225 protein-coding genes and 1 pseudogene (1 of these 226 running past the window's edge) are annotated in these 223,314 nt (G+C 74.2%); 110 read left to right on the top strand and 116 right to left on the bottom strand.

The window, feature by feature from the left end; translation table 11 throughout:
* Positions 1-315 carry the beginning of a class A beta-lactamase gene (gene bla / locus AC4OR8_RS13885; RefSeq protein WP_492166153.1) on the bottom strand. The gene continues 654 nt to the left of window position 1, outside the view, so the window shows 315 of its 969 coding nt (coding positions 1-315); the start codon lies at positions 313-315; the stop codon falls past the left edge of the window.
* 37 nt (positions 316-352) lie between these two features.
* Here bla and AC4OR8_RS13880 point away from each other — a divergent pair, with 37 nt between their 5' ends.
* Genes AC4OR8_RS13880 through AC4OR8_RS13860 form a run of 5 tightly spaced genes read left to right on the top strand, consistent with a single transcriptional unit; the run spans position 353 to position 3,428 of the window.
* Entirely contained in the window at positions 353-1,132 is a 780-nt protein-coding gene (locus tag AC4OR8_RS13880) for a TSUP family transporter (RefSeq protein ID WP_492166152.1), read from the top strand.
* Complete coding sequence (locus AC4OR8_RS13875) at positions 1,129-1,776, top strand: IMPACT family protein (protein WP_492166151.1); 648 nt, start codon at positions 1,129-1,131, stop codon at positions 1,774-1,776. Before AC4OR8_RS13880 ends, AC4OR8_RS13875 begins: the two co-directional genes overlap by 4 nt.
* On the top strand, positions 1,773-2,180 hold the full coding sequence (locus AC4OR8_RS13870; RefSeq protein WP_492166150.1) for a pyridoxamine 5'-phosphate oxidase: 408 nt from the start codon (positions 1,773-1,775) through the stop codon (positions 2,178-2,180). The genes AC4OR8_RS13875 and AC4OR8_RS13870 overlap by 4 nt, the downstream gene beginning before the upstream one ends.
* A complete protein-coding gene (locus tag AC4OR8_RS13865) occupies positions 2,177-2,926 on the top strand; it encodes a VOC family protein (RefSeq protein ID WP_492166149.1) in 750 nt (249 codons plus the stop codon). The genes AC4OR8_RS13870 and AC4OR8_RS13865 overlap by 4 nt, the downstream gene beginning before the upstream one ends.
* Positions 2,919-3,428, top strand: a complete 510-nt coding sequence (locus tag AC4OR8_RS13860) for a GNAT family N-acetyltransferase (RefSeq protein WP_492166148.1) — start codon at positions 2,919-2,921, stop codon at positions 3,426-3,428. The genes AC4OR8_RS13865 and AC4OR8_RS13860 overlap by 8 nt, the downstream gene beginning before the upstream one ends.
* A gap of 485 nt (positions 3,429-3,913) precedes the next feature.
* On the opposite strand, the gene AC4OR8_RS13855 is transcribed toward AC4OR8_RS13860, so the two are convergent.
* From AC4OR8_RS13855 to AC4OR8_RS13840, 4 genes are all read right to left on the bottom strand, one after another.
* Entirely contained in the window at positions 3,914-4,963 is a 1,050-nt protein-coding gene (locus tag AC4OR8_RS13855) for an HNH endonuclease signature motif containing protein (protein WP_492166147.1), read from the bottom strand.
* Positions 4,872-5,234 carry a hypothetical protein gene (locus AC4OR8_RS13850; protein ID WP_492166146.1) on the bottom strand — a complete coding sequence of 121 codons (363 nt, stop codon included), beginning with the start codon at positions 5,232-5,234 and terminating at the stop codon, positions 4,872-4,874. Before AC4OR8_RS13850 ends, AC4OR8_RS13855 begins: the two co-directional genes overlap by 92 nt.
* Before the next feature lie 628 nt (positions 5,235-5,862).
* Entirely contained in the window at positions 5,863-6,384 is a 522-nt protein-coding gene (locus tag AC4OR8_RS13845) for a hypothetical protein (protein ID WP_492166145.1), read from the bottom strand.
* Positions 6,385-6,416: 32 nt separating this feature from the next.
* The gene (locus AC4OR8_RS13840; RefSeq protein ID WP_492166144.1) at positions 6,417-7,754 is read right to left on the bottom strand and encodes an ABC1 kinase family protein; all 1,338 of its coding nucleotides are present in this window, start codon (positions 7,752-7,754) and stop codon (positions 6,417-6,419) included.
* Between the two features lie 134 nt (positions 7,755-7,888).
* On the opposite strand from AC4OR8_RS13840, the gene AC4OR8_RS13835 reads away from it, so the two are divergent.
* Positions 7,889-8,329, top strand: coding sequence for a PGPGW domain-containing protein (locus tag AC4OR8_RS13835; protein WP_492166143.1), 441 nt, complete (start codon positions 7,889-7,891; stop codon positions 8,327-8,329).
* A gap of 175 nt (positions 8,330-8,504) precedes the next feature.
* A complete protein-coding gene (locus tag AC4OR8_RS13830; protein ID WP_492166142.1) occupies positions 8,505-8,750 on the top strand; it encodes a hypothetical protein in 246 nt (81 codons plus the stop codon).
* A 31-nt stretch (positions 8,751-8,781) separates the two neighbouring features.
* Here AC4OR8_RS13830 and AC4OR8_RS13825 read toward each other — a convergent pair whose 3' ends face one another.
* Positions 8,782-9,474 carry a helix-turn-helix transcriptional regulator gene (locus tag AC4OR8_RS13825; protein WP_492166141.1) on the bottom strand — a complete coding sequence of 231 codons (693 nt, stop codon included), beginning with the start codon at positions 9,472-9,474 and terminating at the stop codon, positions 8,782-8,784.
* Positions 9,475-9,657: 183 nt separating this feature from the next.
* The gene (locus tag AC4OR8_RS13820; protein WP_492166140.1) at positions 9,658-11,364 is read right to left on the bottom strand and encodes a sensor histidine kinase; all 1,707 of its coding nucleotides are present in this window, start codon (positions 11,362-11,364) and stop codon (positions 9,658-9,660) included.
* A gap of 140 nt (positions 11,365-11,504) precedes the next feature.
* Between AC4OR8_RS13820 and AC4OR8_RS13815 the strand changes: the two genes are divergently transcribed.
* The gene (locus AC4OR8_RS13815) at positions 11,505-12,182 is read left to right on the top strand and encodes a response regulator (RefSeq protein WP_492166139.1); all 678 of its coding nucleotides are present in this window, start codon (positions 11,505-11,507) and stop codon (positions 12,180-12,182) included.
* 18 nt (positions 12,183-12,200) lie between these two features.
* On the opposite strand, the gene AC4OR8_RS13810 is transcribed toward AC4OR8_RS13815, so the two are convergent.
* From AC4OR8_RS13810 to AC4OR8_RS13790, 5 genes are all read right to left on the bottom strand, one after another.
* Positions 12,201-13,043 (bottom strand): ABC transporter ATP-binding protein, encoded by an 843-nt coding sequence (locus AC4OR8_RS13810; protein ID WP_492166138.1) that lies wholly within the window; start codon positions 13,041-13,043, stop codon positions 12,201-12,203.
* Complete coding sequence (locus tag AC4OR8_RS13805; protein ID WP_492166137.1) at positions 13,040-14,116, bottom strand: FecCD family ABC transporter permease; 1,077 nt, start codon at positions 14,114-14,116, stop codon at positions 13,040-13,042. The genes AC4OR8_RS13810 and AC4OR8_RS13805 overlap by 4 nt, the downstream gene beginning before the upstream one ends.
* Positions 14,113-15,156: a FecCD family ABC transporter permease gene (locus tag AC4OR8_RS13800; protein ID WP_492166136.1), complete on the bottom strand. Its 1,044-nt coding sequence runs from the start codon at positions 15,154-15,156 to the stop codon at positions 14,113-14,115. Before AC4OR8_RS13800 ends, AC4OR8_RS13805 begins: the two co-directional genes overlap by 4 nt.
* Positions 15,157-16,191, bottom strand: coding sequence for an iron-siderophore ABC transporter substrate-binding protein (locus AC4OR8_RS13795; RefSeq protein ID WP_492166135.1), 1,035 nt, complete (start codon positions 16,189-16,191; stop codon positions 15,157-15,159).
* A gap of 190 nt (positions 16,192-16,381) precedes the next feature.
* Entirely contained in the window at positions 16,382-16,771 is a 390-nt protein-coding gene (locus AC4OR8_RS13790; protein WP_492166134.1) for a DUF1622 domain-containing protein, read from the bottom strand.
* Between the two features lie 144 nt (positions 16,772-16,915).
* Between AC4OR8_RS13790 and AC4OR8_RS13785 the strand changes: the two genes are divergently transcribed.
* From AC4OR8_RS13785 to AC4OR8_RS13745, 9 genes are all read left to right on the top strand, one after another.
* Positions 16,916-17,458, top strand: coding sequence for an anthrone oxygenase family protein (locus AC4OR8_RS13785; RefSeq protein WP_492166133.1), 543 nt, complete (start codon positions 16,916-16,918; stop codon positions 17,456-17,458).
* A gap of 72 nt (positions 17,459-17,530) precedes the next feature.
* The gene (locus AC4OR8_RS13780) at positions 17,531-18,151 is read left to right on the top strand and encodes an NAD(P)-dependent oxidoreductase (RefSeq protein WP_492166132.1); all 621 of its coding nucleotides are present in this window, start codon (positions 17,531-17,533) and stop codon (positions 18,149-18,151) included.
* A 38-nt stretch (positions 18,152-18,189) separates the two neighbouring features.
* Positions 18,190-19,128, top strand: a complete 939-nt coding sequence (locus AC4OR8_RS13775) for an AraC family transcriptional regulator (RefSeq protein WP_492166131.1) — start codon at positions 18,190-18,192, stop codon at positions 19,126-19,128.
* Between the two features lie 238 nt (positions 19,129-19,366).
* Positions 19,367-21,241: an ABC transporter ATP-binding protein gene (locus tag AC4OR8_RS13770; protein WP_492166130.1), complete on the top strand. Its 1,875-nt coding sequence runs from the start codon at positions 19,367-19,369 to the stop codon at positions 21,239-21,241.
* On the top strand, positions 21,238-22,095 hold the full coding sequence (locus tag AC4OR8_RS13765) for a serine/threonine-protein kinase (protein WP_492166129.1): 858 nt from the start codon (positions 21,238-21,240) through the stop codon (positions 22,093-22,095). The genes AC4OR8_RS13770 and AC4OR8_RS13765 overlap by 4 nt, the downstream gene beginning before the upstream one ends.
* Positions 22,092-22,775, top strand: a complete 684-nt coding sequence (locus AC4OR8_RS13760) for a DUF3105 domain-containing protein (RefSeq protein ID WP_492166128.1) — start codon at positions 22,092-22,094, stop codon at positions 22,773-22,775. The genes AC4OR8_RS13765 and AC4OR8_RS13760 overlap by 4 nt, the downstream gene beginning before the upstream one ends.
* 379 nt (positions 22,776-23,154) lie before the next feature.
* Entirely contained in the window at positions 23,155-23,358 is a 204-nt protein-coding gene (locus AC4OR8_RS13755) for a hypothetical protein (protein ID WP_492166127.1), read from the top strand.
* 45 nt (positions 23,359-23,403) lie between these two features.
* Positions 23,404-24,183: an IclR family transcriptional regulator gene (locus AC4OR8_RS13750; RefSeq protein ID WP_492166126.1), complete on the top strand. Its 780-nt coding sequence runs from the start codon at positions 23,404-23,406 to the stop codon at positions 24,181-24,183.
* Positions 24,180-25,292, top strand: coding sequence for a sugar kinase (locus AC4OR8_RS13745; RefSeq protein ID WP_492166125.1), 1,113 nt, complete (start codon positions 24,180-24,182; stop codon positions 25,290-25,292). Before AC4OR8_RS13750 ends, AC4OR8_RS13745 begins: the two co-directional genes overlap by 4 nt.
* Here the strand turns inward: AC4OR8_RS13745 and AC4OR8_RS13740 are convergent.
* On the bottom strand, positions 25,289-25,987 hold the full coding sequence (locus AC4OR8_RS13740) for a hypothetical protein (protein ID WP_492166124.1): 699 nt from the start codon (positions 25,985-25,987) through the stop codon (positions 25,289-25,291). The two genes, AC4OR8_RS13745 and AC4OR8_RS13740, sit on opposite strands and share 4 nt — an antisense overlap.
* Before the next feature lie 180 nt (positions 25,988-26,167).
* Between AC4OR8_RS13740 and AC4OR8_RS13735 the strand changes: the two genes are divergently transcribed.
* The gene (locus AC4OR8_RS13735) at positions 26,168-28,624 is read left to right on the top strand and encodes an excinuclease ABC subunit UvrA (RefSeq protein WP_492166123.1); all 2,457 of its coding nucleotides are present in this window, start codon (positions 26,168-26,170) and stop codon (positions 28,622-28,624) included.
* Between the two features lie 109 nt (positions 28,625-28,733).
* Here the strand turns inward: AC4OR8_RS13735 and AC4OR8_RS13730 are convergent, their stop codons facing one another.
* On the bottom strand, positions 28,734-29,564 hold the full coding sequence (locus tag AC4OR8_RS13730; RefSeq protein ID WP_492166122.1) for a formate/nitrite transporter family protein: 831 nt from the start codon (positions 29,562-29,564) through the stop codon (positions 28,734-28,736).
* A 203-nt stretch (positions 29,565-29,767) separates the two neighbouring features.
* On the opposite strand from AC4OR8_RS13730, the gene AC4OR8_RS13725 reads away from it, so the two are divergent.
* Positions 29,768-32,149 carry an FdhF/YdeP family oxidoreductase gene (locus tag AC4OR8_RS13725; RefSeq protein WP_492166121.1) on the top strand — a complete coding sequence of 794 codons (2,382 nt, stop codon included), beginning with the start codon at positions 29,768-29,770 and terminating at the stop codon, positions 32,147-32,149.
* A 91-nt stretch (positions 32,150-32,240) separates the two neighbouring features.
* Here the strand turns inward: AC4OR8_RS13725 and AC4OR8_RS13720 are convergent, their stop codons facing one another.
* Genes AC4OR8_RS13720 through AC4OR8_RS13710 form a run of 3 tightly spaced genes read right to left on the bottom strand, consistent with a single transcriptional unit; the run spans position 32,241 to position 35,702 of the window.
* Positions 32,241-33,767, bottom strand: coding sequence for an acyl-CoA synthetase (locus AC4OR8_RS13720; protein WP_492166120.1), 1,527 nt, complete (start codon positions 33,765-33,767; stop codon positions 32,241-32,243).
* 4 nt (positions 33,768-33,771) lie between these two features.
* Positions 33,772-34,905: a DUF5938 domain-containing protein gene (locus tag AC4OR8_RS13715; protein WP_492166119.1), complete on the bottom strand. Its 1,134-nt coding sequence runs from the start codon at positions 34,903-34,905 to the stop codon at positions 33,772-33,774.
* A 2-nt stretch (positions 34,906-34,907) separates the two neighbouring features.
* A complete protein-coding gene (locus AC4OR8_RS13710; RefSeq protein ID WP_492166118.1) occupies positions 34,908-35,702 on the bottom strand; it encodes an SDR family NAD(P)-dependent oxidoreductase in 795 nt (264 codons plus the stop codon).
* Between the two features lie 122 nt (positions 35,703-35,824).
* On the opposite strand from AC4OR8_RS13710, the gene AC4OR8_RS13705 reads away from it, so the two are divergent.
* On the top strand, positions 35,825-36,487 hold the full coding sequence (locus tag AC4OR8_RS13705; protein WP_492166117.1) for a TetR/AcrR family transcriptional regulator: 663 nt from the start codon (positions 35,825-35,827) through the stop codon (positions 36,485-36,487).
* On the opposite strand, the gene AC4OR8_RS13700 is transcribed toward AC4OR8_RS13705, so the two are convergent.
* Positions 36,453-36,848 carry a PPOX class F420-dependent oxidoreductase gene (locus AC4OR8_RS13700; protein ID WP_492166116.1) on the bottom strand — a complete coding sequence of 132 codons (396 nt, stop codon included), beginning with the start codon at positions 36,846-36,848 and terminating at the stop codon, positions 36,453-36,455. The two genes, AC4OR8_RS13705 and AC4OR8_RS13700, sit on opposite strands and share 35 nt — an antisense overlap.
* Entirely contained in the window at positions 36,845-37,483 is a 639-nt protein-coding gene (locus AC4OR8_RS13695) for a TetR/AcrR family transcriptional regulator (protein ID WP_492166115.1), read from the bottom strand. The genes AC4OR8_RS13700 and AC4OR8_RS13695 overlap by 4 nt, the downstream gene beginning before the upstream one ends.
* A gap of 72 nt (positions 37,484-37,555) precedes the next feature.
* Here AC4OR8_RS13695 and AC4OR8_RS13690 point away from each other — a divergent pair, with 72 nt between their 5' ends.
* Both AC4OR8_RS13690 and AC4OR8_RS13685 read left to right on the top strand, forming a co-directional pair.
* Positions 37,556-38,728: an epoxide hydrolase family protein gene (locus AC4OR8_RS13690; RefSeq protein WP_492166114.1), complete on the top strand. Its 1,173-nt coding sequence runs from the start codon at positions 37,556-37,558 to the stop codon at positions 38,726-38,728.
* Positions 38,729-38,854: 126 nt separating this feature from the next.
* On the top strand, positions 38,855-39,100 hold the full coding sequence (locus tag AC4OR8_RS13685; protein WP_492166113.1) for a hypothetical protein: 246 nt from the start codon (positions 38,855-38,857) through the stop codon (positions 39,098-39,100).
* Positions 39,101-39,355: 255 nt separating this feature from the next.
* Here AC4OR8_RS13685 and AC4OR8_RS13680 read toward each other — a convergent pair whose 3' ends face one another.
* Complete coding sequence (locus AC4OR8_RS13680; RefSeq protein ID WP_492166112.1) at positions 39,356-40,351, bottom strand: alpha/beta hydrolase; 996 nt, start codon at positions 40,349-40,351, stop codon at positions 39,356-39,358.
* On the opposite strand from AC4OR8_RS13680, the gene AC4OR8_RS13675 reads away from it, so the two are divergent.
* The gene (locus AC4OR8_RS13675) at positions 40,345-40,902 is read left to right on the top strand and encodes a TetR/AcrR family transcriptional regulator (protein ID WP_492166111.1); all 558 of its coding nucleotides are present in this window, start codon (positions 40,345-40,347) and stop codon (positions 40,900-40,902) included. The two genes, AC4OR8_RS13680 and AC4OR8_RS13675, sit on opposite strands and share 7 nt — an antisense overlap.
* A 107-nt stretch (positions 40,903-41,009) precedes the next feature.
* On the opposite strand, the gene AC4OR8_RS13670 is transcribed toward AC4OR8_RS13675, so the two are convergent.
* The gene (locus tag AC4OR8_RS13670; RefSeq protein ID WP_492166110.1) at positions 41,010-41,609 is read right to left on the bottom strand and encodes an MmyB family transcriptional regulator; all 600 of its coding nucleotides are present in this window, start codon (positions 41,607-41,609) and stop codon (positions 41,010-41,012) included.
* On the opposite strand from AC4OR8_RS13670, the gene AC4OR8_RS13665 reads away from it, so the two are divergent.
* Both AC4OR8_RS13665 and AC4OR8_RS13660 read left to right on the top strand, forming a co-directional pair.
* Positions 41,599-42,231 (top strand): HsdM family class I SAM-dependent methyltransferase, encoded by a 633-nt coding sequence (locus tag AC4OR8_RS13665; RefSeq protein WP_492166109.1) that lies wholly within the window; start codon positions 41,599-41,601, stop codon positions 42,229-42,231. The genes AC4OR8_RS13670 and AC4OR8_RS13665 overlap by 11 nt on opposite strands.
* A gap of 70 nt (positions 42,232-42,301) precedes the next feature.
* A complete protein-coding gene (locus AC4OR8_RS13660; RefSeq protein WP_492166108.1) occupies positions 42,302-44,512 on the top strand; it encodes a protein kinase domain-containing protein in 2,211 nt (736 codons plus the stop codon).
* Between the two features lie 117 nt (positions 44,513-44,629).
* Here AC4OR8_RS13660 and AC4OR8_RS13655 read toward each other — a convergent pair whose 3' ends face one another.
* From AC4OR8_RS13655 to msrA, 3 genes are all read right to left on the bottom strand, one after another.
* A complete protein-coding gene (locus tag AC4OR8_RS13655; RefSeq protein WP_492166107.1) occupies positions 44,630-44,818 on the bottom strand; it encodes a hypothetical protein in 189 nt (62 codons plus the stop codon).
* A 155-nt stretch (positions 44,819-44,973) separates the two neighbouring features.
* Positions 44,974-45,723 carry a hypothetical protein gene (locus tag AC4OR8_RS13650; RefSeq protein WP_492166106.1) on the bottom strand — a complete coding sequence of 250 codons (750 nt, stop codon included), beginning with the start codon at positions 45,721-45,723 and terminating at the stop codon, positions 44,974-44,976.
* Positions 45,724-45,731: 8 nt separating this feature from the next.
* Positions 45,732-46,376 (bottom strand): peptide-methionine (S)-S-oxide reductase MsrA, encoded by a 645-nt coding sequence (gene msrA / locus AC4OR8_RS13645; RefSeq protein WP_492166105.1) that lies wholly within the window; start codon positions 46,374-46,376, stop codon positions 45,732-45,734.
* A 115-nt stretch (positions 46,377-46,491) separates the two neighbouring features.
* Between msrA and AC4OR8_RS13640 the strand changes: the two genes are divergently transcribed.
* The 3 genes from AC4OR8_RS13640 (at position 46,492) to ilvA (ending at position 50,391) form a co-directional block, all read left to right on the top strand.
* Positions 46,492-47,655: a cystathionine gamma-synthase gene (locus AC4OR8_RS13640; RefSeq protein ID WP_492166104.1), complete on the top strand. Its 1,164-nt coding sequence runs from the start codon at positions 46,492-46,494 to the stop codon at positions 47,653-47,655.
* A gap of 70 nt (positions 47,656-47,725) precedes the next feature.
* The gene (locus AC4OR8_RS13635; protein WP_492166103.1) at positions 47,726-49,162 is read left to right on the top strand and encodes an AI-2E family transporter; all 1,437 of its coding nucleotides are present in this window, start codon (positions 47,726-47,728) and stop codon (positions 49,160-49,162) included.
* Entirely contained in the window at positions 49,159-50,391 is a 1,233-nt protein-coding gene (gene ilvA / locus AC4OR8_RS13630) for a threonine ammonia-lyase (protein WP_492166102.1), read from the top strand. Before AC4OR8_RS13635 ends, ilvA begins: the two co-directional genes overlap by 4 nt.
* A gap of 44 nt (positions 50,392-50,435) precedes the next feature.
* On the opposite strand, the gene greA is transcribed toward ilvA, so the two are convergent.
* Both greA and AC4OR8_RS13620 read right to left on the bottom strand, forming a co-directional pair.
* On the bottom strand, positions 50,436-50,945 hold the full coding sequence (greA, locus tag AC4OR8_RS13625; protein ID WP_492166101.1) for a transcription elongation factor GreA: 510 nt from the start codon (positions 50,943-50,945) through the stop codon (positions 50,436-50,438).
* A gap of 236 nt (positions 50,946-51,181) precedes the next feature.
* On the bottom strand, positions 51,182-51,583 hold the full coding sequence (locus tag AC4OR8_RS13620) for a DUF4307 domain-containing protein (protein WP_492166100.1): 402 nt from the start codon (positions 51,581-51,583) through the stop codon (positions 51,182-51,184).
* Positions 51,584-51,622: 39 nt separating this feature from the next.
* Between AC4OR8_RS13620 and mca the strand changes: the two genes are divergently transcribed.
* Positions 51,623-52,528 carry a mycothiol conjugate amidase Mca gene (gene mca / locus AC4OR8_RS13615; RefSeq protein ID WP_492166099.1) on the top strand — a complete coding sequence of 302 codons (906 nt, stop codon included), beginning with the start codon at positions 51,623-51,625 and terminating at the stop codon, positions 52,526-52,528.
* Between the two features lie 13 nt (positions 52,529-52,541).
* Entirely contained in the window at positions 52,542-52,859 is a 318-nt protein-coding gene (locus tag AC4OR8_RS13610; RefSeq protein WP_492166098.1) for a hypothetical protein, read from the top strand.
* Between the two features lie 34 nt (positions 52,860-52,893).
* Here AC4OR8_RS13610 and trxA read toward each other — a convergent pair whose 3' ends face one another.
* Entirely contained in the window at positions 52,894-53,253 is a 360-nt protein-coding gene (trxA, locus tag AC4OR8_RS13605) for a thioredoxin (RefSeq protein ID WP_492166097.1), read from the bottom strand.
* Positions 53,254-53,325: 72 nt separating this feature from the next.
* Between trxA and AC4OR8_RS13600 the strand changes: the two genes are divergently transcribed.
* Complete coding sequence (locus tag AC4OR8_RS13600) at positions 53,326-54,096, top strand: hypothetical protein (RefSeq protein WP_492166096.1); 771 nt, start codon at positions 53,326-53,328, stop codon at positions 54,094-54,096.
* Positions 54,097-54,149: 53 nt separating this feature from the next.
* Here AC4OR8_RS13600 and AC4OR8_RS13595 read toward each other — a convergent pair whose 3' ends face one another.
* The 6 genes from AC4OR8_RS13595 to trhA form a co-directional block, all read right to left on the bottom strand.
* Positions 54,150-55,121 (bottom strand): YihY/virulence factor BrkB family protein, encoded by a 972-nt coding sequence (locus AC4OR8_RS13595; protein ID WP_492166095.1) that lies wholly within the window; start codon positions 55,119-55,121, stop codon positions 54,150-54,152.
* The gene (locus AC4OR8_RS13590; protein WP_492166094.1) at positions 55,118-55,693 is read right to left on the bottom strand and encodes a hypothetical protein; all 576 of its coding nucleotides are present in this window, start codon (positions 55,691-55,693) and stop codon (positions 55,118-55,120) included. The genes AC4OR8_RS13595 and AC4OR8_RS13590 overlap by 4 nt, the downstream gene beginning before the upstream one ends.
* Complete coding sequence (locus AC4OR8_RS13585) at positions 55,690-56,829, bottom strand: serine/threonine-protein kinase (RefSeq protein WP_492166093.1); 1,140 nt, start codon at positions 56,827-56,829, stop codon at positions 55,690-55,692. The genes AC4OR8_RS13590 and AC4OR8_RS13585 overlap by 4 nt, the downstream gene beginning before the upstream one ends.
* Positions 56,830-56,957: 128 nt before the next feature.
* The gene (locus tag AC4OR8_RS13580; protein WP_492166092.1) at positions 56,958-59,222 is read right to left on the bottom strand and encodes a right-handed parallel beta-helix repeat-containing protein; all 2,265 of its coding nucleotides are present in this window, start codon (positions 59,220-59,222) and stop codon (positions 56,958-56,960) included.
* A 172-nt stretch (positions 59,223-59,394) separates the two neighbouring features.
* Positions 59,395-59,985 carry a sugar O-acetyltransferase gene (locus AC4OR8_RS13575; protein ID WP_492166091.1) on the bottom strand — a complete coding sequence of 197 codons (591 nt, stop codon included), beginning with the start codon at positions 59,983-59,985 and terminating at the stop codon, positions 59,395-59,397.
* Positions 59,986-60,020: 35 nt separating this feature from the next.
* Positions 60,021-60,755, bottom strand: coding sequence for a PAQR family membrane homeostasis protein TrhA (gene trhA / locus AC4OR8_RS13570; protein WP_492166090.1), 735 nt, complete (start codon positions 60,753-60,755; stop codon positions 60,021-60,023).
* Positions 60,756-60,863: 108 nt separating this feature from the next.
* Between trhA and AC4OR8_RS13565 the strand changes: the two genes are divergently transcribed.
* Positions 60,864-61,640: an isoprenyl transferase gene (locus AC4OR8_RS13565; protein WP_492166089.1), complete on the top strand. Its 777-nt coding sequence runs from the start codon at positions 60,864-60,866 to the stop codon at positions 61,638-61,640.
* A 410-nt stretch (positions 61,641-62,050) separates the two neighbouring features.
* Positions 62,051-63,292 (top strand): RNA 5'-3' helicase PhoH2, encoded by a 1,242-nt coding sequence (gene phoH2 / locus AC4OR8_RS13560; protein ID WP_492166425.1) that lies wholly within the window; start codon positions 62,051-62,053, stop codon positions 63,290-63,292.
* Between the two features lie 246 nt (positions 63,293-63,538).
* Here the strand turns inward: phoH2 and AC4OR8_RS13555 are convergent, their stop codons facing one another.
* Positions 63,539-64,015, bottom strand: a complete 477-nt coding sequence (locus AC4OR8_RS13555) for a MarR family winged helix-turn-helix transcriptional regulator (RefSeq protein ID WP_492166088.1) — start codon at positions 64,013-64,015, stop codon at positions 63,539-63,541.
* 239 nt (positions 64,016-64,254) lie between these two features.
* Here AC4OR8_RS13555 and AC4OR8_RS13550 point away from each other — a divergent pair, with 239 nt between their 5' ends.
* The 3 genes from AC4OR8_RS13550 to AC4OR8_RS13540 all read left to right on the top strand — a co-directional run bounded on the left by AC4OR8_RS13550 (position 64,255) and on the right by AC4OR8_RS13540 (position 66,422).
* Entirely contained in the window at positions 64,255-64,830 is a 576-nt protein-coding gene (locus tag AC4OR8_RS13550; RefSeq protein ID WP_492166087.1) for an NAD(P)H-dependent oxidoreductase, read from the top strand.
* Positions 64,827-65,378 (top strand): YceI family protein, encoded by a 552-nt coding sequence (locus AC4OR8_RS13545; RefSeq protein ID WP_492166086.1) that lies wholly within the window; start codon positions 64,827-64,829, stop codon positions 65,376-65,378. The genes AC4OR8_RS13550 and AC4OR8_RS13545 overlap by 4 nt, the downstream gene beginning before the upstream one ends.
* Before the next feature lie 315 nt (positions 65,379-65,693).
* Positions 65,694-66,422: an aggregation-promoting factor C-terminal-like domain-containing protein gene (locus AC4OR8_RS13540; RefSeq protein ID WP_492166085.1), complete on the top strand. Its 729-nt coding sequence runs from the start codon at positions 65,694-65,696 to the stop codon at positions 66,420-66,422.
* Positions 66,423-66,464: 42 nt separating this feature from the next.
* Here AC4OR8_RS13540 and AC4OR8_RS13535 read toward each other — a convergent pair whose 3' ends face one another.
* Positions 66,465-67,100: a pentapeptide repeat-containing protein gene (locus AC4OR8_RS13535; RefSeq protein ID WP_492166084.1), complete on the bottom strand. Its 636-nt coding sequence runs from the start codon at positions 67,098-67,100 to the stop codon at positions 66,465-66,467.
* 238 nt (positions 67,101-67,338) lie between these two features.
* Here AC4OR8_RS13535 and AC4OR8_RS13530 point away from each other — a divergent pair, with 238 nt between their 5' ends.
* The 3 genes from AC4OR8_RS13530 to AC4OR8_RS13520 all read left to right on the top strand — a co-directional run bounded on the left by AC4OR8_RS13530 (position 67,339) and on the right by AC4OR8_RS13520 (position 70,472).
* The gene (locus AC4OR8_RS13530; protein ID WP_492166083.1) at positions 67,339-68,355 is read left to right on the top strand and encodes a magnesium and cobalt transport protein CorA; all 1,017 of its coding nucleotides are present in this window, start codon (positions 67,339-67,341) and stop codon (positions 68,353-68,355) included.
* A gap of 112 nt (positions 68,356-68,467) precedes the next feature.
* The gene (locus AC4OR8_RS13525) at positions 68,468-69,808 is read left to right on the top strand and encodes a TrkH family potassium uptake protein (RefSeq protein WP_492166082.1); all 1,341 of its coding nucleotides are present in this window, start codon (positions 68,468-68,470) and stop codon (positions 69,806-69,808) included.
* Complete coding sequence (locus AC4OR8_RS13520; RefSeq protein WP_492166081.1) at positions 69,798-70,472, top strand: potassium channel family protein; 675 nt, start codon at positions 69,798-69,800, stop codon at positions 70,470-70,472. Before AC4OR8_RS13525 ends, AC4OR8_RS13520 begins: the two co-directional genes overlap by 11 nt.
* Positions 70,473-70,647: 175 nt before the next feature.
* Here the strand turns inward: AC4OR8_RS13520 and AC4OR8_RS13515 are convergent, their stop codons facing one another.
* The 3 genes from AC4OR8_RS13515 to AC4OR8_RS13505 form a co-directional block, all read right to left on the bottom strand.
* The gene (locus AC4OR8_RS13515) at positions 70,648-71,712 is read right to left on the bottom strand and encodes a glycosyltransferase family 2 protein (protein ID WP_492166080.1); all 1,065 of its coding nucleotides are present in this window, start codon (positions 71,710-71,712) and stop codon (positions 70,648-70,650) included.
* Between the two features lie 120 nt (positions 71,713-71,832).
* Positions 71,833-73,236 carry a class II fumarate hydratase gene (locus AC4OR8_RS13510; protein WP_492166079.1) on the bottom strand — a complete coding sequence of 468 codons (1,404 nt, stop codon included), beginning with the start codon at positions 73,234-73,236 and terminating at the stop codon, positions 71,833-71,835.
* Positions 73,233-73,928: a spermine/spermidine synthase domain-containing protein gene (locus tag AC4OR8_RS13505; protein WP_492166078.1), complete on the bottom strand. Its 696-nt coding sequence runs from the start codon at positions 73,926-73,928 to the stop codon at positions 73,233-73,235. Before AC4OR8_RS13505 ends, AC4OR8_RS13510 begins: the two co-directional genes overlap by 4 nt.
* A gap of 200 nt (positions 73,929-74,128) precedes the next feature.
* Here AC4OR8_RS13505 and AC4OR8_RS13500 point away from each other — a divergent pair, with 200 nt between their 5' ends.
* From AC4OR8_RS13500 to AC4OR8_RS13490, 3 genes are all read left to right on the top strand, one after another.
* Positions 74,129-74,404, top strand: coding sequence for a hypothetical protein (locus AC4OR8_RS13500; protein WP_492166077.1), 276 nt, complete (start codon positions 74,129-74,131; stop codon positions 74,402-74,404).
* 159 nt (positions 74,405-74,563) lie between these two features.
* On the top strand, positions 74,564-75,304 hold the full coding sequence (locus AC4OR8_RS13495; RefSeq protein WP_492166076.1) for a DUF1707 SHOCT-like domain-containing protein: 741 nt from the start codon (positions 74,564-74,566) through the stop codon (positions 75,302-75,304).
* Between the two features lie 98 nt (positions 75,305-75,402).
* Positions 75,403-76,485, top strand: coding sequence for an ABC transporter ATP-binding protein (locus AC4OR8_RS13490; RefSeq protein ID WP_492166075.1), 1,083 nt, complete (start codon positions 75,403-75,405; stop codon positions 76,483-76,485).
* Between the two features lie 75 nt (positions 76,486-76,560).
* Here AC4OR8_RS13490 and AC4OR8_RS13485 read toward each other — a convergent pair whose 3' ends face one another.
* From AC4OR8_RS13485 to AC4OR8_RS13465, 5 genes are all read right to left on the bottom strand, one after another.
* Positions 76,561-77,766, bottom strand: a complete 1,206-nt coding sequence (locus tag AC4OR8_RS13485) for an ABC transporter ATP-binding protein (protein ID WP_492166074.1) — start codon at positions 77,764-77,766, stop codon at positions 76,561-76,563.
* Positions 77,767-77,773: 7 nt separating this feature from the next.
* The gene (locus AC4OR8_RS13480) at positions 77,774-78,616 is read right to left on the bottom strand and encodes a carbohydrate ABC transporter permease (RefSeq protein WP_492166073.1); all 843 of its coding nucleotides are present in this window, start codon (positions 78,614-78,616) and stop codon (positions 77,774-77,776) included.
* Between the two features lie 2 nt (positions 78,617-78,618).
* On the bottom strand, positions 78,619-79,569 hold the full coding sequence (locus AC4OR8_RS13475; RefSeq protein ID WP_492166072.1) for a carbohydrate ABC transporter permease: 951 nt from the start codon (positions 79,567-79,569) through the stop codon (positions 78,619-78,621).
* A complete protein-coding gene (locus AC4OR8_RS13470; protein ID WP_492166071.1) occupies positions 79,566-80,951 on the bottom strand; it encodes an extracellular solute-binding protein in 1,386 nt (461 codons plus the stop codon). The genes AC4OR8_RS13475 and AC4OR8_RS13470 overlap by 4 nt, the downstream gene beginning before the upstream one ends.
* Positions 80,952-81,053: 102 nt before the next feature.
* The gene (locus tag AC4OR8_RS13465) at positions 81,054-82,031 is read right to left on the bottom strand and encodes an alpha/beta fold hydrolase (protein WP_492166070.1); all 978 of its coding nucleotides are present in this window, start codon (positions 82,029-82,031) and stop codon (positions 81,054-81,056) included.
* Positions 82,032-82,128: 97 nt separating this feature from the next.
* On the opposite strand from AC4OR8_RS13465, the gene AC4OR8_RS13460 reads away from it, so the two are divergent.
* Positions 82,129-82,980 carry an alpha/beta hydrolase gene (locus AC4OR8_RS13460; RefSeq protein ID WP_492166069.1) on the top strand — a complete coding sequence of 284 codons (852 nt, stop codon included), beginning with the start codon at positions 82,129-82,131 and terminating at the stop codon, positions 82,978-82,980.
* A gap of 391 nt (positions 82,981-83,371) precedes the next feature.
* Here the strand turns inward: AC4OR8_RS13460 and glpX are convergent, their stop codons facing one another.
* The 5 genes from glpX to AC4OR8_RS13435 are packed head-to-tail and all read right to left on the bottom strand — an operon-like array spanning position 83,372 to position 87,480.
* Positions 83,372-84,409, bottom strand: coding sequence for a class II fructose-bisphosphatase (gene glpX / locus AC4OR8_RS13455; RefSeq protein WP_492166068.1), 1,038 nt, complete (start codon positions 84,407-84,409; stop codon positions 83,372-83,374).
* Positions 84,406-85,410 carry an ABC transporter ATP-binding protein gene (locus AC4OR8_RS13450; RefSeq protein WP_492166067.1) on the bottom strand — a complete coding sequence of 335 codons (1,005 nt, stop codon included), beginning with the start codon at positions 85,408-85,410 and terminating at the stop codon, positions 84,406-84,408. The genes glpX and AC4OR8_RS13450 overlap by 4 nt, the downstream gene beginning before the upstream one ends.
* A gap of 32 nt (positions 85,411-85,442) precedes the next feature.
* Complete coding sequence (locus tag AC4OR8_RS13445) at positions 85,443-86,309, bottom strand: ABC transporter permease (protein WP_492166066.1); 867 nt, start codon at positions 86,307-86,309, stop codon at positions 85,443-85,445.
* Positions 86,306-87,085 (bottom strand): molybdate ABC transporter substrate-binding protein, encoded by a 780-nt coding sequence (gene modA, locus AC4OR8_RS13440; RefSeq protein ID WP_492166065.1) that lies wholly within the window; start codon positions 87,083-87,085, stop codon positions 86,306-86,308. The genes AC4OR8_RS13445 and modA overlap by 4 nt, the downstream gene beginning before the upstream one ends.
* On the bottom strand, positions 87,082-87,480 hold the full coding sequence (locus tag AC4OR8_RS13435; protein ID WP_492166064.1) for a TOBE domain-containing protein: 399 nt from the start codon (positions 87,478-87,480) through the stop codon (positions 87,082-87,084). Before AC4OR8_RS13435 ends, modA begins: the two co-directional genes overlap by 4 nt.
* Positions 87,481-87,691: 211 nt before the next feature.
* Between AC4OR8_RS13435 and AC4OR8_RS13430 the strand changes: the two genes are divergently transcribed.
* A complete protein-coding gene (locus AC4OR8_RS13430; protein ID WP_492166063.1) occupies positions 87,692-88,303 on the top strand; it encodes a DUF4245 family protein in 612 nt (203 codons plus the stop codon).
* Positions 88,304-88,394: 91 nt separating this feature from the next.
* Here the strand turns inward: AC4OR8_RS13430 and AC4OR8_RS13425 are convergent, their stop codons facing one another.
* Positions 88,395-88,658 (bottom strand): exodeoxyribonuclease VII small subunit, encoded by a 264-nt coding sequence (locus AC4OR8_RS13425; RefSeq protein ID WP_492166062.1) that lies wholly within the window; start codon positions 88,656-88,658, stop codon positions 88,395-88,397.
* Positions 88,651-89,889: an exodeoxyribonuclease VII large subunit gene (gene xseA / locus AC4OR8_RS13420; RefSeq protein ID WP_492166061.1), complete on the bottom strand. Its 1,239-nt coding sequence runs from the start codon at positions 89,887-89,889 to the stop codon at positions 88,651-88,653. The genes AC4OR8_RS13425 and xseA overlap by 8 nt, the downstream gene beginning before the upstream one ends.
* Before the next feature lie 57 nt (positions 89,890-89,946).
* Between xseA and AC4OR8_RS13415 the strand changes: the two genes are divergently transcribed.
* Positions 89,947-90,948: a 4-hydroxy-3-methylbut-2-enyl diphosphate reductase gene (locus AC4OR8_RS13415; RefSeq protein ID WP_492166060.1), complete on the top strand. Its 1,002-nt coding sequence runs from the start codon at positions 89,947-89,949 to the stop codon at positions 90,946-90,948.
* Here the strand turns inward: AC4OR8_RS13415 and AC4OR8_RS13410 are convergent.
* Together AC4OR8_RS13410 and AC4OR8_RS13405 are read right to left on the bottom strand one after the other, a co-directional pair.
* Positions 90,926-91,354 carry a GtrA family protein gene (locus AC4OR8_RS13410; protein WP_492166059.1) on the bottom strand — a complete coding sequence of 143 codons (429 nt, stop codon included), beginning with the start codon at positions 91,352-91,354 and terminating at the stop codon, positions 90,926-90,928. The two genes, AC4OR8_RS13415 and AC4OR8_RS13410, sit on opposite strands and share 23 nt — an antisense overlap.
* Before the next feature lie 8 nt (positions 91,355-91,362).
* Positions 91,363-92,475 (bottom strand): glycosyltransferase family 2 protein, encoded by a 1,113-nt coding sequence (locus AC4OR8_RS13405; RefSeq protein WP_492166058.1) that lies wholly within the window; start codon positions 92,473-92,475, stop codon positions 91,363-91,365.
* A gap of 118 nt (positions 92,476-92,593) precedes the next feature.
* On the opposite strand from AC4OR8_RS13405, the gene AC4OR8_RS13400 reads away from it, so the two are divergent.
* Positions 92,594-93,214 (top strand): L-threonylcarbamoyladenylate synthase, encoded by a 621-nt coding sequence (locus AC4OR8_RS13400; protein ID WP_492166057.1) that lies wholly within the window; start codon positions 92,594-92,596, stop codon positions 93,212-93,214.
* Here the strand turns inward: AC4OR8_RS13400 and AC4OR8_RS13395 are convergent.
* The 7 genes from AC4OR8_RS13395 to AC4OR8_RS13365 all read right to left on the bottom strand — a co-directional run bounded on the left by AC4OR8_RS13395 (position 93,174) and on the right by AC4OR8_RS13365 (position 100,875).
* Positions 93,174-93,653 carry a DUF6542 domain-containing protein gene (locus tag AC4OR8_RS13395; protein ID WP_492166056.1) on the bottom strand — a complete coding sequence of 160 codons (480 nt, stop codon included), beginning with the start codon at positions 93,651-93,653 and terminating at the stop codon, positions 93,174-93,176. The genes AC4OR8_RS13400 and AC4OR8_RS13395 overlap by 41 nt on opposite strands.
* Positions 93,654-93,696: 43 nt before the next feature.
* Positions 93,697-94,761: a DNA recombination protein RmuC gene (locus AC4OR8_RS13390; protein ID WP_492166055.1), complete on the bottom strand. Its 1,065-nt coding sequence runs from the start codon at positions 94,759-94,761 to the stop codon at positions 93,697-93,699.
* 190 nt (positions 94,762-94,951) lie between these two features.
* Complete coding sequence (locus tag AC4OR8_RS13385) at positions 94,952-95,722, bottom strand: exodeoxyribonuclease III (protein WP_492166054.1); 771 nt, start codon at positions 95,720-95,722, stop codon at positions 94,952-94,954.
* Between the two features lie 26 nt (positions 95,723-95,748).
* A complete protein-coding gene (locus tag AC4OR8_RS13380; protein WP_492166053.1) occupies positions 95,749-96,957 on the bottom strand; it encodes a cysteine desulfurase-like protein in 1,209 nt (402 codons plus the stop codon).
* Positions 96,958-96,999: 42 nt separating this feature from the next.
* On the bottom strand, positions 97,000-98,226 hold the full coding sequence (locus AC4OR8_RS13375; protein ID WP_492166052.1) for an acyl-CoA dehydrogenase family protein: 1,227 nt from the start codon (positions 98,224-98,226) through the stop codon (positions 97,000-97,002).
* A 1-nt stretch (position 98,227) separates the two neighbouring features.
* Positions 98,228-99,121, bottom strand: a complete 894-nt coding sequence (phaZ, locus tag AC4OR8_RS13370; RefSeq protein ID WP_492166051.1) for a poly(3-hydroxyalkanoate) depolymerase — start codon at positions 99,119-99,121, stop codon at positions 98,228-98,230.
* A gap of 8 nt (positions 99,122-99,129) precedes the next feature.
* Entirely contained in the window at positions 99,130-100,875 is a 1,746-nt protein-coding gene (locus AC4OR8_RS13365; RefSeq protein WP_492166050.1) for a PHA/PHB synthase family protein, read from the bottom strand.
* A 228-nt stretch (positions 100,876-101,103) separates the two neighbouring features.
* Here AC4OR8_RS13365 and AC4OR8_RS13360 point away from each other — a divergent pair, with 228 nt between their 5' ends.
* Together AC4OR8_RS13360 and ychF are read left to right on the top strand one after the other, a co-directional pair.
* Positions 101,104-101,592 (top strand): pyridoxamine 5'-phosphate oxidase family protein, encoded by a 489-nt coding sequence (locus AC4OR8_RS13360; protein WP_492166049.1) that lies wholly within the window; start codon positions 101,104-101,106, stop codon positions 101,590-101,592.
* Positions 101,593-101,682: 90 nt separating this feature from the next.
* On the top strand, positions 101,683-102,759 hold the full coding sequence (gene ychF / locus AC4OR8_RS13355; RefSeq protein WP_492166048.1) for a redox-regulated ATPase YchF: 1,077 nt from the start codon (positions 101,683-101,685) through the stop codon (positions 102,757-102,759).
* Between the two features lie 42 nt (positions 102,760-102,801).
* On the opposite strand, the gene AC4OR8_RS13350 is transcribed toward ychF, so the two are convergent.
* Together AC4OR8_RS13350 and AC4OR8_RS13345 are read right to left on the bottom strand one after the other, a co-directional pair.
* Complete coding sequence (locus tag AC4OR8_RS13350) at positions 102,802-103,920, bottom strand: tyrosine-type recombinase/integrase (RefSeq protein WP_492166047.1); 1,119 nt, start codon at positions 103,918-103,920, stop codon at positions 102,802-102,804.
* Positions 103,917-104,393: a hypothetical protein gene (locus AC4OR8_RS13345; protein WP_492166046.1), complete on the bottom strand. Its 477-nt coding sequence runs from the start codon at positions 104,391-104,393 to the stop codon at positions 103,917-103,919. The genes AC4OR8_RS13350 and AC4OR8_RS13345 overlap by 4 nt, the downstream gene beginning before the upstream one ends.
* A 121-nt stretch (positions 104,394-104,514) precedes the next feature.
* Here AC4OR8_RS13345 and AC4OR8_RS13340 point away from each other — a divergent pair, with 121 nt between their 5' ends.
* From AC4OR8_RS13340 to AC4OR8_RS13315, 6 genes are all read left to right on the top strand, one after another.
* Positions 104,515-104,709, top strand: a complete 195-nt coding sequence (locus tag AC4OR8_RS13340; protein WP_492166045.1) for a helix-turn-helix transcriptional regulator — start codon at positions 104,515-104,517, stop codon at positions 104,707-104,709.
* A 56-nt stretch (positions 104,710-104,765) separates the two neighbouring features.
* Positions 104,766-105,125 (top strand): hypothetical protein, encoded by a 360-nt coding sequence (locus AC4OR8_RS13335; RefSeq protein ID WP_492166044.1) that lies wholly within the window; start codon positions 104,766-104,768, stop codon positions 105,123-105,125.
* A 1,071-nt stretch (positions 105,126-106,196) separates the two neighbouring features.
* The gene (locus AC4OR8_RS13330) at positions 106,197-106,541 is read left to right on the top strand and encodes a hypothetical protein (RefSeq protein ID WP_492166043.1); all 345 of its coding nucleotides are present in this window, start codon (positions 106,197-106,199) and stop codon (positions 106,539-106,541) included.
* 223 nt (positions 106,542-106,764) lie between these two features.
* Entirely contained in the window at positions 106,765-107,181 is a 417-nt protein-coding gene (locus tag AC4OR8_RS13325; RefSeq protein ID WP_492166042.1) for a hypothetical protein, read from the top strand.
* 301 nt (positions 107,182-107,482) lie between these two features.
* The gene (locus AC4OR8_RS13320) at positions 107,483-108,724 is read left to right on the top strand and encodes a phage major capsid protein (RefSeq protein ID WP_492166041.1); all 1,242 of its coding nucleotides are present in this window, start codon (positions 107,483-107,485) and stop codon (positions 108,722-108,724) included.
* The gene (locus AC4OR8_RS13315) at positions 108,721-109,293 is read left to right on the top strand and encodes an HK97 family phage prohead protease (RefSeq protein ID WP_492166040.1); all 573 of its coding nucleotides are present in this window, start codon (positions 108,721-108,723) and stop codon (positions 109,291-109,293) included. Before AC4OR8_RS13320 ends, AC4OR8_RS13315 begins: the two co-directional genes overlap by 4 nt.
* Positions 109,294-109,377: 84 nt before the next feature.
* On the opposite strand, the gene AC4OR8_RS13310 is transcribed toward AC4OR8_RS13315, so the two are convergent.
* Both AC4OR8_RS13310 and AC4OR8_RS13305 read right to left on the bottom strand, forming a co-directional pair.
* Complete coding sequence (locus tag AC4OR8_RS13310; protein ID WP_492166039.1) at positions 109,378-110,403, bottom strand: hypothetical protein; 1,026 nt, start codon at positions 110,401-110,403, stop codon at positions 109,378-109,380.
* A gap of 417 nt (positions 110,404-110,820) precedes the next feature.
* The gene (locus AC4OR8_RS13305) at positions 110,821-111,813 is read right to left on the bottom strand and encodes a GlxA family transcriptional regulator (RefSeq protein WP_492166038.1); all 993 of its coding nucleotides are present in this window, start codon (positions 111,811-111,813) and stop codon (positions 110,821-110,823) included.
* Positions 111,814-111,879: 66 nt separating this feature from the next.
* Here AC4OR8_RS13305 and AC4OR8_RS13300 point away from each other — a divergent pair, with 66 nt between their 5' ends.
* Positions 111,880-112,515 (top strand): isochorismatase family protein, encoded by a 636-nt coding sequence (locus AC4OR8_RS13300; RefSeq protein ID WP_492166037.1) that lies wholly within the window; start codon positions 111,880-111,882, stop codon positions 112,513-112,515.
* A gap of 152 nt (positions 112,516-112,667) precedes the next feature.
* On the opposite strand, the gene AC4OR8_RS13295 is transcribed toward AC4OR8_RS13300, so the two are convergent.
* On the bottom strand, positions 112,668-113,534 hold the full coding sequence (locus AC4OR8_RS13295) for a LysR family transcriptional regulator (protein ID WP_492166036.1): 867 nt from the start codon (positions 113,532-113,534) through the stop codon (positions 112,668-112,670).
* A gap of 84 nt (positions 113,535-113,618) precedes the next feature.
* Between AC4OR8_RS13295 and AC4OR8_RS13290 the strand changes: the two genes are divergently transcribed.
* From AC4OR8_RS13290 to AC4OR8_RS13275, 4 genes are all read left to right on the top strand, one after another.
* Entirely contained in the window at positions 113,619-114,506 is an 888-nt protein-coding gene (locus tag AC4OR8_RS13290) for an EamA family transporter (protein ID WP_492166035.1), read from the top strand.
* Between the two features lie 169 nt (positions 114,507-114,675).
* Positions 114,676-115,326, top strand: coding sequence for an NAD(P)H-dependent oxidoreductase (locus AC4OR8_RS13285; RefSeq protein ID WP_492166034.1), 651 nt, complete (start codon positions 114,676-114,678; stop codon positions 115,324-115,326).
* Between the two features lie 20 nt (positions 115,327-115,346).
* Positions 115,347-115,925: a TetR/AcrR family transcriptional regulator gene (locus AC4OR8_RS13280; RefSeq protein WP_492166033.1), complete on the top strand. Its 579-nt coding sequence runs from the start codon at positions 115,347-115,349 to the stop codon at positions 115,923-115,925.
* Positions 115,926-116,048: 123 nt separating this feature from the next.
* The gene (locus AC4OR8_RS13275) at positions 116,049-117,038 is read left to right on the top strand and encodes an aldo/keto reductase (protein ID WP_492166032.1); all 990 of its coding nucleotides are present in this window, start codon (positions 116,049-116,051) and stop codon (positions 117,036-117,038) included.
* Positions 117,039-117,216: 178 nt separating this feature from the next.
* Here the strand turns inward: AC4OR8_RS13275 and AC4OR8_RS13270 are convergent, their stop codons facing one another.
* The gene (locus AC4OR8_RS13270) at positions 117,217-117,633 is read right to left on the bottom strand and encodes a DUF2000 family protein (protein ID WP_492166031.1); all 417 of its coding nucleotides are present in this window, start codon (positions 117,631-117,633) and stop codon (positions 117,217-117,219) included.
* A 49-nt stretch (positions 117,634-117,682) separates the two neighbouring features.
* Between AC4OR8_RS13270 and AC4OR8_RS13265 the strand changes: the two genes are divergently transcribed.
* Both AC4OR8_RS13265 and AC4OR8_RS13260 read left to right on the top strand, forming a co-directional pair.
* Positions 117,683-118,756 (top strand): AraC family transcriptional regulator, encoded by a 1,074-nt coding sequence (locus tag AC4OR8_RS13265; RefSeq protein ID WP_492166030.1) that lies wholly within the window; start codon positions 117,683-117,685, stop codon positions 118,754-118,756.
* Positions 118,757-118,945: 189 nt separating this feature from the next.
* Positions 118,946-119,467: a hypothetical protein gene (locus AC4OR8_RS13260; protein WP_492166029.1), complete on the top strand. Its 522-nt coding sequence runs from the start codon at positions 118,946-118,948 to the stop codon at positions 119,465-119,467.
* Between the two features lie 87 nt (positions 119,468-119,554).
* Here the strand turns inward: AC4OR8_RS13260 and AC4OR8_RS13255 are convergent, their stop codons facing one another.
* Entirely contained in the window at positions 119,555-122,431 is a 2,877-nt protein-coding gene (locus AC4OR8_RS13255; protein ID WP_492166028.1) for an Ig-like domain repeat protein, read from the bottom strand.
* Between the two features lie 519 nt (positions 122,432-122,950).
* Entirely contained in the window at positions 122,951-123,685 is a 735-nt protein-coding gene (gene aztA / locus AC4OR8_RS13250; RefSeq protein ID WP_492166027.1) for a zinc ABC transporter ATP-binding protein AztA, read from the bottom strand.
* Between the two features lie 62 nt (positions 123,686-123,747).
* Here aztA and aztB point away from each other — a divergent pair, with 62 nt between their 5' ends.
* From aztB to AC4OR8_RS13225, 5 genes are all read left to right on the top strand, one after another.
* The gene (gene aztB / locus AC4OR8_RS13245) at positions 123,748-124,602 is read left to right on the top strand and encodes a zinc ABC transporter permease AztB (RefSeq protein WP_492166026.1); all 855 of its coding nucleotides are present in this window, start codon (positions 123,748-123,750) and stop codon (positions 124,600-124,602) included.
* Between the two features lie 12 nt (positions 124,603-124,614).
* Complete coding sequence (locus AC4OR8_RS13240) at positions 124,615-125,868, top strand: ABC transporter (protein WP_492166025.1); 1,254 nt, start codon at positions 124,615-124,617, stop codon at positions 125,866-125,868.
* On the top strand, positions 125,865-126,779 hold the full coding sequence (aztC, locus tag AC4OR8_RS13235) for a zinc ABC transporter substrate-binding protein AztC (RefSeq protein WP_492166024.1): 915 nt from the start codon (positions 125,865-125,867) through the stop codon (positions 126,777-126,779). The genes AC4OR8_RS13240 and aztC overlap by 4 nt, the downstream gene beginning before the upstream one ends.
* A gap of 52 nt (positions 126,780-126,831) precedes the next feature.
* Positions 126,832-128,082 (top strand): zinc metallochaperone AztD, encoded by a 1,251-nt coding sequence (gene aztD / locus AC4OR8_RS13230; RefSeq protein ID WP_492166023.1) that lies wholly within the window; start codon positions 126,832-126,834, stop codon positions 128,080-128,082.
* A gap of 358 nt (positions 128,083-128,440) precedes the next feature.
* Positions 128,441-129,040 carry a LuxR C-terminal-related transcriptional regulator gene (locus tag AC4OR8_RS13225; RefSeq protein WP_492166022.1) on the top strand — a complete coding sequence of 200 codons (600 nt, stop codon included), beginning with the start codon at positions 128,441-128,443 and terminating at the stop codon, positions 129,038-129,040.
* A 47-nt stretch (positions 129,041-129,087) separates the two neighbouring features.
* On the opposite strand, the gene AC4OR8_RS13220 is transcribed toward AC4OR8_RS13225, so the two are convergent.
* Positions 129,088-129,279, bottom strand: a complete 192-nt coding sequence (locus AC4OR8_RS13220; RefSeq protein ID WP_492166021.1) for a hypothetical protein — start codon at positions 129,277-129,279, stop codon at positions 129,088-129,090.
* A 9-nt stretch (positions 129,280-129,288) separates the two neighbouring features.
* Positions 129,289-129,540, bottom strand: coding sequence for a hypothetical protein (locus tag AC4OR8_RS13215; RefSeq protein ID WP_492166020.1), 252 nt, complete (start codon positions 129,538-129,540; stop codon positions 129,289-129,291).
* A gap of 87 nt (positions 129,541-129,627) precedes the next feature.
* On the opposite strand from AC4OR8_RS13215, the gene AC4OR8_RS13210 reads away from it, so the two are divergent.
* Positions 129,628-130,098, top strand: coding sequence for a P-loop nucleotide/nucleoside kinase family protein (locus AC4OR8_RS13210; RefSeq protein WP_492166019.1), 471 nt, complete (start codon positions 129,628-129,630; stop codon positions 130,096-130,098).
* Positions 130,099-130,126: 28 nt separating this feature from the next.
* Here AC4OR8_RS13210 and AC4OR8_RS13205 read toward each other — a convergent pair whose 3' ends face one another.
* Entirely contained in the window at positions 130,127-130,555 is a 429-nt protein-coding gene (locus AC4OR8_RS13205) for a hypothetical protein (protein WP_492166018.1), read from the bottom strand.
* A gap of 192 nt (positions 130,556-130,747) precedes the next feature.
* Here AC4OR8_RS13205 and AC4OR8_RS13200 point away from each other — a divergent pair, with 192 nt between their 5' ends.
* From AC4OR8_RS13200 to AC4OR8_RS13190, 3 genes are all read left to right on the top strand, one after another.
* The gene (locus AC4OR8_RS13200; protein WP_492166017.1) at positions 130,748-131,335 is read left to right on the top strand and encodes a mycothiol transferase; all 588 of its coding nucleotides are present in this window, start codon (positions 130,748-130,750) and stop codon (positions 131,333-131,335) included.
* A 97-nt stretch (positions 131,336-131,432) separates the two neighbouring features.
* Positions 131,433-132,383: an NAD(P)/FAD-dependent oxidoreductase gene (locus AC4OR8_RS13195; protein WP_492166016.1), complete on the top strand. Its 951-nt coding sequence runs from the start codon at positions 131,433-131,435 to the stop codon at positions 132,381-132,383.
* Positions 132,384-132,534: 151 nt separating this feature from the next.
* Complete coding sequence (locus tag AC4OR8_RS13190) at positions 132,535-134,121, top strand: serine/threonine-protein kinase (protein ID WP_492166015.1); 1,587 nt, start codon at positions 132,535-132,537, stop codon at positions 134,119-134,121.
* 172 nt (positions 134,122-134,293) lie between these two features.
* Here AC4OR8_RS13190 and AC4OR8_RS13185 read toward each other — a convergent pair whose 3' ends face one another.
* Positions 134,294-134,833, bottom strand: a complete 540-nt coding sequence (locus tag AC4OR8_RS13185; RefSeq protein WP_492166014.1) for a GNAT family N-acetyltransferase — start codon at positions 134,831-134,833, stop codon at positions 134,294-134,296.
* A gap of 23 nt (positions 134,834-134,856) precedes the next feature.
* Positions 134,857-136,005, bottom strand: coding sequence for an acyl-CoA dehydrogenase family protein (locus tag AC4OR8_RS13180; RefSeq protein WP_492166013.1), 1,149 nt, complete (start codon positions 136,003-136,005; stop codon positions 134,857-134,859).
* A gap of 145 nt (positions 136,006-136,150) precedes the next feature.
* On the opposite strand from AC4OR8_RS13180, the gene AC4OR8_RS13175 reads away from it, so the two are divergent.
* Positions 136,151-137,191: a GNAT family N-acetyltransferase gene (locus AC4OR8_RS13175; protein ID WP_492166012.1), complete on the top strand. Its 1,041-nt coding sequence runs from the start codon at positions 136,151-136,153 to the stop codon at positions 137,189-137,191.
* On the opposite strand, the gene AC4OR8_RS13170 is transcribed toward AC4OR8_RS13175, so the two are convergent.
* Genes AC4OR8_RS13170 through AC4OR8_RS13145 form a run of 6 tightly spaced genes read right to left on the bottom strand, consistent with a single transcriptional unit; the run spans position 137,188 to position 145,725 of the window.
* Positions 137,188-138,378 carry a hypothetical protein gene (locus tag AC4OR8_RS13170; protein WP_492166011.1) on the bottom strand — a complete coding sequence of 397 codons (1,191 nt, stop codon included), beginning with the start codon at positions 138,376-138,378 and terminating at the stop codon, positions 137,188-137,190. The genes AC4OR8_RS13175 and AC4OR8_RS13170 overlap by 4 nt on opposite strands.
* On the bottom strand, positions 138,375-139,835 hold the full coding sequence (locus AC4OR8_RS13165; protein ID WP_492166010.1) for a flippase: 1,461 nt from the start codon (positions 139,833-139,835) through the stop codon (positions 138,375-138,377). Before AC4OR8_RS13165 ends, AC4OR8_RS13170 begins: the two co-directional genes overlap by 4 nt.
* A complete protein-coding gene (locus tag AC4OR8_RS13160; RefSeq protein ID WP_492166009.1) occupies positions 139,832-142,069 on the bottom strand; it encodes a glycosyltransferase in 2,238 nt (745 codons plus the stop codon). Before AC4OR8_RS13160 ends, AC4OR8_RS13165 begins: the two co-directional genes overlap by 4 nt.
* Positions 142,066-143,622, bottom strand: coding sequence for an O-antigen ligase family protein (locus AC4OR8_RS13155; RefSeq protein WP_492166008.1), 1,557 nt, complete (start codon positions 143,620-143,622; stop codon positions 142,066-142,068). Before AC4OR8_RS13155 ends, AC4OR8_RS13160 begins: the two co-directional genes overlap by 4 nt.
* Positions 143,619-144,446: a polysaccharide deacetylase family protein gene (locus AC4OR8_RS13150; protein WP_492166007.1), complete on the bottom strand. Its 828-nt coding sequence runs from the start codon at positions 144,444-144,446 to the stop codon at positions 143,619-143,621. Before AC4OR8_RS13150 ends, AC4OR8_RS13155 begins: the two co-directional genes overlap by 4 nt.
* Complete coding sequence (locus AC4OR8_RS13145; protein ID WP_492166006.1) at positions 144,439-145,725, bottom strand: hypothetical protein; 1,287 nt, start codon at positions 145,723-145,725, stop codon at positions 144,439-144,441. The genes AC4OR8_RS13150 and AC4OR8_RS13145 overlap by 8 nt, the downstream gene beginning before the upstream one ends.
* Positions 145,726-145,980: 255 nt before the next feature.
* On the opposite strand from AC4OR8_RS13145, the gene AC4OR8_RS13140 reads away from it, so the two are divergent.
* The 4 genes from AC4OR8_RS13140 to AC4OR8_RS13125 all read left to right on the top strand — a co-directional run bounded on the left by AC4OR8_RS13140 (position 145,981) and on the right by AC4OR8_RS13125 (position 149,631).
* A complete protein-coding gene (locus tag AC4OR8_RS13140) occupies positions 145,981-147,183 on the top strand; it encodes a DUF8462 domain-containing protein (protein ID WP_492166005.1) in 1,203 nt (400 codons plus the stop codon).
* A gap of 62 nt (positions 147,184-147,245) precedes the next feature.
* The gene (locus AC4OR8_RS13135; protein ID WP_492166004.1) at positions 147,246-148,256 is read left to right on the top strand and encodes an alpha/beta hydrolase; all 1,011 of its coding nucleotides are present in this window, start codon (positions 147,246-147,248) and stop codon (positions 148,254-148,256) included.
* Positions 148,257-148,330: 74 nt separating this feature from the next.
* Positions 148,331-149,065: a DUF4396 domain-containing protein gene (locus tag AC4OR8_RS13130; RefSeq protein WP_492166003.1), complete on the top strand. Its 735-nt coding sequence runs from the start codon at positions 148,331-148,333 to the stop codon at positions 149,063-149,065.
* Positions 149,062-149,631 carry a TetR/AcrR family transcriptional regulator gene (locus tag AC4OR8_RS13125; protein ID WP_492166002.1) on the top strand — a complete coding sequence of 190 codons (570 nt, stop codon included), beginning with the start codon at positions 149,062-149,064 and terminating at the stop codon, positions 149,629-149,631. The genes AC4OR8_RS13130 and AC4OR8_RS13125 overlap by 4 nt, the downstream gene beginning before the upstream one ends.
* A gap of 30 nt (positions 149,632-149,661) precedes the next feature.
* Here AC4OR8_RS13125 and AC4OR8_RS13120 read toward each other — a convergent pair whose 3' ends face one another.
* From AC4OR8_RS13120 to AC4OR8_RS13035, 18 genes are all read right to left on the bottom strand, one after another.
* A complete protein-coding gene (locus AC4OR8_RS13120) occupies positions 149,662-150,459 on the bottom strand; it encodes an ABC transporter permease (RefSeq protein WP_492166001.1) in 798 nt (265 codons plus the stop codon).
* A 10-nt stretch (positions 150,460-150,469) separates the two neighbouring features.
* Complete coding sequence (locus tag AC4OR8_RS13115; RefSeq protein ID WP_492166000.1) at positions 150,470-151,267, bottom strand: ABC transporter permease; 798 nt, start codon at positions 151,265-151,267, stop codon at positions 150,470-150,472.
* 1 nt (position 151,268) lies between these two features.
* Positions 151,269-152,135 carry an ABC transporter ATP-binding protein gene (locus AC4OR8_RS13110; protein WP_492165999.1) on the bottom strand — a complete coding sequence of 289 codons (867 nt, stop codon included), beginning with the start codon at positions 152,133-152,135 and terminating at the stop codon, positions 151,269-151,271.
* Positions 152,132-153,250: an ABC transporter substrate-binding protein gene (locus tag AC4OR8_RS13105; RefSeq protein ID WP_492165998.1), complete on the bottom strand. Its 1,119-nt coding sequence runs from the start codon at positions 153,248-153,250 to the stop codon at positions 152,132-152,134. The genes AC4OR8_RS13110 and AC4OR8_RS13105 overlap by 4 nt, the downstream gene beginning before the upstream one ends.
* A gap of 146 nt (positions 153,251-153,396) precedes the next feature.
* Entirely contained in the window at positions 153,397-153,933 is a 537-nt protein-coding gene (locus AC4OR8_RS13100; RefSeq protein WP_492165997.1) for a nucleoside deaminase, read from the bottom strand.
* Positions 153,930-156,710, bottom strand: coding sequence for a molybdopterin-dependent oxidoreductase (locus AC4OR8_RS13095; protein WP_492165996.1), 2,781 nt, complete (start codon positions 156,708-156,710; stop codon positions 153,930-153,932). The genes AC4OR8_RS13100 and AC4OR8_RS13095 overlap by 4 nt, the downstream gene beginning before the upstream one ends.
* Positions 156,707-157,531: an FAD binding domain-containing protein gene (locus AC4OR8_RS13090; protein ID WP_492165995.1), complete on the bottom strand. Its 825-nt coding sequence runs from the start codon at positions 157,529-157,531 to the stop codon at positions 156,707-156,709. The genes AC4OR8_RS13095 and AC4OR8_RS13090 overlap by 4 nt, the downstream gene beginning before the upstream one ends.
* Position 157,532: 1 nt before the next feature.
* The gene (locus AC4OR8_RS13085; RefSeq protein ID WP_492165994.1) at positions 157,533-158,351 is read right to left on the bottom strand and encodes a MurR/RpiR family transcriptional regulator; all 819 of its coding nucleotides are present in this window, start codon (positions 158,349-158,351) and stop codon (positions 157,533-157,535) included.
* Positions 158,348-159,706 (bottom strand): allantoate amidohydrolase, encoded by a 1,359-nt coding sequence (locus AC4OR8_RS13080; RefSeq protein ID WP_492165993.1) that lies wholly within the window; start codon positions 159,704-159,706, stop codon positions 158,348-158,350. Before AC4OR8_RS13080 ends, AC4OR8_RS13085 begins: the two co-directional genes overlap by 4 nt.
* Entirely contained in the window at positions 159,703-160,938 is a 1,236-nt protein-coding gene (locus AC4OR8_RS13075; RefSeq protein WP_492165992.1) for a pyridoxal-phosphate-dependent aminotransferase family protein, read from the bottom strand. The genes AC4OR8_RS13080 and AC4OR8_RS13075 overlap by 4 nt, the downstream gene beginning before the upstream one ends.
* A gap of 82 nt (positions 160,939-161,020) precedes the next feature.
* Positions 161,021-162,394: an allantoinase AllB gene (gene allB, locus AC4OR8_RS13070; protein WP_492165991.1), complete on the bottom strand. Its 1,374-nt coding sequence runs from the start codon at positions 162,392-162,394 to the stop codon at positions 161,021-161,023.
* A 10-nt stretch (positions 162,395-162,404) separates the two neighbouring features.
* Positions 162,405-163,319: a factor-independent urate hydroxylase gene (gene pucL, locus AC4OR8_RS13065; protein ID WP_492165990.1), complete on the bottom strand. Its 915-nt coding sequence runs from the start codon at positions 163,317-163,319 to the stop codon at positions 162,405-162,407.
* A 2-nt stretch (positions 163,320-163,321) separates the two neighbouring features.
* Positions 163,322-163,642: a hydroxyisourate hydrolase gene (uraH, locus tag AC4OR8_RS13060; protein WP_492165989.1), complete on the bottom strand. Its 321-nt coding sequence runs from the start codon at positions 163,640-163,642 to the stop codon at positions 163,322-163,324.
* On the bottom strand, positions 163,639-164,130 hold the full coding sequence (gene uraD, locus AC4OR8_RS13055; RefSeq protein ID WP_492165988.1) for a 2-oxo-4-hydroxy-4-carboxy-5-ureidoimidazoline decarboxylase: 492 nt from the start codon (positions 164,128-164,130) through the stop codon (positions 163,639-163,641). The genes uraH and uraD overlap by 4 nt, the downstream gene beginning before the upstream one ends.
* Positions 164,131-164,213: 83 nt before the next feature.
* Positions 164,214-165,740, bottom strand: a complete 1,527-nt coding sequence (locus tag AC4OR8_RS13050) for an AtzH-like domain-containing protein (protein WP_492165987.1) — start codon at positions 165,738-165,740, stop codon at positions 164,214-164,216.
* A 7-nt stretch (positions 165,741-165,747) separates the two neighbouring features.
* Positions 165,748-166,866 (bottom strand): acetamidase/formamidase family protein, encoded by a 1,119-nt coding sequence (locus AC4OR8_RS13045; protein ID WP_492165986.1) that lies wholly within the window; start codon positions 166,864-166,866, stop codon positions 165,748-165,750.
* Positions 166,867-166,961: 95 nt separating this feature from the next.
* Positions 166,962-168,344, bottom strand: coding sequence for a hypothetical protein (locus AC4OR8_RS13040; protein ID WP_492165985.1), 1,383 nt, complete (start codon positions 168,342-168,344; stop codon positions 166,962-166,964).
* Complete coding sequence (locus AC4OR8_RS13035; protein WP_492165984.1) at positions 168,341-168,724, bottom strand: hypothetical protein; 384 nt, start codon at positions 168,722-168,724, stop codon at positions 168,341-168,343. Before AC4OR8_RS13035 ends, AC4OR8_RS13040 begins: the two co-directional genes overlap by 4 nt.
* Before the next feature lie 306 nt (positions 168,725-169,030).
* Between AC4OR8_RS13035 and AC4OR8_RS13030 the strand changes: the two genes are divergently transcribed.
* On the top strand, positions 169,031-169,690 hold the full coding sequence (locus tag AC4OR8_RS13030; RefSeq protein ID WP_492165983.1) for a hypothetical protein: 660 nt from the start codon (positions 169,031-169,033) through the stop codon (positions 169,688-169,690).
* 18 nt (positions 169,691-169,708) lie between these two features.
* Here AC4OR8_RS13030 and AC4OR8_RS13025 read toward each other — a convergent pair whose 3' ends face one another.
* Entirely contained in the window at positions 169,709-170,134 is a 426-nt protein-coding gene (locus tag AC4OR8_RS13025; RefSeq protein WP_492165982.1) for a YidH family protein, read from the bottom strand.
* A gap of 39 nt (positions 170,135-170,173) precedes the next feature.
* On the opposite strand from AC4OR8_RS13025, the gene AC4OR8_RS13020 reads away from it, so the two are divergent.
* Positions 170,174-170,998 (top strand): thioesterase family protein, encoded by an 825-nt coding sequence (locus AC4OR8_RS13020; protein ID WP_492165981.1) that lies wholly within the window; start codon positions 170,174-170,176, stop codon positions 170,996-170,998.
* Positions 170,999-171,451: 453 nt separating this feature from the next.
* Here the strand turns inward: AC4OR8_RS13020 and AC4OR8_RS13015 are convergent, their stop codons facing one another.
* A complete protein-coding gene (locus AC4OR8_RS13015) occupies positions 171,452-172,501 on the bottom strand; it encodes a hypothetical protein (protein ID WP_492165980.1) in 1,050 nt (349 codons plus the stop codon).
* The gene (locus AC4OR8_RS13010; protein ID WP_492165979.1) at positions 172,498-173,442 is read right to left on the bottom strand and encodes a DMT family transporter; all 945 of its coding nucleotides are present in this window, start codon (positions 173,440-173,442) and stop codon (positions 172,498-172,500) included. Before AC4OR8_RS13010 ends, AC4OR8_RS13015 begins: the two co-directional genes overlap by 4 nt.
* 154 nt (positions 173,443-173,596) lie before the next feature.
* Here AC4OR8_RS13010 and AC4OR8_RS13005 point away from each other — a divergent pair, with 154 nt between their 5' ends.
* Genes AC4OR8_RS13005 through AC4OR8_RS12990 form a run of 4 tightly spaced genes read left to right on the top strand, consistent with a single transcriptional unit; the run spans position 173,597 to position 177,508 of the window.
* The gene (locus tag AC4OR8_RS13005) at positions 173,597-174,322 is read left to right on the top strand and encodes a (deoxy)nucleoside triphosphate pyrophosphohydrolase (RefSeq protein WP_492165978.1); all 726 of its coding nucleotides are present in this window, start codon (positions 173,597-173,599) and stop codon (positions 174,320-174,322) included.
* A 52-nt stretch (positions 174,323-174,374) separates the two neighbouring features.
* Positions 174,375-175,304, top strand: coding sequence for an N-acetyl-1-D-myo-inositol-2-amino-2-deoxy-alpha-D-glucopyranoside deacetylase (gene mshB, locus AC4OR8_RS13000; RefSeq protein WP_492165977.1), 930 nt, complete (start codon positions 174,375-174,377; stop codon positions 175,302-175,304).
* Between the two features lie 41 nt (positions 175,305-175,345).
* Complete coding sequence (locus AC4OR8_RS12995; RefSeq protein ID WP_492165976.1) at positions 175,346-175,750, top strand: hypothetical protein; 405 nt, start codon at positions 175,346-175,348, stop codon at positions 175,748-175,750.
* 9 nt (positions 175,751-175,759) lie between these two features.
* Positions 175,760-177,508 (top strand): VanW family protein, encoded by a 1,749-nt coding sequence (locus tag AC4OR8_RS12990; RefSeq protein WP_492165975.1) that lies wholly within the window; start codon positions 175,760-175,762, stop codon positions 177,506-177,508.
* On the opposite strand, the gene AC4OR8_RS12985 is transcribed toward AC4OR8_RS12990, so the two are convergent.
* Positions 177,486-178,460 carry a GNAT family N-acetyltransferase gene (locus AC4OR8_RS12985; RefSeq protein ID WP_492165974.1) on the bottom strand — a complete coding sequence of 325 codons (975 nt, stop codon included), beginning with the start codon at positions 178,458-178,460 and terminating at the stop codon, positions 177,486-177,488. The two genes, AC4OR8_RS12990 and AC4OR8_RS12985, sit on opposite strands and share 23 nt — an antisense overlap.
* Before the next feature lie 74 nt (positions 178,461-178,534).
* On the opposite strand from AC4OR8_RS12985, the gene fdxA reads away from it, so the two are divergent.
* Both fdxA and dapC read left to right on the top strand, forming a co-directional pair.
* Positions 178,535-178,861, top strand: a complete 327-nt coding sequence (gene fdxA, locus AC4OR8_RS12980) for a ferredoxin (RefSeq protein WP_492165973.1) — start codon at positions 178,535-178,537, stop codon at positions 178,859-178,861.
* Complete coding sequence (gene dapC / locus AC4OR8_RS12975; RefSeq protein WP_492166424.1) at positions 178,858-179,985, top strand: succinyldiaminopimelate transaminase; 1,128 nt, start codon at positions 178,858-178,860, stop codon at positions 179,983-179,985. Before fdxA ends, dapC begins: the two co-directional genes overlap by 4 nt.
* Positions 179,986-180,050: 65 nt before the next feature.
* On the opposite strand, the gene AC4OR8_RS12970 is transcribed toward dapC, so the two are convergent.
* Positions 180,051-180,434 (bottom strand): cupin domain-containing protein, encoded by a 384-nt coding sequence (locus AC4OR8_RS12970; RefSeq protein ID WP_492165972.1) that lies wholly within the window; start codon positions 180,432-180,434, stop codon positions 180,051-180,053.
* Between the two features lie 65 nt (positions 180,435-180,499).
* Between AC4OR8_RS12970 and AC4OR8_RS12965 the strand changes: the two genes are divergently transcribed.
* Entirely contained in the window at positions 180,500-182,623 is a 2,124-nt protein-coding gene (locus AC4OR8_RS12965; RefSeq protein WP_492165971.1) for a hypothetical protein, read from the top strand.
* Between the two features lie 60 nt (positions 182,624-182,683).
* Here the strand turns inward: AC4OR8_RS12965 and AC4OR8_RS12960 are convergent, their stop codons facing one another.
* Entirely contained in the window at positions 182,684-183,652 is a 969-nt protein-coding gene (locus tag AC4OR8_RS12960) for a VldE C-terminal domain-containing protein (protein WP_492165970.1), read from the bottom strand.
* 193 nt (positions 183,653-183,845) lie between these two features.
* On the bottom strand, positions 183,846-184,802 hold the full coding sequence (gene dapD, locus AC4OR8_RS12955; protein WP_492165969.1) for a 2,3,4,5-tetrahydropyridine-2,6-dicarboxylate N-succinyltransferase: 957 nt from the start codon (positions 184,800-184,802) through the stop codon (positions 183,846-183,848).
* 124 nt (positions 184,803-184,926) lie between these two features.
* Between dapD and AC4OR8_RS12950 the strand changes: the two genes are divergently transcribed.
* The 4 genes from AC4OR8_RS12950 to AC4OR8_RS12935 all read left to right on the top strand — a co-directional run bounded on the left by AC4OR8_RS12950 (position 184,927) and on the right by AC4OR8_RS12935 (position 191,683).
* Positions 184,927-185,214 (top strand): DUF1905 domain-containing protein, encoded by a 288-nt coding sequence (locus tag AC4OR8_RS12950; protein WP_492165968.1) that lies wholly within the window; start codon positions 184,927-184,929, stop codon positions 185,212-185,214.
* A 158-nt stretch (positions 185,215-185,372) separates the two neighbouring features.
* The gene (locus AC4OR8_RS12945) at positions 185,373-187,334 is read left to right on the top strand and encodes a M1 family metallopeptidase (protein ID WP_492165967.1); all 1,962 of its coding nucleotides are present in this window, start codon (positions 185,373-185,375) and stop codon (positions 187,332-187,334) included.
* Positions 187,335-187,657: 323 nt separating this feature from the next.
* Positions 187,658-190,957 (top strand): isoleucine--tRNA ligase, encoded by a 3,300-nt coding sequence (gene ileS, locus AC4OR8_RS12940; protein WP_492165966.1) that lies wholly within the window; start codon positions 187,658-187,660, stop codon positions 190,955-190,957.
* A gap of 54 nt (positions 190,958-191,011) precedes the next feature.
* Positions 191,012-191,683 carry a VOC family protein gene (locus AC4OR8_RS12935; protein WP_492165965.1) on the top strand — a complete coding sequence of 224 codons (672 nt, stop codon included), beginning with the start codon at positions 191,012-191,014 and terminating at the stop codon, positions 191,681-191,683.
* A gap of 8 nt (positions 191,684-191,691) precedes the next feature.
* Here AC4OR8_RS12935 and AC4OR8_RS12930 read toward each other — a convergent pair whose 3' ends face one another.
* Both AC4OR8_RS12930 and AC4OR8_RS12925 read right to left on the bottom strand, forming a co-directional pair.
* Positions 191,692-192,438 (bottom strand): TetR/AcrR family transcriptional regulator C-terminal domain-containing protein, encoded by a 747-nt coding sequence (locus AC4OR8_RS12930; protein WP_492165964.1) that lies wholly within the window; start codon positions 192,436-192,438, stop codon positions 191,692-191,694.
* 127 nt (positions 192,439-192,565) lie between these two features.
* The gene (locus AC4OR8_RS12925) at positions 192,566-193,255 is read right to left on the bottom strand and encodes a hypothetical protein (RefSeq protein ID WP_492165963.1); all 690 of its coding nucleotides are present in this window, start codon (positions 193,253-193,255) and stop codon (positions 192,566-192,568) included.
* Positions 193,256-193,408: 153 nt separating this feature from the next.
* Between AC4OR8_RS12925 and dapE the strand changes: the two genes are divergently transcribed.
* The 7 genes from dapE to AC4OR8_RS12890 all read left to right on the top strand — a co-directional run bounded on the left by dapE (position 193,409) and on the right by AC4OR8_RS12890 (position 198,266).
* A complete protein-coding gene (gene dapE, locus AC4OR8_RS12920; protein ID WP_492165962.1) occupies positions 193,409-194,494 on the top strand; it encodes a succinyl-diaminopimelate desuccinylase in 1,086 nt (361 codons plus the stop codon).
* A complete protein-coding gene (locus AC4OR8_RS12915) occupies positions 194,491-195,222 on the top strand; it encodes an LOG family protein (RefSeq protein WP_492165961.1) in 732 nt (243 codons plus the stop codon). Before dapE ends, AC4OR8_RS12915 begins: the two co-directional genes overlap by 4 nt.
* Positions 195,222-195,551: a DivIVA domain-containing protein gene (locus AC4OR8_RS12910; protein WP_492166423.1), complete on the top strand. Its 330-nt coding sequence runs from the start codon at positions 195,222-195,224 to the stop codon at positions 195,549-195,551. Before AC4OR8_RS12915 ends, AC4OR8_RS12910 begins: the two co-directional genes overlap by 1 nt.
* Before the next feature lie 15 nt (positions 195,552-195,566).
* On the top strand, positions 195,567-195,989 hold the full coding sequence (locus AC4OR8_RS12905; RefSeq protein ID WP_492165960.1) for a hypothetical protein: 423 nt from the start codon (positions 195,567-195,569) through the stop codon (positions 195,987-195,989).
* A gap of 139 nt (positions 195,990-196,128) precedes the next feature.
* Complete coding sequence (locus AC4OR8_RS12900; protein ID WP_082499897.1) at positions 196,129-196,296, top strand: DUF3117 domain-containing protein; 168 nt, start codon at positions 196,129-196,131, stop codon at positions 196,294-196,296.
* A 7-nt stretch (positions 196,297-196,303) separates the two neighbouring features.
* A complete protein-coding gene (locus AC4OR8_RS12895) occupies positions 196,304-197,908 on the top strand; it encodes a leucyl aminopeptidase family protein (protein WP_492165959.1) in 1,605 nt (534 codons plus the stop codon).
* A gap of 7 nt (positions 197,909-197,915) precedes the next feature.
* Positions 197,916-198,266 (top strand): hypothetical protein, encoded by a 351-nt coding sequence (locus AC4OR8_RS12890; protein WP_492165958.1) that lies wholly within the window; start codon positions 197,916-197,918, stop codon positions 198,264-198,266.
* A 318-nt stretch (positions 198,267-198,584) separates the two neighbouring features.
* Here AC4OR8_RS12890 and AC4OR8_RS12885 read toward each other — a convergent pair whose 3' ends face one another.
* On the bottom strand, positions 198,585-199,226 hold the full coding sequence (locus tag AC4OR8_RS12885) for an O-methyltransferase (RefSeq protein ID WP_492166422.1): 642 nt from the start codon (positions 199,224-199,226) through the stop codon (positions 198,585-198,587).
* Between the two features lie 217 nt (positions 199,227-199,443).
* Here AC4OR8_RS12885 and sigE point away from each other — a divergent pair, with 217 nt between their 5' ends.
* From sigE to AC4OR8_RS12870, 3 genes are all read left to right on the top strand, one after another.
* Entirely contained in the window at positions 199,444-200,091 is a 648-nt protein-coding gene (gene sigE, locus AC4OR8_RS12880) for an RNA polymerase sigma factor SigE (protein ID WP_492165957.1), read from the top strand.
* Positions 200,085-200,630, top strand: coding sequence for a zf-HC2 domain-containing protein (locus tag AC4OR8_RS12875; protein ID WP_492165956.1), 546 nt, complete (start codon positions 200,085-200,087; stop codon positions 200,628-200,630). Before sigE ends, AC4OR8_RS12875 begins: the two co-directional genes overlap by 7 nt.
* A 116-nt stretch (positions 200,631-200,746) precedes the next feature.
* Positions 200,747-202,120, top strand: coding sequence for a S1C family serine protease (locus AC4OR8_RS12870; RefSeq protein ID WP_492165955.1), 1,374 nt, complete (start codon positions 200,747-200,749; stop codon positions 202,118-202,120).
* A gap of 22 nt (positions 202,121-202,142) precedes the next feature.
* Here AC4OR8_RS12870 and AC4OR8_RS12865 read toward each other — a convergent pair whose 3' ends face one another.
* Positions 202,143-202,391, bottom strand: a complete 249-nt coding sequence (locus AC4OR8_RS12865) for a helix-turn-helix domain-containing protein (RefSeq protein ID WP_492165954.1) — start codon at positions 202,389-202,391, stop codon at positions 202,143-202,145.
* A gap of 101 nt (positions 202,392-202,492) precedes the next feature.
* Between AC4OR8_RS12865 and AC4OR8_RS12860 the strand changes: the two genes are divergently transcribed.
* Genes AC4OR8_RS12860 through AC4OR8_RS12850 form a run of 3 tightly spaced genes read left to right on the top strand, consistent with a single transcriptional unit; the run spans position 202,493 to position 204,918 of the window.
* Positions 202,493-203,164: a hypothetical protein gene (locus AC4OR8_RS12860; protein WP_492165953.1), complete on the top strand. Its 672-nt coding sequence runs from the start codon at positions 202,493-202,495 to the stop codon at positions 203,162-203,164.
* Positions 203,165-203,168: 4 nt separating this feature from the next.
* A complete protein-coding gene (locus AC4OR8_RS12855) occupies positions 203,169-204,536 on the top strand; it encodes a CpaE/TadZ family protein (protein WP_492165952.1) in 1,368 nt (455 codons plus the stop codon).
* Positions 204,537-204,582: 46 nt separating this feature from the next.
* The gene (locus tag AC4OR8_RS12850) at positions 204,583-204,918 is read left to right on the top strand and encodes a YnfA family protein (RefSeq protein WP_492165951.1); all 336 of its coding nucleotides are present in this window, start codon (positions 204,583-204,585) and stop codon (positions 204,916-204,918) included.
* A gap of 39 nt (positions 204,919-204,957) precedes the next feature.
* Here the strand turns inward: AC4OR8_RS12850 and AC4OR8_RS12845 are convergent, their stop codons facing one another.
* Together AC4OR8_RS12845 and AC4OR8_RS12840 are read right to left on the bottom strand one after the other, a co-directional pair.
* Positions 204,958-206,403: a hypothetical protein gene (locus AC4OR8_RS12845; protein ID WP_492165950.1), complete on the bottom strand. Its 1,446-nt coding sequence runs from the start codon at positions 206,401-206,403 to the stop codon at positions 204,958-204,960.
* 2 nt (positions 206,404-206,405) lie between these two features.
* Positions 206,406-206,858: a hypothetical protein gene (locus tag AC4OR8_RS12840; RefSeq protein ID WP_492165949.1), complete on the bottom strand. Its 453-nt coding sequence runs from the start codon at positions 206,856-206,858 to the stop codon at positions 206,406-206,408.
* A 170-nt stretch (positions 206,859-207,028) separates the two neighbouring features.
* Between AC4OR8_RS12840 and AC4OR8_RS12835 the strand changes: the two genes are divergently transcribed.
* Genes AC4OR8_RS12835 through pruA form a run of 3 tightly spaced genes read left to right on the top strand, consistent with a single transcriptional unit; the run spans position 207,029 to position 210,617 of the window.
* Positions 207,029-208,468, top strand: coding sequence for a WS/DGAT/MGAT family O-acyltransferase (locus tag AC4OR8_RS12835; RefSeq protein ID WP_492165948.1), 1,440 nt, complete (start codon positions 207,029-207,031; stop codon positions 208,466-208,468).
* On the top strand, positions 208,465-208,929 hold the full coding sequence (locus AC4OR8_RS12830) for a DUF6912 family protein (protein ID WP_492165947.1): 465 nt from the start codon (positions 208,465-208,467) through the stop codon (positions 208,927-208,929). Before AC4OR8_RS12835 ends, AC4OR8_RS12830 begins: the two co-directional genes overlap by 4 nt.
* 59 nt (positions 208,930-208,988) lie before the next feature.
* The gene (gene pruA, locus AC4OR8_RS12825) at positions 208,989-210,617 is read left to right on the top strand and encodes an L-glutamate gamma-semialdehyde dehydrogenase (RefSeq protein WP_492165946.1); all 1,629 of its coding nucleotides are present in this window, start codon (positions 208,989-208,991) and stop codon (positions 210,615-210,617) included.
* A gap of 253 nt (positions 210,618-210,870) precedes the next feature.
* On the opposite strand, the gene AC4OR8_RS12820 is transcribed toward pruA, so the two are convergent.
* Entirely contained in the window at positions 210,871-211,941 is a 1,071-nt protein-coding gene (locus AC4OR8_RS12820) for an alkene reductase (RefSeq protein WP_492165945.1), read from the bottom strand.
* Between the two features lie 98 nt (positions 211,942-212,039).
* Between AC4OR8_RS12820 and AC4OR8_RS12815 the strand changes: the two genes are divergently transcribed.
* The gene (locus tag AC4OR8_RS12815) at positions 212,040-212,276 is read left to right on the top strand and encodes a hypothetical protein (protein ID WP_492165944.1); all 237 of its coding nucleotides are present in this window, start codon (positions 212,040-212,042) and stop codon (positions 212,274-212,276) included.
* 6 nt (positions 212,277-212,282) lie between these two features.
* Here AC4OR8_RS12815 and AC4OR8_RS12810 read toward each other — a convergent pair whose 3' ends face one another.
* The 3 genes from AC4OR8_RS12810 to AC4OR8_RS12800 form a co-directional block, all read right to left on the bottom strand.
* The gene (locus AC4OR8_RS12810) at positions 212,283-212,786 is read right to left on the bottom strand and encodes a DUF2505 domain-containing protein (RefSeq protein ID WP_492165943.1); all 504 of its coding nucleotides are present in this window, start codon (positions 212,784-212,786) and stop codon (positions 212,283-212,285) included.
* Between the two features lie 127 nt (positions 212,787-212,913).
* Positions 212,914-215,517, bottom strand: coding sequence for a glycoside hydrolase family 65 protein (locus tag AC4OR8_RS12805; protein ID WP_492166421.1), 2,604 nt, complete (start codon positions 215,515-215,517; stop codon positions 212,914-212,916).
* 29 nt (positions 215,518-215,546) lie between these two features.
* A complete protein-coding gene (locus AC4OR8_RS12800; RefSeq protein WP_492165942.1) occupies positions 215,547-216,290 on the bottom strand; it encodes an HAD family hydrolase in 744 nt (247 codons plus the stop codon).
* 121 nt (positions 216,291-216,411) lie between these two features.
* On the opposite strand from AC4OR8_RS12800, the gene ilvD reads away from it, so the two are divergent.
* Both ilvD and AC4OR8_RS12790 read left to right on the top strand, forming a co-directional pair.
* Entirely contained in the window at positions 216,412-218,097 is a 1,686-nt protein-coding gene (ilvD, locus tag AC4OR8_RS12795; protein ID WP_492165941.1) for a dihydroxy-acid dehydratase, read from the top strand.
* Positions 218,098-218,213: 116 nt separating this feature from the next.
* Positions 218,214-219,269: an FUSC family protein gene (locus AC4OR8_RS12790; protein WP_492165940.1), complete on the top strand. Its 1,056-nt coding sequence runs from the start codon at positions 218,214-218,216 to the stop codon at positions 219,267-219,269.
* Positions 219,270-219,282: 13 nt separating this feature from the next.
* On the opposite strand, the gene AC4OR8_RS12785 is transcribed toward AC4OR8_RS12790, so the two are convergent.
* On the bottom strand, positions 219,283-219,750 hold the full coding sequence (locus AC4OR8_RS12785) for a sterol carrier protein domain-containing protein (RefSeq protein WP_492165939.1): 468 nt from the start codon (positions 219,748-219,750) through the stop codon (positions 219,283-219,285).
* Positions 219,751-219,845: 95 nt separating this feature from the next.
* Between AC4OR8_RS12785 and AC4OR8_RS12780 the strand changes: the two genes are divergently transcribed.
* The gene (locus tag AC4OR8_RS12780) at positions 219,846-219,983 is read left to right on the top strand and encodes a hypothetical protein (RefSeq protein WP_492165938.1); all 138 of its coding nucleotides are present in this window, start codon (positions 219,846-219,848) and stop codon (positions 219,981-219,983) included.
* A 128-nt stretch (positions 219,984-220,111) separates the two neighbouring features.
* On the opposite strand, the pseudogene AC4OR8_RS12775 reads toward AC4OR8_RS12780, so the two are convergent.
* Positions 220,112-220,480, bottom strand: a pseudogene (locus AC4OR8_RS12775) (GNAT family N-acetyltransferase); the annotation flags it as partial.
* Positions 220,481-220,520: 40 nt separating this feature from the next.
* On the opposite strand from AC4OR8_RS12775, the gene AC4OR8_RS12770 reads away from it, so the two are divergent.
* Positions 220,521-221,738: a kynureninase gene (locus tag AC4OR8_RS12770; RefSeq protein WP_492165937.1), complete on the top strand. Its 1,218-nt coding sequence runs from the start codon at positions 220,521-220,523 to the stop codon at positions 221,736-221,738.
* Between the two features lie 4 nt (positions 221,739-221,742).
* A complete protein-coding gene (locus AC4OR8_RS12765) occupies positions 221,743-222,750 on the top strand; it encodes a S66 family peptidase (protein WP_492165936.1) in 1,008 nt (335 codons plus the stop codon).
* 126 nt (positions 222,751-222,876) lie between these two features.
* Here the strand turns inward: AC4OR8_RS12765 and AC4OR8_RS12760 are convergent, their stop codons facing one another.
* The gene (locus AC4OR8_RS12760; RefSeq protein ID WP_492165935.1) at positions 222,877-223,218 is read right to left on the bottom strand and encodes a UBP-type zinc finger domain-containing protein; all 342 of its coding nucleotides are present in this window, start codon (positions 223,216-223,218) and stop codon (positions 222,877-222,879) included.
* Between the last annotated feature and the right edge of the window lie 96 nt (positions 223,219-223,314).

The raw sequence follows: 223,314 nt of genomic DNA, 5'->3' as shown, positions 1-223,314 counted from the left end.
CGTGGAGGCGAAGGCGAACCGCTCGTCGGCGCGGTGGGCCAGGGTCTCGCCGGTGGCGGTGTCGACGGCCAGCACGCCGACCCGGGAGTCCCAGCGGCGCTCCAACGCCTCGATCGCGGCCAGCGCCTCCTGGTCGGCGGCAGGCGCGGCCGTCGGGCTCCCGGCGTCCGGCGACGGGGTCGACGGGCTGGACGCCGACGGGGTCGACGAGGGGGCCGGGTCCTGGCCGCACGCGGCCAGCGCGGCGGTCAGGACGCCGGACAGCAGGGCGGCCGGGACGACGCGGAGCAGGGGGGCGGGGCGGGGGGTCCTCACGCCCACTGCCTATCAGGCGGGCCCTACGATCGCGGGGATGGAGGACCCGACCGCGCTGGTGTACCTGCTGCTCGGGCTGGCGGCCCTCGCGGCGGGTTTCGTCGACGCGGTGGTGGGCGGGGGCGGGCTGATCCAGCTGCCGGCGCTGCTGCTGGGGCTGCCGGGCGCCTCGCCGGTGCAGGTCCTGGCCACCAACAAGCTCGGCTCGGTCTGCGGCACCACCGTCAGCTCGATCACGTACTTCCGTCGGGTGCGCCCCGACCCCCGCACCTTCCTGCCGCTGATGCTGCTGGCGTTCGTGGGCTCGGCGGGCGGCGCCGCGCTGGCCTCGCAGGTGCCGCGGGAGGCGTTCGAGCCGATCGTGCTGGTGGCGCTCGTGCTGGTGGGCGGCTACGTCGTGCTGCGTCCGCGCCTGGGCGAGGTCACCGCGCTGCGGTTCGCGGGCCACCACCACACGCTGGCGGCGATGGGCATCGGGCTGGTCGTCGGGTTCTACGACGGCGTGCTCGGGCCCGGCACCGGCAGCTTCTTCGTCTTCGGCCTCGTCGGGGTGCTCGGCTACGCGTTCCTCGACGCCTCGGCCAAGGCGCGGATGGCGAACTGGGCCACCAACGTCGCTGCGCTGTGCGTGTTCGTGCCGCAGGGCGCGGTGCTGTGGGAGGTGGGGCTGCTGATGGGTGCCTGCAACCTCGTGGGCGGCTACGTCGGAGCCCGCACGGCGGTGTCGCGCGGCACCGGGTTCGTGCGGGTGTTCTTCATCGTGGTGGTCTCGGCGTTCGTCGTGCGCCTCGGTGGCGGGCTCGTGGGCCTGTGGTGAGCACGGGCTACCTGACGCTCACCGGCGCGGTGGTGGCCGAGACCGAGGTGCGGCGCTCCCGGTTCCGCTGCGTGGTGGCCCGCGTCGGCGATGAGGCCGAGGCACGGGCGCTGGTCGATGCCGCCCGCCGCGACCACCCCGACGCCGGGCACCACTGCTCGGCGTGGGTCGTGGGTGGGCCGCCGCAGCCGCTGGAGCGCTCCTCCGACGACGGTGAGCCGGGCGGCACGGCCGGGGCGCCGATGCTGGAGGTGCTGCGGGGTGCCGGGCTGGGCGACGTCGCCGCGGTGGTGACCCGCTGGTTCGGCGGCACCCTGCTGGGCGCCGGCGGGCTGGTGCGGGCGTACGGCGACGCGGTGCGCGCCGCCCTCGCCGAGGCCGACGTCGTACGACGGGCGCTCCTGCACGAGCTGGAGGTCGAGGTGCCGCACGCCGACGCCGGGCGGGTGGAGGGCGAGCTGCGGGCCCGTGGGGCGGTCGTGCTCGACACGCGGTGGGCCGAGGCGGTGGTGCTGCGCCTGGGGGTGGCGCCGGCCGACGAGGCCCGCCTGCACGCGACGCTGGCCGAGCTGAGCGGGGGCGCGCTGACGGCCGTGGTGACCGGCGAGCGGTGGGTCGACGTCGGGCCTAGGCTCGCCCCATGAGCATCCCCGTGGACACCACCGACCTGGCGGCCGCGCTCGGCGACTTCGGCGCCGGCTACCTGCTCACCGTCTCGACGCGTGCCGGGGTGAAGGCGGTGACCGTCGAGCCCGAGCTGGTCGACGGTGTGCTGCTGGTGCGCGCCCCGGGCGGCGGCACGCTGACCAACGTCACGGCGTCCGCCTCGGTCACCGTGCTCTACCCACCGCTCCAGGCGCGGGGCTACACGCTGCTCGTGGACGGTGCGGCCGAGGTCACCGGCGACGACGTGCGCGTGGTGCCGACCGGGGCGGTGCTGCACCGTCCCGCCGAGCACGCCGACGGGCCGCCCGCGCCGGCGGTGGCCGCGGCAGCGGTGCCGGCCGACGGCTCGGCGTGCGGCCACGACTGCGCCCCGGTCGCATGAGCACCGCCACCCACCCCGGCTGGCTGAGCGTCTTCCTCGACCTCGCGGGCGGCGACTTCGAGCGCGGCGTGCAGTTCTGGGCGGCGGTCTCGGGCTCCCGGGTGTCCTCGCCGCGGGGGGAGGACGAGGAGTTCGCGACGCTGGTGCCGCGCGACGGTGCCGACCACCTGCGGGTGCAGCGGCGCCGCGAGGGCGGCAGCACCCTCCACCTCGACCTGCACGTGCCCGACATCGCCGCGGCCGCGACGGCCGCCGCCGACCTCGGCGCGCAGGTCGCCCACCGCAGCCACCACGGCTACGTCGTGCTCGCCTCGCCCGGCGGCTTCACGTTCTGCTTCGTGGGCCATCCCGGGGGCGTACCGACGCGACCGGTCGCCTGGCCCGGCGGCCACCGCTCGCTGGTCGACCAGATCTGCCTCGACGTGCCGCCGCGGCTGTGGGACGCCGAGACGGCGTTCTGGTCGGCGCTCACCGGCTGGGAGCTGGCGGACCGCTCCGACACCTCGGGCTTCGCGAACCTGGTGCGCCCCGCCGACCAGACCGTGCGCGTGCTGCTGCAGCGCCTCGCCGACGACGCCCCCGAGGTGGGGGCACACCTCGACGTCGCCACCGACGACCGGCCCGCCGAGGTGCGCCGCCACGTCGCCCTCGGGGCCACGGTCGTGCACGAGGGCGAGGAGTGGACGGTGCTGCGCGACCCCGCCGGGTCGGCGTACTGCGTCACGGTGCGGGCGCCGCGTGACTGAGCCGCGACCCGTCGACCCGGCGGTCCGGCCGGCCACCGACGACGACTGGCCGCGCATCTGGCCGTTCTTCGACGAGACCGTGCGGGCGGGGGAGACCTACGCCTTCCCCGACGACCTGACGCTCGAGACGGGCCGCGGCTGGTGGATGACCGGGCCGCCAGGGGCCACCGTCGTGCTCGAGGAGGACGGCGAGGTGCTGGGCAGCGCCAAGATGGGCCCGAACCGGCCCGGCCGGGGCGCGCACGTCGGCACGGCGTCGTTCATGGTGTCGCCCGCCGCGCGCGGCCGCGGCGTCGGACGCCGCCTCGGCGAGCACGTCGTCGCGTGGCACCGCGAGCAGGGCTACCGCGCCATCCAGTTCAACGCCGTCGTCGAGACCAACACCGTGGCCGTCGCGCTCTGGCGCTCGCTGGGCTTCGTCATCGTCGGCACGGTCCCCGACGCCTTCGACTCCCGCACCCACGGCCTGGTCGGGCTGCACGTCATGCACCTGGCCCTCTGAGGGGCTTTCGCCTTCAAGCGGCCTCGGTGGTCGAGTGCCGAGGACCGCCAGGGCCAGCTCCGGGGATTTCGACACGGGCGCTAGCGCGCCCTGCTCGATCAACGAACCGTCGCCCGCCTCGGTGGTCGAGTGCCGAGGAGCGCCAGCGACGAGGTGTATCGAGACCACACAACTGTCCGCTGGGACTCCACAGCGGCAGATTCCAGCGCCGGGCTGCGGGGGTTTCGACACGGGCGCCAGCGCGCCCTGCTCAACCGACGGGAGAGCCGGCGCTGCGCGCCCTCCCCAACCAACGGAGGGGACCGGGCCGGACGGGCGCGCTCTCGGTGGTCGAGTGCCGAGGAGCGCCAGCGACGAGGTGTATCGAGACCGCCGCAAGCAACCGTCCGCCGGGACTGGCGCAGGGCACGTTCCAGCGCATGCTGCGGGGGTTTCGACACGGGCGCTAGCGCGCCCTGCCGACCACCGAACGACAGAGGTGTCGGTCAGGTGAGGTGGGTGGTGCCGGTCGGGTCGACGGCGTACCGGTGCCCGTGAGGACTCGTCCATTCATACGTCGACGCGGCGGTGCGGGTGTAGGTCCAGCCGTCGTGGGTCTTGGCCCGGTGGTGGCGTCTGCACAGGCACGCCGAGTTGGCAGTGGACGTCTGGCCGGGTGGGCCGCCGTCGGACAGTGCCCGGTAGGGGGTGATGTGGTCGACGTCGGATGACCGGGCTGGGCGGGTGCAGTGGGGGAAGCGGCAGGTGCCGTCGCGCTGCACGACCTGCTCGCGGAGTCGGTCGGGGACCTCGTAGGCGTCGGTGTGCAGCTGCTCGGCGAGGTCGAGGACCGGGCGGACGGTCACTACGGTGGCGCTGGTGGCGCACCAGGTCTTGACCTGGTCGGCGGTCACGAAGCTGCGGGTCCTCTCGACCCGGGCCAGGTGCAGGTCGGAGTCGTCGTCAAGGGCGGCCGCACTGAGGTGGACGTGCAGCACGACCTGCCGGGCGGGGCGTCGGCGTGGCGTGGGCTCGGCCTCGGTGTCGTCGCGGGTCAGGTCGAGGGCGGTCTGGGCGCGGGCGATCTCCCCGACCGCCATCGCGCGGCGGGCGTCGAGGGACTCCTGACATCCCAGGTCGGCCAGCTGCGCGGCGCAGTTCGTCACGGCGGCGTCCAGGTCGAGGGCGTCGGCGAGGTCGAGCTCGCCCTGCACGTGCATGGTGCCGAACACCGACACCTGCGAGGTGTCGATGTCGAAGCAACGGTCGTCGGCCGCCTTCGCGGCCCGCACCCGAGCCTGGTCGGGGTCGTGACGGACGATCGCCTCGTCGACCAACCGGTCCAGCGCCCGGAACCCGATCTTCGAGGCCACCGGTGCGACGTGACGGTCCACGAACGCCGCCGCGTCCGGGCTCAGCGCGAGCGTCTGATCGGCCACCTTTCGGGCCCGCCACACCTGCACGTCACCCGCGGTCACCCGCGACCACAGGCGGGGCAGACGGTGGGCGATCTCCAGGGCGTGGCCGATGTACCGCATCCCGGCATCGCTGCTCATCCCCCAAGACGGCGGCGAGCTCCACCACCGCGAACTCCGAGACCAGCGGCGCTCCGTCTCCGGCGACCGCCAGCTGGCGGTCGGTGCCCGGCACGGTCGCTGCGTCCTCGAGCACGTCGTCGTACGGCTGCAGCTCGTTGGCTGCCGCCCACTTCACCGTTGCCACCAGCTGCGCCGCCTCGGCGGCATCTGCCGCTTCCCGGTGCGCGCACACCTCGGTCAGGAGCACGTCGGTCGACGCGTCCTGACGGCGAAAGAGGGGGCTGGGCATGCCCTCATTCTACTCGAACAAGTGTTCGAGTGCAGTGGTTCTCCACCGGTCGATCGCCCTGGTTGCGGGGTCTCGATACACCTCGTCGCTGGCGTGGTTCCTGAGGAGCGAGCGCAGCGAGCGTCTCGAAGGGCTCCTCGGCACTCGACCAGCGAGGGGCCTAGGGGTCTCGATACACCTCGTCGCTGGCGTGGTTCCTGAGGAGCGAGCGCAGCGAGCGTCTCGAAGGGCTCCTCGGCACTCGACCAGCGAGGGCCGCGGGGGTCTCGATACACCTCGTCGCTGGCGCTCCTCGGCACTCGACCAGCGAGGGCCGCGGGGGTCTCGATACACCTCGTCGCTGGCGCTCCTCGGCACTCGACCAGCGAGGGGCCTGGGGGTCTCGATACCCCTCGTCGCTGGCGTGGTTCCTGAGGAGCGAGCGCAGCGAGCGTCTCGAAGGGCTCCTCGGCACTCGACTAGCGAGGGGCGCGGTGGTCTCGGTACGCCTCGTCGCTGGCGCTCCTCGGCACTCGACCAGCGAAGGGTCGGGCGGATCCTCGCGAGGCTGCGGGGTTTCGACACGGGCGCTGCGCGCCCTGCCGACCGACGAACCGTGCCCTGATCGACCGGCGAGGACCGCGCGGCTCTAGCCGGTCGGGGAGGGAGAGGGGCGGGGGGCGGCGAGCTCGCCGGTGAGGGAGGACGCCAGGAGGACGAAGCCGGCGGTGACGCCGGTCCAGGCGGGCGCGTGGGGGAGGCCGGCGAGCACGGCGACGGCGCCGGCCAGCCCGACGACCACCAGCGCGGCGGCCAACCGGGCGAAGAGCGGGGCGGCGAAGGCGCGGGCGAAGGGCCAGAAGTGCAGACCCACGACGACCACCACCCACGGCAGCACGAGGCGGGGCCGGTCGAGGACGGCGAGCAGTCGGGCCCCGACGACGATCGCGACCACCATGAGGGTCACGCACCAGCCGTAGGTGCGCACGGCCGCGCGCGACGGCGGTGGCACGTCGGCGGAGGGCCGCAGGCCGGCGACGAGGGTCGCCACGACGAGCGCGACGGCCGCCACCCGCAGGACGAGCGAGCCGGGCAGGTCGCCGGCGTTCACGACGACGAACGTCGCCCCTCCGACGGCTCCGACCAGGCTCCCGAGCGTGCGTCGCTGCATGCCTGCAGCCAACCAGACGCGGACGTGCGGGGTCAGGTCCCCTCGGCGAAGCCGGGCAGCGACTCGGTGAGGATCTCGCGGAACGGCACCTCGGCCTCGAGCTGGCTGAGGATGCCGATGGCGCCCAGCCAGGTGCGGTGGATCAGCAGGTAGGAGGGGGGCAGGTTGATCTTGATCGCCACCGTGAACGACGGGTCGCGGGGGTTGTTGATGCGCTGGAACTGCTGCTGCATCCACGCCCGGGTGAACCGGAACCGCTCGACCTCGGTGGGCTCCACGAACGGCGAGAGGTAGTCGAGCAGCTGCTGCGGGTCGAGGGTGACCTTGTCGCGCACGAAGCCCTCGGTGCGCAGCCCGGCCATCAGGGCGTCGGCGTCGCCGGTGGCCGCCACCCGCATCAGCCGGCCGGTGGCCGCGGGCAGCCGACCCTCGGGCAGGCGGGCCACGGCGCCGAAGTCGAGCACGCCCATGCCGCCGGGCTCGCCGTCGGCGTGGGGCAGGACGCGGAAGTTGCCGGGGTGCGGGTCGGCGTGGAGCATGCCGGTGCGGGCGGGGCCGGCGACCAGGAAGCGCACGAACAGCTCGCCGTAGTGGTCGCGCTCGGCCTGCGTGCCCTCCGCGATGACCTTGGCCAGCGACGAGGTCGACTCCATCCACTCGGTGACCAGGCTGGTCTCGCCCGCGGCGACGACGTCGGGCACGACGATGTCGGGGTCGTCGCGGAAGGCGGCGGCGAAGCGGCGCTGCGCCTCGGCCTCGAGGTGGTAGTCGAGCTCCTCCTCGGTGCGGGCCTGCATCTCCTCGATCAGCGGCTTCACGTCGAGCCCGGGCACCATCGGCCCGATCGTGCGGGCCAGGCGGGACAGCTGGCGCAGGTCGGAGCGCAGCGCGTCGCCGGCACCGGGGTACTGCACCTTCACCGCGACGTCGCGCCCGTCGTGCCAGCGGCCCTTGTGCACCTGGCCGATGGACGCCGCCGCGGTCGGGCCGCCGTCGAGCCACACCAGCTGCTCGCGCCAGGTCGGGCCGAGGTCGCGGGCCAGGGTGTCGCGCACGGTCTGGGTCGGCATCGGGGGAGCGGAGTCCTGCAGCTTGGTGAGCTCGGCACGGTAGGGCCCGGCCATCTCCTCGGGCAGCGCGGCCTCCAGCACCGACAGCGCCTGGCCGAACTTCATCGCCCCGCCCTTGAGCTCCCCCAACGTGCGGAACACCTGCTCGGCGGTCTTCTGCTGGATGTCGTTCATCACCGACTCGGCCGGCCGGCCGCCCATCCGCTTGCCGAAGCCCAGCGCGCTGCGCCCGGCGTACCCCAGCGGGAGCGCGGCGAGGCGGGCGGTGCGGGCTGCTGCCTTGCGCGGGAGGTCGGCCATGGGCCCATCCTCCCCGACGCACCCAACGCGAGGCCCGGTACGGCACCGCCCGCCCGCCCGCCCGCCCGCCCGCCGCCCGCCCGGCCGGGTGGGGGGAGGGCGTGCCGGGTCCGGCGCGGGGTACCGATCCGGAGATGACCACCGACGCCGCCCAGCACGACCTCGCCTGCCCCGACTGCGCCGACGGGCTGGGCGCCTCGACCGCGGTCGAGCACGGCAGCTGGCGCCACCGCATCCGCGCCAACCCGGCGCTGCACCAGGCGTGGCGGGTGGGGGTCTTCGTCGTCGGGCTGCTCTGCGTGGCCCTGGGCGTCGCGCTGTCGGTGCTGCCCGGGCCGCTCACCATCCCGCCGGTCCTGCTGGGGCTGTGGGTGTGGTCCTCGGAGTTCAGCTGGGCGCAGCGGTTCTTCGACACCTTCAAGGAGAAGGCCCGGGCGACCTGGGCCCACGCCCGGCGCCACCCGGTGAGCTCGACGGTCATCACCGTCGGCGGGCTGGTCCTCGCCGGCGTCGCGATCTGGGCGGCGCAGCACTACCAGGTCGCCGAGCGGGTCAAGGACCAGGTCGGGCTCTGAGCCCGGGACCTTCGACCCTGGACGGGACGGCCCCGCACCCGCTGTGATCGGGGGGTCGACGGGGGCCAGGTGTGTGGTCGCCGCCCCCCACGGCCCGGCCACCTGATCTCCCCGGTCTGCCAGGGTCCCCGTCGGCCTGACGTAGCACGACGGGCCCGACGAGGGGAGCGCGGTCATGATCCGCCCAGGTGCGGCCCGCCGCGACCCGGCGCTCGCCCGGTTGCTGGTGCTGGCGATCCACCCGGCCACGTCCCCCGACGGGGTCGCCGGGCTGCTCGCGCGCACGCCGACCGCCCACCTCGAGCGGCTGCTCGGGCTCGCGCTGCCGCCGGCCGCCACCAGCGGCTACGCGAGCAGCGTGCACGAGGTACGGCGGATGGCCGTCGACGAGCTGGCCCGGCGGGCCGGCTCGGCCCGCTGAGCGGCCCGCCCGGCGGGGTCAGCCGGCGGGGTCAGCCGACGGGGGTGAACCAGCCCAGGCGGTGGGCGATGCCGACCGCGGAGAGCTGCGACGACACCCCGAGCTTGGCCAGGATCGACTTCACCTGGGTGCGCACGGTGGCCTCCGAGACCACCGACTCCCGGGCGATGTCGCGCACCAGGGCGCCGCGCATGAGTCCCTGGAGGACCTCCTGCTCGCGGTTGGTCAGCGTCTCGAGGCGCCGACGCAGGTCGTCGTGGTCCTCGTGGCGCTCGTGCCAGAGCCGCAGCAGCTCCTCGCGCTCGTCGACCTGCAGCACGGGGAGCCCCTGGTGCAACCGGCGCACCACCGACAGCAGCTCGTTGAGGGGGCGGGTCCGCGAGACGACCTGGCGGGCGCCGAGGCGCAGGCACTCCCCCCACCGGGCCCGATCGGTCGACGACGTCACCACGACCACGCTGGTGCCGCCGGCCGCGACGGAGCGCACCACGCGCGCGGCGCTGCCGAGCGGGCCGGCGTCGAGACCGACCAGGACCAGCCGCGGCTGCTGGCGGGCCAGGACCGCCGTCATCTGTCCCGGCGCCCGCGCCACGTCGTCGAGGCGGGTGCGGCGGGCGTCGTACCCCTCGACGCCGAGGGCGAGCTCGAGGGACTCGGCGAAGAGGACGTGGTTCTCGACGATGAGCACGCGGTAACCGCTGCGCGCCAGTACCTGCACGGACATGAGACCCCCCGGGGTTCGACCCCGGTGACCGGGCCGTTCCCCAGGTACCGCGAGCTGATCGGAGCCTAGGAAGCAGAACAGCGGGCTCACAGGGTCATAGGTCCCGACCGCCCCGACCGCCCCGACCGCCCCGACCGCCCCGAACGCCCCGAACGCACCAGCCGTCCCTCCCGCCGCGCCGCCTCACAGGGGCACGTGCCAGTGCACGACGACGCCGGAGCCCTCGTCGGGGCGGGAGACGTCCATGCCGCCACCGCGGCGGCGGCCCCGCTCGGCCAGGTTCGCCAGGCCGCTGGTGGTGGTGCGGGCGACGGGCCGGTCGTTCCCCGGCGCGGGCCGGCCGTCGTCGGCCACCTCGACGTGCAGGTGGCCGTCGCGCACGACCAGCGCGACGTGCGCGGTCCGGGCCCGGCCGTGCCGCGCCGCGTTCGACAGGGCCTCGCGGACCACCGCCACGGCGTCGTCGCACAGGCTGGCCTCCCGCACCTGCTCGATCGGCCCGCTGGTGGTCGTGGTCGGCGGCGTGGCGAACCCGGTGGCCGAGGCCACCACCTCGGTGATCCGGTCCCGCAGCGAGGTGGTGCTCCCGGCGTGACCCAGCGACAGCACGCTGCGTCTGATCTGGGCGCTCGCCTCGTCCACCTCCGTCGCGATCTCGCTCACCCGCTCCGCGACCGGGCCCGGTCCCAGGCGCAGCGCCACCTCCTCCAGGCCCATCCCCACCGCGAAGAGGCGTTGGACGACGTGGTCGTGGAGGTCGCGCGCGATGCGGCGGCGGTCCTCCACGACACCCAGGTGCTCCCGGGCCTCCCGGGCCGCCGACTGCGCCCGCAGCACCCCGAGCTGGGCGGCGTACGCCTCGGCCATCACCCGGTCCCGCCGACGGAAGCCGCCCTCGCCGCGACCCCGCACCATCATCAGCACCCCGCCCGTGTCGCGCCGCTCGACGACGAAGGGGATGGCGACGGCGTGGCCGAGGTCCGCGATGCCCAGGTAGCCGAACGGCTCGCCCTCGTGCATCGCCTCGGAGATCACGGTGTCACCGGTGGTGACCGCGCGCCCGGCCAGCGTGCCCGCGACGGGCACCACCAGCCCCACCGTCTCCCGGGCGGCCAGCCCGGTGGCGTGGGTGAAGCGCAGCGCGCCGCCGCCGGGCTCGAGCACGGCGGTGCCGACGACGACCGCGTCGGCCAGGTCCAGGGCGGTGGCGAGCAGCGGCGTGACCTCGTCGGTGTCGTGCAGGGCGACGTCCCGCGCGGTGTGGGTCAGCACCGACGACCAGCGCTCCCGGTAGGCGAGGTCGTCGTAGAGCACGGCGTTGGTCATCGCGATGCCGGCGGTCACCGCGAGCGCGGACATCAGCTCCTCGTCGTCGGCGTCGAACGCCGCACCGCGCCGGGCGGTGACGCAGAGCGTGGCGCGGTGCTGCCCCCTGACGTGCACCGGCACCAGCACCTGCTCACCCACGGGACGGTGCAGCGCGTCGTCGCCGCACGAGCAGTGGTCGGCCACCAGGGCGACCACGTCCTGCGGGGGCTGCCACGAGCGGGTGGCGGCGACGAGGCGGCGCAGGTCGGCGGTGCGCGTGGTCGCGCCGGTGGAGCCGGTGACGCAGGCGTCGACGGCGTGGTGCACCACGCTGAGCAGCTCGTCGTCCTCGTCCCACAGCACCAGGGCGACGTGGGAGGCGTCGACGAGACCGGCGGTGAACGTGCAGACACTGGCCTGCACGGTGGGCAGGTCGAGGGTGCGGACCAGGCCGTGGTGGGCCCTCAGGAGGGACTGGAGACGGTCGCGCGCGCCCCGCAGCTCGCCGGCCCGCTCCACCAGCTGGGCCAGCAGCGAGTCGAAACCAAGGTGCGGCACCTCTGCCGCCTCGAAGCTCTCCATGACCTCCCCTGGCGGAGTAGTCTCGCCGAAAGTCAAGGAGTTGTCTCGGGACCTTGGTCCCTGGCCCCGCGAAGACAGGCCGTGGACCATGCGGGCGGGGCAGCGTGCCCCGTCTCGGATGATGCCTGGGGGAGAGCACCGTGACGACGACGATTTTCCTGCTCGACGACCACGAGCTGGTGCGGCGGGGGCTGCACGAGCTGCTGGAGCACGTGGAGGACTACCACGTGGTCGGCGAGGCCGACACCGCCGTGGCCGCGATGGCGCAGATCCCGGCGCTGCGTCCCGACATCGCCGTGCTCGACTCGCGGCTGCCCGACGGCACGGGGGTCGAGGTGTGCCGCCGCGTGCACGCCCTCGACCCGAGCATCGCCTGCCTGATGCTGACGTCGTACGACGACGAGGAGGCGCTGTTCTCCGCGGTGCTCGCCGGGGCGGCCGGCTACGTGCTGAAGCAGGCCAACGGTCGCGAGCTGCTCGAGGCGGTGCGGGTCCTGGCCGAGGGCGGCTCGCTGATCGACCCCGAGCTCGTCGAGCGGGTGCGCACCCGGGCGCCGGTCCCGCGGGACGTCCCTCCCGAGCTGGCCTCGTTGACCGCGCAGGAGCGCCGCATCCTCGACCTGATCGCCGAGGGCCTCACCAACCGCCAGATCGGCGACCGCATGTTCCTGGCGGAGAAGACCGTGAAGAACTACGTGTCGAACGTGCTGGCCAAGCTGGGCCTGGAACGTCGCTCGCAGGCCGCCGTGCTGGCCAGCCGGCTGGCCTCCGACCGGCACGCCGAGCACGGCCAGTGGGCAGGGTCGCCGTACCTGTGAGCGTCGCGCGTGCGGGCGCTACGGCAGCGCGGGCTCCGCGACGGGAGCGGCACCGGACGCCTCCGTGACGTGGTGGCGCCCGATCGGCAGCATCAGCGGCCGCCCGGACACGGGGTCGACGACCACCCGCGAGCGCAGGCCGAAGAGCGCCTCGACGGTCTCCTCGGTGAGCACCTCGTGGGGGGTGCCGGCGACGTGGAGGCGCCCGGCGGCCAGCGCGACCAGGTGGTCGGCGTAGCGCGCGGCGAGGTTGAGGTCGTGCAGCACCATCACGATGGTCGTGCCGCGGGTGCGGTTGAGGTCGGTGAGCAGGTCGAGCACCTCCACCTGGTGGCTGACGTCGAGGAACGTCGTCGGCTCGTCGAGCAGCAGGACGTCGGTCTGCTGGGCCAGTGCCATCGCGATCCACACCCGCTGGCGCTGCCCGCCCGACAGCTCGTCGACGGGGCGCTCGGCGAGCTCGAGGGTGTCGGTGGCCTCGAGCGCGTCGGCCACGGCGGCGTCGTCGGCCGCGCTCCAGCGCGCGAGCAGGCGCTGGTGGGGGTTGCGCCCGCGCCCGACGAGGTCGCCGACGGTGATGCCCTCGGGCGCGGTGGGCGACTGGGGGAGCAGGCCGAGCGTGCGGGCCAGCTCCTTGGCGGGCAGCCGGTGCACCTGGCGGCCGTCGAGCAGCACCTGGCCGCCGCGCGGGCGCAGCAGCCGCGACATCGAGCGCAGCAGGGTCGACTTGCCGCACGCGTTGGCCCCGACGATGGCGGTGACCCGGCCCGGGGGCACGACCAGGTCGAGCGAGGCGATGACGGTGCGCTCGCCGTAGCCGAGCTCGAGGTCCTCGACGGTGAGGGAGTGGCGGGTGGTCACAGGGAGCCTCCGGCGCGGTGGGTGCGGACGATGAGGTAGACGAGGTAGGGCGCCCCGAGGACGCCGGTCACGACGCCGACGGGGTAGCGGTGCGCGAAGGCGTACTGGCCGGCGAGGTCGGCGACCAGCACCAGCAGGGCGCCGACCAGCGCGGAGGGCACCAGCAGCGAGGCGCCCGGTCCGACGACCCGGGCCGCGATCGGGCCGGCCAGGAACGCCACGAACGCGATCGGTCCGGCGGCCGCCGTGGCGAAGGCGACCAGCCCCACGGCGGCCACGATCGCCACCAGGCGGGTGCGCTCCACCCGCACCCCGAGCGCCGAGGCGGCGTCGTCGCCGAGCTGCAGCATCTCCAGGTCGCCCGCCCGCGCCAGCAGGACCGGGGCGAGGGCGGCGAGCGCGAGCACCGTCGGCACGACGTCGCCCCACCCGGCGCTGTTGAGGCTGCCGGTCAGCCAGCGGGTGGCCTCCTGGAGGTCCCACTCCGCGGCGCCGCTGAGGACGTAGGCGGTGACGCTCTCCAGCATCGCCGCGACCCCGATGCCGATCAGCACCAGGCGCGTGCCGGCCACGCCGTCGCGGAACGACAGCACGTAGATCAGCACCGCGACCCCGAGGCCGACGGTGATGGCCAGCGCCGAGACCGCCGCCCCCGACAGCCCGAGGGTGACGATCGCGAACGCCGCCGCTGCGCTCGACCCGGCGCTGATGCCGATGATGTCGGGGCTGGCCAGCGGGTTGCGCAGCATGGTCTGGAAGGTGACCCCGCCCATCCCGAAGCACAGCCCCACGAGGAGCGCGAGCACGGCGCGTGGCAGGCGCAGCCGGCCGACGGTGAACGACGCCCCGGGCACGTCCTGGCCCGCCACGACCGCGAGCACGTCGCCCGGCGGGTACCAGGTGCGTCCCACCATCAGGCTCAGCAGGAACGTCGCGACGACCAGCACCGCCAGCACCGCCACGACCGCGCGCCGCCGCGCGGCTCGGCGCACCCGCCCGCGGGCGGTGCGCTCGACGGCCGAGGCGACAGGGGCGGCGGCAGCCGGGGTGGCTGGGGTGGTCGGGGCGCTCACAGGGCACGCACCTTCTGGCGGCGCACGACGTGGATGAAGAACGGGGCGCCCACCAGGGCGGTGACGATGCCGACGTCGATCTCGCCGGGCCGGGCGACCACGCGGCCGACCACGTCGGCGGCGGTCAGCAGCGCGGCGCCGCCGAAGGCGGAGAACGGCAGCAGCCAGCGGTGGTCGACGCCCACCAGCAGGCGGCACAGGTGGGGAACGACGAGGCCTACGAAGCCGATCGGACCGGCCACCGCGGTGGCCGCGCCGCACAGCAGCACCGCGCCGGCGGCGGCGGCGCCCCGGGTCAGGGCGACGTGCTGGCCGAGCCCGGCGGCGACGTCGTCACCGAGGGCCAGCGAGTTCAGCCCGCGGGCGGAGGCGAGGCACACCAGCAGCCCGACGAGGAGGAACGGCGCGACCAGGCCGGTGGTGGCGTACGTCGCCCCGCCCACCCCGCCGACCAGCCACGACCGCACCCCGCCGGCGATGTCGTTGCGCGGGAGCACCACGGCGGTGATGAACGACGTGAGCGCCGCCGAGGTGGCGGTGCCGGCGAGCGCGAGCTTGAGCGGGGTGGCCCCGCCGCGGCCCAGCGAGCCCACGGTGTAGACGAACACCGCGGCCACGGCGGCACCGAGCACGGCCGACCAGACGTACGCGGCGGGGTCGGTCATGCCCAGGAAGGCGATGCCGGCGACGACGGCCAGCGACGCGCCGGTGTTGACGCCGAGGATGCCGGGGTCGGCCAGCGGGTTGCGCGTCACGCCCTGCATGACCGCGCCGGCGAGGCCGAGGGCGGCGCCGACGGCCACCGCGAGCAGGGTGCGCGGCACGCGCTTGGTGACCGCCGCCTCCTCGAGGGTCTCGCTCGACCCGCCCAGGGCCGCGACGACGTCCGCCCAGGCGACGTCGCGCGAGCCGACGGCCACCGACAGCGCGGTGAGCGCCACGAGCGCGACGACGGCCGCGAGCAGCCAGAGGGCGCGCAGCCGCCTCGGTCGCCGCGTGGAGGCGGCGACCGAGGCGGGGAACGGGGGAGCGGTGACCACCTAGGCGCCGGCGGCCTCGGCCAGCATGTCCACGTAGTCCTCGAGCACGAAGGAGATCGAGAGCGGCGTGGGGTTGGCGGCGGTGCCGAGCGGGGTGTCGGGCAGCAGCACGATCGCCTCGTTCTCCACCGCCGGCATCTTGGAGAGCAGCGGGTCGGACTCGAGGGCGTCGACGAGCTCCTGGTCGCCGTAGGTCACGATCACGTCGACGTCGTCGAGCTGGTCGATCTGCTCGGCGCTGAGGGTGCCCGAGAACTGGTCGGTCTCGGCCGAGGCCTCGGCGATGCTGTCGGGCGTGGTCAGGCCGAGGTCCTCGAAGAACCGGGCCCGGGTGTCGTGGCTGGTGTAGTAGCTGACCTCGCTGAGGTCGGTGGTGTCGACGTGGGTCAGGAACATCGCCGACGTGCCCTCGAGCGCGGGCTGCTGCTCCACGGTCTCGGCGATCTGCGTCTCGAGGTCGGCCACGAGCGCGTCGCCCTCCTCGGCCATGCCCATCGCCTCGCTGCTGAGGCGGATCATGTCGCGCCACTGCGTCGACCAGGGCGCCTCGGGGTAGGCCACGACGGGGGCGATCTCGCTGAGGGTGTCGTAGTCCTCCTGCGTCAGCCCGGAGTAGGAGGCCAGGATGACGTCGGGGGCGGTGTCGGCCACGGCCTCGAAGTCGATGCCGTCGGTCTCGTCGAAGAGCACCGGCGTCTCGGCGCCGAGCTCCTCCAGCTTCTCGCTGACCCACGGCAGCAGGCCGTCGCCGTCGTCGTCGCCGAAGTTGGCCGCGGCCATCCCGACCGGCACGACGCCGAGGGCCAGCGGCACCTCGTGGTTGGCCCAGTTGACGGTGGCGACGCGCTCGGGGTCCTCCTCGATCGTGGTGGTGCCGAGCGCGTGCTCGATGGTGACGGGGAACTGGGTCGAGGTCGAGGTGCTCGACGACGGGTCGGCGGCCTCGGCGGAGTCGGTGCCGTCCGACGAGCCGCAGCCGGCGAGGACGAGGGTGGCGGCTCCTAGGGAGCCGACCAGGAGGCGCAGGGAACGCACGGTGGTCCTTTCGAACAGGGCGGGCGCCGCGGTGCGGCACCCCGTGGGGAGGCGGCTCGCGACACTGCGACCCGCCCGGCGAAGGTGAGGCTAACCTAACTTCGTCCGGTCCGTGCGCACGGGTCGACCGGCGGTCGCCTGGTCGGCACCTGGCCGGCACCTGGCCGGTCACCCGACCGGCCGCCGCGGGTCAGCGGTCGCCGGCTCCCGACGGGTCGAGCCGGGCGGTCTCGCGGGCGCGACGCCAGGGCAGCGAACCCTCGAGCTCGACCTCGAGGGAGAAGCTGAGGAAGGTCCGCACCAGCACGATCAGCCCGAGGGTGGCCGCGCTGGTCAGCGTCGGGTCCACGGTGATGGTCATGACGATGTCGGCGATGATCAGGAACTCCAGGCCCAGCAGGATGGCGCGACCGACGTTGCGGCGCGCTTCCTCGTAGGCACGCGCCCAGCCCACCGCACGGAACGACGCCGCGGCGCGCAGGAACGCCGCCAGCGACCCGACGGCGAGGATCACCACCCCGCCGACCTCGAAGCCGCGCACCACCAGTTCCATCAGCTCGTCGAAGCCCAGGTCGTCCATCCGCCCAGCCTCCCTCTCGTCGCCGGTCCCGCGGCTGAGGCGCTCCGGGGACGTCGGCCGACCGCCCGCGGGGTGAGCGCCCGGCGCATGCCTGCGAGCGCCGAGGCCATGGCCGCGTTGGTCGCGTCGGACTGGGATGGACCCGTGACCACCACCGCGCTGACCACCACGCCGACCACCACGCTGGCCACCACGGCGGGCGCCGCGGTCCTGGTCGCCGCCGTGCTCGCGACCGCGATGGTCGCCGGGCTGCTGCTCGCCTTCGCCCACACGGTGGTGCCGGGGCTCGCGACCCTCGGCGACGCCGAGCTGCTCACCGCGTTCGCCCGCGTGGACGCCGCCGTCGCCAACCCGTGGTTCAGGCTGACCTTCCTGGGCAGCCCCGCGCTGAGCGCGGTCGCGCTGCTCCTGCACGCGTCGGCGCGCAGCCCGGCGGTGCCGTGGCTGGTGGTCGCGCTGGTGCTGGTGGCGGCGACGGTGGTCGTCACCGTCGCGGTCCACCTGCCGCTGAACGCCGCGGTGCAGGACGCCGTGGCGGCCGACGCCACGCTCCCCGACGCCGCCGACCTGCGGGCGCGGTTCGAGGAGCGCTGGGTGCGCTGGAACGTCGTGCGCACCGTCACCTCGTCGGGGTCGCTCGTCGCCCTGTCGTGGGCCCTCGTCGTCACCGGCCGCCCGGCCGGCTGACCCACCACCCCACCGCCCGACCCGACCACCGATCCGCCCACCGAGAACCACGAGAGAGATCAGGGAGACACCATGGACCTCACCGTCTTCGGCGCCACCGGCACCATCGGCCGGCTCGTCGTCGAGCAGGCGCTGGCCGCCGGCCACGACGTCACGGCCTTCACCCGCGACGCCGCCCGCGTCGCCGCCACGCACGACCGGTTGCACGTCGTCGAGGGCGACGTCACCGACCCGGCCGCCTGCCTGCCCGTCGTGAGGGACGCCGACGCGGTCGTGGTCGCGCTCGGCGCCGGACGGCGGGGCGAGGTGCGCGAGGCCGGCACCCGCGCCGTCGTCACCGCGATGGAGCAGGCCGGGGGCGGGCGGCTGGTCTGCCAGTCCACGCTCGGTGTGGGCTCGAGCCGGCCGAACCTCGACCTGTGGTGGCGCTACGTGATGTTCGGGGCGCTGCTGCGTCCGGCGTACGCCGACCACGTGCGGCAGGAGCAGGTCGTGAAGGACAGCGCCCTGGAGTGGACCGTCGTGCGGCCCTCGGCGTTCGTCGACCGCAGCCCGGGGCCCGTGCGCCACGGCTTCGGCGGCTCGGAGAGCGGCCTGCGGCTGAAGATCGGCCGGCCCGACGTCGCCGCCTTCCTCCTCGCCCAGGCCACCGACCGCACCTACCTGCGTCGCGCGGTGTCGGTGTCGGCGTGAGCGGCTCCCCGGCCGTCGGTGCGGCTAGCGTGACCCGCGTGGACGTGCTGGAGGCCCTGCTCGACGGCCCGCGGGCGCGCGGCGCGTTCCTCCTCCGGGCCCTGCTCGACCCCCCGTGGTCCCTGCGGGTGGAGGACGAGGCGCCGCTGACCGTCCTCGCGGTGCTGCGCGGCGAGGCCTGGGTCTGCTCCGACGGTCGGACGCCGGTGCGGATGGGACCGGGGCAGGTGGCTGTCGTGCGCGGGCCCGGCCACTACACCGTCGCCGACGACCCGGGCACGCCGCCGACCGTGACGATCTCCCCGGGCGGGCGCTGCACCCGCGCGGAGGACGGTCGGGCGCTCTGGGACGAGTGGTCGCTCGGGATCCGCACGTGGGGGCACACCGACGGCGGCTGCGTGCTGCTGGTCGGGACGTACGAGGGGGAGGGCGAGGCAGGCCGGCCCCTGCTCGCGGCGCTCCCGGACGTGGTCCTGCTGGGCCGCGAGGAGGCGGCGACCCCGCTGCTCGACCTGCTGGCCGAGCAGGTGCAGGTCGAGGCTCCCGGGCAGCGGGCGCTGCTCGACCGGCTGCTCGACGTGCTGCTCATCTCGACGCTGCGCACGTGGTTCGCCGGGCGGCAGGACGCCGCCCCCGGGTGGTTCCGCGCGCAGCACGACCCCGCCGTCGGACCGGCCCTGTCGCTGCTCCACCAGGAGGTCGCCCACCCCTGGACCGTCGAGGAGCTCGCCGCCCGGGTGGGCGTGTCCCGAGCGGCGCTCGGGCGCCGCTTCACCGCGCTCCTCGGGGAGCCGCCCATGGGCTACCTCGCCGGCTGGCGGCTGGCCCTCGCCGCCGACCTGCTGGTCTCCACCGACGCCACGGTCGCCGCCGTCGCCCGCCAGGTCGGCTACGGCACGCCGTTCTCCTTCAGCGCGGCGTTCAAGCGCGTGCACGGCGCCAGCCCGCAGCAGTACCGCCTCGGCCGGGCCACCTAAGAGGTTGCTCACGCGGGCCTCACGGTGGCCTCACGTGCGGCCGACAGCATCTGGTCATGAGCCCGGAACGGCCGGGCTCGGACAGAAGGGAAAGTCAGATGCAGTCAGGGATCTTCGCCTCGCTCCAGCCGGCAACGATGGCCCGCGAGGACGACACCCGGTCCGGGTGCCGCCGCTTCAAGTCCCGTCGCCGTCGCCGCCTGTGCCGTCGCCGCAACCGCACGCGCACCAACTGATCGTGCCCTCCTCGCCCGACCGGACGGACGGCCCCCTCGTCGGGGCCGTCCGTCCCGGCGCGTCGACCCCCGCCCCGCCCTCCTCGGCGTGGCGGCGGGTCGTCGCCTCCCTCAGGCCCGGCGCCGACGACGCCCGGCTGGTCGACGACGCGCCGGGGATGACCCTGCGCGAGGTGTTCACCTACTTCTGGCCCGTCCTGCGGCCCCAGCGTTGGTGGCTCGCGCTGGGCCTCCTCCTGCTCGCGGTGACGTCGCTGATCGGCATCGCCGAGGTGCTGCTGTTCCAGCGCCTGGTCGACGACGTGCTCGTCCCCGCCACGTTCGAGCCGCTGCTGTGGATCGCCCTGGCCTACGTCGGTCTCAACCTGGCGAGCGCGGTCATCTCCGGCGGCGACGACATCCTGTCGACCTGGGTCTCCCAGCGCTTCCTGCTCACCGTCCGCACCGACACCTTCCGCCACCTCCTGCGGCTGCCCCTGCACACCCACGAGCGGCGTCGCCTCGGCGACGTGCTGTCCCGCCTCACCGCCGACATCGGCTCGGTGGAACGGTTCATGATCGGCCAGCTCACCTCGGGCATCGCCGCCCTGGTCCAGCTGGTCTTCCTCGTCGGCGCGCTCTTCTGGCTGCAGTGGGAGCTGGCGCTGGCCTCCCTGGTCGTCGTGCCCGTGTTCTGGTGGGTGGCGCAGGCCTTCGCCCGCTTCGTGAAGGACGTCTCGCGCGAGCGGGCCCGCCGGGGCGGCTCGCTGGCCTCGGTCGCCGAGGAGGCGATCGCCACCGGAGCGCTGGTGCAGGCCTACAACCGCGAGGACGAGGCCATCGCCGCGTTCCACCGGCAGAACCGCGGGATCGCCGACGCCCAGATGGCCGCCAGCCGGGTCAGGTCGGTGTTCATGCCCGTCGTCGACCTCGCCGAGCTGGTCGGGATCCTGCTGGTCATCACGCTCGGCACGTGGGCCCTGGCCACCGACCGGCTGACCCTGGGCGGGCTGCTGGCCTTCCTCACCCTGATGAGCCAGTGCTACCGACCGGTCCGCGAGCTCAGCGACCTGCTCCCCAGCATGTTCGCGGCGACCGCCGGCATCGAGCGCGTCGTCGAGCTGCTGGAGGAGCCGCCGGTGGCGGAGCGACCGGGAGCCGTCGACCTCACCGACGCCCGGGGCGTCCTGCGCCTCGACGAGGTCACCGTGCGCTACCCCGGCGCCCCGCGCGACGCCCTCCACCAGGTCTCGCTGACCGCGCACCCCGGGGAGGTCGTGGCGGTGCTCGGCGCGAGCGGCGCCGGCAAGTCCACCCTCGCCCGCCTGCTCACCCGCCAGGTGGAGCCGACCGGCGGATCGGTGTGGATCGACGGGCACGAGGTGCGCGACGTCACGATCCGCTCGGTGCGTGACGCGGTCTGCGTGGTCCTGCAGGAGACGATGCTGCTGGACGCCTCGGTGCACGACAACATCGCCTACGCCCGCCCCGACGCCTCCCGGGAGGACGTCGAGCGCGCGGCCCGTGCCGCGGACGCCGACACCTTCGTCGAGGCGCTGCCCGACGGGTACGACACCCGCATCGGCCAGCGCGGTCGCTCGCTGTCGGGCGGTCAGCGCCAGCGCCTCTCCCTGGCGCGCGCGCTGCTCCGCGGCAGCCCGGTCCTGGTCCTCGACGAGCCGACCACCGGGCTCGACCCGACGACCGCCCGCCGCATCCTGGCGCCCCTGCGCGAGGCCGCGCGCGAGCGCACCGTCGTGCTGATCACCCACGACCCCGTGGCCGTGGAGTTCGCCGACCGCGTCGTGCACCTCGTCGACGGCGAGGTCCAGACCCCGGCCGAGCACCCGGGCCCAGCAGTCACCGCACCACCCGCACTCGTCGGAGGGACGTCATGACCTTCTTCACCACCGCCACGAGGCGGGAGGACGCCGTCGCCCGGGTGGCCCCCGGCGAGGAGCTCCTGCCGGGCTACGACGTCGTCGCCCTGATGCGCCGGGGCAACCGCCTCGACACCTACGACGTCGTCAGCACCGAGCGGGACTGCCGCTGCGTCGTCAAGGTGCTGCGCCCGGACCGCGAGGACGAGGAGGAGTGCCGGTCGGCGCTGCTCCGGGAGGGGGCGCTGCTGCGCGACCTCAGCCACCCGCACCTGGTGCGGGCCTACGACGTGGTGACCGCACCTCGGACCGCGGTGGTGCTGGAGACGCTGACCGGGGACACCCTGGGCGCCGTCATCGAGCGTGGGCCGCTGGACCCCCGGGACACCGCGGTGCTCGGCCTGCAGCTCGTCTCGGTGCTCGGCTACCTGCACCGCCGCGGGTGGCTGCACCTCGACGTGAAGCCGTCCAACGTCGTCGTGCAGTCGGGTCGGGCGGTCCTGATCGACCTCAGCCTGGTGTCGCCGCCGGGCGACGGCCGTCCGCACGCGGGCACCGACGGGTACCTCGCCCCCGAGCAGGCCGCCGGCACCGGGCTCAGCGCCCTCAGCGACGTCTACGGGCTCGGCGTCACGCTCGGTGAGGCGCTCACCGGTGAGCTCGCCCACGGCCAGGAGGGCAGGTGGCGTGCCGGTCACGCCCCGCGGGCGACCGCGCGGCCGTTCCGGCGCCGGCTCGCGCACGTGCCCACACCGGTCGCGGACCTCGTGGAGGCCTGCGTCCACCCCGACCCGGCCCACCGGCCGTCGCTCGACGACGTCCGGTCGACCCTCACCCAGGCACTCTCGACCACCCCAGGAGGAACGTCGTGAGCGCCACGACCTCCGGCGCCGCCCCACGTCGGCGCCTCGCCCTCGTCGTCGCCACGGTGCTCGCCGTCGCGGTCGCCGCCACCGCGTGGTGGCGCCTCGGCGCCGACGACGACGCAGGCAGCGCCGCCGAGCCGGCGCCCGCCACTGCGGCCGCCTGCGGCCCGGTCGTGCGGGAGCCGACCCGGGGCGCCGGGGCCCACGTGGGCGACGCGGAGTACGACGCGGCCCCGCCGTCGTTCGGCGACCACGCCGGGCGGTGGGAGGTGCGTGCCGCCACCTTCTACGACGTCACCACCCGCCCCGACGTCGACGTGCTGGTCCACAACCTCGAGCACGGCTACAACATCCTCTGGTACGACCAGAGCGTCGTCGACGACGCCGACGCCCTCGACCGGCTGCGTCTCCTCGCCGACCGCTACGCGACCCTGGGCAGGGCGCCCGACCCGAGCAAGGCCTTCATCGCCGCGCCGTGGACCGCCGAGGACGGCGACCCGTTCCCCGACGGCATGCACTACGCGCTCACGCACTGGTACGCCGATCCCACCGACCGCACGGCCTCGCGCGCCGACGAGGAGGGCGTGACGCAGTACTGCTCCGACGTGTCGTCGGAGACGGTGGAGGCCTGGATGACCCGGTACCCCCTGCGCGACGCACCCGAGGGGTATCCCGACCTGATGTGAGGGATGACGGGCCCCGCGGGGGAGACGCAGCGTGTGCACGTCCCCCGCGGGTGGTGCGCCTGCGGCCGCTCGTCCCTCGTGGTGACGCATCACCCCATGTGATGTAACGGCCGACGCACGGGAGGTGTGTGAACCCAGGGTCTGCCCCGTTGCGCGTCCGTTGCCGAGTGTGGCAGCACGCGGGCCTGGTGGGAAGGCGGGGTGCGTCGGCGAGACGGCGGCCTCGTCGGGTGCCCACGGCACGCGTGCGACCCGGCACCCCGGCCGCGGGTCCGGACCTGTGCCTCGAACGCCTGCTCGCCCGGGTCGGGTGCGGGGCCGCTGCGGCCCACCGCGCCGCAGCCATCGTCCAGGCAGCCGCCCTGGAGGGGCGGCCGAGGTGGCCGCGCTGCACCTGCGGTCCCTGGCGGCAGCCGAGGTGGCCGCCGGCGAGGTAGAGATCCGTCTCGTCCGCGCCGCGAACGCCGACGGCCTGCGCCAGCCCAGGAGGACGTCCACGCGGCTGCGCCCCGTGTCGGAGGACGTGCGCCCGGTGGCTGCCCACTCGCCCGGGTGGGTACTCATGCACCCCGACATGGACTAGACTGTGAACGCAGTTCGTGTCCGTGAATCAGTGAGGGGTAGTGGCATGTGGGACGAGCCCGTGTCCGACCCGTTCGCCGTCGGACCCGTGAAGTCGGCGGCGCGGGCGCTCGAGCTGCTCGACGAGATCGCGGCCCGTGGCGGCGGGACCCTGACCCAGCTCGCCGAACGCCTGTCGGTGCCGCGCAGCAGCCTGCACGCCCTGCTGCGGACGATGGTCTCGCGCGACTGGCTCAGCGCCCCCGGGGGCAGGTACGACCTCGGGGTGCGCGCGTTCGTGGTGGGCCAGTCCTTCCAGGACCAGGACTGGGCGCTGCTGCGCTCGCTGCCCCACCTGGAGGAGGCCCTCGCGGCGACCCGGGAGCTGGTGCAGCTGTCCAGGCTGGACGGAGACCGGGTGGTCGTCGTGGCCGAGCGGCGACCGACCCCGGCGGCGAGCTGGTCGTCGGCGGTGGGGCGACAGCTCCCCGCCGCGGGGACCTCGCCCGGCCTGGCGATGCTGGCCGAGGACCCGCCGGCGCGCTGGGAGGCCCTGGCGGCCAGGCTGGCCGCCGACCCGGCCGCCTCTGTCGACCGCGAGGCGCTGCTGCGCGAGCTCGCCGAGACCGCGGCGCGCGGCTTCGCCGTCCGCGACGAGCTCACGGTCCCGCTGTCGCGCCGCCTGAGCGTCGCGCTGTCGTGGCCCGGGTCGCCGCGCAGCGCCCTCAGCGTGGTGGTCCCGCTCGGCGCCCTGACCGCCGCGCGCGAGGAGCTCGTGGTCGAGACCCTGCTCGGCATCAGGGCCGACGTCGCGGCCTCGGTGCCGCCGCGACGGCGCCGGCCGTGACGACGGGGACGACGGGGACCTGGCTGCCGACGCCTCCCCCCGACGCCTGCACCTTCGACGCGGTGGCGCTCGGCGAGGTGATGCTGCGCCTCGACCCGGAGCACGGCCGCATCCGCTCCGCCCGCCGGTTCGACGTCGGTGAGGGCGGCGGGGAGTACAACGTCGCACGGGGCCTCAGCCGGGTGTTCGGTCACCGCACCGCCGTGGTGACCGCCCTCGTGGACGACGAGGTCGGTCGCCTGGTCGAGTCGCTGGTGCAGGCCGGCGGGGTGGCCACGTCGCAGGTCCACTGGGTGGCGGCCGGCCGGGTCGCGCCCACGGTGCGCAACGGCCTGAACTTCACCGAGCGCGGTGCGGGCGTCCGGGCGCCCGTCGGCGTCTCCGACCGGGGTCGCTCCGCGGCCTCGCAGCTGCGCCCCGACGACCTCGACCTCGACCACCTGTTCGGCGGTCTCGGCGTGCGCTGGCTGCACACCGGAGGCGTGTTCGCAGGACTGTCGGAGGACGCCCGTCGCACGGTGGTGGCGTGCCTGGCCGCCGCGCGGCGACACGGGACCGTCGTGTCGTACGACCCCAACTACCGCCCGAGCCTGTGGCGCTCGCGGGGCGGGCTGGCGGCGGCCAACGCACTGACGGCGCAGGTGCTGCCCCACGTCGACGTGCTGTTCGGGGCCGAGGAGCACCTCGCCTCCTCGGCGGGCCTGGCGCACCGGCCCGGCGAGCCCTTCGAGGAGCAGGCGCTCCGCGTGGCCGAGGCCTTCCCCGGCCTGGCCGTCGTCGCGGCGACGCACCGGGAGGTGCGCTCGGCGTCGGTCCACGACTTCGGCGCCGTGGCCTGGTCGCGGCGCGAGGGCGTGCAACGGGTGGCGCCGGTGCGCGACCTGGAGGTCCTCGACCGCGTCGGGAGCGGCGACTCCTTCGCGTCGGGGTTCGTGCACGGGCTGCTGACCGACACCGGGCTGCGCCGTGCCGTCGAGCTCGGCGTCGCGCACGCCGCCCTGTCGATGACGACCCCGGGAGACACCTCGATGGCCACCCTCGCCGAGGTGACGGCACTCGCCGGCCGGGTGGCCGGGCCGGGACCCGGCCGGGTCCGGGCTGGCGCCTAGGGGATCGCGAGCCAGTCGACGGAGGCCAGGACCTCGTCCATGAGCGCCTGCTGGAAGGCCCTGTCGTCCTCGACCCCGTTGTCGTAGCCGAACGAGATCGCGACCCTGTGGGTGCCCAGGCGGGTCTTCACCACCGCGACGTAGGTGTCGGTGAGGATGCCACCGAACGGACCGCGCACGTGGGCCATCTCGACCCCGTCGACCGTCACCGGGTCGAGCACCTTGAGCGGCCGCCCCCCGGGCACCTCGGCGGCCGACCTCTCGATCTCTGCGAACGTGCCGCCCGAGGTCGCGGCGGGCGAGGTGATCAGCACCGAGTTGCCCTGGATGCCGCTGCCGCCGTTCGCGGCGACGTCGAAGATGGTGAAGCTGCGCACTTTCCGCCACCCCTCGGGCACCCGCAGCCGGAGCTGGTCGCTGACCAGCAGCGGCCCCGTGGCGGCCTGGACCGTCGGCGTGTCGGCCGGCTCGGCCGGCTCGGACGGCGCGTCCGTCGCCTCGGTCGGCGCCTGGGTCGGCGCGTCGTCGGCCGGTGCCGTGGCGGGTGGGTCGGGCGAGGGCGAGGCCGCCGTCGGTGCCGATGAGGCCCGGTCGGAGAAGGCGCGGCCGTCGCCCGCGCAGCCGACCGCGACGACGCCGAGCAGGACGAGGCCGCTGACCCCGGGGAGGGCACGCGAGGTGGGTCGAGAGGGCATGGGCGGCGTCCGTTCGGTGCGGGCGAGGTCGTCGCGGCCAGTCAAGCACCCGGACGCCCCGCAGGGCTCCCCGCGCGGAGGCCGACGGGCGGGGCTGCGAGGATTCCCGTCGCCGGTCCTGGGCGGTGGCCGCAGGCCGTTCCAGCACCTCCAGTGCAGGTCGAGAGGACGGACCCAGCCATGACGAGCGTCGAGGACGACCACTTCGTGCGCGTGCGCGGGGCCTCCGAGCACAACCTGCGCAGCGTGGACGTCGACCTGCCGCGCGACGCCGTCGTCGTCTTCACCGGGGTGTCGGGGTCGGGGAAGTCGTCGCTGGCGTTCGGCACGATCTACGCCGAGGCGCAGCGGCGCTACTTCGAGTCGGTGGCTCCCTACGCGCGACGCCTGCTGCAACAGGTGGAGACGCCGCACGTGCGGGAGATCAGCGGGCTCCCGCCCGCGGTGGCGCTGCGGCAGCGGCGCGGCGCGGCGAGCACCCGGTCGACGGTGGGCACCCTCACGACGCTGTCCAACCTGCTGCGCATGCTGTTCTCCCGCGCGGGGGTGTTCCCCGACGGGGCCGAGCGGCTCCCGGCGGAGGCCTTCTCGCCCAACACGGTGGCCGGCGCGTGCCCGGTGTGCCACGGGCTGGGCGTGTCGCACGACGTGGCCGAGGACCTCCTGGTGCCCGACCCCTCGCTGAGCATCCGGGAGGGCGCGATCGCGGCGTGGCCCGGCGCGTGGCAGGGCCACAACCTGCGCCGCATCGTCGCCAAGCTGGGGATCGACGTCGACGCGCCCTGGCGGGAGCTCGCCCCCCGCGACCGCGAGTGGCTGCTGTTCACCGAGGAGCAGCCCGCGGTGCTGATCGAGCCCCGCGACAAGGACGGCGGCGGGGGCCGCGACTACATGGGCGTCTTCCGCAGCGCCCGCAGCCACGTGCAGCGCGCCCTCTCGGGGACGGGCAGCCAGGCCAACCGCGACAAGCTGGCGCGCTTCGTGCGCGCCACCGCGTGCGTGACGTGCGGCGGCAGCGGACTGCGGGCGGAGGCGCTCCTGGTCACCGTCGCCGGGAGGTCCATCGCCGAGCTGAACGCCATGCCCCTCCGGGACCTGGTGGAGCTGCTGCGCCCGGGCGTCACCGACGACCAGGACGACGCGGCGTCGCGGCTGAGCTCCGACCTGGTGGAGCGCATCGAGGTGCTGGTCGACCTGGGCCTCGGCTACCCCGCCCTCGGCCGCAGCTCCACCACGCTGTCGGCGGGTGAGGCCCAGCGCCTGCGCATCGCCACCCAGCTCCGTGCCGGTCTCTTCGGTGTCGCCTACGTGCTCGACGAGCCCTCCGCGGGCCTGCACCCCGCCGACGCCGAGCCCCTGCTCGCGGTGCTGGAGCAGCTCCGCTCGGGCGGCAACTCGGTGCTGGTCGTGGAGCACGACCTCGACGTCATCCGCCGGGCCGACTGGGTGGTCGACATCGGGCCCGGAGCGGGGGAGGCCGGTGGCCGGGTGCTCTACAGCGGACCGACCGCCGGCCTCGCGGACGTCGCGGAGTCACCGACCAGTGCCCACGTGTTCGGGCGGGCGCCCCGCGAGCAGCGGCCGCTGCGGTCGCCGACCGGGTGGCTGCAGCTGACCGGCGTGACCCGGCACAACCTCGTCGACGTCGACGTCGACGTCCCCACCGGGGTGCTGACCGCGGTCACCGGGGTGTCGGGGTCGGGCAAGTCGACGCTGGTCACGCAGGTCCTCGCCGGGGTGGTGCAGCGCCGCCTCGGCCACCCGCCCGCACCGGCCGGTGCGGCCGACCCGGACGAGGAGGGGACGCCGCTGGGTGACCACCAGGTCGCGGGCGCGACCGGTCTCGAGGTGGTCGACCGCCTCGTCGTCGTCGACCAGCGACCCATCGGCCGCACGCCCCGCTCCTCGGTGGCGACGTACGTCGGTCTGCTCGACCACGTGCGACGGGTCTTCGCCTCGACCCCGGAGGCCGTGGCCCGCGGGTACGACGCCGGGCGGTTCTCCCCGAACGTCGCCGGGGGCCGCTGCGAGGCGTGCCTGGGCGAGGGCGTGCAGACCGTGGAGCTGATGTTCCTGCCCGGCACCACCGCGCCGTGCCCGGTCTGCCGCGGCGCGCGGTACAACGCGGAGACCCTCGAGGTGCGGTTCCGGGGCCGCACGATCGCCGAGGTCCTGGCGATGTCGGTGGACGAGGCCGCGGTGCTGCTGGCGGACCTGCCGCCGGCCGAGCGCCGGCTGCGCGCGCTCCAGGAGGTCGGCCTCGGCTACCTGCACCTCGGGCAGTCGGCGATGGAGCTGAGCGGGGGAGAGGCGCAGCGGGTCAAGCTCGCCACCGAGCTGCAGCGGGCGCCCCGCGGCCACGGGCTCTACCTCCTCGACGAGCCCACAACGGGGCTGCACGCCGCCGACACCGCGGTGCTGATGCGCCAGCTGCACCGGCTGGTGGACACCGGCAACACCGTCGTCCTGGTCGAGCACGACCTCGACGTGGTCGGCTCCGCCGACTGGCTGGTCGACCTGGGTCCCGGCGGGGGCGACGCCGGCGGTCGGGTGGTCGCCACCGGCACGCCGCACGACGTCACCGCGGCGGGCACCGGCGTCACCGCCCGCCACCTCGCCCGCCGCGCACGCACCTGAGCCGTGCCGGGCCCGGGCGCCCGGGGCGCTCGGAGACGACCCGCGCGCAGCGGGCGGCCGCCATCCCGTCAACCGGCCAGGAGCGGACCCGTGTCCGGAGCCGCGGTGATCACCGGCCCGGGGCGTCAGCGTCCGACGGCGACGGGGAGTCCTCGGGTTGGTCCTTGAGGAACAGGTACCAGTAGGAGGTCGCCACGAAGACCACGGCGCCCACGAGGTTGCCAGCACCAGCGAGGAGCCAGTTCCGGACCACGTCGTCCCAGCCGATGCCCGGGACGCCGTGGAACATCGCCGCGGGGAGGAAGAACATGTTGGCGACCACGTGGTCGAAACCCATCGCCACGAACGCCATGACCGGGAAGAAGATGGCGAGGATCTTGCCCGAGACCGAGGTCGCGGCCAGCGACATCCACACGGCGAGGCAGACGAGCCAGTTGCAGCCGACCCCGCGGAGGAACGTCTCCCACGCGGTGTGACCTGTGGCCTTGTCCCGGGCGATCGACGCGAGCCGGTCGTAGGTCATGGCCGCAGTGGTTCCCTCGTCTGCGTCGGGACCGCCGATCACCCCGGTCTGGACAGCGAGGAAGAAGGCGACGAACACGGCGCCCACCAGGTTGCCCAGGAGCACCAGCAGCAGGCTGCGGGCGGCGGCGCCCACCTCGATCTTGCCGTGCATGGCGCTGAGCGGAACCAGCATCATGTTGCCGGTGGCCAGGTCCGATCCTGCGATCAGGACGAGGACCAGGCCCAGGGTGAACGCCGCTCCGGTGACCAGGGTCGGCAGCGTTCCCCAGATTTCGGGGTCGAGACCGGAGGAGGTCGTGATGGCGACCAGACCGCCGAAGGCGATGTAGGCGCCGGCCAGGAACGAGCTGAGGAGGACACGGTCCCAGGTGCGACCCGCCTTCTTCGTTCCGGCCGAGACTGCTGCCTCTGCCATCTGTCTCGGCTCTCGAGCGCTCATGGTGACCTCCTGGGTCGTCGGCCTGCGGGGTACCCGACAACAGCGTCCGTGAACACCGTCCACGAACACCGGGTTGTCCGCTGTCTCGCCGCAGGTCGCACCGGGTGAGGGGGTTCCGGTGGTCGCGGGCGCGTGGGGGGTGGCCCGGTGGGTACCGAGCGGCGACGAGAGGTGTGTTCATGAGCCGTACGGGACCGCAGCACGACATCGACGAGTCCGAGCTGTCGGTGAGCCCACCCAAGGACCACGCAGCGGGCCCGACCGCGGTGGCGGTCAGCATGAAGCGCGCTGTCGAGGGCATGGGGGTGCGCCGCACGGCGCAGACGCTCCTCAAGCTCAACCAGGCGGACGGGTTCGACTGCCAGGGTTGCGCGTGGCCGGATCCCGCGCCCGAGCACCGACACACCGCGGAGTTCTGCGAGAACGGTGTCAAGGCGGTCACCGACGAGGTGGTCCAGCGCCAGGCGGGCCGCGAGTTCTTCGCCGCGCACCCGATCGAGGAGCTCCACGGCCGCACCGACTACTGGCTGGGGCAGCAGGGTCGCATCACCGAGCCGATGGTGCTGCGCGCCGGCGGCACGCACTACGAGCCCATCTCCTGGGACGACGCGTTCGCGCTCATCGCGAAGCACCTCAACGGCCTCGACTCGCCGGACGAGGCCGTGTTCTACACCTCGGGCAAGGTCTCCAACGAGGCGGCGTTCGTGTTCCAGCTCTTCGTGCGTGCCTTCGGCACCAACAACCTGCCCGACTGCTCCAACATGTGCCACGAGTCGACCTCCGTCGGGCTCGCGGAGGTGATCGGCATCGGGAAGGCCTCGGTCACCCTCGACGACGTGCACGGGGCCGAGCTGATCGTCATCGCTGGACAGAACCCGGGCACCAACCACCCCCGGATGCTCAGCGCGCTCGAGATCGCCAAGAGCAACGGCGCCAAGATCATCGACATCAACCCGCTCAAGGAGGCGGGCCTGGTCCGGTTCAAGAACCCCCAGCACGCCAAGGGCATGATCGGTCACGGGACCGCGATGGCCGACCTCCACCTGCCGGTGCGCATCAACGGCGACCTGGCCCTGTTCCAGGCCATCGCGTCGCTGCTGCTCGAGTGGGGTGCCCTGGACCACGACTTCATCGAGCAGCACACCTACGGGTTCGAGGACTACGCCCAGCATCTGCGCGCCCTCGACTGGGACGTCGTGCTCGCCTCGACAGGGTTGTCACGCGCCCAGATCGAGGACGCAGCCCGGATGGTCGCGGCCTCGCGCAAGACGGTCTACTGCTGGGCGATGGGGGTCGTCCAGCACCAGAACGGGGTCGCGAACGTCAAGGAGATCTCCAACCTCGCGTTCCTCCAGGGCAACATCGGCAAGCCCGGCGCCGGGCTGTTCCCCGTGCGCGGCCACTCCAACGTGCAGGGCGACCGCACCATGGGGATCTGGGAGCGACCACCCGTCTACTTCCTCGACGCGCTGCGCGACGAGTTCGGCTTCGAGCCGCCCCGCGAGCACGGCTACGACTCCGTGGCCGCGGTGAAGGCGTTCCGCGACGGGCGGGCGAAGGTGTTCTTCGGGCTGGGCGGCAACTTCGTGGCGGCCATGTCGGACACGACGGTGACGGAGGACGCCTTGCGGAAGGCAGACCTCACCGTGCAGGTCTCGACCAAACCGAACCGGTCCCACGTCGTGCACGGCGGCGAGGCCCTGATCCTGCCGCCGCTGGGCCGCAGCGAGAAGGACCTGACCGGTGGACGCCCGCAGCGCGTCACCGTCGAGGACTCGGTCTGCGCGGTCCACGCCTCGCAGGGCCCGCTGGAGCCGGCGTCGGACCAGCTCCGCTCCGAGGTCGACATCGTCTGCACGATGGCGCTGGCCACCCTGGGCGACCGCCACGACATCTCGTGGGAGGACTTCCGTCGCGACTACGGCCAGATCCGCCGGCGGATCGGCCGCGTGGTGCCCGGCTGCGCCGGCTACGAGGAGAAGATCGACCAACCGGGCGGGTTCGTCCTCCCGCACCCACCGCGTGACACCCGCACCTTCCAGACCGACCACGACCGCGCCGTCTTCACGGTCAGCCCGACCGAGGTCCTGCACGTGCCCGAGGGCCGGCTGCTGCTGCAGACGATGCGCTCCCACGACCAGTTCAACACCGTGATCTACGGCCTCGACGACCGCTACCGCGGGATCAAGGACGGTCGGCAGGTGGTGCTCGTGAACCCGCGCGACATCGAGGCCCAGGGGCTTCGCGACGGCCAGCACGTCGACATCGTCAGCGAGTGGGAAGACGGCTCGACCCGCCGGGTGAGCCGGTTCCGCATCGTCTCCTACGACACACCCCGGGGCTGCGCCGCGGCGTACTACCCCGAGACCAATGCGCTGGTCTCGCTGGACGCCAAGGCGATCGGCAGCAACCAGCCGGCGTACAAGTCGATCCTGGTGCGACTGGAGCCCTCGGTCCCCGACGAGCCCGCGAGGGGGCGGCCCGAGGGCGTCACCACGGACGAGTCGCCGGACGCCGGCGAGGAACCCAAGCGCTACGTGGAGCCGACCCAGCTGAGCTGACGGGGCCGTCGGTCCTGCACGGACGCCCTCGTCGGTCCGGGGGAGCAGTGGTGGTGGGTCCCAGCCGTCGCTGCCGCGAGGGAGCGGCCCCTCAGGCTCGCAGTCGAGCCTTGATGTCGGTCTTGAGGACCTTGCCGACCTTGGACCGCGGCAGGTCCTCCCAGACCTCGACCTGCTTGGGGGACTTGACGCTGCCGATGCGCGCCTTGACGAAGGCCGTCAGCTCCTCCGGGTCGATGACGGCCCCGCCCCGTGCCTGCACGACCGCGACGACCCGCTCGCCCCACGTGTCGTCGGGCAGCCCCACGACGGCGCAGTCCTGCACGTCGGGGTGGGCCATCACGGCCTGCTCGACCTCGGTCGAGTAGACGTTGAACCCGCCGGTGATGACCATGTCCTTCGCCCGGTCGACGATGAACAGGTAGCCGTCGGTGTCGAGGTAGCCGATGTCGCCGGTGTGGTGCCAGCCGTGCGCCGAGGCCTCCGCGGTCGCGGCGGGGTCGTCCAGGTAGCCCGCCATCACCAGCGACGAGCGGACGACGATCTCGCCCCGCTCGCCGGTCGGCAGCAGGCTCCCGTCCTCGGCCATGACGGAGACCGTCACCAGCGGAGCCGGTCGCCCCGCTGACGACAGCCGTTCGAGGGCGATGCTCCCGTCGGCGCGGAAGTGCTCGCGGGGGGAGAGCGTCGAGATCATCATCGGCGCCTCGGTCTGGCCGAAGAGCTGCGCCATCACCGGCCCGATGCGGGTGAGCGCCTCCGCCAACCGGACCGCGGACATCGGTGCGGCGCCGTACCAGAGGCACTGCAACGAGGTGAGGTCGGTGCTCGCGAGCCGGTCGTGGGCGAGCACCATGTAGATCAGCGTCGGCGGCAGGAACGTGTGGGTGACGCGGTGGCGCTCGACGTGGTCGAGGAAGCCGCCCACGTCGGGGGTGCGCATCACCACGATCTCGCCACCTCGAGCCAGCACGGGGAAGCAGAGCACGCCGGCGGCGTGCGTCAGCGGCGCGAGCGCGAGGTAGACGGGCCGCCCCTCCCACGGGTAGCTCATCAACGTGATGGCGCTCATCGTCTCGAGGTTGCGCCGGGTGAGGACGACCCCCTTCGGCCGCCCCGTGGTGCCGCCGGTGCCGACCACCATCGCCACGTCGTCGACAGGGACCGGGTCCGGCCCGGGCGCGCCGCCGGCGAGGAACTCCACCCACCCCAGGGCGAAGTCGACGGCACCGTCGAGGCACACCAGGGTCGTCAGCGCGGGGAGGTCGCGGCGGATCGCGTCGACCAGGGGGGCGAACGCCGCCTGGAAGACCAGGGTGGTGCAGCCGAGGAGCGCGAGCAGGTCACGGTTCTCGGCCGCCTCGTTGCGAGGGTTGACCGGGCACCACACCGCACCGGCGCGGCTGATGCCGAGGACGGTGGTGAACGCCACCGGGTCGTTGGCGGAGAGCACGGCGACCCGGTCGCCCGGCGCGACCCCCCGGGCGACGAGGGCCGCCGAGATGCGGGAGCTCAGCTCCCGCACCTCGGCGTAGGAGCTCGAGACGCCGTCGGTGGTGAGGCAGGGTGCGTCCGGCCCGGTCGACCAGCCCTTGTCGAGGTAGTCGACGAGCCGCACCGGGTCAGCCCTCGACCGTGAGGACGGGCTCGGAGACCAGGCCGAACGCGCGCATGACGCCGAGCAGCTCGCGGTGGCCGAACGCCTGGCACCCCGAGGCGAAGCCGACCCGCCGCGGCGGTTGCTGCAGCAGGGAGTAGGCGGCGTACGCCTGGAGCAGGCCCGTCTGCTTGTAGTTCTGGTTGCCGTGGATCACGCAGTGAGCGCGGCCGAGCGGTCCCGAGGCGTGCACCGAGTCAAGCGACTTGTTCAGGCGGGGGTTCTCGCGTGGCGGCATGGTGTTCATGACCTGGGCGGCGGTGGCCGCGAGCGCGGCGTACTTCTCGTCGGGGCCCATGTCCTTCGTGGCCTCGACAGCGGCCGCCACGATCTGCGGCACGCCGAGCATCAGCGCGCGGTTGAAGACGCCGCCCAGCGCCTTCACGTTGGCGACCCGGGGGTCGCGGCGGTACCAGACCGGGTGGGACGTGCCACCCCACGGCAGCGCCAGGCCGAGCTCGTGCTGGCCCGGGATCACCAGCTGGGTGTGACCGCCCTCGGGGTCGAACGGGACGTAGGCGTTCTGCTCGAGGTAGTGCGCCCCGGACAGGGCTGCGTTGAAGAGGATCGTCTGCGTCGAGGCGATCGTCGGGCTGCCGCCCCAGAACACCGCGATGTCGAGGGTGTCGAGGCCGGGCTTCTCGAGGGCGACCTCGGCGGCGATCTCACCGGTGGTGTACATCTGCGCGACCCCGGGCGCGAGGAGGAGCCCGGCGGCGGCGAAGCGCGCGCCGTACTGCTCGTCGCAGGTGATCAACCAGTCCTGCTCGCCGGTGGTGTCGGTGTAGTGGGCGCCGACGGCCAGGCACGCCTCGACCACCTCCGGCCCCCACTTGCTGAACGGCCCGACCGTGTTGAGCACGACCTGCGCACCGGTGAACAGCTCGGTGAGCGCGTCGACGTCGTGGCCGACCTCGACGACCTCGTAGTCGGCGGTCTCGATGCCGGCGACGCTCGTCTCCATGGACGCCGTGAGCCTGCCGGCGTCGCGGCCGGCGGCGGTGAAGGGGACGCCGTACTCGCGCAGGTACTCGCAGATGAGGCGGCCTGTGTACCCGGAGGCGCCGTAGACGACGACGGGCTTGGTGGAGGTCGGCATGCTCACATCCCCATTCCGCCGTCGACCGACAGGCCGGTGCCGGTGACGAAGCGGGCGGCGTCGGAGGCCAGGAAGACCACGGCGTCGGCCATGTCGTCCACCGCTCCGAGCCGGCCGAGCGGGGTCTGCTCGATCACCGCGCCGACGGCGGCGTCGGGCGACTCGAACAGGCCGAGCGCGGCCATGTCGACCGCGAGGCCGGTGCCCATGGCCGTGGGGACGAGCCCGGGGTAGACGCAGTTGACGCGGACGCCGTAGCCGAGCTTGCCGGCCTCCATGGCCGCCACCCGGGTCAGCCGGTCGACGGCCGACTTGGTGGCGGAGTAGATCGGGATGCCCGGGAAGGCGATGGTCGCGGCGACCGAGGAGATGTTGACGATGCTGCCACCGTTGCCGGCCGCGCCGCCGGGGCGCATGGTGCGCAGGCCGTGCTTGATGCCGAGCGCGGTGCCGAGGACGTTGACGTCGAGCATGGCGCGGATGTCGGCGGGCTCGACGTCGGCCATCAGGCTGCTGATCTCGACGCCGGCGTTGTTGACCAGCACGTCGAGGCGGCCGGTGCGCTCGACAGCGGCACCGACCGCGGCCTCCCACGAGGCCTCGTCGGTGACGTCGAGGTGGACGGCGGAGTGGGCCTCGCCGAGCGCCCCGGCGACCGTGCCGGCCAGCTCGTCCTGCAGGTCGGCGATCACGACGGTGGCTCCGGCGGCGGCCAGCGCCTGCGCCATCCCCTCGCCGAGGCCTTGGGCTCCGCCCGTCACCAGGGCGGTGCGTCCGGTCAGGTCGTGCACGGTCATGGAGGGCTCCTGGGGGTGGTCGATGTGGACTGGGTCACAACGTAGCCCCCGTGTCTGGACGACTGTCAAGACTTTCCTTGTCGCCTGTCCAGAGATCTCCCGGCCTGTGTCACCATGACGGCATGCCCGACACCAGGGAGGAGCGGCGCGCTCCCGCCGACAAGCACGACGCCCGCCGCAACCAGCTCGCGGAGTCGGCCCTGCAGACCCTCGGCGAGCTCGGCTACGCCAGGGCGAGCCTTCGCGAGATCGCCAACAACTCCGAGTTCAGCCATGGCGTCGTCCACTACTACTTCCGCGACAAGCTCGAGCTGATCGTCTACTGCGTGCGCTACTACAAGGCCCGGTGCGTGACCCGCTACGACGCCGTCGTCGACGACTCCACCACCCCCGACGGCCTGCTCCACGCGTTCGCCGCCACGCTCGTCGAGACCCTGTGCGACGAGGCCCCCATGCACCGCCTCTGGTACGACCTGCGCACCCAGAGCATGTTCGAGGACGGGCTGCGCGACGCGGTCACCCTCATCGACGCGACGCTCCAGGACATGATCTGGCGGGTCGTCACCCGGTACTCCGAGCTCGCCGGCAGGCCCGTCGTCCTCACTCCGGCGGCGGCGTACGGCGTGCTCGACGGGGTGTTCCAGCAGGCCCTGCTGGCCCACCAGGCCGCCGACCCGACCGCAGCCGCCCGGGTGCTGGCGGACCTGGACGCCGAGGTCCACACCCTGGTGCCGTTGATGCTCGCGCAGCTCAGCCCCGGGGGGAGTGGATCGACTCGGGGCTGATGGTGACGACGAGGCGCTGTCCGGAACCGCCGAAGCCGGGGTAGGGCCGGCCGAGGTAGCGGCGGGACAGCGTGTCGATGTGGGTGTCGGCGCCGTCGGTGGTGGTGGCGGTGACCCGGCCCCGCACGGACCAGTAGCGGGCCGGCGCGTCGGGGTCGGCGACGGCGACGGCGACGCGCGGGTCGCGGGCGATGTTGCGCGCCTTCTGGTGGGTGGTGACGGTGTTGACGACGAGGTGGTGGCCGTCGGTGTCGACCCAGGTCTCGGTCAGCTGGGGCGAGCCGTCGGGCATCAGCGTGGTCACGAAGCAGAGGGCCCGGCCGCGCGCCAGCTCGACCAGGTCAGGGGGGAGAGCGATCACAAGTGCTCCTCGGTCGGGGGTGTGACGTACAGGTGGTCGATGGTGTGCTCGTCGGGGAGCGGCTCGCGGTGCTCGGCGGTGCGCACGCCGGCGAGGGCGGTGGTGAGGGCGCGGCGCCACAGGTCGTCGTCGCTGCCGCGCGTGGCGTCCATGACCGCGCCGACCATGAGGTGGATCAGGGCGAAGTCCTTGGCGGTGGTGGTCGCGGGCAGCCGGCCCTCGCGCTGGGACCGCTCGACGAGCGCGGAGACCAGGGGCGTGATCCGGGTCCGGGCGCGTTCGACGAGGTGCGCCGCCTGGCCGCCACCGCGCAGCAGCTCGCCGAGGCCGCGGTTCTCGGCCTCGAGCTCGAACTGGCGGGTCATGAACCAGGTGAGCGCCGCCGAGGCGTCGGACTGGGCGCACGCGTCCTCGGCCAGCGCGACGACGGTGTCGACGTGTGCGGCGAAGAGGGCGTCGAGCAGGTCGTCGCGGTCGGGGAAGCGCCGGTAGACGGTGCCCATGCCCATGCCGGCCGCCCGGGCGATCTGCTCGTAGGTCACCCCGAGCCCGTCGCGCGCCATCAGCTCGTGGGCGCTCTCGAGGAGGTGGCGGCGGTTGCGCTCGGCGTCGCGGCGCAGGGGGCGTTCGGTCACCGGGGCAACCTAGCAACCGGAAGACGCGCTCTCAAGTTGAACGATGCTTCCATTTCTGCCTAGGGTCGAGGCATGCTCCCCTCACCCACGTCGCCCGACGTCGTGCGCTACCCGATCCACGTCCCCGCGGACGAGCTGGACGACCTCGCCCGGCGCCTGCAGGACACCCGGTGGCCCAGCCCCGAGACCGCGCAGGACCAGGGCCCGGCACTGGAGCACCTGCGCGACCTGTGCGCCTACTGGGCCGACGGCTACGACTGGCGGCGCTGCGAGCGGTTCATCAACGACACCGGGTCGTTCCAGACCTCCCTCGACGGCATCGACGTGCACTTCCTGCACGTCCGCTCGGCCGAGGCCGGGGCGATGCCCCTGCTGCTGTGCCACGGGTGGCCGGGGTCGGTCCTGGAGTTCGCCCACCTCGTCGGGCCCCTCACCGATCCGGTGGCGCACGGCGGGCGCGCCGAGGACGCCTTCGACGTGGTGATCCCGTCGATGCCCGGCTTCGGCTTCTCCGGCCAGCCGACCTCGGTCGGCTGGGGCCCGCAGCGCATCGCAGCAGCCTGGATCGAGCTGATGGGGCGGCTGGGCTACGAGCGGTGGGTCGCCCAGGGCGGTGACTGGGGGTCCGCCGTCGTCGAGGCCATCAGCCGGCAGGCGCCCGCCGGGTTCGCCGGGATGCACGTCAACCTGCCCATGGTCTTCCCGACGCCGGAGGAGGCGGCTGACGCGACGCCCGAGGAGCAGCAGATGATGGCCCGGGCACAGCACTACCAGACCGCCCTGGCCGGCTACGCCGGCGAGATGGCGACGCGACCCCAGACCATCGGCTACTCCCTGGCCGACTCGCCGGTCGGGCTCGCCGCATGGATCTCGACGCTCTTCCAGGACGTCTCGGGCACCGAGGTCGACCGTGACGACGTCCTCGACGACGTGATGCTCTACTGGCTCCCCAACGCCGGCGCCTCCTCGGCGCGGCTGTACTGGGAAGCCGCCCGCGAGACGCAGCAGCCCCCGGTCCCGAACCCCACGCCGGCCGGCTTCAGCATCTTCCCCGGCGAGGCGGTCCAGGCCTCACGGCGGTGGATCGAGCGGCGCTACCCGAACGTCCTGCACTACCGACAGCTCGACCGCGGCGGTCACTTCGCCGCACTCGAGCAGCCCGAGCTCCTCACGGCGGAGATCCGGACCACGTTCCGCACGCTGCGGCTCGCCGACCCCGCCGAGGGCGAGAGCCCCGAGGGGTGAGTGGTCCGAGCGGCCTCGGGCAGTGACGGGGGGCCACGGCGTCGAGCGCATCGCGTCGAGGTCCGCAGCCCTGGCGGCTCGACGCGCCGCATGGTCTGATGAGGCACCCGAGCCCCAGGAGCACCCGTGAACGCCTTCACCGCTGTCGTCGTCGTTCTCGCCGTTGCTGTCGCGGTCTACGTCGTCGTCGACCTGGTCCGCTCGCGGCGCCTGAAGCGGTCGCTCGCCGCCGGCGGCAACGACACCGGGCTCGGGGTCTCTGCCAGCGAGCGGGCGGGCGCCCGGGCGTCCCGTGCCGCGCACGCCGGGCACCTCAGCAGGGCCAAGCACCACCCCGCCACGATGGAGAGCGGTTCCGCCTCGCCCTTCTAGGCTCGAGGGTGGCCGGCGGCAGCCGTCGTCGCGGCCGGCCCGAGAGGCCCTGGCCACGTGCTCGGGGCATCGCCCACAGCAGCTCCCCGCCCTCGACGACGAGAGCCGGGGCGCCGTCCGTGCAGGTCAGACGGCGGCGGGGAACGCCGCGCCGCTGCTGGCGGGGCAGCGGTCGCCGTAGGTTCTCCGCCAGGTGCTGCTGGTGGTCCTCGGCCGAGCAGACCTGCGACGGCCAACGGGGACTGGTGGAACCGGTCATGCTGCGCGGCGCAACGGGACGTGCGTCCGCAGGAACGTGATCTGGTCAGCGATGACGCGCTCGAAGTCGCCGCCGGTGTAGATGTCGAAGTGTCCGGCGTCGTAGCGGCGGACCTCTCCCTTGGGTGCCTTGGCGGCGTGCCGCAGGGTGGCCGGTGCGGGTGCGACGGCGTCGCGGTCGCAGACGCAGAACAGCGCGGGCTTGGTGAGGTCCCTGGCTCGGCGCCCAGGTCTGGCGAGGGGCACTGCCAGGCCGATGCGGGCCGGGACCCGAGACCTGTACTCGGCCTCGGTGAGGCCAGACGCCTCGAGCAGCTCGAGAACCCCTGCGGACACGTCGTCGGCGCTCATCAAGCCGACGTCGCCCGGGCGGGCGGCGACCGGCACCCGGACGGGTCCGCGTCCGGCCGCGGCAGCGAGAAGGTCGTGGATCGCTGCGCCGGTCAGGCGAGCAGCCGCTCTCAGCGGAATCCGTCTCAGCGAGGCGAAGCCGTCGGTGAAGGGGCACTGCGCGATCGACGCCGCGATGGAGGGGTCGTCGGCGGCCGTGACGATGGCGTGGCCGCCACCGAACGACGTGCCCCAGGCCACGACGGATTGCGGGTCCACCTCGGGCAGGGTGCGCACGAACGCCACCGCTGACCGCCAGTCCTCGCGCTGACGGCGAATGCTCAGGAGCTCCCTCGGCTCGCCGCTGCTCTCACCGAAGTGGCGGTAGTCGAAGACCAGGCAGGCGTACCCCTCGGCTCGGAACTGCTCGGCGAACGCGGCCAGACGCATCTCCTTGATGGCCCCCAGGCCGTGACCCATCACGAGCACAGGGGCCGGCGTGGCTTCCGTCGCGTTCTCGGGCAGGTACAGCCAGGCGTGGCACAGGTCCTCACCGGAGGGGAAGAACAGTGCTCGACGGTCACTCACGGCGGCCTCCTCTTGATTGACGTGCAAGAGATGTTGGCACCGCTCTTGAATGGGTGTCAAGATGAGGTGTGCCACGCAACCGCCACGACCAGACCAAGCAGGCCAAGCGCGACGAGATCCTCGCCGCCGCCAGCTCGTTGTTCCTCTCCGCGGGCTACGACGGGGCCTCGATGGGCAAAATCGCCGCTGCTGCGGGCCTGACGCCGAACACCCTGTACTGGTACTTCGGTGACAAGGACGAGCTGTTCGTCGCCGTCGCCGACCTGTACCTGGACCTGCTCCTGCAGCAGCATGGCAAGGTCGTCGGGCAACCCCTGACGACGCAGCTCGTGTGGCTCGTCGACCACTTGAGGCCCGTGCGACACCTGGTCGCCACGGTGCACGCCCGCGTGGCACGGTCGCCGCGGATCGCGGAGTGGCACTCCGACTTCCACCAGAAGGTCGAGGACCTCTTCGAGGCGCAGCTGACCCTCGGGCTCTCGGGGCCTCGACGCGACGCCGAGGCCGCGGTCGTGACCTTCGCCATCGAGGGAGCCGTCACCCACGACCTCGACGCGGTGGCGACCGCGGACCTGTGCCACTCCCTGGTGCAGCGCCTCGAGGGGCTCCAGCAGGCCCCCGGGTGATCGTCAGGCGGTGGCCGGGAACGCTGCGCCGGTGCTGGGGTGGCAGTGGTAGCCGCAGGGGCTCCTCGCCAGGTAGTGCTGGCACCTCTCGACGTGGTGGCTGAGCGTCAGCTGTCCGTCGCAGCTCGCGCTGGTGCTGCCCAGGACGCGAGCAGGTGAAGTCGTTCGGCGGACGGGGAGCCGGGTTCAGCGGTGTAGATGAAGAGCACCAGCCCGGGTCCGGCGGTGACGGCCAGCTCCTCGTAGGCAAGCGTGAGCTCGCCGACCACGGGGTGGCGGAAACGCTTGGTGCCCGTGCCGTGGCTGCGGACGTTGTGGTCGGCCCAGAGCCGGCGGAAGGTCTCGCTGTGGGTGGACAGCTCACCGACCAGGTCCTGGAGCCCGCGATCGTGGGGGTCACGGCCGGCATCGGTGCGCATGATGCCCACGCACATCTCGGCGAACAGGTCCCAGTCGGGGTAGAAGTCTCGGGATGCGGGGTCGAGGAACTGGAACCTCGCCAGGTTCGGCAGCCGCCCGCCGTCGCCGATCACCGGCGAGTAGAAGGCACGGCCGAGGCTGTTGGTGGCGAGGATGTCCTGGTGGGGGTCCCGGACGAGGGCGACGCCGTCCTTGATGGCCTCGAGCGTCCAGTGCAGGCTGGGTCGTGAGGCGGCCCTGCTCGGCGCACGGCGGCGTGAGCGGCCCGATGTGGGGATGCCGCTCAACTTCGTGCAGCACATCGCGACGATCCCCGACACACACGGGCGGGCAGCCGTGGTGCTGCCCGACAACGTGCTCTTCGAGGGCGGCGCCGGCGAGGTGCTGCGCAAGCGGCTGCTGAAAGAGTTCGACCTGCACACGATGCTGCGGCTCCCGACTGGCACCTTCTACGCCCAGGGCGTCAAGGCCAACGTGCTCTTCTTCGACCGCAAGCCCGCATCAGCCGACGGCCGGCCGTGGACCGAGAAGCTCTGGGTTTACGACCTGCGCACCAACAAGCACTTCACGCTCAAGCAGAACCCCCTGCGACGGGCCCACCTCGACGACTTCGTGACGTCGTACGCTGTTGGGAGGCTGCGGTCGGAGCGCGAGGAGTCGGAGCGGTTCAAGGCGTTCGCCTACGACGAGCTCGTCGCCCGCGACAAGACCAACCTCGACATCATCTGGCTGCGCGACGAGTCCCTTGAGGACACGGACAACCTCCCGGCCCCCGAGGTGATCGCCCGCGAGATCGTCGAGGACCTCACCGCCGCCGTCGCGGAGTTCGAGGTGGTCGCCGCGGCGCTCGAGCTCGCGGCGGATAAGCGGGAGACAAGTAACGCCAACCACGCGCCGAGGAGCACCTAGATTCCGAACGCCCCGGGCGGGTCGGTCTCTAGACTGCAACCATCACTAACTGCCGACCATTAGGAGCAAAATGAAGAAGTTCGCTGTGGTTGTCGGTATCGATGCCTATTCCGAGAGGCCCCTCCAGTATTGCGCAGCGGATGCTGAGGCGATCTCTAATGTACTGCAGATGCCCGAGTACGCTTTTGACGTTGTTACCATTCTGGACGCCGACGCGACGCGGAGTCAGGTGATTGCCGCGCTTCGCGAGGCGGCGGAGTATGGTCCCGATCAATTTCTCTTCTATTTTTCTGGCCATGGTGCCGTGACGAACTTCGGTGGATACTTGGTCTGCTCAGATTCCACTCAAGATAACGAAGGCATTGAACTGTCTGTCCTCGCTCAATACTTAGAAACAATATCTCGTGCGTCGAAGCAGGTCATCTCGATCTTGGATTGTTGTCACGCCGGTGCGGCATTTCCGTGGAGTACGGGATTTATGAACGGTGCGGATGTGGAATTCGGCCTATCTGCAGTCACTGACTCGAGAGTCATTCTTGCCGCCTGCCGCGCCAACGAGTTGGCGCGCGAGCGGGAATTTATGGGCCACGGGATATTTACTCGCTTCCTACTTGAGGGCCTCACCTCGGGGGCCGTTGATTTTAGCGGGAATGTCACCATTGGTTCGTTATACGAGTACGTAGCGCCGAGAGTGGAAGCAGAAGTCCTCGAACAGCGAACCATCCTGCGCGGCGACGTTGGCGGGAGGGTCGTGATCGGGACGGGCTTCCCGCCGCGGTTCGGCGCACCCCTTACCGACGCAGTCCAAACTCAAGTAGTAGGCGAAGGGAATCAACTACTGGCCGAGTATGGCCGCCTAGTTGCATCTGCCCAGCACCGCTGGCGCGAGTCCGGCCATCGCGAGGCGGCACAGCAGATGACGACCATCGCCCGTTGGTTCGAAACGCAGTTGCGTTCCAAGCCGGAGTTGAAGAACTCGGTTGAATTCAAGAATGCCGTGGCGCAGGTCCAGAGCAGAATCTCACAACTCGGAAGCGTCGATCAGCAAACGATCGTCGCTAGAGGTGTCCTCAAGCAGAAGTTGGGATCTGGGGGATTCGGCACAGTATGGAGGGTAGATGACGAAGGCGGGAACAAGGTCGCCTTAAAGCTGTTCCATCCAGCTGACTTTAGTGAATCGGACAAGCTGGACCTCTTCTCTCGAGGGTATCGAGCGATGGCGAAACTGGATCATCCGCGAGTTGTGAGCGTTTACGAATACACCACCGCGCCCATTGGGTTCTACATGGACTTCATCGATGGGCCGAACTTTCGTCAGGTCGCGGAACTGGTATCAGACCCTGGCGATCTTTTGCGACTGCTTATGCTCGCAGGTGAAACCATTCAGCACGCGCACGGCCGAGGGGTTGTGCACCGCGACATTAAACCTGAAAACATCTTGCTCTCTTACGACGCAGAAAATGATCGGTGGTTACCTCATCTAACTGACTTTGACCTAGCCTGGTTCTCAACGGCTACATCGGTAACACAAAAGTCGTTCGGGAATCTCTATTACGCGGCGCCTGAACAGTTGGCCAAACCCCATTCCAATGCAGCGCGAGCGAAGGCCGTCGATATCTATGCCTTTGGGCAGTTGGCATTCTTTGCCTTCACGGGCTCAAATCCGACCCCGTTCTCACTCGACTCGAACGTTGGAGTCCTCCGTGAAAGGATCAGTTCGTGGATCTCGGCCGACGCGGCACAAGAAGTGGTCTCCTGGTACTGCGCATGTGTGAGTGATGACCCAGATGGGCGTCCGGCGGAGTTCGCCGACCTTATTCCAGGCCTTGCTCGCGCGGAGGTGGCGATCCGATCTGTCGATACGGACGCCGTCCTGGATGCGGACACCTTCGTCAGAGAAATCGCGTTTGGCCTCAGCGGCTTTGGGGCCGTTGACGTGGCCCAAGGGCAAAGCATTTGCAGCCTTAGTGGTCGGACTCAAATGGAGTTCCACCTGGCAGCTGGCGGGAGCCTGGGAGGTGTCGCGCTCAGCAACCTAGAGGTTGTGCTCTGGCTGGACTCTCTCGAGATTGAGGGTCAGTCGACGGATCGGGCGCAGGCCCTCCTGCTGCGGCGAGTCAACTTGGTGATCGATTCACAGCCAAACGTCGTAAGGAGGAGCAAACGCGGACTGGGCTCCTTTGCCGTCGAACTTACATTCACCGGACTCGGTCGCACCCACGATGATGTGCTGGCTGTTCGAGACACGTTGAGCCGTGTCATCGACGCGATCGAGCGATAGCTGGCGACCGCGCTGCGCTGATGAACACGAGGCCACCGCTAAATCACAGGGTGGGCACAGAAGCAGGGCGCGGCGTTCCGCGAAGAGCGCCCCGAAGATCAAAGCCGGGCCCGCGGATCACGTCGGCAAGGCGCCCGTTCTGCTCACGGGTGAGCTCGGCGATCCGGGCGACGCGTCGGGATCGTCGGCTGGCTCGACCTGGGTGCGGAACTCGTGGGGACGTTCGAGGGCGAAGCTCGCGCGCGCGGCGACGGCGAGGAACAAGCGCTCTTCGGGGTCGCCCTCGGCGGGGTGGGCCGTATCCATGTTGGCGCTGCTCTCCTCCAGCGGTTACATGCGTGTGGTCTGCCGAGCGTAAACGGTCTTCGCGGATTTCAGCGCGCCGGAAGGTGCAGACCACGTCTCTCAAGAAGACCGACTGGTCGCTCCGAGTTTCCCTACACGATGGGCTGCCGCTGGACTCACGGGACCCCGAGTCCCGCGATCTCGTCCAGCAGGTCGTCAAGAGCGCCGTGACGCACCACGATCACGACCACGGAGTCGGCATCGTTGGGCAAACCGAGGCGAGGGACCGAGACGGCGACGCGCTCTACCTCCTCCACCACGAGCTCGCCGGCGTCGTCAAGCATGGCGAGCACTAGGGGTGAGGTCGTCACAACGACGGGGATAGTGGCGCCGGAGGCTCGCCTGACGCCCTCGGGTGCGGTGGTCTCGGTGTAGTCGTCGGGCCGGTTCGCCACCGTGGCGAGAGCGGCGCTCACGGCCTGCTGCACGCCCTCGTAGGCAAGGTCCTTGTTCTCGCCCTTTCCTGACCGCTTCTGTGTCACCGAGTAGGCCGAGGTCATGGTCTGCTCGAGCGCCTCGAGCCCGCTCTCGATGGACAGACAGCCCAGACACTCGTCGTCGAAGCAGTCCCAAGGCGTGTAGGGCCCGTTTCCGGCTGTCGTCCGCGCGAAGCAGACCCAGGGGGCGGTTGTGTCCTTGCACTCCAGTACGACGTGGGCGATGTGCAGGTGTTCCTCGTCCACGGCTAGCGGGAAGAACGCCGCCACGTCACCCTCCCGCTCCTTCCCGGTCATGGGGTCGGAGTACGGGTAGCCCTGGAACACGAGCGGTGTGAAAGCGCGGACCTGGCGGGCCACCTGCATCTCGAGGACGTACCCACCACCCTCGAGCCACGCCCGAACGTCTTTGAGTAGGTCGTCGCCCATGCCTTCGCCTAGGTCGTGGGGAACTTGACGCCGGTGTTGGCGTGGCAGCGATATCCATTTTCGTTTTTTGCTAGGTACTGCTGGTGCTGGTCCTCGGCGTAGTAGTACGTCGGCACCTCGCGGATCTCGGTGGTGATCGTGCCGAGGCCGCGGCGGGCCAGCTCGTCGCCGTAGACCTTGGTCAGGTCGCGGGCGACCTGCTCCTGCTCGGGGGTGGTCCAGTAGATCGCCGAGCGGTACTGGGTGCCGACGTCGTTGCCCTGACGCATGCCCTGCGTCGGGTCGTGCACCTCGAAGAAGCGCTTCACCAGGTCGGCGTAGGAGACGACCGCGGGGTCGAAGACCACGCGGACGGCCTCGGTGTGGTTGGTGCGGCCCGAGCAGACCTCCTCGTAGGAGGGGTTCGGGGTGTCGCCGCCGGCGTACCCGACGGAGGTCGACCACACGCCGGGGGTCTTCCAGTAGAGCTCCTCGGCGCCCCAGAAGCAGCCGAGGCCGAAGACGGCGACCTCGTGGCCCTCGGGGGCCTGGTCGGTGCGCACGGGCGTGTCGAGGACGACGTGGCGCTCGGCGAGTCGGAAGGGGCTCTCGCTGCGACCGGGCAGGGTCTGCTCGGGAGCGATCAGGTCGGTCTGCTTGCGGGTGAAGAACACGGGTGACCTCCTCGGTCTTGCGGCTGGCACCAGTCTCCAACACCGGTGGTGGGGCAGACGTTCCCGACCACCCGGGTCGCCTCGGTCGAGGCCCCGGAGGCGTTAGCCTCACGGGGTGAGCGAGCAGCAGGGCACGAGCAAGGCGGGCTTCGAAACCCGCGCCATCCACGCCGGCTACGAGCCCGACGCGGCCACCGGGGCGGTGATCCCGCCGATCTACGCCACCTCCACCTACAAGCAGGACGGCGTCGGCGGGCTGCGCGGCGGCTACGAGTACTCCCGCTCGGCCAACCCCACCCGCACCGCCCTCGAGGGCAACCTCGCGTCGCTCGAGGAGGGCGAGCGGGGCTTCGCCTTCGCCTCCGGGCTGGCTGCGGAGGACACGCTGGTGCGCGCGCTGTGCCGTCCCGGCGACCACGTGGTCATCCCCGACGACGCCTACGGCGGCACCTACCGCCTCTTCGACAAGGTCGAGCAGGTCTGGGGCCTGGCCCACAGCCCGGCGCCGGTCTCCGACGTGGACGCCGTGCGCGCGGCGGTGCGCCCGGGGAAGACCAGGCTGGTGTGGGTCGAGACCCCCACCAACCCGCTGCTCAACGTCGGCGACATCGAGGCGCTCGCCGCAGTGGCTCACGACGCCGGCGCGCTGCTGGTGGTCGACAACACCTTCGCCTCGCCCTACCTGCAGCAGCCGCTGACCCTCGGCGCCGACGTCGTGGTGCACTCCACGACCAAGTACTGCGGGGGGCACTCCGACGTCGTCGGCGGCGCGCTGGTGGTGCGCGACCTCGAGGTCGCCGAGCAGGTGGTGTTCCACCAGAACGCGATGGGCGCGGTGGCCGGGCCGTTCGACGCGTGGCTGACCCTGCGCGGCCTGCGCACCCTCGCGCTGCGCATGGAGCGCCACTGCGACAACGCCGAGCGCGTGGTCGACTTCCTCCTCGACCACCCCCGCGTCGAGCAGGTGATCTATCCCGGCCTGCCGTCCCACCCCGGCCACGAGGTGGCCTCGCGCCAGATGAAGCGGTACGGCGGCATGGTGTCGTTCCGCGTCTCGGGCGGGGAGGCCGCGGCGCTGGCCGTCTGCGAGCGCACCGACGTGTTCACCCTCGGGGAGTCCCTCGGCGGCGTGGAGTCGCTGATCGAGCACCCCGGCCGGATGACCCACGCCAGCGTGGCCGGCACCGACCTCGAGGTGCCCGGCGACCTGGTGCGCCTCAGCGTCGGGATCGAGACCGCCGACGACCTGGTGGCCGACCTCGAGCGGGCCCTCGGCTGACCCGACCCGCCCGGCCCGCTCCACCCCTGGCGGCGGAGCCGGTCGGGTCGCCGACGGCTAGCCTGAGCCGGTGACCGAGGGCGACGACACGGCGGGGTCCTCGGGCCGACCATCGACCGGGGCGACCGGGGCCACCCCGGCGACCCCCGGGTGGGCCGCCCAGGGCGGCGCTCCTCGCACCGACACCGCGCAGGCGGGGGAGACGGCCGAGGTCGCCGAGTCGCGCCGCCGCCTGGCCCGGCGGGCCCGGGCCGACGCCGAGCGGGTGGAGGGCATCGCCCAGCGCCTGGCCCAGCAGTGGACCGCCATCCGTGACGAGCGGGAGCGGCGGCTGTCGCCGCCGCCGGTCGCCACCGGCGGCAGCAACTTCTCCCGCGCGCAGGTGCCGTGGGGTGTCGACCTCGCTGCCGCGTGGGGGTGGCGCTTCCTGGTGATCGTCGCGGCCGGTGCCGTGATCGTCTGGACCGTCGGCTTCTTCTCCGTGGTGGTGCTGCCGCTGGCGGTGGCGCTGCTGATCAGCGCCCTGGTGATGCCGCTGGTCTCGCTGCTGCAGCGGGTCGGCCTGGCCCGAGGACCGGCCTCGCTGGTCGTGGTGGTCGGCACGATCGCGGCGGTGACGGCGCTGCTCACCTTCGCCACCCAGCAGGTCGCCAACGGCGCCAACGACCTGGCCGAGCAGACCGTGAAGGGTCTCGAGGAGATCCGCACGTGGCTCAAGGACGGGCCGCTGAACGCCAGCGACACCCAGATCAACGACTACCTCGACCAGACGCAGCAGTCGATCACCGACCAGACCGACAGCGGTGCGCTGACCCGCCGCCTCACCGAGGTCGGCACCGCGGTGACCCACGTGTTCGCGGGGTTCTTCATCGTCCTGTTCTCCACCTACTTCTTCCTCGCCGACGGCGAGCGGATCTGGTCGTGGGTCGTGCGGCTGACCCCGCGGGCCGCCCGCGGCCACGTCGACGGCTCGGGCCGCGTCGCCTGGATCTCGCTCACGCAGTTCGTGCGGGCCACGGTGGTGGTGGCGGCGGTCGACGCGCTCGGCATCGCGCTGGGCGCCGCGGTGCTGGGGGTGCCGTTCGTCTTCGCGATCGGTGTCCTGGTCTTCCTCGGCTCGTTCGTGCCCCTGATCGGGGCCACCCTCGCCGGCAGCGTCGCGGTGCTGGTCGCGCTGGTCGACCAGGGGCCGGTCACCGCGCTGCTGATGCTCGCGGTGATCGTGGTGGTGCAGCAGGTGGAGGGCCAGGTGCTGCAGCCGTTCCTCATGGGCCGCTGGGTGTCGATCCACCCCCTCGGCATCATCGTCGCGATCGCCGCCGGCGTGCTCGTGGCCGGCATCGCGGGCGCCCTGGTGGCGGTGCCGCTGGCCGCCGCGGTCAACGCGGTGGTGCAGCACCTCGCGGCCGGCACCCGGGTGGGGGAGGATCCGGTGGACGCCCTGTCCGAGGACTACGACGAGCTGGGCGACCCCGTCTACCCCCCCGAGGAACCCGAGGACCGATGATCGACCCCACCCCCGACGTGCCCGCGGTCGCGACGGTGACCCTCGACGACGTGGTCGCCGCCCGGGAGGTGATCGACGGACTGGCCATCCGCACCCCCATGGAGGAGTCGCGCTGGCTGTCCGCGATCGTCGGCGGCCGGGTGGGCCTGAAGTGCGAGAACCTGCAGCGCACCGGTTCGTTCAAGGCGCGCGGCGCGTTCGTGCGGATCAGCCGTCTCGACCCCGAGGAGCGCGCCCGCGGGGTGGTGGCGGCTTCGGCCGGCAACCACGCCCAGGGCGTGGCGCTGGCCGCGCAGCAGCTCGGCATCGCCGCCACCGTGTTCATGCCCGAGGGAGCCCCGATCCCCAAGGAGCGGGCCACCCGGGCCTACGGCGCCGACGTGGTCTTCGCCGGCCGCTACCTCGAGGACGCGCTGGTCGCCGCCCAGGACTTCAGCCGGCGCACCGGTGCGGTGATGATCCACCCCTTCGACCACGTCGACGTCGTCGCCGGCCAGGGCACGGTCGGCCTCGAGGTGCTCGAGCAGATGCCCGAGGTGCGCACCGTGGTGGTGCCGACGGGGGGCGGCGGGCTGCTCGCGGGCATCGCGCTCGCGGTCAAGGCCGCGCGGCCCGACGTCCGGGTGGTGGGGGTGCAGGCCAAGGACGCCGCCGCCTACCCCTGCTCGCTGCGCAGCGGGCGCCCGGTGCCGTTGACGTCGATGAAGACGATGGCCGACGGCATCGCGGTGGGACGTCCGGGCGACATCACGTTCGCGGCGGTGCGCGAGCACGTCGACGAGGTCGTCACCGTCACCGAGGACCTGATGGCGCGGGCGCTGCTCGCCCTCGTCGAGCGGGCCAAGATGATCGTCGAGCCGGCCGGGGCCGCCGCGGTCGCCGCGATGATGGCCGAGCCGGACCTGTTCGAGACCCCGGCGGTGGCCGTGCTGTCGGGCGGCAACGTCGACCCGCTGCTGCTCGGCAAGATCATCCGCCACGGCATGGCGGCAGCCGGGCGCTACCTCAACCTGCAGGTCACCATCCCCGACGTCCCCGGTGGCCTCGCGCAGCTGCTCACCGAGGTGGGCGCCACGGGCGCCAACGTGCTCGAGGTGGTGCACGAGCGGATGCTGCCGTCGCTGGGCATGGACGAGGTCACCGTGCAGCTGCAGCTCGAGACCCGCGGGCCCGAGCAGTCCACGGCCGTCGTGGCCCGCCTGCGCGAGCGCGGGTACGTCGTCCGCTGACGACTGACGGCTGACGGAAGGAGCGGGGTCGACCCGGGGCCGGGTCAGCCGGTGAAGGGCACCGCGTCGACGATGACGACCTTGAGCTCCTTGCCGTTGGGCGCGACGTAGGAGACCGTGTCGCCCTTCGCGTGGCCGGTGATGGCCGAGCCCAGCGGCGACTGCGGGGAGTAGACGGTGAGGCCGCTGTCGGCGTCCTCCATCTCGCGCGCGCCGAGGAGGAAGGTCTCGGCCTCGTCGTCGTCGTCGCCGACGAACTTGTAGGTGACCTTCATGCCGGGCTCGACGATGCCGGTGTCGGCCGGCGTCTCGCCGACCTCGGCACGGCGCAGCATGTCCTCGAGCTGGCGGATGCGGCCCTCGATGCGGCCCTGCTCCTCGCGGGCGGCGTGGTAGCCGCCGTTCTCCTTGAGGTCGCCCTCGTCGCGGGCGGCGGCGATGCGCTCGATCACGTCGTGGCGCACGGGGCCCTTCAGGTCGTCGAGCTCGGCCTGCAGCTTGTCGAAGGCCTGCTGGGTGAGCCAGATCGTGCCCTGCTCGGTCGACTGCGTCATGGGTACTCCTGCGGGTGAGCCGCCGCGGTGTCGCGGGCGGCTCGTCGGGTGCTGGGTGGGCGGGCCGTCCTCCGGGCGGTCGACGGAGGACCCCGGACGTCGTTCGTGGGCCTCCTGCTGGACGGCCCCGCGGACGGTCAGAAGGGACAGTTTACCCACAGCAGCGCTGTGACGCAGGTCAGCGCGCACACCCGAGGGGTGGCGGCGCGTCAGCGGGGTGGGTCAGCGGGGGTGGGTCAGCGGGGGCGGGGCTGGCCCTCGGCGGTGCAGCCGACCTTCTCCACGGTGGTGGCCAGGCGCTCGGTGCGGATGCTCAGGTCGAAGGTGCCGGAGCCGGCGGGGCTGAAGGCCAGTTCGCCGACGGTGGTGTGGTCCTCGGCGAACGCGCGCAGCAGGCAGTCGGCGTCGGTGACGTCGTCGCGCAGCTGCACGACCACGGTGGCGTCGGTGGTGTGCTGGTCGACGGTGTCGAAGGTGACCAGCTCGGAGGTCACCGGCGGGTCGGCGTGGGCGACCGTCGTCCAGGTCAGCCAACCGCCGAACACGAGGGCCACGGCGGCGACCAGGGCGACCAGCGCCCGACGACGCCAAGGCGCCGGGGCGCCGTACCGGTCGGCGAGGAGGTCGGTGGAGGTCACCCCTCCAGGGTGACACGCGGCCCCACCTAGACTCGAACCATGTCGCCGATCCACGCCGACGGGCCCCGCTCCGGGTTCCGGCTGATGCACGTCCACGCCCACCCCGACGACGAGTCGAGCAAGGGCGCCGCCTCCACCGCCCGCTACGTCGCGGAGGGCGCCGACGTGCACGTCGTCACCTGCACCGGGGGCGAGCGCGGGTCGATCCTCAACGCGAAGATGGACCGGCCCGAGATCCTCGACAACATCACCGAGGTGCGCCGCCAGGAGATGGAGCGCGCCCGCGACATCCTCGGCGTCACCCAGCACTGGCTGGGCTACGTCGACTCCGGCTGGCCCGAGGGCGACCCCAAGCCGCCGCTGCCCGAGGGCTGCTTCGCGCTGGTGCCGCTCGAGGAGTCCACCGAGCGGCTGGTGCGGCTGATCCGCGAGGTGCGCCCGCACGTGCTGACGACGTACGACGAGCGCGGCGGCTACCCCCACCCCGACCACGTGCGCTGCCACGAGGTGTCGGTGGCGGCCTTCGAGGCGGCCGGCGACCCCGAGCGCTACCCCGACGCGGGACCGGCCTGGCAGGTCGACAAGCTCTACTACCACCACTCGTTCAACCGCGAGCGCATGCAGCGCCTGCACGACGCGACCGTCGAGCTCGGCCTGGAGTCACCGTGGGGCGAGCGGCTCAAGGAGTGGGAGCCGGAGCCGGAGTGGGACGCCCGGGTCACCACCAAGGTGCCGTGCGGGGACTTCTTCGGGGTGCGCGACCAGGCCCTGCTCGCGCACGCCACGCAGATCGACCCCGACGGGCACTGGTTCAGCATCCCGCGCGAGGTGCAGCAGCGGGTGTGGCCCACCGAGGACTTCGAGCTGGTGACCAGCCACGTGGCCTCGAGCACGCCGGAGGACGACCTGTTCGCGGGCGTCGAGCCCGACGTCAGGGGCGCCTGAGAGGATGGGGACCATGACCACGCTGTCGGCCCACCCCCTCGTCGCCCTGCTCGTGCGCGCCGTCGACGAGGTGCCCGAGCCCGAGGACGTGAAGGCCGGCTGGTTGGCCTTCGGCCTCTTCGGCGCCCTGATGGCGTTCGTGATCTTCTTGTTCTTCAGCCTGGTCAAGCGGCTGCGCAACGTGGAGAACGCGCGCCGCACCGGGGTGTACGGCGACGTGCCCGAGGACCAGCAGCCCGCCGACGAGCAGGCCGCTGACGAGTCGGCCACCACCGGGCAGCCGGGCACCGGCGCGGTCGACGACGGCCGCGGCGAGGCCCCGCGCCCCTGAGGCGTCGGTCCGTCCCGCTGTCGCGCGGGGCGGGTCAGCCCTGCTCGGCGACCTTGGCGCGCACGTCGTCCATGTCGAGGCCGCGCACGGCGTCGATGACCTGGTCGAGCGCCGGCGCGGGCAGCGCGCCGGGCTGCGCGAAGACCAGGATGCCCTCGCGGAACGCCATCAGCGTCGGGATCGACTGGATGCCGGCGGAGGCCGCGAGCTCCTGCTGCTCCTCGGTGTTGATCGACCCGAAGGTGATGTCGGGGTTGGCCTCCGAGGCGGCCTCGTAGGTAGGGGCGAACTGCTTGCACGGCCCGCACCAGCTGGCCCAGAAGTCGACGAGCACGATGTCGTCGTCCTGGACGTGGGTGGCGAAGTTGTCTCCGGTCAGCTCGATGGTGGCCATGGCTCCACCGTACGACGCCCCCACACACGACGGCCCGACGCCCGCTGCCCGGCCGCTGCCTAGCATGGGGTGATGGATGCCGCCCGGGTGCAGCTCGACACCCTGGACCTGCCGGCTGCCGTGCTCACCGGCCCCGGCGGCCCGCTGGTCGCCCCCGACGGCTCGCCCGTCCACCACGAGCGCGACCTGCTGCCGCGCGCCCCCGACGGAGGGCCGGTGCAGCTGCCCGTCACGGGCTGGCGCGCCGTCACCGGCCCCGCGGGCTCCGGGCTGCCGGACGAGACGCGGCACGGGGTGGTGCGGGCCGCGCCGGTCGAGGCGGGCGCCCTCGCCACGACGTACGGCGGGGCGGCCGGCGACGGCACGGTGTGGCTGGTCGCGCTGCTGCGGCCCGCCCGGGGGCGCTGGCGGCGGGGCTGGCGCGCCGACGTCGACGGGCCCCACGCCGTGCGCCCGGCGCAGCCGCAGCGTCGTGCCGGGCTGCGCCTGGCGTGGGTGGGGGCCCCGCTGCTGGTGGCCACCCCCGGCCAGCTCGCGCGGCTGGAGGTGCGGGTGTGGCGCCCGGGCTCCGACCGGCTCGACTGGGACCCGGAGGACAGCCGGCACGTCGTCGCCTGGGTGCTGGACGCGTCCACCGGCGAGCGGCTGCCCTACCAGCCGCACCAGGCCTTCGGCGGCTACGGGCGCGACGTGCCGCCCGACGCCCCCGCCGCCCACCTGCCCGTGCAGTGGGCCACCCACGACCTGCGCCGCCTCCCGCCGGGTCGCTACGGCGTCGCCGCCACCCTCGTCGGGCTGAACCTCGTCGCCGCCGACGCCCGCCTGGAGCTCGTGCCCGGCTGAGCCGCGGGCACCTCCCGCTGGTCGAGCAGCGAGCGCGTCGAGACCGTCGGCCCTCAGACGGTGCGGCCGCGGGGGCGGCCGGGGTCGGCGACCGCCGGGTCGGGATCGCCGGCGCGCACCGCCTCGAGCTGCGCGCACACCGCGGTGCCGTAGAAGAACGCGATGGCGCTCAGCAGCGACCACAGCAGCAGCGCCACGATGCCGGCGAGCGGGCCGTAGGTGCTGCCGAACGACGCGCTGAGGTTGACGTACGTCGCCAGCCCGGCGGTGGCCACCATGCTGAGCGCCACGGCCACCACGCCGCCCAGGGCGAGCCAGCTCAGGCTGGGCTGCCGACGGCGCGGGGCGTGGTCGAGCAGCACCGCGATGGCCAGCACCGAGAGCCCCACGCCCAGGGGCCAGCGCGCGACCGCGAAGACCTGGCGGGCCCCCGACGACCAGCCGTAGTGCTCGGTCATCGCCGCCGAGAATGCTCCGCCCGCGACCAGCAGCAGGAAGCCGAGTCCCACCGGCACGGCCAGCAGGGCGGTGAGCACGGCGGCGCGGCCGTACTTCGCGGGCGCCGGGCGGTCGCGGCGGATGCCGTAGATGCGGTTGGCGCCGCGCTCGACCTGCGCCATCGCGGTGGTCATCGAGGCCAGCGACAGCAGCAGGCCCAGGCCCAGCGCCACCTCGCCGGCCTCCTCGCTGGACTCGGAGCCCGACACGGCGCCCGAGAGCGCGTCGCCGGAGCCGCTGCCGGGCGAGATGCCGTCGACGGTGGCCGCCACGACCGCACCGACCCGTGCCTCGTCGACGTCGGCGGCCAGGCCGGTCAGCGCGAGCAGGAACGGGACGACGGCGAGGCAGGCCTGCAGCGCCAGGGCGCGGCTGTTGGTGAACCCGTCGCCGTAGCGGAACCGGACGAACGCCTCCAGCACGACGCGACGCAGGCCGTGTCGACGGGCGAGGTGCCAGGCGTCCTCGGCGTCGAGCTCGTCGCCGTCGAGCTCGACGGTCACCGGCACGAGGCGGGCGGTGGTCACGGCTTGCCGCCCTTGCCCTTCCCGCCCTGCGGGTTCCCGCCGCGCTCGTCCGCCTTGCCCTTGGCCTTGCCCTTGCCGTTGCCCGACTCGTCCTCGTCGGGCTCGTCCTCGTCCGGTTCCGCTTCGTCGGGCTCGTCCTCGCCTTCGGGGTCGGTGGGGGCGGGGGAGGAGGGCGCCGGGGACGACGGGGCTGGGGACGTCTCCGACGAGGGGTCGGCGGGTTCCGCGGGGTCGGACGGCTCCGACGACTCGGACGGCTCCGACGGCTCCGACGGCTCCGCAAAGCCCTCCAGGGCCTGCTCCACCGCGTCGGCGGCGTCGAGCACCTCCTGCTCGTCGGCGCTGCTGATGTCACCGTCGTCGGCGGCCCGTGCGGCCGCGGAGCGCAGGTCGTCGAGCGCGCTCCGCGCGGCCTCCGCGTCACCGCTGACCACGGCGTCGTCGACGGCTCCCAGCGCCGTGCCGAGGTCGTCCTGCTCGCTGCCGCACCCGGTGGTCACCGCGCCCACGACCAGCGCCGTGGCGCTCGCCGCCACCGCGCGGCGCCAGCGCCCGGCCCGCCGGGCGGTCACCGGCCGGCCCCGTCGACGGCGTCGTGCAGGTCCTGCAGCGGGCGCTGCAGCCCGGCCGGCACGCCGTCGGGCGGCGGGTCGCTCTCGGGTCGTCCACCGCCCGAGGAGCTGCCGGCCACCACCGCCGCGAGGACCAGCAGCAGCACGAGCGCCGCCAGCGCGCCGGCGAGGCCGCGCTGGTGCGGCTCGAGGCCGCGCAGCCGGGCCACCGGGCCCGGCGACCGGGGGGCGGCGGGCGGGGACGCCGGCGGCGGCCCGAGCGGCGCCACCGGGGCGGTGAGCACGGCGGTCGCCCCGGCGGCGTCGGCCGGAGCGGCGGTGGGCGGGCCGGTGGTGGGCCCTCGGCGCAGGCCCCGCAGCCGGGCGGCCGCCCGCGCCGCGGGAGGCCGGCGTGCGGGGTCGAGGTCGGTCATCGCGGTCAGCAGGTCCGCCCATCCCGGCGGCAGCGTGGTGGGCACCTCGGGCGGGCGGTGCAGCCGCGCCATCGCCGACTCGGTGGGGCTGCCCCCGTAGGCCCGCTGCGAGGTGAGGGCCTCCAGCAGGACCAGGCCCAGCGACCACACGTCGACGGCGGTGGTGAGCTCGTCGGCGCGCACCTGCTCGGGGGCGATGTACGCGGCGGTGCCGATGGCCATCCCGGTCTGGGTGTGGTGCACGGTGTCGCCGATGAGCCGGGCGATGCCGAAGTCGGCCAGCTTCACGCGCCCGTCGGTGGCGAGCAGCACGTTGCCGGGCTTGACGTCGCGGTGCACCACGCCGCGGTCGTGGGCGTAGGCGAGGGCCTCGGCCACCTCGGCACCGATGCGGGCGACCTCGGGTGCGGGCGCCGGGCCCTCGGCGAGCAGCGCGCCGAGGGTGCGTCCGTCCACCAGCTCCATCACGAGGAACGGGTGCTCGTCGTCGACGCCGGCGTCGAGCACGGTCACCAGGCCGCGGTGCGACAACCCGGCCAGGGTGCGTGCCTCGGAGGTGAACCGGGCCCGGTCGGCGGCCTCCTCGGCGGTGCTGCGCAGCAGCTTCACCGCCACCTCGCGCGACAGCACCGTGTCGAGGGCACGGTGCACGTCGGCCATCCCGCCGCGTCCGATGACGGTCCCGAGCTCGTAGCGTCCGGCGACCGTGGTGCCGCTGCTCACGCGTTCTCCTAGGGGTGACGGGGGCGGGGAGCCCGGGCGCCGACGCTACCGGGTCGTCGGGCCGTGACGCGGGTGTGCCCCCGACGACCGGGGTCGTCGGGGGCACACCCGGTGGGTGACGCGTCGGCTCAGCCGGGGGGCACCGGGGCGCCGTTGAGCAGGAACAGCCCGCCGGGGGGCTGGTTGAACGCGTCGGGACCGGTGGGAGCGGTGTTGCCCGAGACCTCGACCCCGGTCACCGTCATGGTGCCGGTGGCGCTGTTCCACAGCCCACCGCCCTCGTTGGCGGCGCTGTTGCCGGTGACCGAGCCGCCGAGCCAGGTCACGGTGCCGGCGCCGGTGACGTGCAGGCCGCCGCCGTTGCCGGGGGCCGCGCCCGTGCTGTTGCCGGTCATGTCGACCTGGAGGAGCGTGAGGCGGCCTGCGCTGGTCTCGAGACCGCCGCCGGCCCGGGGGGCGTCGTTGCCGTCGAGGGTGGTGTCGGTGAGGCTGACCGTGCCGGCCACGTCGAGGACGCCGCCGCCGGAGCCGGCCGCCCCGGTGGCGCGGTTGCGCTCGAGCGTCGAGCCGGAGACGGTCAGGCGTCCTCCGTCGTTGTAGATGCCGCCGCCGCCCTGGTCGGCGCCGGCCCCGGCCGCGCTGTTGGCGCGCAGCAGGGTGTCGGTGACGGTCAGCTCGCCCTCGGCGCTGTTCCACAGCCCGCCGCCCTCCGAGGCGGCGGCGTTCTCGGTCACCTCGCTGCCGGTGACCTCCACCGTGCCGGCGCCGGTCAGGTGGAGCCCGCCGCCATTGCCGGGCACCGAGCCGGTGCTGTTGAGGCGCAGCACGGCGTCCTGCACGGTCGTCGTGCCCGCGTTGGCCTCGATGCCACCGCCGGCGCGCCGGGCGATGTTGCCGACCAGGCGGCTGGTCTCGACGGTGAGCGTCCCGAGGTCGTTGAGCATGCCGCCGCCCGACCCCGCGGCGCCGGTGGCGGTGTTGTCCCGCACGAGCGAACCGGTGACGGTGACCTCGCCGCCGTCGTTGTAGACGCCGCCGCCGCCCTGGTCGGCGGCCGCCCCGGCCGCGGTGTTGCCACTGACCTCCGAGTCGGCCACCAGCAGGGTGCCCTCGGCCGAGGCCCACAGGCCACCGCCCTCGGCGGCCGCGCTGTTGTCGACCACCTGGCTCTCGCGCACCTCCACGGTGCCGGCGCCGGTGAGGTGGAGCCCACCGCCGTTGCCGGGGGCCGCTCCGGTGCTGTTGTCGCCGAGCAGCGACTCGGTCACCATGGTGGTGCCTGCGTTGGCCTCGATGCCGCCGCCGGCGCGGGGAGCGGTGTTGCCCACGACGAGGGTGTCGGTGACCGTGGCCGTGCCGAGGTCGTTGAGGATGCCGCCGCCGGAGCCGGCGGCGCCGGTGGCGCGGTTCTGCCGCAGCTCCGACCCGGTCACGGTGAGGTCGCCGCCGTCGTTGTGCACGGCGCCGCCGCCCTGGTCGGCGGCAGCGCCGGCCGCGGCGTTCGCCACCAGCAGGGTGCGCTCGACCACGAGGGTCCCCTCGGCGGAGCCCCAGAGCCCGCCGCCCTCGGCCGCGGCGCGGTTGCGGGCCACCCGGCTGCCCACGACGGTGACGGTGCCGGCGCCGGTGAGGTGCACCGCGCCGCCGTTGCCGGGCACGGCGCCGGCGTCGTTGCGGCTCAGGGTGGAGTCGCGCACCGTGGTGCTGCCGGCGAGGGCCTCGACGGCACCGCCGGCCCGCTCCGCGGAGTTGTCGACCAGCGTGGAGCGCACGACCCGCAGCGTGCCGCCGTCGTTGAAGACGGCCCCGCCGGAGGCGCCGTCGCCGGTCACCGTGCTGTCGCGCACGGTGGTGCCCTGCAGCACCAGCCTGCCGGCCGAGGAGATCGCCCCGCCGCTGGCGCCGGCGCGCGGGGCGCCGCCGGCCAGCGTCGTGCGCTGCACGGTGAGCCGTGCGCCGTCGCGGACGTCGAGCACCCGGTCGACGCCGCGGGCGTCGACGGTGTGGCCGCGTCCGACGAGCACCAGGTCGTCGGTCACGTCGAGGTCGCCGCGCAGCGGGCCGCCGGTGACCGGGCGCGAGGACGAGAAGCGCACGTCGTCGGCCAGGGCCACCCGCTGGGCGCCGTCCACCCGGTTGGCGCGCTTCACGGCGCGGCGCAGCGCGCTCTCGGTGCGCACCACCACCACGTCGGCGGCCCGCGCCGACGGCGCAGCGGCGGTGGCCACGGTGGCGGTGGTGGTTGCGGGGCCGGTGGGCGCAGCGGCGGCACTGGAGCCGAGCGGCGCCACGGCCAGGGTGGCCAGCGCCAGCGCGCCCACGGCGCCGCCGCTGAGGAGCCGGACCCGTCGGGTCCTCGGGGTGGTCCTGGCTGTGGTCCTGGCTGTGGTCATGGGCGTCCTCCGGTGGGTGGCCGGCGGGCCGGCCGTGGGTCGCCGGTCGCCCGGCGTGCTGGCGGCGAGCGCGCCGCCGTCCGTGGACGGCGCGCCCGCCGCACACTCAACGACGCGCTGTGGCGGGGGTCACGGCGGTCGTGCCCGGGTCGGTGCAGGAGGGGGGACGTCCTCAGAGGTGGCGGATCACCTTGGCGGGGTTGCCCACGGCCAGCACGCCGGCGGGCAGGTCACGGGTGACGACCGAGCCCGCCCCGACGACGGTGTCGGCGCCGATGGTGACCCCGGGGCACACGATGGTGCCGCCGCCGAGCCACACGTTGTCGCCGATGGTGATCGGGCGGGCGCCCTCCCACTTCGCACGTCGCGGCTCGGCCTCGACGGGGTGGGTGGGGGTGAGCAGCTGCACGTTCGGCCCGATCTGCACGTCGTCGCCGATCACCACCTCGGCGACGTCGAGGCACACCAGCCCGAAGTTGACGAACGTGCGGGCCCCGATGCGGGTGCGGTAGCCGTAGTCGACCTGCAGGGGCGGGCGGACGTCGGTGCCGGGGCCGACCGCGCCGAGGAGCTCGCGCAGCAGCTCGAGGCGCTCGACCTCCTGCGACGGGGTCAGCTGGTTGATCCGGTGGGCCAGGTCGCGCGCGGCCAGGCTCTCGCGGGCGAGGTCGGGGTCGTCGGCGATGTACGGGTCACCGGCGAGCATGCGCTCGCGCATCGAGCGGTTGTCGGGGAACGCCGGGTCGGGGAGGTCGTCGGGCATGCCCCGATGCTTCCACGGCGGGGCGGCCGGCGGGCTCAGCGCAGGGCGTACGTCGCCATCGAGACCGCGACGTAGTGGCTGGCGAACGCCAGCACGGTGAAGGCGTGGAACACCTCGTGGAAGCCGAACCAGCGCGGCGACGGGTTCGGGTACTTGAAGCCGTAGACGGCACCGCCGAGGGTGTAGAGCACACCGCCGACCGCGACGAGCACCAGCACCGCGACCGCGGTGGTCGTGCCGAGCAGCGTGGTGGCGCCGTCGATGAAGCCGGGGATGAAGAACACCGCGGCCCAGCCCATCGCGATGTAGATCGGGGTGTAGAGCCAGCGGGGGGCGTCGGTCCAGAAGACGCGGAAGGCCACCCCGAGCAGCGCGGTCGTCCAGATCGTCGTCAGCAGCACCACCCGCTGCGTGCCCTCGAGGAGCATCAGCGACAGCGGCGTGTAGGACCCGGCGATGAGGATGAAGATGTTGGAGTGGTCGAAGCGCCGCAGGAACGCCCACACCGACGGTGACCACGTGCCGGTGTGGTAGATCGCCGAGACCGTGAAGAGCAGCAGCGCGGAGCCGGTGAAGACGGCCGAGCCGATGCGGGTGGCGTCGGTGGGCGAGAGCGCCACCAGCACGATGCCGGCGGCCAGCGTGAGCGGGGCGGTGGCCAGGTGGAGCCAGCCGCGCAGCTTCGGCTTGATCTCCGCGAGCGTGTCGCTGAGGGACTCCTGGACGGAGTCGAGGCCTGAGCGCACCGCACGAGGGATGTGCTGGGTCATGGCGTGACCTTATCCGGCTCCACCGCCCCGGTCCGACCCGTGCGGTGGACGTCACCCGACCGTGGCGCGCTGGTCACACGACGCGCCCCGGATCGCTACCCTGGGGCAGTGGCGGCGGACTGGAAGCGCGGACTGCGGCGCGTGCTGTACCCCGCCTACGAGGCGCGGGTGCTGCGGCGCCTCCCCGACAGCGTGCCCCACCACGTCGGCGTCCTGCTCGACGGCAACCGGCGCTGGGCCCGCGCCGTGGGGCGCGACACCGCCCACGGCCACCGCGCCGGCGCCGCCAACATCGAGCCGCTCCTCGGCTGGTGCGACGAGGTCGGCATCGGCGTGGTCACCCTGTGGCTGCTGTCCACCGACAACCTCGAGCGGCCCGCCGCCGAGCTCGACCCGCTGCTGGAGATCATCGAGGAGGCCGTGGCCTCCCTGGCCGACCAGGGCAAGTGGCGCCTGCACCCGGTGGGGGCGCTCGACCTGCTGCCCGCGGCCACCGCGGCCCGGCTGAAGGCCGCCCAGGACGCGACCCGCGACGTCGACGGCATGCTGGTCAACATCGCGGTGGGGTACGGCGGTCGACGCGAGATCGCCGACGCGGTGCGCTCGCTGCTGCTCGAGCACGCCGAGAAGGGCACCTCGCTCACCGAGCTGGCCCAGGTGCTCGACGTGGACCACATCTCCGAGCACCTCTACACCAAGGGCCAGCCCGACCCCGACCTGGTGATCCGCACCAGCGGGGAGCAGCGGCTCGGCGGGTTCCTGCTGTGGCAGAGCGCGAAGTCGGAGTTCTACTTCTGCGAGGCCTACTGGCCCGACTTCCGCCGCGTCGACTTCCTGCGCGCGATCCGCGCCTACGCCCTGCGCGAGCGGCGCCACGGCGCCTGAGCCGCGCACGTGACGTTCACGTGAACGCCACGGCGTGTTGCCTGGATCAGCGGGTGGCGAGGTCTACTTTCGCAGCATCGGCGAGTGGGGAAGCCCGCCGTACCTGGAGGCCCGATCGTGAGCACTCACGACTGCACCGCACGCGGCTCCGCGCCGTGCGTGGACGGAGGCGGGCACTCCCGTCTTCGGGCTCCCTCCCGGTCCATCCACGTGTGACGAGGACCGGCGCGGGAGTGCGCGCACCGGGCCATGAGGGGTGTCCCGTGCCGACCCAGGCCCAGAAGACGCAGTCCCAGCAGTCGCAGCAGTCGTCCCGCCCCGCCCGCGCCGCGAACCGGCGTACCGAGCCCGCGCCGGGGGTGCGCACCTACGTGCTCGACACCAGCGTGCTGCTCGCCGACCCCGGCGCGATGCGTCGCTTCGCCGAGCACGAGGTGGTGCTGCCGGTGGTGGTGATCACCGAGCTCGAGGGGAAGCGGCACCACCCCGAGCTGGGGTACTTCGCCCGCACGGCCCTGCGCGAGCTCGACGAGCTGCGCATCGTCAACGGCCGCCTCGACGAGCCCGTGGGGGTGGGCGACGAGGGCGGCACGGTGCGGGTGGAGCTCAACCACACCGACCCCGGCGCGCTGCCGTCGGGCTTCCGCCTCGGCGACAACGACACCCGCATCCTCGCCGTCGCCTACAACCTGTCGCAGGAGGGCGCCGACGTCACCCTGGTCTCCAAGGACCTGCCGCTGCGGATCAAGGCCTCCGCCGTCGGTCTCGACGCCCAGGAGTATCGCGCCGAGGCCATCAGCGACTCCGACACCGGCTACTCCGGGATGACCGAGCTCGAGGTGGCCGCGGCCGACCTCGACGAGCTGTACGACGACGGCGTGCTCGACCTCGACGCCGCCCGCGACCTGCCCTGCCACCAGGGGCTGGTGCTGCTCTCCGAGCGCGGCACCGCGCTGGGCCGGGTGGGACCCGACAAGCAGGTGCACCTCGTGCGCGGCGACCGGGAGGCGTTCGGCGTGCACGGGCGCTCCGCCGAGCAGCGCGTGGCGCTCGAGATGCTGCTCGACCCCGAGGTCGGCATCGTCTCCCTCGGCGGGCGCGCCGGCACCGGCAAGTCGGCGATGGCGCTGTGCGCGGGGCTCGAGGCCGTGCTCGAGCGCGGGCAGCACAAGAAGGTCGTGGTGTTCCGTCCGCTGTTCGCGGTGGGCGGCCAGGAGCTCGGCTACCTGCCGGGCTCGGAGTCGGAGAAGATGTCGCCCTGGGGCCAGGCGGTCTTCGACACCCTGGGCGCGATGACCTCCCGCGAGGTCATCGACGAGATCCTCGAGCGGGGCATGCTCGAGGTGCTCCCGCTCACCCACATCCGCGGCCGCTCGCTGCACGACGCCTTCGTCATCGTCGACGAGGCGCAGTCGCTCGAGCGCAACGTGCTGCTCACCGTGCTCTCCCGCATCGGAGCCAACTCCAAGGTCGTGCTCACCCACGACGTCGCCCAGCGCGACAACCTGCGGGTCGGGCGGCACGACGGTGTCGTGGCGGTCATCGAGAAGCTCAAGGGCCACCCGCTCTTCGCCCACGTGACCCTCACCCGCTCCGAGCGCTCGCCGATCGCCGCGCTGGTCACCGAGATGCTGGAGAACGTCTCGCTCTGAGGGGTCGGCGCAGCCGGCGGTCCCGCAGCTGCGCCGGTCAGGGCCCCGGTGGCGGGTGCGGGTCGCCTCCGGGGCCTGGTGGGCTGTCCAACTGGCGCAATCGCGTTGGTCTCAGCGCCCGTCTCGAGGCCCTGTCGCCAGGTCAGCTGGAGCGGAGAGTTGCGTGCGGCCGATTGACGGCAGTGGCGCGTCTGGTGGAGGAGACCGCTCTCGCCCGTCCGTCGCGAGACTCGTCGTCGACCTGCCTCAGCCGTCGGAACCGCAGGCCCCGGCCTCGCGGTCGTCGGCGTGGATGGGATCGAGCCAGCCGCCAGTGGCTTGTTCCAGCAAGTCGTGCAGCAGGGTCCGCTGCTGAGGGCTCAGGGCTCCCAGCAGGTGGTTCTCTGCGCTCCACAGTCGGTCCTGCGCGTCGAGCAGGGTCGTCCGCCCACTCTCGGACAGCTCCACGATGTGGCGACGTCTGTCGGCAGGGTCCCTCCTGCGGACGATGAGCTCGCGCTCCTCCAGCTCGTTCAGCAGCCCCACGACGTTGCTCGGATCCAAGTTCAGCGTCGTCGCCAGGGCCTGTTGACCGGTGGGTCCCTGCTCTCGCAGCACCCGCAGCGCTCCGACGTGGCGCGCCTTGAGCCCGGTCGGCACCAGGAGCGCCTCGGCAGCCCTCGTGCCCACGCGCGCCAAGTGGTTGATCAACGGGAGGCAGTGGGCGTCGGGAACGGTGTGCACCCACTCATGATAGTTGCCGCACAGTCATTGGTAAGTACCAATGATTTGTGCATACACTACGTTGGACCACACCAACCGTTGGTTCACACCACGTGTTCGTCGTCCCGCGCTCGTGGCGGTGACGCGAACACCTTCACCACCTGAGATCAGGAGCAGAACGTGTCGTTGTACCGACTGGACGCCAGCGTGCGAGTCGAGGGCTCGCACAGCCGCGAGATCGCCGACGTAGCCGAACGGGAGTGGCGCAGGAGCAACCGGGAGGGCAGGTCACCCACCGCCACGTGGGCGTGGATCCGGTTCCGGCGACCTCGTGGGCGCTGGGCGTCGAAGCCAGCATGCTGCCGCCGGATCGCCACAGCGCCGCCCACGACGAAGCGCAGGCCCTCGCAGCAACGCTCACCGACGAGCTCGCCGCGGCCGAGGCCTACCTCTTCGCCGTCCCGCTCTACAACTTCGGCATCTCCCAGCACTTCAAGACCTGGGTGGACATGGTCATCATCGATCCGCGGATGCGGCCGGGGGTGCGACCGGTCACCGCCGGCAAGCCCGCCGTCCTGGTCACGGTCCGTGGAGGCGCCTACGGCGCTGGAACGCCCCGCGAGGGCTGGGACCACGCCACCGGGTGGATGCGGCGCATCCTCGCCGATGTCTGGCAGATGCGGCTCGAGGTCGTCGAGGCGGAACTGACCCTCGCTGACGTCAAGGCCGAACTCGAACAGTTCCGCCCTCTCGCAGCCCAGCTGCGTGCGGACGCCGAAGACCAGGCCCACCGCCACGCCCGGATGCTCACTGCTCCCGTCGAGGCGACGGCGTGAGCGCCGCGCCGTCGCCGGGTGCGTGGGTCTTGGACCCGGCGGGAACCCGCATCGGGTTCGAGGCCAAGCTCGTACCGGGCCTCAAGGCCAGGGGGCAGTTCCAGCGCTTCGACTCGAGGATCACGGTCGAGCCCACGCTGCGGCAGTCCTCCATCAGCGTGGAGATCGACACGGCCAGCCTGACCTCCGGTATCAAGAAGCGCGACGAGCACCTCAAGGCCGACAACGTGCTGGCCGCCGCGAGACACCCGCACATCCGGTTCGTCAGCACCTCGATGGAGGCGAACGCCGACGGCGTCCTCGTCACCGGCGATCTCACCGTCCGCGACGTCACCGAGAGCGTCACCTTCCAGGCGGTCCACGAAGCGCATCCGACCCGGCCCGTCTACCACGCGGAGCTGCGGGTCGATCCCCAGCGCTTCGGCACCAGCCGGCCCGGCACCACGAAGCCGGTCACCGTCGTGTTGCACGCCGTTCTGCGACCGGTCCAGGCGGCGGTCACGCCAGTCGAGCGAGAGAGGCGAGCGGCGAGCCACCAAGAGGGGTGACTGAGCCGGGTCGCCCCCGAGTGCGGCAATGAGCCGCAGGCGCGGCGCCGCTCGTGCTGTGTCAGGCCGTGGGCGAGGCAGCGGCGGGACACGGGACGCTGGTGGTGCGCGCGTGACGCGTGTGACGGGAGGTGACCGGTCTCTCCACCGACGGCGGGCGGGGCGGTTTGCGCGGGTCCCGGGCGTCATGCATGGTGGACGGCGTCCGCCTCGCTCCGGGGCCCCTCGGCCCGTCCGGGCCACCGCCCCGCAGCAGCGCGTACCACCAGCACCACCCGCAGCACCACCGTGTCGTCTACCCGTGAGCCCACCGCCTTGTCGAAGCACGTGAAGCACGTCCCGAAGCACCGCGCTCCCGCCGCGCCGTCCCGCGTGGGCCAGGTGCCCCGTCAGGCCCTGCGCAGCACCGTCGTGCTCTCGTCCCTCGCCGTCACCGCCACCGGCGTCACCGTCGCCGGCGGCGTCGTGGGCAGCAGCGCCACGACGTCGGCGAGCGACAGCGTCGCCGCCCGGGCGCTGACCCCGGCCGCCGGTGACCAGGTGGCCCCCGGGACCGACGCCGCAGCCGGCACCGGCACCGACGACGGCAGCGCCACCACGGCCGACGAGCTCGCCGCCGGGCTCGCCGACCGGGAGACGGTGTCGCGCTCCGCCGACCGCCGCACGGCCGCGGTGCCGGCGAAGGAGGCGGCGCTGTCGGCCGAGGAGGGCCCCGCGCTCACCCGCTCCGAGGACATCGCCGACCTCGACCCGCGCACCATCGCCCAGTCGCTGATGGGCGACTTCGGGTTCTCCGCCGACCAGTTCGGCTGCCTCGACTCGCTGTGGACCCGCGAGTCGGGCTGGACCGTCGACGCCGACAACCCGACGTCGTCGGCGTACGGCATCCCGCAGGCGCTGCCCGGCGAGAAGATGGCCTCGGCCGGTGCCGACTGGGCCACCAACCCGGCGACCCAGATCCGCTGGGGCCTGGGCTACATCGACGAGGTGTACGGCAGCCCGTGCGGCGCCTGGGCCCACAGTGAGAGCGTCGGCTGGTACTGAGCCTGCGTCCGAGGCCGGCCCCCGGGCCCGGCGTGGACGGGGTCAGCGGCGGGGTGCGTGCTCCTCGACGCGGATGCCGCGGTCCTGCGCGAGCAGCGGTGCCAGCAGCGTCAGCTGGTCGGGGCTGATCGTGGCGCCCCGCAACCCGTCGAGGCCGTGCAGCTCGTCGAGGTCGGCGCCGCGCAGGTCGACGTCGGTGAGGGTGGCGTGCTGCAGGTCGAGCCGGCCGACCCGGGTGCCGCGCAGCGCGACCCGCGTGGCGGTGGCCTGCCCCAGGTCGAGCTCGCCGACGACGCAGTCGGTGAGCACCACGTCGACGAGCTCGGCGCCGCGCAGGTTGACGTAGTCGAGCTTGCAGCCGCTCACGTGCACGCGGTGCCACGACGTCTCGTAGGCCTCCACCGAGCCCAGGCGCGCACCCGTCACCTCGACGTCGCGCCACACCCCGCGGGTGGCTCGCACCACCGGCACGTGCAGGCGCTCGAGCACCGTGTCGCGCAGCCGTGTGGAGCGCAGGTCGGCCTCGTCGGCCGTCACGCCGGCGAGCACGCACTCCTGCAGCGACGCCCCGTCCAGCGCGAGCGCGGCCACGGCGACGTCGTCGAACGACAGCCCGTCGAGGTCGGCGCCGCCCGCGAGCAGGCCGGGCTCGCCGGGGGTGAGATCGCCGGGGTGCACAGCGTCGAGGCGCGGCGGGCGGGTGGCTGAGGCTGGGGACCGGGGCACGGGGCTCCTCGACGGGCGGTGGCGTGGCGTGGTGGCGGCGGCGGGCGGTGGTGCGGCCCAGTGTGGTCCACCGCGCCGACACCGCGGCCGCGGGCGGCGAACGGGTCACCGGGGGGTCGCCCGTGGGTCGTACACTGCGCTGCGGTCCGGCGCCCCTGCGCCGTCCAGGTGGCCTGAGGAGGTGTCGAGCATGGCGGTCGTCGACAACGCCGTCTACGTCGAGGGATGCCGGCACGCGGAGCCGCCGTCGCTCGAGGTGACCTACGAGATGCTGCGCGAGCAGCGCGGCATGGGGTGGATCGGGCTCTACCGCCCGAGCCCCGAGGAGATGCGGTCGGTCGCCGCGGAGTTCGGGATCCACGACCTCGCCGTGGAGGACACCGTCGCCGCCCACCAGCGGCCCAAGCTCGAGCGCTACGACGACGTCCTGTTCGCTGTGCTGCGTCCCGCGCGCTACGTCGAGGCCGAGGAGCGCGTCGAGTTCGGTGAGCTGCACGTGTTCACCGGGCCCGACTTCATCGTCACGGTGCGCCACGCGGAGTCGCCGAACCTGGGCCGGGTGCGCCAGCGCATGGAGGCCGACCCCGACCTGCTGCGGCTCGGGCCGGAGGCGGTGCTCTACGCGATCGTCGACGAGGTGGTCGACGAGTACCAGCCGGTCGTGGCCGGCCTGGAGAACGACATCGACGAGATCGAGGACCAGGTCTTCGCGGGCGACCCCGAGGTGTCGCGGCGCATCTACGAGCTGTCGCGCGAGGTCATCGAGTTCCAGCGGGCGACCAAGCCGCTGCTCAAGATGGTGGCCGACCTCAGCAACGGCTTCGCGAAGTACCACGTCGACGAGGAGCTGCAGCGCTACCTGCGCGACGTGCAGGACCACACCATCCAGATCGTGGAGCGCGTCGACGGCTTCCGTGCGCTGCTGCAGAGCATCCTCACCGTCAACGCCACCCTCGTGGGGCAGCGGCAGAACGAGGAGACCCAGCGGCTCACCGAGACCAGCCTGCAGCAGAACGAGGAGGTCAAGAAGATCTCGTCGTGGGCGGCCATCCTGTTCGCCCCGACGCTCGTCGGCACGGTCTACGGCATGAACTTCGAGACCATGCCCGAGCTGGGGTGGCGGTACGGCTACCCCCTGGCGATCGGCCTGATGGGGCTGATGGGCGTCCTGCTCTTCCTGGTCTTCCGGCGCCGCGGCTGGCTCTGACGACCGCCGGCCGACACCCCCACCGACACCGGCGCCGGTGCGCGGGGCGGCACCGCTAGCGTGACCCGGGCCGCAGGCGCGGTCGACAGGCTCGGACCAGGGGAGGGCGCGCGTGGAACGCATCTGGCGCGGCGCGCTGCACCCGGCACGCGTCGTGCCGCTGGCGTTCGCCGCTGCGGTCGTGGTCGGGACCGTGCTGCTCTCGCTGCCGATCGCGACGCCGGGGCCCGAGCGACCGCCGGTGCTGACCGCGGCCTTCACCTCCGTCTCGGCGGTGTGCGTGACCGGCCTGACGACCGTGGACACCGCCACCTACTGGTCGCCGTTCGGCCAGGCGGTGATCATGGCGCTCATCCAGGTCGGCGGCTTCGGCATCATGACGCTGGCGACCCTGCTGGGCATGCTGGTGGGCGGTCGGCTCCGGCTGCGCTCGTCCCTGGTGGCCCAGGCCGAGACCCACACCCTCAACATCGGCGACGTGCGCCACGTGGTGCAGCGGGTCGCGGTGACCGTGCTGCTGTTCGAGGCGGCCTTCGCCGCGGTGCTGACCGTGCGGTTCCGTGCGGCGTACGACGACAGCTGGGGCCAGGCGCTGTGGCACGGCGCGTTCCACTCCGTCTCGGCCTTCAACAACGCCGGGTTCGCGCTCTACAGCGACAACCTCATCGGCTTCGTCGACGACGCGTGGATCATCGTGCCGATCTGTGTGGCCGTCGTGGTGGGCGGCATCGGCTTCCCGGTGCTGTTCGAGCTGAGGCGGCAGTGGCGCCGTCCTGGCCGCTGGTCGGTGCACACCCGCCTCACCGTGCACGGCTCGGCCCTGCTCCTCGTGGTCGGCACGGTCGCCTTCCTGGCGCTGGAGTGGCGCAACTCCGGCACCATCGGGCCGCTGGACACCGGCGGGAAGCTCGTCGGCGGACTGGCCGGCGGGGTGGTGCCTCGCACGGCCGGCTTCAACAGCATCGACTACGGGCAGATCACCCCCGAGACGCTCGCGGTGACCAACGTGCTGATGTTCATCGGCGGCGGTTCGGCCGGCACCGCCGGTGGCATCAAGGTGACGACGTTCTTCCTGCTCGCGTTCGTGATCTGGTCGGAGGTCCGCGGCGAGCGCGACACCAACATCGCCCACCGACGCATCAGCGGCCAGACGCTGCGCCAGGCGCTCACGGTGGCGCTGCTGGCCGTCGCGGCCATCAGCACCGGCACGATGGTCATCCTGCTCGCCACCGACCACTCCCTCGACGTCGTGCTCTTCGAGTCCATCTCCGCCTTCGCCACGGTCGGGCTCTCGACCGGCATCACGCCCGGCCTCCCGCCGGTCGCGGAGGTCACCCTCATGCTGCTCATGTACGTCGGGCGCGTCGGCACCATCGCCGTCGCCACGGCCCTGGCCTACAAGGCCCGCCACCGGCACTACCACCTCCCGGAGGAGCGTCCCATTGTCGGCTAGGAGCAGGAAGAACGGCACCGTCTCGGTCGTCGTCATCGGGCTGGGGCGCTTCGGCACCGCGGTGGCCGAGTCGCTGGTGGCCATGGGCCAGGAGGTGCTGGCCATCGACGAGGACCTCGCGCTCGTGGAGCGCTGGGCCGACGACCTGACGCACGTCGTCCAGGCCGACACCACCGACGACGAGGCGCTGCGCCAGATCGGCGTCGGCGACTTCGACCGCGCCGTGGTGGCGATCGGCTCCGACATCGAGGCCAGCGTGCTGACGGTGCTCGCCCTGGCCGAGGCGGGAGTGCCTGACATCTGGGCCAAGGCGATCACCCACAAGCACGGCAAGATCCTCGAGCGGGTGGGCGCCCACCACGTCGTCTACCCGGAGCACTCCATGGGAGAGCGGGTGGCCCACCTGCTGACCGGCCGGATGATCGACTACATCGAGCTGGACGACCGGTTCTCCGTGGCCCGCGCCCTCGCCCCGCAGGAGACCTGGGGCCGCACGCTGGCCGAGTCGGCGCCGCGCAGCCGTCACGGCGTGACGGTGGTCGGCACGAAGCGCCGCGGCCAGGACGTCGTCCACGCCACGCCGGAGACCCTCGTGGAGCGCCACGACGAGCTCATCGTGTCGGGACCGACCGACCGGGTCGAGCGCTTCTGCAACCTCGCCTGAGGCGGCCGGTCGAGCCCGGTCGACCGGGGCGTGCTGGTGGTTTCGAGACGCTCGCTGGCGCTCGCTCCTCAACCACCGAGGGTCCGCTCGCTGGCGCTCGCTCCCGACCACCGGGGGTGCGTTCGCTGGCGCTCGCTCCCCGACCACCGGGGGTCCGCTCGCCGGCGCTCGCTCCTCAGCCGGCTGAGCGGCCCGGGGTGCCGGGCACCGGGAGGCGCGCCAGCAGGTCGCCGACGGGGCCGGAGGGGCGGCGGGGCTTGACGTAGCCGCGGTCGGCGGCGACGAGCTGGGCCAGCCACTCGTCGAGGCGCCGGGTGCGCTCGGGGCCCAGCGGGGTCGGCACGTGCGAGACCTGGGGGCGCTCCACCAGCAGCTGCAGGCCCGACAGGGTCTCCACGTCGTCGGCGACCCAGGAGTCGTAGAGGGTGCGCAGGTGCGCGGCCCGCACCTCCTCGGAGATCCCCGGGGCGGCGGCGAGGGTGGCGACCGCGACCCCCACGGTGGTGCGCATGACGCGGTGGATGCTCGAGACGCCGTTCTCGGCGTGGGCGAGCCACTTGCGCACGAACTCCTCGCCCGACCACGACTCGTAGTGCAGCAGCCACGAGCCCGGCAGCGGCGTCGCGGGCAGCTCGGCGCCGTCGGCTCCGCGCACCACGTGGATGGCAGGGGAGACGGTGACGTCGGGGCGCCACCCGACCTTGCCCTTCACGTGCCCGCGGAAGTACGACGCGTTGCGCGGCTTGCGCACGACACCCAGGGCCTTGAGCAGCAGCAGGGTGTCGTCGTCGAGCAGCCGCTTGAAGAGGGTGACCTCGCCGTCCCAGTGGTAGCGGCTCACCGCCTCCAGCGGCGGGACGGCGACCACCGGCTCGTGCCCCGGCACCGCCGCGAGCGCGGCGCGGTCGACGACCAGCGCCTCGTCGCCGTCGATGTGGAAGAGCCAGGACGCCCAGTCGAACGGCGCCAGCGCGACGTTGGCCAGCATCGCGTTGGTGAGCTGGCGGCCGTTGAGGTTCTGCGGCCGGCGCCCCTGCCAGTAGCCGCTGTCGGTGGGCACCACCGTCACGTGGGGGTGGGTGCCCAGCCAGTCGAGGACCTCGGGCGCGGCGCCCTCGGTGAACACGACGAGGTGGTCGATGCCCCCGGCGAGGTTGCGCTCCACGAACGCCTGGACGTTGTCCAGACGGTCCTTGATCGTGCTGACGGCCACGACGAGCCCGTCGTCTGCGTGCGGCACCTGGCTGCTCCCTGTCGGTCCTGTGGTCGGCCGTCGATCGGCCCGTGGTCGGCCTGTGGCGGCCGTCCGTGCACTAGACGCGTCGAGCGCCGGTTTGGTTGCGCCGGCAGGGAGACCGTCTCAGGGGTGGGTCATCGACTCCACGTCGAGGGCCTCGTCGAGCTGGGCCTCGGTGAGGTCGCCGCGCTCGAGGTAGCCCAGCGCGACCACGGTCTCGCGGATGGTCGCCCCGTCGGCGAGCGCCTGCTTGGCGATCTTCGCGGCGGCCTCGTAGCCGACGTACTTGTTGAGCGGGGTGACCACCGACGGCGAGGACTCGGCGTAGGCGCGCATCCGGTCGGCGTTGGCGGTGATGCCGTCCACGCAGCGCTGGGCCAGCAGCGTCGACGACGTCGCGAGCAGGCGCACCGACTCCAGCAGGTTGCGCGCGATGACGGGCATCGCGACGTTGAGCTCGAAGCTGCCGCTGGCACCGGCCACGGTGACCGTGGTGTCGTTGCCCACGACCTGGGCGCACACCATGAGCGTGGCCTCGGGCAGCACCGGGTTGACCTTGCCGGGCATGATGCTCGATCCCGGCTGCAGGTCGGGCAGGTGGATCTCGGCGAGACCGGTGGTCGGGCCCGAGGACATCCAGCGCAGGTCGTTGCAGATCTTGGTCAGGCCGACGGCGTAGGTGCGCAGCACGCCCGACAGCTCGACCAGCGAGTCGCGGGTGCCCTGGGCCTCGAAGTGGTTGCGCGCCTCGGTGAAGGGCTGGCCGGTCTGCTCGCCGAGCAGCGCGATCGCGCGCTGCGGGAAGCCCGCCGGGGTGTTGATGCCGGTGCCGACGGCGGTGCCGCCCAGCGGGAGCTCGCGCACCCGCGGCAGCACCGACTCGAGGCGCTCGGCGGCGTAGCGCACGGTGGCGGCGTAGCCACCCATCTCTTGGCCGAGCATCACCGGGGTGGCGTCCATCAGGTGGGTGCGCCCCGACTTCACCAGGCCGGCGAACTCCTCGGCCTTCGCCTCGAACGACGTGGCGAGCACGTCGAGGGCCGGCAGCAGGTCCTGGGTGACGGCGAGCGCCGCGGCCACGTGGATGGCGGTGGGGAAGGTGTCGTTGCTCGACTGGCTGGCGTTGACGTGGTCGTTGGGGTGCACCTCGACGCCGGCGCGGGCGCTCAGCGAGGCGATCACCTCGTTGGCGTTCATGTTCGAGCTGGTGCCCGACCCGGTCTGGAACACGTCGATCGGGAACGCGTCGAGGTGGTCGCCGGCGGCCACCTCGTCGGCGGCGGCGGCGATCGCACGGCCCCGCTCCTCGGGGAGGATGCCGAGCTCGGCGTTGGCCCGGGCCGCGGCGGCCTTGACCTGGCCGATGGCGGCGACGAGCCGGGGCTCGATCGGGGTGCCGCTGATCGGGAAGTTCTCCACCGCACGCTGGGTCTGGGCGCGCCACAGCGCGTCGCGCGGCACCTCCACCTCACCCATGCTGTCGTGCTCGATACGGACGGCGGCCTGCTCGCTGCTGGGGTCGGTCACGGCAGCGAGGGTACCCGTGCGACGTACAGCCAGTACTGCACGTCCCGCTCCTGGAGCCGGACGTCGTGCGCGCGGGCCTCCACGGGTCCGACGACCTCGCTGAGCACCGCCTCCAGCTCGGGCGCGGCGTCGGCCGACCACACCACGAGCGCACCACCGGGACGCAGCACCGCGCGGGCCCGCCGCAGCGCCGGCTCGCGGTAGAGCCCCGCGTTGGCCTCGTGGACGAGGTGACCGGGGCCGTTGTCCACGTCGAGCAGCACCAGGTCGTACGACGCCGGGCGGGCCTCGGCCAGCGCGACCGCGACGTCGGCGACCACCACCTGCACCCGGGCGTCGGCCATCAGCGACGGACCGTGCGGCACGGTGCCGTCGCGCATCCAGTCGACCAGCGCCTGCTCGATCTCCACGACCGCGCACCGCTCCACCCGGGGGTCGGCGAGCACCTCGTGCATCGTGTAGCCCAGGCCCAGGCCGCCGACGACGACCGCACGGGGGTCGTCGACCAGGGCCAGCGCCGCGCGGGCCAGCTCGCGCTCGGTCTGCACCTCGAGGGTGTCCATCACGAACACCCCGTTGGCGCGCAGCTCCAGCACGGTGGGCGCTCCGGCGGTGCGCCGCTCGCGAAGCACCAGCTCGCCGCGCTCGGTCTCGGCTCGGGCCACCTCGACGGTGGTGGTCTCGGGGTCCACCCGCCCATCATCACCCCGCCGTCGCCCGGGCCGCCGCCGGGGCGCGTCACGGCCCGAGCGGTGGGTACCGGTGGGTGACCGGGCCGCACCGGCAGGCCCGGTGACGGGCGCGTCCAGGCCCACCAGCGGGGTGACCTGCGCGGGCGGCGCGGTCGGTACGTTCGCAACGGACGGACCCACCGGCCACCCGAGGAGGATCGATGAGCGACCACCAGAAGATCGACAAGGCCGACTCGCAGCTGCACGCCACCCACGACCCCGAGCGCGTGGGCGAGAAGGACAACGCGCACGAGAAGCCCGGCCCGGGCGACCAGGAGGGCGGCCAGGTCACGGAGGTCGGCCGGCTCGAGGGCTCCGACACCCCGATCATGCCCGACCAGGCGGTCTCCGGCGGCCCGGACGTCGAGAGCGGCCAGGCCGACGTCGGCCCCGCGGGGCCGAACGCCAACCCCAACGCCGGCGCCCGCAACACCTGAGCCGCGCGCACCACGACGCCCCCCGAGCCACCGGCCCGGGGGGCGTCGCCGCGAGCGGACCGCGGAGGCCGATCGCGCAGGCCGATCGCGCAGGCCGATCGCGCAGGCCGACCGCGTCGGCGACCCCGCCGCCGACCGTGCGTGCGTAGGCTGGCCGACGTGGACCCAGCGAGCCGCGACCCGGGCGCCCCCCTCGACCCCGCGCGCCTGCGGATCTCCGACGCCGACCGTCACCAGGTCGCCGAGATCCTGCGCCAGGCGGCCGGCGAGGGCCGGCTCGACCTGCAGGAGCTCGACGAGCGGCTCGACGCCACCTGGGCGGCCAAGGTGTACGCCGACCTGGTGCCGATCGTGGTCGACCTGCCCGGCCAGGCCCCGGGAGCGGCCGTCCCGCCGCTGCCACGACCCGGCGGGCCCGCCCCGAGCCCGGCCGTGGCCCCCGGACCGCAGGGACGTCTCGGCCACCCCGGCCACCTGTCCGGCTCGCACCTCGCGCCGTACGGCGCCCTGCCGCAGCCGATGAGCAGCACCGCCGTGCTCAGCGGCTGCGACCGCCGCGGCGAGTGGGTGGTCGGCGCCACCCACACCGCCTTCAGCCTGATGGGCGGGGTGGTGCTCGACCTGCGCGAGGCCCGCTTCACCCACCGCGAGGTCGTGATCAACGCCAACGCCGTCATGGGCTCGGTCGACGTGGTCGTCAACGCGTGGACCCACGTCGTCGTCGAGGGCCACGGAGTGATGGGCGCCTTCGAGGAGGCCCGCGCCAAGGTGGCACCCGAGCTCGGCCCGGACTCCCCGGTGGTGCGGCTGCGCGGGGTGGCCCTGATGGGCGCTGTCAGCGTCGTGCGCCGGGCGATGCCGGGGGAGCAGCGACGGCGCCTGCCCGGGTGGGGTCGCTGAGGTCCGCCGACCCGTTGTGGGTCGTCCACTAGGGTGCGCCAGGTCACTTCACGACGGATCGTCCGGCACGTACCTGCCGGTGGAGGGAGCAGGTCGACATGGCCTCGGTGACGTTCGAGAAGGCACAACGCTGGTACCCCGGCACGGAGGTGCCGGCCGTGCCCGGCATCGACCTGGAGGTCCGCGACGGCGAGCTGATGGTCCTGGTCGGGCCGTCGGGGTGCGGGAAGTCCACGACGCTGCGCATGCTCGCGGGCCTGGAGGAGGTGAACTCCGGGCGCATCCTCATCGGTGACCGCGACATCACCGCCGTGGCACCGAAGGACCGCGACATCGCGATGGTGTTCCAGAACTACGCGCTCTACCCCCACATGACCGTGGCCGAGAACATGGGCTTCGCCCTCAAGATGGCCAAGGTGCCGGCCGCCGAGCGCGAGCAGCGGGTCAAGGAGGCCGCCGCCGTCCTGGGCCTCGAGGACTACCTCGAGCGCAAGCCCAAGGCCCTCTCGGGCGGGCAGCGCCAGCGGGTGGCGATGGGGCGCGCGATCGTGCGCCAGCCGCAGGTGTTCTGCATGGACGAGCCGCTGTCCAACCTCGACGCCAAGATGCGGGTGCAGACCCGCACCGACATCGCCCGGCTGCAGGCCGACCTCGGGGTCACCACCGTGTACGTCACCCACGACCAGGTCGAGGCGATGACCATGGGCGACCGGGTCGCGGTGATGAAGGACGGCGACATCCAGCAGGTCGACACCCCGTTGGCGCTCTACGACCGGCCGGTCAACCTGTTCGTGGCGGGCTTCATCGGCTCCCCGCAGATGAACCTGCTCGAGGCCACCGCGGTTCGCGGCGCCGCCCAGGTCGGGGAGCACGTCGTGCCGGTCGACCCGACCGCCGCGCAGGTGATGAGCGGCGAGGTCACGGTGGGGGTGCGGCCCGAGTCGTGGCGCCTGGTGGGCCCGGGCGAGGGCGGCCTGCCCGTGCGCGTCACCGTGGTGGAGGAGCTGGGCGCCGACGCGTTCGTCTACGGCACCAGCGGGGTCGAGGGCGCGCCCAACAACATCATCGTGCGGGTCGCCGGTCGCGACCACGCGCGCAAGGGCGACACGATCCACGTGACCACCGACCCGCGGCACGTCCACGTCTTCGACACCGCCACCGGGGAGCGGCTCTCCGCCTGAGCCCACGACGTACGACGAGACCGGCGCGTCCCCGCGGGGGACGCGCCGGTCTCGTGTCGTGCAGGGAGCGCCGGGTCAGCCGGGGGTCGGCTCCAGGGCCCGGGCCGGCACCTCGCCGGCGCGGTCGTGGTCGATGGTGAGGTTCTCGCCGGTCTGCGGGTCGAAGAGGTGCATCTTGGAGGTGTCGACCCAGATCTCGGCCTCGTCGCCCTCCTTGATCCGGCTGGTGCCGTCGAGGCTGACCACCAGCTGGGTGCGCAGCGACTCGCCGTCGAGGTCGCGCTCGAGCTGCTGCAGCTGGGACTGCACCTCCGGCGGGGCCTCGAACGGGATGTAGGCGTAGGCCTCGTTGCCGAGCCACTCCACGACGTCGACGGTGGCGTGGAAGGTGGAGCCGCGCCGCGAGGAGTCCACGACCGAGGCGTCCTCGAACGCCTCGGGGCGGATGCCGGCGATGAGCAGGCCCTTGCCGGCCACCCGCTCGGCGCGCTCCGGGGAGATCTGCACCGTGCCGAACGGCAGGCTCACCGACGTCCCGTCGACCTCGGCGGGCAGGAAGTTCATCGGCGGGGAGCCGATGAACCCGGCCACGAACAGGTTGCCGGGGTTGCCGTAGAGCTCGCGCGGCGTGGCCAGCTGCTGCAGGATGCCGCGCTTGAGCACCGCGACGCGGTCGCCCAGCGTCATCGCCTCGGTCTGGTCGTGGGTGACGTAGACCGTGGTGATGCCGAGCTTCTTCTGCAGCCGGGCGATCTCGCTGCGCATCTGCCCGCGCAGCTTGGCGTCGAGGTTGGACAGCGGCTCGTCGAAGAGGAACGCGTCGGCCTCGCGCACGATCGCACGACCCATCGCGACCCGCTGGCGCTGGCCGCCCGAGAGGTTGGCCGGCTTGCGGTCGAGGTGCTCGTCGAGCTCCAGGGTGGCGGAGGCCTCGCGGACCTTGCGGTCGACCTCGGCGTCCTTCTCTCCGGCCAGGCGCAGCGGGAACGCGATGTTCTCGTACACCGACAGGTGGGGGTAGAGCGCGTAGTTCTGGAACACCATCGCCAGGTTGCGCTCGCGCGGGGCGAGGTCGTTGACCCGCTTCTCGCCGATCACCATGTCGCCGGAGGTGATGTCCTCCAGGCCCACGATCATCCGCAGCAGCGTCGACTTCCCGCAGCCGGAAGGGCCCACGAGGATCACGAACTCGCCGTCGGCGACGTCGATGGAGATGTCGTTCACCGCCGGGAAGCCGTCGCCGTACTTCTTGACGATGTTCTTCATCTGGATGGAAGCCACGACGAGGTCACCCCTTCACTGCGCCGGACGTCAGCCCGGACACGATCTTGCGCTGGAAAATCAGGACGATGAGCACGATCGGGATCGTCGCCACGACGGCTCCCGCGGCCAGCAGCGAGGCCGGCCGGTTGAACGGGTCGGCGCCGACGAAGAACGACAGCGCCGCCGGGATGGGTCGCGCGGCCTCCGTGGAGGTCAGCGAGATGCCGAACACGAAGTCGTTCCAGGCGAAGAAGAACGTGAGGATCGCGGCGGTGAAGACCCCGGGCGCTGCCAGCGGCACGATCACCTTGCGGAAGGCCTGCCACGAGGTGGCGCCGTCGACCTGCGCGGCCTGCTCCATCTCCCACGGGATCTCGCGGAAGAACGCCGAGAGCGTCCAGATCGCCAGCGGCAGCGTGAACGACATGTAGGGGATGATCAGCCCCGGCCAGGTGTCGTAGAGGCCGAAGGTGCGCCACATGTCGAACAGCGGGCCGACCAGCGAGACCACCGGGAACATCGCGATGGCCAGGGCGACGGTGAGCACGAACTTCTTGCCCTTGAACTCCAGGCGCGCGATGGCGTACGCCGCCAGCGTCGCGATGATCACCGAGAGCGCCGTGGCGATCAGGCTGATGCCGAGGGAGTTCAGGATGGCCCGCCGGAACTGGTCGTTCTCCAGGACGTCGACGTAGTTCTGCCAGCCCGCGCGGTCGCCGGCGTCCGGGATGAACCCGGGGTTGCGGCCGTTGGTGATCGCGTCCTGCGACTTGAACGACAGCGAGATGATCCACGCCACCGGGAGCAGGCACCACACCAGGATCAGGACGCACCCGACCGCCGTGCCGATCTTCTGCTTGAGGTCCATCATCACTCCTGTCGTGCCTGGGCGAGGTCGACCTTGAAGATCTTGACGATCACGTAGGCGACCAGGATGACCGAGAGGAACAGCAGCACCGAGAGCGCTGATCCGATGCCGAGCGCGAACTGCTCGACCACCTGCCGGTAGGTCAGGAACGACACCGACTCGGTGCCGACGGCGCCTGCGGTCATCACGAAGATGTTGTCGAAGATGCGGTAGGCGTCGAGGGCGCGGAACAGCACCGCCACCATGATCGCCGCGCGCATGTTGGGCAGGATCACCTTCCACAGCCGCTGCCACCAGGTGGCACCGTCGACCTTCGCGGCCTCCACCATGTCGTCGCTGACCTGGGCCAGGCCCGCGAGCAGCAGCAGCGACATGAACGGCGTGGTCTTCCAGATCTCCGAGACCATGATGGCGACCAGCGCCGGCGTGGTGCTCTCGAACCAGTTGAAGGTGTCGTCGATGAACGGCAGCCACCCGTTGACGAAGCCGGTCTGCAGGTTGAAGGCGAACTGCCAGGCGAAGCCCGAGACCACGGTGATGATGCCGTAGGGGATGAGGATCGAGGTGCGGATGACGCCGCGCGCGAAGATCACGCGGTGCATGACCATCGCGAACACGAAGCCGATCACCAGCTCGACGGCCACGGTGACCACCATGATCAGCACCGTGATGGCGGTGTCGCGCCAGAACAGGCTGTCGCTCAGCGCCGTGACGTAGTTCTGCAGGCCCACGAACTCGCGGTCCTCGGGAGCGGCGAGCGAGTAGTTGAACAGCGACAGGTACAGCGCGCGCAGCATCGGGAACGCCGTGACCAGCAGCATGATCGCGATCGCCGGGGCGACCAGCTTCATGCCGAGCCGGTTCTCCGCCTTGAGCCGGTCGCTGTCGGGGGCGGCACCCTTCTTCGTGCCGCCCTTCTTGCCCGTGGTCGGGGGGGCCACCGCGGTGCTCACAGCAGCGCCCTTCCCTGCAGGACGTCCTCGATGAACGTCGCGGACTCCTCGGGCGTGGACTCCGGGTCGACCGAGGCGGGGGAGTGCCACACGCTCTGGATCGCCGCGGAGATCTTGGAGTAGTAGGCGCTCTTGGGCCGGGGGCCGCCGCTGTCCACGCTGTCCTGCCACAGGGCGAGCAGGTCGGCGGGGTAGGCCTCCTTGAGCTCGGCGGCGTCGTACGCCGACGCGCGCGAGGGCATCAGGCCCTCGGTGACGGCCAGCTCGACCTGCGCCTCCGGGGTGGTCACGCAGCCGGCGGCCTCGAGCGCCCACTCGGGGTGCTCGCTGTAGGCGCCGACGCCGATGTCGATGCCGCCGATCGGGGGCTTGGACTCCTCGCCCTCCACCGTGGCCGGGTAGCGCGCCCAGCCGAGGTCCTCGAACTGCTCCTTGGTGATGCCGCCCTCGGCGTCGACCAGGCCCTCGTAGTTCTTGTAGGTGAACGTCCAGTTGGTCATGAACTCACCGGCTCCCTCCTCGGGGTACATCAGGCCGAGGGCCGTGCCCTCGTTGGAGGTCGTGAAGTCGAGCTGGCGGGCCTCGGAGTCGGCCAGCTTCTCGATGACGGCCGCGGCCTCGGCCCCGGCCTCGGAGCCGATCTCGACCTTCGCGTCGATGCCGGCCTCGGTGTCGGTGACGATGGCACCCCCCGCGCCCTGGATGAGGGCGTTGAGCCACACCACGTAGCCCTCGTACTTGTTGGCCTGCACGCCCACGGTCCCGCCGTTCTCGGACGCGGCGTCGATGACCTGGTCCCACGTCACCGGCTGCTCCATGTCGAGCCCGGCGGCCTCGGCCAGCGACTTGCGGTACCAGAGCACCTGGGTGTTGGCCCACTGCGGGAAGGCGAACACGCCGTCCTCCCAGGTGACGGTGTCGGCGGCACCGGCCAGCACGTCGTCGTCGATCGCCTGCGCCGCGACGTCCTCCGGCAGCTCCTCGAGCCAGCCGGCGTTGGCGAACTCGGCCACGTAGACGGGGTCGAGGCTCATCAGGTCGGTGGAGGTGTCGCCGGAGGCCAGCCGGCGGGCCAGCTGGGTGCGCTGGTCGGTGGCGCTGGCGGGCAGCAGCTGGATGTCGATGTCGTACTCGTCGGTGCTGCACTGCTCGGCCAGCGCGGTGAGCGTGGTCTGGCCGTCAGGGTTGATGTACCAGTTCAGCGTGGGCTTGCCCGACTCGCCGCAGGCGGCGAGCAGGCCCCCGGACAGCGCCAGCACCGCAGCGACGGCGGTGCCGCGGCGCACCCTGCGGCGCAGGTGCGCGCTCCCTCGCGAGGGGCGGCCCGCCCGGTCGGGCGGGGCCTCCTCGCGGTCGGTCGGTGGTGCAGCGGACTGTGACATGCGGCCCTCCCGGTCCCGTGAGTGGAGTAAACGTCTAGTCCTCCGGGAGGCGTTTGTCCATCCGACCCACCGTCAGGGGTGAGACGGACGTCACGCATGGGCTCAGTCGCGGGCCGCGCCCGGGACGGCGCCGGACGCGGCGCGGTCGGCGGTGCGGCGGATCGCGCCGACGAAGGTGTCGTGGAGCTCGACGGGCATGTCGTGGCCCATCCCGTCGACGAGCAGCAGCTCGGCGCGGGGGATCGCCCGGGCGGTGGTGCGTCCGCCCGACACGTGGACCATCTTGTCGGCCAGGCCGTGCACCACCGTGGCCGGCACCGTGAGCGAGTGCAGCGCGGTGGCCCGGTCGGGCTGGGTGAGGATCGCCATCATCTGGCGCAGCACGCCGGTGGCGCTGACCCCGCGGTCGTAGGTCTCCTCGGCCCGGGCGCGCCGGTCCTCCTCGGCGGCGGGGTAGGCCGGGGAGCCGATCAGCGCCCACATGCGCTCGCTGGAGGCCACGTAGGCCTCCCGGCCCGCGCCGCTGCGGGCGAGCAGGGCCGGCAGCAGGGAGGGGTGCTGCCAGCCCACGGTGCGCTTGCCGGTGGTCGACATGATGCTGACCAGCGAGCGCACCCGGCGGGGTTGGGCGATGGCGGCGGTCTGCACGACCATCCCGCCCATCGACACCCCGGCCAGGTGGGCCGAGGCCAGGCCGAGGTGGTCCATCAGGGCGAAGGCGTCGTCGGCGAGGTCGGTCATCGTGTACGGCCCGCGCCCGCCGCCCCCGGCGAACGCCCGCAGCAGCGCGGTGCGCCCGACCCGCCCCGGCATCCTGCTGGAGCGGCCGGTGTCGCGGTTGTCGTAGCGCACGACGTAGAAGCCGGCGCGGGCCAGGTCGCGGCACAGGTCGGCGTCCCACCAGGTCATCGGGCCACCGAGGCCCATCACGAGCACCAGCGGCTCGTCGTCGGGGTCGCCGAAGGTCTGGTAGCACAGCTCGAGGTCGGGCCTGACCGGGGCGAAGAGCTCCTCCGACATCACCACGGCGTCCCCCGACCCGGGGGCGGAGGGGCCGGTGGACGGCGTACGAGAGGCCATGCCTCCAGTGAACTACACGGGCCATGGTGTCGCGCCAACTGGACCCCTAGGGGTGAGTGGGCTCACATCCGGGCCCGCCGACCCGTACCGTCAGCCCATGCACACGTCGGACGGCCCCCTCGACCCGCTCGGGTCGTTCCTGCTGCCCGACGGCTTCCAGCGCCCGCCGATCGTGGCAGCGCTGCGCGAGACCCGGCTGGTCGGGGAGACCGGGCGGTACGCCGTGCGCTCGGTGGCGGCTCGCCGCGAGCGGCTCGGTCGGCCCTACGCCACCCGCGCCGGCGGCCGCGACGCCGACCCCGTGCTGCTGGTGCCCGGGTTCCTCGCCGGCGACTACACGCTGCGGTGGCTGCGCGACACCCTGCGCCACGAGGGGTTCCGCACCTACCGCTCGCTGATCAGCGTCAACCGCGGCTGCACCCGCGCCGCGGCCGACCGCCTCGAGGCCCGCCTGGAGTCCATCGCGATCCGCCGCGAGAGCCGGGTGCAGATCGTGGGCCACAGCCTGGGCGGCATGCTCGCGCGTGGCCTCGCCGTACGGCGCCCCGACCTGGTCTCCGGCATCGTCACCCTCGGCAGCCCGGTGCTCGCCCCCGGCGCCCACCACCGCGCCCTCAGCGCCGGGGTGGAGACGCTGGTGCGGCTCAACCGGGCCGGCGTGCCCGGCGTGATGGCCGAGGAGTGCGTCGCCGGGGCCTGCGCCCGCGCCAGCTTCGAGGAGAGCCGCAGCCCGGTGCCGCACGGTGTCGGGTTCACCGCCGTCTGGTCGCGCCACGACGGCGTCGTCGACTGGCGCGCCTGCATCGACCCCGAGGCCGTCAGCGTCGAGGTCGGCGCCTCCCACCTCGGCATGGCCGTCGACCCCCGCGTCGCCCGCGAGGTCGTCACCGCCCTGCGCCGCCACCGTCGCCGCGGCGCCGGTGCGCTCGAGGCCGTCGACATCGCCTGAGCGGGGCTGTCGGCTGGCAGTGGTCTCGAGACGCTCGCTGGCGCTCGCTCCTCGACCGACGAAACGGCGCCTCGGTGCCCGTCCGGCGGGACCGGGCCTCGTTGGTCGAGTGCCGAGGAGCGCCAGCGACGAGGCGTGTCGAGACCCGTCGAGAGGGGTCTCGATACGCTCGCTGGCGCTCGCTACTCGACCAACGAAACGGCGCCTCGGTGCGCGACCAACGAAACGGCGCCTCGGTGCTCGAGTGGCGGGACCGGGCCTCGTTGGTCGAGTGCCGAGGAGCGCCAGCGACGAGGTGTATCGAGACCCCGTGCGGCGGGACCGGGCCTCGTTGGTCGAGTGCCGAGGAGCGCCAGCGACGAGGTGTATCGAGACCCTCGTGCGGCGGGACTCAGCCGGTGAAGTCGATGGAGCTGAAGGCGCTGAGCTTCTGCAGGCGGTGCTCGGCGGTGATCTTGCGGACGGTTCCGCTGCGCGAGCGCATCACCAGCGACTCGGTGGTGCAGCCACCGGCGCGGTAGCGCACGCCGCGCATCAGGTCGCCGTCGGTGATGCCGGTGGCGACGAAGAAGCAGTCGTCGCCGGTGACCAGGTCGTCGGTGGACAGCACGCGGTCGAGGTCGTGGCCGGCGTCGACGGCGCGCTGTCGCTCGTCGTCGTCGGTGGGCCACAGCCGGCCCTGGATGACGCCGCCCATGCACTTCAGGGCGGTGGCGGCGATGATGCCCTCGGGCGTGCCGCCGATGCCGAGCAGCAGGTCGATGCCGCTGTCGGGCCGGGCCGCGGAGATGGCGCCGGCGACGTCGCCGTCGACGATGAACTTGATCCGGGCACCGGTGGCGCGGATCTCCTCGGCGAGGCCGGCGTGGCGGGGGCGGTCGAGCAGCACGACGGTGACGTCGGAGGGGTTCACGCCCTTGGCCTTCGCGACCTGGTGGATGTTCTCCGCGACGGGGTTGCGGATGTCCACGACGTCGGCGGCCTCGGGGCCGGTGATCAGCTTCTCCATGTAGAACACCGCGGACGGGTCGTACATCGAGCCGCGCGGCGACACCGCGAGCACCGCGACGGCGTCGCTCATGCCCTTGGCGGTCAGGGTGGTGCCGTCGATGGGGTCGACGGCGACGTCGCACTCGGGACCGGTGCCGTCACCGACGAGCTCGCCGTTGTAGAGCATCGGGGCGTTGTCCTTCTCGCCCTCGCCGATGACGACGGTGCCGTTCATACCGATCGTCGAGATCATCACCCGCATCGCGTTGACCGCCACGCCGTCGGCGCCGTTCTTGTCGCCGCGGCCCACCCAGCGGCCGGCGGCCATCGCGGCGGCCTCCGTGACGCGCACCAGCTCGAGGGCGAGGTTGCGGTCGGGCGACATGGGGGCGACCCGGAGGGCGTCGGGCTCGGCGGCGTTCAGCGGGGGGTGGGTCATGGCCGCATGCTAGCGGCCCGCGGGTACCGGCTGACCGACGTCTCCTTCACCGTCAGCCACACGGCGGTGCCGGGTGCGAGCCCGAGCTCGACCGCGGACTCCGGGGTGACGTCGGCGATCAGCTCCTGGCCACCGGCGCTGCGGGCGAGCACCCGTACGGCGTCGCCGTGCGGCACCACGCTCGCGACGTCGGCGCGCCACCGGTTGCGCGCCGAGCCCTCGGGCGGGCGCAGTGACACCGTGACGGCGCTCGGCGCGAACGACCGGTTGACCTCGCCGTCGGCCACGACGTTGAGGCCCACCAGCCGCGCGACGTGGTCGGTGAGCGGGCGGGCGGCGACGTCGCGCGGGGTGCCGGTCTGGGCGACCCGGCCCTCGTCGAGCACCACGACCTCGTCGGCGAGGGTGAGCGCGTCGAGGGCGTGGTGGGTCACCAGCAGCGCGACACCGGGGAAGTCCGCGAGGTGGCGGGCCAGCTCGATGCGCAGGGCCGTGGCGACGCCGACGTCGAGCCCGGCGAACGGCTCGTCGAGCAGGAGCAGGTCGGGTGCGGGCGCGAGGGCCCGCGCGATCGCCACCCGCTGGGCCTGCCCGCCGGAGAGCCGACCCGGACGCCGGTCGCCGAGCGCTCCGACGCCGAGCCGGTCGAGCCACTGCTGTGCCTGCGCGCGGGCGTCGCGGCGGGTGGCGCCCCGCGTGCGCAGCCCGAAGGCCACGTTGTCGCGGGCGCTGAGGTGGGGGAACAGCGACTGGTCCTGGAAGACCAGGCCGACCCGGCGGTGGCGCACGGCCAGGGGCGGGTCGGTCCAGCTGCGACCGCCCACCTCGACGTCGCCGTGCATCCCCACGGTGCCGGCCAGGGCCCCCAGCAGCGTGGACTTGCCGGCCCCGTTGGGCCCGATGACCGCCACGACCCGGCCGGGGGCGGCGTGCAACGAGGCCTGGAGACGCCCGGGCACCCGGACGTCGGCCACGAGGCCCGGGGGAGGGGACCCGGTCATGCTGGTCCCGCTGGTCCCGTCGTTCGCCGTGGTCACGGGGTCGTCAACCACCTGTCGCGGAGGCCGGCCAGCACCGCCACCGACGCCACCAGCAGGATCATGCTGAGCGTGCGGGCCACGGCGGGGTCGGCCTGCAGCTGGGTGTAGATCAGCGACGGCATGGTCTGGGTGGTGCCGGGGAAGTTGCCGGCGAAGGTGATGGTGGCGCCGAACTCGCCCAGCGAACGCGCCCAGGCCAGCACCGACCCCGCCACCACGCCGGGCAGCGCCAGGGGCAGGGTGACCCGGCTGAAGGTCGCCCAGCGGGTGGCGCCGAGGCTCGCGGCGACCACGTCGTAGCGCTCTCCGGCGGTGCGCAGGGCACCCTCCACGCTCAGCACGTAGAACGGCAGCGCCACGAAGGTGTGGGCCAGCACCACGGCGGCGGTCGTGTACGGCACGGTGACCCCGGTGAGCTCGCGCAGGGGCGAGCCCACGACGCCGTTGCGGCCCAGCGCGGTCACCAGCGCGACGCCGGCCACCACCGGCGGCAGCACGAGGGGCACCGCCACGGCGGCCCGCAGGACGGAGCGCCCGGGGAGGTCGACGCGTGCGAGCAGCCACGCCAGCGGGGTGCCGAGCAGCAGGCAGAGCAGCACCGCGGCGCCGGAGGTCAGCGCGGTGATGCGCAGCGCGTCGCGCACGGCCTGCGAGCGCACCTCGTCGAGGAACCCTCCCCACGGGGTGTCCAGCACCAGCGTGACCAGCGGGACGACGAGGAAGGCCGCGGCCACCACCGCCGGCACCACCAGCACCAGCGGGGGCCGGCCCAGGTGGGGCCGGGGGGTGGGCGGCCGGCGTCGCCGGGTCGCTCGGCTGCTGGTCCCGGTGCTCCCTGTGCTGCTCCCTGTGCTGCTCACGGTGTCCCGAAACCGGCGTCCCGGAGCACCTGTCGGCCCTGGGCGGAGAGCACCAGGTCGACGAACTCCTGCGCCAGCGCGGGGTCGGCGGCCTGGTCGAGCGGCGCGACGGGGTAGGCGGTGACCTGCTCCGCGGCCCCCGGCACGTCGAACGTCTCGACCCGGTCGCCGGCCGAGACCGCGTCGCTGGCGTAGACGAACCCGGCGTCGGCCTCGTCGGCGGTGACCTTCGCCAGCACCGACTTCACGTCCACCTCGAGGCTGGCGGGCTGGCTGGTGACCTCCTCGGCCTCGGCGACGGCGGCCCAGATGCTCCCGCAGGGGGCGGTCTCCACGCACACGACGTAGGTGGCGTCGCCGTCGGCGACGTCGGCGAAGCCGGTGAGGCCGGCCGGGTTGCCGGCCGGGACCGCCATCACCAGGGTGTTGGTGGCGAACACCTCCGGCTCGGCGGCGAGGACGTCGGCGGCGGTGTCGATCGTGGTGGTGTCGGCGGTGGCCAGCACGTCGGCCGGCGCGCCCTCCACCGCCTGCGCGGCCAGCGTCGCGGAGGAGTCGAAGGCCAGCGACACCTCGACGCCGGGGTGGGCCGACTCGAACTCCGCGGCCAGCTCGGTGAAGGTCTCGGTGAGCGAGGCCGCGGCGAGCACGGTGAGGGTGGCGCCGCCGCCCCCGCCGCCGTCGCTCTCGGCGTTCCCACCGCAGGCCGCGAGCGGCGTCAGCAGGGCCAGCACGGCCAGTGCGCTGGTGGCGCGTCGGGAGGGCCGGCGGCTCACGACGGACGCTCCACCACGACGTTGGTCGACTTGACCGAGGCGATGGCGCGGGCCCCGCGGGCCAGGCCGAGCTCGTCGGCGGCCTCGGCGCTCATCAGCGACACCACGCGGTAGGGGCCGCAGACCAGGTCGACCTGGGCCATCACGGTGTCCTTGACGACGCGGGTGACGATGCCCTCGAGCCGGTTGCGGGCGCTCACCGACGACGCCCGGGTCTGCTGCCGGTCGGGCTCGTCGAGGAGGGTCTCGGCGAGCGCGGCCAGGTCGGCGCCCGCGATGACGGTGCGACCCTCGGGGCGGCTCGCGGCCACCCGGCCGGAGTCGACCCAGCGACGCAGGGTGTCGTCGCTGACACCGAGCAGCCCGGCGGCCTCGGAGATGCGGTAGTCGGTCACGATGCCATCATGCCGCACCTGCGGTCGTCCCACGCGTTCGAAGCCGCACCTGCGGCGCGAACGGTCGTCCCGGGGCTCACCTCAGGAACCGGAGTGGCTCCTCGAGGGCCGGGTGGGCGCCCGCTCGTCCGCGCGCTGTGCTGGTCGTGGTGCGGGCTGGTCGTGGTGCTGGGCTGATCGGGGTGCTCGGGCCGTCTGGGAGCATGGGTGCGTGAGCGACGACGCCGGCAGCAGCCCCGCAGGACCCCCGGCTCCGTCCGGCACCCCCGGCCGCTACCAGCGCACCACCGGCGGGCTCGTCGGCTCGATGGTGGTGCTGGTGGCCGCAGTGGTCGCGGTGGTGCTGTTCCGCGGGACGTTCCGCGAGACCCCGGAGTTCGAGCCCAACGACATCGACTACCTCGCCGAGGTCGTCCGCCCTGCGCAGGACGCCGACCTCGACCTCGTCTACCCCGCCGAGGTGCCGGCCGGCTGGCGCGTCAACGACGTGAGCTTCGAGGCGGGGGAGAACCCGACGTTCGGCGTCGACCTGCTCACCGGCGACGGCGACTTCGCCGGGTTCCTCGAGGAGGAGGAGGACGTCGACGACCTGGTCGAGGTGCTCGTCGACGAGAACGCCGTGGAGGGCGAGCCGTACCGCGCCGAGGGGTCGCCGATCGCCGAGGAGTGGCAGAGCTTCACCGACGAGGGCGGCGACACCGCGTACGCCGCGGTCGTCGGCCGCGGTGACGCGGAGCGCACCGTCGTCGTCTACGGCTCGGCCACGCCCGAGGAGCTGCAGACCCTGCTCGGCTCCCTCACCGACGCGCCCCTGCCGGGCTGACCCCCGGCCCCGCTCACCTCCGGCCCGCTGGTCCCGATCCGCTGAGCCCCGGCCCGTCGGACCCGTCGGGCCCAGGGCGCCGATCGCGGGGTCAGGGACTGTCGGCGCCGCGCTCGGCGTCGACGACGGCGTCGAGGCGGGTGCGGGCGCCGTCTAGCCAGCGCTGGCAGACCCCGGCGAGGTGCTCGCCGCGCTCCCAGAGCGCCAACGACTCCTCCAGCGTGGTGCCGCCGGCCTCGAGGCGTCGCACCACCTCCACCAGCTCCTCGCGCGCCTCCTCGTAGCTCGGGCCGTCCGCGGCGGTGTCGGCAGTGTCAGCGGAGGCGGCGGCGGAGGGGTCGGCGGCGTCAGGCATCGGTGGGCTCCTCGAGGCGGGTGGTGCGGGTGGTGGTGGCGTGCACGCGGCCGTCGGCGACCCGCACCGACACCTCGGCCCCGGCGGCGACGGCGTCGACGGAGGTGACGACGTGCCCGTCGGCGTCCTGCAGGACGGCGTAGCCCCGGCGCAGGGTCTCGAGCGGGGAGAGCGCCCGGGCGCGGGCGCGCTGGTGGGCGACGTCGTCGGCGGCGCGGTCGAGGCGGTGGCCCACGCTGCGCCGGCCGCGCTCGCGCAGCGCGGCGAGCTCACGCGAGCGGTCGTCGATGAGGTTGCGCGGGTCGGCGAGGGCGGGGCGTGAGCGCAGCGTGGCGAGGCCGGCCGCCTCGCGGCGCAGCCAGGCGTCGAGGGTGGAGCGCACCCGGTCGCGCGCCCAGGTGACCCCGCGGGTCTCCTCGGCCACGTCGGGCACGACGAGCCCGGCGGCGTCGGTGGGGGTGGAGGCGCGCACGTCGGCGACCAGGTCGAGCAGCGGGGAGTCGGGCTCGTGGCCGATCGCGGAGACCACGGGGGTGCGCATGCGGTGCACCGCCCGCAGCAGCGACTCGTCGGAGAACGGCAGCAGGTCCTCGACGGCGCCCCCGCCGCGGGCGACCACGACGACGTCGACCTCGGGGTGGCGCTCGAGGCGCTCCAGGGCCTCCAGGACCTCCGGCACGCAGCGCGGGCCCTGCATGGCGGCGTACGCGGTCTCGACGACCACCGCCGGCCAGCGGCGCCGCGCGTTGTCGACGACGTCGCGCTCGGCGGCGGAGCCGGGGGCGGTGACCAGCCCGACGCGCGCCGGCAGGAAGGCCAGCGAGCGCTTCAGCTCGGGGGCGAACAGGCCCTCGGCGGCCAGCAGCTGGCGGCGGCGCTCGAGGCGGGCGAGCAGCTCGCCGAGGCCGACCATGCGGATCTCGCGGGCGTAGAGCGACATGGTGCCGCGGTTGGCGTAGTAGGACGGCTTCGCGTGCACGACGACGCTGGCGCCCTCGACCAGCGGCGGGTTCAGGCTGTCGAAGAGGGTGCGCGAGCAGGTCACGGTGACGGAGAGGTCGGCCACGGCGTCGCGCAGCGTCAGGAAGACCGTCTGCACCCCCGGGCGGCGGTTGACCTGGGCGATCTGCCCCTCCACCCACACCGCGCCCAGCCGGTCGATCCACCCCGCGATCGCGTTGGCGACCTGGCGCACCGGTGCCGGTGACTGCGCGGAGGTCTCCAGGGCCATGGCGCAGACCCTAGGCGACCGCGGGGACAGCCTCCGGCGCCCACCTAGGATGGAGCCATGAGCACCGACATGGGCATGCCCCCGATCTTGTCGCCCGATGAGGCCGAGAAGGCCGTGCTCCTCGCCGCGCCCCGCGGCTACTGCGCCGGGGTCGACCGCGCGGTGGTCACCGTGGAGCAGTCGCTGGACCTGTACGGGTCGCCGGTCTACGTGCGCAAGCAGATCGTGCACAACAAGCACGTGGTGGCCGACCTGGAGGCCCGGGGCGCGATCTTCGTCGAGGAGCTCGCTGAGGTGCCCGAGGGCGCCACGGTGGTGTTCTCCGCGCACGGCGTGTCGCCCGAGGTGCACCGCCAGGCCGCCGAGCGCGGCCTGAAGAGCATCGACGCCACCTGCCCGCTGGTCACCAAGGTGCACCACGAGGCGCGGCGCTTCGCCGACGACGACTACGACATCCTGCTGATCGGCCACGAGGGCCACGAGGAGGTCGAGGGCACCGCCGGAGAGGCCCCCGAGCACATCCAGCTGGTGCAGAGCCCGGCCGACGTCCCCGGCATCGTCGTGCGCGACCCCTCGCGGGTGGCGTGGCTGTCGCAGACCACGCTCTCGGTCGACGAGACCCTGGAGACCGTGGCCGCCATCCGGCAGCGCTTCCCGGAGCTGCTCGACCCGCCGAGCGACGACATCTGCTACGCCACGCAGAACCGCCAGCTGGCGGTGAAGGAGATCTCCGCCGGCACCGACCTGGTGATCGTCGTGGGCTCCGGCAACTCCTCGAACTCCGTGCGGCTGGTGGAGGTGGCGCTCGAGGCGGGCGCGCGCGACGCCCACCGCGTCGACGACGCCTCCGAGATCGACGAGGCCTGGCTCGACGGCGTGCGGACCGTCAGCGTCACCTCGGGCGCCAGCGTCCCGGAGTCGCTGGTGGAGGGCGTGCTGGCCTACCTCGGCCAGCGCGGCTACCCCGACGCCCGCGCGGTGCACACCGCGGAGGAGTCGCTGATCTTCTCGCTGCCCGTCGAGCTGCGCCGCGACCTCAAGGCCGCTCGGGCCCGCTGAGCGCCACGGCGTCGGTGGCGGTCGTGCGCCGGGGCCACACCACGACGCGGTAGGCCCAGACGTCGAGCCCGCTCACCACGGCGAGCGCGAGCAGCTTGGCCAGCACGGCCAGGTCGCCGTCGCTGCCGGGCACCCCCAGGGCGGCGAGCCCCGCGAGCACGGCGAGGACCACCACCGGCTGCACCAGCAGCAGCACGACGCCGGTGGTGGCGGCGAACCGCACGGCGTCGCGCAGCGTGAGCCGCTCGGCGGCGAAGGTGACCAGCCCGTTCAGCACGAAGCTGCAGGTCATCCCGGCCGCCGTCGACACCAGCGAGGCCACGACCACCCCGAGCCGCTCGTGGAGGAGCCAGAAGAGCCCGACGTCCACGGCGGTGTTGACCACGCCGACGCCGGCGAACCGCACCAGCCGGCTCAGGACCCGCTCCCGTGCCGTCGCAGGTCGCCCCGGTCGCCCCGGTCGCCCAGGTCGCCAGTCCCGCCGGGGCCGCCGGGGCCGGGGGTCCCGGCTCCCGGAAGGCTGCGGACGCCGGCGTGGGCGCCGCGGGCGGTGAGCGCCACCGCGTAGAGCGGGCGCCCCTGCACCTCGGTGTAGGTGCGACCGACGTAGCCGCCGATCACGCCCATCATCACCAGCTGTAGCCCGGCCAGCAGGAACATGCCGACACCGAGGAACGCCCACCCCGGCACCGACTCCTCGGGGCGCAGCAGCCGGACGCCGGCGACGTACCCGGCGAGCACGACGCTGAGCGCCGACAGCGCGAAGCCGAGCCGGGTGATCATCCGCAGCGGCGCGGTGGAGAACCCGAGGATGCCGCTGGCGGCGAACGACAGCATGCGGCGCAGCGGGTAGCCGCTGGTGCCGGCGTACCGCTCGTCGCGGTCGAAGAGCACCGCCTCCTGGCGGAAGCCGACGTGGGCCACGATGCCGCGCAGGAAACGGTCGTGCTCGCGGTAGCGACCCACCTCGGCCACCACGCGGCGGTCCATCAGCCGGAAGTCGCCGACGTCGCGGGGGATCTCGATGGAGGCCAGCCGGTCGAGCACCCGGTAGAACGCCCAGGCGGTGGCGCGCTTGAACGTCGTGTCGCGGCGGGTCCGGCGCTGGGCGTAGACGACGTCGGCGCCGTCCTCCCACAGCTTCAGCATCTCCAGGCTCACCCGTGGCGGGTCCTGCAGGTCGGTGTCCATCACCACCACCGCGTCGGCGTCGCCGGCGGCGTCGAGGCCGGCGGTGACCGCCGCCTGGTGGCCCACGTTGCGCGACAGGTCGACCACGCCGACCCGGGGGTCGCGGCGGCGCAGGGCGAGCAGCCGGGCCAGCGAGTCGTCGCGGCTGCCGTCGTTGACGTACAGCATCTCGACGTCGAGGTCGGGGCGGGCGGCGACCGCCTCGGTCAGCGCCGCGTGGAAGGCGTCGACCACCTCGGCCTCGTCGTGCACGGGCAGCACGTAGGTGACGCGGCGCCGGGCGGGCGGCGCCGAGACCGGTGCCGGCAGGGTGCGGGTCGTGGCGGGGGCGTCCATGGCCGGGTCCTCTCCTCGGGGTGGGCCACCAGTGCAGCGACGCCGCCGAGGAGGGACCTGTGAGGACGCCCGGAGCCGGCCGTGAGGGCGGGGCCGTCGGGAGGGCTAGGGTCGGGGGGTGGCGAGGTACGTGGACGTGCACCCGGACAACCCGCAGCCGCGGCTGGTGGCACAGGTGGTGGAGGCGTTGCGGGACGACGCCCTGATCGCCTATCCCACCGACTCCGGCTACGCGCTCGGCTCCCGGCTGGGCAACCGTGACGGCCGCGACCGCATCCTGCGCATCCGCGGGCTCGACGAGCGCCACCACTTCACGCTGGTGTGCCGCGACTTCTCCCAGCTGGGCCAGATGGTGCACGTCGACAACGCGGCGTTCCGGGCCATCCGGGCAGCGACGCCGGGTCCCTACACGTTCATCCTGCCGGGCACGCCCGAGGTGCCGCGGCGGCTGCTGCACCCGCGCAAGAAGACCGTGGGCGTCCGCATCCCCGACCACGTGGTGGTGCAGGCGCTGCTCGAGGAGCTGGGCGAGCCGCTGCTGAGCAGCTCGCTGATCCTGCCCGGCGAGACCGAGCCGCGCACGATGGGCTGGGACGTGAAGGAGGAGCTCGACCACCAGGTCGACCTCGTGATCGAGGCGGGGGAGACCCCGGCGGAGCCGACCACGGTGGTGGACTGGTCGGAGGGCACCCCCGAGGTCATCCGACGTGGTGCCGGCGACCCCGACCGCTTCGGCTGAGCGCGGCCTCGAGCGCGGTGCCCACCGCGGGCGGCAGCGGCTGACCGGTGCGGCGCACCCGGTCACGCGCGGCCAGGCACAGCAGGCACAGGGCGTAGCCGAGCACCAGCGCCAGGGCGTGGTGGGAGAGCCCGGTGACCACGGCCTGCACGACGCCGTCGTCGGGGTGGGCGATGGCGGCCGGACGGCTGGCGCCCAGCAGCACGAACACCCCCACCATGAGCAGCGGGGGCAGGACGCCGACGGTGAAGAAGTCGCTGGGACGCACCAGCAGCGCCGCCGCGAGGCTCGCGCCGACGAAGGCGAGGTCGAAGAGCCAGCCGGCGTCCCCGCGCAGCAGCAGCTCGAGGCTGAGCGCGCTCAGCGTGACCGCCAGGCCCAGCGCCACGACCTCGTGGCCGGGGGCACGGCCTTCCTCCCACAGGGTGCGCGACGTCATCGCCAGATCACCTCACCGGTCGGTGGCCGGCCGAGCCGGCCGGTCACCAGGCCACGCTAGGGCGCTCGTCGGGCTCCTCGGGCGCGGCGCGCCGGTCGACGGCCCGCAGCTCGACGGGGCGCGGCGCGGGCAGGGGGTCGTCGGTGACCGCGAGGTCGGAGAACCGGCGGGCCGCGACGAGCACCCGCGACTCCAGCGAGCCCACCGCGGAGTTGTAGTGGCCCACCGCGGCGTTGAGGGAGCGCCCGACGTGGTCGAGGTGGCCCCCGAGGGTGGCGATGCGGGCGTGCAGCTCGCGCCCGAGGCGGTGGACCTCGGCGGCCTGCTCGGCCAGCACCTCGTGGGTCCAGCCGTGGGCGACGGTGCGCAGCAGGGCGATCAGGGTGGTGGGCGTCGCCAGCACGACCTGCCGCTCCGCGGCGTGCTCGATCAGGGTGGGGTCGGTCTCCAGCGCGGCGGCCAGGAACGACTCGGCCGGGACGAACAGCACCACGAACTCCGGGCTCTCGGGCAGCGCGCGCCAGTAGGCCTTCGACGACAGCGCGGCGACGTGGCTGCGCAGCTGGGCGACGTGACGGCGCAGGTGGACCTGCTGCTCGGCGACGTCGTCGGTGGAGGTCGCGTCGAGGTAGGCGTCGAGCGGCACCTTGGCGTCGACGACGACGTGGCGTCCACCGGCCAGGTTGACCACCAGGTCGGGGCGTCGGGCGCCGTCGTCGAGACGCACCTGCTCGGCGAAGTCGCAGCGGTCGACCAGGCCGGCCAGCTCGACGGCGCGGCGCAGGTGGAGCTCGCCCCAGCGCCCGCGCACCTGGGGCTTGCGCAGCGCGGTGGACAGCGACTGGGTCTCGCGGCGCAGCACGTCGGTGGAGTGGCGCACGTCGTCGACCTGCTGGCGCAGCTGGCCCTGCCAGGTCGCGCGCTGGTGCTCGAGGTCGGCGAGCTGGTCGCCGAGGCGGTCGAGGCCCTGCATCACCTCGGCCTGCTCCACCAGCCGCTGGCCCAGCGCCGCGACGTGGTCGGGCCGCGACCGGGCCCACAGCACGCCCAGCGCCACGCCGAGGGCCAGGCCCACCAGCAGCACCCCGCAGGTCAGCAGCATCTCCATGCCCCGCAGTGTGGCCGGGGCCACCGACAGCGGTGCGGGGCGCCGCGGGTTTCACCAGCCGGCTGGTGAAACCCGCACCTGTCGGCCGTCGCGCGGGCCGACAGGTGCGGGTGCGGGCCGACAGGTGTGACGGGTGGGGCCGCCGGTACGACGGTCCATCGGCCGGCCGCCGGTGCGCCGGGGGGAGGGGTCAGTCGGCGAGGTCGACGACCACGGGGGCGTGGTCGGAGGCCCCGGTGCCGGCGCGCTCGTCGCGGTCGACGAACGCGCCGGTGGTGCGCGCGGCCAGCGAGGGGGAGCCGAGCACGAAGTCGATCTTCAGGCCGCGGTCGCGCTCGAAGCGCTGGCGGTAGTAGTCCCAGTAGGTGTAGCCGGGGGCGTGCTCGCGGGTGACCTCGGCGTACCCGTCGTCGAGCAGGGCCTGGAAGGCGGCCCGCTCGCGGGGGGTCACGTGGGTGGAGCGGCGGAACTGCTCGATGTCGAAGACGTCGGTGTCGAGCGGGGCGATGTTCCAGTCGCCGACCAGGGCGGTGTCGCCGTCGAGCCAGGAGCCGGCGGCCTCGCGCAACCGGTCCATCCACGCCAGCTTGTAGACGTAGTGGGGGTCGTCGGGCTTGCGGCCGTTCGGCACGTACAGCGACCAGATCCGCACGCCGCCGCAGACCGCGCCGATCGCGCGGGCCTCCTCGACCTCCGGGTCGCCGAAGCCGGGCATGCCCGGGAAGCCGACCTTCACGTCGTCGAGGCCCACCCGGCTCACCAGTGCGACGCCGTTCCACTGGCTGTAGCCGGCCGCGGCCACCTCGTAGCCCAGCGACTGCAGGCCCATCAGGGGCAGCTGCTCCTGCTTGGCCTTGGTCTCCTGCAGCGCCAGCACGTCGACGTCGTGGCGCTGCAGGAACGCCTCGACGCGGTCGATGCGGGAGCGGAGGGAGTTGACGTTCCAGGTGGCGATGCGCACGGTCCCGACCCTAGGCGGTGGCCGGGTCAGGAGGCGATCGGGGCGAGGCCGGCCAGCAGCCGGTCGACGTCGTCGTCGCTGCTGTAGGCCGCCAGCCCCACCCGCACACCGCCGGCGTCGCCGAGGCCGAGGCGCCGCGACGGCTCCACGGCGTAGAAGCTGCCGGCGGGGGCGTTCACGCCGAGCGCGGCGAGGTGGGCGTGCACCTGCGGGCCGGGGGTGCCGGCCACGGTGAACAGCACCGTGGGCGTACGACGCGCCGGCGCGCCGTGCACCGTCACGCCGGGCAGCGCGGCCAGCCCGGCGAGCAGCCGCGCCAGCAGCCGCTCCTCGTGGGCCTCCACCGCCGCCATCGACGCCAGCACCCGCTCGCGCCGCGACGCGCCCGCGGGCTGCGGGTCGGCCAGCCCGGCCACGTAGTCGACCGCGGCGGTGACGCCGGCGAGCAGCTCGTAGGGCAGCGTGCCGAGCTCGAAGCGCTCGGGCACCGCGTCGGTCGACGGCAGCAGCTTGTCGGGGTGCAGGTCCTCGAGCAGCGACGGCGCCGCGGCGAGCACGCCGAGGTGGGGCCCGAAGAACTTGTACGGCGAGCACGCCACCAGGTCGGCGCCCAGCGCCGCGACGTCGAGGGGTGCGTGGGGCGCGAGGTGCACGGCGTCGACGTACGACAGGGCGCCGGCGACGCGCGCGGTGCGGGTGGCGGCCGCGACGTCGGGGCGGGTGCCGATCAGGTTGGCCGCGGCGGTGAGCGCGAGCAGGCGGGTGCGCGGGCCGACCACGGTGGCGGCGTCGTCGAGCTCGCCGGTGACGGGGTCGATGTCGAGCCAGCGCACCGTCGCGCCGGCCCGCTCGGCGGCGATCACCCAGGGGCGCACGTTGGCGTCGTGGTCGAGCCGGGTCACCACGATCTCGTCGCCGGGACCCCAGCCGCGGGCGAGGGTGCGCGCGACGTCGAGGGTGAGCTGGGTCATCGAGCGGCCGAACACCACCCCGCGGGGGTCGGCGCCGAGCAGGTCGCCCATCGCCGCGCGGGCGTCGACCACCACGGCGTCGGTGCGCCGCTCGGTGTCGGTGGTGGACCCGCGCTGCCCGAGGCCGGCGGTCATCGCCGCGGCCACGGCCTGCGCGACGACGGCCGGCACCTGCGAGCCGCCGGGGCCGTCGAAGTGCGCCAGCCCGCGCTCCAGCGCCGGGAAGTCGTCGCGGATCGGGCGCAGGACGGGTGCGTCAGCCATGCCCCGAACCTACGCAGCCCGTCCCGCCGCCGTGCGCCGGGCTCAGACGAACGCGCTCTCGCCGGTGATGGCGCGGCCCACGATGAGCGTGTTGATCTCGCGGGTGCCCTCGTAGGAGTAGATGGCCTCGGCGTCGGCGACGAAGCGGCCGACGTGGTGCTCGAGCAGGATGCCGTTGCCGCCGAGCACCTCGCGGGCCCAGCCGACCGTCTCGCGCATCCGCACCGTGCTGTGCACCTTGCACAGCGAGGCGTGCTCGTCGCGCAGCAGTCCCGCGACCTGCAGCTGGGAGGCGCGGGCGTTCATCGCGGTGGAGGCGGTGACGTTGGACAGCATCCGCACCAGCAGGTCCTGCACGAGCTGGAACGACGCGATCGGCCGGCCGAACTGCTCGCGCGACTTGGTGTACTGCAGCGCGTGCTCGTAGGCGCCGCGGGCGCAGCCGGTGGCCTGCCAGGCCACCCCCATGCGGGTCACCCGCAGCACCTGGGAGGTGTCGTGGAACGAGCGCGCCCCCTGCAGCCGGTTCTCCTCCGGAACCCGCACGTCGTGCAGGTGCACCTCGGCGTTCTGCACCACGCGCAGGGCGATCTTGTCGCGCTGCAGGTCGAAGGTCATCCCGTCGGTGTCCTTCTCGACCACGAAGCCCTTGACCTGCCCGTCGTCCTCGTCGCGGGCCCAGACGATGACGAGGTCGGCGAAGGAGGCGTTGCCGATCCACTTCTTCTCGCCGTTGAGCACCCACGCGTCGCCGTCGCGGCGCGCGGTGGTGGCCAGGCCCTGGGAGATCGCGGAGCCCACCTCGGGCTCGGTGAGCCCGAAGGCGCCGACCAGCTCGAGGCGCGCCATCGCCGGCAGCCACCGCTCCTGCTGCTCCGGGGAGCCGCACAGCGCGATGGAGCCCATCGCCAGGCCGCCGTGCACGCCCATGAAGGTGCCGATCGAGGGGTCGACGCGGCTCAGCTCCATCGCCACCATGCCGTCCACCAGGGCTCCGCGCCCGGGGCAGCCCGGGCCGTCGTAGGCCAGCCCGGCGATGCCGAGCTCGGCGATGCCGTCGCGCAGGTGGTGGGGGAACTCCCCGCGCGTCCAGTGCTCGTTGATCACCGGCTCGACCTCGCGGTTCATGAACGCCCGCACCCGTCCGAGCAGCTCGCGGTCGGCGTCCTCGAGCAGCAGCTCGAAGCCGAGGAAGTCGGAGAACGGCGAGTCGGTGAGCTCGGCGCCGGCCAGTCCGGTGGTGGCGGGGTCGCCGCTGAGGTCGCTCATGTCAGGACCCTCCCAGGTCGTCGGTGGTGGGGGCCGGCGCGGGCCGGTCGGGCCCGTCGAGCCCGTCGAGGAACCGGTCGACCAGCGGGGCCAGCACGTCGGCCTCGGTGAGGATGCCGAGGTGGCCGCCGGCGTAGACGTGCAGCCGGGCGTGGGGTGCCAGCCGAACGATCACCCGGGCGTTGACCAGCGGGATGATCGGGTCGTCGTCGCCGGCCAGCACCAGCACCGGCTGGCGCAGGAACGGCAGCCCCGGCAGGCTCGACCACCCCGCGCCGGCGAGCAGCTGCAGGTAGTAGCCGCGCTTGGGCCCGCTGCGGGTCGCGGCGTGCAGCAGCGCCGCGGCGCGGGCGGGGTCGGTGCGCATCGTGCCGCCGTAGAGGTCGCCGGCGACCCGCGCGGCGTACGCCGGGTCGCGGTGGCGCCGGGGGGTGAGCATGCGGCCCAGCACCCGCGGGTGGGCCGGCACCATCAGCGAGCCGGTGCCGGTGGCGGCCAGCACCACCCGGCGCACCCGCCGCGGCGACTGGAACGCCAGCTGCTGGGCCACGCCGCCGCCCCACGACAGCCCGAGCACGTCGTACGTCGGGTGGCCGAGCCGCGTCATCAGCGCGCCGAGCCACGAGGCGAGGCCCGGCATCGTGTACGGCACCGGCGGGGCGGGGGAGCCGCCCACGCCCGGCACGTCGAAGCGCACCACGCCGCGGCGGGGGTCGAGGTGGTCGACCAGCGGTTGCAGGGCCTCCAGGCTGGCGCCGATGCCGTTGCACAGCAGCAACGGCGGGGCGCCGGTCAGCGCACCGGTGCCGGGGCGCTCGGAGATCCGCACCGGCAGCCGGCGCACGACGACCTGGCGCACGCGGTCGGGCGCGGGGCGGGCCTGGGCGGGGGCCATCGCGGCACTCACCGGTCGTGCACGTAGTCGCCGGGGGCCGCGCCGAGCGGCTCGTAGCGCGCCGAGCCCATCCGTCGGGGCCGGCCGCGCTCGGGGCCGGTGCGCTCGGCCAGCCAGGCGGTGTAGTCGTCCCACCACGAGCCGCGCACCTCGGTGGCGGCGCCGAGCCAGGCGGCGGGATCGGCGGGGGTGGAGCCGGCGGTGCGGAAGCGTGCCTTCTCGTTGCCGGGCGGGTTGACCATCGCCGCGATGTGGCCGCTGGTCGACAGCACGAAGCGGGTGTCGCCCCCGAGCAGCTGGGTCGTGCGGTAGCAGGACTCCCACGGGCACAGGTGGTCGGCGATGCCGGCCACGGCGTAGGAGTCGACGTCGACCGCCGACAGGTCGACGGGGGTGCCGAGCATCGTGGCGGCGCCGGGCTCGGTGAGGGCGTTGCGGATCGCGAGGTCCATGAAGTCGCGGTGCATGCCGGCGCTCATCCGCACGGGGTCGGCGTTCCAGTAGAGGATGTCGAAGGCCTTGGGTGCCCGGCCCATCAGGTAGTTGTTGACCCAGTAGTTCCAGATCAGGTCGTTGGGGCGCAGCCACGCGAAGATCTCGGCGAGCGCGGCGCCGTCGAGGTAGCCCTTCTCCCGCGAGGCGCGGGTCGAGGCGGCGGCGCCCTTGTGCGAGAGCAGGGCGCTGGGCAGCCCGGCGTCGTGCTGGTCGAGCACCGTCACGGCGAGGCTGAACGCCGCGACCCGGTCGAGCTGGTCCTGGGCGGCGAGGTGGGCGACCACCATGGCGGCGAGCATGCCGCCCGAGCAGATGCCGAGCAGCGCGACGCTGTCCTGGCGGGAGATCGCCTGCGCGGCGGTCATCGCCTCGATGATGGCCTGGCCGTAGGTGTCGAGGCCCCAGTCGGCGTGGCGGGCGTCGGGGTTGCGCCAGGAGATGCAGTAGACCTGCTGGCCGGCGCGCACGAGGTGCTCGACGAGGCTGCGGTCGGGGGCGAGGTCGATGACGTAGTACTTGTTGATCGTCGGCGGCACGATCAGCAGCGGCACCGCGCGCACCTTCGGCGTCTGCGGGGTGTACTGAACCAGCTCGAACAGCTCGGTGCGCAGCACGACCTCGCCGGGGGTGACCGCGAGGTCGGTTCCGACCTCGAAGGCGTCGGCCTCCACCATCGACGGCACCCGCGGAGCGGTGGCGAAGTCGCGGGCGAAGCGGCGGGCGCCGGCCACCAGGTTGCCGCCGCCGGTGTCGACGACGCGCTTGAGCACCATCGGGTTCAGCAGCGGGTTGTTCGTGGGGGCCGCGGCCTCCACCAGGTTGTCGACGAGGAAGCCCACGCGCTGGGCGTCGCCGTGGCCCAGGCCGGCGTCGGCCACCAGGGCGCGCACCGCCTCGCCGGTGGCGAGGTAGCCCTGCAGGGTGCGCTTGAAGAAGGGGTTGCGGCTCCACGCCTCCTCCGCGAAGCGCCGGTCCTTCGGCGACGGGGCGACCTCCGAGCGGCCCACCTGCACCCGTCCGAGCTCGACGGCGAGCCCGGCCGCCCGACGCCCGACCCGGGCGGGGTGGCGGGCCAGCCCGGCGGCGAACCGGACGCCTGACACGCCCGGCAGCAGCCGCCGCAGCGGGCCGCGGGCGGCGTCGGCCAGCAGCAGGTCGAGCGGGGCCGACAGCTCCGCGTCGCCCGGTTCGTCGGCGGCCCCGGCGGCGCGGATGCGCTGGTCGGCCTCGAGGGCGGGACGGGCGGCGGTGTCGGTCATGGTGCCTCCGGACGGCGTCGGCACGGGCCGGCGTCCGCCGTGCCCCTGTCTTCCCTGTGCTGGTGCTGCTCGGCCAGTGTGACCCGCACCACCTCGACCGGGCCACCACCCTCCCGGATGTGCGTTGGAGGACAGCACGCGGACCGGGGCCGCTGGACCCGTCGGGGTGTGCGTGCGGCACAGGCGCCGACGTACGTTCGAGAGGACATCCGATCTCGAGGAGGACCCGTGAGCGACACCGACACCGACCAGGAGCAGCGCGTCATCGAGCTGCTGAAGGACTCCAAGGTCGCGATGCTGACCTACGTGGACCCGAGCGGGAAGCTGCTGAGCAAGCCCATGTCGACCCAGGACGTCGACACCGACGGCACGCTGGTCTTCATCGCCGAGCGCGACTCCGACAAGGTGCAGGCGCTGGTGGCCGACCCGCGCGTCAACATCTCCTACAGCGGCCACGGCACCTGGGTCTCGGTGGCCGGCCGCGCCGTCGTCGTGAACGACGAGACCCGCCTCGCCGAGCTGTGGGACAGCTTCACCGACTCCTGGCTCGACGGCGGGCCCGAGGACCCGAACAACATCCTCATCGAGGTGGAGCCGGACTCGGCGGAGTACTGGGACGCACCCGGCGGCAGCAAGATCATCTCGCTGACCAACCTGGTGAAGGCCAAGGTCACCGGCAGCCGCATCGACGGCGACAACGAGCAGGTCGAGCTCTGAGCGCTGGGTGAGCAGCGGGCCGCCGCCACGTCGGCGGCGGCCCCGGCGCGATTCGGGCGCGGCCCTGCGGCGCCCGTAGAGTCACCGCCCGTGGCTCTCACCATCGGCATCGTCGGTCTCCCCAACGCGGGCAAGTCCACCCTCTTCAACGCCCTCACCAAGAACGACGTGCTCGCGGCGAACTACCCGTTCGCCACGATCGAGCCGAACGTCGGCGTGGTGGGCGTGCCAGACGAGCGGCTGCCGCGGCTGGCCGAGGTCTTCGAGTCGGCCAAGGTGCTCCCCGCCACCGTGGAGTTCGTCGACATCGCCGGCATCGTGCGCGGCGCCTCCGAGGGCGAGGGCCTGGGCAACAAGTTCCTCGCCCACATCCGCGAGTCGGCCGCGATCTGCCAGGTCACCCGGGTCTTCCGCGACGAGGACGTCACCCACGTCGACGGCGAGGTGAACCCCGGCAACGACATCTCCACCATCCAGACCGAGCTGGTGCTCGCCGACATGCAGACGGTGGAGAAGGCGATCCCGCGCCTGGAGAAGGAGGCGCGCGGCAACAAGGCCGTCGTCGCGACCCTCGAGGCCGCCCGGGAGGCGCTCACCCACCTCGAGGCCGGCACCCCGATCATCGCGACCTCCGTGGACCGCTCGCTGGTGCGCGAGCTGTCGCTGCTCACGGCCAAGCCGTTCATCTACGTCTTCAACTGCGACGCCGACGAGCTCGCCGACGACGAGCTCAAGGACCGCATGCGCGCCCTGGTGGCCCCCAGCGAGGCGATCTTCCTCGACGCGAAGTTCGAGTCGGAGCTCGTCGAGCTCGGCGACGACGACGAGGCCCGCGCGATGCTCGCCGAGACGGGCGTCGACGAGCCCGGCCTCGACGTGCTCGCCCGCGTCGGCTTCGAGACCCTCGGCCTGCAGACCTACCTCACCGCGGGTCCCAAGGAGTCGCGCGCCTGGACCATCCCCCGGGGCGCCACCGCCCCCGAGGCCGCGGGCGTCATCCACACCGACTTCCAGCGCGGCTTCATCAAGGCCGAGATCGTCTCCTTCGACGACCTGATGGCGGCCGGCTCCATGCAGAAGGCCAAGGAGGCCGGCAAAGTGCGCATGGAGGGCAAGGACTACGTCATGGCCGACGGCGACGTGGTGGAGTTCCGCTTCAACGTGTGAGCCGAGGCCCTACGGAGCATGTTTCCGCAGGTCAGGGCGGGTCTACCCGCCCAGCGCGTTCGAGCGGTTCGTCAGCCGTTCGTCAGCAGCCGCCGACGCCGCCTCGGTGAACAGAGCGGCGGCAGCGGTGCGCGTCCGGTCCTCTGCTGTCGGCCACAGGTGCGAGTACGTGTCCAGGGTCGTCGTCGCCTTGGCGTGACCCAGCGCCCGCTGAACGGTCACCACGTCGCACCCGGCGGCGATCAGACCCGAGGCGTAGAAGTGCCGGAGGTCGTGGAGCGTGAAGCCGTCGACCCCGGCCCGCTTGCAGGTTTGCCGCCAGCGGTGCCCCACGGTGTTCTGGTGAGGGGGCACGTCTGGCACGGCACCCCGGAACAGCCACGGCGACGGCGGGCGGGCAGCGACGTGCGCGGCCAGCAACTCGACCACCTGCTCAGGTAGGTGCACCACGCGCTCGGAGCCGTACTTCGGGGGTCGCACGTCGAGCACGCCGCCGGTCTGCCGCTGGATCTGCCGCGACACTGTGAGCGAGCGGCGCAGCCAGTCGACGTCCTCGGCCCGGACCGCGGCGGCCTCACCCAGCCGGAGCCCGGCGAACGCGCACAGGGCGAGGAAGGGCCGGAACTCGTCGTCGGCGGCGTCGAGCAGTGCCCCCACGTCGGCGGGGGAGGGGATGCTCATGGCGGCCTCCCGCTTGCGCGCTCGTGGCAGTCGCACGCCTGCGCTCGGGTCCGCGGCGAGCACCCCGTCTGCCACGGCGCCCTTCAGCACCGAGCGGACGTTGTTGTACCTCGTGCGAACCGTGCCGGGAGCCAGACCCCGGTCGTCCTCGTGCTTGACCCAGTGCTCGACGTGCGAGCGGCGCAGCGTGCGCAGCGGGACATGCCCGAACGGCACCGACCGGACCGCCAGGTCCATCGCCGCGCGGGTGCCCGGTGCCCACACCTGCCGGGTCGACCAGTCGGCGTAGAACGCCGCAAAGGTGACCCGCCCGAGTGCGGGTGCGACGAAGGTTCCACCTGCGAGCGCGGCTGTCTGCTCGTCCAGCCAAGCCTGTGCGTCGACCTTCCGGCGGGCCGTCCTGGTGATCTGCTTGCCGTTGGGGACCGCTCGGAACTGGGCCTGCCACCGACCGTCGGGGAGTTTCCTGACGCTGCTCACCGTGCCGCCTCCTTGGCCCAGCGCCATGCTGTCTGCTTCGGGACGCCCAGCCGCTCGGCGGCGTACGTCGCGCCCTGTCCGTCGATGGCGTGGCCGATGCGCTCGAGATGTGCGGCCCATGCGCGGGTCCGCTCGTTCGCGCGCTGCCCGACGAGCTCAGCAGGCGGCTCCAGCCCCCAGGGCGCCTCCCAGGCGGCCGGGCGTTTGAGAGACCTGAGCCGCTCTTGCACCGCCTCACGACTCAGGGCTTCCACGCGTACGCGGCGCAGGTGCTCCCCGGTGACTGGCGCGCCGGGGCTGCTGACCCGGACCGACTCGCACAGGAAACGCCGCTGATCGTCCTGCCAGGTCAGGACCGCCTCGACCTTGTAGGCAACCCCCCCGCCCTTCAGTCCCACCATCTGCGTCTCTTGGGCCTCGACCCGGGCGGGGGCTGTCACCCCTGGCGCGATGGTCACTCGCTTCTCGTTCATGTCAGTCAGTCTCGCGTTGCCGTTACGTTTCGTCAAGGCGTCTCGGTGGTGGTGTACGGTCGTGAATGATCGAGACGGTATGACGGATCGTCTCGCCATCCATTCCGACGGGAGCCGGACGATGACCAATGACCTGCTGTTGATGGAGGAGGTCGCCGAGATGACGAGGGTGCCGCTCTGCACCCTCCGGTTCTGGCGGCAACGCGGCGACGGGCCCCGCTCGTTCAAGGTCGGCCGACGCGTGATGTACGACCGGGCCGAGGTCGAGCAGTGGCTCAACGAGCAGCGGCAGAGCACCGCCGCTGTCGACCGGTGACCGTCCTCGGCGGCCAACCGTGCGATGCCGCCCCAAGCCGAGAGCGGTGAGCCGCCATGACCTGGACCAAACTGACCGACGCGTTCACCGATGACTGCGCCGAAATCCCGCTCACCGACGCCGCCGCGCGCCTGCACGTCGAGGGGCTCGTCTGGGTCATGAGACGTGAAACGGGCGGCCTCATCCGAGGTCATGAGTTGCGCCGGGCGACGGCTGTGAGCGACGTCGACGCCGCTCTGTCGGAACTGCTCGACGCGGGCTGGTGGAAGTCCGCCGCCGACGGGTGGCAGGTCGTCAAGCACCTAGACCACCAGCGCACGCCCGAGCAGATCGCCGCAGATCGACGGGCTGGGACAGCGCGGAAGCAGCGCAGCCGGAAGGCGCGAGAAGTGGTCACGGCAGGAGTCACGCCGTGACTCACGCCGGGAGTCACGGCAGGAGTCACGCCGGGAGTCACGCCGGGAGTCACAGCGACCAGACCAGACCAGACCAGACCAGACCAGTACTTGGGGTTGCGTCTGTCTCCGCCGTTTTCAGCACTCTCTGGTTGCTAGTCCCGTTCCTCGCGAGTTTCGAGGCAGGCGGGCGTTACGTAACGCGCGCGAGCCGTCCCGCCCCCCGAGCAGACCAAGGGAGAGGCCACGACGTCGTTCGCCTCTGTAAGGGCCTGCGCGCGACGCAATGCGACAGCGAGGACCTGGCCGAAGTCGAGCACGTCCGATGACCGCCTCACGTCCACGCCGCCGCCGCCAAGGCCGCCGCGACCGGCGCCGACCCCAGCGCCGTGACTGCCCCGTCACCGGCTGCGACCTCGTCAGCATGGTTGCGGCCGGTTGGTGTCGACTCCACAACCCGAGCGCTCGACGCGCCTGCCCCGTCCCCGGGTGCGACCGTGTCAGCGAACGCGTCAACCGCCTGTGCTGCACCCACGGAACCAGGTGGGTTCGCGCCGGGCGCCCCGACCTCGCGACCTGGGACGGCGGCGGCCCGGTCGGCCCACCCAGAGGGGGCCGCTACCCAGCACCGCCACCCGAACCTGCCCGCCTGCTGCCCCTCGTCCGCAAACCGCCGCCCGAGTTGCGCGACTACTGGCAGCGACGCCTCACCGGCACCGTGCGCTGCCGCGCCTGTCGACAGCGCATCACCCCCACCCAGCCGTGGCGGCTGCTGTGGGTCGTCACAGCCGACACCTGGTCCAGCCCCGTCCACGCCCGGTGCGTCCGTGCAGCCTGCGAGACGCCCGAGGACCCCCCGCCAGCCGTTCGAGGATCGGCTGTGCCGCACGAACAGACCCGCCCCGGTGTCGACATGCCGGGCACCACCCCTCGCCGATCTGCTGTCACCGCTGCCCTGACACCGAACGCACGCACAGCCGACCGAGCAACCAACCCACCACCGACACCCCCCAACCAGCGAGAGGCAGTCTGATGCCGACACGAGGCGCCAAGCGGTGCAGCCGCGGACACAAGTGGCAACCCACCCTGACCGTGACCCGCTGCCCGACCTGCTCGGCCCGATACGAGGCGCGAGTCGCACGCACAGCCAAGACCGCCAAGGAACGCGGCTACACCGGCGAACACCAGACCGTGTTCAGGCCCGGCGTCCTCGCCCGCGACCCGTGGTGCGTCATCTGCGCCACCGAAGGCAAGCGCGTCGCCGCCACCGTCGCCGACCACTGGCCGATCAGCCGCCGCGACCTCGTCGCACAAGGGGCCGACCCCAACGACCCAGCAGCCGGACGCGGGCTCTGCGCGTCGTGCCACGGCAGAGCAACCGCACGCCGAGAAGGCTGGGCCCAACCCGGCCGACGACTCACCGAGGACGAGAAGTGACCACACACACGGCGTCACCAACCACCGAGCGCGGTGTCGACGGCACCCGCCACCGTGCGACAAGGGGTAGATGGGGGGACTGGGTAGCGGTTGGACCCCCGCCCCGTCTTCCACATAGCGAACAGACGCCCGCACCCGGCGTCACGTTTTGGTGTTTCGCAGCCCGCGGATGCTCACCAGCGACGCCGTACGGGTCGCTGCGCAGCGCGCGGGGGTGTCTGACATGACGGACGCGGACCCGGCTGGCGGCGTGCTGGCTGCGATGGCGCGTGACGTGTGCGGCGACCTCGCCGGGCTCGATGACGACGAGTTGTATTCGTTCGCGAGGTTCGCTGAGTGGGGCGTGGCCGGGGCGACGGCTCTCGGCCTTCCGCGGCTGGTTGTCACCTGGGAGCGGCTGGTGTCGCTGGCTGGGGAGGAGTCTCGTCGCCGGGCACGGGACTGGGGCGCGTTGGGGCGCGACTACGTCTCCGGCGTCGAGGCCGGGTGGGGTGACGCGGCAACGCTGGGCGGCGTCACACAGCCGCCGCCTGCTGACGAGCCGGAGCCGCCTGCGGCGTTCGACCCGCGACCCGACTTCGAGTCCCCGCCGTGCCCACGCGGCTGCTCGTGCCCCGAGCACGACGACCCCCGCCCATGAATTGCCGGGCGCTGTCGGCGAGTCGGTGTAGCGTCCTTGGCAACGGCTGACCGCCGCAGGTCCGGAGCCCCGGTAGGGCCCGGCCACGGCGTCAGAGGTGGAGACCTCCAGCCGGAAGTCCCCTCGGGCAGAGGGGCGAGGCGATCCCGTTCGCCAACCGGGCCCCGGCAGGGCCTCGGAAGCCGACATGAGGCACGGGCTGGCTGTTGACGCTGCGACACAGAGCGCCGCCGCCACTCCCTTCTGGTGCGTTCGACGCGTCTCGCGTCCGCACCGTCGACCGAGCCGACAGGTGACCCCCATGACGTACTCCATCGGTGGCGACGAAGCCGCCCACGCCAACACAGCCGCGCGGCACCTCCAGGCCGCCCGCGCGATCAACGACCAGTTCGAGGGCAAGACGATGCCCGCCGACGCCGCCCGCCAGATCGAGCAGCACCTGGATGCGTCTCGGCAGGCGTCGCTCCAGGCCCAGACCATCCGGGAGGAGAAGCGCGCCGCTGAGCCCGTCTACCGCCACGACATGCTGGGCGGCGACTCCGTCGCTGGGCCCGTAACGAGCAAGGGCTGGACCGGCGGCGGGTACAGCGCGCCCAGCGCCGACGACGCTGGGCTTCCCCGCGCCACCAAGGGCTTCCTGGGGTGGGTCCGCGACGGCCAGGTGCCGATCGAGCAGAAGGCCGACCTGGTGGAGAACGCCACTGGCCTGAACCTGATCCCGGCCGACTACGCGGGCACCATCCTGAAGGAACTGCCCCGCGCGGGCGTGATCCGGAGCCTCGCGTTCGTGCGCCCCACCACCAAGGCCCAGGTGGACGTCGGCAACGTCGTCATCAACACCGCGGGCTGGGGCCGTCTGGAGACCGGGACCGCCCTGACCGACGGGCTCGCGGCCACCCCGGCGGGCAAGGACTCCATCTTCGTGCACGACCTGAACGCGCTCGTGAAGTTGGGTCGTGACGAACTGGAGGACTCCGACGAGAACCTGGCCGAGATCATCCGCCAGGCGCTCGTGCTGAAGTTCGCGGAACTGGAGGACGACGCCTTCGCGAACGGCACCGGCACCGGCCAGCCGTTCGGGATCACCCACAACGTGACCCAGTCGGTCACGGCGGCTGCCAACGCGACCGTGGTCGGCGACGACCTGGTGAAGGTCACCTACGCCGTGCCCTCCTGGGCGCGTCGCAACGCCACGTTCCTGCTGCACTCGTCGGCCCAGCAGGCGATCGAACTGCTGAAGGACACCGAGGGCAACTACCTGTTCCGCCGCGACGCATCCAAGGGGGCGGCCGACACCCTGCTCGGCTACCCGGCCTACACCGTCGATGGCCTCCCCGCCATGACGGCGACCGGCACCGCGACGGACCCCTCGGTGGTGTTCGGCGACGTGCGCGCCGGGTACATGGTGGCCGACCGGCGGCGGGTGACGGTGCAGCGCTTGGAGGAGCGTTACGCAGACGAAGGGAAGTTGGGTCTGCTGGTGTGCCACAGGGTCGGTGGAGATGTGATCCGCCCCAAGGCCCTCGCCACTCTGCGGCTGTGAAGCCGGTGGTCACGATGCAGCGGGCAACGGTTGCCTGCTCCTGGAAGGACGCCGCGGAGTCGGGTGACGCGGGCACGCTCGTGGGCTACGCCTCGACGTTCGGCAACGTCGACCTGGGCGGCGACGTCATCGTGCCGGGGGCGTTCGCCGCGTCGGTCGAGGGCGTGAGGGCTAACGGCATCCCGCTGCTGGCCGATCACATGGCGACGACGTCGTCCGTGCTGGGCACGATCTTCGACGCCGCGGAGGACAGCCGGGGGCTGGTGATCCATGCCAGGTTCGCCTCCACGACGGCTGCGCAGGACGTGCGGCGGCTGCTGGTCGAGGGGCACCTGTCGAAGTTGTCGATCGGCTACGAGGCGGTGGCCTACCGGTTCGAGGACCGTGACGGGCGGCAGGTGCGCGTCCTGGAGGAGGTCAAGTTGTGGGAGACCTCGGTCGTGGTGTTCCCGATGAACCCGGAGGCGGTCGTCACTGGCGCGAAGGCGCTGGCGGCGTCGTCGCGTGGGCAGTTGGCGCTCCGCTTGCGGCTCGCTGAGGCCGAGGTCGCCATGCTGCTGCGCCACTGAGCCGGGTGCCGGGCGGTCCTCATGGGGTGAGCCAGCCGCCGGGCACCCACCGCGGGTGACGCCACTGCCGGAAGCGTCTCCCGCTCACCGCGAGGCCCCCGGCGTCGGTTCGGGTTCTTCCCCTCCCGCCGACGCTGGGGGCCTCGCTCGTGCGCTCACGCCGGGCGACTGGACGCGCTGTTGCCGCGACAATGGGGCGATAGTCCTGGCCGGAGATTCGTCGTCAACCGCATGCGATTGCACGCCACTGTTCGAGGCAGCGCCATCCTGCTGAGTCGGCTCAGGCGGGTGGGCGCCCGAGCCAGTCTTCTTTGCCTGTCTGCTCTCGGCGCGGGTTGTCTTGCGCGCGGCGCGGGCCGCCCGCGCTTTTTCAGCCTGATCGGGTAATGCGGCCGGTGGTCCAAACGACAGAATGTCAAGGAAAGATTGCGGCGCAGCAGTGTTGCTATACCCGAGAACAATCAACCTATCGGTGACCACCAGGACGACCGCGAGCAGTGGGACCACAATGAGGGCGGACGCGACTTTGGAGTATTGATAGGTCGTTGCCACAATCAACGGAACACCAGTGCCCCCGATCGCGAGCATCCCTAAGAAGGTTACGGAGCCGACAGCAACACGGCGAACGAACTCGGCGTGCCGTTCGTGACGAACCGGGCCATGTTCCTTCACGAACGCGTGGCGCGCATCGAGGCGTTGGCTCCAACCGACATAGAAGGCGAACCAGTTCCAGCCCGCCGTGAGCGTGAAGGCGATTGGCGCTATCACATCCTCCACGACGAAGTAGTTTGAATCCCTTCTCGAAACGTTGAAAACGATCAAGCCGGATGCGGCGACCATTGCAGTGATGATGAGAAGGCGTACAACGTCACTCCCAAGGAGCGCGGGGAAGCGATTCAGGCTGCTGAGTCGGACGATCTTTTCGTTGACGTCCTCTGTTAGAAGAGTTGCAACCCCTTCAGAAGGGTTCGCACTCAACAGGGTCTGCAAGTCCGCTATGTCCTTGCGTAGCCGTCGCGCTGACAACAGGCTCGCCGTGACTGCTGACGTCACCAGCGCGACCAACAACGGTGCGACGTAGGGCAGAACGATTCCCAACCATCCCGACATGTCGCTCAGTATCGGGGACGAACGCACCCCGTGTCCGACGCACCAGCCACAACGTGCGGAGCGCATCTCTAGTTCGACCGGGGCTTCAACAGCGGCCGCATGAAGCACCAGTCACGCGGTGCGCCGCAAGAAGAAGTAGCGGCGTTGAGGGCCTGGGGGGAGCGGCGTCCGGTTCGTCAGCCGTTCGTCAGCCGTTCGTCAGCAGAGCCACCGACGCCCATCAACACCCACCAGATGCCACTAACTGTTTCCGCAGGTCAGGTCGCGTGTCGACACCCCGGACCCCGTGATGGCGCGACCCGCTCATACGTTCCGCTTCAACGTCTGACCGGTGGTTCCAGGGCCACCCGCCACAAGGCACGTGGGCCGGAGCCGACACCCCAGCCGACCGGGCCCGTGGTCTGGGCTGGCCCTGGTTCACGTCGCGGGGAGCGAGAACCGCTGCCGGTAGGACGTGGGTGTGGTCCCGAAAGCTGCGACGAAGTTCTGCCTGAACGTCACGGCGCTGCTGAAGCCACAGGTGGTGGCAATGCGGGTGACGGGCCAGGTCGTGGTCTCGAGGAGGCTCCGGGCCTCGTCCAGCCGCCGGGCCAGGACCCAGCGTGCGGGCGTGGTTCCCACGGATTCCGCGAACCGGCGGGTGAAGTTGCGCCTGCTCATCTGGGCGTGGGCCGCGAGGTCGGCGACGGTGAGTGGTCGGTCGAGCCGAGCCAGTGCCCAGTCCATGGTGGGGCCCAGGTGCCCCACGCCGCCGGGCCGAGACATCGGGCGGTCGACGTACTGGGCCTGGTCGCCATCGCGGTGAGGTGCGACCACGAGACTGCGCGCGACCGCCGCGGCGGCGGCGGAGCCGAGGTGGGAACGGACGATGTGCAGGCAGGCATCGAGCGCGGATGCCGTGCCGGCTGAGGTGAGGACGTCGCCGTGGTCGACGTAGAGCGCGGCGGGATGGACGTTCACCGCGGGGCGCCGGCGTGCGAGCTCCTCGGCCGCACCCCAGTGGGTGACGACCTCACGGCCGTCGAGCAGGCCGCTGTCGACGACGGGGAACGCTCCTAGGCACAGGCCCGCGATGCGGCTCCCTCGTGCCTGTGCCGCCCGGATCCTGCTGGTCAGCGCCTCGCCGCTGGCGGGCAGGTCGGTCGGCCAGGACGGCAGCACCACCAGGTCGGCGTCGTCGAGCGCGCCGGGACCGGCGACGTCCTCCACCCGTGGGCCTTCGACGGTCCGGATGCCGCGGCCGTCCTGGGTCCACACCACCGGGTCCCAGCCTGTGGCCAGGCCCTGCCGGCCGACCTCGCCGAAGACCAACAGGGGGGCAGCGAGGTGGAACATGGTGATGTCGTCGAACGCGTACACGGCAATCCGCACAGTTGGCCCGATCCCATCGAAAGAGGTCGTTCGTGCCACTCACGGTAGCCCGTCGGGTCGACCCAGAGTGGGTTCCACGAGTTCCTCACCCCCACAGGAGAAGCCATGACCGCCCCCCACCGCGCACTCATCGTCGTCGACGTCCAGCAGGAGTACTTCAACGGGATCCTCCAGATCCAGGCCCCGTCGCGCGAGAAGACGCTCCGCAACGTCCTGGCCGCCGTCGAGGTCGCACAGCAGCAGGACCTGCCCGTCGTCGTCGTCCAGCACGAGCTGCCGCAGGGCGCACCGGTCTTCGCCCTGGACAGCGAGAGCTGGTCGCTCCACCCCGAGCTCGAGCAGCGCCTGAGCCCCGCGTGGAAGCGGGTGACCAAGTCCAAGGGCAGCGTGTTCGCCGGCACCGATGTCGCCCAGTGGCTGGCCGAGCAGAACGTCGACACCATCACCATCGCCGGCTACATGACCAACAACTGCGACATCGCCACGGCCGTGGGTGCCGAGGAGCTCGGGCTCGCGGCCGAGATCCTGTCCGACGCCACCGGCGCCATCCACCTGGCGAACGACGCCGGCAAGGTGTCCGCGGAGCAGCTGCACGAGACGCTCCTCGTGCTCCTGCACTCGAACTTCGCCGCCGTCGCCAGCACCGAGGCATGGGCAGCAGCCGTCACCGCCGGTGAAGCCCTGCCCAAGAGCGACCTGGGCACCTCCGCCACGCAGGGCCGCGCCGCTTTCGGCGACTGACCCGTCCTCCCGCGCACCTGCACGCCGGGCACCGAGCGTCGAACGACGACACCGTCGAGGCCCACCACTGGGCTCTTGAGGGCGTCGACATCGACCACCTGCTCGCCCACGCGCAGACTGCGGTGCCCGCGGGGTCGGTGCCGCTCAGGGGCTCACCGGGCATGCGCGAGCTGCTCCAGCACGGCTCGTACCGGGGGCCAGCGGTCGCGTCCTGCCCGCGTGACGGCGTAGGCGCGGAGCGCGACCGGGTGCTGGTCGAGCGGGAGCACGGTGACCCCAGAGTGGCCGGTGCGGTCGTGGGGGAGCAGGGCGACCCCACGGCCGGCGGCGACGAGCTCGTCGACCAGGTCGAGGGAGTCGACCCGGTGGCCGATGCGCGGGGTGAAGCCCGACAGGGAGGCGAGGGTGCGCAGGGCGTCCTCGTCGGCGGTGCCGCGGGAGTTCACGATCCAGGGCCGGTCGGCGTGCGCGCCGAGGTCGTGCCGCGTCTCGCCCGCCGGGACACCCAGGCCCCAGGCCGTCTCCCACAGCCGGGTGGCGCGGTGCTCGGCCCACCACGAGGCAGGGGCGAGGTTGTAGTCGTAGGTCAGGGCCAGGTCGACCTGGTCGCGCCCGAGCAGGTCGAACGCCTCGAGGGGTTCGTGCTCGCGGATGTGCACCTCGAGGCGCGGGTGCGTGTGCGCGAGGCTGTCGATCGCGGGCAGCAAGGTGCGGCGTACGGCGGTCGCGAACCCGGCGACCCGGACGACGCCGGCGGGTTCCGCGGTCGGGTCGAGGTCGAGGCGTGCGGTGTCGACGGCGGTCAGGATGGTCACGGCGTGCTCGGCGAGCCGGGCGCCGGCCGGGGTGAGGCGCACGCGTCGCCCGTCGGGCTCGACCAGGGGCACGCCGAGGTCGCGGGCGAGGGCGGCGATCCCCGCCGAGACCGTCGAGGTGGTGGTGCCGAGCTCGGCGGCCACCTCGTGCATGGAGCCGCGCCGCGAGAGCTCGGACAGCATGCGCAGGCGGCGGGCGTCCATCCCTGCATCGTCCTTGATCGGCGAACGGTTTGTCCATCGATGTCACGTGGACGCAGACGGTGCTCGTGGGGTTCCGTAGCGGCCATGACCACCTCTCCGCCCCGTGGGGGCGCTCCGATGGCCGTGGCGGCCATGCTCTGCGTCCAGCTGGGGCTGGCCGCCTCGATCGGTCTCATCGACGAGGTCGGCGCAGGCGGGGCGGCGTGGCTGCGGCTGTTCTGGGCCGGGGTCGTCCTCGTGGTGGTCGTGCGTCCGCGACCGTCTGCGTTCGACCCCGCGACGGTGCGCGCCGCGGTGGCGCTGGGGGTGGTGACCGGCGGCGTGACCATGCTGTTCATGGCGGCGGTGGAGCGCCTGCCGCTCGGCACGGCGGCCGCCCTGGAGTTCCTCGGTCCGCTGGGGGTCGCCGTGGCGCGCAGCCGCGCAGCGGGCCGGGTGTGGGCGCTGGTGGCGGCCGGCGGGGTGGTGTGCCTGACGCAGCCGTGGGCGGGTGCGGTGGACCCGCTCGGTGTGGCGTTCGCCCTGGCGGCGGCCCTGTGCTGGGCCGCGTACATCCTGCTCACGCAGAGGGTCGGTGACTCCGCCAGCGGCATCACCGGGCTGGCCATCTCGATGCCGGTGGCGGCACTGGTCGCCACGGTCGTCGCGGGCCCCGGCGTGTTCCCACGGCTGACGCCGGAGCTGATGCTCGTGGGTCTCGGCCTGGCCGTGCTGCTGCCGGTGGTGCCGTTCATGCTGGAGATGGTGGCGCTGCGCCGCCTCAGTGCCGGGGCGTTCGGCACGCTGATGGCGCTCGAGCCGGCGTTCGCGCTCGTCATCGGCTTCGTCGCGCTCCACCAGGCGCCGAACGGGCTGGCCGTCGCCGGCGTCGGCCTCGTGGTGGCCGCCGGCATGGGGGCCGAGCGCAGCGGTGCCCGCACGATCCCCACGGGTGTCCCGCCGCGGCCGGACCCCGTGGCGACGCTGACCTGACGGCAGGGGCTCGCCCGCCTCGAGTGCCCCAGGGCGTCGACGTGGTGGTGGCCGAGCGTCAGTGCGCGGCGTCGGCGTGGTCACCGTGCCCGATCGCGGCGTGGCCGCACGGCCGGGCCGCCGGTCCGGTCCGGTCCGGCAACGTACCTACCAATGGTAGGTTGTCCGGGTGAACGCGAGCACCCACACCCTGCTGGTCGTCGCCCACCCCGACAGCGACTCGCTCACCCACCAGGTCGCCGCCCGGGTCGCGCGGTCCCTCGCCTCGTGGGGCACCGTGGAGGTCGCAGACCTCCACGGTGAGGGCTTCGACCCGCGCTTCTCGCTGGAGGACCGTCGCCACTACCAGGGAGCGGCCACAGGTGTGCCGTCCGACGTCGCCGCGGAGCAGGCCCGGATCGATCGGGCCACCGACCTGGTGCTGGTCTTCCCGGTCTACTGGTGGTCGATGCCCGCCATGCTCAAGGGCTGGGTCGACCGCGTGTTCCTCGACGGCTGGGCCTTCGACACCGCCCCCGAGGCAGGGCTGGTGGGGAAGCTGGGCCACCTCACGGTCCACCTCCTCCCGGTGGCCGCGAGCGACCGGGGCCTGTACGACCGCCACGGCTACGAGCGGTCGCTGCGCAACCAGGTCGAGCACGGGCTCGTCGAGTTCTGCGGTGGCGTCGTGGGATCCACCACGTTCCTCCACGACTCCGAGGACGCGTCCCCGCAGGTGCGGGCCTCGGAGGTCGACCGGGCCGTGGGTGCGATCGGCGCCTGGTACGCCGAGCGGGTCGGGTCGGGCTCCCGCAGTGCCCGGCCGAGCCCTGTGCGATGACGCCGGCTACCCGCCGGCGGATGACGAAGGACGACCGTCGCGAGCAGCTGATCGCGGTCGCCCGGACCCTCGTCGCCGCTGACGGCGCGGACGGCTTGACCCTGGGCCGCCTCGCCGTGCAGGCCGGCGTCTCGAAGCCGGTCGTCTACGACCACTTCGGCTCGCGGTCGGGCCTCCTGCTGGCGCTGTACGAGGACTTCGACCGCCGTCAGACGACGCGGCTGCTCGAGGCGCTCGAGGAGACCCCCTCGACCCTGGCCGAGCAGATCGAGACGATCGCGGAGTGCCACGTCGCGTGCGTGCTCGACCACGGGACCGAGCTCGGGAGGGTCGCGGCCGCCCTGTCGGGATCGCCCGACCTCGCAGCGGTCAGGCGCACCTCCGAGGCCGAGTACCTCTCGATCTGCCGGCGTGCGATCGGCTCGTGCGAGCCTGACGCGGTCCTGACCGAGGCGGCGGCGTTCGCCTTCCTCGGCGCGGCGGAGTCGTTGTGCGACGCCGCGGTGAACGGCTCGACGGATCCGGAGACCGCGACGGCGACACTCGTCACGCTGCTGTCGGCGCTGCTGTCGTCCCACGGTCGGCACACCACCACCTGACGGCACGGTGCGCACCGTCCTCCCGTGCGGCGAGGGGGCCGTGGCCGCGCCAGGCGCCCGGACCCCTGCGGCTTCCGTGCGGGCGGAGTAGTTTTCCAGGGTCACGACACCCAGGAGGATCAGATGGACACGCGCGTTCTCGGTCAGGGCCTCGAGGTCTCCGCGATCGGTCTCGGCTGCATGGGGATGAGCCACGGCTTCGGCCCCGCCAGCGACACCGACGAGATGGTCGGCGTCATCCGCGCCGCCCACGACCTCGGTGTCACGTTCTTCGACACCGCCGAGGTGTACGGCCCCTTCGTCAACGAGCAGCTGGTGGGCCGCGCGCTCGCGCCGGTGCGCGACGAGGTGGTCATCGCCACCAAGTTCGGCTTCTCCTACGACGAGGACGGCACGCAGGACGGCGGGCTCGACAGCAGCCCCGCCCACATCCGGGCCGCCGTCGACGGCTCCCTGCGGCGGCTCGGGGTCGACCACATCGACCTCTGCTACCAGCACCGCGTCGACCCCGACGTCCCGATCGAGGACGTCGCCGGCACCGTCAAGGAGCTGATCGAGGCCGGCAAGGTGCGTCACTTCGGCCTGTCGGAGGCCGGCGCCGCGACCATCCGGCGCGCCCACGCCGTGCAGCCGGTGACGGCCCTGCAGAGCGAGTACTCCCTGTGGTGGCGCGACCTGGAGTCCGAGATCATCCCCACCCTCGACGAGCTCGGCATCGGGCTGGTGCCGTTCAGCCCCCTCGGTCGCGGCTTCCTCACCGGCGCGATCACCGCGGGCACGGCCTTCGACAGCACCGACATCCGCACCCGGCTGCCCCGGTTCAGCCCCGAGGCCATGGCCGCCAACCAGGCGGTCGTCGTCCTGCTCACCCGGATCGCCGCCGAGAAGGACGCCACCCCCGGCCAGGTCGCCCTCGCCTGGCTGCTGGCGCAGAAGCCCTGGATCGCCCCCATCCCCGGCACCCGCCGCACGACCCGGGTGCAGGAGAACATCGGCGGCGCCGACGTCGACCTCACCGGCGACGACCTGACCGCCATCGAGACCGCCATCGCCGCCGTCGACGTGCAGGGCGACCGCTACCCCGAGGCGATGCAGAAGATGATCGACCGCTGAGCGGAGGGCCCGACCCGAGCCGGACGTGCAGTGCCGGGCCCGGTGCCGTCGCCGGTGCCGTCGCCGCGGCCGCCGAGCTGCGAGGGGTGCGCACCGTCCCGGCGCCCGGCCGCGTCACTGCACGTCCGACTCCGGTGCCCGCCCCCCGGGACGTGCCGAACGCGGTCGGCGCGGGGCCTCAGGGATGCATCCGGGCGCCCTTCAGCACCTTGTCGACCGCGTTGCGCGGGCCGTGGACCCCGAGGCCGACGGGGTCGAGGTCGGCGCTGCCGACGGCGGCGACCGCCGCCCGGTTGGCCTCGTCGTGGCCGGTGGCGAACAGCGCGGAGGTGAAGACCGAGACCCGGAGTCCGCGGCGCAGGCACCGCTCGTGGACCTCGCGCAGCACGGCGGTGTCGCCCTCCATCACCACCACGGGCTGACCGAACATCGGCAGGTAGCCCGCGCCGTCGGCGTCGACGTAGGGCTCCCCGACGAGACCCGGGTAGGTCGCGGCGACGCCGCTGGCGAGGAACGCGGTGACGTTCAGGCGCTGCCAGGTCTCGAGGTCGTCGCGGAGCAGGAGGGCGATCTTGGTGTCGAAGCGGACGGTCATGCGCCCAGCCTCGCCGCGCCGTCCCGTGCCGGTCTTGTACGTTCCTGACGTGGGGCCCGAGCACTCCGTGCGCGCGTGGCGGCCGGCGGTCGCCGGCGTCGCCGAGGTGCTGCACGCGCGCTTCACCGACCACGCCTACCCGCTGCACACCCACGACACCTGGACCCTGCTGCTCGTCGACACCGGGGCGGTGCGCTTCGACCTCGACCGCCACGAGCACGGCGCGCTCGGTGACCGGGTCACCCTGCTGCCGCCCGGGGTGCCCCACGACGGGCGGGCCGTGACGACGGCCGGGTTCCGCAAGCGGGTGGTCTACCTCGACGCCGACGTCCTCGACGTACGGCGGGTGGGCGCCGCGGTCGACCACCCCGGGTGGGTCGACGGGGCGCTGCGGGCCGAGGTCGGCCGGCTGCACGCCGCGCTCGACGACCCGGCGGAGACGCTCGAGGCCGAGGACCGGCTCGCCGCGGTCGCCGACCGGCTCGGGGTCCTGCTCGGCGGCCCCCGGCCGCCGCGCCGCGTGGACGCCGGCACCGCGGCCCGCCTGCGCGACCTGCTCGACGCCAGCACCGTCGAGGGGCTCACCCTGGCCGACGCCGGGCGCGTGCTGGGCGCGAGCCCGACGCACCTCGTGCGCTCGTTCACCGCGACCTTCGGCATCCCGCCGCACCGCTACCTCACCGGCCGGCGCCTCGACCGCGCGCGCCGGCTGCTGCTGGCCGGCGAGTCACCGGCGAGCGTGGCCGTCGCCGTCGGCTTCCACGACCAGCCCCACCTGAACCGCCACTTCCGCCGGCTCCTCGGCACCACCCCCGCGGCCTACGCCGGCAGCGCCGCGCGACGACCGACGCCGTCACGGTCCAGTGGAGACCGCTCGGGCGTCGCGCTGCGCGGCACGGACCGCCACGCGGCCGACCGGTCCCACATCCCCGGCGCGCCTCACGAACCGGCGCACGGCGCCCTGGTCGCCCGGTCGCACCGTCAGCTCCACGGCCCCCCGACCGGACACGACGGCGCTCCTCAGGCCGAACCGTCGGTCGACTCGTCGGGCGACCACCTCGCGGGCCGCAGTGACCTCGGGGTCGGCGTCGTGCCGGTCGCGGATCAGGAGCAGCCCACCTGACGTCACCTGCACGAGGTCGACGCCCCCGGCGTCGCGGTAGCGGTCGGCCCACCCTGCGACCCCGGCGAACCCCGTCGGTGCCAGCGTCAGCTCCACCGACGTGCCCACCGGGTACACCTCGCGTCGGTACTCCAGGACGTCGTCGGCGCGCTGCGCGCGGACCAGGTCCTGCGCCGCGGGCTCGGTGACGTGGACCCCCTCGCCCGATGCCAGGGTGGCCTCCTTGCCCTGCAGGACCACCTCGACCCCGTCGACGTCGCCGTCGTCGATCGCACCGGCGTAGGCGTCGAAGACCGCGAGGACGTCCTCGGCGGTCGCCGCGCCGTCCATCACCACGGTGACGTGCCGGGCCACGTCGGCGAACGGGATGTCGTCGTCGGCGGCGTCCGCCTCGACGACCCGGACCCGGACCACGCCGGGCTCGTCCGACCCGGTCGCCTCCAGGTCCTGCGGCGAGGCCGCGCAGGCCGTCAGCAGCAGCAGCGCGGCGAGGAGCCCGAGCGGGATCTGCGCCGCGCGGCGCAGGACCGGTACCGGGCTCTGGCTCACGAGCGACATCCTGCCGGACGGGCGCCGCCCCGGTACGGCAGCGCGACCGCCCGGTCAGCCGCTGCCGACGACCACGACGGCGTGGAGCCCGGCGTCACCGTGAGTGAGGACGCCGAGCTGCGAGAGGCGGCGAGGCGCACTGTCCCAGCGGGTTGCCTGTGACAGGTACGCCGCCGCTCTGGGCTCGACGACGGAGGCCCGTGCCACCGGTGGGTGGCACGGGCCTCTGCCTCGTGCGGAGTCAGGCGGTCAGCGCCTGGCGCGCACGTTCACGACCACGCGACGGGTGGGGCTGGCCGCGACCACGTCGCTACCGGTGTAGCGCACCGCCACCACGTGCCGGCCGGCGCGGAGCACCGGCAGGACCACGCTGCGACGACCGGCCTGTGCGCCCAGGCGCAGCAGCGTTCGGCCCTTCTCGGCGACGACGAGGTCACCGCGCACGGGCACGCCGGCCGAGAGGGTGGCGACGAGGCGGGCCCGCCGACCGGCGTCGACGCGGGTCGAGCCCGGCGTGACGGTGAGCCGCGAGACGGCCTTGAGGACCTCCAGGCGCACGGTGTCCGACGACGGGGCGTGCGTGTCGTCGCCCGGGTAGCTGATCGTCAGGTCGTGCGTGCCGGGGCGCAGTGCGGTGCCGGGCAGCGAGACGACCGCGCCGCCGTCGACGAGCTCGGCGGTGCCCAGCGTCGTGCCGGCGCGGGTGACGGTGACGACACCGGCGGGCGGGCCGTCCTGGGCGGCGACCCGGACGGTCACCCGCCGGGCGCTGCCGTAGTGACCGGTGCGGTCGGCGACGGCGGCCGTGGACGTGGTCGCCAGGGCGGCGCCGGCCACGGTGAAGGTGCCGGTCACGGGCTCGCTGAGCCGGTCGCCGAAGCCCTGGGTGACGGCGTACTGCTTCTCCCCAGGGGCGCCGTCGAGGTCGGCCACGAGGCGCCAGGTGCCGTCGTCGGCGACGGTCGTGCTGGAGACGAGGTCGCCGGTGACGGCGACGGTCGCGCGCGGCGTGCCGGAGCCCGAGAGGACGACCACGTCGGTGCCGGACGGCACGGTGGCCGCGGGGCGCCGGGTCACGTCGAGGCTGTCGACCGACGGGCGCGCGGTGAGCCACTCGGCCGGACCGGTGGGACGCTCCATGATGCGTGTCTCGCCGACACAGCCGTGCCAGCCGTTGCGGGCGGCGTCGTCCACCCAGTCGGCGCCGATGATCCACGGCATGCCGGCGTTGGCGGAGGCACCGCCGGTGCCGGTGGCGTTGCGGAGCACGGGGGCGCCGTCGACGTACATGGTGGTGGTGCCGGCGGTCGGGTCGTTGACGACCGCGACGTGCTGCCACTGGTCGACCATGATCTCGCCGGACCAGGCGGTGCGGTCGCCGACGCTGGTGGTCGCGGGCACCTCGGTGAACTGGAACTCACGCAGGTTGGAGATGCCCAGCGCGGTGGGGGAGGCCGTGTAGTCCCAACGCGTCACCGGCATGCCGGGGAGCTCGGAGCGGTTGCCGGTGCGGACCACGGCCTTGCTCCACTGGTTGGCCTCGGCGGTCCAGTCGGCGTCCATCTTCACGAACGTCTCGATGGTGTAGCCGTTCGGGAACGTGGCCTCGGTGACCGGGGTGCCACTGGTGGACTGCAGGTAGCTGAAGCGGCCGGTGCGGGCGTCGCTGCCGGTGAAGCAGACGGCGCCCGGGTCGGCGGAGTAGGGGTTGACGTCGTCGGTGACGACCACGTCGCCCACCTCGGCCGTCGGGGAGCCGGAGGCGCCGAGGCCCACGCGGTGCAGGTCGCTGTCGCCGGCCAGGTCGCGGAAGACCTGGCCCGGCCGCACGACGCCGGGGGCGACGTCGCCGAAGCGCCAGTGCGCGAGGGTGCCGGGCGCCTCGACGTAGTCGTCCTCCGAGCCCGCCTGCACGAGGTCGTTGCCGTCGGGGGCCACGAAGCCGTCGAGCAGGATGTCGCGCGCCGCCTTGGTGAGGGAGGGCTGGTCGGCCGGTCCGGCCTGGAAGCCCTCGAAGCGCTCGGAGAAGTCCATGGGCACCTGGTAGGCCTGGTGCGGGGCCTCCAGGAGCGCCTGGTCGTAGGCCGTCAGCTTGTCCTGCGGCTTGGCCACGACCCACGGCGAGCCGGTCTGCATGGTGATGGTCTCGTTGGTCAGGTCGAGCTCGACCAGGCCGAGGTAGCCGTTGCCGCCCTCGTAGGCCATCTGGTGGTCGATCAGGACCTGGGTGACCTGGTGGCCCGCGTCGTTGACCCGGGTCAGGTGCGTCGAGCCGTGGTAGTGCCCGTTGAAGGTGAGGAAGACCTGGTCGGAGGTCTTGATCAGCTGGTCCCAGACGCGCTCGCCGTAGGCGGACTCCTTCGGCGTGACGGCGTCGGCAGCGATGTTGACGAGATCGTGGGAGGTGAGGATCGTCGGCAGGTCCTGCTCGGCGATGACGCCCTTGGCCCAGGCCAGGGTCGCGTCGGAGGCGCGCCAGGGCAGCGCCATCGAGAGGAACTCCTGGCCCTGCGCCTCGAAGACGTGCCACTGGCTCATCCCGGTCGCGTCGGTGCCGCCGTAGGTCGGCTGCGCCGCGGCGCGGGCCGGGCCGAACCACTTCAGGAACGGCTCGGCGGCGAGGTCGTACTCCGTGTCGTCGAGGTCGTCGTTGCTGTTGAGGACGTCGTGGTTGCCGGCGAGGATCGAGTACGGCGTGTCGGTGTCGTCGAGGACCTTCATCGCGCGGTCGGCGGCGACCCACTCGCGCTCGACGCCGGCGCGGTCGACGACGTCGCCGACGTGGGTGACGAACGGGATGTTGAGCTCGTCGGCGTGCTCGGCGAGCCAGGCGGTCTGGACCTCGAACGGGTCCTTGCCGTAGCGCGGGACGAACTGGTCGCTGGAGTAGCGCGAGTAGAACTGCGTGTCGGGCAGCACGGCCAGGGTGAACCGCGAGGCGGGCGCGGCGTCGTCGTCGTCGACGACGACGCTGGTCGGACCGGCGTCGACGGGCTGCGGCGCCGTCGGGTTCGCGACGGCGGGTGAGGTGCCAGGCCCTACGACGACCGCCGCGAGACCGAGAGCGAGGCCCAGCGCGAGGCCGAGGTGACCGCGGTGGTGCGGTCGGGGGTGCTTCGTGTCCACTGCACTCCTTGGTGAGGAACGAGACGAGGTCGACCAGCCGGTCGGCCGGTCGCGAGCCACCCTCACGAGCCCGACGGAACGAGCTGTGTGTGGACGGTGTCTGCAGCCCGAACAGCGGATGGCCCGGGACGCCACCGCCCGGGGCGGGAGCACGGCCGCCGCGGTGCGCGCGGCTGCCGCAGTCGGATGACCGGCCGAGAGGCGATGCGCCGCCGGTGCCGGCGGCGTAGTCCGTCCGGGCCATCTTCGTCCTGGGGCCTCCCGCGTCGTGCGTCGAGGTGTGAGACTTCCACCGGACACGCAGCGGGGCAGGCCGAGGGATCTCGATCTTCCGTGCGTCGGCGACACCATCACGTGGGGTGAGGGATCACCACGAGGGATGAGTCGCGACAGGCGTACCCACCGTGGGGGACCGACCGCCGACAGGCGGAGGTCCCCCACGGTCGTCCCTGCCGCCGCCACCCGGGCTGACGGGCGCGACCGGCGCCGGAGCGGCGTACGGCGCGAGCCGCGGTCGGCTCAGTCGCGGGCGGTGTCGGCGACGACCCGGCCGTCCTCGAGCCGCACCACCCGATCGGCGCGGTCGATGACGACGGGGTCGTGGCTGACGCAGACGACGCAGGTGCCGCGGGCCACCTCGCGGTCCACGGCCTCGCAGATGTGCGCCGCGCTGAGGGTGTCGAGCCCGGTGGTGGGCTCGTCGATCAGCAGCAGGTCGGCGCCGCGGGCCAGGCCCTGGGCGAGCAGCGCGCGCTGCCGCTCGCCGCCCGACAGCGTGGCGAACGACCGTCGCGCCAGTGGGGTCAGCCCGAGCAGGTCCATCGCGTCGTCCACCCGGCGCCGGCCGTCGCGGCCCACGCGGCGCCACAGGCCCGCCTCGCCCCACGCGCCGATCGTCACCACGTCGCGGACGGTCACCGGCAGGCGCTCGGGCACGGCGGCGCGCTGCGGCACGAACGCCGCCGACCGGGCGGCGACGCGGACCCGGCCGGACGTGGGCGGGCGCACCCCGGCGAGCACCTCGACCAGCGTCGACTTGCCGGCCCCGTTCGGTCCGGTGAGCACGGTGAGGCGCGCTGAGGAGACCGCGAGGTCCACCTCGCGCAGCGCGTCGTGACCCCCGAGCTGCACCCGGACCCGCTCGAGGACGGCTGCCGGGCGAGGGAGCCCCGGTGCGGGCCCCGTGGCGGTCGTGGGCGTCGACACGAGCGTGGTGGGAGGCGCCGCCGTGGGCGTGCCGGGGGAGGAGATCACGGGACCACCCTAGACCGCGATCGAGTTTGATAATCAATCTCAAGTGCCCTAGCGTCCCCGCCATGACCCCGCTGACCGAGCCCTTCGCCCTGGAGTTCTTCCAGCGAGCCGTCGTGGGCGGCGCGCTGGTGGCCGTGCTGTGCGGCGTCGTCGGCACCTGGGTGGTGGTGCGCGGGATGGCCTTCCTCGGCGAGGCGCTGGCCCACGGGATGCTGCCCGGCGTCGCCTTCGCCACCATCGCGGGGCTGCCCGTGCTGCTGGGCGCCGCGGCGAGCGCGGCGGTGATGAGCATCGCCCTGGGGGTCCTGCAGCGCCGCGGCCGGCTGTCGTACGACACCAGCATCGGCCTGCTCTTCGTCGGCATGCTCGCGCTCGGTGTCATCGTGATCTCGCACTCCGGCAGCTTCGCCACCGACGCCACCGCGATCCTGTTCGGCGACATCCTCGCCGTCTCCGACACCGACGTCGTGCTGCTGGCGGTCGCCACCACGGCCGGTCTGCTGCTGGCGGCCCTGGCCCACCGGGCGCTGGTCGCGCTCGCCCTCGACGCCCGGGTGGCCGCCGTCCTCGGGCTGCGCCCCGCGCTGGCCCAAGCGCTCCTGGTCGGGCTCGTGACGCTCGCGGTCGTGGTGTCGTACCAGGCCGTCGGCTCGCTGCTCGTCGTCGGGCTGCTGCTCGCCCCGGCCGTCGCCGCCTCGCAGTGGACCCGCCGCATCCCGACCACGATGGCGCTGGCCGCGATCCTCGGCGTGCTCGCCGTGGTGGTCGGGCTCCTCGTGTCGTGGTTCGCCGCGACCGCCGCCGGCTCCTCGATCGCCATGGTCGCGATCGGCCTGGCCGCCCTGTCCTGGGCGCTGCGCGCCGCGACCGGCACCCTGCGCGCCGCGCTGCGCACCCCCGCCCCCGTCCCCGCCTGAGCTGGAGAACCCGTGTCACACCGTCCCCTCACCCTGGCCGCCCTCGGCCTGCTCGCCCCCCTCGTCGTCGCCTGCGGCGCCGACGAGCCCACCTCGATCGACAGCTCGGCCGCGTCGTCGGCCGGTGACGAGCACGGTGACGACCACGGCGACGTCGACGGCGCCGCCGAGCTCGACGAGCCCGCCGTCGGGCTCACCACCGTCGACGCCGCCGGCGTGGTGCGCCACCTCGACCTGCTCGACGAGAGCGTGAGCGAGCTGAGCGACCTCGGCAGCGCCACGGGGGTGCACACCGACGGCCGCTACGCCTTCGTCGACACCGCCGGCGGCGTCGAGGTGGTCGACAGCGGGGTGTGGACCTGGGACCACGTCGACCACTTCCACTACTACCGCAGCGAGCCGCGCGACCTCGGCCTGGTCGAGGGCGAGGGCCCGTCGACGGTGGCGACCACCAACTCCTCCACCAGCGGCGGCACCGGCGTGTTCTTCCCCGACTCGGGCGAGGCCGTGCTGCTCGACACCGCGGCGCTGGCCGACGGCGAGCTGACCGAGCGCTTCCGGGTGGAGGTCGAGCCCCACGACGGGATGCTGGTGCCCGTCGGCGAGCACGTCCTGCTCACCGAGCCGGGCGGCTCCGGCGTCCCCGAGCGCGTCGTGGCCCTCGACGACGCCGGCGAGCCGCTGCCGGGGGAGGCATGGGACTGCCGCGACGCCGCCGGCACCACCACGACCCGCGTCGGCACCGTGATCGGCTGCGCCGACGGCGCCCTGCTGGCCACCGGCGTCGGCGACGACCTGCAGGTCGAGCGGGTCGCCTACCCCCGCGGCACGACCGCGCCGCCGGCGACGGGGTTCGGGGCTCGCGACAGCCGTCCCACCGTGGCCGCGCTCGCCGGCGAGGACCGCGTGTGGCTGCTGGACACCCGGGAGGAGTCGTGGCGGCTGATCGACTCCCCGGTGCCCCTGGTGCAGGTGGTGGCGGTCGACGACGACGACGAGCACGTGCTGGGCGTGACCACGGACGGCCGGGTGGCCGTGCTCGACGGTGAGTCGGGCGAGCTGCTGTCCACCTCCCGGCCGCTGGTCGCGGAGACGCTGCGCAGCGGCACCGGCGTCCCGACGCTGGTCGCCGACCAGCAGCGGGCCTACCTGGGTGCGCCCGCCGAGCGGCGGCTCCACGAGATCGACTTCGCCGACGGCGCCCGGGTCGCCCGGACCTTCCGGACCCCGACCGAGCCGCTCTTCGTCGCCGGGACCGGCCGATGAGGGCCCGCACGGCGTACGGCGTGGTCGCCGGCCTGCTGCTCGCGGGCGGCGCCCTGAGCGGGTGCGGCGCGGCCGCCGACGACCGACCCCTCGTCGTGGTGTCGACCAACATCCTCGGCGACGTCGTCGAGGAGGTGGCCGGCGACGAGGTGGAGGTGCTCACCCTGATGCGGCCGAACGCCGACCCGCACTCCTTCGAGATCTCGGCGCAGGAGGCCGCCCGCGTGCGCTCCGCCGACCTCGTGGTCTCCAACGGCCTCGGCCTCGAGGAGGGCCTGCAGCAGCACCTCGACGCGGCCGCCTCCGACGGTGTGCCCGCCTTCGTCGCCGGCGACGCCGTCGAGGTGCTCGACCACGCCGAGGGCGACGCCGCGGGCACCCCCGACCCCCACTTCTGGACCGACCCCGCCCGCATGGTCGACGTCGTGGCCGGCCTCGAGGAGGCGCTGGTCGAGGTCGACGGGGTCGACGCCGCCGCGGTCCGCACGCAGGCCGCGGCGTACGTGGAGCAGGTGCGCGCGGTCGACGCCGAGATGGCCGACGCCTTCGCCGCGATCCCCGAGGAGCAGCGCGCCCTGGTCACCAACCACCACGTGTTCGGCTACCTCGCGCAGCGCTACGACTTCGAGGTGGTGGGCGCGGTGATCCCCGGCGGCACCACCCTGGCGGCCCCGAGCGCCTCCGACCTCGCCGACCTCGTCGAGGCGGTCGAGGAGACCGGAGTGCAGGCGATCTTCGCGGAGTCGTCGTCGCCCGACCGGCTCGTGCAGGCGCTGGCCGACGAGGCGGGCGTCGACGTCGACGTGGTCGCGCTCTACACCGAGTCGCTCACCGAGCCCGGCGGCGGAGCCGAGGACTACCTGACCATGATGCGCGTCAACGCCGAGCGCATCGCCGAGGGGCTCCGATGACGGAGCCCCGCACCATCCCGCACGACACCACCCAGGAAGAGGACGTACGACGATGCGCACACCCCTGATCCGACGAGGTGCCCTGGCGGCCCTCTCCACCACCGTGCTGGCCCTGTCGGCCTGCTCCGGCGGCGGCTCCACCAGCGCCTCCGACGCCGACGGCTCGGCCGGCCCCGAGACCTCCGACAGCTCAGCCGGCGCCGCCTCCGCGGCGGCGCCCGCCGGGCCCCGGGTCGCGGTCACCTACGAGGGCGGCGTCCTGGTCCTCGACGGCGAGACGATGGAGGTCGTCGAGGACATGGACACCGAGGCCTACACCCGCCTCAACCCCGCGGGCGACGAGCGGCACGTGATGCTGACCGTGGCCGACGGGTTCCAGCTGCTCGACACCGGCGCCGGCACCGACGACGGCGCCGCCGAGCTCACCGACACCGTCTTCGAGGCCGAGCTGCCCGGGCACGTGGTGACCCACGCCGGCCGCACCGTCCTCTACGCCGACGGCACCAGCGACACCACCGTGGTGGAGACCGCCGACCTCGCCGCGAGCGAGGAGCCCGAGGCCGAGGCCGAGACCATCCCCGGCACCGAGGCCCACCACGGCGTCTCGATCGTGCTCGAGGACGGCACCCTGCTGACCACGGTCGGCGACGTGGAGACGCGGACCGGCGCGGTGGCCACCGACGCCTCCGGCGAGGTCGTCGCCGAGAACGACCAGTGCCCCGGCATCCACGGCGAGGGCACGGCCGCCGACGAGGCCGTCGTCTTCGGCTGCGAGGACGGCGCGCTGCTCTACGTCGACGGCGAGTTCGAGAAGATCGAGGCCCCCGACCAGCCCTACGGCCGGATGGGCAACGCCTACGTCAGCGAGACCAGCTCGCTGGTCGTGGGTGACTACAACACCGACCCCGACGCCGAGGGGTACCTGCTCGAGGCGCTCACGGTGATCGACACCGAGGCCGGCGACCTCGACGTCGTGGAGCTGCCCGAGGGCGTGGAGTACACCTACCGCGACGTGGCCCGGGGCCCGGACGACCAGGCCTACGTGCTCGCCACTGACGGCTCCCTGCACGTCCTCGACCCCGAGACCCGGGAGCTCACCGACTCCTTCCCGGTCGTGGAGGCCTGGGAGGGACCCACGGAGTGGCAGGACCCGCACCCGACCCTGAAGATCAGCGGCGACGTGGCCTACGTGACCGACCCCGCCGCCCAGGCCGTGCACGCCGTCGACCTCACCACCGGCGAGGTGACCGCCACGGCCGAGCTGGACGTCGACCCCAACGAGCTCGCGGTCGCCGCCGGCTGAGTCCGTCCGTCCGCTCGCCGCACGCCCCGTCCGACGTGTGGCCGAAGGGGTGGGAAATCGAGCGGCGGTCGGTCCTACGGTCCAGGTGAGGCACCTTCCTGCCCCATTGACGGGGGCAGGAAGGTGCCTCGTGCCGATTCGGGTGATCCCCGCAGTGCCATGGGCCCAGGTCGCCCGATCGACGTCTCCGAGGCTATCGGTCACCCGGGGCCGGGCGACTCCACCCTCACGGGCGGGGCGCCTGGCGCGTTCACCCCATCGGCCGATCCGGGCGCCATCGGGCCTGGCTACGATCGGCCGCATGTCTCCCCTCGGCGATCGGCCGCTGCGCGTTGCCGCAGTCAGTGACCAGCCCCTCGTGCGAGCGGGTCTGGAGTCCTTCCTCGCCGCCGCCGACCGCGTCACCCTGGTCGAGGCGGACGCCGCCGAGCTCGACGTCATCGTCTACGACGCTCACCAGCTGCGGGCGTCGTCGGAGTCGACCGTGCACGACCTGCTCGAGCGGTGCACGGCGATCGTGGTCGTCGCCCACGAGCAGGACGTCCGCCTCACCGCGCGTGCGCTCGCCGAGGGCGCAGTGTCGACCCTCGCGCTCGCCGCGACCGACGAGTCCCTCATCGACGCCGTGCTGGGTGCGCCTGGCCGCAGCACCGAGCGCGGCGCCGACGCGGAGGCGGCGCCGGCGCGCTACGAGCGCCTGTCGAACCGCGAGCAGGAGGTCGTCATCGCCATCGGCGACGGCCTGAGCAACGACGAGATCGCCCGCGAGCTCTACCTGAGCATCAACAGCGTGAAGACCTACATCCGCTCGGCCTACCGCAAGATGGGCGTGCAGAGCCGCTCGCAGGCCGTCGCCTGGGTGATCACCCGCAACCCGCACGCCCCGACGCCCGCCCAGGACGAGCAGCCGCGCCCGGCGGAGGAGCCGGCGGTCTCCTCGCCGCAGCACCCTTGGTGAGGGGCGCCGGTCCGCGCTGACCCGGTGCGCGGGCCCGATCGAGGGCGTCAGTCGTCGGGTCCTGACGGGTCCACGAGGAGGCCCAGGACCGCCCCGACGAAGCCCACGGCGACGCTGTACTTCACGGCCTCGGCCGCCGCCGACGCGAGGTCGTCACCCCAGCACAGGCTCGCGACGAACACGCCGACACCCACGACGAGGACGTACCGGGCCCAGCCGCGCCACGTCGCCCACCCCATGTGCCGACGCTAGCGGCTCGGCGGCGTGGCCGGGCCCGTCGTGGCCTCGGTACGTCGGGCCCGCCGGGCCCGCGCCACCTGGAGAGCGCAGAGCGCACCCGCGGCGCACACCACCGGGAAGGCGATCGCGACGGGCAGGTACACCGCCCGCGTGCTGGTCGTCAGGGCGACGACCTGGACCAGGAACAGGGCGACGCCCAGGACGACCACGACGACGAGCCGCCGCTGCCAGGTCTGCTCGGCGTGCTCGGACGTGCTCACGGCTTCCCCCTCCGCACCCGGCGGTCGGGTGGTCACCGCAGCCTAGGAGACCCGAGGCCCCGGGAGGGGCTGGCTATGGTGCCGGGCGTGACGCGACTGGTCCTGATGTGCGGCCTGGCGGGCTCGGGCAAGACGACGTACGCGCGCGGCCTCGAGGCCCGCGGCTGGGTGCGCTTCTCCATCGACCGCGACGCCTGGGAGCTGGGCCTCACCGACGCCGCCGCGATCCCCGTCGAGGTGGCCGCCGAGATCCGCGCGCGGCAGCGCGACGAGATCGTCCTGGCGCTCGGGTCGGGCGACGACGTCGTGGTCGACTACTCCTTCTGGTCGAGGGCGCAGCGCGACGACTACCGCGCCCTGGGCCGCTCGCTCGGGGCGAGCGTCGAGGTGGTCCACCTCGACACCCCGCTCGAGGTCGTCCGGCGCCGGCTCGCCGCGCGTCGCGGCGCGCACCCTGACGACTTCGTGGTCGGCGCCGACCTGCTCGACCAGTACGTCGCCGGGTTCGAGGCGCCTGGCGCCGACGAGCCCGTCGTCCGCGTGGTGTCGACGGCCTGAGCGTGGCCACCGGCTGCCCCGGTCGTCGTCACGCGGAGGAGTCGGCCGAGCCGGTCGAGCCGGTCGAGCCGGCTGGGGGCGGTGCGTGCCGGCCCGCCCTCGCCTCGGCCACGAGCGCGTCGATCCTGGGGCGCGGGTCGGTCCCGGGTGGGAGGTGCTCCTGGTGCACCACGTGGGGCGTGAGGTCGTTCCACGTGCTGACGGAGCCGAGCCGGACGACCGCGACCGTCCAACCGCTGCGGCGCGCGGTCCACCGTCGCAGACCCCGGGCGAGGAGGAGGAGCGGAACGAGGACGAGCGGGTCCACGGCAGCCAGCCCCGCCCGCGGGAGGAGCTCGGCGGGCCGCCGCACCGCTCGCACGTAGTAGGTCCACCCGGCGAGCTCCACCCGCTGGTCGTGGGGGCGCAGCTCGACGTCGTACAGGTCGTCCCTGCGCCGCACGTCGTCGACCGCCACGGGTCGAGTGTGGCCCACGCCGCGGTCGGCGGGTCTCGGTGCGCCTCGTCCGACGCAGGTGCGGGCCAGGGCGTCGCAACGGGGGGGGGGTGCGCCACCACCGGCGGCCCGGGACCGTGACGAGGCGTTCGGGGTGGGCTGCCGCGTCACGGCGCACCGCAGGACGTCGGTGGGCGGTCCTAGCGTGACGTCATGACCACACCTACTGCTGCGCAGATGCCCTGGCGGGTCCCGCTGGCCGGCTCCGAGGTCGACCACCTCGTCGGCTCCCTCGACCGGTTGCGCGCCACGTTCCGCTGGAAGGCCGAGGGGCTCGACGCCGCCGGCCTCGCCGTGCGGGTCGGCGCGTCCACGATGACGATCGGGGGGCTGCTCAAGCACCTCGCGCTCGTCGAGGACGACGTGTTCTCCGAGCGGCTGTCCGGCGAGCCGCTGGGGGAGGTGTGGGACGCCTACTTCTCCCAGATGACCGCACCTCCGGCCGAGGACTGGTCGTTCGCCTCGGCGGTCGACGAGGCGCCCGAGGTGCTCTACGGGCTCTACGACGGCGCCGTGGCGCGCTCGCGGGCCCGACTGGCCGCGGCGCTGGGTCGCGGCGGCCTCGACCAGGAGGTGGCGATGGCCGACGACGACGGCACCCACGCCAGCCTGCGGCGGCTGCTGTGCGACCTGGTGGAGGAGTACGGGCGCCACACCGGCCACGCCGACCTGCTGCGCGAGGCCGTCGACGGCCGGGTGGGCGAGGACCCGCCGCCGTACTGGGTCCACGTCGCCCCGTAGTTGCCGGACCAGCAAAGATGTTTGCCATCGCGCACTCGGGCGCCGCACCCTGGTGGTGACCGGTCAGGGAGGCCGGCCACGACGAAGGGGACGCACGATGGACGAGCTCGAGGACAGGTACGACGTGGTGGTGGTCGGCGGTGGGGCGGCCGGCCTGAGCGGGGCGATGGTGCTCGGACGGATGCGCCGCTCGGTGCTCGTCGTCGACGCGGGCCAGCCGCGCAACGCCCCCGCCGCCGGGGTGCACGGCCTGCTGGGCCACGACGGCCGACCGCCCGGCGAGCTGCTCGCCACCGGCCGCGCCGAGGTGCGCTCGTACGGCGGGCACGTCGTGCAGGGCGAGGCGGTGGGCGCCGAGCGCGACGCCGACGGCTTCACCGTCTCGCTGGCCGACGGGCGCGCCGTGCGGGCGGCCAAGCTGCTGGTCACCACCGGGCTGGTCGACGGGCTGCCCGACGTGGCGGGCCTGCGCGAGCGGTGGGGGCATGACGTGCTGCACTGCCCGTTCTGCCACGGCTGGGAGGTGCGCGACCAGGTGGTCGGCGTGCTCGCGACCAGCCCGATGGCCAGCCACCAGGCGCTGCTGTTCCGCCAGCTCACCGACCGCGTGGTCCTGCTCGCCCACACCCACGCGCCCGACGCCGCCCAGCTCGAGCAGCTCACCGCCCGCGGCGTGCAGGTGGTGCGGGGTGCGGTGGCCGCGGTGGAGGTCGAGGACGACCGCCTCAGCGGCGTCCGCCTCGACGACGGCACGACGGTGGCCCTCGACGCCGTGGTCGTCGGCGCGCGGATGGTGGCCCGCAGTGCGGTGCTGGCCTCGCTCGGCGTGCCCGTGGTGCAGCACCCCACCGGCATGGGGGAGCACGTCGCGGTCGACGCCACCGGGCGCACCGGCGTGGCCGGCGTGTGGGCGGCGGGCAACGTCGCCGACCTGATGGCCCAGGTGGGTGCGGCGGCCGCCGCGGGCGCCTTCGCCGCCGCGCAGATCGTCGCGGAGCTCGGCACCGAGGACACCGAGCGGGCGGTGGAGGCGCTGCGGGCCGGTTAGCGCCGGCGGCGCGGGGAAGGGTGCACCCCGACGGGTGACGGCACGCGCGCCGGGGATGTGGTGGGATCGGGGGCTGGACACCGGAACGGCACGCCGTGCCGGCACCCGATCGCGGGGCCGCACCGCCGCCGACACCCGACGAAGGAGCCAGATGACGCCGGACCTCATCGCAGGCCGCTACCGCGTCGTGCGCGAGATCGGCCGTGGCGGCATGGGCGCGGTCTGGCTGTGCCGCGACGAGACCCTGCACCGCGACGTCGCCGTCAAGCAGGTCGGGCTGCTCCCCGGCGAGCCGGCCGACCTCGCCCGCGCCCTGCGCGAGGCCCGTTCGTCGGCGGCGCTGAACCACCGCAACGTGGTGTCGGTCTTCGACGCGGTCGAGGAGGACCAGCACGTCTGGCTGGTCATGGAGCACGTGCCCTCGCGCAACCTCTCCCAGGTGCTCGAGCAGGACGGCCCACTGGCCCCGCAGCAGGCGGCCCGGCTGGGCGCGCAGGTGGCCGACGGCATCGCCGCCGCCCACCACCGCGGCACCACGCACCGCGACGTGAAGCCCGGCAACGTGCTGGTCACCGACGACGGTGACGCCAAGATCTCCGACTTCGGCATCTCCCGCAGCCTCGGCGACGCCCAGCTCACCAGCACCGGCCTGGTGATGGGCACCCCGGCGTACTTCGCGCCCGAGCTCGCCCGCGGGCAGGAGCCCGGTCCGGCCTCCGACGTGTGGGCGCTCGGCGCCACCCTGTACGCCGCGGTGGAGGGTCGGCGCGCCTACCCCGACGAGGGCAACGCGCTGGCGGTGCTGGCCCGCATCGCCGACGGACCACCCCCGCCCACGCAGCAGGCCGGCCCCCTCGGGCCGGTGATCGAGCGGATGATGGACCCCGACCCGTCGCGCCGCGGCTCGATGGCCGAGGCCGCGACCGCCCTGCACGCCGTGGCGGCCGGCCGGCCGCCGTACGCCGACGCCGACGCGACCCGCGCCTTCGCGGCGCCTGCACCCACCCGCGTCGCGCCCGCCGCTGCGGTCGGTGCGGCCGGCGTCGGCGCGGCCGCGCACCACGAGCCCGACCCGGAGCCGCGCTCCGAGCCCGACCCGGGACCCGACACCGCACCCGCCGGCGCGGCGCCGGTCGATCCGCAGCCGGAGCGGCGGCGTCGTACGCCGCTGCTGGTCGTGGCCGCGCTGCTGCTGCTGCTCGCGGTGGCCGGCGGCGGCTACGCGCTCCTGGCCGGCGACGACGACCCCGCCGAGACCGAGCAGGCCTCGACGCCGCAGCAGGAGGCCCCGGCGTCCCGGCGCCCCTCGCGCACGCCGTCGGCGACCCCGACCCCGACCCCCACGCCGACGCCCACCCCCACGCCGACACCCACGCCCACTCCCACGCCGACCCCCTCCGCGACGCCGGAGGAGGAGACCGAGGAGGTCGCGCAGCCGGCGGGCAGCGCCGCGGACTTCGTGGAGGGCTACTACGCGGGCCTGCCCACCGACACCGCAGCCGGCTGGGCGGCCCTGTCGCCGCAGCTGCAGGCCGAGGTGGGCGGCCTCGGCGACTACGAGGCCTTCTGGGCGACCATCGACGAGGTCACCGCCGTCGAGACCAGCGGCTCGGGTGACTCCGTGCAGGTCTCGTTGGTCTACGAGACCGACGGCAGCGAGCAGAGCGAGGTGCGTCAGCTCGACCTGGCGCCGGAGGGCGACGGCTGGCTCATCGTCGGCGACCAGGTCGTCGGCTGACCGGTCGTCCCGTCTCGCCGGACGCGGAGTCGCGCGATCCGAGCCGGCCCTCGCCCGCGTGGCAGGCGCTGCTCGAGTGGCGCAGTTGCGCGGTTCGAGCACCGCGCCCGATGACGAGTGGGCCGCGCACCGTGGCGGGCGCGGTGAGCAGTGCGACCGTGCCGCCCGCGCCTCACCAGGCGTCGCCGGGCCGGTCGTGGCAGGTGATCGCGGCGGTGAGGTCGAGCGGCCGACCGTCCACGGGCAGCACCATCAGCCCGTCGTCGTCCTCGGCGCTGCGTTCGCGGGTGCCGTCGCGCACGACGTACGACGGGCCGCGCCAGCGCACCCAGCCCAGCCGCTCGTAGAACCCGTGGCTGCCCGTCGACAGCACGCCCAGGTCGTGGCGCTCGACCAGCGCGGCCTGCAGCAGGCGCATCACCACCGAGCCCAGCCCCCGGCCCTGGAGGTGGGGCCGCACGGCCACCGCCTCCACGTAGCCGGCGTCCCAGGGTCGGTCGCCGACCACGACCGTGCGCGGCACGACGCTGGCGTGGGCGGCGAGCACGCCGTCGACCCGGGCCAGCGCGTGCACCCCGCCCAGGGCGTGCGCGGCGTCGGTGTCGGCGAAGCCGTCGACGAACGCGTCGTCCCAGAGCCGGCGCAGCGCGGCCAGGTCGGCCGGCGTGAGGTCCGCGGTGGCGACCAAGGTGGTGGCGGGGTCGACGGGCACGGCGGGCTCCTGCGACCTGCGGCTCAGATGCCGAGCGAGCGGCCGATGATCTCCTTCTGGATCTCGGTCGTGCCGCCGTAGATGGTCTGGATGCGGCTGTCGACGAAGGCCTTCGCGATGGGGTACTCCATCATGTAGCCGTAGCCGCCGTGCAGCTGCACGCCGCGGTCGACGACCTTGGTCTGCAGCTCGGTGGTCCACCACTTCGCCATCGACGCCAGGCTGGTGTCGACCTGCCCGGCGTTCAGCCGGGTGATGCAGTCGTTGACGAAGACCCGGGCGATGTGCACCTCGGTGGCCATCTCGGCGAGCACGAAGCGGGTGTTCTGGAACTTCCCGATCGGGCGGCCGAAGGCCTCACGCTCCTTGGCGTACGACAGGCACAGCTCGAGAACGTGCTCGCAGGCGGCGACCGCGATGGCGGCGATCGAGATCCGCTCCTGGGGCAGGTTGACCATCAGGTGGACGAAGCCCTGGCCCTCCTCGCCGAGCAGGTTCTCCTTCGGCACCACCACGTTGTCGAAGAACAGCTCGGCGGTGTCCTGCGCCTTGAGGCCGACCTTGTCGAGGTTGCGGCCGCGCTCGAAGCCGGCCATCCCGCGCTCGACCACGAGCAGGCTGATGCCCTGGTGGCCGGCGTCGGGGTCGGTGCGGGCCACGACGACCACCAGGTCGCTCATGATGCCGTTGGAGATGAACGTCTTCGACCCGTTCAGCACGTAGTGGTCGCCCTTGTCGATCGCCGAGGTGGTGATGCCCTGCAGGTCGGACCCGGCGCCGGGCTCGGTCATCGCGATCGCCGAGATCAGCTCGCCGGAGACCAGGCCGGGCAGCCAGCGCTGCTTCTGCTCGGGCGTGCCGAGGGAGGAGATGTAGGGGACGATGATGTCGGTGTGCACGGGGAAGCCGAGCCCGCTGGCGCCCACCTTGCTGATCTCCTCGACGACCACCGCGTTGTAGCGGAAGTCCTTGGCGCCCATGCCGCCGTACTCCTCGTCGACGTCGAAGCACAGCAGCCCCGCGTCGCCCGCCCGGCGCCACACCTCGCGGCTCACCTGGCCGTCCTTCTCCCACTGCTCGTGGTGCGGCACGACCTCCTTCTGCAGGAAGGCGCGCACGGTGCGGCGGAAGTCCTCGTGCTCGGTCTCGTAGATCGATGCGGTGGTGCTCATGCGACGGCCTCTCGGGTCGGGGCGGCGGGCTGCACGGCCTACTGTGACAGCGGTACTGTCACAGTTCAAGGGGGACGTCGACGCGGCGGCGCCCGAGCGCCGCGTCCGCCCACGCGGCCCCTCCGGCGCCCCTAGACTCCGGGCCATGCCCCTGACCGCCGGACCCGCTCCGGTCGCGTGGAACGCCCTCGCCGAGACCGCCGGCAACCTGTTCGCCACCCACACCTGGGCGTCCTGCTGGTGGGACGAGTACGGCGACGGCGCCACGCCCCACGTGATCCACGACGACCCCGACGACCCCACCGTCGTGCTGCCGATGCTCCTCACCGGCCGGCTGCTGCGTCAGGTGCGGTTCATCGGCCACGGCCCGGCCGACCAGCTCGGGCCGGTGTGCGCCCCCGCCGACCGGCCCCGCGCCCTGGCGATGCTGCGCGAGGCCCTGGAGAAGGACCTGCGCGGCGACGTCGTGCTGCTCCAGGACATGGCCGCCGACCAGCCGTGGTGGCAGCCGCTCGGCGGCCAGCAGGTCAGCCACGAGGTGACGCCGGTCTGCGACTTCACGCAGTTCGCCACCTGGGCCGACTTCGTGTCGAGCCTGAGCCGCAACCAGCGTCGCGCGGTGGGCCGCAAGCCGCGCAAGCTGGCCGAGACCTACGACGTGTGCCACCGCCTCGCAGACGCCGCCACCCTCGAGGACGACCTGGAGACGTTCTTCCGCCTCCACGGCGACCGGTGGGGCGGCGTCAGCCCCCTGCTCGAGGACCGGCAGCGCCGCTTCGTGGCGGCCTTCGCCCGCGCGGCGCTCGCCGAGGGCTGGCTTCGGCTGCACGTGCTCGAGATCGACGGCAAGGCCGTGGCCACCGGGCTGCTGTTCCGCTTCGCGGGCGCGGAGTACTGCTACCAGTTCGGCCGCGACCGCAGCCACGACGCCGACTCCGTGGGCCACGTGCTGCTGGTGCAGGCCATGGAGCAGGCGTACGCCGACGGCGTGCGCGAGTTCCGCTTCCTGCGCGGAGACGAGGACTACAAGTTCCGGCTGGCCACCTCCACGCCCGAGATCGAGACGATCGCGATGCCCCGCACCCTGCGCGGGCGGGCCGCCGCGCGGGCCGCGGTCGCCCGCCGCCGCCGTGAGCTGGCCGGCGAGTCGGCCGGGCCAGCGGCGAGTGCCGCGGCCGAGGCCTAGCCCGCCACGACCTCGAGCATGCCCGCCGCCGACGGCAGGTCGAGGGTGGTCGGGCCGCGCCCGATGCTGAGCCGCCCCACGCGGCGGGCGAAGAACGCCAGCCGCAGCGGCTCGGCGAGGCGCGCGGCCAGCGCCTCGGAGCCGGTGGCGGCGACCAGGCAGGCCTCCTGTGAGCCGCGGGCCTGCGCGAACAGCGGCTCGGCGGGCCAGGCGGCGGCGAAGGCCGTCCGCACCCGCTCGGGCGACCAGCGGCGCAGGCCCACGCCGTGCTCGAGCAGGGCGACCGCGGCGTGCAGCGCGTCGTGGCCCGGCACGCCGGTGGGCACGGCGGTGTCCCAGTCGACGACGCCGGCCAGCGCGCCGGTGCGGCCGTGGCCGTCGGGGCGCACCAGCCAGTTCTGCGCCGACAGGTCGTGGTGCTGCAGGCTGTGGTGCTCGAGCGCGGCCAGGTCGCGGCAGGCCGCCTCGACGAGCCGGGCGGTGCGCCCGCTCAGGGCGTGGGGCACGGCGCGGGCCGCGTCCTCCACCAGCCGCGTGGGGGCGCCGGGGGCCCTGGTCGCGGCGGCCAGGCGCTGCAGCCCCGCGCCGAGGTCGTCGTAGGCGCCGGCGTACGCCGCCGACCACCCCGCTCGCCCGGGTGCACGCACCCACAGCGGTCGCCCGGCCAGTCCCTCCTGGGCCTCCAGGCCACCGAGCAGGCCGAGCGCGTGGGGGCCGAGGCCGACCGCGGCCACCCGGGCCAGCGCTCCTGCCTCCGCCTGCGCGGCGGGCGGACCGGACGGCGGGCTCTTCAGCACCAGCAGCGGGTCGGGGCCGTCACCGAGCACGAACACGAAGCGCCGCTCGCCGCGGCGCACCTCGAGCGCGCCCAGCCGGTCGGCGTTCCTGGCGGCCAGCCGCGGCGCCTGCTCGACCAGGCGGGGCCATGCCGCGGCGACCTCGGCGAGCAGCGCGTCGAGGTCGGCCGACCCCCGGGTGGGCAGCCGGCGCAGGGCCGCGGCCGGCCCGCGGACGGGCAGGCCCCGCCTGCCCACCGCGGCGGCCAGGGGAGCGGCGCGGCGCCGCGCGGGCATCCCGTGGTTGAGCGCGTGGGACAGCTGGTCGCCCAGGTAGCGGGCCGGCCACGGCGAGTCGACGCCGACCAGCGCCGGGCGGGGGTGGCGCAGCGCGACGTAGCGCTGGGTCACCCGGCGCCCCGGCGCCGCAGGAGGCCGGTGATGACCGCCTGCTGGTCGGGGGCGAGGCGACGGGTCACCAGTAGCCAGGCCGCCAGGTAGACCGGACCGCCGATCAGCAGCTCGACCACGACGTTCAGGTCGAGCAGCGCCAGCAGGCCGGCGAGCACGGCGCTGGCGAGGGCCGCCGAGGCCAGCGGCACCACCAGGCGGGGCCGGTCCTGCAGGCGGCGCAGCACCACCGCGATCACGGCGGTCTGCACGACGTAGGCGATGCTCGTGGCGATGGCGGCGCCGGTGCCGCTGTAGAGCGGGATGAGCACGACGTTCAGGCCGGTGTTGACCACCAGCGCGGTCACCGACGACAGCACCAGCACCCGTGCGCGCTCCAGCGCCATCAGCATCGAGCTGCCGAAGAACGCGATGGCGAAGAACAGCGGGGCAGGGGCGAGGCAGGCCAGCACCGGTGCCGCACTGTCGCCGTACCGCTCGCCGAACAGCAGCGCCAGCACCTCCTGGCCCTCGAGCACGCAGACCACCGCGAACGGCAGGTAGACGAAGCCGGCGACGGCCACCGCGCGCTCCATGCCGTTGCGCTGGCGCAGGGTCGACGACGTCGCGCTGAGCACCGGCAGGATCGCCTGGTTGATGGCGTAGGTGACGAAGAGGACGGTCTCCAGCAGCCGGTAGGCCACCGAGTAGACCGCCACGGCCTCCTCGTCCTCGAAGTAGGCCAGCAGCACGGCGTCGAGGCGGAACAGCAGCATCAGCACCATGCCCGACAGGCCCACCAGGAAGGTGCCCGACGCCGCGGAGACCAGGTCGGCACGGGTCAGCTCCCGCACCCGCACGCCGAGACCGAGGCGACGCACGGCGTAGACGTGGGCGCCCCAGCCCACCACGGTGCCGACCAGGAAGCCGGCCGCGACGCCGACGGGCCCGGCGCCCAGGGCCAGGGCGCCGATGATCACCCCGGCAGTGACCAGGCGCTGCACGACCAGGGCGAGCGACACCTCCGCGGCCGTCTGGCGCACCGCGGCCGCGCCGCGGGCGGTGTGGCTCCACAGCTCGGGGAAGCCGGCCAGCAGCATCAGGGCCAGCACCAGCCAGGCCTCGGTGGTGCCGTGGCCCAGCAGCGCCAGGCCCGCCGCCACCAGGAACACCACGGCCCCCAGCGCCGACTTCTCCAGCTGGGTGGCGGCGTAGAGCCGGGGGAGCGTGCCGGCCTCGGCGCTGCCGCGGCGGATCAGCCCGGAGTCGAAGCCCCACGCCGCCACCGAGCTCAGCAGCAGCATCAGGGTGAGGGCGAAGGAGACCGCACCGAAGTCGGAGGTGGTCAGCGAGCGCGCCGCCGCGACGGTCCACCCGAGGGTGGCCACCTTGCCGAGCACCTCGGCCACCGCGCGCACCGCGGTGTTGCGGGCGGTGCGGTGGGTGATGTCGCCGACGGGCGCCTGGTCGGTGCTCATCGGCGTGCCGCCCGCGCGTCACGCAGGCGCCCGAGGGTGCCGCGTGCGCAGCCGGTGGCCTTCGCGACGTCCTTGACCGCCAGCGCCGCCGGCACCAGTGCCACCGCCGCGGGGCTCGCGTGCTCGGCGCGGGCGCGGGCCAGCGGCAGCGCGAGGTAGCCGAGGCCGCCCAGCAGCAGACCGGCGCGGGTGCCGCGCCCGCCGCAGGCAGCCAGCACGGGGGCCGCGACGTACGCCGCCCCGCGCACGACGTCGCGGCTGACCAGGGGCCAGGAGCCGGCGCGCGCGCCCCACTCGCCGTACTTGCGGTACATGGTGGCGGTCTCGCGCACGCTTCCCGACTGCTCCCAGGTCACGCAGGCGTCGAGGGCCAGCACGCTGCGCCCCCCGGAGGCCAGCACGGCCTCGCCGAACACGGCGTCCTCGGAGGAGTAGAGCGCCTCGTCGAACCCCCCGGCGCGGCGCCACGCCTCCACGCGGCAGGCCATCGACCGGCCGTCGAGGCGGCGGGCGTCGAAGCGCCGTCCGAGCACCCGCCCGGCCACCCGCACCAGCGGGGTGCGCCGGCGCGCCTCGGCGACGGAGGGGAACAGGGCCAGCCGGTTGGCGTCGCGCCACGGGTCGCCGCCGTCGACCTCGTAGACGCCGACCACCAGGTCGACGCGCTGGGCGTCGGGTTGGGCGCCGGGCTCGGAGGACGGCTCGGAGGACGGCTCGGCGAAGGGCGCCCGCAGGGCGTCCAGCCACCCGGGACCGGGGGTGACGCCCGCGTCGGTGCACGCGACGACCGCGTGGGCGGCGCTGGCGAAGCCCAGGTTGCGCGCCGCGGAGAGGTTGACCCCCGGCCCGGGCAGCACCCGGATGCGCGGCTCGCGGGCGGCCCAGGCGGCGAGCTCCTCGCTGGTGCCGTCGGTGGAGTGGTCGTCGACGAGGAGGTACTCGTCGTCGGGGCGCAGCTGGGCGAGCACCGCGGTGACCACGCCGTCGACGTGGCCGGCCTCGTCCTTGAAGCAGGTCAGCACGCTCAGCGGCGCGTCCGCGACCAGCCCGGCGCCGGGGCGCCCGCCGGTGTCGGCGAGCAGGGCGAGGGTGCGCGCGGTGCAGGCGTCGGCGTCGGGGTGGGCCGCGATCGTGCGCGCGGCGCCCTCGCGGGCACGGCGGCGGGTGCCGGGGTCGGCGAGGCGCCCCAGCCCACGCGCCACGTCGGCGGGGTCGAGCGGGTCGACCACCGTGCCGGCGTCGAGCGCCATCCGCTCCACCTCGGGGTTGCCCCGCCCGCCCAGGAGCGGCACCCCGGCGGTCAGCGCCTCCAGCGCCACCAGCGAGTACCCCTCGCGGCCGAAGCCGCCCTCGGCGCGGGTGAGCACCGCGACGGCGTCGGCGGCCGCCAGCAGCCGGCCCGCGCCGTCCACCTCGGCGACGAGGTGCACCCGGTCGGCCACGCCGAGGTCGGCGGCCAGCGTGCGCAGGCGCTCCCGCTCGGCGGGCTCGGAGGGGTCGTCGGGCCCCACGACGAGCAGGTCCCAGCCGGCCGCGGCGTCGTCGGCGAGCGCGCGCACGGCGGTGTCCACGCCCTTGTAGGCCACCAGGCGCGTCAGCATCGCCACGACCGGGCGCGCGTCGTCGAGCACGACGCCGTGGGCCGACCACGCGGCGCGCGCCTCGAGGCGGGTGACCGCGGCCGCGGCCGGCCGCGGCGGCGGCACCAGCACGGCGTCGTCGCGCCCGGTGGCGGCGGCGACCGCGCCCGAGGTGGCCAGCACGACGTCGGCGAGCCGGCCCAGCGGGCGCGCCAGCGTGGCGTCGAAGGAGAAGTCGTGCTTGGCCCACACCACGGGCAGGCCCACCGCGCGGGCCGCCGGCACCACCGCGGTGGCGGCCTTCACGCCGTTGGCCAGCACGACGTCGGCGCGCGTCGTGCGCAGCCGGGCGACGAGGTCGGCGCCGCGGCGGGCCAGGGCCCGCGCGTCGGTGCCGGTGGGGAGCACGGTCACCGGGACGCCGCGCGCCGTCAGCTCCTCGCGCAGCGGGCCGTCCTGCAGCAGCCACACCTCGGCCTCGAGGCGCGCGCGGCCGCCGTCGAGCAGGCCCAGCAGCCACCGCTCGGAGCCGCCCAGCGTGCCGTACGCCGACACGACGAGCAGGCGCAGCGGGGCCGTGCGCCCCGCGGCAGCGGCTGGGGCTGGGGTTGCGGGATCGGCTGAGGTGGTGGCGTCGGTGCGGGCGGTGGTCACGGCTGGTCCTCCGAGGGGCGCTGGTGCGGGCGGGCCGGCGGCAGGAGGGGGGTCAGCGCGGGTCGGGGCGGGAGCGAGGGGTGGGTGACCACGGCGGGCGCGGCGGCGAGGTCGAGCGCGGGGGCGCGGTGCAGCGGCGCGGCCGGCGGCGCGTCGCGGTCGAGGGCGAAGCGGTGCCACGCGGCGAGCAGGCCGACGACCAGGAACACGGTGGTGACGACGGTGGCGTTGCGCAGGGGGTAGTCGACCAGGCCGTGGGCGCACACCGCGACCAGCGCGCCGGTGAGCGCGGCCGGCATCGCGGCGTCGCGCGGCTCGGGGCCGCGGGCCAGCAGGAGGCGCGCGCGCAGGCCGGTGACCGCGAGCCCGGCCATCAGCGCCAGCAGCGCGAGCAGGCCCGGCACGCCGTACTCGGTGGCGGCGGCGAGCCACAGGTTGTGGGCGTGGTCGGCGTCGAGCGGCACGCCGCTGCCGCCCTGCAGCGCCGCGGCGTACGGGTAGCCGCCGGGGCCCTGACCGGTGACCGGGCGCTCGGCGACCTGGCGCAGGGCCTCGGCGTAGATGGCGTCGCGCTGGTCGTAGGGGTTGTCGCTGGCGTTGACCACGCTGTCGAGCCGCGCCACCAGCGCCTCGGCGATGCCGGCGCCGGCCAGCTGCAGCACCACCAGGACGCCGAGCGCGGCGGCCACCAGCGCTCCCAGCGGCCGGCGTGCCTGCGGGCTCAGCACCGCCAACGCGACCAGCCCGACGACGGCGCCGATCCAGGCGCCGCGGGAGAGCGACTGGGCCAGCGCGGCGGCGAGCAGCCCACCGGCGACCAGGCACAGCAGGCGCAGCCGGCGGTCGGTGGTGGTGGTGCCGAGCCCCACCGCCACGACGAGCAGGACCGCGGCGAACAGGCCCAGCTCGTTGGGCTGGGAGAACACGCCCTGGGCGCGGCCGGTGACCACCGCGCCGCCGTAGAAGGTGGTGGAGGGCCCCGAGCTCACCAGCGCCCAGAGCCCGGCGGCGCCACCCCCGACCAGTGCGGCGGCGGTGGCGGTGAGCAGGCGTCGGCGGGTGGTGAGCGCGGTGGTGGCGGCGACCACCAGCAGCACGAGCAGCAGCAGCTGCACGTCGAGGCGGAAGGCGACGTCGGCGCCGCGGGCCAGCGGGGTGGACAGCGCCGCGCTCAGCAGCAGGGCGACCAGCGGGAGCCCCACCGCGGGCGGGGGCAGGCGCACCGAGCGGGTGAGCAGGGCGTGGCCGAGGGTGACCAGCACGGCGAACGCCACCGCGAGCTGCACCACCTCCACCGGACCCACCGGGCGCGGGCCGAGGGGCAGGCACAGCCCGAGCGCGGTGACCACCACCTCGGGGCGCCGCGGCACGGCGACCGCCACGACCAGCGCCACGACCAGGGCGACGGCGGCGGGCAGGCCGAGGGTGGTGCCGACGCGCGCGAGCAGCAGCCCGCCGGCGCACCCCGCCGCGACCAGCACCACGGCGGCGACCAGGGCTCCTGCGCGGGGCGCCGTCCGCGAGGCGGTCGGCGCCGGCAGGAGCGTGGTCACCCCGGCCGTCCCGGCCGACGGGTCGAGACCGCCCGGACCACGCGTCGCACCAGCGGGGCGTGGGACAGCACGCGCCACACGAGCCGGTAGTGCGGCATCAGCTTGACGCGGAACGAGCGCAGGGTGTCGGTGGCGTTGACGTCGACCCGCGAGATCGCCAGCGGGCCGGCGTCGTCGAAGACCGAGAAGGCGTCGGGGAAGCCGGCCCGCGCCACGGCGGCGCGGGCGGCGGCGTCGTGGGCGCCGAAGGGGTAGGCGAAGCCCCGCACGTCGGTGCCGAGGAAGTCGGTGAGCTGCTCGCGCGCGCGCGTGGTCTGGCGCTCCAGCTCGTCGGCGGGCAGGTCGCGAAGGTCGCGGTGGTCGAGGCCGTGCAGCCCGACCTCGATGCCCATCGCCGGCAGCGCGCGCAGGCGCTCGGGCTCCAGCAGCGGCGCCTCCGGCGGGTCGGGCAGCCAGGCGGCGGTGCGGCCCACCAGGCCGGCGGGCACGAACAGCACCGCCGGCACGCCGAGACGGTGGAGCACGGGCGCGGCGAGGTCGGCGACGGAGACGAAGCCGTCGTCGATGGTCACCAGGAAGGTGCGGTGGCCGTCGCGTCGTCCGGCCCGCACCGCGCGGTAGCCGTCGAGGTCGAGCGGGCGCCAGCCGTGGTCGAGCAGGTGGCGCACCTGCTGATCGAGGTGGGCGACCTCCACGAACAGGTTCTCCGGGTCGTCGTCGAGCGGCGCGGTGCAGAAGCCGTGGTACATCAGCACCACCGGGTCGCGACGCAGCGTCCACCGCGGACGACGGGAGCCGGCGGGCGGGGCGACCAGCTCAGCCATCGGCGTGGCTGACGGAGGCGACGGTGCGCATCGACTCCACGACCCCCCGCGGGGCGCGGTTGAGCACGACGCCGCGCACGGGCACGCCGTGGCGCGCCAACCGGCGCGCGGCCCGACGGACCTGCGGCACCGGGGCGCCGAGCGGGACGACGAGCAGGACCGACCCGGCGTGCAGCGACACCACGTCGGCGCCCTGGCTGCCCACGGGCGGGGCGTCGACGATGACGCGCTCCCACTGGCCGGCGGCCTGCTTGAGCACCTCGCCGAGACGACGCTCGGTGAGCGCGTCGGAGCCGATCTTGCGGCGGGTGCCGACGACCGGCACCCGGCCCTCGCGCTCGACGGCCGCGTCGAGCTCGGCGCGCCCGGCGAGCACGTCGTCGAGGCCGACGTCGTGGGGGATGCCCAGGTGCTTGCTCAGGCCCGTGGCCTCGAGGTCGGCGTCGACGAGCAGCACGGCCTCGCCGGCGTCGGAGGCGGAGCGGGCCAGCAGGAAGGAGATGGTGGTGCCGCCGGCGCCGAGCTCGCTGCCCAGCACGCACACCGGGCCGGAGGGGGCGCTGCGCTCGCTGGCGAGCAGCCCGGTGCGCAGGGCACGCGCCGCGCGCAGCACCTCGTCGTCGCCGACGTCCTTGCGCCGCAGCAGGCCCGGCTGCGGGAAGCGGCGCATGCCGGCCACGACGACCGCGCCGGTGGCGGCCTCGGCGTCGCCGCCGGTGCGGATGCGCGGGCGCACCAGCTCCAGGGCGCACGCCGCGGCGAGGGCCAGCACGAGGCTGAGCAGGACCAGCACGGCCTCGAGCACGCGCTTGTCGGCGGTCAGCGGCAGGGCCTGCACGACGGCGGGCGACAGCACGGAGACATCGGTGGTGCCGTCGTCGGCGCCGAGCACCTGCGCCTGGGCGGCGACGGCGTCGGCGATGGTGGTGGCCTCGGTGTCGGTCCCGGCGTCGGCGACGATGCGCAGGTTGGCGGAGTCGAGGCTCGCCTCGACCGAGACGGCGTCCTCGAGGTCGGTGACGGGGATGCCGGTGTCGTCGGAGACGCCGCGCAGGCCGGTGGGCGAGGCGAGGAGCACGGCGTAGCGGTTGACCGTGAGCTGGATGAGGTCGGGGTTGGCGTACTCCACTGAGCTCGGGGTGACCCCCACGACGCTCACGGCCTGGGCCGGCACGGGCTGCCGCTCGACCCACCAGATGCTGGCCACGCAGGCCGGCACCAGCACCAGCAACATCCACGGCCAGCGCCAGCGCAGGGCGCGACGTACGATCTCGATCATCTCTCAGGTCCTCTCCGGGCCGGCACAGAGCACCTCCCCCCGGAGGAATCCTCGCACGTCCATTTGCCCTGCGAAGGAGTTCGTCAACCCTCCACGCCGCGGATTGCCGGGGAGACGAGGGTCACGCCCGGGACAGGGTGGACGGTCCGGTCGACCGGGGCGACGGCGGTCGGCCCGGCCGGCGCAGGTGACGCGCGACTGTCGGTGGGTGGTCCTATGGTGCCTTATGAAGCCACCTCTTCATAAGGACTCATCATGACCGTCGTGCCCGCCCCTCCCGGCCCGCCCAGCCCCTACACGCCCGGTGCGGCGCCGATGGTGCTCGCCGGCCGCCGCCAGCAGCTCGAGACCGCCCGCGCCGACCTCGCGGTGATGGCGGCGTACGGCCGCTTCCACGGGCGGGTGCGTGTCGACATCGGCTCGCGGGGGGTCGGCAAGACCTCCCTGCTGAAGGCCGTGGCCGAGGCGGCCGACGAGGTGGGGGCCGTCACCGCCTGGGTCACTGCCCGCGCCGACGAGAGCCTGGTGGCCTCCCTCGTGCACGCGCTGACCCGCGGGCTCGACGCGATCGGGGTGGAGGTCGGCGCCCGCCCGGGGCTGCGGCAGCGGCTGCGCACGCTGAGCCTCGAGCTGGGCGCCGGGCCGGCCAAGGCCGGGGTGGAGATCGACGTCGAGCCCGACGCCGGTCCCGCGGTGGGCGCGGCCGCCTCCGCGCTCCTCGGCGAGCTGGTCGTCGAGGCGGCCGCCGCGGCGCGCGAGCGCGGCTCGGCCGGGCTCTGCCTGCTCGTCGACGAGATCCAGGCCGCGCCGCGGGCCGACCTGCGCACGCTGGCCTACGCCTGGCAGGAGCTGCAGAACGCCCGTACGGAGCCCGCCGCGGTGATGTTCGCCGCCGGGCTGCCCAACGCCCCCGACGTGCTCACCGCGGCGGTCACCTTCTCCGAGCGGTTCGCCTTCCGCACCCTCCAGCGCCTCGACGACGCCGACGCCACCGAGGCGCTGCTGGTGCCGGCCGCCACCCACGACGTCACCTGGTCCGACGACCTGCTGGCCGCGGTGGTCGAGCAGGCCCAGGGCTACCCCTACTTCCTGCAGCTCTACGGCGACGCCGTGTGGCGCACCACCCGGCCCCCGGTCGGCGGACGGCTCGAGGCGGCGGCGCTGCCGCAGGCCCGGCGGCTGGTGGCCGAGGAGCTGGCCACGATGTTCCGCGCCCGCTGGGCCAAGGCGTCCCCGGGGGAGCGCCGGCTGCTGGCCGCGATGGCGGTCGACGGCGACGAGCCGGTGCGGCGCCAGGTGATCGCCGAGCGCATGCAGGTGAGCAGCAACGACCTGTCGGTGCCGCGGCGCAGCCTGCTCGACAAGGGCCTGGTGGAGGTCGCCGAGCGCGGCTCGCTGCAGTTCACCGTGCCCGGGTTCGGTGCGTTCGTGCGGGCCGAGGCCGGAGAGGCGCGCTGACCCGACCTCCCGGTCCCGCGGGCCCCGGGTGCCGTTCCGGGGCGCCCGCCTAGGATCGGCGCATGAGCGACCCCGGCCCGCGCCGGCCCCGGCTGCGTCCCGGCATTCGGCTCGTCGACGCCGTGATGCGCGCCAGCCCGTCGTTCTCCGTGGCCCGGATGGACGCCGAGCGGCTGGCGCGGGTGCAGGCGCTGCGCATCCCCGACCGCGGCCCGGCCGGGCTCGTGCTGGGCCGGCGGCAGCGCGGCGTGCGCGTCACGACCACGACCTACGACGCCCCGCACGGCGCGGTGCCGCTGCGCCTCTACACCCCCGCGGCCCCGTCGCCCACCGGACGGCGACCACTGGTGCTGGTGTTCCACGGGGGAGGGTTCGTGCTGGGCAGCGCTCGCCAGGGCGACTGGGCCTCCAGCGTCGTGTGCCGCGACCTCGACGCCGTGGTCGTCTCCGTCGACTACCGGCTGGCCCCGACCCACCGGTTCCCGGCCGCGCTCGACGACTGCCTCGGCGCCCTCGACTGGGCCGTGGCCCACGCCGCCGACCTCGGGGCCGACCCCGACCGGGTCGGCGTGATGGGCGACTCCGCCGGGGGCAACCTGGCCGCGGTGGTGTCGATCGCCGCGCGCGAGCGCGGCGGCCCGACGGTGCGCCACCAGGCGCTGCTCTACCCCGCCACCGACCTCACCGAGGCCCTGCGCGACCACCCGTCCTACCAGCGCAACGGCCACGGCGTGGTGGTGAGCCCGGAGGACCTCGAGGTGTTCCTCGGCCACTACCTGCCCGCCCCCGGTGACCCCGGGGCGCCCGACCCCGCCGACTGGCGGCTCTCCCCGCTGCGCGCCGCCGACCTGTCGGGGCTCCCGCCCGCGGTGGTGGTGGTGGCCGGCCTCGACCCGCTGCACGACTCCGGCGTGCGCTACGCCGAGGCCCTCGAGGCCGCCGGCACGCCCGCACAGGTCGTCGACTTCCCCGACATGCCCCACGGGTTCCTGGCCTTCCCCTACCTCAGCCGCGCCGCCCGCCCGGCGATGGCCGCCGTGGTCGCGGCGCAGCGCGAGGCGCTCGTCGGCTGACTGCTTTCGGTGGAATATACCCCCTGGGGGTATGTGTTGACCTGGTCGACCGCACCGCGACGAGAGGCCGACCGATGCCCGAGGCACCCCGCCACCCCGTGACCCACCACGCCCACGACCACGGCGCTCAGCACGGCCAGCACGGCCAGGCCGATCACGCCGGTCACGCCACCAGGTCGATGGCGCTCAGCGCCACGCTGCACTGCCTCACCGGCTGCGCCATCGGCGAGATCACCGGTCTCCTGGTCGGCACCGCACTCGGGCTGGCCGCCGGCTGGACCATCGCGCTGGCGGTGGCCCTGGCGTTCCTCTTCGGCTACGCCCTGTCCACCCTCCCGCTGCTGCGGGCCGGCCTCGGCGTCGGGACCGCGCTGCGCGTCGTCCTCGCCGCCGACACGCTGTCGATCGCGACCATGGAGGTCGTCGACAACGCCGTGATGGCGCTCGTGCCGGGGGCGATGGACGCCGGGCTCGTCAACAGCACGTTCTGGCTGGCGATGACGCTGGCGCTGGGCGTCGCGTTCCTCGCGGCCTACCCCGTCAACCGACGCCTGCTGGCGCGCGGGCGGGGCCACGCGCTGACCCACGGCTACCACGGGGCGACCCCGACCGGCGCTCGCCGGTTCGTGCCGTCGCTGCCGACCCCGGTGCTCGTCGCCGCGGTCGTGGCGTTCCTGCTCGGTGGCCTGGTGGTCTCGGTGGCCGCCGAGACCGGCAGCGCGGGGGCCCACGCCTCCGGCGTCCCCGGTGCGGCCGTGGCCCCGGCGGGCGACCGGGCGGACGTGCCCGTCCCTAGGCTGGGGGCGTGAGCCGACGCGACGAGCTGGTGGAGCAGGTCACCGACCACGTGCTCGTGCACGGCCTCACCGGGCTGACCCTGCGGCCCGTCGCCGCGGCGATCGGCACCAGCGACCGGATGCTGATCTACCACTTCGGCAGCCGGGACGGCCTGGTCTCGGCCGTGATCGCCTGCCTCACCGAGCGCGCCATCGCGGCCGTGGAGGCGCTGCCGCCGGCGCGCACGGTGCGCTCGGGCGTCAACGCGCTGTGGGAGGCCTACCAGGCCGAGCCGCTCCACGGCTGTCTCACCGCCTACTGCCAGGCCGCCGCGACCGGCCTGATCGGCGAGGAGCCCTACCTCAGCGAGGCCCGCGCCACCAACGAGCGCTGGTCGGCGGCGCTGCGGACGTACGTCGTGCGCTGCGGCGCCCCGCCGCGCCGGGTGCGCCGCGTGGTCACCCTCGTGGAGGCCTCGCTGTCGGGCTTCCACCTCGACCTCGCCACCGACCGGCCCGAGTGGCTGGCCGCCGGCGTCGACGACCTCGCCCGCGCCGCCCAGCAGCTCGCCGGGCCGCGCGAGCGCCGCACGCCCTGAGGGCGGGCCGAGGTCAGGCGCAGGTCGGGCTCAGGCGCGGCCGGTGGCGCCGAAGCGGGCCAGCACGACCTGCTCCACGACCTGGGCCAGGGTGTAGAGCAGCAGCGAGACCAGGGTGACCACCACGACCAGCGACCAGACCAGCGTGTTCTGCGCGCGGCCCAGCGCCGAGACCACGGCGTAGCCGACGCCCTCACCGCTGCCGCCCAGCCACTCCGCCACCAGGGCGCCGGTGATCGCACCCGGCACCGAGATCCGCACCGCCGCGAAGAAGGCGGGCATCGCCGAGGGCAGGTCGACCTTGCGCAGCGCGGTGACCCGCGAGCCGCCGTACACGCTCACCACGTCGCGCACCTGCGAGGACGTGGAGCGCAGGCCGAACACGATGGTGACCAGGGCCGGGAACAGCACCACGATGCCGGCGATGACCGCCGTCGTGGCCACACCGGTGCCGAGCACGAGCCGGATCACCGGCGCCATCGCGATCAGCGGTACCGAGCGCAGCAGCATGGCCACCGGCATGATCGTGCTCTCCGCAGGCTTCGACACCACGATGGCGCTGGCCAGCACGAGGGCGGCGCTCATGCCTGCGACGAAGCCGATCGCGGCGTCGACCAGGGTCGTGCCGACCAGGCCACGCACCTCGGCGCGGTGGGCCGCGGCGTCGGTCTCGGTGACCAGGTACTCCCAGACCGCGGCGGGGTCCTTGCCGACGTACTCGTTGACGTCGAGCAGCGACAGGAACGCCACCCACACCAGCAGCACCAGCCCGAGCGTGATCGCGGCGTTCAGCAGCGAGCGGCCGACGCCGAGCGCGACGTACCTCATGACGGGCTCCTCACGACGGGGCCCCGGTCGACCAGGGCGTGACGAACCGGGCGAGCAGGCTGAAGAACAGGTAGCCGAGGCCGGCGACCACCCCGGAGACCAGCATCAGCCCCCAGGCCCGCTCGTCGTCGAGGTTCTGCGCGGCGTTGATCAGCGCCGGGGCGATGCCGCGGTCGACACCGCCGATGTACTCCCCGAGCACGGCGCCGAGGAAGGCGGCCGGGGCCGCGACCTGCAGCGCGGACAGGACGGCGGGCAGCGCCGAGACCAGCTGCACCCGCCGCAGCTGCTGCAGCCGGCCGCCGCCGTAGACCGCGACCACGTCGAGGCTGGCCGGGTCGGCGGAGCGGAACCCGAGCACTGCGCCGACCAGGGTGGTGAAGAAGCAGGAGACCGCGGCGAGCACGACCGCGGTGGGTGACGGCTCGCCGGGCGCCTCGGCGCCGCCGAGGACGACGTAGAGGATGGGGGTGATCGCCACCAGCGGGATGCAGTAGCTGATCACCGCCACCTGCGTGACGACCCGCTCCAGCCGGGGCGCCAGCAGCACCACCGAGGCCATCAGCAGCGCCAGGGCGTTGCCGTAGACGAAGCCGCGCACGGCCTCCTCGAGCGTGGAGGTGACGTTGGCGCGGTAGAACCCGAGACCGTCGTCGACCAGGCCGGTGGCGACGCCCCACGGGCTCGGCACCAGCTTGTCGGCGAAGACGGTGGCCTGCAGCACCCACCACAGCGCGACCAGGCCCACCAGCCCGAGGGTGCCGGCGAGGACCGAGCGCAGCCGCTCGCCGGGCGTCGTCGCGGCCACCTCAGCGGTCCCCGGGGGCGCCGAACAGCAGCTCGGAGGCCCGGTCGTGCAGGGCGTGGAACTCCGGGGTGCGCATCATCTCCGGGAGCCGCGGGCGGGGCAGGTCGATGTCGATCACCTCGACGACGCGACCCGGGCGGGGGCTCATCACCGCCACCTGGTCGGAGAGGAAGACCGCCTCGGAGATGCCGTGGGTGACCATCAGCGTGGTGGCGGGCTTCTCGGTCCAGATCCGCAGCAGCTCGACGTTGAGCCGCTGGCGCGTCATGTCGTCGAGCGCGCCGAACGGCTCGTCGAGCAGCAGCACCGACGGCTTGACCACCAGCGACCGGGCGATCGACACGCGCTGGCGCATCCCGCCCGAGAGCTGCGCGGGCTTGGCCTTCTCGAAGCCGGTGAGGCCGACCAGGTCGACCAGCTCGGCCACCAGCGCGTCGTCGACCCGCTGGCCCGACACCTCGAACGGCAGCCGGATGTTACCGACCACCGAGCGCCACGGCAGGAGCGCGGAGTCCTGGAAGGCGATGCCGAGCTCGTGGTCGCGGCGCAGCTCCAGCGGGGTGCGCCCCTCCACGAGCGCGGTGCCGCTGGTGGGGGTCTCCAGGCCGGCCAGGATGCGCAGCACCGTCGACTTGCCGCACCCCGACGGGCCGAGCAGCGACAGGAAGCTCCCCTTGGTGGTCATCAGCGTGGTGTCGTCGAGGGCGGTGACCCGCGAGCGCCCCAGGCCGAAGCTCTTGGTGAGGTGCTCGATGCGGACGCCGGAGCCGGTGCCGCCCGTGCCGCCGCCGGCCGGGGTGCCGGTGGTGGACGGGGTGGCCGCGGTCGCTGGCGGGCCCGTGGGGGCCGCGGTGTCGGGGGAGCTCACTCGGTGAGCTCCGGCTCCTCGGCGAGCAGCTCCTCGAGCAGTGACAGGTCGAACAGGTCCTCGGCGGCGACGTCGATGCCGGCGGCCTCGAGGGTCTCCAGGTTCTGCGACACCATGTCGTCGCTGATGGTGAACAGGCCGTCGGCGTCGGTGTCGTCGGTGTTGATCAGGGTCTCGCACTGGATGGTGTTCTGCTCGACCTCCTTGGCCATGTCGAGGTCGAGGTCGGTGCCGTACTCCTCCACCGCCAGGCGGGCGCCCTCCTCCAGGTCGGCGCAGGCGTCGGTCCAGCCCTGGATCTCGGCCTTGAGGAACGCCTTGACCACCTCGGGGCGCTCGGCGATGGTCTGGTCGGTGGCGATGACGCTCTCGGCGACGAAGGGCAGGCCGTTGTCGGCGAAGAGCAGGTTGGTCACCTCGTTGCCCTCCGACTCCACGATGATCGACTCGTTGGTGACGTAGGCCAGGAAGCCGTCGACCTCGCCGTTGACCAGCGGCGCCGGGTCGTACTCGACCGGCACCTTCTCCACCTCGCCCGGGTCGATGCCGTTGGCGGCGAGCAGGGCGTCGAAGAGCGTCTCGTTACCGCCGGCCTGCACCCCGATGCGCTTGCCGATCAGGTCCTCCGGGGTCTTGATGTCGCCGCCGTCGGCCAACGACAGGATCGTGAACGGGTTCTTCTGGTACGTCGTGCCGACGATCTTCAGCGGTGCCTCCTCCTCCGCGACGACCTGGGCGGTGGTGACGGCGTTGGAGAGCCCGAAGTCGGCCTCGCCGGAGAGCACCAGCGACTCGGTGGCGCCGGGGCCGGCGTTGAGGGTGACCTCGCCGAACCCGGCGTCGGCGTAGTAGCCCTTCGAGTCGGCCATGAACTCCCCGGCGAACTCGGCGTTCTTGATCCACGACAGCTGCACGGTCAGGTCGGCGCCACCGGCATCGGCGCTGGCGCCGCCGCTGTCGCCCTCGCCCCCGGAGGCCGTCTCCTCCCCGTCGTCGGAGCCGCAGGCGGCCAGCGACAGCACGCCGGCGGCGAGCAGCGCCGCGAGGCGGGTGCTGCGTCGGCGTCCGGCGGCGGTGGGGGAGCCGAACGGGGTGCGGTGGGTCGTGGGCTTCATGGGTGGCTCCTAGGTGAGGCGCGGCGGGTCGTGGGCCCGCGCGGGTCCGGGTGTCCGAGACAGCACGGACGCTAGGAGCGCCGCGTTGCGGCTCGTCGTGGGCTGCGTTTCACCGGCGTTACGTTCGTTTCAGCCCAGGGGCCGCCTCAGTAGCGGGTGCGGTCCACCTTGTCGAGCCACGCGTCGAACGGTGCGGACGCGCCGGTGACCGCCGCCCCCTCGACCGGGGTGGGCCAGGTGGCGCGGTCGCGGGCGAAGAGCTCGTAGAACTCCCGGTCGTCGAAGCCGCCGCGGGCGGCGTCGTGGCGGTCGGCGGCGTAGACCACCCGGTCGACGCGCGACCACAGCGCGGTCGCCACGCACAGCGGGCACGGCTCGCAGGAGGAGTAGAGGGTGCAGCCGGCGAGCGCGAAGTCGCCCAGCTCGCGGCAGGCGGCTCGCACGGCGACGACCTCGGCGTGGGCCGTGGGGTCGAGGTCGCGGGTCACCCGGTTCTGCCCGCGTGAGACGAGCGCGCCGTCGCGCACCACCACCGCACCGAACGGCCCGCCGCCGTCGGCGACGTTGGCCACCGCGAGGTCCACCGCGGCGGCGAGCCACGCGGCGTCGGCCACCCGGGCGGCCGGGTCCAGGGGCGGGTCGCGGGGCGCGTCAAGGGGCGTGGCGCGGGCGTCGTGGGTCATCGGGTCTCCTCGGGGGACGGGGCGGGGTCGGCGAGCAGGCGCCACACGCGGTCGCGGCTCATCGGCAGCTCGCGCGGACGGCGTCCGGTGGCGTCGCGCACGGCGTTGGCCACCGCGGGGGCGACCGGGTTGTAGGGGGCCTCGCTCATCGACTTCGCGCCGTGCGGGCCCAGCACGTCGTGGGTGTCGGCGAGCAGCACCCGCGTCGGTGGCACGTCGGCCGGCTGCGGCACGCGGTAGTCGCGCAGCGAGCGGGTGGTCACCACGCCGTCGACGACCACCACCTCCTCGTGCAGCGCGGTGCCGAGGGCCTGGGCCACGCCGCCCTCCACCTGCCCGCGCAGCTGCTCGGGGTTGAGGACCACCCCGGCGTCGGCGGCGTGCACCGAGGCCAGCACCCGCACCTCGCCGGTGGCCGGGAGCACCGCCACCCGCACGCCGTGCACGTTGAACGCGACCGAGCGAGGGGTGCCGTGGTGCTCCCCGCGTCCGACGACCGGGACGGCCACGGGGCCGACGAGCGGCCCGCCGGCGGGGTCGGCGGGGTCGCGGGGGAGCCGCCGGGCGAGGTCGCGGGCGGCCTCGAGCACGGCACCACCGGCCACCACGGAGCCGGTGGAGCCGTAGGCGCCGGTGTCGTGGGCGGCGGCGTCGGTGTCGGAGGAGTTCAGCCGCACCCGCGAGGGGTCGACGCCCAGCTCCGCGGCCACCAGCTGCACGTGCACGGTGGCCGAGCCGTTGCCGAACTCCGCGGAGCCCACCCCCACCTCGAGGTCCCCGTCGGTGCGCAGCGTGACGGTGGCGCTGGCGTGGTGACCACGGGGCGGGATGGTGGCGATCATCGCGGCGGCCAGGCCGTCGCCGACCAGCCACTGCGGTCCGGGCGCGGGGGTGTCGTCGTCGACCAGCGCCTTCTCGACCAGGTCGAGGCACTGGTCGAGGCCGTTGCTGCCGTGCAGCAGGTCGGTGTCGGCGGGGCCGTTGACCACGAACGGGTCGCCGGGCAGCACGGCGTTGCGGCGGCGCACCTCGGCCGCGCTGATGCCCACCTCGCGGGCGAGCTCGTCGAGGGCCTGCTCGATGCCGAACATCACCTGCCCCAGCCCGTAGCCGCGGAACGCCCCCGAGGGCACCTGGTGGGTGTAGACGGCCTCGGCGTCCACCCGCTTGTTGGCGCAGCGGTACAGCGCCACCGACTCGTGGCAGCCGTGGAACAGCACCCCGGCGGCGTGGTTGCCGTAGGCGCCGGTGTCGCTGAGCACGTCGACGGCCATGGCGGTCAGCACGCCGCGGGCGTCGGCCCCGAGCTCGACCGAGACCCGCATCGGGTGGCGCCCGGGCACCAGGGTGAACTGCTGCTCGCGGGTGAGCTCCAGCTGCACGGGGGCCGGCGTGCCCTGCTCGGCCAGGCGGAGCACGGCGAGCGCCAGGACGTCCTCGACCAGCATCTCCTGCTTGCCGCCGAAGCCGCCGCCGACGCGGGCCGCCACGACCCGGACCCGGTCGGGGTCGAGGGCCAGCACGTGCGCCAGCTCGTCGCGCACCAGGAACGGCACCTGCGTCGAGGCGCGCACGACCAGCCGCCCGCCCTGGTCGAGCGGGCCGTCGAGCCAGGCCCGGGCGCCGTGGGTCTCCAGCGCGACGTGGTTGACGCGGGCGGTGCGCCAGGTGCCGGAGACCCGGTGGGCGGCGCCCGCCAGGCCGGCGGCCACGTCGCCCACCTCCCCGTGGCTCTGGGCGGCGACGTTGCGGGCGGGCTCGGAGATGCGCGAGCGCGCCGCCGACTTCTCGCCGTGCACCAGGGGCGCGCCCGGGCGCCGGGCCTCCTCGGGGTCGAGCACGGCGGGCAGCACGTCGTACTCGACCTCCACCAGCGCGCAGGCCGCCTCGGCCACCGCCACCGAGTCGGCCACGACCGCGGCGACGCGCTGCCCGTGGAAGCGCACGACGTCGTCGAGCAGCCGGGTGTCGTCGGGGTCGTCGAGGCGGCTGTGGTGGCGGGCGCTGGAGTAGAGGACGTCCGGGGCGTCGTGGTGGGTCAGCACCAGCCGCACGCCGGGCAGGGCCCGCGCCGCCGCGGTGTCGACGCGGGTGATCCGGGCGTGTGCGTGGGGGCTTGTCACCAGCCGCATGTGCAGCGTGTCGGCGTCGGGGAGATCGAGGGTGAAGCCGACCCGGCCGGTGACCACGTCACGACCGGCCGGTGCGCCCACCGAGCAGCCGATGCCGCAGGCACCGGCGCAGCCGTCGCCCGAGGCCGTCGTGCCCGGTGCGGGGTCCTGCGTCGTCGCCGCACCCGCGGGCGCGGGGGGCACGACGTTGGCCCGACCGGCCAGGGCGTCGCGGATGGAGCGGTAGCCGGTGCACCGGCACAGGTTGCCCTTGAACGCCCGGTCGACGTCGACGGGCCGCTCGGGGGTGTCGACGCGACCGTCGGGGCCGGCCAGCGCGGTGGCGGTCACCACCCAGCCGGCGGTGCAGAAGCCGCACTGGAACCCCTGGGCCTCCAGGAACCGCTGCTGCACCGCGGAGGGGCGTTCGGGGGTGCCGAGGCCGGCGAGGGTGGTGACCTCCCGCCCGGCGACGCGGGCGGCCGGGGTGAGGCAGGAGTGCCGCGCGGCCCCGTCGACCAGCACGGTGCAGGCGCCGCAGTCGCCCGTGTCGCAGCCCTTCTTCACGTCGAGGTGACCGGTCTCGCGCAGCCAGGTGCGCAGGCACTGGCCGGCCGCGGGCTCGGCCTCGACGGGGTGGCCGTTGACCCTGGTCGGGCCGCTCACGGCAGGCCCGCCAGCTCGTCGAGCACCTCGCGCGCCAGGCTGCGGGTGACCGCGGCCCGCCAGTCGGGGGCGCCGTGCGGGTCGTCGTACCACGCCACGTCGCCGGCGAGCAGGACGTCGGCGGCGCGAGCGAGGGCACCGACGTCGGCGGCGCGCAGCACGAGCGGGCGCGGGGTCGACGCGGTCACCGCGAGCAGCGCCGACCCGTCGGGGTCGCGCCGGCCCGTGACGACCGCCGCGGAGCGGCCCATCGGCGTCAGCGAGGCGCGGCGGGCCGCCGTGGTGGCGCCCAGCGCGCGGGCGGGCAGATCGATCGCGCGGAGCACCTCGCCGGGCAGCAGGTCGGTGGTGCCCACCCCCTGCACGAAGGTCTCGACCGGCACGCGGCGCTCGCCGCCCCCGGGCGTCCAGACGACCGCGGCGCCGTCGAGGGTCGCCGCGAGGGAGATCATGGCGCCCGCCGGCAGCGCCAGGCACATGTTGCCGCCGACCGTGGCGACCTCCTGCACCTTGAACGACATCAGCAGGGCGTCGGCGCACCACCGCGCCAGCGTCGCACCGTCGGTCGTCGGGCCCGTGGTCACCGGCACCCGGGCGGCGGCCACCGCCACCGGGCAGGTCGCAGCGAGGCGCAGGCTCCCGTCGGGCAGCGGTTGGACGTCGGGCCAGCCCAGGGTGGTCAGGTCGACCAGCCCGCCCAGGTGGGGCTGGGGCGCGGAGAAGAGCCAGGTGCCGCCGGCGACCACGGCCTCCCCGTGGCGCAGGCGCAGGTCGTCACGGGTGCGCGCGGCGCGGAACGTCTCGACGGTGGTGAGGTCCATGTCAGCGCTCCACCTCGCCGAGGCGCTCGTAGCGCCGGGTGATGCCGGAGACCCGCTCGCCCGCCTCGGCGCCGAGGGCGTCGAGCACGCCGTCGGCGACGACCGCGACCAGGCTCATCGCCGCGGCGTAGGAGTCGAAGGCCAGCACGCCCGCGACGGGGCACTCCAGCCACACGTCGACGCGGCGGGCGTGCTCGACGCAGGTCGGGTCGCCGACGAGCACGACGCGGGCGCCGGTGGCGGCCGCCTCGGTGAGGAACGCGCCGAACCCGGCCGGGCGGCGGCGGAAGCCGAGCACCACGACGACGTCGCCGGCGGCGAGGTCGGCGAGCTCCTCCCCGACCACCTGCCCGGGCAGCGGCGCGAGTCGCACGTCGCCGCGCACGTGCGCGAGCTGCTGGCGCAGGTGCAGGGCCACCGGGTGGCTGTTGCGCCAGCCGACGACCGTCACGCGGCGGGCCCTGGCGAGCAGCGTCACCACCTCCGGCACGCGGGGGTGGGCGACGACCCGGCGCACGGCGTCGGCGTCGGCCTCGGCGTGGCCGGGCAGGTCGGCGCCGCCGCGCTCGCGCCGCGGCTCGCCGGCCACGCGGGCGGAGCGCAGCTGCTCGCGCACCTCGTCGAAGTCCGTGTAGCCCAGGCTGCGGAACAGCCGGCTCATCGTGGCCTTGGAGACCCCGGCCAGCGCGGCCAGCTCGGCGGCGCGGTAGGTCGCGAGGTCGTCGAGGTGCTCCAGGAGCGTGGCGGCGGCGCGGCGCTCCTGGGGGGAGAGGTCGACCTGGTGGGCGGCGATCCGGTCCTCGATGCGCAGCGAAGTCATCGGCGGGCCTCCACAGCGGGCTGGGCAGCGGGCTCCACGGCGGGCCGGACGGTGCGGGCGATCGCGAGCACGGCCGCCTCGAGCGCGTCGATGCCGGCGGCGACGTCGTCCTCGCGCACGTCCTCGGCGGGGTGGTGGCTGATGCCGTCGTGGCAGCGCAGGAACAGCATGCCGACGTCGGTGACCCCGGCCACCGCCATCGCGTCGTGGCCCGCGCGGCTCCAGACCCCCAGCGGCCGGTCGCCGGCGTACGGCGTGGCCGAGTCGACGATGCCGGTCACCACGGCCTCCTGCAGCCACGGGGCGCACGGCGTGGCCGCGGCGCGGTGGGTCTCGGTGACCTCCAGGAGCAAGCCGCGCGCCGCGCAGATCCGGCTCACCTCGGCGTGCAGGACGTCCCACATCGCGTCGCGCTGCGCGTCGGTGGCGGCGCGCAGGTCGAGGGTCAGGTCGACCCGCCCCGGCACGACGTTGACGGCGCCGGGTGAGACCTCCAGGCGACCGACGGTGGCAATGCAGCCGTGGTCGTCGCCGGTGGCCCGGGCCAGGCGCTCGATGGCGGTGACGGCCTCGCTGGCCCCGACCAGGGCGTCGCGGCGACGGGCGTACGGCGTGCCGCCCGCGTGGCGGGCCTCGCCGACGACGGTGAGCGCGAACCGGCGCGCCCCGGCGATCGTCGTGACGTAGCCCAGCGCCTCCCCGCGCGCCTCGAGGAGCGGACCCTGCTCGATGTGGGCCTCCAGGTAGCCGACGAGGTCCTCGGGGCGCCGCGCGGCCTCGTGCACCCGGGCGGGGTCGAGGCCGAACGCGTGGAACGCCTCGCACAGGCTCACGCCGTCGCGGTCGCGCAGGCCCCACCAGGCGTCGTCCCAGGCGCCGGCCAGCGCGCTGGAGCCGAGCAGGGCGGTGCCGAAGCGGGCGCCCTCCTCGTCGCCGAATCCGACGACCTCGAGCGCGAACGGGAGCGGGGCGAGAGCGCCGGCGGCGACCCGGCCCGCGAGCCGCTCGGCGACCGCGACGGCCATCACCACGCCGAGCATCCCGTCGTAGGAGCCCGCGTCGGGCACGGTGTCGAGGTGGGAGCCGAGCAGCAGGGCGGGCAGGCCGGGCGAGGCCCCCTCGCGGCGTCCGCACACGTTGCCGGCGGCGTCGGTGCGGGGGCGCAGGCCGGCGCGCCGCATCCAGCCGGCCACCAGCGCGTTGGCGGCGGCGTGCTGCGGGGTGAGGTGGGTGCGCTCGAGGCCGGTGGGGCTCGCGGTGCAGGTCGCGAGCTCGGCGCAGCGGGCCAGGGCCTCCGCGGCCGAGCCCGGGGCGGCGGGCGTCGGCGGCGGTACGACGGGCGGCGTGGGGCTCATGCCGCCACCACGGCGTCGGCGTAGACCTCGCGGGCGGCGCCCACCCCGCCGCCCGCCGTCACCGCGGCACCGCCGGCACGCAGCACCTGCTCCAGGCAGGCCAGCGTGGTGAGCACGGCGTCGGTGCGGGCGTTGTGGCCCATGGTGCCGATGCGCCAGACCAGGCCGTGCAGGGGGCCGAACGACGTGCCGATCTCGATGCCGAAGTCGGTGAGCATGGCGGCGCGCGCGCCGTCGGCGTCGATGCCGTCGGGCACGTGCACGGCCACGACGTTGCTCATCTTGTGGGCGACGTCGCCGAAGACGCGCAGGCCCAGGCCGCGCACCCCGGCGAGCATCGCGCCGCCGTGCAGGCGGTGGCGGGCGACGGCGGCGGGCAGGCCCTCCTCCACCAGCAGCCGGGCGCACTCGCGGGCGCCGTAGAGCATGGTGGTGGCCTCGGTGTGGTGGTTGAGCCGGCGCGGGCCCCAGTAGTCCATGATCTGGGCGAGGTCGAGGTAGTTCGACGCGATGCGGGAGCGGGGGCCGTCGCGCTCGTCGGGGTCGCGCAGGCCCGCCTCGACGTGGCGGCGGGCGTCGATCACCTCGACGGCGCGCGGTCCGATCGTCACCGGGGCGCTGCCCGACGGGCCCCCGAGGCACTTCTGCAGGCCGGCGGTGGCCAGGTCGACGCCCCACCCGTCGGTCTCGAACGGGTTGCCGCCCAGGCTCGCGGTGGCGTCGACGTAGAGCAGCGCACCGTAGCGGCGACACACCTCGCCGAGGTCCTCGATCGGCTGCAGCATGGTGGTGGAGGTGTCGCCCTGCACCACCGCGACCACGGCCGGGCGCACCCGTGCCACCGCCTCCTCCACCTGCTCGGCGCGCAGCACCTCGCCCCACGGCACCTCGACGGTGTGCACCTCGGCGCGGCACCGCGCGGCCACCTCGGTCAGCAGGTGGCCGAAGCGGCCGAAGACCGGCACCAGCACGCGGTCACCCGGCTCGAGCAGGCTCACCAGTGCGGCCTCGATGCCGGCACGCGAGGTGCCGTCGACCAGCAGCGTGTGCTCGTTGGCGGTGGCGAAGACCGTGCGGTAGAGCGCGGAGGTCTCGCTCATGCAGTCGGTCATCGCCGGGTCGTACTGACCCACGAGCTGCGCCGACATCGCCCGGAGCACGCGGGGGTCGGCGGTGATCGGCCCCGGACCCATGAGCAGGCGCGGCGGCGGGTCGATCGGGGCGTACGTCATGTGCTGCACGCTAAGAAACGACCGTTTCGCCGGTGTTTCCGGCGAGGACGACCTGGGTTGCGGCGTCGGCCACGAGGAGGCGTCACGGACGCCGCAGCTGCCGGCCCCAGGAGGGGTCGGGCGCGGCCCGGTCGACCAGGCGGCCCCGCACGACGGTGTGGGTGACGCTGCCGGCCAGCCGCAGGCCGTCGTAGGCGGAGACGGGGTTGCGGTGGGCCAGGGTGCGGGCGTCGACGACCAGGTCGCGGGCGGTGTCGTAGACCGCGAGGTCGGCGTCGGCGCCCGGCGCGAGGCGGCCCTTCGCGGGCATCCCCACCAGGTCGGCGGTGCTGCGCGACATCCAGCGCGACACCGCCGCCAGCGGCACGCCCCGGCGGCGGGCCTCGTCGGCCACCGCGGCGAAGCCCACCTGCAGCCCGGAGATGCCGCCCCACGCCTGCTGCAGGTCGCCCCCGCCGCGCTGCTTCTCCTCCGCGGTGGCCGGGGAGTGGTCGCTCACGACGCAGTCGACCACCCCGGAGACCAGCGCGTCCCACAGCGCGTCGCGGTTGCCCTCGTCGCGGATGGGCGGGCAGCACTTGTACTGCGGTGCGGCGTCGGGGATGCCCTCGGCGGCGAGGCACAGGTAGTGCGGGCAGGTCTCCACGGTGACCGGCAGCCCCTCGGCGCGCGCGTCGGCCAGCAGGTCGAGGGCCCGCGCGCTGGACAGGTGGAGCACGTGCACCCGGCAGCCGGTCTCCCGCGCGCCACGCACGACCTGCGCCACCGCGGCGACCTCGGCGGAGTCGGGCCGGCTGAGCAGGAAGTCGGCGTACGCCCGGCTGGGTCGCTGCGGTGCGGCGTCGAGGACGGCGGCGTCCTCGGCGTGCACCACGACGAGTCCGCCCGGGCCGCCCAGACCTCCCGGGCCGCCCAGGCCGGCGACCCGGGTCAGCGCGGCGAGGAACCCCGCGGGGTCGAGCGGCGGGAACTCCTCGACGCCGGAGGGGGACAGGAAGCACTTGAACCCGAGCACCCCGGCCTCCCACAGCGGGGCGAGGTCGTCGAGGTTGCCCGGCACGGCACCGCCCCAGAAGCCGACGTCGACCGCGAGCTGGCCGCGCGCCGCCTGTTGCTTGGCGTGCAGGCCGGCCAGCGTCGTCGTCGGGGGCAGCGAGTTCAGCGGCATGTCCACCAGCGTGGTCACCCCGCCCAGCGCCGCGGCGCGGGTGGCGGTGGTGAAGCCCTCCCACTCCGTGCGGCCCGGCTCGTTGACGTGCACGTGGGTGTCCACGACGCCCGGCACGACGTACGCCGTGTCCGGCACCCGCAGCACCTCGCCGCCGACCGCCAGGTCGGGCGGGCCCACCGCGACCACCACGCCGTCGCGGAGCACGACGGTGGCGGGGACGAGCTCGTCGCCCACCAGCACGTGCCGTCCGCTGACGGCCGCCAGCGGCGTGGCCACCCCTGTCATCGGCGGGGCGTCACACGAAGCCGGGCACGCCGGCCCAGGCGGCCGGTGCCTGCGGGGCGCCCTCGCGGTGCACCGCCGCCTCGATGAGGCCGTAGGGCCGGTCGGCGGCGACGAAGACCTCGCCGGGGTTGTCCAGGCCGAACGGCGCGAGGTCGACGAGGAAGTGGTGCTTGTTGGGGCACGACAGCCGCATCTCGCCCACGACGTCGTGGGTCTCGAGCGCCGCGCGTGCCACGGCGAACACCGTCTGCTGCAGGGCCAGGGAGTGAGTGGTGGCGAAGGTCTCGAGCAGCGTCGAGCGCACGCTCGCCCACGCCGAGTCGAAGTCGGCCGCCGACCAGCCGGCGGTGGTGGCGTAGCGCCACCACGCGGTGACGCTGGTGGCCAGCACGCGGTCGTCGGTCTCGGCCAGCGTCGTGTAGCGGTCGCGTGGGAACCCGTGGAACTCCGAGCCCGTCGACTTCAGCACGGTGAGGTCGCGCAGGCCCGACACGACGTGCACCTCGTCGCCCGCGAGCTGCACCACGCAGGTGCGGGTCTCGCCGCCGGCGCGAGCGAAGGCGTGGTCGTGGCCGCGGCCGTCGGCGACGATGCGCTCCCAGGTGTGCTGCTCGGCGGCGAAGCGGCCGCCCTCGACCCACGCGAAGTCGTCGACGAAGTGGCGGCCCAGCCGGGTCAGGAACGTCTCGGGGGCGCCGATGCCGTGCTCGCGGGCGTAGGCGTAGACGGTGTTCTTCTGGGTGTCGGTGGCCACCACGCGGCTGTTGTCGCCGTCGGTGTGGCAGGCGGTGAAGTCGCCGCGCAGCTGGGTGGTGACGGTGAGGTCCTCGATCTCGTGGCGCGCGGTGTCACGGGTGACCCGCACGAGGCGGCACTCCGCCTTCCCGTACTGGTTGGCGCCCAGCACGACGTCGCCCTCGGCCACGGTCAGCTCCCTCGGTAGGTGGTGTAGGCGAACGGGCTCAGCAGCAGCGCCACGTGGTGGTGCGGTGCCGCCGCGTCGACGGTGACCGACACCTCGACGGCCGGGAAGAACGTCTCGCGTCCGGCAGCGGCGAACCACGGCCCGGTGGCGAAGGACAGCGCGTGGGTGCCGCGGGCGACCGGCGTGGCGAGCCGGAGCCGGCCGTCGTGGTCGGTGACGCCCTGCTCGACCACGCCGCCGTCGGGACCGGTCAGCGTCACGGGCACGCCGGCGGCCGGGAGGCCGAGCGCCGCGTCGAGCACGTGGGTGGACAGGGTGGTCACGTCAGGCAGCTCCTCAGGCGCAGCAGGGTGATCTCGCGCAGCTGCTCGAGCGCCACCGCGGTCTCGGTGGCGGGGTCGTGGTCGAGGCGGCGCTGCAGCAGCGCGAGCAGCTCCTCGCCGGAGCGGCCCGCTGCGCGCACCAGGTAGATGCGTCCGAAGCGCGCCTCGTAGGCGGCGTTGGCGACACGCAGTCGCTCGGCGGTGCCGGATCCGGTGCCGACGCCGGCCTGCTCAGCCCGGCTGTGGGCCGCGGCCGCGCCGTCGCCGGCAGGGCGCTCGCCGATGCGCGGGTGGCCGCGCAGCGCCGCGTCGAGCTCCGCCTCGCCCCAGGAGTCGGCCAGCGCGCCCCCGGCCGCGACGACCGCCGCGACGTCGTCGTACGGCCGACCGGCGACCAGCGCCTCGGCCCAGCCGTCGAGGGCGACGCACGGACGCAGGGCCGCGGTCGCCGCCTCGGCGGGGGCGTCGTGGAACTCGCTCAGCAGCACACGGGCGACGCTAGGAGACCCATGTTTCGGGGGCCGGGACGTTCGTTTCAGGTCGGTTACGTTCGGGGGAGCACAGGCGCGGCTCAGCCGGCGAGGGCGACCGCGAGCGACAGCAGGTCGCGGTCTCGGCCGGGCCCGGCGACGAGGCAGACGCCGCACGGCAGGCCCTCGGCGGTGGTGAGCGGCAGCGAGACCGCGGGCAGTCCGCCCAGCCCGGCGACGCAGGTGAGGGTGAGGGTGGCCTCCCGCACGGGTCCCGGGTCGGTCTGGGGGAGCGGGGCCACCGAGGAGGCGGACGGCATCACCAGGACCCGGTCGCCCACGAGCTCGCGCACCCGGGCGCGGGCGGCGGTGACCACCGTCCGCGCGGCCTCCGCCTCGTCACGGGTCACGGCGGAGGCGGCCTCGAAGCGGGCGCGGACGTCGGGGCCGAGGGTGTCCAGGCGCCCGGCGAGCCACGAGCCGCGCACCTGCCACGCCTCCCACGCCTGCCACGTGGAGAACGCGCGGCGCCAGGTCGGCAGGTCGCCCAGCGGCCAGCTCTCCCGCACGACCAGTCCCTGCCCACCCACCCACCGCTCGACGGCGGCCGCGACGTCGGGCTCGGCGAGCCGCAGCAGCTCGGGCACCACGACGAGGTCGCCCGACCCGCCGGGGGAGTCGGGCAGCAGCACCTCGCCGACGAGGGCGAGCAGGTCGGGAGTGCGGGTGAGCCAGCCCACGGCGTCGAAGCTGGGGGCCAGCGCGAGCACGCCGTGGGTGGACACCGCAGCGTGCGTCGTCCGGATGCCGTAGAGCCCCTGGTAGGCCGCCGGCACCCGCACCGAGCCGCCGGTGTCGGTGCCGAGGCCGATGGTGGCGTGCCCGAGCGACACCGCGCTCGCCGAGCCCGACGACGACCCGCCCGGCAGGCGGTACGGCGCGCGCGGGTTGGGCGGGGCACCGAAGTGGTGGTTGGTGCCGGCCAGGGAGTAGGCGAACTCGTCGGTGCGGGTGATCCCGCGCACCGCGGCGCCGGCCTCGACGAGCGCCCCCACGACACGGGCGTCGCCGCGCTCCACGGGCGCTGCGGCCTCCCACGCGGGGTTGCCCGCGCCGATCGGGTGCCCGGCGACGGCGTACAGGTCCTTCACCGCGAGGGTCTCGCCGCTGAGCGGACCGGCGGGGCCGCCGGGCACCAGCGGGTCGCCGACGACCCGCCAGGTGCGGGTGTCGAGGGCGGGCGGCGGTGCCGAGACGTGGGCGGCGGTGACCACCCAGCCGTCGGGGGTGCGCGCCCACAGCTGGGTCTGCTGGCCGCGCCCGCCGTGGTCGGCCTCGGTGACGGCGACGACCAGGGCGTGGTCGGGGTCGGTCACCTGCACGTGGGTCTGCACCAGGCGCCGTGGGGCCGCGCCGCCGCGGGTGGCACTGAAGGCGCTGATCCGGTCGTGGCCGACGAGCAGGCCGTCGGCGTCGCCGCGCAGGGTGGTGGCGCCGGGGGCGAAGAGGCGGTCGAGGGCGGCCACGTCGTCGGCCATCAGCGCCTGCTCGTAGCTGCGGAAGGCCTGCACGAGCCCGTCCGGCACGGGCAGGGCGGGGCCGACGGGGCCGGGGTGGGCGTCGTTCACGCGCCGATCATCTCCCGAGGTCGCGGTCGAGGTGCGCGAAGTCGGCCTTGCGGATGCGGGCGTGCACGCCCTTCACCACGTCGACGACCTGCGAGATGTCGAAGTCGGTGGCCGCGGAGAGGTAGGCGTAGGCCATCCGCGGGTCCATGCCCCACCGCGCACCGAGCAGCGCGATCGCCGCGCGCACGCAGTTCTGCACGGCGACGTCGAGGTCGGGGTCCATGCCGGTCGGCACGAGGTGGTCGGTGGTCTCGGCGAGCGGGCCCACCAGGTCGCCGAAGCGGGCCACGGCCTCCTCGCGGGCGACGACGTCGAGGCGCACCGTGGCGCGCAGGGAGGCTTCCAGCGCGGTGAGGCCCACCTCCCCGTCGCCCTGCGCGAAGTGGGGGTCGCCGACGTAGGCGAGCGCGCCGTCGACCTGCACGGGCAGGTAGAGCGTCGAGCCCACGGTGAGCAGCGCGATGTCGACGTTGCCGCCGTGGGGGCCCGGCGGGACCGAGTGGGGCCGCTCGTCGCCGTCGACGGCCACCCCGACGATGCCGAGGAAGGGCGCCAGCGGCAGTCGTGCCACCTCCGCACCGCCCGGCGCCAGCGGGAGCGCCGCGTGGGTGCCGGCGTCCTCGACCCGGGCGAACACGCTGAACGGGCCGGCGTCGAGCGGGTACTCCCCGGCCAGCGCGCCGCGGCCGTGGCGGTTCGAGATCACGCCGTACGGCACCCGCGGCAGCATCTCCACCATCGTCACCGCGAGCAGGTCGCCCCGGCGCGCCCCGGCCACCTCGACCGGCCGGTTGACCACGTGGGGGCCGTCGGTGCCGAAGGTGCGCTGGTACGACGACGCCGCCAGCGCCCGCGCGTCGTCGAGCACCTCCACGTCGTGCGGGGCGAAGAACGCGTCCGGGTCGCGGCCCTGGTCCTCGAGGATCCCCTCGTGGCTGATCGTGTCGACGGTGACCTCGGTGCCCGGCTCCACCCGCAGCGCCGGCCGGTCGCTCCCGCACGGCAGCCGGCCCCAGAGCACCTCGTCGACCCCGGTGGGCACGGGCACCCCGCGCACGGGTCCGACGCCGGGCTGCAGCACGGCGTGGGTCTCGACGCTGGTGGGTGAGGCGGAGGTCGGCGGCATGCGCGGAGCGTAGGGAACGCGTGTTTCGGGCGTGTTGACCGACGACGGCCCCGCCTCCCGGGGGAGACGGGGCCGTGGTGCCGTGCCGGGGTCGGCTACTTCAGGACGTCGGAGCCGTGCTCGTCGTCGTCGATCCAGTCCTGCCCGTCGTCCCACAGCTCCTCGCCGTCGGCGGACTTCTTCGCGTCCTTGCGTCCGCGCCCGGCGCCACCGGCCACGGCGCCGGTGCGGGCCCCGGACCCGCGGGCCCCTGCGCCGGAGCCGGTGCCCTTGCCGCCGCGGGACGCGCCGGAGCCGCGTCCGCCGGCCGCACCGCCGCCCGCCGAGCGCACCGGGGAGCCTGCGGTGCCCGCGGCGCCGCCGCGGGTGAGCGCGCCGGCGGCACCGGCGCGCCCGGAGGCGCCGATGGAGGCCGCCGAGCTGGTGGCGTTGCCCGCGAGGGAGCCGGTGAGGCCGCTGAGGGCCCCGCTGCGGATGCCGCCGACGATCGCTCCGCCGCCGATCGCGGCAGCCGCGGCACCGCCGATCACGCCACCGGGCACGCCGCCCGGCACCGCGCCGGTCACGCCGCCGGAGCCGCCGGGGCCGCCCACGGCGGCGGCGTCACCGGTGTCGCCCCAGCCGGGGGCGCCGGGGTCGACCGGTGCTGCGGGGTCGGGGAACCCGGGCACGACCGGGGTGACGGGGGTGCTCGGGTCGACGGGGGTCGGCGGGAGCGTGGTGGGCGGCTGGCCGATCGGCGTCGTCGGGGTGGGCGTCGTGGTGGTGGGAGGCGTCGTCGTGGTGGTGGGCGGGTGGTCGACGGGGTCGACGCGGGTGCCGCGGTCGGGCCCGTCCGGGGTCCCGCTCGCCGGGGACGTCGGGCCGGAGCCCGGGTAGCCGCCACCGGACCCACCACCGGACCCACCACCGTCGCCGCCACCGCCGCCGGTGCCGGGGAGCGGCTCGGGGTCGGGCATCTTGTGGATGTCCTTGAACACCTGGATGGGGGGCTCGTAGTCGGACTCCATGGCGTCGGCGACCTCGCGGGCCCGCTTCTCCCGCGCCTGCTCGCGCATCGCCGCCTGGTTGTTCGTCTCGCCGGCGTCCGCCTTCACCTTGTCGTTCTGGGCCTGCGTCTTCTCCGGGTCGGGCGTGAACGTGGCGGTCGGGAGCGACGGCAGCTCGGTGTCGATGCGGTCCCGGTCGCTCTTGGCCTTGGTCGCGGCCTCCTCGGCCATCTGCAGGGCGAGCTTGCCGCGCAGGGCCTCGCCGCCACGGGTGCCCATGCGCTCGGCCGACGTGCTGAGCGCCGTGAACATCGCCTGGCCGGTCCTCCCGTTCAGCTTGGCGCCGTTGCTGGCGGCTTCACTGAGGTGCACCGACACCTGCGAGAGCGCCGTGGAGACCTTCTCCCAGGCGCTCTGGCCGTTCTTGATGGCGTCGATGCTCGCTCCGTCGACGGCGTGGTCGAGACGGTTGCGCTCCGGTCCCTTCATCGGTCCTCCATGTTGCGGTTGATCTCGGTGACCGCCGCCATGCTGCTCTGGATGAGGGCGAGGTCCTCGGCGGAGTGCTGGTCGGCGACGTTCGCGCCCTCACGGAAGGCCTTCACGGCGTCGATGTACAAGGTCATCGCCTGCCGCAGCTCCACCATGCTCTCGCGCAGGTAGTCCCGCGCCTTGTCCGCGTGGGTGCTCAGCTCGCCGCCCTTGGGCAGCGAGCCGAACGACGCACCGGCGGTCCAGTCGAGGTCGGTGCTGCTGAGGCTCGACTCCCCGGTCGTGAGCTCGTCGAGGATCCCCTCGAGCACGCCGTAGTCGATGACCAGTTCCTGCAGGGAGTCGAGAAGACCACCGAGGGGGAGGCTGTCGCCCATGGAGATCCGTCCTTCCGGACCACGCCGTGTGCGCGGGCCAGGTCGTCGTACGTCGAGGTGCGGCGCCCGAGGTGCCGGGCGTGCGGGCCCCTCCTTCCCCGGCTGGCGGAGTTCCTAACGTGGGCAGGGAGGAATTCACCTCCACCCCGCGACCCGCCACCTGCTGACCCCCTCGGTGCTCCTGCTCCGGCTCGTGCCGGGCGGCTGCGGTCCGGCGGAGCCCGACCCGGCAGACCCCGCCAGCGATCGCCGTCGAGGCCACCGGCTGAGCCGACCTCGACGGGCCGGGCATGGCACGCTGTGGCCATGACGACCGCGCCTCGGACCCGGCACGTCCTGCTGTCAGCCCTCTGCACGGTGCTGGCGGTGAGCCTGACCGCCTGCGGCTCCGGCGAGCCGACACCGCCTCCCGCGGAGGACTCGTCGCCCGCGTCGCCCGCCACCGGCGACCCGTCGCCGACGGAGCCCACCGGCGGCGCCTCGGCGTCGACGGGCGAGCCGTCCGGGACGGGAGCGCCGAGCACCGGGGCCACGGACGGGGTCGAGCCGGCGACCGGCCCGACGGCGCAGGTCACGGGGTTGCGCATCGCCACGCCCGAGGGCGCGAAGGTCGACGCGGCGGGTGACAGCCTGGCCTTCGTCGAGCTGCCCCAGGACGGCCAGGGCGGCATCACGATCGGGCAGGTGCCGTCGTACGGCAGCACCCTGCGCGAGCAGGCGCAGATCCAGGTCGACTCCTCGCCCTACCCGACGCCGCCCACGATCGAGCCCCCGGTCGAGCTCGTGGGTCAGCGCTGGTGGCACATCGCCGGCCCGGCCGGCCTGGGCGCCCGCCACGACACCTTCGGCACGACCACCGGCGACACGCAGGTCTACATCGCCTTCGAGTTCGACGAGGGCACCACGGCGGCGTTCGCGGAGGACCGCATCGCCTCGGTGATGGCGAGCGCCGAGCTCACCGGCTGACCTGCTCCGACCGGTCGCTCACCCGAGGGTCAGGACGACGGCGAGCAGCAGCGAGACCGCGACGACGCCTGCGGCCAGCACCCAGCCCAGGGTGAACGCCGGCAGCGGCTCCCCACGGCGCATCGCGCGCTCCACCCGGGCCCAGCGCCGCAGCGCCAGGGCGGTGGTCAGCCCGCCGAGGAGCACCAGCGCCAGCACCAGCACGACGCGCACCGAGCGCTGCTCCGGCACCCCGAGCGACGACAGCGCCACCCCGCCGGCCAGCAGCGCCAGCGACGTGCGCACCCACGCCAGGAACGTGCGCTCGTTGGCCAGCACGTAGCGCGGGTCGGGCTCCTCGCCGGTGCCGTACACCCAGGTCGGTCGCCGGGCCGTCGACGACGGGGCGGCCGACGACGGGGCGGCCGACGACGGGGCGGGCGGGGGAGGGGCGTCGTCGGGCACGTGCTCATCGTGCCAGCCCGGCCCGGTAGCGTCCGGCCCGTGACCGCCGCGACCTCCGAGTTCGACCTGCAGACCGCCGTGACCCCCCGGGGCGAGGGTCGCTACGCCCTCGACCTGGCCGGCGGGTGGCGGGTCGGCGGCGGGCTCAACGGCGGCTACCAGCTGGCGTGCGTCGGCACCGCCGTGCGCGCCGAGATGGCCGCGCGCGGCAAGCCCGACCCGCTGGTCATCAGCGCCTACTACCTCTCCGCCGCGGTGGCCGGCCCGGCCGAGGCGAGCGTGCGGGTGCTGCGCGACGGCGGACGGGTGGCCACCGTCGCCGCCGACCTGGCCCAGGACGGCGTCACCCGGCTCACCACGCTGGCGACGTACGGCGACCTCGACCGCCACGTCGACGACGTGCGCACCACCGCCGTCGAGCCCGAGCTGCCGCCGCTCGAGGAGTGCCGGCGCAACACCGACGCGCCGCCCGAGGTGCGGGCGATGGCGCCGCTGATGGAGCGCTTCGACATGCGGTTCGCGCCGCAGAGCGCCGGCTGGGTGGTCGGTCAGCCGAGCGGGCGCGGCGAGATCGCCGCGTGGTTCCGGCTGCCCGACGACCGCGAGCCCGACCCGCTGTCGCTGCTGCTCGTCGTCGACGCGCTGCCGCCGGTCACCTTCGACCTCGGGCTGATGGGCTGGGCGCCCACCCTCGAGCTCACCGCCCACGTGCGGGCCAAGCCCGCGCCGGGCTGGCTCAAGGTGCGCCACGCCACCCGCAACCTCGCCGGCGGCATGTTCGAGGAGGACTGCGAGGTCTGGGACTCCGCCGGGCGGCTGGTCGCCCAGGCCCGCCAGCTCGCCATGGTGCCCCGCCCCGCCTGACCCCGCCGCGGCGGTCGCGAGACGCTCACGGCGCTCGCTACTCGACCGGCAGGTGGGGACCGGTGCCGGATCGTCGGTGGTCGAGTGCCGAGGAGCGCCAGCGACGAGGTGTATCGAGACCGCTGCCGCGACGGGTCTCGCTGCCCGACCGGCGGGTGGGGACCCGTGCTGGGCCTTCGGTGGTCGAGTGCCGAGGAGCGCCAGCGACGAGGTGTATCGAGACCTCCGCCGCGACGGGTCTCGATACGCTCGCTGGCGCTCGCTACTCGACCAACGAAGCTGCGGAGCGCTCGCTGCTCGACCAACGAAGCTGGGGCGTGCTCGCTACTCGAGCGACGAAGCTGGGGCGTGCTCGCTACTCGATCAGCCAGGCAGGGACCCGTGCTGGGTCTTCGGTGGTCGAGTGCCGAGGAGCGCCAGCGACGAGGTGTATCGAGACCTCTGCCGCGACGCCTAGGGCCGCAGGGCGGTGACCCAGCGGCGCCGGGGGTGCTCGGTGGCGGTCCAGAGCCGGTCGCGGGCGGGGCTGGTGCCGGGCCAGACGGTGAGGTCCTCGGGACCCATCGGGGCGGCCCAGCGTCGCCGGCGCCAGGGGGTGTCGCCGTCGGGGGAGTCGCCGGTGACCACGGATCCCGGCGTCCAGGGGCCGTGGGAGGTGCTGAGGTGCCAGCGCCCGCGCGACAGCACGGCGCCCTGCATGCCGGGCACCCCGGTGTCGTGCACCGACAGCGGGCGCGCGAGGCCGTCGTCGCCGACCCGCGGCGACCCGTCGGGCTCGAGGGCGAAGCGCACCAGGCGGCGGGTCTGCCCGCCGCGTCCGTACTCCCCGGCCACCAGGGTGGTCCCGGCGCCCGCGGCCGGGCCGGCCGCGGAGAGGAAGGAGTAGCGCAGTGGCGTGGTGCCCTCGCCCGAGCCGGCCGCGTGACCACGGCGCACCGGCAGCACCCACCGGTGGCCGAAGGTGTCGTCGCGGCGCGCCTGCGGCACCTCCACCACGTCGTCGACCCGGGCGCTCCAGAACCCCTTGGCGGTGGCTGCGACGTGGAGCCAGTCGCCCACCCAGGCGATGCCGCCGGCGTGCACGGCCAGCGGCTTCCACGACCCGTCGGCCTGCGCGCGCACGAGCAGCACGTGGTCGTAGCGCCGGCGGTCGAGGTCGAGCACGCTGACCCGCGAGCCGGCGTGGTCCTTGGCGTACCAGCTCACCAGCAGCAGGCGCTGGCCCGTCGCCGGTGCGGGCTCGCCCAACCGGGCGTCGGCCGACGAGGTGACGCCCTGGGGCCACCAGCGCGGGTCGCGCCGGTCGGCGGCCTCCCAGGTCACGGCCTCGCGGGCGGCCAGGCCGGGGGCGAGCCGGCGCCGCAGGCGGTGTCCCGCCGTGGGCAGGGCGTCGACCAGACCGGCCAGGCCGACGGCAGGGCCGTACGACGCGGCGAGGGCGGCGACGGCGGGGCCCGCGTCGCGGCCGGGGGTGAGCCAGAGGTCGGGGGCGGGGTCGGTCACAGGTCCTCCGGGGGGCGGTGGGCGGTCTCGTCGGGCGGGGCGGGACGGGGTGTCGCGCGGCGAGCGCGCGCGGAGCCGGCGGAGCGGGTGGCGACGGCGACGCCGACGACGGTGACGACCAGGCCGAGCAGCTCGCGCACGTCGAGGGTGTCGCCGAAGGCCAGCCAGGCCATCACCGCGGTGACCGGCGGCATCAGGAAGAAGACGCTGGCCGAGGCGCCGGCACCCCCGCGGCGCACCACCGCGCCGAGGAGGAGCAGCCCGACGATCGAGTTCACCACCGCGAGGTAGACCACGACCAGCACGGCCCGCCCGGGGTCGTGCACCGGCGTGGTGCCCTCGACGAGCAGGCCGAGGAGCACCAGCGGCACGGCGCAGACGCCGAACTGCACCACGGCCGCCCAGACCGGGTCGATCGCGCCCGCGGCGGTGCCCGCCGTCCAGCGCTGGCCGAGGGTGCCGAGGCACAGGCTGAGGGTGCTGAGCACGGCGAGCGCGACCCCGAGCGGACCGCCGGCCTCGCCGACGTCGGGGCCCAGGATCACCAGCACCCCGGCCACGCCGACCAGCAGGCCCACCACCTGCACCCGCCCGACCGGCTCGTGCAGCAGCACGCCCGCGAGCACCACGGTCAGCACCGGCGAGAGCGAGTGCATCAGCGCGCCGAGCGTGGCGCCGAGGCCGACGTCGAAGGCGAGGTACATCAGCACGAACTGCAGGCCGTTCATCGTCAGCCCGACCGCGGCCAGGCGCCACAGCGCGCCGGGCGGCAGGCGCAGCGGCCCGCGACGCCAGCGCGCCCAGGCGGCGAGCAGCGCGGTGGCGAGCACGAACCGGATGCCGAGCAGGCTGATCGGCTCGACCGCGGCCACCCCGAGCGGGCCGGCGATGTAGCCCGAGGACCACACCAGCACGAACGCGGCCGCCGGGAGCACGGGCACGGCTCGTGCCGGCTCCCCGTCGGTGCCGGCCGACGCTCGGCCGGCGGACCGCCCGGGCCGGGTCGCGCGACCTGCGCCCCGGGACACCATGGCCCCCAGCCTGCCCGACCCGCCCCTGCCGACCACGACCCAGGTCACCGCCTAGGCTCCGGGCGTGGACCAGGACCCGGGACGACGGCTGGTGGTGGGTGCCGCGCTCGTGCGCGGCGGTCGGGTCCTCGCGGCCCGTCGTACGGCGCCGCCCGCCGCCGCGGGCCGCTGGGAGCTGCCCGGCGGCAAGGTCGAGCCGGGGGAGACCCCCGCCGACGCGCTGGAGCGCGAGGTGGCCGAGGAGCTCGGCTGCGAGGTGGAGGTGGTGGCCTGGCTCGGCGGCAGCGTGCCGGTGGGCGACGCCCTCGCGCTGCGGGTGGCGACCGCCCGCGTCGTGCGCGGCGAGCCGGAGGCGCGCGAGCACGACCGGCTGGTGTGGGTGGGCCCCGACGAGCTCGCCGACCTCGACTGGCTCGAGCCCGACCGGCCGTTCCTGCCCGAGCTGACCCACGTCCTGCGGGCCGCCGACACCCGCCGGGCCCGGGTGGTGCTGTTCACCGACGACGACGCCCGCGCGGTCGAGCGCCGGCTGCGCGCCGACGGCTACGACGCCGAGGTGGTGCGCGAGCGGCTGGCCGGCGAGGACGACGACGAGGACCAGCCCTGGGCCGTGCTCAGCGACGCCCCCGCGTTCGTCCTCGACGTGCTGGCCGACGAGCACGACGGCTGGTTCGACGACGAGCCGGCCGCCGCGCCGCCGTCGTCCCCGGCCGCGCAGACCCCGGCTGCCGGTGCCGCCGCGCCCCTGCCGCTGCCCGACCGGCCGCGGCGGATCAAACGGCCGCGCTGAGGTGTTGGGGCAGCGACCGCCCGCTGTCCGACCTCGTCCCTAGGATCACGCCATGACCGCCACCCCCGCCGGCCACCGCCTGCTGCTCGTCCACGCCCATCCCGACGACGAGTCCATCGGCCAGGGCGCCACGATGGCCAAGTACGTCGCCGAGGGCCGCCAGGTCACGCTGGTGACCTGCACGGCCGGTGAGATGGGCGAGATCCTGGTGCCCGAGCTCGAGCACCTCGCCGCCGACAAGGACGACCGGCTCGGCGAGCACCGCCGTGGCGAGATCGCCGACGCGCTCGCCGCGCTGGGCGTCACCGACCACCGCTGGCTCGGCGGCTTCCAGCACTACCGCGACTCGGGCATGAAGTGGCACGAGGACGGCTACGCGATCGCTGCCGACGACGTCCACGACAACGCCTTCGCCAACGCCGACCTCACCGCCGCCGCGACGCTCCTGGTCGAGGTCCTGCGCGAGGTGCGCCCGCAGGTCCTGGTCACCTACGACGAGTTCGGCGGCTACGGCCACCCCGACCACATCCAGGCCCACCGCGTCGCGATGTACGCCGCGCAGCTGGCCGCGGTCCCGTCCTACCGCCGTGACCTCGGGGAGGCCTGGGACGTGGAGAAGATCTACTGGGGCGCCATGTCGGAGAGCCGGATGCGCGCCGGGCTCCGGTCGCTGCGCGACGCGGGCGACACCACCAGCTTCGAGGGCATGGACCCCGACGGGCCGCTGCCGCACTTCGTCACCCCCGACGCCGATCTCTCCTGCGCCGTCGACGCCCAGGACCACGTGGAGAAGAAGATGGCGGCGCTGACGGCCTACCCGACCCAGATCACCACCGACGGGCCGTTCTTCGCGCTGTCCAACAACGTCGGCAGCGCCGCGTGGGGCCTGGAGTTCTACCGCCTGGTGAAGGGCCGGCTCGGCCCCGTGGGCGACGACGGCCTCGAGACCGACCTGTTCGCCGGCGTCACCACCGACGGCTGAGCGCGGCCGAGGTGGGTGCGGCGCGGGCGGACGGGGTGCCGGTGACGGGGCCGGTGACGGGGGTGGTGGCCGGCCCGCTGACGGGGCTCGTGCTGCTCCTGCTCGGTGCGCTCACCGGCCTCGCCACGGTGGCGGTGCACGCGCTGTGGTGGGGGCTGCTGCTCGCCGTCCCGGCCGTCGTCGCGACGCTGCTGGCCCTGCCGCGCCGCTGGTGGGGTCGCCCCGCGTGGGCGCTGGGCTGGGCGGCACTGGTCGGCTACGCCCTGCAGACCCAGGCCGACGGCAGCTACGTCGTCGCCCAGGACCGGTGGGGCTACCTGCTGCTGGCCTGCGGCCTGGGCGTGCTGGTCGTGCTGGTCGCCGACGTCACGACGCTGCTGCTGCGGGGGCGGCCCGGTCCCGCTCCCGACGGCGTCGAGGCGGCCAGCGCGCCCGCCCGTCCCTAGGATGGCCCGGTGAACCCGCGAGACGACGCCGAGCCGCCCCGCCCCGACCGCGACGGCAACGGCGGCAAGGTGGCCGCGCTCGTCGTGGTCGTGCTGGCCGCGCTCGCGGGTGGTGGCTACGCCGCGCTGGCGCTCGCGGCGGGTGACAACGTGCCGCGCGGCACCACCGTGGCCGGCGTCGACATCGGCGGACGCAGCCAGGACGACGCGGTGGCCGCCCTCGAGAGCGGCCTCGCCGAGCGCGAGGACGGCTGGCTGCGCGTGGGCGTCGACGGCGGCGAGCCGCTGCGGGTGAGCCCCGCCGACGCCGGGCTGTCGGTCGACCACCAGACGTCGGTCGAGGCGGCGGGCGGCGAGGCCACCTGGGACCCGCGCCGGCTGTGGGACTACTACACCGGTGGCGACGACCTCGACGCCGTCGTCGAGGTCGACGACGAGGCCCTCGACTCCCTGGTGGAGCGCCTCGACGCCCGCGCCGGCAGCGACCCCGTCGACGGCGAGGTGGCCTTCGGCCCCCGCGGCGTCAGCACCGTCGCGCCCCGCCCGGGCGCCACCCTCGACGCCGACGACGCGCGGGAGGCGCTCGTGGCGGCGTACCTCGAGCAGGGCGACGCGCGCACCGTCGACCTCGCCTCGACGCCGGTGCGCCCCGACATCGACGCCCGCGACGTGCAGCGCGCCCTCGACGACTTCGCCAACCCCGCGGTGAGCGCCTCGGTGCTGCTGCGCTTCGACGGCACCCCGGTGCGCCTGCAGCCGGCCGACTTCCGGGGCGCCCTGTCGATGGAGCCCGAGGACGGCGAGCTGGTGCCGCGCGTCGACGCCCGGCGCCTCGGCGAGCTGGTGGGCGGCGCCACCGGCAGCCAGGAGCCGGTCGACGCCACGGTGGAGCTCGTCGACGGCCGGCCCCGCGTGGTGCCGGGCCGACCGGGCCTCGGCTTCGAGCCCGAGGCCGTCGCCGACCAGCTGCTCAAGGTGCTGGCGCTGCCCGACGGCGCGCGCGAGATCGACGTGGACGGCACGGTCGTGCAGCCCGACGTCACCACCCGCGACGCGCGCCGCCTCGGCATCCGCGAGCAGGTGTCGACGTTCACGACGTACTTCCCCTACGCGGAGTACCGCAACGTCAACATCGGCCGGGCCGCGGAGATCGTCGACGGCACCGTGCTGGTGCCCGACGAGGTGTTCTCCCTCAACGGCATCGTCGGCGAGCGCACGGTCGAGAACGGCTTCACCACCGGCACCATCATCAGCGACGGGGTGTTCGTCGAGGACCTCGGCGGCGGGGTCTCCCAGATGGCCACCACCACCTTCAACGCCGCGTTCTTCGCCGGCCTCGAGGACGTCGAGCACAAGGCCCACTCGGTCTACATCGACCGTTACCCCGTCGGTCGCGAGGCCACCGTGGCCTGGGGCTCGGTGGACCTGCAGTTCCGCAACGACACGCCCCACGGCGTGCTCGTCGACACCCAGTTCACCCCCAGCACCCCGTCGTCGCAGGGTGAGCTCACGGTCTCGATGTGGTCCACCGACTACTGGGACATCACCACCCGCACCAGCGAGCGCTACGCCTACACCGCCCCCGGCACCCAGGTGCTGAGCACCGAGAACTGCCTGCCGAACACCGGCTACTCCGGCTTCTCGGTCGACGTGTGGCGCTACTTCCGCCGCGCAGGGGAGCAGGAGCAGGTGCGGGAGGAGAAGATCCACACCGACTACATCCCCAGCGACACCATCATCTGCCGTCCCCCGAGGTGAGGCCCGACGGCGCCACCAGGTAGCGCGCGTGGTGGTGCACGGCCAGGGCGAGGGAGTCGTAGAACGCCCGGGCCGGCGCGTTGTCCACCTCCACGTGCAGCCACACCGTGGTGGCACCGCGCTCGGCGCCCCACTCGAGCAGCTCGTCGACCAGGGCCCCGGCGAGGCCGCGGCGGCGGTGGTCGGGGCCCACCCGCATGCCGTGCAGCCCGAGCCAGTCACCGTCGAGCACGCCGTGGGCCTCGCCCAGCCGGTCACCGGGGGAGCCGACGACCGCGGTGGCCCGCTCGTCGTCGTGCGTCACCAGCGCGGCGGTCGCGGTCGGGTCGTCCTGGAGCCCCGCCCCGAGGCGCACGCCGCGGCGCCGGCGGCGTACGGCGGCGAGCGAGCCCAGGCGGTGCTCCACCGCACCGGTGGGCAGCGGCGACCACCCCAGGGCGCGCAGGCCCGTCTCGACGTCGCCGTCGGTCTCGACCTGGGCGAGGACGTCACGGCCGCGCGAGGCGTAGAAGTCGACCACCGCGGCCGCGGCCTCGGCGAGGGGGAGGCCGGGGTCGCCCATCGCCAGGCACGAGCCGGCGCGGCGGTGGCGGCGCCCGGCGGGGTGCGGGTCGTGGCGCAGCACCCACTCACCGAGCGGGTGGCGCTCGGTGTCGGGGAACGTCGTGAGGGTGCGGCCCTCCGCGGCGCGCGCCGAGACCCGGTGGCGCACCGAGGGGCGCGGCGGCACCGGCTTGCCCGACACCAGGTCGCGCAGCTCGACGACCACCGGCGGGCCGTCCTCGGGCTGCACGGTGCAGGTGGTGGCGGTCCAGGCCGTGCAGGTGCCGAGGACGTCGGTGAGGGCTGGCCCCCCGGTGGGCCCGGAGCGCCCGCGCAGCACCCGGCGCACCACGACGCGGGTGCCGACGACGTGGGGGCCCAGACGGTGGGCTGCGGGGTCGTCGGACACGCCGGGATACTAGGCTGTCGGAGTCAACCACCCCCAGGCCCCCGGCCTGGACCTGCAGTCCCAGGAGGATCCTGATGACCTACGTCATCGCCCAGCCGTGCGTCGACGTCAAGGACCGCGCGTGTGTGGACGAGTGCCCCGTCGACTGCATCTACGAGGGCAAGCGGATGCTCTACATCCACCCCGACGAGTGCGTCGACTGCGGCGCGTGCGAGCCGGTCTGCCCGGTCGAGGCGATCTTCTACGAGGACGACACCCCGGAGGAGTGGAAGGACTACTACGACGCCAACGTGAAGTTCTTCGACGACCTGGGCTCGCCCGGCGGCGCCGCGAAGATGGGTGTGATCGACCTCGACCACCCGTACGTGGCCGCCCTCCCGCCGCAGAACCAGGAATCCTGAGCCCCGCCGCCGGGTCCGGCGCGCGGGGCACCGTCTCCGCCCGCCTGCCCGACTTCCCGTGGGACGCGCTCACCACCCACGCGGCGCGGGCGCGCGCCCACCCCGGCGGTGTCGTCGACCTGTCGATCGGCACGCCGGTGGACCCCACGCCCGACGTCGTGCGCCGCGCCCTCGCCGAGGCGTCCGACTCCCCGGGCTACCCCACGACGATCGGCCTCGAGCGCACCCGCCAGGCCGCCCTCGACTGGATGGCGCGCCGTCACGGCGTGACCGGGCTGGGCCTGCACCAGGTGCTGCCGGCGATCGGCTCGAAGGAGCTGATCGGCGCGATGCCGACGCACCTCGGTCTCGGTGCGGGCGACCTGGTCGTCCACCCCGAGCTGGCCTACCCCACCTACGAGGTGGGCGCCGCGCTCGCGGGTGCCCGGGCGGTGGCCACCGACTCGCTGACCTCGCTGGGCCCCGAGGTGCCGGCGCTGCTGTGGCTGAACTCGCCGGCCAACCCCTCGGGCCGGGTGCTCCCGCCCGAGCACCTGCGCAAGGTCGTGGCGTGGTGCCGCGAGCGCGGCACGCTGCTCGTCTCCGACGAGTGCTACCTCGAGTGCGCCTGGGACGCCCGCCCCGTCTCGGTGCTCCACCCCGACGTCTGCGGGGGCTCCACCGAGGGCCTGCTCGCGGTGCACTCGCTCTCGAAGCGCTCCAACCTGGCCGGCTACCGTGCGGCGTTCGTCGCCGGTGACGCAGCGGTGGTCGCCGAGCTGCTCGCGGTGCGCAAGAACCTCGGGCTGATGGTGCCCGGCCCGGTGCAGGCCGCGATGGCCGCCGCCCTCGACGACGACGCCCACGTCGTCGCCCAGCACGCCGTGTACGCCGCCCGGCGCGCCCGGCTGCGCGAGGCCCTGCAGGTGGCGGGCTTCCGCATCGACCACTCCGAGGCGTCGCTCTACCTGTGGGCGACCCGCGACGAGGACTGCTGGACCACCGTCTCCTGGCTGGCCGAGCGCGGCGTGCTCGTCGCGCCCGGCGCCTTCTACGGCGCAGCCGGCTCCCGCCACGTGCGGGTCGCCTTCACCGCCACCGACGAGCGGGTCGACGCCGCCGTGGAGCGCCTGACCGCCCGCTGACCCGCCCGCCGCAGCCCGCCGCGGCACGCCGGCAGCACGCCGGCGGGCGGTGTCGGCGTCCGAGGTCAGGCCCGGGCGAGGCCGCGCAGCATGTGCTCCATCACCGCCAGGTGCTCGACCTGCGGGCTGAACAGGACGATCTCGGCGTCGTCCTCCACCCGCACGGTGTGGCCTGCGGGCCAGTGGAAGACCTCGCCGCCGCGGCAGGTCTCGCTGGTGCCGTCGCGGTAGCTGACCACCACGGTGCCGGAGACCAGGTGGCCCCAGTGGGGGGAGTGGCAGGAGTCGCCCTCGAGGCCCTGCAGCAGCGGGGCGATGTCGGTGCCGGCGCCCAGGCTGAAGTACTCCGCGCCCAGCGTTCCGCTGGCCTCGCCGAAGTCGGGGAGCTGACGGGCGACGGCGCCCGGGACGTCGATCTTGACGGGGATGTCGTGCAGGGGCAGGTGCATGGCGGGTCCTTCCGCAGGGGTTGCTGTCACCCTCTCGGCGTGACAATCGGTGTCACACTGCGACAGTGAGCGGTCTCCACGCCGCACGGGCGGCTCTCGAGCGCGGTGACTGGCCCTGCGCGCTCGAGGAGCTCGCGCGGGCACCGGCGGCGGCCGCGACCGCGGCCGGTCTGGAGGTGCGGGCGCAGGCGGCGTACGCCACGGGCGACCTCGAGGGCGCGGTCGGGGCGTGGGAGGACCGGTTCGCGCTGGCCGAGGCGACGGGGGACCGCACCGACGCGGCGTGGGCCGCGGCGATGATCGCGATGTACCTGATGATGGACACCGGGCTGATGGCGCCGGTGCGCGGCTGGCTGCGGCGCTCCGAGCGGCTGCTGGAGGCCCCGGTCGGCGACGACCTCGCCGAGGCGCCGGCGCACGCGCTGGTGGCGCTCACCCGCTGCTACGAGCGGTTCATGTGCGGCGACGCCGAGGGCTCGCGTCGGCACGCAGAGCGGGCCGTCGAGCTCGGCGGCCGCCTCGGCGTCGTGCCCGCCGTCGTCATCGGCCGCACGGCCCTGGCGCGGCTGCGCATCGCCGACGGGGAGGTGGAGGAGGGGCTGGCGCTGCTCGACGACGTCGCGGTGGAGCTGATGAACGGCGACGTCGACCCCCTGACGACCGGGATGATGTACTGCGAGCTCGTCTGCGCCGCGCAGTGGCTGGGGCGCCACGACCGGGCTCGCGAGTGGACCGACGTGATGGAGGCCTGGGGCCGCGGCAACGCCGTCGGCGGCATCCACGGCCGCTGCCGCGTGCACCGCGCCGAGATCCTGCGGGTCACCGGCCCGTGCGACCGCGCCGAGGAGGAGGCGCTGGCCGCGTGCGCCGACCTGCGCCCCTGGATGCGGCGCGAGTTCGGCTGGCCGCTGGCCGAGCTCGGCAACGTCCGCCTGCGCAAGGGCGACCTGGTGGGCGCCGAGGAGGCGTACCTCGAGGCCCACCGGCACGCGTGGTGCCCCTACCCGGGGCTCGCGCTGGTGCGCCTGGCCCAGGGCGACGTCGACACCGCGGCCGCCCTGGTCGCGGAGGCGATCGCGCACCCCGTCGAGATGCCGTCGAAGGAGCGTCCGCCCTTCACCGCCCTGCGCACGGCGCCGATGCTGGAGGCCCAGGCCGAGATCGCCGCCGCGGCCGGTGACGCGGTGACGGCGCGCCGGGCCGCCGACGCCCTGGCCGTGGTCGCTCGCGCCTACCCCGGTCCGGGGCTGCGCGCCGGTGCGCGCCTCGCCGAGGCGCGGGCCGCCCTGCTGGAGGGCGGTGCCGGGGGGCCGGGCACCGCGGTCGAGGCCGCCGACGAGGCGGTGGCGGCCTGGACCGAGATGGGGGCGCCCTACGAGAGCGCCTGCGCGCGGGTGGTGCTCGGCCACGCCCACGTGGCCTCCGGGCACCCCGACCGCGCCCGACTGGAGTGGCGGGCGGCCCACGCCGCGCTGGCGGCGTACGGCGCGGTGCTCCGGGCCGCCGAGGTGGCGCGGCTGCTCGGGACGCCGACGCGGCCTGCGGGCCCTGCGCCGACACGGGCGCTCACCGCGTCGTTCGCCCGGCGCGGGGCGACCCGCCTGGTCGGGCTCGCCGGAGGCGAGGTCACCGTGCCCGACCTGGTCGGACTGCGCTACGTCGAGCGGCTGCTGGGCGACCCCGGGCGCGAGCTGCACGTGCTCGACCTGGTGGGGGTCGAGCACCACGCGCTGCCCGGCGCCCGTCCCCGAGCCGCCGCGGACGACCTCGGGCCGGCCGGGGGTGGAGCGCGGGTCGGCCGCGGGCCCGACGCGGGCCTGGCGGTGATCGACGAGCAGGCCCGCGCGGCGTACGCCCGGCGCCTGCGCGAGGTGGAGGAGGACATCGAGGACGCGACCCGCGACGGCGACCTCGGACGGGTGGCGCTGGCCCAGCGCGACCGCGACTACCTGGTCGCCGAGCTGGCCTCCGCGGTGGGGCTCGGCGGCCGCGCGCGCACCACCGGGAGCAGCACCGAGCGGGCCCGCACCAGCGTCGCCCGCTCGGTGCGCTACGCCCTGCGCCGCCTCACCGAGCAGCAACCCGAGCTCGGGGCCCACCTCGACCGCACCGTGCGCACCGGCACCTACTGCTGCTACCGGCCCGACCCGCCCACGCCGGTGCGGTGGGTGCTGCGCGACCCCGGCTGAGCCGCGCCCGCCGACCGACCGCTGGCCGCCGCCTGCGGTCGGTCGGCGGTCAGTCGGCGGTCAGTCGGCGACGTCGACGTGCACGTGGTCGCGGTGCTCGAGCACCGCCGCGGTCTCGGGGGCGACGCCGGAGGTGTCGACGGAGTAGTCGCGCCAGCCCTCGTCGGAGCGGCGTGCGGTCCAGATCGTGTCGTCGAAGATGACGGTGGTGACATCGAGGCGCTCGGCGTGGGCCACCAGGTACTGCGCGACCGCCCAGCCGCGGGTGCGGCTCGCCGGCGACACGGGTCGGAAGAACACGTCGACGGCGCGGCCGTCGTAGTGGGCCGAGCCCTCCATGTGGCCGCTGGACACCCCGCCGGGGGCGTAGCCGCCCAGCGACTGGCGCCCGAAGACCGACACCACGTCGCGGCGCACGGCGTCGGCGCGGGCGGTGAGGCCGACGTCGAGGAGCGCGTCGGGCTCCTCCTCGACGTCGTCGTCGACCTCGCAGGTGAACGCGGCCGGGGAGCTGCCGGTGAGCGCGGAGGCGACGACGCGGGCGTCGGCCTCGTGGTCGGCGTAGGCGTCGGGGTAGGCCGAGCGCTGCACCGCCTGCGCGGCCACGGTGACCTCCATCGACTCGTAGCCCTCGACCTCGACGAGCTCGTCGTAGAAGGCGTTGGTCGCGTAGGTGGGGTCCTGCACCTGCGCCGCGGTTCCCCAGCCCTGCGACGGGCGCTGCTGGAACAGCCCGCGCGAGTCGCGGTCGCCACCGTCGAGGTTGACGATCTTCGACTCCTGGTAGGCGGTCGCGATGGCGATCGACGCCGCCCGCGCCGGCAGCCCCCGGCGTACGGCGGTCGCCACGATGAGCGAGGCGTTCTCGGCCTGCTCGGCGGTGAGCTCGACGCTGCGGCCGTCGACCTCGACCACGCAGCCGCGCCCGTCGAGGGCCGGCGCCACCTCGCGGTAGACGCCGTACCCGACGGCCCCCGCGACCCCCAGCGCCGCCACGGTGACCGCCGTGGTCAGCACGGTGGTCTTCATGTCGCCAGTCTGGTCGACCCGCCCAAGAGCACCCTGAGAGCCGGGGTGGGCTGGGTCGCGGGGCGGGCCGTTTCCCCGCTCGAGCGGGGACACTGCCTCATGGTGGCCGAAATTTCAGCCACCCAGAGGCAGTTTCCCCGGCCGGCCGGGGAAATCGCCCGGCGGCCGGCCCCGGCGACCGGGCGAGGGGGACTCAGTTGGCGTGCAGGTCGGCGTTGAGGGCGATGCCGGAGCCGGTGCGGGGGAGCGCCTCGACGGCGCCGGTGACGGAGTTGCGGCGGAACAGCACGTTGCTGGCGCCCGAGAGCTCGACGGCCTTGGCGACCCGGGGCTCGCCCTCGCCGAGGACGGTGAGCTTGGTGCCAGCGGTGACGTAGCAGCCGGCCTCGACCACGCAGTCGTCACCGAGCGAGATGCCGATGCCGGCGTTGGCGCCGAGCAGGCAGCGCTCGCCCAGCGAGATCACCTGGCTGCCGCCGCCGGACAGGGTGCCCATGATGGAGGCGCCACCACCGATGTCGGAGCCGTCGCCGACCACGACGCCGGCGGAGATGCGGCCCTCCACCATGCTGGCGCCGAGCGTGCCGGCGTTGAAGTTCACGAAGCCCTCGTGCATGACGGTGGTGCCCTCGGCGAGATGGGCGCCGAGGCGCACGCGGTCGGCGTCGGCGATGCGCACGCCGCTCGGCACGACGTAGTCGACCAGCCGCGGGAACTTGTCGACGCCGTGCACCGTGACGTGCTGGCCGTGGGTCTTCAGCCGGGCGCGGGTGAGCTCGAAGCCCTCCACCGCGCACGGGCCGGCGGAGGTCCACACCACGTTGGTCAGCAGCCCGAAGACCCCCTGCATCGAGATGTCGTGGGGGCGCACCAGCCGCGAGGACAGCAGGTGGAGGCGCAGCCACACGTCCTCGGTGGACGTCGGGGCGGCCTGCAGGTCGTCGACCTCCACGAGCCGCAGCTCGCGGCGCACGCCGCGGGCGTGGTCGCTGCCGACGAGGTCGGACAGCTCCGAGGGGGCCTCGGCGCCGTCGGGGGCCGCGCCCAGCGCGGGGGAGGGGAACCACACGTCGAGCACGGTGCCGGTGGTGGTGACGGTGGCCAGGCCGTGGGCCCAGGCACGGGTCGGGGCAGCGGGAGCAGTGGTCACGGCCTCCACCCTAGGGCGGGCCGGCCCAGGCCCCCGCCGGGCGGGTCCGGGGTGGTCGGGTGGTGGTCGGGTGGTGGGCCCACGAGGGCTGACCCGGAGGCCCGGGCCGTCCTATGCTCGCGGCGTGGAGCTGACCTTCGCCGGCGAGGTGTGGTCGTGGCGCGGGCCGGCGCCGTACGTCTTCGTGAGCGTGCCCCCCGACGACTGCGCGGTGGTCGCCGACGTCGGCGCCGCGGTCACCTACGGCTGGGGGATGGTGCCGGTGACCGTGCGCCTCGGCACCACCACCTGGACGACGTCGCTGTGGCCCAAGGACGGCGGGTACGTCGTGCCGCTGAAGGTCGCCGCACGCCGCGCCGAGGGCGTCGAGGTGGGCGACGTCGTGGAGGTCGCGCTCACCGTCGGGCCCTGACCCGCCGGCGCGCGGGCCCTCCCCCCTGGCCGGCACCGCAGGTGACCGGGAGGTCGCGAAGTGGTTGCGGTTGCGCCGTACGGGGTCCAGGTGCCGGCGGCGCGGGTTAGCGTCCGAGCACCCGGGGGCGTGGTCCCCGCCGTCGAAGGGACCCCCTCGTGCCGCCCCGTGCCTCCCGCACCACCACCAGTTCCACGCTCAGCACCGCCCGCCGAGCCGGCGTGGTCACCGCCGTCGCCCTCGCGACCGGCGCGGTGACCGCCGGTCTCCTCGCGGCCCCCGCGAGCGCGGCCGCCGCCCGCCCCGACCTCACCGTGGTCAGCCTGGTCGCCCTGCCCGCCAGCGTCAGCGAGGGCCAGGCGGTCGACACCTCGGTGCGGGTGCGCAACGTGGGCAGCCGCCCCACCGACGGCAGCGTCCGGGTCTACCTCAGCACCGACGACGAGGCCCGCCCCGGCGAGCACCTCCTCGGACGTGCCCCGCTGCGCCTGGCCAAGCGCACCGGCAAGCGGATCCCGGTCTCCGGCGCCGTGCCCGACGGGGTCACCGCCGGCACCTACCACGTGGTGGCCTGCGTGAAGCGCCGCGGCCTGAGCGGGGCGCAGCGCTGCGAGGTGGCCCGCCGCACCACCGACGTGGTCGCCTACGCCCCGGGCGCGCGCACCGTGGGCGACCCGCTGTTCCCGCAGGTCGGCAACGGCGGCTACGACGCTGAGCACTACGACGTCGAGCTCTCGTTCACCCCCGGTGACGGCACCCCGCAGGGCCAGGCGTTCCTCGACGGCACCACCACCACGATGACGGCCACCGCCACCCAGGGCCTCTCCGAGCTCAGTCTCGACTTCCAGCGCTTCGACGTCGCCGAGGTGCTGGTCGACGGCGAGCCCGCGCAGTTCTCCTACGCCGACACCGAGACCCTGGGCGACCCCGCGGCCGTCACCCAGCTCACCAAGCTCGTCGTCGTGCCCGCCACGCCGCTGCCCGCGGGGGAGGAGTTCACCGTGGCGGTGTCCTACACCGGCACCCCGCAGAAGGTCGTCGACGTCGACGAGTCGTTCGAGGGCTGGATCCCGGCGTGCTACACCCCGGCCACCACCGGCACCGCGACCTGCGACGGGGCGTTCGTCGTCAACGAGCCCAACGGCGCGCAGAGCTGGTTCCCCGTCAACAACCACCCCGCCGACAAAGCGTCGTTCGACACCACGATCACCGTGCCCGCCGGCAAGGTGGCCATCGGCATCGGTGAGCAGACCGCGCCCGTGGCCACCAACCCCGACGGCACCGTCACGTGGAGCTGGAGCGAGGACAGCCCGACGGCGCCCTACCTCACCACGGCCACGGTGGGTGACTTCCGGGTCTCGGAGGGCACGGTGCGCGAGCAGGTCGCGATGCGCGACCTGCCGTTCTTCAACGCCGTCGACCTCACCGCGACCCCCGCGCAGAGCCTGGCGATCGACACCTCCCTGCGTCGCACGCAGGGGATGGTGAACTGGCTGGCCGGCGAGTTCGGCTCCTACCCCCTCGACTCCACCGGCGCGGTCGTCGACCGCACCACCGGCGTCGGCTACGCCCTCGAGGTGCAGTCGAAGCCGCACTACGCCACCTTGAACGTCGGCGTCGGCACCCACCTCCACGAGCTCGCGCACCAGTGGTTCGGCAACAACGTCACCCTGCAGACGTGGAGCGACATCTGGTTCAACGAGGGCTGGGCGCAGTGGGCCACCTGGGCCTGGACCTACGAGGAGAACGGCGGCACCACCAGCCCGGCGCAGCAGTTCCAGACGCGCTACGACAACCCCGCCACCGACTGGAGCATCGCCCCGGCCGCGCTCGACGGCGACCCGGAGAACCTGTTCGCCAACTTCCCCACCTACGTGCGCGGCGGCATGACCATCGAGGGCTACCGCCAGATCGTGGGCGACCGTGCGTTCCGCGAGTTCGCCCGCGACCTGCAGGTCGACTTCGCCGCCGACAACATCTCGACGCGCGAGTTCATCGCCTACGCCACCGAGCGCAGCGGCTTCACCGGCGAGCGGCTGGCGCTGCTCGAGACGTACTTCGAGCAGTGGCTCTACGGCACCGTCAAGCCCACGGTGGTGCCGTCCAGCTTCACCCGCTGACCCACCTCGTCCCGGCACCCCTCGCCGCACCGGCGGCGGGGGGTGCCGGTCGGCGCACCCACCTGGCTGGCCCGGCACCCCCGCTGCTGGCTACGCTGGGGCCACAGGCGTTCGAGCCGTCATCAGCGGCGAGCCTCCGGAAGAACGGGCCCCGGCACCACGGGCCTCACTAGACCCGGACGGGTAGGCCCGTCACAGCCGTGATCGAGCGGTTCGCGCCCCGCACCACCGGGGGAGCGGGCAAGCGAGGTGGTACCGCGGTCCCCGGCAGGGAGTCGTCCTCGTGGCCGGCCCACGACCCGACGTCCCGCAGGAGCGCTCCGATGACCTATCCCCAGGTCTCCACCACCGGCCACCAGGCCGTCCCCTCCGCCCCGCGCTTCCCCGAGATCGAGGAGCGTGTGCTGGCCTACTGGGCCGCCGACGGGACGTTCCAGGCCAGCATCGACCAGCGCGAGGCCGGGCCCGACGGGTCGGGTGAGTTCGTGTTCTACGACGGTCCGCCGTTCGCCAACGGCCTGCCGCACTACGGCCACCTGCTCACCGGCTACGTCAAGGACCTGGTGCCGCGCTACCAGACGATGCGCGGCAAGCGCGTCGAGCGGCGCTTCGGCTGGGACACCCACGGCCTGCCCGCCGAGCTCGAGGCCATGCGCCTCAACGGCATCAAGACCACAGACGAGATCGTCGAGATGGGCATCGACGCCTTCAACGAGGCGTGTCGCGCCTCGGTGATGACCTACACCGGCGAGTGGCGCGACTACGTCACCCGCCAGGCACGGTGGGTCGACTTCGACAACGACTACCGCACGATGAACCCCGACTACATGGAGTCGGTGATCTGGGCCTTCAAGAGCCTGCACGACAAGGGCCTGGTCTACGAGGGCTTCCGCGTGCTGCCCTACTGCTGGAACGACGAGACGCCGCTGTCGAACCACGAGCTGCGGATGGACGACGACGTCTACCAGAACCGTCAGGACCCCGCCGTCACCGTCGGCTACCCGCTGCACGGGCGCGGCCCCGACGACGAGCTCGCGGGCGTGAAGGTGCTGATCTGGACCACCACGCCGTGGACCCTGCCGTCCAACCTCGCGGTGATGGTCGGCTCCGACATCGACTACGTCGTCGTCGAGGCGCCCGTGCCCGGCACCGACCGGACCGCCCGCTACCTGCTCGCCGAGGCGCGGCTGCCGGCTTACGCCCGCGAGCTGGGCGAGGACCCCGAGGTCGTGGGTCGCTACCGGGGCGCCGACCTCGTCGGCCTCACCTACGACCCGCCGTTCTCCTACTACGCCGGGCACACCAACGCCTTCCGCGTGGTCGCCGCCGACGACGCCGTCACCACCACCGACGGCACCGGCGTGGTGCACACCGCCGGCGCCTTCGGTGAGGTCGACAAGGAGGTCACCGACCGCGAGGGCATCGAGGCGGTGATGCCGGTGGGCAAGGACGGGCGGTTCACCGCACCGGTCACGGAGTACGCCGGCATGCAGGTCTTCGACGCCAACCCGCACGTCATCGACCACCTCCGGGCCGCGACCCGCGGCGACGGGGAGCCCACCGGCGCCGTCACCCCCGGCACGGTGCTGCTGCGCCGCGAGACCTACGACCACTCCTACCCGCACTGCTGGCGCTGCCGCGAGCCCCTCATCTACAAGGGCGTCTCGTCGTGGTTCGTCGAGGTCACCGCGGTCAAGGACCGGATGCTCGAGCTCAACCAGCAGATCCGCTGGGTGCCCGAGCACATCCAGGACGGCCAGTTCGGCAGGTGGCTGGAGAACGCCCGCGACTGGTCGATCACCCGCAACCGCTTCTGGGGCTCCCCGGTGCCGGTGTGGAAGAGCGACGACCCGGCCTACCCCCGCACCGACGTCTACGGCTCGTTCGCCGAGATCGAGCGCGACTTCGGCCGGCTGCCGCTGGGCCGGGACGGCGAGCCCGACCTGCACCGGCCCTACGTCGACGACCTCACCCGCCCCAACCCCGACGACCCGCGCCCGGAGGGCGAGCGCTCGACGATGCGGCGCGTCACCGACGTGCTCGACGTGTGGTTCGACTCGGGCTCGATGAGCTACGCCCAGGTGCACTACCCGTTCGAGAACGCCGACTGGTTCGACGGCACCGCCGCGACCAAGGGGCACTTCCCGGGCGACTTCATCGTGGAGTACATCGGCCAGACCCGCGGCTGGTTCTACACGCTGCACGTGCTGGCCACCGCGCTGTTCGACAAGCCGGCGTTCTCCGCGTGCGTCAGCCACGGCATCGTGCTCGGCTCCGACGGCAACAAGATGAGCAAGTCGCTGCGCAACTACCCCGACGTGCGCGAGGTCTTCGACCGCGACGGCGCCGACGCGATGCGCTGGTTCCTCATGTCGAGCCCGATCCTGCGCGGCGGCAACCTGGTCGTCACCGAGCAGGGCATCCGCGACTCCGTGCGCCAGGTGATGATGCCGCTGTGGAACAGCTGGTACTTCTTCCAGCTCTACGCCAACGCCGCCGGCGACGGCGGCCACGCCGCCGTGCGCTCGACCACGTCGAGCGACCCCCTCGACCGCTACCTGCTGGCCAAGACCCGGCAGTACGTCGAGCAGATGACCGCCGCGCTCGACGAGTACGCCGTCGCCGAGGCCTGCGACATCACCCGGTCGTTCCTCGACGTGCTCACCAACTGGTACATCCGCCGCTCGCGCGAGCGCTTCTGGGACGCCTCCGCCGAGGCCTTCGACACCCTGTGGACGGTGCTCGAGGTCGTCTGCCGGGTCACCGCGCCGCTGCTGCCGCTGACCACGGAGGAGGTGTGGCGCGGGCTGACCGGTGAGCGCTCGGTGCACCTGACCGACTGGCCCGACGCCGACGAGCTGCCGGCCGACGACGCCCTGGTCACGGCGATGGACCAGGTGCGGGAGATCTGCTCGGCCACCTCCGCGCTGCGCAAGGCCGGCCAGCTGCGCAACCGGCTGCCGCTGGCCGGGCTCACCGTCGTCGTCGCCGACCCCGACGCGCTGGCCGGCTTCGGGACCATCGTCGCCGACGAGGTGAACGTCAAGGACCTGCGGCTGCTGGCCGTCGACGCGCCCGAGGCGGCCTCCTACGGCGTGTCGCAGAAGCTCACCGTCAACGCCCGGGCCGCCGGGCCGCGGCTGGGCCGTGAGGTGCAGGTGGCGATCAAGGGCTCGAAGTCGGGCGACTGGTCGGTGGCCGACGACGGCACCGTCACCGCGGGCGGGCTGGCGCTCGTGGAGGGCGAGTACACCCTGGAGACCGTGGCCGGCGCGGCCGACGACACCACCGCCGTGGGGCTGCTGCCGGGCGGTGGCTTCGTGGTGCTCGACACCGCGGTCACCGCCGAGCTGGCGGCCGAGGGCCTCGCCCGCGACCTCGTGCGCGCGGTGCAGCAGGCCCGCCGCGACGCCGGCCTGGAGGTCTCCGACCGCATCGCGCTGCAGGTCGCGGGTGGCGAGGCCGTGCGCGCCGCCGCGCGCACCCACGCCGACCTGGTCACCGGGGAGACCCTGGCGACCTCGCTGGAGGTCGTGGCCAGCCTCGACGACAGCCTCGACGGCGCCGCCGCGGTCACCGTCGGCGAGGGCGAGAAGGCGCAGGTGCGGGTCACCCGGGCCTGAGGACGGGGCGCCACCCTGGTGACGACCGTCGGCGGGTCGTGCCAGGGTGGCGCCATGCCGATGGCCACGTGGAAGGACCTGTGCGTCGACGCCGTCGACGTCGCCGCCCAGTCGCGCTTCTGGGCGGGGGTGAGCGGCCTGCACGAGGCCGGCGGCCTCACCCACCGGCACCTGGTCGGCCCGACCCCGCGCCACACCGTGTGGGTCAACGCCGTCGACCGGCCCCACACGGTGAAGAACCGGCTCCACCTCGACGTCGACACCGCCTCCGTCGACGACCTGGTGGCCCTCGGCGCGCGGGTGCTGCTGCCCGCCGAGGAGAGCGGCTTCGGGTGGACCGTGATGGCCGACCCCGAGGGGAACGAGTTCTGTGCCTTCGTGCGCACGCCCGACGCGCTCCCGGCGTACCGGCTGCACGGGGTCGTGGTCGACTGCGCCGACCCGGTCGCCCAGGCGGCCTGGTGGGGCGAGGTGCTCGGCGCGGAGCCGGTGACCCAGTACGAGGACCAGCCGACCCTGGAGCGGGTGGCCGTCGACGAGCGGATGACGCTCGACTTCGCGCCCGTCCCCGAGCCGCGCACCGTCCCGAACCGGGTGCACTGGGACGTCGAGGGACGCGTCGACGAGCTGCTCGACCACGGGGCCACCCGACTGTGGGACACCGAGGGGTGGACCGTGCTGGCCGATCCCGAGGGCAACGAGTTCTGCGTCTTCGCCCCCGCCTGAGGCCGGGCTCAGTCGGCCATCTCGACGCGCATCAGCGCGATGCGGTCGAGGAGCTGCTCGAGCGCCTCCTCGAACTCGTGCGCGGCGTGGTCCTGGGCCAGCTCGGGCTTCAGCCGGGCCACCGTCGGGTGGTCGTGCAGCGCCACGACGTCCTCGGCGCCGTCGTCGAGGACGTCCAGGGGGCCGAGGTCGGCGCCGTGGGTCGCCACCTCGAGCAGCAGGTTGCCCAGCAGGAAGCTGGTGAACGCGCGGTAGGCGGCGACCGCGGCGTCGTCGCTGAAGCCCTCGGAGACCAGCCCGGCCAGGAACGACTCGACCCAGTCGAGGCTGCGCAGCGGCGGGCGCAGCCAGGGTGCCTCGGGCGGGCGCGACGCGACCAGGGGGAAGGCCTTCGGGTGGGACAGCGCGACGCGACGCACCCCGTGGGCCAGGCGCTGCAGGAAGTCCTGCCAGCCGTCGGTGGGGCTGTCCAGCACCTCGTCGTCGGCGTACATGCTGCTGATGAGGGAGTCGACGATGGCGTCCAGGAGGTCCTCCTTCCCGGGGACGTAGCGGTAGAGGGACATGGCCTCGACGCCGAGGCGCTTGCCGAGGCGGCGCATCGACAGCCCGGCCGGCCCGATCTCGTCGAGCAGCATCAGGGCCTCGCCCACGATGCGGCCGCGGTCGAGGCGCACCCTCGCGGACGGCGGCTCCTCGCCGGCGACGAGTGCCGCATCGGCGTCGGGGAGCACCGGCTCGGTGGGGGCGGTCATCGGGACTCCTGGGGAGGGGGGACCTCCACCGTAACCAGGTACCCGCGCGCACCGGTGCCCGGGCCGCTGAGAGCGGCCCGGGCACCGGGCCCGACGCCGGGGTGGCGCTCGGGTTCCACCGGGTCGCTCAGCGACCCAGGCCGACGCGGTCCACGCGGCGGTGGAAGCCCATGCCGGCGATGCCGCCGAGCACGGCGCCGACCAGGCTGGCCACCGCGACACCGACGAGCACGACCACGGCCTGCACCGTCAGGTCGCCGGCGTCGACCGGGATGCGCGGGAAGGCGTTGACCTCGCCGAGCACGTCGTACTGCGAGCCGGCCACGGCACCGAGCACCGCCACGACGACCGCGACGACGACGGCCCAGGCCCACACCGCGATGCCCTGCTTGGCGCCGTCGAAGCGGGCCATCCGGCCGGCGACGTAGCCGCCGCACAGGTAGGCCAGGAACACGACGACCAGCACCAGCACGACGCCGCCCCAGCCGATCTCCTCCGAGCTCAGGCCACCGGCGCCGACGCTGTTGGCCACCTCGGAGGCGCTCGAGACGAGGCCGACCCCGGCGCCCAGCGCGGCGACGAGCGCCGTCAGCAGGACGGCCACGCCGGTGGCGGTGAGCCAGCCGAAGAAGGCGACGAACGGCTTGACGCCGCCGAAGCGCTCCTTCTCGCGCTCGAGCACGTCCTTGCGGGTGCGGGTGGTGTGGTCCTGGTGGTCCTGGTGGTCCTGGTGGTCCTGGTGGTCCTGGTGGTCCTGGTGGGCGTGGTCGTCGCGGTGGTCGCGGTCGTCCGTGCCCGAGGGGTGAGGTGTGCTCATGGTCAGCCTGCTTTCGTCGGATCCGTCCTGGTTGGGCGGAAGCGCAACGGTGAGGGCGACTTACGCTGTAAGTCAAGTCGGCGCGACGAGCTGGGCGCGACGCCCCGGGCGACGTCCCGGCCGCAGCGCCGCGGCGGCTGGTTGACTGACCGCATGCCGACCACCCCCTCCCTCGACCTGGGTGCCGACGTCGTCACCCTCACCCGGCAGCTGTGCGACATCGAGTCGGTGAGCCGCGGCGAGCAGGCCATCGCCGACGCGGTGGAGACCGCCCTGTCGGGCCTGGCCCACCTCAGCGTCGTGCGGCGCGGCAACACCGTGGTGGCGCGCACCGACCTCGGACGCGCCGAGCGCGTGGTGATCGCCGGCCACCTCGACACGGTCCCGGTCAACGACAACTTCCCCAGCCGCCTCGACGCGGACGCCGGACTGCTCCACGGGCTCGGCACCTGCGACATGAAGGGCGGCGACGCGGTGATCCTGCGGCTCGCGGCCACCGTGACGGCGCCGGTGCGCGACGTCACCTACATCCTCTACGAGGCCGAGGAGATCGACGCCCGCTTCAACGGCCTCGAGCTGCTCGGCGCCTCCGACCCCGACCTGATGGCTGGCGACTTCGCGATCCTGATGGAGCCGTCGAACGCCTCGGTGGAGGCGGGCTGCCAGGGCACCCTGCGCGTCGACGTGCGCACCACCGGGGCCCGGGCGCACTCCGCGCGCAGCTGGCGCGGCGTCAACGCGATCCACGCCGCCGGCGAGGTGCTGGCCCGGTTGACCGCCTACGAGCCGCGGCGCCCGGTGATCGACGGGCTGGAGTACCACGAGGGGCTCAACGCCGTCGCGGTGCGTGGCGGCGTGGCCGGCAACGTCGTGCCCGACGAGTGCGTGGTCGAGGTCAACCACCGCTTCGCCCCCGACCGCTCCGAGGCCGAGGCCGAGGCGCACGTGCGCGAGGTGTTCGCCGGCTTCGACGTCACCCTCACCGACACCGCGCCGGGCGCCCTGCCGGGGCTCGACCGCCCCGCCGCGCGAGCGTTCGTGGCGGCGGTCGGCGGCGTCGTCGCCCCGAAGTTCGGCTGGACCGACGTGGCCCGCTTCTCCGCCCTCGGCGTGCCGGCGGTCAACTTCGGGCCCGGCGACCCGCTGCTGGCCCACACGCAGGAGGAGCACGTGCCGGTCGCCGACGTCGTGCGCTGCGAGCAGCAGCTGGCGACGTGGCTGCAGGGGGGAGCGCAGTGAGGTACAAGTTCAAGGGACCGGTGGTGCAGCGGCGCGACCAGGTCGACGGCACCACCACCGACCAGCGGCTGCTCGACTCCGGCGGGTCCGCGGACTGGGTGCACACCGACCCGTGGCGGGTGCTGCGCATCCAGGCGGAGTTCGTGGAGGGCTTCGGCGCGCTCGCCGAGCTCGGGCCCACCGTCGCGGTCTTCGGCTCGGCGCGCACCCCGGCCGAGCACCCGTCGTACGCCCTCGGCGAGGAGCTCGGACGCCGGCTCGTGGCGGCCGGCTTCGCCGTGATGACCGGCGGCGGGCCCGGTGCCATGGAGGCCGCCAACAAGGGTGCGAGCGGTGCCGGCGGGGTCAGCGTGGGCCTCGGCATCGAGCTGCCCTTCGAGTCGGGCCTCAACGACTGGGTCGACGTCGGGGTCAACTTCCGCTACTTCTTCGCCCGCAAGACCATGTTCGTCAAGTACGCCCAGGGCTTCGTGGTGCTGCCCGGTGGGCTCGGCACCCTGGACGAGCTCTTCGAGGCGCTCACGCTGGTGCAGACCCGCAAGGTCACGCAGTTCCCGATCGTGCTCCTCGGCGTCGACTACTGGTCGGGACTGCTCGGCTGGCTGCGCGACACCGTGCTGGCCGACGGCAAGATCTCCCAGGCCGACCTCGACATGATGGTGCTCACCGACGACCTCGACGAGGCTGTCGAGCTCATGGTGCGCGCCCGCCAGGAGCCGGCGCCGTGATGTGGTTCCTCGCCGTGCTGACGGTGCTGCTGCTCGGTGGGGTGGCGCTGGTCGCGGCCGGCCGGGGCGCCCCGCTCGCCCCCGAGCACGGCGACCGCCCCGACGTCGACGTGCCGACCGGCCGCGCCCTCACCGGCGCCGACCTGCGCGCTGCGCGCTTCCCCCTGGCGTTCCGCGGCTACCGCATGGGCGACGTCGACGCGCTCCTCGACCGGCTGGCCCGAGAGCTCGAGCAGCGCCCCGCCGCCGGTGCCCCGCCGTACGACGGGCGGGGTGACGGGCGGGGTGGCGTCGGTGGCGACGGGCGTGGTGGCGCGGCGCAGCCGTAGGGCACACTCACCCGCGTGTCGACCGAGGTCCTCGTCCACGTCCTGACCGCCCTCGCGGCGGTGGTCGTCGTGCTGACCCGGCTGCGCCTGGGCAGCACCGGGGGCGGCGGACGCCACGAGGTCCCCGCCCGGCTGCTGCTCGTGCACACCGTGGCCGGGCTGCTGGCGGTGGTCGTCTGGACGCTGTTCCTGGTGGCCGGCGCCGACACCGCCGCCGGCGGCGCGCTGGTGGGCGTGGTGGCGCTGGGCCTGTGGTGGGTGGTCGCGCTCGCGGGTCTGCTGGTCCTCGCGCGGTGGCTGCCCAGCAGGGGCCGGCACGCCGGGGAGGTCCGCCGCGACGCCTGGTCGCGCGGCCCGTGGCTCTCCGTGCTGGCCCACCTCGGCCTGGCGGCCGGTGTCGCGGTGTTCACCTGGGCCTACCTCACCGCGGCCGTCTGAGGCCTCGCGCGCGCCGTCCGGTGGGTGCTGCTGACGCCCGCTCACGTCATGGGGGATAATGGTCTGGCGAGACCGGGCCGCACCCGCGGCGTCGGCGAGCACACGTGAGATCACGACATATGTGGGGAAGAGGTGCCGGATGGCGGCCATGAAGCCACGGACGGGCGACGGTCCGCTGGAGGTCACCAAGGAAGGACGCGGCATCGTCATGCGCGTCCCGCTCGAGGGTGGTGGCCGACTGGTGGTCGAGCTCAATGCCGAGGAGGCCGGGAATCTCGGCGACGCCCTCAAGGACGTCGTCGGCTGACCGGCTGATGCCCCCCACGACGGCTCCGACATCCGGGCCCACCCTCCCCGACCAGGTCACCCCGCCGACCTTCGTGCTCAGCGACCTCTCACCGCTCGGGGTCGCCGACGCCGAGGTCGTCGCGCTGCCGGTCCTGCAGGCCGACGAGCCCGCTGGAACCGACACCGACGACGGCCCCCGGCTGCTGCTGGGGCCTGGCGCCGACGAGGTCGCCGAGGCGCTCGGCGTCGACCTGGTCGCCCTGCTGGAGGCCGAGAAGGCCACCGGCAAGGCGGGGGAGGTGGTCCGGCTGCCGGTGCCGCTGGGGGGGCCCGACCACGACGAGCTGCGCCTGCTGCTGCTCGTCGGCACGGGGCGCCAGACGCCCACCGACCTGCGCCGTGCCGGTGCCGCGCTGGCCCGGGCCACCAAGGGCCGCTCGGGGGTCGCCACGTCGGTGCCGACGGTCTGCGGGCCCGAGGGGCTCGAGGCGTTCGTCGTCGGCCTGGTGCTGGCGTCGTTCGTCTTCCACTGGAAGTCCGAGCCGCCGGCCTCCGGGCCGGTCGAGCGCGTCGTGCTGACCGGCCTGCCCGACTCCGAGGCGCCCGTGCTCGCGCGTGCCCTAGCCGTGGGCCGCGCCGGCTGGCGGGCGCGGATGCTCGCCACCGTTCCCTCGAACCTGAAGAACCCCGCCTGGCTGGCCGAGCAGGCGCAGGCCGTGGCCGCCGAGGCGGGTCTCGACGTCCGCGTCTGGGACGAGCACCAGCTCGCCGCCGAGGGCTTCGGCGGCATCGTCGGCGTCGGGCAGGCCTCGGCCACCCCGCCCCGGCTGGTGCGCCTCGACTACACCCCGCGCGGTGCCGGGCGCCGGACGCCGACCGTCGTGCTGGTCGGCAAGGGCATCACGTTCGACACCGGCGGGCTGTCCATCAAGCCCGGCGAGGCGATGACCACGATGAAGCGCGACATGACCGGCGGTGCCGTCGTCATCGCCACGATGGCCGAGCTGGCCGCGGTCGGCTGCCCGGTGAAGGTGGTCGGCCTCGTCGCCGCCGCCGAGAACGCCGTCTCCGGCAACGCGATCCGCCCCGGCGACGTCGTGCGCCACTGGGGCGGACGCACCTCCGAGGTCACCAACACCGACGCCGAGGGGCGCCTGGTGATGGCCGACGCCCTGGCGTACGCCGCCAGCGAGGTCGGCCCGGCCGCGATGGTCGACGTCGCCACCCTCACCGGCGCGATCAAGGTGGCCCTGGGGCAGCGCACCGGCGGCTACTTCGCCAACGACGAGGGCCTCGCCACCGCGGTGGCCGGGGCCGCCGAGCGCGCCGGCGAGCCGTTCTGGCGCTTCCCGCTCGCCGAGGTCTACGAGGAGAAGATCGCCTCGAAGGTGGCCGACGCCGACAACGCCGGCGGCGGGCCCGGCGCGATCACCGCGGCGCTGTTCCTGCAGCACTTCGTGGGCGACGTGCCGTGGGCACACCTCGACATCGCCTCGGCCGGCGACGCGCCCTCCGACGTCCACGAGTGGACCGCCGGCCCCACCGGCTTCGGTGCCCGCACCCTGCTGGCGTGGCTCGGCAGCGACGACCCGCTCTCAGGCATCGGCGCCGGCGCCGGCGCGGCGCGGTGAGCCGGCGGTGAGCGTCGGCCACCTGGGGCTCACCGTGCGCTGGTCGCTGGCCGACGCACCTCCCGGTGCCGAGGCGGAGCTCGCCGACTTCGTCGCCGACACCAGCCACGCCCGGTTCACCGGCATGGACGGCCTGCGCTGGAAGACCTGGCGGATGCGCTCGGGGGAGTGGTTCGAGGGCACTTACGTCTTCGCCACCGACGAGGCCCGTGCGGCCTTCCAGGAGACCTTCGCCGCCACCGCCGACGTCTCGCCCGGCAGCCGGATGATCGGCAGTGCCCCGACGGTGGTCGAGTCGTGGGCCGTCGTGGCGGTCGCCGAGGGCTGGGACGGCTTCGACGCCCGCCCGCGCTACTGACCGTCGTCCCTTCCCACCGACTCGACCGCTCGGTCGCCTCCGCGGCGGGCGGGGTGGAGCGTCATGCGGATGGTGGGGTCGCACCCACGTTTCGTATGACGTCCGGGCCGTGGGACGGGGCTGGCCGGCGGGCGGGGTGGTGCGTCATGCGGATGGTGGGGTCGCACCCACGTTTCGTATGACGTCCGGGCCGTGGGACGGGGCTGGCCGGCGGGCGGGGTGGTGCGTCATGCGGATGGTGGGGTCGCACCCACGTTTCGTATGACGTCCGGGCCCGCGGGGCGGCCGAGACCCGTGCAGGACTGGCGAGGGCCGGGGTCAGACCGAGTCGGGGTCCCAGACCTTCTTGGCGCACAGCAGCCCGTCGCCCACGGGCAGCAGCACCGACAGCAGGCCCTCGTGGGCGGCGACCTCCTTGCCGAGCTCGCGGATCGCGACGGTCTCGGGGTCGCGCCGGGCGGGGTCGGCGACGCGGTCGTGCCACAGGGCGTTGTCGAAGCAGACAACGCCGCCGGGGCGCAGCAGCCGCATGGCCTCGGCGAGGTAGGCGGAGTACTCCGATTTGTCGCCGTCGCAGAACACCAGGTCGTAGTGGCCGTCGGTCAGCCGGGGGAGGACGTCGAGCGCGGAGCCGGAGATGGTGCGCGCGCGCTGGCTGGGGATGCCGGCCTCGGTGAAGCCCTGGCGGGCCAGGCGCTGGTGCTCGGCCTCGACGTCGACGGTGGTGAGCACCCCGTCGGAGCGCATGCCGCGCAGCAGCCACAGGCCGGAGACGCCGGTGCCGGTGCCGATCTCGACGACGGCGCGGGCGTCGAGCACCGAGGCGAGGAACCGCAGCGCGGCGCCGCCACCGGGGCTGATCGCCACGACGCCGACCTCGTCGGCCCGCGCGCGGGCCGCGGCGACCACGTCGTCCTCGACGACGTGGTGCTCGGCGTGGGACCAGCTCGCGGCGGTGATCGGCGTGGTGATGGCGGCCTCCTGGGGGCGGGTGCGTCGGGTGGCGCGTGGGGGCCCAACCTATCGCCTGCCGGCGCCGTCGTACGCCAGGCGGGAACGCCGCACAGCGACCAGACGTTGTGACCGGTGACAGCGGCGACGGTGCCGGGCCCGAGGGTCAGGGGCGGTCTCACAGGGTTTCCTCAGCCGGGAGCCCTAGGGTGCAGGAGAGGACGACATGCGGCGCAGGTCGAAGGAGACCACGGTGGAGCCAGGCACAGGTGACGGGCCGCTCGAGCCCGACGCCGTCCCGACCTGGGACGAGGTCGTGGAGCGCCACTCCGACCGCGTCTACCGCCTCGCCTACCGCCTGACCGGCAACCGCCACGACGCCGAGGACCTCACGCAGGAGGTGTTCGTGCGCGTGTTCCGCTCCCTCGACGGCTACACCCCAGGCACCTTCGAGGGCTGGCTGCACCGCATCACCACCAACCTGTTCCTCGACCAGGCCCGCCGCAAGCAGCGCATCCGCTTCGACGCCCTCTCCGACGAGCGCGCCGACCGGATCACCAGCAGCAGCCCCGCCCCCGAGGTCGCGTACGCCGACCGGCACTTCGACGACGACATCGAGCGGGCGCTGGCCACCCTGCCGCCCGACTTCCGTGCCGCCGTCGTGCTCTGCGACGTGGAGGGCCTCTCCTACGAGGAGATCGCCGGCATCCTCGACGCCAAGCTCGGGACCGTGCGGTCCCGCATCCACCGCGGGCGCGCCATGCTGCGCACCGCCCTGTCCCACCGGGCCCCCGCGGCCGGTCGCGTGCGCTACTCCGGGCCGGCCGGCGACGCCGTCGCGGTCCCGCGCCTCGCCGGTGGGGCGTCGTGGTGATCGGCCACCTCGGCTCCCGCGTCAGCGCGCTCCTCGACGGCCAGCTGCCCCCCGAGGAGGAGGAGCGGGCCTGGGCCCACGTGCACGGCTGCCACGCCTGCCGCGACCTCGTCGAGCACGAGGGGTGGGTGAAGACCCGGCTCTCCGGCCTCGGTGAGGCCTCCGCCCGCTCGGCCCCCACCACGCTGAAGTGCTCCCTGCGCGGCGGCCCCGACCAGCCGGCGGTGCCCGCCGCCACCTGGGCCACCGCACCGGCCGGACGCGCCCGGCGTACGTCGGGCGCCGTGGCCATCGGCGGCGGGGCCGTCGGCGCGGCCGTGCTCGGCGTGCTGGCGCTCGGCGCCGTGCCGAGCGGCCCGGTCGACCGGCAGCCGCCGACCACCTCGATCACCACCCCGTCGGGCTCGCCCACCCCGGTGCGCACGCAGCCGTCGGGCCGTCCCGGCGCCCTGCTCGGCGTCGCACCCGCCCTCGGGCCGGTGACGGGCCCGGTGATGGGGTTCTCCGCCGCCTCGGCGATGGCCGTGCGCGAGCGCTGAGCAACCGCCGGACCACCGCCGGACCACCGCCGGACCACCGCCGGACCACCTCGGACCACCGCCGGCCCACCCCTGTGGGCCTGCCTTGATTGCGGGCCGCCCGGCATGATGTGCAGGTGGACGACGAGCGCCGGACCGGACCTGCCGACAGCGAGCCGACGGCGCCGCTGCCCTCGACGGGCCCCGGGGACACCGGGACCGGCCCGGGGGCGTCCTGGCCGGCTCCCCAGCAGCAGCCCGCGCCCTACCGCGAGCCGTGGGGCGGCTACCCCGCGCCCGCCGGCGCCACCCAGCCGTACGGCGCCCAGCCCGGCCAGCCCCACCAGCCCGGCCAGCCGCTGCACCCCGGTGAGCCGGGCTCGCGCCAGAAGGCGCCCAAGGGCCGGGTGAGCGGCTGGGTGTGGCCCGTGGTCGCGGCCGTGGCGCTCGTGGTCGGCGTGCTCGGCGGGGTCGCCGGCAGCGTGGGCTACGAGAACCTGCGCGACGACGAGTCCGGCAGCGGCACCGTCGCCAGCGGCCTCGAGGGCGTCGACACCGTCTCGGAGGCCCCGTTGACCGAGGCCGACGCCGGCACGGTGGCCGCCGTCGCCGACCAGCTGCTGCCCAGCACCGTGCAGATCGTGGCGGAGTTCGAGGGCACCGCCGGCGGGGCGACCGGCTCGGGCTTCGTGCTCGACCGGCAGGGCCACATCGTCACCAACAACCACGTCGTGGCCGGTGCCGCCGAGGACGACGGCCCGATCGAGATCGTCGACGAGGAGGGCAACCGCTACGACGCCACGGTGGTCGGGCGCAGCCCCGTCTACGACCTCGCGGTGCTCTACAGCGAGGACGCCACCGACCTCGAGCCGGCCTCGCTGGGCGCGTCGGGCAAGCTGCGGGTGGGCGAGACCGTGGTGGCCTTCGGGTCCCCGCTGGGCCTGAGCTCCACCGTCACCGCCGGCATCGTCTCGGCCCTCCAGCGCCCGGTGACCACCGGACAGTCCGAGGACGTCTCCTCCTACATCAACGCCGTGCAGACCGACGCCGCGATCAACCCGGGCAACTCCGGGGGCCCGCTGGTCAACATGCTGGGCCAGGTCGTCGGCGTGAACTCCGCCATCGCCACCACCGGCGGCGGGCTGGGCGGGGAGTCGGGCAACATCGGCGTCGGGTTCGCCATCCCGGTGGAGCAGGTGCGCGTCACCGCCGACCAGATCCTGCGCACCGGCGAGGCGAGCTACCCGGTGATCGGTGCCGAGGTCGACGTCGCCGCGGACGACGGCCGGGGCGCCACGCTGAGCCGCATCGTCGAGGAGTCCGCCGCTGCCGAGGCAGGCCTGGTGAAGGGCGACCTGGTCACCGCCGTCGACGGCGACCGCGTCACCGACGGCATCTCGCTGATCGTCAACATCCGCTCCCACCAGCCGGGCGAGACCATCGACTTCCTCGTCACCCGCGGTGGCGAGGAGCGCACGGTGTCGATCACGCTGCGCGCCGAGGTCGGCTGACGGCGTAGGCCACGCCGCGCGCTCAGGCCTCGGGGCCCTCGCGGTCGAGGGAGGCCTCGACGTAGGGGTGCTCGTCGACGAACGTGCGGGTCTCGGCGTACATGCGCTCGATGAACTTCTCGAGCTCGGCCGCCTCCACGCGCCACTGCCCGCGCCCGCCGATCTTGATCGCCACCAGGTCGCCGCGTCGCACCAGGGCGTAGACCTGGGCGCTCGAGGTGTTGAGCACCTCGGCGACGTCGGCCAGCGTGAGGAACCGCGGGGTCGGCATGGGCCCATCGTCGCACCCCCTCCCCGACGCAGCCACGACCGGTGGCGGGGGGCTGTGGAGAGCGCAGGCGTGGAACGCCGCGCGAGGGGCATGATGGCGCCGTGGCCAGGACTCGGGACCCGCTGTCACCGCCCCCCGCCGCGCGCGCGGCCCCACCGGGGTGGAAGGACCCGCGCCTGTGGGTCGGCGTGGTGATCGTGGCGGCCTCCGTCGTGCTGGGTGCGCGGCTGCTGGCCGCCGCCGACGACACCGTCGCGGTCTGGGCCGCCGCCGGCGACCTGGGTCCGGGCCAGCCCGTGGAGGCCGACGACCTGGTGGCGCGCCAGGTGCGCTTCGCCGACACCGACGACCTCGGGCGCTACTACACCGCCGACGACGAGCTGCCCGCCGACCTCGCCCTCACCCGCGGCGTCGGTTCCGGTGAGCTGCTGCCACGCGCCGCGGTGGGCCCCGCCGACGCCGCCGACGTGCTGGTGGTGCCGGTCGCGGTCGACCCCGAGCGGGTGCCGAGCGCCATCGCCCGCGGTGCGGTGGTCGACCTGCAGCTGGTCGACCCCGCCGGCGCCGACCCCGGCGCAGGCGGCGCACGCCGCGGCGGTCTCGAGCCGCTCGCCGAGCTCACCGTCGTCGACGTCGCCGCCGACTCCGGCGGGTTCGCCGCCTCGGGTCGGCAGCGGCTCGACGTCGCGATGACTCCCGAGCAGGCCGAGCGCTGGTTCGCGCTGGTCGCCGCCGTGGGCGACCCCGTCGTCACCGTCCTGGTGCACGGCTGAGCCCGTGGGCACCCTCGACACCCCGACGGTGGTCCTGGTCGCGGCGGCCGGGGCCACCTGGGAGTCCCCGGCCCTGACCCGTCTCAACGCCCGCCCGGGGGTGGTGGTGCTCAAGCGCTGCGTCGACGTCGACGACCTGCTCGCCTCGGCGTCGGCCGGCCAGGCCGACGTCGCCGTCCTCGGGCTCGACGCACCGGGCCTCGACCTCGCCGCGGTCGACCACCTGCGCCGTCACGGCGTGCGGCCGGTGGCGGTGGTGCCGGCGGCGGTGCCCCCGGAGACGGCGCGGCTGCGGGCCTCGCGGGTCGGCGTCGTCACGCTGGTGCCCGAGACCCGCCTCGAGTCGCTGCCCGACGCCGTCACCACCCCGGAGGAGTCGCCGCCCCCGACCCGCCCGGCCGGCACGCCCCCGCCGTCGGGGTCCCTGAGGTCGCCGGAGGCGCTCGCGACGGCGCCACCGGGCTCGCTGGACGACGGCGCCGAGCCGCCCCGGCCGACCGGTCCGGCCGAGCCGCCGGGCCCGCCCGGACGCGTCGTCGCGGTGTGGGGACCCGGGGGCGCCCCGGGCCGCACCACCGTCGCCGCCGGCCTCGCCGCCGTCCTGGCCCGCCGTCGGCTCTCCACCGTGCTCGTCGACGCCGACCCCTACGGCGGCGCCGTCGCGCAGCAGCTCGGGGTGCTCGACGAGGTCTCCGGCCTGCTCGCCGCCGCGCGGCTGGCGTCGTCGGGTGTGCTGCAGGAGCGGTTCACCAGCGTGCAGCGCGCTCTCGGCGACCACCTGTCGGTCGTCACCGGCCTGCCCCGCGCCGAGCGGTGGGTCGAGGTGCGCGCCGGCGCGCTGGAGCACCTGCTCGAGGTCGGCCGCGAGCGGGCGCAGGTCGTCGTCGACACCGGCTTCAGCCTCGAGGAGGACCTCGCCGCCGAGGCCGCCGGCCGCCCCGGGCGCAACCACCTCACGCTCGCCGCCCTCGACGTCGCCGACGAGGTGGTGGTCGTCGGCACCGCCGACCCGGTGGGGCTCTCGCGGCTCGCCCGGGGCCTGGTCGACCTGCACGAGCGGCGCGCGGGCGCGGCGGTGCACGTCGTGGTCAACCGGATGCGCCCCACGCTCGGCTGGAGCGAGAAGGACGTCGCCGGCATGGTCACCGGGTTCGGTCGGGTGGGCGGGCTGCACTTCCTGCCCGACGACCGCGCCGGCGTCGACCGGGCGGTCGTGGCGGGCCGCACCTTGGCCGAGAGCGGCGACACGCCGCTGGTGCGGGCGCTGGGCTCCCTGGCCGATGCGCTGGTGCCGCTGCCCGGGGCGGCCCCGGGCCGCCGGGGTCGACGGGGCCACCGCCGGGAGCAGCGCCGCGGCGCCGTCGCGCGCTGAGTCGTCGCCTCGCTCCGCCGCGCGCCGCGGGTGGGAGCATGGGCGCGTGGACGTCGCCCGCTCGCTGCCTCTCTTCCTGCTCGCCGCCCTCGCCGAGATCGGCGGCGCGTGGCTGGTGTGGCAGGGCGTGCGCGAGCAGCGCGGGGTGCTGTGGGTGCTCGGCGGGCTGCTGGCCCTCGGCGCCTACGGCTTCGTCGCCACGCTGCAGCCCGACCCCAGCTTCGGGCGGGTGCTGGCGGCGTACGGCGGGGTGTTCGTGGCGGGGTCGCTGGCGTGGGGCATGGCGCTCGACGGGTTCCGCCCCGACCGGTGGGACCTCACCGGAGCCGGGCTGTGCCTGGTGGGCGTCGCGGTGATCATGTACGCCCCGCGCGACGCCTGAGCGGGCCCGGTCCCCGGCCCGGGTGGGACGACCTGCGGCTCAGCCGGCGAAGAGCAGGTAGAGCCCGCCGACGGTGAACGCCACCATCGCCACCAGCAGCGGCAGCTGCCCGGTGAGCTGGTGGCGCGCCGGCAGCAGCCGCACGGCACGGTCGTGGGCGGCCACGACGCCGAGCACGTGCCCGGCCACCACGGCGGCCACCTTGGTGACCGCGAGGAAGGTCGGGTGGTAGGAGAGCCAGTAGTTGACCTCGTAGCCCGCGGTCCCGAGGAGGTCGGAGCCGTTGCTGCGGGGGTCGCTGGCCTGGCGCAGCGTCTCCTGGCCGTACTCGACGAAGTACGAGAGGTAGTGGGCCACGATGTAGCCCACGATGATCGGCACGATGGAGTGCGCGAACAGCGTCGGCAGGTGTCGGCGGGCCCGGACCGCAGCGGCCAGGCGTCCCTCACGACCTTCGACGACGGCCCTGCTCGCGTCAGGGGTGTCGTGGACGCCGGTGGCCATGGTGGCCGCGGCGAAGACCAGGCCCACGCCGCCGCAGAACACCAGCAGCGCCACGTTGTTCGCGACGTCGGGCGCCCACGACCGCGTGCTGATCCAGGAGGTGTCCTGGAGGAAGGAGACCCACCGCAGGGAGTCCTTGAAGGAGTCGAAGGCGGTGCTGCCGAAGAGGATCGCGACCACCGCCACCAGGCCCGGACGGGCCTCCACGGAGTCGAGGTTGGCCAGCGGGCTGCGCACCAGCAGGACGCCGTCGCGGCGGCCCCACACCGACAGCTTGGCGACCAGCGAGGAGTAGACCTCGAACGGGTCGCCGCGCTCGTACCAGGTGTTGCCGAACAGCGCGCCGCCGAGCAGCATCGCGGCGACGTACACCGCCGCCCACAGCCGCACCGGGCCGAGCTCGGTGGAGTAGGGGTAGACCAGCTCGAGCCACACGAAGGCGAACAGGCCGAGTGCCGCCGGCCAGTAGCCGAGCCGCTCGGGGTAGCGGAACACGCCGACGTCGGGGTCGCCGCCGGAGATCTTGGCGAAGGCGAGGTTGACGGTGCGCACGGGGCTGACGGCCTTCCACACCGGACCGAGCAGCACCGAGGCCGGGACCAGCCCGACCCAGAGCCAGACGTAGAAGATGCCGAAGAAGGGGTTGAGCACCAGGTCGCGGCCGAGCACGGCGGCGAAGGCCGCCCACGCGAAGACCGCCAAGCCGGCCACCCGCAGCGCGACCCGCCAGGCGGTGGAGTCGACCACCCGCGCCAGCAGCGCGGGGGCGGGGCGCCCACTGGTCGCGGCGTCGTAGCGCGGGGTGCGCCACGCGACGGCCAGGACGGTGAAGGAGACGGTGAGCGCGGCGACGGCGCCGGCGATCGCCAGCTCCGGCGAGATCGGGAGGTCCTTGGCGCCGCCGATGCCGTGGGCCTCGACGACGCGCTCGTCGGAGAGGTGGGTGCCGAGGACGACGCCGAGCCCGGGCAGGGCCGGCACGCTCAGGAGACCTCGAGCTGGACGACGACCTGGCCGAGGTCGTGCGACTCGACCTCGACGACGCCGGGCTGGTCGAAGGTGACCTGCAGCTCGGTGGTGCCGGTGTCGTAGGCCAGCTCCTGCTCCGGCGTCGAGTGCACGTGCAGCTCGCCGGGCGCGTCGGCGGTGATCGCGAACGTCACCGGCTCACCGACCGGCACCTGCAGGCGCTCGGCGCGCGGGCTGACGGAGTCGCCCTCGAAGGTGATCGCGACGACCGTGCCGTCGCTGGTCCCGCTCTCGCCGCTGCCGCCCTCGGGTGCCGCGCCCACCGAGCCGTCGGCGCTGGCCGAGGCCTCCGCCGAGGAGGTGTTGGCCTCCACGTCCTGCAGGTCGCCGGCGGTCTCGGCGTCGCCGCACCCACTGGCGAGGAGCAGGACGCAGACGAGGGTGGCGGACGAGGCCAGGAGGCGCATGGGGACGGGGTTCCTTCGGTGGGGGAGAGAGGGGGCCGACGGCTCGTGGTCGGCGACCCGGACCTGTCCGGGCCTCTGACAGAATCGCACGACTGACCAAGGTCGCCCCGCCCGGGGCCGACCCCTCGACGTCGCCCCGACGGCGTCACCACCTGCACCGGGAGGCACCGATGAGCGAGCGTCTGCGGTCGCGCGACCTGGCCTTCCTGGCCGGGGAGACCCTGACGACCCCGCGGCACAACGCCACGGTCGAGATCTTCGACCCGGCCGGTTCCGACCTCGACCACGACCGCCTCGTCGAGCTGATCTCCGACCGCATCTCGTTCGTGCCGCGCTACCGCCAGCGGGTGCAGAGCGTGCCCGGGCACCTGGCCAACCCGGTATGGGTCGACGACGACCGCTTCGACCTCGGCTACCACGTACGGCGCTCCGCCCTGCCCCGGCCCGGCAGCGCGGCGCAGCTGCAGGAGCTGGTGGCGCGCATCGTGGCCCGCCCGCTCGACCGGAGCCGGCCCCTCTGGGAGGTCTACTTCGTGGAGGGTCTCGCGGAGGGGCGGGTGGCGCTGCTGTACAAGTCGCACCAGGTGCTCGTCGACGGCATCGACACCGTCGACCTCGCGCAGGTGCTCCTCGACACCACCCCCGAGCCCAAGCTGCTGGGCGGCGACGACTGGGCCGCCGCGGGCCGCCCCTCGGCGCCGGTGCTGCTGGCTGAGGCGGTCGGTGACACCCTGCGCAGCCGCAGCACCGTAGTCGACACCCTGCGCAGCAGCTCGACGACCGCCGGGCGCACCGCCGCCGGCGTCCTCGACCGGGCCGGTCGCGTGGTGGGCGGGCTCACGGGGCGCCGCGCCGAGACCGAGACGCCGATCAACGGACGGCGCTCGCAGCAGCGCCGCGTGGTCTCGGTGTCGACCCGCCTGGCCGACTACCGCCGCGTGCGCGACGTGCACGGCGGCACGGTCAACGACGTGATCCTGGCGACCATCGCCGGGGGTCTGCGGGCCTGGCTGATGACCCGCGACCAGTCGCTGGCCGGGCTGAAGGAGATCCGGGCGGTGGTGCCGGTCTCGGTGATCGACCACGAGCTCGAAGCCACCTCGCTGGGCAGCCAGATCGCCCCCCACCTGGTGTCGCTGCCGGTGGGCGAGGCCAGCCCGGTGGTGCGGCTGCACCAGCTCAGCTACTCCTTCCTCTCCCACCAGGAGACCGGCCGGGGGGTGGCGGCCAACCGCCTCGCCGGCATCGCGGGCTTCGCGCCGTCGACCTTCCACGCCATCGGCACCCGCGTCGCCGACGCCGAGACCAGCCGGGGCGCCCAGCTGAGCATCACCAACGTGCCGGGCCCGCAGTCGCCGCTCTACGCCGCAGGCGCGCGCATGGTGGAGACCTACCCCGTGCCGCCCCTGCCGCCGGGCCACACGCTGGCGTTCGGCGTGACGTCGTACGACGGTGGGGTGTTCCACGGGATCACCGCCGACCGCGACAAGGTGCCCGACGCCGAGCTGCTCGGCCAGTGCGTCCGCGAGGCCCTCGACGAGCTGCTGGACACCGTCACCGGCACCCGCCCGCGGGTGCCGCGCGGGCGCCGCGGGGGCGGGTCGACGTGAGCGCGGCGGTGCGGGCGTACGTGCCGCTCACCTCGGCCGGGCTGGCCGCGCTGGTGGCTGACGGCCGGCTCGACGGGCCGCTGCGCGCCCACGCCGTCACCGACGCCCTGCGTGCGGCGTGGCCCGAGGGCGATGAGGAGGGTTGGGAGTACGCCGCGCTGATGGCCGCCGCCGCCACCTCCCGCGCGCTCGCCGTGCCGGGCGACCGGCCGCGGCGCTACGTGCTGGCCGTCGACGTGCCGTCGGTGACGCCGCTGGTCGCTCCGGTGCCGGCGGGCTCGCCGGGGTCGGCGGCGGCGGCGGTCGACGCCGAGGACCCGACGCTCGTCGACGTCGCCGCCGACGTGCCGTGGCGCCGTGTCGCCGCCGCCCACGTCGACCCCGTCGACGACGCACCCGAGGACGACGACCTGGCGTGGTTCGCCACCCAGGAGATCCGCCACCTGCTCGACCCCGCCTGACGGCGGCCCGCACCGCCTCGGGTCGGGGGCAGGGGCCCGGTCTCGTTAGAGTCGCCCGCATGGACGCGATCACCTTCCCCCCGGCCCCCGTCAACGAGCCCAACCTGACCTACGCCCCCGGGTCGGCGGAGCGCGAGGCGCTGCAGGCCGAGATCGCCCGCCAGGAGGCCGAGCAGCGCGACCTGCCGGCCCACATCGGTGGGGAGACCCGGATGGGCGGGGGTGCCGAGATCCGCGTGGTGCAGCCCCACGACCACCAGCACGTGCTGGGCGTGACCCGCGGGTCGACCCGCGCCGACGCCGAGGCCGCCGTGGCCGCGGCCGCCGACGCCGCGCCGGGGTGGCGGGGCATGCCGATCGACGAGCGCTGCGCGATCCTGCTGAAGGCCGCCGACCTGCTGGCCGGCCCGTGGCGCCAGCGTCTCAACGCCGCCACCGTGCTGGGGCAGTCGAAGACGGCGTTCCAGGCCGAGATCGACGCGGCGTGCGAGCTCATCGACTTCTGGCGCTTCAACGTGCACTACGCCAAGCAGATCCTCACCGACCAGCCGATCGCGAACAGCCCCGGCGTGTGGAACCGCACCGACCACCGCCCGCTCGAGGGCTTCGTCTACGCGATCACGCCGTTCAACTTCACCGCGATCGCCGGCAACCTGCCCACCGCGCCCGCGCTGATGGGCAACACCGTGCTGTGGAAGCCCTCGCCGACCCAGCAGCTCGCGGCGTCGCTGACGATGGAGCTGCTCGAGGAGGCCGGCATGCCGCCCGGCGTCATCAACATGCTGCCCGGCGACGGGCTGGAGGTCTCCGAGGTGGCGCTGGCCCACCGCGACCTCGCCGGCATCCACTTCACCGGCTCGACCCCGACCTTCCAGCACCTGTGGCGCACCGTCGGGGAGAACATCTCGGGCTACCGCGCCTACCCGCGCATCGTGGGGGAGACCGGCGGCAAGGACTTCATCGTCGCCCACCCCTCCGCCGACCCCGCCGTCGTGCTGACCGCGATGATCCGCGGCGCGTTCGAGTTCCAGGGCCAGAAGTGCTCGGCGGCCTCGCGCGCCTACGTCGCCCGCTCGGTGTGGGAGACGATCAAGGACGAGCTGGTGGCCGAGGTCGAGGCGATCAGCGTGGGCGACCCCACCGACCTCTCCCACTTCATGGGTGCGGTCATCGACGACCGCGCCTTCGCCAAGCACCGCGCGGCGATCGAGCGGGCGCAGGCCACCGACGGGCTCGACGTGGTCGCCGGCGGCCAGACCGACGACAGCACCGGCTGGTTCGTGCGGCCCACCGTGGTGGTGGGCGGCGACCCCACCGACGAGATGTTCTCCACCGAGTACTTCGGGCCGATCCTCACCGTCCACGTGTACGACGACGCCGACTTCGAGGCCGTCGTGCGCCAGATGGAGTCGTTCGCGCCGTACGCCCTGACCGGCGCGATCATCGCGCAGGACCGCCGCGCGGTGGCCTGGGCGCGTGAGGAGCTGCGGTTCGCCGCCGGCAACTTCTACGTCAACGACAAGCCCACCGGGGCCGTCGTCGGCCAGCAGCCCTTCGGCGGTGGCCGCGCGAGTGGCACCAACGACAAGGCCGGTGCCGCGGTCAACCTGCAGCGCTGGACCTCCCCCCGCTCGATCAAGGAGACCTTCGTCCCGCCGACGGACTACCGCTACCCGTACATGGGGTAGGGCAAGGTGGGCCCGCGGAACGAGGGCCCACCTCAGGCCTTCCCGGTCGAGCGAGCGTGGCGACCGAGGAACGAGGTCGCCACGGCGCGTCGAGACCGCCGCGGGGCAGGCACTCGCCGGGCCCGGGGCGGCGGGGCGCGCCAGACGCTCGCTCCTCGACCGCCGCAGGACGTGTCGAGGCCCTCGCTCCTCGACCACTGACAGACGACGAGGCCCCGCCGGGTGACCGGCGGGGCCTCGTCGTGCGTCGGGGTCAGGCCCCGAGCGCGGGGTAGTCGGTGTAGCCCTCGGCGCCGCCGCCGTAGAAGGTGTCGGAGTCGGGCTCGTTGAGCTCGGCACCGCGCTGCCAGCGGGTCGGCAGGTCGGGGTTGGCGATGAAGAGCCGGCCCACGGCCACGGCGTCGGCGAGGTCCTCGTCGATCACGGCCTGTGCGGAGTCCTGGGTGGTCACCGCGGCGAACCCGTCGTTGGCGATGACGACGCCGCCGAACTCCTTGCGCAGCGACTGCACGAGGGGCAGACGCGGGTCGGCGAGCACCGACAGGTAGGCCAGGCCGAGCGGGGCGACCTGCTGCAGCAGCGTCGTGTAGGTGGCCTCGACGTCGGCCGGGTCCTCCTCGGTGGCGCCCTGGATGTTGTGGGCCGGGGAGATGCGCATGCCGACGCGGTCGGCGCCGATGGCGTCGACGACGGCCTTCGTGACCTCCACCGCGAAGCGGGCACGGTTCTCCGGCGACCCGCCGTACTGGTCGTCGCGCTGGTTGCTGCCCGGGGCCAGGAACTGGTGGATGAGGTAGCCGTTGGCGGCGTGGATCTCGACGCCGTCGAGCCCGGCCTCCACCGCGTTGCGGGCGGCGGTGACGAACTCCTCCACCGCGCCGGCCACCTCGTCGGTGGCCAGTGCACGCGGCACGGGGTGGGGCTGCGGGCCCGAGGCGGTGATCATGTCGCCCGGCGCGGCGAGGGCGCTCGGGGCGATGATCTCCTGGCCACCGGTGTTGTCGGGGTGGCTGATCCGGCCCGCGTGCATCAGCTGGGCCACGATGCGTCCGCCGTTCTCGTGCACGGCGTCGGCGACCCGGCGCCAGCCGGCGAGCTGCTCGGGGGAGTGGAAGCCCGGGGTGTCGAGGTAGCCCTGGCCGCGGGCGCTGGGCTGCGAGCCCTCGGTGATGACGAGGCCGGCGCCGGCGCGCTGCGCGTAGTACTGCACCTGCAGGTCACCGGGCACGGTGCCCTTGGCGCGGTTGCGGGTCAGCGGGGCCATCACGAGGCGGTTGGGCAGCTCCCAGGACTTCACGGTGAGGGTGTCGAAGAGGTCGGTCACGGGGGTCAGCTCCTGCGTCGGGGATCGATGTGCCCCGGCACAACCGGCGGCGCCCCCCGGCCCATTCCGCGCTCACCCGCCCAGGTGAGAATGGGCGCGTGGCCATCGACCCCCCGCTCCTGGTGCTGCTGCACCTCGGCGCGCTGCACCCGGTGGAGCAGGCGCTGACCGTGGCCCTGGCCTTCGGGCCGTTCATCGTCCTCGGGGTCGTCGTCGCGCTGCGGCGCCGCGCCGACCGGGCCGAGCGGGCCGAGGCCGGTGCGGTCGCGGCTGCTGACAGGGAGCCGCCGGTGCCGGGGCCCGCCCGCGACGACCGGCCCCTCGACGACCCCTGACGGGGCTCAGCGCGGCGAGCGGGCCAGGTACTGCCGGCCGACCGTGTTCTCGGCCTTGAGCGCGCGGAGCAGCAGGTCGGCGATGAGGCCCTCGATCTTGCCGCCCACGAGCGGGATGCCGACCTTGACCTCGAGGTCGACGGTCTCGGTGGTGGTGCCGCCCGACTCGCGCAGGGTCGCGGCACCCTTCATGTCACCGGGCTTGCCGGGGATCGTGACGTGGATGGCGCCGCGGTCGAGGGTGCTCCACGACTCGCGCTGCACGATGTTGATCTCCTCCCCGACGAACTTGGTGGCGAACGACGGGAGGCCCCGCGTGGCCTGCGCCTGGTCGATGACGACCTCCATCCCGTCCTCGGGACGCGTGCCCTTGCGGGTCACGGTGACCGTGCGCCGCAGCACCTTCTGGTGGTCGCAGACCTCCTCGCGGAACGCCGGGTCGGCCAGCATGGCGGCGACCTCGGTCATCGGGGCGTCGTAGGTCAGCTCGTGCTTGAGTCGCTTGGTCACTTCTCACCTCTCGGCGGCCCCGGCGCGTGCCGGCCCGCGCGTGTGCCGGATCCGTCGGGCGCCATCATGCCCGGGCCGCCCCAGCGGGCCGCCCCGTGCCCAGGGCGCAGGACGGGGCGGCCGCTCCTCACGACTGCGGCACGTGCGGGCCGGGGGCGTCCTCCTGGCCGTCGCCGGTCTCGACGTGCAGGGCGTCGGCGTCGTCGAACGAGATCGGGTCGGGCACACCGGCGGTGATGCGGGTGCCGTCGGAGCGGGTGCCGCCGAGCTGCGGGCGCTCGCCGAGGGTGCCGTCGAGGCGCTCGCCGTGCCCGTCGAGCGGCACCACGAGCGGGGTGCCGGCGCTGACGACGTACGGGTGACCGGCCACCACGACCTCCACCTCGGCGGGGTCGCCCGCGCCGTCGCCGGCCTCGTCGAGGGCGAAGCAGATGGCGCTCGCGGTGAGCTCGACCCGCACGCGGGTGCCGCGCCAGGTCACCGGGAAGCGCAGCGTGGACCACGCGTCGGGCAGGCGCGGGTCGAAGGACAGCCGCGGTCCGCGGTCACGCATGCCGGCGAAGCCGAACACCAGCGCGCTCCACACCCCGCCCGTGGAGGCGACGTGCAGGCCGTCGACGGTGTTGCCGTGCAGGTTGCACAGGTCGACGAACAGCGACTGCAGGAAGTACTGGTAGGCCACCTCGTGGTAGCCGACCTCGGCGGCCATCACCGACTGCACCACCGCCGAGAGCGTGGAGTCGCCGGTGGTGATCGGGTCGTAGTACTCGAAGTCGGCGCGCTTCTGCTCCGCGGTGAACCGGTCGCCCTGCAGGAACAGCGCCAGCACGACGTCGGCCTGCTTGAGCACCTGGAACCGGTAGATCACCAGCGGGTGGTAGTGCAGCAGCAGCGGGCGCAGCTCACGCGGGGTGCGGGAGAGGTCCCACACCTCGCGGTCGAGGAAGAAGTCGTCCTGCGGGTGGATGCCGAGACCCTCGTCGAACGGGATCGTCATGCCGGCCGCGCAGCGGCGCCACTCCTCGACCTCGGCGTCGGCGAGGTGCAGGCGGTGCACGAGGCGCCGGTGCTCGTCGGGGTGCTCCTCGCGCAGCAGCTCGACGGCGGCGACGGCCTGCTCGAGGTTGTGGCGGGCCATCACGTTGGTGAACAGGTTGTTGTTGACCACCGTCGTGTACTCGTCGGGCCCGGTCACGCCGTGGATGTGGAACGACGGGGTCCCGTTGCTGCGCCAGAAGCCGAGGTCGACCCACATGCGCGAGGTCTCGACGAGCACGTCGATGCCGTCGCGCACGAGGAAGCCGACGTCGCCGGTGGCGTGCACGTACTGGGTGAGGGCGTAGGCGATGTCGGCGTCGATGTGCACCTGCGCGGTGCCGGCGGCGTAGTAGGCCGAGGCCTCCTCGCCGTTGATGGTGCGCCACGGGAACAGCGCCCCGCTGTGGGCCATCTCGCGGGCGCGGTGGCGCGCGGCGGGCAGCATCCGGGTGCGGAAGTGCATCAGGTTCCGCGCGAGGTGGGGCTGGGTGTAGGTGAGGAACGGCGCGACGTAGATCTCGGAGTCCCAGAAGTAGTGGCCCTCGTAGCCCGAGCCGGTCACCCCCTTCGCCGGCACGCCCTGCTGGTCGGCGCGGGCGCTGGCCTGGGCCAGCGAGAAGAGGTTGAAGCGGATGCCCTGCTGCACCGCCGCGACCTCCTCGCCGCTCGAGCCGTCACGGGGCCCGTCGGCGGCGACCGCGGGACCGGAGGCCTCCACCTCGACGTCGGCGGCGGCCCAGAACCGGTCGAACCAGGCGCGCTGCTCGGCCTGGTAGTGCGCCACGCCGTGGGCGGCCCCGCGGTCGAGGGTGCGGTCGCAGCGGTCGGCCAGCTCGCGCACGGGCACCCCGCGGGAGGTGTGGTAGGCCACCATCTTCTCCAGGCGCACCGTGTGGCCCTCGCGGGCCTCGACGCGCACCACCATCTTCGTCAGGTCCTCGTCGCTGCGCAGGATGACCTCGTGGTCGTCCTCGGTCTCGAGGCGGTGGTCGGCGCCGACGGCGATGGTCATCGCCGAGTTGGCGCACATGTAGCCGAGCATCATCCGCTCCGGCGTCGCGCAGTGCAGCCGGGGGAGCAGCACCCGGTCGGCGAACGCCGCGGCCTTGCGCGGGTCGACGCCGCCGCCCATCGCGTGGGCCGCGACGTGGTACTCGTCCTCGCCGTCCTGGCGGTTGAGCACCTGCGAGGAGATGACGATCGGTGCGTCGCCCTCGAGCATCGTGACCTCGAACGTCATCACGGCGAGGTGGCGCTGGGTCATCGACACCATGCGGCTGGAGTCGACCTTGACCCGCTTGCCCGACGGGGTGCGCCACACCAGGCTGCGGCGCAGCACGCCGTCGCGGAAGTCCAGCGAGCGCTCGTAGTGCTCGAGGTCGGCGGTGCCGATGCTGAGCGGCTCGTCGTCGACGTACAGCTTCATCAGCTTCGCGTCGGGCACGTTGACGATGGTCTGGCCGGTGCGGGCGAAGCCGAAGGCGGCCTCCGCGTGCCGGATCGGCCAGGTCTCGTGGAAGCCGTTGACGAAGGTGCCGTGGGCGTAGGCGTCGCGGCCCTCCGACGGGTTGCCGCGCATGCCGAGGTAGCCGTTGGCCACGGTGAACAGCGTCTCGGTGACCCCGAGGTCGTCGGGGTCGTAGGAGCGCTCGACCAGGCGCCACGGGTCGACCGGGAACCGGTTGCGGTCCATCGGGTCGGCCGCGACGGGGCTGCCGTGGCTCACGGGACCAGCTCCGCGAGGTCGCCGACGACCAACGTGGCGCCGGCGTCGCGCAGCACCTGCGCGCCCGCGCCGCGGTCGACGCCCACGACGAGGCCGAAGGCACCGGCGGCGCCCGCGCGGACGCCGGAGACGGCGTCCTCGAGCACCACCGAGGTGGCCGGCACGGCGTCGAGGGCGTGGGCGGCGTGCACGAAGGTGTCGGGGGCGGGCTTGCCGGGCAGGCCGAGCTCGGTGGCCACGGCCCCGGAGACCACGGTCTCGAAGCGGTCGAGCAGGCCGGCGGCCTCGAGCACGGCCGGGGCGTTGGCCGACGACGACACCACGGCCAGGCGGACGCCGAGGTCGCGCAGGTGGTCGAGCAGGGCCACCGAGCCGGGGTAGGCCACCACGCCGTCGCGGGCGAGCACGGCGTTGAAGGCGTCGTTCTTGCGGTTGCCCAGGCCCCGCACGGTGTCCGGGGTGCCGACTGCCCCCGGGTCGGCGTCGTCGCCCTCGGGCAGGTCGATGCCGCGGGCGGCGAGGAAGTCGCGCACGCCGTCGAAGCGGGGCTTGCCGTCGACGTGGGCGAAGTAGTCGGCGTCGGTGTAGGGCGCGTGGTCGCCGGGCCCGTCGTGCTGGGCGAGGAAGGCGTTGAACATCTCCGCCCAGGCGCGCATGTGGACCTCGGCGGTCGGCGTGATCACGCCGTCGAGGTCGAAGAGGACGGCGGCGTGGTCGCGCCAGGTCACGGGTCCGGTCACCGGAGAAGGGTAGGGCCCGGGTGTGTCGCGAACGTGAAACGTCGCCGTGGCGCACCCCGAGCGGTCTCGGCGGCGCGGACGACGAGCAGCGCCGTCCGCGCCCGGACGTAGGCTGGCGGGCATGGACGACCAGCCCCGCCCCGACCTGAAGCCCCGCTCGCGCGACGTCACCGACGGCCTCGAGAAGGCGGCCTCCCGCGGGATGCTCCGCGCGGTGGGCATGGGCGACGCCGACTGGGAGAAGCCCCAGATCGGCGTGGCGTCGAGCTGGAACGAGATCACCCCCTGCAACCTCTCGCTCGACCGGCTGGCGAAGGCCGTGAAGAACGGCGTGCACGCCGCCGGCGGCTTCCCGCTCGAGTTCGGCACCATCTCGGTCTCCGACGGCATCTCGATGGGCCACGAGGGCATGCACTTCTCGCTGGTCAGCCGCGAGGTCATCGCCGACTCCGTCGAGGTCGTGATGAGCGCCGAGCGCCTCGACGGCTCGGTGCTGCTCGCCGGCTGCGACAAGTCGCTGCCGGGCATGCTGATGGCCGCGGCCCGCCTCGACCTCGCCTCGGTGTTCCTCTACGCCGGGTCCACCATGCCGGGCAACGTCGACGGCAAGGACGTCACGATCATCGACGCCTTCGAGGCCGTCGGTGCGTGCCTGGCCGGCAAGATCACCCGCGACGAGGTCGACCGCATCGAGCGGGCCATCTGCCCCGGTGAGGGCGCCTGCGGCGGCATGTACACCGCCAACACGATGGCCGCCGTCGGCGAGGCCCTCGGCATGTCGCTGCCGGGCTCGGCCGCGCCGCCCGCCGTCGACCGCCGCCGCGACGGGTTCGCCCACCGCTCCGGCGAGGCCGTCGTGGAGATGCTGCGCCGCGGCATCACCGCACGCCAGGTGATGACCATGGAGGCCTTCGAGAACGCCATCACCGTGGTCATGGCGCTCGGCGGCTCCACCAACGCGGTGCTGCACCTGCTCGCGATCGCCCGCGAGGCCGACGTGCCGCTGACCATCGACGACTTCAACCGCATCGGCGACAAGGTGCCGCACCTCGCCGACCTCAAGCCGTTCGGTCGCTACGTGATGACCGACGTCGACAAGATCGGCGGGATCCCCGTGGTGATGAAGGCCCTGCTCGACGCGGGCCTGCTGCACGGCGACTGCCTCACCGTCACCGGGCGCACGATGGCGGAGAACCTCGCCGAGATCGCCCCGCCCGCCCTCGACGGCGAGGTCATCCGCACCCTCGACCGCCCCATCCACGCCACCGGCGGCCTCACCGTGCTGAAGGGGTCGCTGGCCCCCGAGGGCGCCGTGGTGAAGTCGGCCGGGTTCGACGCGTCGGTCTTCACCGGCACCGCCCGGGTCTTCGACGGCGAGCGCGCCGCCATGGACGCCCTCACCGAGGGCGCCATCGGCGCCGGCGACGTGGTCGTCATCCGCTACGAGGGTCCCAAGGGCGGCCCGGGCATGCGCGAGATGCTCGCCATCACCGGCGCGATCAAGGGCGCCGGGCTCGGCAAGGACGTGCTGCTGCTCACCGACGGCCGGTTCTCCGGCGGCACCACCGGGCTGTGCGTGGGCCACGTCGCCCCGGAGGCCGTCGACGGCGGTCCGATCGCGTTCGTGCGCGACGGCGACCAGATCACCCTCGACGTGCTCAACCGCACCCTCGAGGTCGAGCAGGGCGACGACTGGGAGGCGCGCAAGGAGGGCTGGGCGCCCCACCCGCCGAAGTACACCCGCGGGGTGCTCGGCAAGTACGCCCGCACCGTCACCTCCGCCGCCCACGGCGCCGTCACGAGCTGAGTCGGGGTGGGGCTCGTCGTCCGCGCTGGTCTCCTCCGGGCTTCCGGTGGGCGGACGACCGCCGGAACCCCGGCGGGTCCCGTGGTGCTGACCCGCCTGTGCCGATCCTGACCCCCGTGCCTCCTGCGGACCCCGCCGCGACCACCGTGGCGCGCCAGCTGGTGGCCGTGGGCCCGCACGCCGGCGCCCACCGGGTCGCCGTGCGGGTGGGCGTCTCGGTGCTGGTCCCGCTGCTGGTGCTGCTCGCGCTCGACCGTCTCGACTGGTCGCTCTACGCCACCTTCGGCGCGTTCGCCTCGATCTACGGGCGCACCCGCACCGGGCTGTCGCGCGCCCGGATGCAGGCCGTGCTGGCCACGGCGCTGGTGGGTGCGGTGGCGCTCGGCGTCGTGGTCGCGACCTCTCCGCAGCGGGCCTGGCTCGCCGTGCCGGTGGCCGCCGTCGTCGCGGCGCTGGCCACCGCCGCCTCCGACCGGCAGGACTGGCACCCGCCCGGCGCGCTGTTCCTGGTGTTCGCCTTCGGTGCGTGCTCCTCGGTGCCGGCCGGGGTCGACGACCTGCCTGTGGCCGTCGTGGTCGCCGCGGGCGCGGCGGTGTTCGCGCTGCTGGTGGGCTCGCTGGGTTCGCTGGCCTCCCTGGGGTCGCGCGGCCGGGCGGCCCGCGGCCGGGTCGGGGCGGGTGGCGCGAGCGCCCTGCGGGTCGCGCCCCACGACGTGCGCCGGCACGCCGCGCGGGCCGGGCTCGGCGTGCTGCTGGCCGGGCTGCTCGCCACCTCCGTCGGGGCGGGCCACCCCTACTGGGCGATGGTGTCGGCGGTGGTGCCGCTGGCCGCGCGCGACCCTCGGGCGCAGGTCGTGCGGGGGCTGCACCGCGTGCTCGGCACGGCCGTGGGCCTCGTGGTGGCCGCGGCGCTGCTCGGGGCGGGCCCGCAGGGGCTGGTGCTGGTGGTGGTCGTCGTGGCGCTGCAGGTGGCCGCGGAGCTGCTGGTGGGGCGCAACTACGCGCTGGCGCTGGTGGCGATCACGCCGCTGGCGCTGCTGATGGTGCACCTCACCAGCCCCGCCCCGGTCGTCACCCTGCTGCTCGACCGTGGCGTCGAGACCCTGCTCGGAGTGGGCGTCGGGCTGGTCGTGGGGTGGGCGCTGCGCCGGCGTCCGGTGTCGCCGCGTTGAGCCGCAGGGCGCCTCAGAAGTAGTCGCGCACGTGGGTCGGGCGCCCGCCGAGGAGCGCGTCGAGCAGCGTGTCGTGGTCGGCCGGCCCGGTGAGGTGGTCGAGCATCCGCAGGTTGGCGCACGACTGCGCACCGGCGTACGCCAGGGCCAGGCCCTGCGGCGTGAACGTCGGTACGCCGGCACGCGCGGCCACGGGCTCGCAGCGGGCCGGGCCGTCGCCGACGACCAGCCGGTAGCAGCCGTCGGTGGCACCGCCGCGGTCGCCGCCGACCGCGAGCACCACCTCGGTGGGCGAGAGCCCCGGCAGCGAGGGACGCCGGGCGGCGAGGGCAGCGGGCACGTCGAGCAGGCGCAGCATGTAGGGGTGGTGCTCGGCGGGGTCGGGGTGCCACGTCGACATCGGCAGCACGAGCCGGGCCGGGTCGGCGCCCGAGGTGCGCAGCCGCACCACGGGCGCCACCGACGTGGAGGTGCCCAGCACCGCCCACAGCGCACGGTGGGGCGTCGGCGCGCAGCCCGACGAGGTCGTGCACCTCCAGCACGCCCCCGGGCCCGTAGCCGCCGTGGCGCTCCCACGTGGCGAAGCCGACCACCTCGCCGGCGGCGTCGACCGCCACCGTCGTGGTCGCGGCCACCGCCTGCTCGGCCCACGCGTGGTGGATGGGGCCGGTGCGGGTCAGCGGCCCGTCCTGGGCGCGGGCCCAGGTGGCGTAGGCGTGGCGCAGCGAGTCCGCGTCGGCGGGCCCGGCGCGCCGGGTCGTCACCTCGCGCGGCGCCCGCACGCGCGCCAGGTCGGCGGTCGGGAGCTGCACCCGGTCGAAGGCCCCGACGACCTCCCAGCCCAGCGACCGGTAGATGCCCGGGGCGGTCGGGTAGAGGGTGGAGAGCACGTCGCCGCGGTCGCGCGCCTCGGCCAGCAGCGGCTCCAGCACCCGCCCCAGCAGTCCGCCGCCGCGGTGCTCGGCGGCCACCGCCACGCCCGCGATGCCGCACGTCGCCACCTCCTGCCCGCCGTACCAGGACCGCAGCTCGAGGGCCACGGCCTTGGCCACCAGGCGGCCGTCGTCGAAGGCGCCCCACGAGTGGCGGCCCGGCCGCTCCTCGACGGGCCTGGGGGGCGGGGGAGTGCCGGGCGCGGCGGCGCCGAACGCCTCCCGGCCCAGGGCCGAGACGGCGTCGTGGTCGTCGAGGTCGAGGCGGCGTACGTGCACGACCCGAACCTAGGCCACCCCGGCTGGCTACCCTCGCCGGGTGAACGACCTCGACCCCACCGCCCGCGACGCCGCCGACCCGCTCGCCGCCCACCGCGACCGCTTCGTCGGCGCCGCCGGCCCGCTGGTCTACCTCGACGGCAACTCCCTGGGCCGCCCCCTCGCTGTCACCGCGGGACGGCTCGCGGGCTTCGTGGAGCACGAGTGGGGCGGCCGGCTGATCCGCGGCTGGGACGAGGACTGGTTCGACCTGCCGCTGCGCGTCGGCGACGACATCGGCCGGGTCTGCCTGGGCGCGGCGCCGGGGCAGACCACCATCGGCGACTCCACCACGGTGCTGCTCTACAAGGCGATGCGGGCCGCGGTGGCCCTGCGGCCCGGGCGCAGCGAGGTCGTCGTCGACCGCGACAACTTCCCCACCGACCGCTACCTCGCCGAGGGCGTGGCCCGCGAGTGCGGCCTGAGGCTGCGCTGGGTCGAGGTCGACACGGCCCTCGGCGTCACCGAGGAGCTGCTGGCGCCCGCGCTCGGCCCCGAGACGGCCCTGGTGGTGCTCAGCCACGTCGCCTACCGCTCGGCCTACCTCGCCGACGGAGCAGCGCTGACCCGGATGGTCCACGACGCCGGGGCGCTGGTGCTGTGGGACCTCAGCCACTCGGTGGGTTCGGTGCCGGTCGAGCTCGACGCCTGGGACGCCGACCTCGCGGTCGGCTGCACCTACAAGTACCTCAACGGCGGGCCCGGCGCGCCGGCGTTCGTCTACGTCGCCGCCCGGCTGCTCGACGAGCTGGAGCAGCCGGTGCAGGGGTGGATGGGCGCCGCCGACCCGTTCCTCATGGGGCCGCAGTACCGCCCCGCCGCGGGCATCCGGCGGATGCTGTCGGGCACCCCGCCGGTGGTCGGGATCCAGCCGCTGCGCGACATGCTCGAGCTGCTCGACCGGGTCGGCACGGCCGCCGCCCGGGACAAGTCGGTCGGCCTCACGACGTACGCCCTCGAGCTGGCCGACGAGCTGTTGGCCCCCCTCGGCGTCACGGCCGCCACGCCGCGCGACCCCGCCCTGCGCGGGGGCCACGTCACGCTGCTGCACGAGCGGATGCGCGAGGTCACCGCCGAGCTCTGGCGCCGCGACGTGATCCCCGACTACCGCGACCCCGGCGGCCTGCGGCTCGGGCTCTCGCCGCTGTCGACGTCGTACGCCGAGGTCGCGGCCGGCATGGCGTCGGTGCGCGAGGTGCTCACCGACCTGACAGCCTGAGGCCATGCGCTTCCCCCGCCCCCTCGTCCCCGGCGACACCATCGGCGTCACCGCCTCCTCCAGCGGTGTCGGCCCGCACCACCGCGCGCGGCTCGACGTCGCCGTCGACGTGCTGCGCCGGCGCGGGTACGACGTGCGCCTCGGTGAGTGCCTGCTCGGCGACCAGGTGACCTCCGCGTCGCGCCAGCGGCGCGCCACCGAGCTGGTCGCGATGCTCACCGACCCCGACGTCGCCGCGGTGGTGCCGCCCTGGGGCGGCGAGCTGGCCATCGACCTGCTCGGCGAGCTCGACTGGGTGGCGCTCGCCGACGCCGAGCCCACCTGGCTGGTCGGCTGGAGCGACCTGTCCACGCTGCTGGTGCCGCTGACCACCCGGCTGGGCTGGGCCACCCTCCACGGCGGCAACCTGATGGACACCCCGTACGCCGCCCCCGACGGCCTGCGGCACTGGCTCGACCTCGCCGCGGCCACCGGCCCCGTCACGCAGACCAGCCCCGGACGCCACCGCGCCGTCGGCCGCGACGACTGGGAGGCCGACCCCGGGGTGGACGCGATGACTCTCGACACCGCCGGCGACTGGTCGTTGCTCGGCGGGGGCGAGGCGTCGTTCTCCGGCCGGCTCGTCGGCGGCTGCCTGGAGGTGCTGGGCCCGCTGGCCGGCACCCCGATGGCCGACGTGCGCGCGTTCGGCGAGCAGCACGCCGAAGACGGCCTGGTGGTCTACGTCGAGGCCGCGGAGCACGGCGCGTACGACGTCTGCCGCATCCTGCACGGCCTTCGCCTCGCCGGCTGGTTCGAGGAGGCCACCGGCGTGCTCGTCGGGCGCACCGCCGCCCCCGACGCGCCCGACATGAGCCAGCGCGAGGCCGTCGCCGACGCCCTCGGCTCCCTCGAGCTGCCCGTCGTCCTCGACGTCGAGGTCGGCCACGTGCAGCCGCAGCTGCCGCTGGTCAACGGGGCCCTCGCCGACGTCGACACCGGTCCCCGCACGATCACCCAGACCTTCGCCTGACCTGCGGTGCGCGCTCGGGGCTCGGCCGGGCGCTCGGGCGGTCGGGGTGGGACGTCATGCGAAGGGTGGGTGCGACTCCACGGTTCGCACGACGCTCGGGCGGCGCAGGGAGCTGCCGCCCGCGGGTCAGTGGACCTGGTCGCGCCAGTCGGCCGGCACCCGACCGGAGGGCCCGGGGGCCGGCTGGTCGTCGGGGCGGGACGTGGGCGGGGCAAGAGGGACGCCGACGACGCCGACCTCGCGCTCGTAGTCCCAGAACCAGTCCTCGCCGGGCTCGAAGCTCGCCACCACCGGGTGGCCGCTGTCGCGGTGGTGGGCCGTGGCGTGCTGGGCGGGGGAGGAGTCGCAGCACCCGACGTGGCCGCACTGCGTGCAGCGGCGCAGGTGCACCCACCAGCCGCCGAGCTCGGTGCACTCCGCGCAGCCGGGTCCGCTCGGCGGGGCGGTCGGGTCGATGCCTGTCGTCATGGCGCCCATCCTGCCCGTCGGTCGCCGGCGCCGCGAGCCCGGCGGCGAGGTCCGCGCCGTCCACAGGTCGTGCCGAGGGGGTGACCCCGCTGTCGG

This window comes from Nocardioides sp. FY1077, assembly GCF_058681775.1.
Note: the sequence above shows the minus strand (reverse complement) of the source record. Positions and strands in the feature narration are given on the sequence as shown.

Bases quoted from the DNA above. Each gene is read 5' to 3' on its own strand.
- AC4OR8_RS13880 (WP_492166152.1), top strand. From the start codon at position 353: ATGGAGGACCCGACCGCGCTGGTGTACCTGCTGCTCGGGCTGGCGGCC.
- AC4OR8_RS13870 (WP_492166150.1), top strand. From the start codon at position 1,773: ATGAGCATCCCCGTGGACACCACCGACCTGGCGGCCGCGCTCGGCGAC.
- AC4OR8_RS13865 (WP_492166149.1), top strand. From the start codon at position 2,177: ATGAGCACCGCCACCCACCCCGGCTGGCTGAGCGTCTTCCTCGACCTC.
- AC4OR8_RS13855 (WP_492166147.1), bottom strand. From the start codon at position 4,963: ATGAGCAGCGATGCCGGGATGCGGTACATCGGCCACGCCCTGGAGATC.
- AC4OR8_RS13850 (WP_492166146.1), bottom strand. From the start codon at position 5,234: ATGCCCAGCCCCCTCTTTCGCCGTCAGGACGCGTCGACCGACGTGCTC.
- AC4OR8_RS13845 (WP_492166145.1), bottom strand. From the start codon at position 6,384: ATGCAGCGACGCACGCTCGGGAGCCTGGTCGGAGCCGTCGGAGGGGCG.
- AC4OR8_RS13840 (WP_492166144.1), bottom strand. From the start codon at position 7,754: ATGGCCGACCTCCCGCGCAAGGCAGCAGCCCGCACCGCCCGCCTCGCC.
- AC4OR8_RS13835 (WP_492166143.1), top strand. From the start codon at position 7,889: ATGACCACCGACGCCGCCCAGCACGACCTCGCCTGCCCCGACTGCGCC.
- AC4OR8_RS13830 (WP_492166142.1), top strand. From the start codon at position 8,505: ATGATCCGCCCAGGTGCGGCCCGCCGCGACCCGGCGCTCGCCCGGTTG.
- AC4OR8_RS13825 (WP_492166141.1), bottom strand. From the start codon at position 9,474: ATGTCCGTGCAGGTACTGGCGCGCAGCGGTTACCGCGTGCTCATCGTC.
- AC4OR8_RS13820 (WP_492166140.1), bottom strand. From the start codon at position 11,364: ATGGAGAGCTTCGAGGCGGCAGAGGTGCCGCACCTTGGTTTCGACTCG.
- AC4OR8_RS13790 (WP_492166134.1), bottom strand. From the start codon at position 16,771: ATGGACGACCTGGGCTTCGACGAGCTGATGGAACTGGTGGTGCGCGGC.
- AC4OR8_RS13780 (WP_492166132.1), top strand. From the start codon at position 17,531: ATGGACCTCACCGTCTTCGGCGCCACCGGCACCATCGGCCGGCTCGTC.
- AC4OR8_RS13765 (WP_492166129.1), top strand. From the start codon at position 21,238: ATGACCTTCTTCACCACCGCCACGAGGCGGGAGGACGCCGTCGCCCGG.
- AC4OR8_RS13750 (WP_492166126.1), top strand. From the start codon at position 23,404: ATGTGGGACGAGCCCGTGTCCGACCCGTTCGCCGTCGGACCCGTGAAG.
- AC4OR8_RS13740 (WP_492166124.1), bottom strand. From the start codon at position 25,987: ATGCCCTCTCGACCCACCTCGCGTGCCCTCCCCGGGGTCAGCGGCCTC.
- AC4OR8_RS13735 (WP_492166123.1), top strand. From the start codon at position 26,168: ATGACGAGCGTCGAGGACGACCACTTCGTGCGCGTGCGCGGGGCCTCC.
- AC4OR8_RS13730 (WP_492166122.1), bottom strand. From the start codon at position 29,564: ATGGCAGAGGCAGCAGTCTCGGCCGGAACGAAGAAGGCGGGTCGCACC.
- AC4OR8_RS13725 (WP_492166121.1), top strand. From the start codon at position 29,768: ATGAGCCGTACGGGACCGCAGCACGACATCGACGAGTCCGAGCTGTCG.
- AC4OR8_RS13715 (WP_492166119.1), bottom strand. From the start codon at position 34,905: ATGCCGACCTCCACCAAGCCCGTCGTCGTCTACGGCGCCTCCGGGTAC.
- AC4OR8_RS13710 (WP_492166118.1), bottom strand. From the start codon at position 35,702: ATGACCGTGCACGACCTGACCGGACGCACCGCCCTGGTGACGGGCGGA.
- AC4OR8_RS13705 (WP_492166117.1), top strand. From the start codon at position 35,825: ATGCCCGACACCAGGGAGGAGCGGCGCGCTCCCGCCGACAAGCACGAC.
- AC4OR8_RS13690 (WP_492166114.1), top strand. From the start codon at position 37,556: ATGCTCCCCTCACCCACGTCGCCCGACGTCGTGCGCTACCCGATCCAC.
- AC4OR8_RS13665 (WP_492166109.1), top strand. From the start codon at position 41,599: ATGCCGCTCAACTTCGTGCAGCACATCGCGACGATCCCCGACACACAC.
- AC4OR8_RS13660 (WP_492166108.1), top strand. From the start codon at position 42,302: ATGAAGAAGTTCGCTGTGGTTGTCGGTATCGATGCCTATTCCGAGAGG.
- AC4OR8_RS13655 (WP_492166107.1), bottom strand. From the start codon at position 44,818: ATGGATACGGCCCACCCCGCCGAGGGCGACCCCGAAGAGCGCTTGTTC.
- AC4OR8_RS13650 (WP_492166106.1), bottom strand. From the start codon at position 45,723: ATGGGCGACGACCTACTCAAAGACGTTCGGGCGTGGCTCGAGGGTGGT.
- ilvA (WP_492166102.1), top strand. From the start codon at position 49,159: ATGATCGACCCCACCCCCGACGTGCCCGCGGTCGCGACGGTGACCCTC.
- greA (WP_492166101.1), bottom strand. From the start codon at position 50,945: ATGACGCAGTCGACCGAGCAGGGCACGATCTGGCTCACCCAGCAGGCC.
- mca (WP_492166099.1), top strand. From the start codon at position 51,623: ATGTCGCCGATCCACGCCGACGGGCCCCGCTCCGGGTTCCGGCTGATG.
- AC4OR8_RS13610 (WP_492166098.1), top strand. From the start codon at position 52,542: ATGACCACGCTGTCGGCCCACCCCCTCGTCGCCCTGCTCGTGCGCGCC.
- trxA (WP_492166097.1), bottom strand. From the start codon at position 53,253: ATGGCCACCATCGAGCTGACCGGAGACAACTTCGCCACCCACGTCCAG.
- AC4OR8_RS13600 (WP_492166096.1), top strand. From the start codon at position 53,326: ATGGATGCCGCCCGGGTGCAGCTCGACACCCTGGACCTGCCGGCTGCC.
- AC4OR8_RS13580 (WP_492166092.1), bottom strand. From the start codon at position 59,222: ATGACCACAGCCAGGACCACAGCCAGGACCACCCCGAGGACCCGACGG.
- AC4OR8_RS13575 (WP_492166091.1), bottom strand. From the start codon at position 59,985: ATGCCCGACGACCTCCCCGACCCGGCGTTCCCCGACAACCGCTCGATG.
- trhA (WP_492166090.1), bottom strand. From the start codon at position 60,755: ATGACCCAGCACATCCCTCGTGCGGTGCGCTCAGGCCTCGACTCCGTC.
- phoH2 (WP_492166425.1), top strand. From the start codon at position 62,051: ATGCGTCGCTTCGCCGAGCACGAGGTGGTGCTGCCGGTGGTGGTGATC.
- AC4OR8_RS13530 (WP_492166083.1), top strand. From the start codon at position 67,339: ATGGCGGTCGTCGACAACGCCGTCTACGTCGAGGGATGCCGGCACGCG.
- AC4OR8_RS13500 (WP_492166077.1), top strand. From the start codon at position 74,129: ATGAGCGACCACCAGAAGATCGACAAGGCCGACTCGCAGCTGCACGCC.
- AC4OR8_RS13490 (WP_492166075.1), top strand. From the start codon at position 75,403: ATGGCCTCGGTGACGTTCGAGAAGGCACAACGCTGGTACCCCGGCACG.
- AC4OR8_RS13480 (WP_492166073.1), bottom strand. From the start codon at position 78,616: ATGGACCTCAAGCAGAAGATCGGCACGGCGGTCGGGTGCGTCCTGATC.
- AC4OR8_RS13470 (WP_492166071.1), bottom strand. From the start codon at position 80,951: ATGTCACAGTCCGCTGCACCACCGACCGACCGCGAGGAGGCCCCGCCC.
- AC4OR8_RS13465 (WP_492166070.1), bottom strand. From the start codon at position 82,031: ATGGCCTCTCGTACGCCGTCCACCGGCCCCTCCGCCCCCGGGTCGGGG.
- AC4OR8_RS13460 (WP_492166069.1), top strand. From the start codon at position 82,129: ATGCACACGTCGGACGGCCCCCTCGACCCGCTCGGGTCGTTCCTGCTG.
- glpX (WP_492166068.1), bottom strand. From the start codon at position 84,409: ATGACCCACCCCCCGCTGAACGCCGCCGAGCCCGACGCCCTCCGGGTC.
- AC4OR8_RS13450 (WP_492166067.1), bottom strand. From the start codon at position 85,410: ATGACCGGGTCCCCTCCCCCGGGCCTCGTGGCCGACGTCCGGGTGCCC.
- AC4OR8_RS13425 (WP_492166062.1), bottom strand. From the start codon at position 88,658: ATGCCTGACGCCGCCGACCCCTCCGCCGCCGCCTCCGCTGACACTGCC.
- xseA (WP_492166061.1), bottom strand. From the start codon at position 89,889: ATGGCCCTGGAGACCTCCGCGCAGTCACCGGCACCGGTGCGCCAGGTC.
- AC4OR8_RS13415 (WP_492166060.1), top strand. From the start codon at position 89,947: ATGAGCACCGACATGGGCATGCCCCCGATCTTGTCGCCCGATGAGGCC.
- AC4OR8_RS13405 (WP_492166058.1), bottom strand. From the start codon at position 92,475: ATGGACGCCCCCGCCACGACCCGCACCCTGCCGGCACCGGTCTCGGCG.
- AC4OR8_RS13395 (WP_492166056.1), bottom strand. From the start codon at position 93,653: ATGACGTCGCGCACCCTGTGGGAGGAAGGCCGTGCCCCCGGCCACGAG.
- AC4OR8_RS13390 (WP_492166055.1), bottom strand. From the start codon at position 94,761: ATGGAGATGCTGCTGACCTGCGGGGTGCTGCTGGTGGGCCTGGCCCTC.
- AC4OR8_RS13380 (WP_492166053.1), bottom strand. From the start codon at position 96,957: ATGGCTGACGCACCCGTCCTGCGCCCGATCCGCGACGACTTCCCGGCG.
- AC4OR8_RS13375 (WP_492166052.1), bottom strand. From the start codon at position 98,226: ATGAGCGACCTCAGCGGCGACCCCGCCACCACCGGACTGGCCGGCGCC.
- phaZ (WP_492166051.1), bottom strand. From the start codon at position 99,121: ATGGCCCCCGCCCAGGCCCGCCCCGCGCCCGACCGCGTGCGCCAGGTC.
- AC4OR8_RS13365 (WP_492166050.1), bottom strand. From the start codon at position 100,875: ATGACCGACACCGCCGCCCGTCCCGCCCTCGAGGCCGACCAGCGCATC.
- AC4OR8_RS13345 (WP_492166046.1), bottom strand. From the start codon at position 104,393: ATGAACGAGAAGCGAGTGACCATCGCGCCAGGGGTGACAGCCCCCGCC.
- AC4OR8_RS13340 (WP_492166045.1), top strand. From the start codon at position 104,515: ATGACCAATGACCTGCTGTTGATGGAGGAGGTCGCCGAGATGACGAGG.
- AC4OR8_RS13335 (WP_492166044.1), top strand. From the start codon at position 104,766: ATGACCTGGACCAAACTGACCGACGCGTTCACCGATGACTGCGCCGAA.
- AC4OR8_RS13325 (WP_492166042.1), top strand. From the start codon at position 106,765: ATGACGGACGCGGACCCGGCTGGCGGCGTGCTGGCTGCGATGGCGCGT.
- AC4OR8_RS13320 (WP_492166041.1), top strand. From the start codon at position 107,483: ATGACGTACTCCATCGGTGGCGACGAAGCCGCCCACGCCAACACAGCC.
- AC4OR8_RS13310 (WP_492166039.1), bottom strand. From the start codon at position 110,403: ATGTCGGGATGGTTGGGAATCGTTCTGCCCTACGTCGCACCGTTGTTG.
- AC4OR8_RS13300 (WP_492166037.1), top strand. From the start codon at position 111,880: ATGACCGCCCCCCACCGCGCACTCATCGTCGTCGACGTCCAGCAGGAG.
- AC4OR8_RS13295 (WP_492166036.1), bottom strand. From the start codon at position 113,534: ATGGACGCCCGCCGCCTGCGCATGCTGTCCGAGCTCTCGCGGCGCGGC.
- AC4OR8_RS13290 (WP_492166035.1), top strand. From the start codon at position 113,619: ATGACCACCTCTCCGCCCCGTGGGGGCGCTCCGATGGCCGTGGCGGCC.
- AC4OR8_RS13280 (WP_492166033.1), top strand. From the start codon at position 115,347: ATGACGAAGGACGACCGTCGCGAGCAGCTGATCGCGGTCGCCCGGACC.
- AC4OR8_RS13275 (WP_492166032.1), top strand. From the start codon at position 116,049: ATGGACACGCGCGTTCTCGGTCAGGGCCTCGAGGTCTCCGCGATCGGT.
- AC4OR8_RS13270 (WP_492166031.1), bottom strand. From the start codon at position 117,633: ATGACCGTCCGCTTCGACACCAAGATCGCCCTCCTGCTCCGCGACGAC.
- aztB (WP_492166026.1), top strand. From the start codon at position 123,748: ATGACCCCGCTGACCGAGCCCTTCGCCCTGGAGTTCTTCCAGCGAGCC.
- aztC (WP_492166024.1), top strand. From the start codon at position 125,865: ATGAGGGCCCGCACGGCGTACGGCGTGGTCGCCGGCCTGCTGCTCGCG.
- aztD (WP_492166023.1), top strand. From the start codon at position 126,832: ATGCGCACACCCCTGATCCGACGAGGTGCCCTGGCGGCCCTCTCCACC.
- AC4OR8_RS13220 (WP_492166021.1), bottom strand. From the start codon at position 129,279: ATGGGGTGGGCGACGTGGCGCGGCTGGGCCCGGTACGTCCTCGTCGTG.
- AC4OR8_RS13200 (WP_492166017.1), top strand. From the start codon at position 130,748: ATGACCACACCTACTGCTGCGCAGATGCCCTGGCGGGTCCCGCTGGCC.
- AC4OR8_RS13195 (WP_492166016.1), top strand. From the start codon at position 131,433: ATGGACGAGCTCGAGGACAGGTACGACGTGGTGGTGGTCGGCGGTGGG.
- AC4OR8_RS13190 (WP_492166015.1), top strand. From the start codon at position 132,535: ATGACGCCGGACCTCATCGCAGGCCGCTACCGCGTCGTGCGCGAGATC.
- AC4OR8_RS13180 (WP_492166013.1), bottom strand. From the start codon at position 136,005: ATGAGCACCACCGCATCGATCTACGAGACCGAGCACGAGGACTTCCGC.
- AC4OR8_RS13175 (WP_492166012.1), top strand. From the start codon at position 136,151: ATGCCCCTGACCGCCGGACCCGCTCCGGTCGCGTGGAACGCCCTCGCC.
- AC4OR8_RS13165 (WP_492166010.1), bottom strand. From the start codon at position 139,835: ATGAGCACCGACCAGGCGCCCGTCGGCGACATCACCCACCGCACCGCC.
- AC4OR8_RS13150 (WP_492166007.1), bottom strand. From the start codon at position 144,446: ATGGCTGAGCTGGTCGCCCCGCCCGCCGGCTCCCGTCGTCCGCGGTGG.
- AC4OR8_RS13145 (WP_492166006.1), bottom strand. From the start codon at position 145,725: ATGATCGAGATCGTACGTCGCGCCCTGCGCTGGCGCTGGCCGTGGATG.
- AC4OR8_RS13140 (WP_492166005.1), top strand. From the start codon at position 145,981: ATGACCGTCGTGCCCGCCCCTCCCGGCCCGCCCAGCCCCTACACGCCC.
- AC4OR8_RS13135 (WP_492166004.1), top strand. From the start codon at position 147,246: ATGAGCGACCCCGGCCCGCGCCGGCCCCGGCTGCGTCCCGGCATTCGG.
- AC4OR8_RS13130 (WP_492166003.1), top strand. From the start codon at position 148,331: ATGCCCGAGGCACCCCGCCACCCCGTGACCCACCACGCCCACGACCAC.
- AC4OR8_RS13120 (WP_492166001.1), bottom strand. From the start codon at position 150,459: ATGAGGTACGTCGCGCTCGGCGTCGGCCGCTCGCTGCTGAACGCCGCG.
- AC4OR8_RS13105 (WP_492165998.1), bottom strand. From the start codon at position 153,250: ATGAAGCCCACGACCCACCGCACCCCGTTCGGCTCCCCCACCGCCGCC.
- AC4OR8_RS13100 (WP_492165997.1), bottom strand. From the start codon at position 153,933: ATGACCCACGACGCCCGCGCCACGCCCCTTGACGCGCCCCGCGACCCG.
- AC4OR8_RS13090 (WP_492165995.1), bottom strand. From the start codon at position 157,531: ATGGACCTCACCACCGTCGAGACGTTCCGCGCCGCGCGCACCCGTGAC.
- AC4OR8_RS13085 (WP_492165994.1), bottom strand. From the start codon at position 158,351: ATGACTTCGCTGCGCATCGAGGACCGGATCGCCGCCCACCAGGTCGAC.
- AC4OR8_RS13080 (WP_492165993.1), bottom strand. From the start codon at position 159,706: ATGAGCCCCACGCCGCCCGTCGTACCGCCGCCGACGCCCGCCGCCCCG.
- AC4OR8_RS13075 (WP_492165992.1), bottom strand. From the start codon at position 160,938: ATGACGTACGCCCCGATCGACCCGCCGCCGCGCCTGCTCATGGGTCCG.
- allB (WP_492165991.1), bottom strand. From the start codon at position 162,394: ATGACAGGGGTGGCCACGCCGCTGGCGGCCGTCAGCGGACGGCACGTG.
- AC4OR8_RS13045 (WP_492165986.1), bottom strand. From the start codon at position 166,866: ATGCCGCCGACCTCCGCCTCACCCACCAGCGTCGAGACCCACGCCGTG.
- AC4OR8_RS13040 (WP_492165985.1), bottom strand. From the start codon at position 168,344: ATGAAGGGACCGGAGCGCAACCGTCTCGACCACGCCGTCGACGGAGCG.
- AC4OR8_RS13035 (WP_492165984.1), bottom strand. From the start codon at position 168,724: ATGGGCGACAGCCTCCCCCTCGGTGGTCTTCTCGACTCCCTGCAGGAA.
- AC4OR8_RS13030 (WP_492165983.1), top strand. From the start codon at position 169,031: ATGACGACCGCGCCTCGGACCCGGCACGTCCTGCTGTCAGCCCTCTGC.
- mshB (WP_492165977.1), top strand. From the start codon at position 174,375: ATGACCGCCACCCCCGCCGGCCACCGCCTGCTGCTCGTCCACGCCCAT.
- fdxA (WP_492165973.1), top strand. From the start codon at position 178,535: ATGACCTACGTCATCGCCCAGCCGTGCGTCGACGTCAAGGACCGCGCG.
- AC4OR8_RS12970 (WP_492165972.1), bottom strand. From the start codon at position 180,434: ATGCACCTGCCCCTGCACGACATCCCCGTCAAGATCGACGTCCCGGGC.
- AC4OR8_RS12960 (WP_492165970.1), bottom strand. From the start codon at position 183,652: ATGAAGACCACCGTGCTGACCACGGCGGTCACCGTGGCGGCGCTGGGG.
- ileS (WP_492165966.1), top strand. From the start codon at position 187,658: ATGACCTATCCCCAGGTCTCCACCACCGGCCACCAGGCCGTCCCCTCC.
- AC4OR8_RS12935 (WP_492165965.1), top strand. From the start codon at position 191,012: ATGCCGATGGCCACGTGGAAGGACCTGTGCGTCGACGCCGTCGACGTC.
- AC4OR8_RS12930 (WP_492165964.1), bottom strand. From the start codon at position 192,438: ATGACCGCCCCCACCGAGCCGGTGCTCCCCGACGCCGATGCGGCACTC.
- AC4OR8_RS12925 (WP_492165963.1), bottom strand. From the start codon at position 193,255: ATGAGCACACCTCACCCCTCGGGCACGGACGACCGCGACCACCGCGAC.
- dapE (WP_492165962.1), top strand. From the start codon at position 193,409: ATGCCGACCACCCCCTCCCTCGACCTGGGTGCCGACGTCGTCACCCTC.
- AC4OR8_RS12910 (WP_492166423.1), top strand. From the start codon at position 195,222: ATGTGGTTCCTCGCCGTGCTGACGGTGCTGCTGCTCGGTGGGGTGGCG.
- AC4OR8_RS12900 (WP_082499897.1), top strand. From the start codon at position 196,129: ATGGCGGCCATGAAGCCACGGACGGGCGACGGTCCGCTGGAGGTCACC.
- AC4OR8_RS12895 (WP_492165959.1), top strand. From the start codon at position 196,304: ATGCCCCCCACGACGGCTCCGACATCCGGGCCCACCCTCCCCGACCAG.
- sigE (WP_492165957.1), top strand. From the start codon at position 199,444: ATGCGGCGCAGGTCGAAGGAGACCACGGTGGAGCCAGGCACAGGTGAC.
- AC4OR8_RS12865 (WP_492165954.1), bottom strand. From the start codon at position 202,391: ATGCCGACCCCGCGGTTCCTCACGCTGGCCGACGTCGCCGAGGTGCTC.
- AC4OR8_RS12840 (WP_492165949.1), bottom strand. From the start codon at position 206,858: ATGCGCCTCCTGGCCTCGTCCGCCACCCTCGTCTGCGTCCTGCTCCTC.
- AC4OR8_RS12835 (WP_492165948.1), top strand. From the start codon at position 207,029: ATGAGCGAGCGTCTGCGGTCGCGCGACCTGGCCTTCCTGGCCGGGGAG.
- pruA (WP_492165946.1), top strand. From the start codon at position 208,989: ATGGACGCGATCACCTTCCCCCCGGCCCCCGTCAACGAGCCCAACCTG.
- AC4OR8_RS12805 (WP_492166421.1), bottom strand. From the start codon at position 215,517: ATGGACCGCAACCGGTTCCCGGTCGACCCGTGGCGCCTGGTCGAGCGC.
- ilvD (WP_492165941.1), top strand. From the start codon at position 216,412: ATGGACGACCAGCCCCGCCCCGACCTGAAGCCCCGCTCGCGCGACGTC.
- AC4OR8_RS12765 (WP_492165936.1), top strand. From the start codon at position 221,743: ATGCGCTTCCCCCGCCCCCTCGTCCCCGGCGACACCATCGGCGTCACC.
- AC4OR8_RS12760 (WP_492165935.1), bottom strand. From the start codon at position 223,218: ATGACGACAGGCATCGACCCGACCGCCCCGCCGAGCGGACCCGGCTGC.